We start from the raw sequence: 187,418 nt of genomic DNA, 5'->3' as shown, positions 1-187,418 counted from the left end.
ACCTTGAGTACCTTGAGGACCAGTGGCACCAGTAGCACCCGTGTTACCTTGAGGTCCTTGAGGTCCAGTAGCACCCGTGTTACCTTGGGCCCCTTGAGGTCCCGTGACACCAGTAGCACCTGTATTACCTTGAACGCCTTGAGGTCCAGTAGCACCAGTAGCGCCTGTGTTACCTTGAACACCTTGAGGACCAGTGGCACCCGTAGCACCCGTAGCACCCGTGTTACCTTGAGTACCTTGAGGACCAGTGGCACCAGTAGCACCCGTGTTACCTTGAGTACCTTGAGGACCAGTGGCACCCGTGTTACCTCGAGGTCCAGTGGCACCAGTAGCACCCGTGTTACCCTGAGGCCCAGTGGCACCAGTAGCGCCCGTGTTACCTTGAGGTCCGGTAGCACCCGTAGCACCAGTGTTACCTTGAACACCTTGAGGACCAGTGGCACCAGTAGCACCAGTGTTACCTTGAGCCCCTTGAGGTCCGGTAGCACCTGTGTTACCTTGAGGTCCTTGAGGACCAGTAGGTCCAGGAGGTCCACCAGAAGGTCCGGTAGGTCCGGTAACTCCTATACCAGTGGCACCGGTAGCACCAGTGTTACCTTGAGGCCCAGTAGCACCCGTGTTACCTTGAATACCTTGAGGTCCAGTGGCACCAGTAGCGCCCGTGTTACCTTGAACGCCTTGAGGTCCAGTGGCACCGGTAGCACCAGTGTTACCTTGAACGCCTTGAGGCCCAGTGGCACCAGTAGCACCCGTGTTACCTTGAGGCCCAGTGGCACCAGTAGCACCCGTGTTACCTCGAGGTCCAGTGGCACCAGTAGCACCCGTGTTACCCTGAGGCCCAGTGGCACCAGTAGCGCCTGTGTTACCTCGAGGCCCAGTGGCACCAGTAGCACCCGTGTTACCTCGAGGTCCAGTGGCACCAGTAGCGCCCGTGTTACCTTGAGGTCCGGTAGCACCAGTAGCGCCCGTGTTACCTCGAGGTCCGGTAGCACCAGTAGCACCTGTGTTACCTCGAGGCCCAGTGGCACCGGTAGCGCCCGTGTTACCTTGAGGCCCAGTGGCACCGGTAGCACCTGTGTTACCTTGAGGCCCAGTGGCACCAGTAGCGCCCGTGTTACCTTGAGGCCCAGTGGCACCGGTAGCACCGGTAGCACCCGTGTTACCTCGAGGTCCAGTGGCACCGGTAGCACCAGTAGCACCCGTGTTACCTCGAGGCCCAGTGGCACCGGTAGCACCAGTAGCGCCCGTGTTACCTTGAGGCCCAGTGGCACCGGTAGCACCCGTGTTACCTCGAGGTCCGGTAGCACCAGTAGCGCCCGTGTTACCTCGAGGTCCGGTAGCACCAGTAGCGCCCGTGTTACCTTGAGGCCCAGTGGCACCAGTAGCGCCCGTGTTACCTCGAGGTCCGGTAGCGCCAGTAGCGCCTGCTGGCCCAGTAGGCCCGGTAGGTCCTTTAATGAATGAAGCAGAATTAACTAGAGCGGTTTGTAATGCTGCTATTAATTTAAGAAGCTCTTGAAGTGTGCAAGGGTCGATTCGGAATAGTTTTGTAATGTATAGTAAATAATTAATTAGATTTTGAAGCTCGATAAATACAGCGCTTGCTACGAAGGTTGGATTTTTTAATATAGTTATTAAGTTTTTAATAATAGCTAACCCTTGTGCTTTCAGGGAGGAAGTAGCGTCTAGTGAACAAATAAATTTACTTAGTAGGTTCAATGTATCGATTAGATCTTCAATGTTTTGAGGAGATGGATTTGCGAAAAGTTTTGGGATTATTTTTGTTAAATCAATAATGATTGCACGGAATGTTCTAAGTTGTACCTTAGTAACTGGGATTGATGGGGTATTTGGGATTCGTCCGGCGCTACTGGGAAAGCATGGTTTGGAGAATTTGTTCTGACTGTCGTTAAAATGAGACATTAAATCTCTCCTTTCTCATGAGGATATGAACGAAACTCATCATAGTAGATGCAAAAATTAGTTAAATGGTCATAGTAAAATCGTTTGTTTAAAGAAAAAATAGAAAAAACGCCTTATCATAAGGCGTTTTTTCTATTTTCTGCGTATTGATAATATCGTTTTAGTGAAACTTTTGATTTGAATCCAGCTAGTTTTATAATTTCTGACTCCGGAGTTTCTTTTTTTATTAAGTTTAAAATATAGGTGTTACGAAAGTGTTGTCCTGAGATTCCTTTGCGTAAATTAGCTCTAGATACTTCAAGGCGAATCATTTTTTGGATAGCGATTTCTGTTAATCCCTTCGGTGCATCATTTTCGTATACCCATCTGTATGTTCCACGATTAAAATCAAATGCGATAAATAATGGGTCATGGCTATGATATTTTGGACGAACGGGTTCAGGGATGCTTTTGTAATAAGCATATAGTTGTTTTTTGTCTTCGTTAGTTAATGTAATTGTTCTTTCTACCCCTGCGGTTGCTGGGATAGATAATGTGTTAGTTTCAAAGTGGACGTGATGCAGAGTTAATGCTGTAAGTTCCTGTAAGGATAATCCATAGTCGATTAATAAGTTTAAAATAACGATATTACGATCTATCAATAAAGGGCGCACAGGACGTTGTTTTTCTGAAAGTCCTTCCAATGAAGAGACTATATGTTTTAATCTTTTTTCCTCATCAGATGAAATGAAATCTTCATCGCGAAGCCTGCGGTCTGGTTGGATAGAAATTTCCATATTCTTTAATGGATTAGGGATGTTTAGAAAGTGATGCATTCTATTTAATACAATAAATACACGGTGCATCGTTTTCTCTGAGTAATGTCGATTCTTTTTTAAGTCGAAAAAATAATCTTCATAGTCTTTTGTACAAAGTGTAGCCCATATATTACTGGAAGGGAGCTTTTTGTTTTTTTTTAACCAATGTCCGAAATCTTCAATGTCATAAACATAACGTTTAATGGTTGAAGGTTTTCGGCCTTTATTCAATAAAAAAATAGAAAAGGCTTGTATTGTATCATGGAATTCCGTTGTCTCCATAGTCCCACCACCTTCATTATTTCTTATATTATAGCAAACTTTTCTGAAAATAGTCATTTGCAAGGGAGACAGGAATAATAATATTTGGTGAGTGGATAAAGCGAAATTTTAATCAGTGGGATTTTGTTAATCCATCGCTGATCATTAGCCTGCACCAATCGGGCATTTACGGGCAATTATCTGCCGCCTAACTTCCTAATATTTGCTGAATTTTGAGGTGGGAGTCTTACTGCTCGCAAATAGCGGGATAAAATGAGGTGATTGTATGGAACAATCGATGCGAAAGAAAAATAATAATCAAATTAATATTGTGTTAAATCATCGAAAGAAAATTTCTTTACCAGCCGCAGAAAATAAAACAGTAATTTCAAATGAAACTACTACGAAACATGAGATGCTGCAAAGAATTGAAGAAGAAATGGGAAAGCTTATTGGGATGGATGATATAAAAAAGATAATAAAAGAAATATATGCTTGGATTTATGTAAATAAAAAAAGACAAGAAATAGGGTTAAAGTCTGAGAAGCAAGTACTCCATATGTTGTTTAAAGGGAATCCAGGTACAGGGAAGACAACTGTTGCTAGAATGATAGGGAAATTGTTGTTTGAGATGAATATTCTATCAAAAGGGCACTTAGTTGAAGCTGAACGTGCGGATCTTGTAGGAGAGTACATCGGTCATACAGCTCAAAAAACAAGAGATTTAATAAAAAAAGCAATGGGAGGTATTTTGTTTATTGATGAGGCGTATTCATTAGCCCGAGGGGGAGAAAAAGATTTTGGGAAAGAAGCAATTGATACACTCGTAAAGCATATGGAAGATAAACAACACGGTTTTGTATTGATATTAGCCGGATATTCAAGAGAAATGAATCACTTTCTTTCATTAAATCCAGGTCTGCAATCACGTTTTCCGTTTATAATTGAATTTGCGGATTACTCAGTAAATCAGCTGTTAGAAATAGGGAAGAGGATGTATGAAGAACGTGAATACCAGTTATCGAAAGAGGCTGAATGGAAATTTAGAGATCATTTACATGCCGTAAAGTACTCATCGCAAATTACATCGTTTAGTAATGGAAGATATGTACGGAATATTGTTGAAAAATCGATTCGTACACAGGCTATGCGGTTGTTGCAAGAGGATACGTATGATAAATATGATTTAATTGGGATATCAAGTTGTGATTTGATGCTTGAAGAGGAGACGCACAGTACGTAAACTGTGCGTCTGTTTTTTGTATAAGTGCTTTTACTCTTTTTTTGCTTTTTCTTGATAAGATTTATGGAAGTGTTCCATTTTAGCGCTTTTTTCGTGTGCAGAATTAGGATCGTGTCCAATTTGACCTACTGAGCTTTTTTGAGCGCCTTTATTAACATGGTTTGTCATTTGTATTCACCTCGCTTTGAGGATTAGTATAAACATTATGTAAAGAAAAACTCATTAGAAAAGAAAAACCTCTTTACGATATGTAAAGAGGTTAGATTGCTATTTATGCATTGAACGTTCTTTTGTATCGATACGTCTATGCGGTAAATGCCATTTGTAATGAATAGAAACCATGCGGAAGCAAACAATTAAAATGAATAAGGTATATAGAGCCCAATCGCTAACAATAATTTGAGCGCCGATTAAGAAACCTGCTAGAATCGTCCAAAAGGCATATACTTCAGCTCGAAGGACGAGAGGTTTTCTGCGGGCTAAAAGATCGCGGATGATACCACCGCCAATACCAGTTAAAACAGCTGCTACGATTGTAGCGCTAATTGGTAAATTTAATTTTTGAGCATATAATGCTCCTTGTACGGCGAATGCTGATAAGCCAATAGCATCAGTGATATTTTCCCACTTTTTCCAATGTCTAATTAATTTATTAGGAAAAAGAAAAATAATCGTCATTGATAGTAGTGCGATTTGGAATAACATGTCTTGTTGCCAAAACGCGACAATCGGATAACCGATTAATAAATTACGAAGGGCACCTCCCCCAAATGCGGTTGCCATTCCTAAAATATACACCCCGAAAATATCATAATCCTCTTCCATTGCAACAATGGCTCCGCTTAGTGCGAAAGCGATTGTGCCTATGATGCTAAAAATCTCCCATGCCATGAATTTTCTCCCCCGCTAACTAGATGAAATGTGCTTCCTCTGCTATTATATTAGAAGGTTTAAATTTCGAAAAGGATGAGTGAACATATTTGATGGAAGAAAAAGAAAAAGTCATATTAGTAGGCTGTCAATTGCCACAAGATGATGATGAAAAGTTTATGCATTCCATGAAAGAGCTTGCATCGCTAGCGAAGACTGCACGAGCAGAATTGTTAGTGTCTACAACGCAAAAACGACCGAAGTTTCATCCGGCGACCTATATAGGTAAAGGTAAATTAGAAGAGCTTACAATGTTAACGGAAGAATTAGAACCGGATGTTATCGTATTTAATAACGAATTAACGCCGAGTCAAATTCGGAATTTATCCTCAGTATTAGATGCGAGGGTGATTGATCGAACGCAACTAATATTAGATATTTTTGCGCAACGTGCGAAGTCGAGGGAAGGTAAGCTTCAAGTAGAATTAGCTCAGTTGCAATATACAATGCCACGTCTTATGGGGCAAGGATTGTCTTTATCACGTCTTGGTGGTGGTATTGGAACGAGAGGGCCGGGTGAGACGAAACTTGAGACGGATCGTCGTCATATTCGATCACGCGTTGATGAAATAAAGAAACAACTTGCAGTTGTTGTGGAGCATCGAAAAAGATATCGTGAGAGAAGAAAAGATAATAAAGTATTTCAAGTTTCATTAATAGGGTATACGAATGCGGGAAAATCTACACTGTTTAATAGATTGACGGAAGCAGATACGTTTGAAGAAAACTTGTTGTTTGCAACGCTAGACCCGACGACAAGGAAGATGCCGTTACCTTCAGGTTATACAGTATTACTAACTGATACGGTGGGCTTTATACAAGATTTACCTACGTCATTAATTGCTGCTTTTCGTTCGACATTAGAAGAAGCTGGTGAAGCGGATGTTATTTTACATGTAGTTGATTCAGCGGATCCTAATTATGTAGGGCATGAGAAAACAGTAAAACAATTATTGTCAGAACTTGAAATTAATCATATTCCTATTATTACGTTATATAATAAAAAAGATGAATTACATCAAAACTTTATTCCGTTTCCGAAAAGTGACTTCTTAATGACTAGTGCCTTTGAACAAAGTGATTTATTGCATATAAAAGAAGCGATAGAAACGAAAATGAAGGAAGAAATGAATCGTTATCAAGTGGGAATTCCACCGAGTGAAGGTAAGTTGTTAACGCTATTAAAGACGGAGACGCTATTAACAAAGATGGAGTTTCTGGAAGATAAATTTGTATATAATTGCGTGGGGTATATTTTTGCTCATTCATCGCTTAATGTGCAATTAAAGAGATTTTTAGTGGAAGAAGGAGAAAATAAAAATGTTTGATCGTTTGAAAAATGGAGAAAAAATTGCTCCAATCGTAAAAGAAGTAGAGAGCCAGATTACAGAAGTACATAAACGCGCGGATGAAGTAATTGAAAGCAATCAGTTTCGAGTGTTAGAAAGTTTCCGTAAACATAAAATTAGTGACTCGCATTTTATTCCGACGACAGGTTACGGTTATGATGATATTGGCCGTGATACGTTAGAAAAAGTGTATGCGGATGTATTTGGAGCGGAAGCTGGTCTTGTTCGTCCGCAAATTATTTCAGGTACTCATGCTATTTCTACAGCGTTATTCGGTGTTTTACGTCCGGGAGATGAGTTATTGTACATCACTGGCAAACCGTATGATACATTAGAAGAAATCGTTGGTGTACGCGGAAAAGGTGTAGGTTCATTTAAAGAATATAATATTGGTTATAATGCAGTTCCGCTTACTGAAGAGGGGCTTGTTGATTTTGGAGCTGTTGCGACTGCAATTCATAGTAATACGAAGATGATTGGGATTCAGCGCTCAAAAGGTTATGCTACTCGTCCATCGTTTACTATTTCTCAAATTAAAGAGATGATAGCATTCGTTAAAGAAATTAAACCTGATGTTGTTGTGTTTGTAGATAACTGTTATGGTGAGTTTATTGAAGAGCAAGAACCATGTCATGTAGGTGCAGATTTAATGGCAGGTTCGCTTATTAAAAACCCTGGTGGTGGAATTGTTAAAACTGGTGGTTACATTGTTGGTAAAGAACAGTATGTTGAAGCGTGTGCATATCGTTTAACATCTCCGGGAATCGGTGCGGAAGCAGGGGCATCTTTATACAGTCTGCAAGAAATGTATCAAGGTTTCTTCTTAGCGCCGCATGTAGCGGGACAAGCGCTAAAAGGTGCGATTTTTACAGCTGCATTTTTAGAGAAGTTAGGAATGAATACATCACCAGCATGGAATGCACCAAGAACAGATTTAATTCAGTCTGTTCAATTTGATGATAAAGATCGTATGATTGCATTCTGCCAAGCGATTCAATATGCATCTCCAATTAATTCTCACTTCACTCCATATGCCAACTATATGCCGGGTTATGAAGATGATGTAATTATGGCTGCGGGAACGTTTATTCAAGGTGCAAGTATTGAATTGTCAGCTGATGGTCCAATTCGTCCGCCTTATGTTGCTTACGTGCAAGGTGGATTAACTTATTCACATGTGAAGATTGCGATTTGTTCTGCAATTGATGCGTTAATTGAAAAAGAATTATTAACAATTTCTTAAGGGGAAGCTGTCGATTTCGACAGCTTTTTTCGTGTGAAAGTAATGATTAATCTCATTAGAAAAAAGAATGAAAAAATTTATAAAAAAATCATGTAAGAAAAGCTAACATCTATTGACACTAAACATAACATGGTATAAAATGAGAAGCAGTTAAGGCGAAGGAGGAACTGAAACAATGAAAGAAGATAGACGTTCTGCCCCGCTGTTTCCTATTGGTATTGTTATGGATTTAACACAATTATCTGCACGTCAAATTCGCTACTATGAAGAGCATAATCTTGTTTCTCCAACCCGTACAAAGGGGAATCGTAGATTATTTTCATTTAACGATGTAGATAAGTTGTTAGAGATTAAAGATTTATTAGATCAAGGCTTGAATATGGCTGGTATTAAACAAGTGTTACTAATGAAAGTAAATCAAACAGAAACAGTGAAAGTAAAAGAAGAAACGAAAGAAATTTCAAAAACTGAGCTTCGCAAAATACTTCGAGATGAACTACAACATACAGGTAGATTTAATCGGACTTCATTGCGACAAGGTGACATTTCAAGGTTTTTTCACTAAAGATAACTGATTCTGAAGGTGTTTAGAGGGACTAAGGAGGAATTTATAATGGCTAGGTACACAAGAGAAGATATTTTCCGTTTGGCGAAAGAAGAGAATGTAAAGTATATCCGCTTACAATTTACGGACCTTTTAGGAGTAATTAAAAACGTAGAAATTCCAGTGAGCCAATTAACAAAAGCTCTTGATAACAAAATGATGTTTGATGGATCTTCTATTGAAGGTTTCGTACGTATTGAAGAATCTGATATGTACTTATATCCAGATTTAGATACTTGGGTAATTTTCCCTTGGACAGCTGAAAAAGGAAAAGTAGCTCGATTAATCTGTGATATTTACAATGCAGATGGCACTCCATTTGATGGCGATCCACGTAACAACTTAAAGCGTGTATTAAAAGAAATGGAAGCATTGGGATTCTCAGATTTCAATCTTGGACCAGAGCCAGAATTCTTCCTATTTAAAGTAGATGAAAAAGGAAATCCAACATTAGAATTAAACGATAACGGTGGATACTTCGACCTTGCGCCGATGGATCTAGGGGAAAACTGTCGTCGTGATATCGTTCTTGAACTTGAAGAAATGGGCTTTGAAATTGAAGCGTCTCACCATGAGGTTGCTCCAGGGCAACACGAAATTGACTTTAAATATGCAAATGCAATTCGCTCATGTGATGACATTCAAACATTCAAACTTGTTGTAAAAACAATTGCTCGTAAACACGGTTTACACGCAACATTTATGCCAAAACCATTATATGGTGTGAACGGTTCAGGTATGCACTGTAACTTATCACTATTCAAAAATGGTGAGAACGTATTCTTCGATCAAAACGGTGACTTACAATTAAGTGATGATGCTCGTCACTTCATCGCAGGTATTTTAAAACATGCACCAGCATTTACAGCGGTAGCAAATCCAACTGTAAACTCTTACAAGCGTTTAGTACCTGGATACGAAGCTCCTTGTTATGTAGCATGGTCTGCACAAAACCGTAGCCCATTAGTACGTATCCCTGCATCTCGTGGTATTAGTACACGCGTAGAAGTACGTAGTGTTGACCCAGCTGCAAACCCATATTTAGTAATGGCTACATTATTAGCAGCAGGTCTTGATGGAATTAAAAACAAATTAACTCCACCAGCTGCAGTAGACCGTAACATCTATGTAATGACAAAAGAAGAGCGCGAAGAAGCAGGTATCGTTGACTTACCAGCAACATTAGCGCAAGCATTAGTTACATTACAATCTAATGAAGTAGTATGCGGTGCACTAGGAGAACATTTACTTGAGCACTTCATCGAAGCAAAAGAGATTGAGTGGGACATCTTCCGCACGCAAGTTCACCAATGGGAACGCGATCAATATATGTCTCTATACTAAGAGAGAAAAAAGCCTTGATACTACGGTATCAGGGCTTTTTTTTATTTGTGGGCAAATATAAAGGCTTGTGAAATGAATTAGATGGGTGCCCGCAAAGTGCTCGAAAAAAGTCATGTGGATTATTTAAAATGCGTGCTAGCTATGAATGAAAATGTGGAAGTTGAAATATGGTGTGGATGTATTTAATTCGAAAATTAAGTATTGAAAAATATAGTACCTTGCAATGAATAATACTAAGTGGTATATTATGGATATAACGGGTACCGTGTATTGAATAGTACTGAAATGAGAAAGGGGGATTGACCTTGAACGTTCAGTTTAAAAAAGGCGTGTTAGAACTGTGTGTTTTAGCACTTGTGAAACGTAAAGATTGTTACGGCTATGAACTTGTTCAGCAAATCTCAAATAAATTTTTAATATCGGAAGGGTCAGTGTATCCTTTATTACGTCGTTTAACGAAAGAAGGATATTTTCAAACGTATTTAAAAGAATCTACAGAGGGACCGCCTCGTAAATATTATCAACTAACTGAGCAAGGGGAAACGCAACTGAATTTGTTAGTAACGGAGTGGCGTGATTTTGCAAAAGGCGTACAAGAAATTATTGAAGGGGTGGAATGGGATGAGTAAAGAACAGTTTCTTAAAGAATTATCAAGTCATCTTAGAAAGTTACCGGAAGAAGAGAGGAAAGATATTTTATTTGATTATGAAGAGCATTTTCAGTTTGGAATAGAAGAAGGAAAAACTGAATCGGAAATAATAAAGGGCCTTGGCTCTCCGAAAGTAATTGCAAAAGACTTACTTGCTTTGTATCGCTTTGACGAAATGAACAAGGACCCATCAACTACCAATATAACAAGGGCTGTTATGGCAGCGATTGGACTTAGTTTGTTTAATTTTATTATTGTGTTAGGCCCGTTAGTTGCAATTATTGCTTTTATATTTTCCTTCTGGCTCGGTGGAATTGCTAGTGTAGTGACACCATTTTTCGTTATTGGAAAAGTATTTATGGGTACTTTTATATGGTTGGATTTATTCGTTAGTATAACGTTTGTTGGAGTAGGTTTGTTGTTATGTATTATCGCTTATTATAGTACGAAGTGGTTTAAAAAGTTATGCGTACGTTATGTAATATGGAACTTCAAAATGATAAAAGGGGAGTAGATGATGAAGAAAATATTGTTAGTAGCTATCGCTTGTATCATTATTGGAGTAATAGGGATTTCACAAACATATGAAAAAGCAGTGCAAACTGCAGAAGAAGGAAATAAAGAAGACGTAATTAAAAACGAAACACTAAAAAATATAGAAGTTAAGTTAGATGCTGGGGATATTGTTGTCCAAAAATCTCCCGACTCTTCTTTTTATGTAAAGCAATCAGGAGATGTACGTAAACACGAGGTTCGTATTGCCGAAGATGGTGACACATTAAAAATTATTGGGGAAAGAGAAAAAGGTGCTTCATTTGATTTTTCTTTTTACGATTTTAGATTTCAAACGTCTACAATAACTCTCCTTGTGCCTGAACGTTCATACCAAGAGATAAAAATAAATTCATCAGCTGGACAAATAGAAATAAGTGATGTGAAAAGTGATTGTGTAAGTGTTGGGACACTCGCTGGAGAAGTAGATTTGAAAAATGTCACAGCAAAAAGTGTGGAAGGATCTTCAAAAGCTGGTGAGGTGAGCTTTAAGAAGGTAATAGGAAAAGTAACTGCGAAGTCGGCTAGCGGGGAAGTGCATATTATGGATCATGATCCTAAATATGATGTAGAGGCAAGTTCAACCGCTGGGGATGTAGATATTACTTTATTAGAAAAACCACAAGATGCAGTTATAACTGGGCAAAGTGCTGCTGGCGAAGTAATGATTTTTAATGAAGAAAATAAAAATATAACAATTGGCAATGGTAGTAAAAAGATTAGTGGTAAAACAGCTGCTGGCGATGTGACGATTGAAACTCGTTCATAAGAAATAAAATGTATGAAAATCTATCAAAATACAAAAAAAGAAGATAATTACCGTATATAAATAAGGTAATTATCTTCTTTTATTATTCTTAATGTAAATCACGATATACGCCAATTACTTTTCCAATAACTGACACTTGTTTTAAAATGATAGGTTCTAATGAAGAGTTTTCCGGTTGTAGACGGAAATGGTCTTTTTCTTTATAGAAACGTTTTACAGTTGCTTCGTTATCTTCTGTTAAAGCGACTACAATTTCACCGTTGTATGCAGACTGTTGTTGGCGAACAACAACTAAATCTCCATCGAAAATACCAGCTTCAATCATACTATCTCCGGAAATACGTAACATAAATACTTGGTCTGCTCCAGCAACAATGCTAGCTGGAAGTGGGAAATGATCTTCTACACTTTCAACTGCTGTAATAGGTAATCCAGCAGTAACTTTTCCGACAATTGGAACTTGAATAACAGATTGTGTCTCTGTATCCATTCGGTTGTCACCTAAAATTTCAATTGCTCGTGGTTTTGTTGGATCGCGTCGAATATATCCTTTTTCTTCTAGTCGTGATAAATGTCCGTGCACTGTAGAACTAGAAGCGAGGCCGACTGCTTGACCGATTTCACGTACGGAAGGTGGATATCCTTTTTCTTGTACTTTTAGCTTAATAAAGTCGAGAATGTCTTGCTGGCGTTTCGTTAACTTTTCCATGTTTTCTAACACCTCGTTTTCTTTCATTTTTCTTATTAATAAGTATAACATGCGAAAAAACATTCTACAAACATAAGTTCGAACGAAAGACGAATTTATGATACACTATAAGGAAAATATAGTGAGAAAGAAGGGTTCAATATGAATGCAATTATTTATGCACGTGTGAGCACAACAAAAGAAGAACAGGAAACATCATTATTGCGTCAAAAAGATGAATTATTGCATTTAGCTGAGCGCTATCAAATGAATGTTGTAAAGGTGATTGAGGAGCAGGCTAGTGGTTATACAATTGAACGTGATGGCATATTAGAAGTGCTAGATACAATTCGCGATGAACAAGTTGATGTACTTCTCATACAAGATGAAACGCGCCTTGGTAGAGGGAATGCAAAGATTGCATTAATGCACTGTTTACATAAAGAGGGAATAAAAGTATATACGCATACGCATAATGGAGAATTAGAACTCTCTGACTCTGATTCGATGGTACTAGATATAATTGGGATTGTTGAAGAGTATCAAAGAAAGATCCACAATTTAAAAATTAAACGTGGCATGCAAAGAGCGGTAGAGAAAGGATTTCGTCCAGAGAATAATTTGAAAAATCGTCATTTAAGTATAGGACGTGAGAAAAAAGAAGTGCCAATTGAGGAAATTGTACGTTTACGCCGGAATGAATTAACTTTTGAAGAAATTGCAGCAACACTTCGTGGTTTTGGTCATGATGTTTCAAAAGCAACTGTACATCGAAGATATGTAGAATATACAAAGCAATTGCTTGATAAAGAGGACTAACTATTGTATGATAATAATCAGTTTTGAGTAAAAGGGGGATTCGAGATGCAAAGTCACGAACTCATTGAACGCATTAACTTCTTAGCGAAAAAAGCAAAAGCTGAAGGTTTAACTGAAGAAGAACAACGTGAGCGCCAATCGCTACGTGAACAATATTTAAAAGGATTTCGTCAAAATATGTTAAACGAACTTAAAGGAATTAAAGTTGTTAACGAAGAAGGTACTGATGTTACACCGGCGAAATTAAAAGCTTTAAAAAAGCAAGATAATGCAAAATTAAACTAAAAGATGGGCGAAGCCCATCTTTTTTATTTATTATATCCGTTATTTAATAACTTTCCAGTTGTTATTGACTGTTGCTTCTATCTTTTTGTGCTTCAATATATAGTTAGCGATAAGTTCAGACATATCTGTTGGTATGTCTTTTATTACGGTCTTATTTTGAAACATAAAGAAGTTCCCTCCGCCACTTGCGCGATAATTATTCATAACGACGTCATATTCTTCATTCATATGAAGTGGAGCGCCTTTATACTGTAAGGATTCTACTCTCTCGCCAATTGGTTTGGAAATGTTTAATACGTACGAAATTCCTTCCCACATATCGTAATTATAGTGTTGCGGCTTTGGTTCTATGTAGGTGGGGTTTACGATGATAGTTCCATCTGCTTTTAATATGAAATAAGAAGCAGAGAGTTCAAGGGCATCTTTTATATCCGCTCCAGTTATTCTAATTACTTTTAATGTATTTGGATAAATATAATTAGAAACGATGTCACGCATTGTTACATATTTCGGGAAACCTGGAGATGTATTATGGAATAAGCTTGTACAAGAAATGGAAACATTAGCTATATCCATCTGTATTTTATTTATGAATTCAATAAAAGGATGGTCTTGCAAACGAGTTTGCATAGCATCTGAAATTTGCATGTTCCCATAGATTACTCCAATAGGTTGATCGAGCCAATTTTGTGTTTTTTCTTCATAATCGGCAACCAAGGAAAGAATATGATGGTCAGCCTCAATTCCTTGTACGGGCAATAATTGTGAATCACTCTCTTTTTTTACCCATTTTTTTTCTGTTTTTTCGAATGTTACTGTTACTTTTCCAACGGAGTGTCCATTGCATCCAGTCTGTAAAATTGTTACACCATTCATTACGGTGTGAGCGATTTCCCGGTGTTGGTGGCCTGTTAGTAAAATGTCTATGCCTTCAATTTCATGGCACATTGCATATCCTTGGTTTTCACCTGTTAAAACTTCAGTCGGTACCCCAGTTTGTAAATCGCGTTCAAATCCCCCATGGTAGGCTACGACTAATAAATCGGGTTTCTCGTGTTCGCGAATGTAAGAAACCCATCTTTTTGTTGTTTCTAATGCATCTTCAAATTGTAAATCTTGAATGTGATGGGGTTGTTCCCAATTGGGAATGTAATGCGTTGTCATCCCTAAAATAGCAATTTTTATATTTGATTCAATATGTTTTATTATATATGGTTTCCCGAAATAAGGTTCTTTTCTGTTTTTATCTAAAATATTTGCTGATAGATACGGAAAGTTTGCAGTAGAAATAGCATTATTTAATATGTCCATTCCATAATTAAATTCATGATTCCCAATAACTGCAGCATCATAACGTAAATAGTTCGCTAATAAAGACATTGGATTTTTCTTATCTTCTTCATATGTAGCGTAATGATAAGTAAAGGGTGTTCCTTGTATGAAGTCACCGTTATCAATTAAAAGAACGTTTCTATTTTGGGAACGTTCTTTTTTTATAAGAGTAGAAATTTTGGCTAAACCAATTTCAGCTTGGGAGTTATCTTGGTAGTGAATTGGATAAACAGTGCCATGTATATCACTTGTTAATAAAATGTTTAAAGTTACAATTTGATTTGGATTCAATATCATTCACCTTTTCTATTGTTATCTACTAATTAAGCATATCAAATATATGAAGAGAATTTTAATGAGAATGTATAGAATGTGTAAAGATTCTGTAAATAAGAAAATATACGTGAAAATGTGTGATATATTTCTTCATGTTTACGGAAGGCAATTTTATAACAACAAAATTGGAGGCAATAATATGTTGAAAAAAGTTTTTGCAATGAGTACGACAGTTGTACTAGCGGCGGGATTATTAAGTGGTTGTGGAACGAAAGAATCAAGTGCAAGTAAAACTGAAGATACGAAAAAAGGTTATGTACCGAAGACTTTAAATGTTCAATTTGTTCCTTCTCAAAATGCAGATACGTTAGAGGCAAAGGCAAAACCATTGGAAAAGTTATTAAGTGATAAATTAAATGTTCCGGTAAAAGTTAGTATTTCAACGAATTACAATACAATTGTAGAAGCGATGGCGTCTAAGCAAGTAGATGTAGGGTTTTTACCTCCAACAGCGTATGTGCTAGCGCATGAGAAAAAGGCTGCAAACGTAATTTTACAAGCACAACGTTTTGGAGTAGATGATGAAACGGGAGCTCCTACAAAGGATTTAGTAGACTTTTATAAATCTGAGTTTGTAGTTAAGAAAGATTCAAATATTAACAGTGTAAAAGATTTAAAAGGTAAAAAAATTGGTTATCAAGATGTAACGTCATCAGCGGGGTATGTATGGCCTGCGGCTGTATTGTTAAAAGAGGGAATTGATCCGCTAAAGGATGTGAAACCTGTTACATTAAAAGGTCACGATCAGTCGCTGATTGCTCTTTTAAATGGTGATGTAGATGTATCTGTTGTATTCCAAGATGCTCGTAATATTGTGAAAAAAGATTATCCGAATATATTCGATCAAACGAAAATAGTGAAATTTACGGAAAAAATTCCTAACGATACGATTTCGGTACGTTCTGATTTAGATGCAGAGTGGAGTAAGAAATTACAGGACGCTTTCATTGAAATAGGAAAGAATGAGGAAGGTCACAAAATCATTAAAGAAGTATATTCACATGAAGGATATGTTAAATCTGATGATAGTAAATTTGATATCGTTCGTGAATATGGAAAGAAAGTAAAAACGCAATAATACATATGGAAATGGCAGCTAACTGGAAGGTGTATGTTTCCAGTTAGTTTGCCATTTTGAATACATAGAAGGTAGGTAAGATGTGTGATAGAATTTCGAAATGTTTCCAAAATGTATCCGAATGGTACAAAAGGATTGAATAATATAAACTTGAACATTCAAAAAGGTGAGTTTGTTGTAATGGTAGGGCTGTCGGGGGCTGGAAAGTCTACACTTCTTAGATCGGTAAATCGCCTTCATGAGATTACAGAAGGAGAAATCTTGATTGAAGGTGAGTCTATTACTGCTGCGAAAGGAAAAGAATTACGACGCATGCGCCGGGATATTGGTATGATTTTTCAAAGTTTTAACCTTGTAAAACGATCAACAGTTTTGAAGAATGTATTAGCTGGGCGTGTTGGATACCATTCGACTTTTCGTACAACGTTAGGTCTATTTCCAAAAGAAGATTTGGAGCTTGCCTTTCAATCGTTAAAAAGGGTGAATATTTTAGAAAAAACATATGCGCGAGCTGATGAATTATCAGGAGGACAACAGCAACGTGTATCGATTGCTAGAGCGTTGGCACAAGAAGCAAAAATCATATTGGCAGATGAACCTGTTGCGTCGTTAGATCCGCTAACAACAAAGCAAGTATTAGATGATTTGAAAAAAATTAATGAAGATTTTGGGATTACAACAATTGTAAACTTACATTCTATTGATTTAGCTAGGCAATATGCGACACGCATTATTGGATTACATGCAGGCGAAATTGTTTTTGATGGTTCAGTAGAAGAGGCAACGGATGAAAAATTTGCTGAAATTTATGGAGACGTAGCGCAGAAAAGTGAATTATTAGAGGTGGCAGTTAAATGAATGACGCGACGATATATTCGAAATCGATACCGAAGCCGCCGAGTAAGTTGAAACATATGTTAACGGCTATTCTAGTCATTTTACTGTTGTGGGGAAGTAGTGTACAGGTTGACGCATCATTTTCAAAACTAGTAGTTGGTTTTCCCGATATGATTGATTTGTTAAAAGAGATGGTGCCGCCTGATTGGAGTTATTTTCAAGTTATTACAACAGCGATGTTAGATACAATACGTATGGCGATTATTGGGACGACTTTAGGAGCGATTTTAGCTATTCCACTGGCACTATTTGCGGCAAGTAATGTGTTTACTAGTACATTTTTGTACGGTCCAGCTCGATTGGTTTTAAATTTTATCCGAACGATACCAGATTTATTATTAGCAGCAATTTTCGTAGCTATTTTTGGAATAGGACCACTTCCAGGTATTTTAGCTCTTACTTTTTTCTCAATTGGGCTCGTGGCGAAATTGTTGTATGAGTCAATGGAATCGATTGATCCAGGTCCATTAGAGGCGATGACAGCAGTAGGAGCAAATAAAGTGCAATGGATTGTGTATGGGGTAATTCCGCAAGTGAAAGCACATTTTGTCTCCTATGTTCTTTATACATTTGAGGTGAATGTACGTGCAGCAGCTGTTTTAGGTTTAGTAGGAGCGGGTGGTATTGGGTTGTATTATGACCGTACACTTGGATTTTTACAATATCAACAAACTGCATCTATTATTATTTATACTCTTGTTGTTGTATTGTTAATTGATTATGTAAGTACATTGTTGCGGGAGAAATTATAATGAGTAAAACGACGATAATTGTACCAAAACCGAAGAAACCGAGTGTGTATCGCTGGTTTATTTTTATAGCACTTGCATTTGTTTATGTATGGGCTTTTTCAGGAGTCCCGCTAGAGGGAATAAAGGATACGGCAGGAGAAATTACAAAAGCAATTATGACAGGTGTATTGAATCCAGATTGGTCGTATGTATCTTTGCCAGATGGTGAAGATTTATTACATGGCTTAATTGATACGTTGGCAATTGCGATATTAGGTACATTTATTTCTGCCTTTTTATCTGTTCCATTCGCTTTTTGGGCGGCAACGAATATGAGCAGTGGAAAATTAACGGCAGGAACTGGGAAATTTGTACTTAGTTTTGTTCGTACATTTCCTGAATTAGTTATGGCTCTTTTATTTATAAAAGCTGTTGGACCAGGCTCCTTTGCCGGAGTTCTAGCTTTAGGATTACACTCTATCGGAATGTTAGGGAAATTATATTCAGAAGGAATTGAAAATATAGATAAAGGACCGACGGAAGCGTTAATAGCTACAGGTGCGAATCGCTTTCAAATACTTTGGTATGCAGTATTGCCACAAGTATTACCGGATTTTCTATCGTATACGTTATACAGGTTCGAAATTAATGTACGATCCGCTGCCATTTTAGGTGTTATTGGAGCAGGTGGGATTGGTACGCCTCTAATTTTTGCACTGAGTTCACGCAATTGGTCTCGTGTGGGTATTATTTTATTGGGTATTATTTTAATGGTAATTATCATTGATTTTATTTCAAGTTCGATACGGAAGAAAATTGTATAATTTATTTTAAGCACCTATAAAAGGTGCTTTTTTATATAATAAGAATAATAAATGTGAGCAATAGGGGGGATAATTTGGCTTTACAGCACGAGTTTGTATTTGTTTCGAATGAAAAAAAAGGGTTGGATTTTATAGGTATAGATTGGATTGAACCTTGTTTTCTATATAAAGAAGAGGCAACGATAGATGAGTGTGTTGTATTAAGTGATGAGCTAATCGTATATCTATTAGATTTTACCCATTGGATTCCGACCTATTATCCAGCGAAAAGAGCAGAAGGGTTTGGAATTCACTATTATGGTATTACGAAAATAGAACAGCAAGGGGCAGTGATAGCAGAACAGTTATTTTGTTCGCTAGTTAACATGTTTTCTCTAGCGCCAGAAACAATCGAACTGACAGGGCAGTTTCAATGGGAAAATGATAATAATACTGATGGAGGATATGAAAGATACGTATTTGATCGAGATAAATTATGCCAAGATTTAAATTCTTTTATTCGTTTGCTTTGCAGAGTGAAAAATGGGGAAGGATATATTTTGCATTATGGAATTTGAAAATGATGAATAAATATACAGATAATTCCCTTTCTTTTTAAAATAAAAATAATGAAAAAGTATGTCATATTGAATACCCATACATTCCCGAAATCATTGATTTTTTTATGAAAAGCTAAAAAAATATCAACATATTTGTCGATACATGTTGTATAATCTTGCGTGGGAAGCTATCATATAAATGTATAAAACGTTTACTAATATAAGCGAAGGGAAGAATAGCATGTCACATTCAATCGAACAACTTTCTATCAACACGATTCGCACATTATCCATCGATGCGATTGAAAAAGCAAACTCTGGTCACCCAGGAATGCCAATGGGTGCAGCACCAATGGCTTATACATTATGGACTCAATTTATGAAACACAATCCAAATAACCCAACGTGGTTTAACCGTGATCGTTTCGTATTATCTGCAGGTCATGGTTCAATGTTACTATACAGCCTACTTCACCTATCTGGTTATGATGTAACAATGGATGACTTAAAGAACTTCCGTCAATGGGGAAGCAAAACTCCAGGACATCCTGAGTACGGTCATACAGCAGGTGTAGACGCAACTACTGGTCCACTTGGACAAGGTATTGCAACTGCTGTAGGTATGGCAATGGCTGAAAGACATTTAGCGGCTAAATATAACCGTGATGCGTATAATGTAGTAGATCATCATACATACGCTATTTGTGGTGATGGAGATTTAATGGAAGGCGTTTCTGCTGAAGCATCTTCATTAGCTGCTCATTTACAATTAGGTCGTCTTGTTGTGCTTTATGATTCAAACGATATTTCATTAGATGGCGATTTAAATCGTTCATTCTCTGAAAGTGTAGAAGATCGTTACAAAGCATACGGATGGCAAGTAATCCGTGTTGAGGATGGAAACGATATTGAAGCTATCGCGAAAGCAATCGAAGAAGCGAAAGCTGACGAAAAACGCCCAACGCTAATTGAAGTAAGAACGACAATTGGTTTCGGTTCTCCAAACAAATCAGGAAAATCAGCTTCACATGGTTCTCCACTTGGTGTAGACGAAACAAAATTAACGAAAGAAGCATATGCTTGGACTGCTGAGCAAGACTTCCATGTAGCAGAAGAAGTATATGACAACTTCCGTAAAACTGTACAAGATGTTGGTGAAACTGCGCAAGCAGCGTGGAACACTATGCTAGGTGAATATGCACAAGCATACCCAGAATTAGCAAACGAATTACAAGCGGCAATGAATGGTCTTCTTCCAGAAGGTTGGGAGCAAAACTTACCAACTTATGAATTAGGATCAAAAGCAGCAACTCGTAATTCTTCAGGTGCTGTAATTAATGCAATTGCAGAGTCTGTACCATCATTCTTCGGTGGATCTGCTGACCTTGCTGGTTCTAACAAAACATACATGAATAACGAAAAAGACTTTACAAGAGATGATTACAGCGGAAAAAACATTTGGTACGGTGTACGTGAGTTCGCAATGGGTGCAGCAATGAACGGTATTGCACTACATGGCGGTTTAAAAACTTACGGTGGTACGTTCTTCGTATTCTCTGACTACTTACGTCCAGCAATTCGTCTTGCAGCATTAATGCAATTGCCAGTAACGTATGTATTCACACACGACAGTATCGCTGTTGGTGAAGATGGTCCAACACATGAACCAATCGAGCAATTAGCAGCGCTACGTGCAATGCCAAATGTATCTGTTATTCGTCCAGCTGATGGTAACGAATCTGTTGCAGCTTGGAGACTAGCTCTAGAATCTACAAACAAACCAACTGCTTTAGTATTAACTCGTCAAGACCTTCCAACATTAGAAGGTGCAAAAGAAGATACGTATGAAAAAGTAGCAAAAGGTGCATATGTAGTTTCTGCAAGCAAGAAAGAAACAGCTGATGTAATCTTACTTGCATCTGGATCTGAAGTAAGTCTAGCTGTTGAAGCGCAAAAAGCGTTAGCAGTAGACGGCGTTGACGCAGCTGTTGTCAGCATGCCATCTATGGATCGCTTTGAAGCTCAAACAGCTGAGTACAAAGAATCTGTATTACCGAAAGCCGTAACAAAACGTTTCGCAATCGAAATGGGTGCTACATTCGGATGGCACCGTTACGTAGGTCTTGACGGAGATGTGTTAGGTATCGATACATTCGGTGCTTCTGCTCCTGGTGAGAAGATTATGGAAGAGTATGGATTTACTGTAGAGAACGTTGTTCGTAAAGTAAAAGAAATGCTTTAATGATTTTAGAAAAATCTCTCCGGCATGGAGAGATTTTTCTATGTAAATGAGTTTTTTCGACAGAAAAAGTTTTTTATCTCTCCGCAGTCAGACAATCATTGCAAAATTTCTTCTATATAATGAAGGGAAAAGGTTGTCCAGATTGGGAGGCGAAAGATGAAAACGTATGAATTGTATTTAATTCAAGAGGATATTGCGAAAGCTTACTTTGGTCGTGAATATTTGTTTTTTGATTTATTTGCTAGATTTTCAGAATCTGGGTCCCTTTCGGAGAGAAAAGTGTTATATAAACAAATGATGTATATAACGATGCCATTACAAGTAATGAAAATTCACCATAAATTAGAACAAGCTTTGCGCGTTCTTGGTAAATATGATCGAACACATCATACACATACACTTTATACAGGAGCGGAATACGGCGAAATAATGGTGAAACCGCACTATATTCGCATGAATACCTCTGGAAACGTTTCTATGGAAACGACTTTCTTTGAGGTGTTAAGAAAGTGTGAATTAACATTTTTAGCTATGGATTATGAAAATACAAAGTACGGATGGCTGAATCCTCTAAAACAAGTACGAACATATGTGTAAAAAATGTCGAATTGTATCTTGTCTTATTGAAAAGGTTTTAGTACACTGTAAGGTAGACAACATGAAGGAGGAAAATATATGCCAATTTGGTTAGGTATTCTAGTGGGCGTAGTAGCACTAGTAGCAGGCGTGGCGTTAGGATTTTTCATTGCCCGCAAATACATGATGAACTACTTAGAAAAAAATCCACCAATTAATGAACAAATGTTAAAAATGATGATGATGCAAATGRGACAAAAACCTTCCCAAAAGAAAATCAATCAAATGATGAGCGCGATGAATAAGCAACAAACGAAATAAGCGCTAAAAGACACTCGCTAAGAGTGTCTTTTCTTTTTGTTAGTTATGTAGTTTAAAACTTTTAAAAATTCAGTATTTTTGGTAAACTGAAAACATCGCTCATTTTAAGGGAGGAGGATAAAAATGAAGGTATTTATTAATTTAGCGTGGTTTTTTAAACAAGAAAAACGAGCGTACATAATCGGAATTATTATGTTATTTGGTGTCGCGCTTCTTGAACTTGTAGCTCCGAAAGTACTAGGTATTGTAGTAGATGAAATTAATAATGGAACATTAACATCTGAAAAATTGTTGAAGTGGGTTATTCTGTTAGTAGTTGTAGGGATTACTATGTACATATTACGTTATTTATGGCGTATTATGATTTTTGGATCTTCGTTAAAACTAGCCCGTCAATTACGAAAGAATTTATATGAACATTTTACAAGGATGAGCCCATCTTTCTATCAATCACGTCGTACGGGTGATTTGATGGCGCATGCGACTAATGATATTCAGGCGATTCAACAAACTGCTGGATCGGGCGTTTTAACACTTGTTGACTCATTAGCGGTTGGGGGATGTGTACTCGTAGCGATGGGTTTTACAATTAGTTGGAAGTTAACATTGTTAAGCTTAATCCCAATGCCGATTGTAGCGATTTCGACAAATTATTATGGAACGTTATTACATAAAAGGTTTCATAAAGCGCAGCAATCGTTTTCAGAAATCAATGATAAAGTGCAAGAGAGTATGAGTGGGATGAAGGTAATTCGATCACTTGGACAAGAGAAAGAAGATTTACAAGCATTTCGAAAAAAATCAGAAGATGTTGTACATAAAAATATGTTAGTCGCACGTATTGATTCGTTGTTTGATCCAACAATCTCTCTTATCGTTGGATTTTCTTTTTTAATTGCAGTGTGTTACGGGTCAGTATTAGTTGTGAGGGGTGAATTAACTGTAGGTGATCTCGTTACATTTACAACGTATTTAGGTACCCTCGTTTGGCCAATGTTAGCCTTTGGATGGTTGTTTAATATTATGGAGCGTGGGCGTGCTTCGTATGACCGTGTAGAAAAAATTCTCTCGCAAAAATCAGATGTAGTAAATAGAGAAGATGCTGTACATAAAGTAGCAAGCGGTGATGTTACATTTGCGGTCGATTCATTTTCATATAAGAAAAATGAACTGTTACAGCTAATAGATGTTCACTTTGATTTGAAGAAGGGTGAAACACTAGGAGTTGTCGGACGTACAGGAGCAGGGAAAACGACTTTATTAAAATGTTTAATCCGTGAGTATGATCATTTTAGTGGTGAATTAAAAGTTGGGGAGCGGGATATTCGCGATGTAACACTTTACGGTGTCCGTTCTGCCATTTCATACGTGCCGCAAGATCATTTTTTATTTTCAGCGAGTATTGGGGAGAATATTGCCTTCGGAAAGGCGGATGCTACATATAATGAAATAACCCGCGCTGCAGAGATTGCTTGTATTCATAATGACATCCTCCAATTTTCAGAAGGGTATGAAACGGTAGTAGGAGAAAGAGGCGTTTCGTTATCTGGAGGTCAAAAACAGAGAATCTCTATTGCACGTGCTTTATTAACGAATGCGGAAATTTTAATTTTAGATGATTGTTTATCAGCGGTAGATGCAAAAACAGAAGAAACGATTTTAAATGCATTAAAGAGGGAAAGAGCAGGAAAAACAACGATTATTACTGCTCATCGTTTAAGTGCAATTCAACATGCCAATCTTATACTTGTTGTGGATGAAGGCAGAATTGTGCAACGAGGTACACATGAACAATTAATGAAAGAAAACGGTTGGTATAAAGAAATGTACGAGAGCCAGCAGTTAGAAGCATTAGTCGAGAAAGGAGGCGTATGATGACCGGGAAGAAGCGGAGTGATTTAAGTAGATTACTTTCTTATATGAAGCCATATAAAAGGTTACTATCTTTAGCATTTATCTTTTTAGTTGGTGCAACTGTAACTGAAATGATGGGTCCTTTTTTAATTAAACAATTTCTTGATGAACATTTAGTACCACGTAACTTTGATCAATCAGCACTTGTTACTCTATTTGTAGTGTATCTTATTGCTCACTTATTAAAAGTATTATTTACTTATTTAGACTTATTGTATTTTCAAAATATCGCTTTTAAAATTGTTCAAGATATGCGTGTTGAAGTATATAATCATGTTCAAAAGTTGTCATTAAGTTTCTTTGATCGTACGCCGATTGGTACGCTTGTATCGCGCATAACGAATGATACGGAAGCAATTAAAGATTTTTATGTCAGTGTATTATCCACATTTGTCAAAAATGTAGTCTTTTTAATAGGTATTTTAGTAGCAATGTTTTTATTAAATGTAAAACTAGCTCTATTTTCTCTCGTATTAATTCCGATAATGTTTGCAATTATGGTGCTATATCGCCGGAAGAGTGCAGCCTTTTATTTAGAAGTACGTAATCAATTAAGCGTGTTAAATGCAAAGTTGAATGAGTCCATTCAAGGAATGAATATTGTTCAAGTGTTCAGGCAAGAAAAGCGTATGAGAAAAGAGTTTGAAGAAGTGAATAATAAACATTATAGTGCAGGGCGACGGACGTTAAAGTTAGACGCGTTACTTTTACGTCCAGCAACTGATTTAGTTCATATTGTGGCTATTGCGTTAGTACTTGGTTTATTTGGAATTGATGCTTTGAAGAGTCCTGTTGAAGTAGGTGTCTTATATGCGTTTGTTAACTATATACATCGTTTCTTCCAGCCTGTAAATGAGATGATGATGAAATTATCATTTTTCCAACAGGCACTTGTTTCATCATCACGTGTATTTCATTTAATGGATGAGAAAGATTTAGCTCCAGTTCAAAAAGGGGATGGAAATCCTCAAGTTGTTAATGGAGAAATTGAATTTAAAAATGTTACTTTTTCGTATGATGGAAAACGTGATGTTTTAAAAAATGTATCTTTTCACGTGAAACAAGGGCAAACAGTTGCTTTCGTTGGGCACACTGGTAGCGGAAAAAGTACTATTATGAATTTGTTAATGCGATTTTATAATATTAAGTCCGGAAATATTGTAATAGATGGTGTAGATTTAGAGAGATTTGAAGAAAGAGAAATTAGAAAGAAAATAGGACTCGTATTGCAAGATGCATTTTTATTTGCGGGAAATGTAAAACAAAATATTCGTATGTACAATGAAGAAATTACGGATGAAGAAGTAAAAGAAGCGGCACAATTTGTGCAAGCGAATACGTTTATTGAAAAATTACCAGAGCAGTATGAAACAGAAGTAGTAGAAAGAGGAGCTGCATTTTCTAGTGGTCAACGACAATTAATTGCTTTTGCTAGAACGATAGCAACGAATCCGAAAGTATTAGTATTAGATGAAGCAACAGCTAATATTGATACAGAAACAGAAGATGCGATCCAAACAGCATTACAGCAAATGCGAAAAGGGAGAACGACTATAGCAATTGCACACAGATTATCTACAATTCAAGATGCAGATCAAATTTTTGTTATGCATGATGGAGAAATAGTAGAAAGAGGAACACATCAAGAATTACTGAGTGAGCAAGGGTTGTATTATAATATGTATTTACTACAAAATAAAGGGATTTTACAAAAGGCCTTGTAATTATAAGGCCTTTTTACTTTGTTTATAAAATATGTTTGCTCTCAATTTCTATAGTATAAACGTCGTGACCCTTTATTAAAGTTGTACATATTGTATGTATACGAAATGAAAAAAATTGATAGGAGCTTTTATATGCAAGATAGATCTAGTTCAAATATTACGTTTATCGATTTGTCTCATTGGGAAGGGAACATTGATTGGAATGCAGTGAAGGGATCGGGTATTTCAGCGGCGTATGCAAAAGCGACAGAAGGTGTGAATAATCTTGATCCTACTTTGGTTCAAAATGTACAAGCAGCACGAAATGCGAATGTATTAATCGGTGCATACCATTTTGCACATCCAGAACTAAATGATGCAATTTCAGAAGCGAAACATTTTGTGAATATATTACAAAGCAATCAGACAGACTTAATGCCAGTTTTAGATTTAGAATCACCGATAGATCCGAGTAATAGTAATTTAACTGGTACTGCTATATCTAATTGGGCAAGAAGTTTCATAAATTATGTGAAACAGGCTACTGGAAAAGATGTCATGTTATATACAGGAGTTTGGTATATTAATGAGTTTGGAATTAACGGATTAAGCGATATTCCACTTTGGATTTCTAAATACTCTAGTACGCCGCCTGCTGATGCTGGTGGATGGACAGAGTGGACAGCATGGCAATACACAGATTCTGGTCAAATTTCAGGTGTAGTAGGAAATTGTGACGTATCAGCAGCGGTTTCATTAGAAGCTTTGCAAGGAAATGGAACAAATGGTGGTGGAAATGTTTCTCCACCTAGTACTGCTACTGCAGTCTACGGCGTTGCTGTAATTAAAGGCGATAATGTAAATTTACGGAGTGGACCATCTTTACAATCTAGTGTAATTCGCCAGCTAAATAGAGGAGAATCATATGAAGTTTTGAATGAACAAGATGGTTGGCTTGCTTTAGGTGGAAACGAATGGATATACTATGATCCAAGTTACATTCAGTATAAACATTATGTGGCGACTATTACTGGTGATAATGTGAATCTGCGGGATGCTCCATCATTAAATGGAAATGTTATAAGACAGTTACATCGCGGTGAGGCTTATAGAGTATGGTGTAAGCAAGATGGCTGGCTTGGTTTAGGTGGAAATGGCTGGATATACTATGATTCAAGTTATATTCAGTATGGTGTACAATAAAATGCACGTAAAAGGTATCTCGCCTGAGATTCCTTTTATTCTGCTATTTGCGAGCAACCTGAAACAATCAGTAGGGAATGAGAAAAATCGCTTATTAAAGTCTCTCTTCATTAAAAATATGTGATTTTTACAAAGTGTATATTGAAAGCATAGTATAATATAATGGATGTTTATAAAAATAAATGAAAATGGAATAAAGGAGTAAAGATATKGATTATGTGCTAATAGGTGTGATTTTATTATTATTAGCTGTAGTATTCGTGCTGTTCTATAAAAATAAACAGCTAGAATCAGAGAGTCAGCAAGTAGAATTTGAAAAGAAACAAGCAATTGAAACGTATGAAACTGAAATTGCAGCTACGGTTACAGAGCATAAAGAACAACAAAATACATTGAAAAATATGGAACAGAAGAAATACAATGATTTACAAATAAGTGCAGCTAGAGAACTTGAAAATATGCGTATGATGAAAAATCAATTAGCTATGCAACATAGTAAAGAACGAAGTGAAATACAAGAAAAACATAGTAACGAAATACACATGTTTCAAAAGTTAATTGCAAATTTGCGAGAGTATACGAAAAATGGAGCTGAAGTGAATACACACGAAACATTACATTATATGAAGCGTGGCTTCGTAGAGCAAGGCATAATACTAGACACTGAATTGCATATTATGCCAAATGTTTTTATTAGAAATCAGCATGGAGGAAATGATTGTCGCATTCATCATCTTGTCTTAAGTAAAACGGGTATGTATCTACTTGAGACGAAAGAATGGACAGGGAAATTAATTCATGGCTTAACGAAAGAAAATGCTAGTATATATTCATTTATGATTGATGAAATTGGCAAGTATCAACAAGAAGTAGAGAAAGAAGAGACATTTGAATGCGTTACAGGTGAAGATTCATTAACGATACAAGTGAAAAATGAAGGGAATCCAGTATATAGAGCGAAGAAATTATCTCATATTCTATACAATTGTTTAAAAGAAATACAAGTTGATATTGTAAAGGAAAAAGTAAAACCGATTGTATATTTTTATAATGAGAGTGGGAAAGAAGTGCTAGATCTGTCTGAAGAAAAAACGCCGAGATTAAAAGATAGAGAGCAAATTGTAACGTTCTTCAGAAATGAGATCTTAACAGGGAAAGTAATATATACAGATCAAGAGTTAGAAAAACTTCGAGAAATCATTAGCCGGATGAATTATAAAATAAATTAAAAAGAGGTGGGCTTTTTGAGTGCTATATTAAGGGGTATTTTGTATGTTTATGTTTGTTTGTATATACTAATGTATCTTGCGTTTATGTTTGTTATTGATGTGGTTCATATGTCAGTAAGTGTAAAAAGTATGTTTGTAGTAGTCATGCCATTTGCTATATTAGTCGTAATTCAAAAGTTCGTCTTACGTACTTCTGTAAATCATAATACAGAAAAAAAGCAAATGCTAGGTGTAATGATAGTAGGTTGTATTCTATTGATAGTGTGCACTGCGCAATTAAGTATGAATACATACACCTCTAAGTTTAATCAAGATCGGTGGTTACATGCTGAAGAGAAACGGGTACATATGGTAGATGATCTAATGCAAAAATATAAATTAACAGGGAAGTCAAATGAAGAAATCACAAAATTATTAGGAACGCCTACTGAAACGAGAAATGGAGAAGAAGGGATTACCACTTCGTACTATCTTGGAAATGAACGTGGCTTTATTTCAATAGATAGTGAACAGCTTGTTTTACAATTTGATAGAGATGGTAGAGTTATGGAATATAAGGTGCATAGAGGTTAAAGAAATGTAGAGGGAAGCTATATATTATAGCTTCTTTTTATATTCCAATATAGTAAATGTAGGCAAATAGTAGTCATTCCTATCTATACGAATCGGAATGAGTCTGTTATATTGTAAATGGTTATGTAGTTTAATAGTTTACCAGATGTCCTATATTTTGGTTGAGGAGGGGGAAATTAACACGAATTTAATTATGGCGTGTTAAGTATTATGATGAAAAAAAGATTTTATAATGTTTTAGCTGCATCGATTGTATTTAGCGTGGTAACGATTCCGAATTATTCCTATGCTAATGAGTTGGAAAAAACTGTAGCGGTTTCACCTGATGAACAAGCTTTAAAAAGTATTGAAAACCATATGAAAGAGGAAGATGGTCGAGGAGAAGATAAAGGAGTAAAAAATGAAGTGCAAGGCGAATTTCTTGTACAAATAGTGAAAGAAGTACCTTTATATGATTCTAGTAATTTTCAAAAAGAGACAGGGGTTCACATTTCGAATCAAGTTGTAAAAGCTGAGAAGAGAAAAGGAAACGCTTACTATGTTCGGACTTCATCTGGAACTGGATGGATAGAAAATAGTGAGGGGAATGTAGAGGTTAAAGAATTTCACCCTTTATTAAGTGAAAAGTTGGTTATTAATGAAGTAACCTCTACTTACTCTGAACCATTTACTTCATACAAAGAAGAAAATGTATTGGAGCCACAAAATATTCAAGCAATTGGACAGGCCGGAGAATGGTTCCAAGTAAAAATAAATGATGAGATAAAATGGATTTATTCACCTTCAGCAAAATTTGAAGGAACAAAAGCTTCAATTATTCAAGAGGCAACACCAGCACGTACAAAACGTGCAGCAGTTATGTATGCTGCACCAATAGAAGAGAAAACAACGGATATTTATGGTGTAACTTTAAAAGAAATGATTGTACCGAAAGGAAATGAAAATATCCGTCCCGGTTATGCGATGAAGCCGAAGTATATTACGATTCATGAGACAGATAATTACAGTGTTGGGGCAAATGCTAAAAACCATGCAATATATTTATATAACCAAGCAACGGGAACGGAAGATCGTTCAGCGTCATGGCACTTTACGGTAGACGATAAAGAAATTTACCAACATCTTCCATTGAACGAAAATGCTTGGCATGCAGGAGATGGAGCAGAAGGAACTGGAAATCGAGAATCAATTGCGATTGAAATTGCTGTAAACGAAGATGGTGATTATAATAAAGCTGTTGAAAATGCTCGTAAATTAACAGCTTACTTAATGGGAGAATTACATATTCCTTTAGAAAATGTGAAGAAACATCAATTCTGGAGTGGAAAGAATTGTCCGGCTATTATGATTAAAAATAATGCGTGGGAACCATTCTTACAAGGAACAAAGGTTTATTATGATGCGAACCATAAAGATGATATAACAGGTGGTTGGTACGAAGCAGACATTCGTGAATTAGATAAACGAGGCATTATGATTGGGGATGGGAAAGGTTCTTATTGGCCAGAGCGTCTTGTCACACGTGGCGAATTTGCGAATTTAATTTCAAGATCATTACAGTTACCTGAAGGATCATCGAATTTTAATGATTTAAATACAGCACATCCATCGCTAATAGATGGTATTAATCGTGCAGCAACTGCCGGGATAATAAGTGGTAGAGGAAATGGGACGTTTGCTCCAAATGATACGATTAAACGAGATGAAGCTGTTATCATGATTGATCGTGCACTGCAATATAAAAAAATTAAAGGTAACTTAGTTCCGTTACCATTCTCGGATCAAGATTTAGCATATGATAAACAAGCTGTACAACGTGTTTATGGATTAGGTATTGTAAAAGGAAATGAAAATAATGAATTTATGCCGAAAGGTTCTGCAACGCGTGGAGAATCGGCAGCATTTATTAATAGAATGTTAAAAGTAATAGAAAGTAAATAATAAAAAAGCACTCGCTTTTGCGAGTGCTTTTTTATTTTTCAATATATTACGGAAGGGAGAGAAGGATTTTGAGTGGAATAAGGAATGAAAGCGGAGGTGATGCATATATATGGATGCATTGGGTTGTTTTTATCTCGCTATTTGCGGGCAATAAGACTCCCACTTCAAAGTTTCACTTTATCATATTGTATAAATGAAAAGGAGGTAAGACGGTGAAAGCAATCCCGACTGATGTCCTGAGTAAAGAATTAATGGAAAGAGAAGGAGTTATATCTATTACAGTAAAGGAATTTGAAAAGATAGAAGTAGCTGGAGTAGTAGTCGCTGGTCCGGCAGTTATTTTGATTAATCAAGATTAAGTACATATTATTGAAATAAAAAGCATCCATCTAGGATGCTTTTTATTTGTATACAAGGAAGAATATGATGGATAATTGCTTTACTGGAGGGAAAGTCTGTGGCAATTATTATAACGATGTTAGTAATGGGAGTTTTATTAGGATTTGTTGGAGCAGGGGGAGCTGGTTTTATTATCGCAATACTCACTTTAGTATTCCACATTCCTATTCATGTTGCGCTTGCAACGTCTTTAACTGCAATGGCATTTACGACATTATCTGGGGTTATAAGTCATTATCGTGAAGGAAATGTTGTAGTTACTATAGGAGGGATTGTTGGTGGATGTGGAGCACTTGGTTCTTATATTGGTGCAAAGCTTGGTTCACTTATACCACCGCATCTTCTTCATTGGTTTACAGCTGGGATGTTATTTTTATCTGCAATTTTTATGTTTGTTAAATTAATTAAGTTTCAAAATAGGGAAGAACTACTTTTAGCAGAAATTAAAGATTTTTCGAAAGACAATATAATGAAATGTATATGTCTCGGATTAGTCACTGGAATGATGGCTGGTTCATTTGGGATTGGTTCTGCACCATTTATTCAACTTGGATTAATGGCTCTATTAGGATTAACAATCCAGCAATCTGTAGGAACAACAATGCTTGTCATATTGCCGATTGCGATTGGAGGTGGGCTAGGATATAGTTCAGAAGGCTACCTAGATTATATACTGTTATTGCAAGTATTAATGGGCACGATGTTAGGAGCGTATATCGGGGCGAAGTTTACAAATTATGCACCACGTATGCTTTTGAAGCTTTCAATGATTATGACACCAGTTGTAGCTGGATGTATGTTATTGATGGAATAAAAATAATATAGCAAACTAATATGTTTTACGAATGAATTATGTAAGTAATTCATATTTCCCATATAAAAGGATTTACTTTAATATAATGAGTGTAAAGTTCGAGTATTCGAAGTACTACTTGAATTATATCCCTATCCCTTTTCTAAAAATGCGAACAAGTTTTGCCCTATTCTATTCAATAATTAATTGCATAGAAATATATTGTTCGATGACCATTATGGAACGTACATAATGGGAAAATCCCGATCCTTAAAGAGGATGCCCCTAATCTTCATGTGAAAATATGATCGGATAAGAAAGCTGACCAATTTATGGTCGGCTTTCTTTTTGTTCAAAAGTTATTTCTTCTTTAATTTCTGTTTGTAATAATAAAGCTTTTCCGAAACGACGTTTACATTCCGCACGCACTTTTTCAATGGCTAGTAGCTGAGTAGTGGCGGGAACTGTTACGATAGCTTGGCGTGGTTTTCGATTTTCTTCACAAAAGACACATTCCACAACATATTTAGAAATCATATTTTCATCCTTCCGTTTTTAATTTCTAAGAAGGGATTGTCTATGAAGTTAATGTGATTTTTCGTCATTAGTTTACTTTTTTCCTCTTTTTTCAAGGAGAAAATGATAAAAAAGGTGAATTTTTGTAGGGGAGGGATGTATATGGAAAGATGGATAGGTTGTGCAGCAGTATGTATAAATGAAAAAAATGAAGTTTTAATGGTGTTGCAAGGGCAAAAGGGTGAAGAAAAAAGGTGGTCTGTTCCAAGTGGAGGGCTTGAAAAGGGAGAGACACTAGAAGAATGTTGTATTCGAGAAGTTTGGGAAGAAACAGGTTACAATGTGGAAGTTGTAAAGAAAATATACGAAAAAGAAGGTATTACATACGGGGTTCCTGTATACATTCATTATTATGTCGTTAAAAAAATAGGCGGTAGTATGAAAATCCAAGATCCTGATGAGTTAATACATGAAATTGCTTGGAAGAGGATAGATGAAATGAAGGAATTAACGCTATCTTTCCCGGAGGATTATGAGGTTTTAAATAAATATATAAATAAAAAAGCGAGTGTTTAAACACTTGCTTTTTCAATGTATCCACGACAAGAAAAGCGGAACGATAACTAAACTAGCTCCTGCTGTTAAAAGCATAGATAAACTTGCAATGGTTCCTTCTACAGGGCCGATTTCGAATGCTTTTGATGTACCGGTTCCATTTGCGCTAGTGCCTAACATAATGCCTTTTGCGAGCGCTGTTTTAATACGGCATATACGTATGAGAGCAGGTCCGAGCAATGCTCCTGTTAACGCAGTTAAAACAACAAATACAGCTGTTAATTGTGACATACCACCGATCATTTCTGAAATGGCCATTGCAATTGGTGTCGTTACAATATGAGGCGCTAAACTATGTTCTAACGATGAATCAATTTGAAAATAATTAGCTAGTAGTGCTGAAGTAATAACTGATAAAAATGAGCCGACAATGACATTAAGTAAAATAGCTATTCCATGTTTCTTGAGTAAATCAAAGTATTTATAGATTGGCCATGCGAAAGCAACTGTTGCAGGCTTTAATAATTCTGTTAACCATTGACCACCTGTTTCATATGTTTCATAAGTTGTGTCTAGTCCGAGTAATAAAGCAATTAAAATAATAGGGCAGACGAGAAGAGGAGAAAGTAAGCTCCAATTCCAGCGTTGATACATTTTCTTCGATATCCAATATGTGAATAGTGTTAATAGTAAACAAAGAAAGCCGATCATTGTGTTGATCCTTTCCGCTTTAGTAGCAATTCTGTTAGGAGTCCTGTAGCGAGAGTGACACAAAGTGTACTAATCATAATAATTAAAATGAGATCGATTCCATATTGTGATAGTGTATCTTTGTAGCGTATGACAGCGACTGCAGAAGGAATGAAAAATAAAATAAGTTCTTTTAATAAAAAGTCTGCTCCGTCCTGTACCCACTCTTTTTTCACTAGGTTAAATTTTAATGAAATTAACAATGAAAAAATACCGAGTATACTTCCTGGAACTGGGAGGTGTGCCTGTTTTGCAATCCATTCACCTGTCCAAGCGAAACAAAATAATAATAAAATTTGTCCGCTTAATTTCCACCATTTCATACAGTACCCACCTCTTTCTTTTTTTACATAAAAATTGTAAAAAAGAATTAACAATTTCTACTATACGTTCATTCGAAAAATTTGTCTAATATATAAATTATATGTTATTAATATATTAGATGTATTAATTGAAAGTGAAAAGGGTGTCCAAAATGGAATTACGGCATTTGCAATATTTTGTTGTAGTGGCAGAGGAGTTACACTTTGGACGAGCAGCTGCTCGTTTACAAATGACACAACCACCGCTTAGTCAACAAATTCAGCAATTAGAAAAAGAAATGGGAGTTATGTTATTTTCAAGAACGAAGAGAAAAGTTGAATTAACAGAAGCTGGAGAAATGTTTTTAAAAGAAGTAAAAAAAGCGTTCGAACAAATTGATAAAGCAGTAGAAGTTGCACAAAGTGCCCAAAGGGGAGAAGTGGGATCACTTTCAATTGGTTTTGTAGGTGCGGCGATATATGATATTTTACCATCTATCGTAAGGGAGTATAGAAAGAAATTTCCGAGAGTGTCTGTTGCATTACATGAACTGTCAACACCGGATCAGGTGCATGCACTTCACGATAACCGTATTGATATTGGCTTTTTGCGTCCGCCAATTCCAACGCAATTACTAGAGTTAGAACCAATTCAAAAGCTTTCTTGTACGTTATGTTTACCGAAGGCACATCCACTTGCTGAAAAGGATGAAATACATATTGAAGATTTAAGAGACGAACCGTTCGTATTTATTACGAGACCGGTATGGCCAGCGTTATACGATACAATTTTATCACTTTGCCGCGACGTAGGATTTAGTCCACACATTGTACAAGAAGCAACAGAATATCAAACAGTTATGGGGCTTGTGGCGGCAGGAATCGGAATTACGGTAATACCTGTATCAGCAAATAAATTGTATAAAACAGAAGTCGTATATAAAGAATTATGTGATTCTAATTTTGTTGCAGAAATGTCAGTAGCTTACAAGAAAATGAATACTAACCCAGAGCTTTTAGAGTTTTTGAAAATTGCAAGAGAGAAGAAAAGAATTGAAGTTGAGGATGAGATTAATTAATTTGTTAAAAAGTACACCTCGTTAAACACTAAAGCGGAAATGCAATATAATTGCATTTCCGCTTTAGTGTTCTTTTTTTAGTTCTATACTAAAGAGATAAACATGTTCGTTTTCTTGTAATAGTTGGTCAATAGCAGTTTTTTCCTCAAGCATTGGAATTCTTACGGTTTCTTTATTCGTTTTTATTATAGCCGCTAAAGTCGTCTTTTGATTGTATGTTAAGTTTATAGCAGATTGAAGAGTAGTAGAGGTAGAGCTATTTATGATTGGAGGTGCTTCTTCAGGAGCGAGCATGGAACTACCTTCAATATTAACATACCAATGTTTTTGCACTTGTACATCTTTATCGAGTTGGGATTGAGGTGGTAAAAAAGAAAGCTTTACTTTCTTTTTTTGAAAATGGGAGGTAGCTATATTCGCAATTACGTTTGTTTTTTTACCATTTTGATAATAATCAATTGTAGCATGTATTTCATCTTTTTCATTTTTTAGGGTAACGTTATAAAACATGCTGTCTCCTTCTTGAAAAGGAGTCATTTGTAAAATAGAAGATTGCTCTTCTGTTAATTTGTATGGCTCAACAATGGCGATCTCATTGTTTTTAAGTGAGCTACAACTTGTGAGAAATAATAAAAATAAGATTGATAGTAATTTTATGCGCATGCAACCCCCTCCTTTTTACAATTATATTCTGAATATGATTTATTTTCCATTTTATTTTCTAGGACTAAAGACTTAGAAAAAATTCAGATTGTAGTGCGATGTTTAAAATGTCATATTTTTATACACTAGTAGTATAGAATGAGTATGGTATGAAGTAAGGTAGGGGAAGAACATATGTCTTTATGTCAGTTAGTGAGAAAAAATATAAGAACATTTGCTGCCAAAAGGATGAAGCAATTCATGTGGGTTGCTATGAGTACTATGATTTTATTTTTTATGATATCGCTCCAATTTAATGAAGGAGCTATTGGGAAATTAGAGACTACACTTTTATTTCAAATGAGCTTTTACATGCTGTTTATTGTATTCATTTTTATTTGTATTTTTACTACATATAAAATAACGTTTTCTCTTCTGCAAGTGAGGAAAGAGGAAATTAAATCTTATGTAGCAGAGAGTAGGAAGAGAAATGACGTACTATGTTTATTATGTCAGGAGCAATTATTTATTTATGGAGCAGCGTTTGTTTTTGGATTAGTGAATGGGATGTTATTTTTGAAATTATTTACGATTATTTTTATGAAAATAGCAGGAATACAAGGGATAAATAGTGCACCGATTACAATATATGCAATAGTAGTTGTTAGTATAATTATGATTGTGATCGTCCTATTATCGATGATGCAATGTTTTCGATTTGTTCAAAGTTTACAAGATGAAAATTCGTTTTAATTTAAGGAAAAGGCATGAGAAATCATGCCTTTTCTTATTTTACACATAAAAATAATCATGTTACAGTGTAAAGACCTGACAAAGAATGGGAAGGAAAGGTTGTATAGTATGACAAATGAACAATCAATTGTAAAGGTTGAGCGGTTAACGAAGCGAATCGGTTCAAAGACACTTGTAGAAAATATTAGTTTCGAAGTTAAAAAGGGTGAAGTAGTTGGCTTGCTCGGACCAAATGGTGCTGGAAAAACGACTTTAATGAGAATGATGGTCGGCATGATTCGTATGACAGAGGGTGAAGTTTGGATTGACGGTCAATCTGTAAAACAGAAATTTGAAAGTACTGCTGCGAAAATTGGAGCAGTAATTGAGACACCGGAATTTTATCCTTTTTTGAGCGGCTATGAAAATTTAACATATTTCGGAAGAATGAATGGTAACGTGACGGAAGAACGTATCAATGAAGTAGTGAAATTGTTAGGGATGGGACAAGTAATTGACCGAAAAGTAAAAGCATATTCACTCGGCATGAGACAACGTTTAGGAATTGCTCAAGCGCTTATTCACGATCCAGATGTATTAATATTAGATGAGCCAACGAATGGATTAGATCCTAGTGGAATACATGAAATGAGAATGTACATAAAGAAAATTGCACATGAACAAGGGAAAGCGGTACTTGTATCTAGTCACTTACTTTCAGAAGTTGAATTAATGTGTGATAGAGTTATCATTATTCAGCATGGAGAATATGTGGCGACGCAAAATATTCAGCATAATCAAAGAGAAGAGATGGAGACAATCCGTATACGTGTAGATGATGCGAATAAAGCAGCAGAAATGTTAGACCAAGATGTTTTAATAAAAGGTAATGATCTACTTATTCATGTAAAAGATGAAGAAATCCCAAATGTTATTCGTATATTGCTTGAGAAAAATATTCAAGTGTATCGTGTATATGAAGAAAGAAAAACGTTAGAAGAGCAATTTTTAGAATTAACAGGGGGAAAAGATATTGTTTAATTTAGTGTATAACGAACTGTATAAAATATTTAAGCGAAAGCGAACGATTATTCCCTTTGCAGTTATTGCAGTATTAATAATTGGATTAGGGTGGGTTACGGTAAAGTATTTAGAACCGGAAACAAAAGGATGGAAAGCCGATTATACAGAACGAACTGTAGAAATAGAGAAAAAGCTAGGTATGAAAAAAGAAGCTATATTAGCAGAACGATCTGGGGACGAGCTTGTAAAGGAATATCAGCTTAAGATGAAGCATTTAGATACAGATACAGCACCGGCAAGCAGTTCTCCGCTTTCTTTCATGAGAGATACAGGTTTTATCGTATTTCCAATATTGCTCCCATTTATCCTCGTGTATGCAAGTACAATTTTTGCGAATGAATATAGCTGGGGAACATATAAATTTTTAACGATACGACCAGCGAGTCGATTTAAAATTTTGACATCTAAATTTTTAGCAATTGTGATATTTGCAGCGTTATTGTTTATATTTAATATGATTTTCTCCACTTTATGTGGACTTGTTATTTATAAATTCCAACAGCCTGCATGGAGCGAGCTTATTTTCCAAGATGGAAATATTATAAAACAAAATATTTTTGTGGAAGCTAGTAAGTATTATATTTTATCGTGGTTGCCGACGATTGTGTACGCAGCGTTTGCATTTATGATTTCTGTATTAACAAGATCTAGTGGAGGTGCGATTGGTATTTCACTATTTCTTGCTTTATCAGGAAATATTGCATTATTAGCAGCGACTAGATATGATTGGGCGAAATATTTATTGCCAGCAAACACAGATTTATACAGTATTTCAAAGAATGGAAGTTTTATTGATGGAGTAACATTCCCGTTTGCTTCATGTATGTTATTACTATATTTATTTGTATTTTTAAGCATTTCCTATACAGTATTTTTAAAACGCGATTTAACTTAAAAAAAGGAGCCGTTAAGTATTTCTTAACGGCTCCTTTTTTATGCAAATTGTTTAAGTGCTTTTTCAGCTAACAAAGCGAAGTATTCTGCACTTATAGGTAATGCTTGCTCATCTACTGTAAAAGCTGGATGATGCCATTCATGTGTACCACTCGTTCCCATAAAAACGAATGAACCAGGTATTTCTTGTTGATAAAAAGAAAAATCTTCTCCGGCCATTGACGGGGTAGGAGAGATGATATTTAAATTCATTTTTTCAGCAACTTGAGAGGATAAGTTTGTTAAAGATGTATCGTTATGAACAGCAGGAGGACCTGCATAAAAACGAAATTCTGTTTTTACACCTAATGCATCAGAAACCCCTTGAATAATACGTTTCATTAGTGCAGGAATCTTTTCACGTGTTTCAGTTTGGAATGTACGTACAGTTCCTTCCAGCGTTGCTTTTTCAGGAATTACGTTCCACGTATTTCCTGAATGGATGTTTGTGACACTGACGACGGCATTATGTGAAGAGCTTATATTTCGGCTTACAATTGTTTGGAGTGCCATCACGATTTGAGAGGACGCGACAATAGGGTCTACCCCAGCATCAGGTACAGCTGCATGTGTACCAACTCCGTGAATTTTAATTTCAAATCGATCGACCCCGGCCATCAGTGGACCATCTTTAATACCGATTGTACCTACTGGTAAATCAGGTTTATTATGCATACCGAAAATAGCTTGCACGCCATGTAAATGCCCGGCTTCAATTACTTTGCGAGCACCATTGCTACTTTCTTCAGCTGGTTGGAATATAAAGCGTACAGTTCCGCTAAGAGAAGATTCTTTTTCTTTTAATAAATAAGCGGCACCTATAATAGCAGCTGTATGAAAATCATGCCCACAAGCATGCATTTTACCGGGAATTTTTGAAGCGTACGGTAAATGTGTTTCTTCTTGAATAGGAAGGGCATCAATATCGGCACGGATTGCTATAATTGGTCCGCTATTATTCCCCGAAATTTCAGCAATAACGCCTGTTTCTAAACTAGAATTTATAATCGTAATGTTTTTCTCTTCTAACCAATTTTTTATAGTCTTCGTCGTTTCAAATTCTTCGTATGATAATTCTGGATGCTCATGTAAATTTCGACGAATAGAAATTAGCATCTCAGTTAATTGCTCTAGATTTGCTGCCACGTATAATGCCTTCTTTCTTAATTAATGTATTTACATTAATTATACAATAAGAAAAGAGAGGATTCTCAAATGAAAATCCTCTCTCGTTTTATGCTGCCAATTTTTTGTGTGTATGATGTTTATGATAACGTCCACGCATTGCATAGGCAATTTGCGGGATTGCAATACCGATTAAAATAAGTGATACACCGATCCATTGTGAAGATAGCACCGCTTCTTTTAAAACGAATACAGACATAATTGTTGTAACTGGTAGTTCTGCTGCACCAAGAATAGTCGCTAAGCCAGAACCGATCTTTGGAATACCGATTGTAAAGGCGATAGAAGGAATGACGATACTAAATGTTCCTAATCCTAAACCGTATTTCCAAAGTCCTTCAGAAATTGCACCGCTAAAAATAAATGTTGGCGGGAATACGATCATTACTAAAGTTAAAGCGCCAGTCATTAAGAGAACACCGCGCGGTAATGAAGGTACTTCAACAGCAACTTTTCCGCTCACGAAAATGTATGTTGCGAATGTAACAGCAGATAATAAACCTAGTATGATTCCAGTCATATCGAAATCACCTGCTGATTTTTCTAGTAAACCACTTGATAAAAATGTACCTGCAAGTAAGAAAATAACGGAAATAACCTTTTCTCTTGAAGGTAATGTTTTTGTTGCGACTGCTTCAATAATAATTCCGACCCAAACGAATTGGAATAAAAGTATAATTGCAATAGATGCTGGTACAGTTTTTAATGAAGCATAATAAAAAATTCCAGTAAAACTTGCAGATGTACCTGCAACGAATAAAATTAACGCTTGTTTTAATGGAACACGATGTCTAGAAAATAAAAGAGTAATAGCAAGCAAAATAATCCAACCGAACAAATATTGGCTGCCAATTACCTCTCCAAGTGAAAATCCTTCTGCATAGRCAAGTTTAACGAAAATAGCTAAAATCCCATAACTACACGCTCCTAATAAAACTAAAAGAGAATAACGAAGCATGAAAAATTCCTCCCATCTATATGAAATTGTTCCTAACGGACATATATAACTAGAGGGAAGTATACAAAATTAAAAATAAAGGGTCAAATAAAAGAAAAGTGTGACATTTTATAGAATAATAATAAAAGTATGATATTTATGCATAATCTTGAAATTAGTAATAATAAAAGTATTGTAAAATCAGCTTCATATTGTATAAAGACAGCATTTGAAAAAAATATTTTTTAGGGATATAGAAGGGTAGTCCATTATAGTGTGCTAATCATTTGAGAAACTATGTTACCTTTGTTATGTTAATAACAATTAGAGAAGTTTCTTAGTCCAATTAAGATTGTTCTATATAATAGAAGGAAATGAAAACGTTTTATTAGAAACTGTTTGTAAGGGTAGTTTTTCTTATTATCACGTTGTTAAAGTGAGTTCACGAATTGTTCATAGTATTTTTATGTGTTTTTGCTACAATATGTAAGGAGAGGAGTGGAATCATGCAAGATATTAGTATTTTTTTAGCGTTTGGCGCTGGATTTTTATCATTTATTTCCCCATGTTGCTTACCGCTTTATCCGGCATTTTTATCGTACATAACAGGTATGTCGGTTTCTGAGTTGAAAGAAGAAAATGCAATGCTTCGCAAAAGAAGTATGATACATACAGCGTTTTTCTTACTTGGATTTTCAATTATATTTATTGCAATTGGATTTGGTACAAGTTTTATTGGAGGCATCTTTACAAATTATAAAGATTTAATTAGACAGTTAGGTGGTATATTTATCATCGTGTTCGGTCTTATTATTGTCGGTGTGTTTAAGCCAAAGTTTTTAATGCAAGACCGTAAATTTACGTTTAAAAATCGTCCGAGTGGCTATTTGGGATCCGTTCTAATTGGGTTGGCCTTTGCTGCAGGGTGGACACCATGTACTGGACCTATTTTAGTGTCTGTAATTGGATTAGCTGCAACAAATCCAGAATCAGCAATGATTTATATGATAGCATACATACTTGGGTTTGCTATCCCATTTTTCGTACTATCATTCTTTATTACGAAAATGTCTTGGATTAAAAGAAATAGTATGAAATTCATGAAGATTGGAGGATATGTTATGATTGTCATGGGTATCTTCCTATATTTCAACTGGATGACGAAAATTATCGTATATTTCTCAAGTTTATTTGGTGGTTTTACCGGTTTTTAGTATTATTCTGTGAAAATGTTGGAAATACTAACGGAAAAGCATATAATGAAAGTATATTTTGCATATAGCCACAAAAAAGGATGAGAAAATATGAACATAGTTGTTTTATCCAGTATCGTTGCTGTTTGTATGGCTGTTGGTGCGATGTTTATTCGTTTAAAAGCAGCTAAGAAACCGGCAACATTGAAAAAAATTATACTTCCACCATTTTTTATGAGCACGGGAGCGTTGATGTTTGTTTTTCCTGAATTTCGATTAACTCCAGCAGAAATGTTAGAAGCAATTGGCGTCGGTTTGTTTTTCTCTATTTTTCTTATTAAAACATCTAAATTTGAAATTAGAGGACAAGAGATTTATTTGAAGCGTTCAAAAGCATTTGTTTTTATATTAATTGGATTACTTGTCGTGCGGATTGTATTTAAAACATACTTAAGTCAATCTCTTGATTTAGGACAACTTAGTGGCATGTTCTTCTTACTGGCGTTCGCGATGATTGTGTCATGGAGAATTGCTATGTACCGTTCCTTTACGAAATTACAGAAGGAAATGGAAAAAGAAGATGGTTTTTATAATGAAAAAGATATGAAACTAACTTAAAAACTGTATATGTATAAATAAAAAGACAGCGTTTTTTGACGCTGTCTTTTTATTTATATTGTTAACATCTTCTGTCCCAGCCGCGGCGTATAAAACGTTCCCCATTAAAGAAACAATTTAAATTTGGCGAGACGAATGGACCGATAAACGGAATAATATTTGGTTCCGAAGTCTCATCAACAGGAATCGGTGGTTTAGTAGGATCTGGTCTCACTGTATATCTAACTCGCGCCGCATTTCGGATAAGCCCGTTTTGTGGCGTACTTGTTACTTGTACGATGAAGCGAACGATAACCGATTCACCTGGATTAACAGTTTCAATAAGAATACCAATAGTTGGATTACTTCCAGGACGTGAAACACCGTTTACTGTTACTGAATTTGGATAGAAAGTAACTTCGGGAGGTAGTGGATCGGTAATGAGTACATTATTTGCAGGGGTAGCGCCATTGTTAGTAAAGGTAAGTGTATATGTGATGAAGTCACCGAGCTCCACACTATTTACATTTGCGGTCTTAATGAATGTGTTTGGCACATTAGGGTTTACTTCTATCGTAATTGGTGGTGTTGTCGTTGTTGTCACAGGTGGTCTAGTAGGATCAGGTTGAGAAGTATACGTAATAGATGCGATATTTGTAATCATTCTATTAGCTGGAAGTATAATAACACGTACTTGGAATGAAATAGTTACTGATTCTGCCGGATCAAGGTTTCCAACAGGAATTCCTGTGGATGGATTTGCGTTTGGAAATGGAATGTTATTAATTGTGACACTGTTTGGAATGAATGATGTACCGGCAGGAAGTGAATCTGTAACAGAAATATCAGTGACAGGAATTGTACCTTCGTTTTGGAATGTGATAGTAAACGTAATTGTATCGCCTACTGAAACGATGGATTTATCAGCGGTTTTTATCGGATTAATAGTTCCGACATTTACAGGGGTTATTGTCGTAGGCGTAGTAACGGATACAGGTGGCTTAGTAGGATCAGGTTGGTATTGGAATGAAACGTTACCTTGATTTTGAATTTCTCCGTTTGGTGGAATCGAAGTAACTAGGACACGGAAAGAAATTGTTGCAGATTCAGAAGGAGCAAGTGTTGAAATAGGGATGCCTGTGGATGGATTTGCGGTTGGTTGCGGCACGTTGTTAATTGTAACACTATTTTGAATGAACGAAGTACCGACAGGAATTGTATCAGTTACAACTATATTATTAGCAGGAATGGTACCTGTATTTTGGAGTGAAATCGTATACGTAATGATATCACCTAGTGTAACTGTTTCCGGCGTAGCTGTTTTTTGCGGATTTAATATAGCTGTATTTACATTCGTTGTGTTAATTGGAGTAGGGTCTGTAATGGTAATAGGAGGTTCACCAGGAATTGGTTCATATGTGAAAGTAACAGTTGCTTGATTTCGAATGATACCACCAGGTGGTACACTTGTTACTCTCGCTTGGAATTGAACAGTTATTATACCGTTCGGATTGACTGTTCCTACAGGTATACCCGCTACAGGATTTGCGCCAAGATTCGGAATGCCATTTATTATAACGGTACCTGGAACAAATGTTAATCCATTCGCTAACGGATCAGTAATGATAACGGAAGTTGCAGGGACTGATCCGCGATTTTGGAACGTTACGGTATAAGTGATGATTTCATTTATATCTACAATTTGTTTGTCTGCTAGTTTATTTGGGTTAGGGGTAGGTGTAATAACAGATACTTCAACTGTTGGAGTATCTGTTATGGTAATAGGAGGTTCACTAGGGTTTGGCTGGGCCTTAGTTGTTGTATACCGTGATAATTCATACTCAATAAGGAATGTTAGTTTATATAGTGGGTTACTTATTTCCACCTTGGGTGAGACAGCAACAATCTCCAATTTTATCACTCCAGCTGTAGCTCCGGTTAACGCTCGTGTATTTACAATGGCAATAAATGGTGATACGGATGCGGTTGACGATAGATTTATTTTAAATGGCAGTGCACTTTCAGGACCTAACAATGCTAATCCGAATTTTTTCGCTTCGCAAGTCAATAATTATTTAGGTAATTTAAATACAATTGGTAGTTTTGCAGATAGAAATATGTCGATTGGAACTGCTGCAACGAATCGGCGTGCTGAATTTGATGTGACGAATGTCCCAGCGAACGGTGTATTAACAGCTGGTTCAACTTCTACGACAGTTAATATCCCAAATACATTTGACTATCTTTATGCTGGTGCTGTAGGTTTGCAAATAGAGTTAGGAGAGGCGCGTCTATCTGCTACAAAATCAGTAACTGTAAGTTAAAGTAATTGAAAATATTAGTGAAAAATCTTTTTTATAAAATAATAGGAGTGATCTTTATTGGCCTTCGTTCAAGCTTACGGTAAAAATGATAATTTATTTATGATGCACACGGGCAATACGATGGGAATGCGTGGTACTGCTAATACAAACTTTGCTTACAATGCACTTATTACATTAAATACTGATTTAACTTTTGGAGGGGTTCCTTCATCAACAGATCCAAATACATTTGGAGGTACGACGAATGATTGGACGCTAGATGGTTCATGGGCTGAATTAAATCCATCAACTACGATTGTTCCAACCACAGCGGTTGTAGATTTTGCATTACTTGTTTGGTCAGGTGGGTTGGATACGGCTGTTACAACGGCTGTTGTTGATGCGAATCCACCAAATTTAGTTACGCCTGATGGAACGAGTACACAAGTGACAATAAATTCAGCATGGTCATCAGGAGGGATGAATTTACCTTTCATAGCCAATGTTTATAATCGAGCAGCAGACGTAACATCTTTACTACAAGGATTACCAAATCGAGCAGCAGGAAGGTATAGCGTAACAAGATTACCTACACGTCAGCCAGTCGGTTATGGTGCTGGATGGTCGTTGATTGTTGTATATCGTGATTCTTCATATCCGATGAGAAATGTGAGTTTATTTCCAGGTTTTTTATTATCAGGTACACCACAAACCCTTTCTGGATTTTTCACACCAGCTGCAGGGACAGTGACAGCAAGAGCTTTTGTAATGGCGGTAAATGGTGATCCGAACTTTACAGGTGATAATTTTCAATTGAACTCTGTGACATTAACAGGACCAAATAATCCAATAGGAAACTTTTTTAGAGGGCAAGTAAATGATATTAATGGAAATTTAAATACAATTGGTAGTTTTGCAGATCGTAATTTTTCTGGAACAACTACAAATGCAAATGCGAGAGCTGAGTTTGATATTACAAATGTAAATGCAACAGGTTCTATTGCACCAAATACGACATCCACACAAGTCAACATTACAGGCACAGGCGATACGATTTATACGAGTGCGGTCGGATTACAAATAGACTTGGCAGAAGCTAGATTAACAGCCGTAAAATCAGTAACTGTAAGTTAAAAAAAGATTGCTATAATCTAGCAATCTTTTTTTATGAGGAGGATTTTGTCAGTAAAGATTCATAATGAGAATAATCAATCTCTTTTTCTTGTAGTTTTTTTACTAAAAATTTATGATCACGCTTCGGTGTAGCAATAATATATCCTTTAATAATTAAATCTTGTGTAATTTGAGAGGCTTTTTCTTGTAATGCCAGTTCTCCGATTTTGCCAGCAATTTTTGATTTAGCAACATCGCGAAATAGTTCTGGAACAGGACTTACGAGCTCTTCTAACAATTGTTTTTGTTCTTCATCCCATAAATGTCTAGTTTTATTAATATAGTGCTCTTCCCAATCTAAAATGGACATACCATCTTCTTTAGGTAATCGTTTTAGGAATTTTCTGAACATAAAGTATCCACCGATAGACATAAGTCCTAATAAAATAACAGTCCATAGCACTATGAACCAACTGAACCATCCTTCGAGCAAGCTTATCCCCCCTTAATGATTGCGGTTTTCTTTTATTCATATTATAAACAGTGATATTCATAGAAAGCAAGAACGCCTGGTCAATTTGACCAAGCGTTATCATTTAAACAAAGTATAGTTGTTCAACACATAAATTATTATTATYATCTTCTACATATTCAATGATTAATGTGCCAACTTTACGATCTTTATCTTCAGTTGTGAAAATAGAGTAAGAAGTAAAACGTGCTGTTGATAGGCCGCTTATATGTGTAGGTAAAGAAATGTAGTCGTTATCGCGGAAGAATTCCATCAGTTCAATATCTTCAAATTCTTTTCGATCAACTTGTTTGTTTGTATAGCGGCGTTGAAGTTGTTTTAAAGACTCATTCCAAGAAATTGCTTTTGTATCGTATACCATTGTTCTATCTCCTTACTGTATGTAATCATTAAGAACATACGTTCTAAACTAGTATACTCTTTTTATTAGAAAAGGGAAAGCAAAAAATAATGTAAGCTTGGATTTCCAAGCTTACATTATTGATGCGTCCGTCATAATCTCTATTTTTATTATAAGTTAGATAAGATTAAGAAACAAGATGATATATATTCTGTTTATAGTTTTCAAAATTCTGTATATTATAGGTGTACTAAAGTGCAAGGGAATGAGAGGAATGGCATATGTAATTTCACTCCAAGGATCGATGGCAAGTGGGAAAACAACATTGGCTATAAGGTTAGAGCGATGTGGACTTTCAATTATATATGAAAATCCATATCCAATTGTAGAAAAGAGAAAACAATTAAATTTGGATATGAATTCAAAAGAAGGGTTTATTATAAATCAAAAAATGTTCATGGAAGCAAAAATAAAGGAGTTTCAAAATGTGAAAGATTCAGTCGTGATTTTTGATCGCGGACCAGAAGATATTGAATTTTATACACTCTTTTATCCGAAAGTGATAGGGAAAGAGTGGGATATAGAAACAGAATTAAAAGATGAATTGTATAAATTAAGAGAATGCTGTTCGGATGCAATTTTTTATTTAGATGTTTCGAAAGAAAATTTATATGATAGAAAAAATAATGACGGGGCAAGAAATCGAAGTACATTCGAAGAACAATTTAAATTAGTAGAAACTGAAAAAGAATGGTATAAACAATTTCCTGTAACTTATGTGGACACGAATACATTAACAGTGGATGAGTTAGAAGCATATTTTATGGGCTGGTTAAAGGAGAAAGGACTATGAAAAAAATATTATTATCCGTATACCCAACATTTGCGGAGTTTGAAATTACAGTAGCAACAGCATTGCTGAAAAAGAAATATGAAATCATTACTGCGGGCTTAACAAAAGGGCTGATTATAAGTGAAACAGGCTTGCAAGTACAACCGCATATAGAATTAAGTGAAGTGCGTGTAGATGAATATGAGGGGATTATCATTCCAGGGGGAGACGAAGTACATATGAAAGACGCAGATATTCTCTTTTCAGTCATTCGCCAATTTTCTGAAAAAGAAAAATTAGTAGCTGCGATTTGTGCTGGACCGTATGCGTTAGCAAGAGCAGGTTTATTTAAAAGGATTTCTTATACAGCGACTATAGATTATCAAAAGTTAGATTGTTTTCCAGTAGAAAATTTTGTATATAAAGAAGTTGTACAACACTCAAATATTATTACTGCACAAGGACATGCTTTCGTACCATTCGGAATAGCAGTTGCTTCTTATTTTGGAGTAGCGAACGAACATAATATAAATTTTTATGGCGGAAAGGGCAATATGATGATGGACAAACTTTTACATGAGAATGTATAAAAGCTAGCATTTGCTAGCTTTTTTCTTTTTGACATCGATAAATGGCTAACGTTTTCGGGTCGCGCCATATACCGTTATGAAGTGACAATTCATTTTCTACTTCTTTTTTTAGCCATTCCTTCATTTCGGCGTGAAGATATGTACTATCAGGTATATTTAGCGATGGAAACATGCTAGAAATATAGCTTACAATCGGAGTAGCATGATGAAAAACGAGAGCATTATGAATAACTGTTTCTTCAACAGTTGGAAAAACAGACTGTAATATCTCTTTACCATTTTCTAAACAAAATGGAGTGACTGATGATGTTGTTTTCGGTAAATCAAATGCGTCTAACATGCGGTTACACATTTCAACTATACGAGGTAATGTAACGTCAGAATTTGTTGTAGCTAAAAGTGAGCCTCCGGGACGAATTACTTTATGGAATCCTTGAACTGTTTTTTCGACATCTTTCATGTGATATAACATATGTCTTGCGATGACCCAGTCATAGCAATTAGCTTCAAAAGGAAGTTTACCAGCATCACCTAGTCTCCATTCAATTATGCTATTCTTTATTGCAGCTTCAGAAAGCATCGTTTTCGATTGATCAAAACCGGTTAGTTGGCCTTTATGACCGTTAGTTTGTAAAAGGGAAAGAAAATTTCCATTAGCACACCCAACCTCTAATATTTTTTCTTCTCCTTGAAGTTGTAAATGTTCCATGACGAGTTCATCTAAATTCATTTGTTTTTCTTCGTAATGTTTATGCGTATCGATACGTGTCTGTAAATGGTTGCTTACGTTATATTGGCGTTTTACATCATTCATTTTTTCACATTCCACCTTCGTGCAAAATTGCTGAATCGCGTGTGTTAATACGTCGGTTTTCCTTAAACCTTCGTAATGGAGTGCAGCTTCAAACCTTTCAAGTAATTTTTCTTCAATTCGAAAATGAATATCTTTTCGCTTCTTCATTGAAATCTCGCCCCTTTGCATCTGTTAGTGAGACTATAGCACGCCTGAAAAATTCGTGTAAATAATTTGTGTACACAAATGGAGGGGATGAAAAAATTGTTCGAATGTGAGTTTAAACTATTGACGATTTAACCGTTTTCATATATTCTTAAATTAAGAAATATTCAAATAATTAAAAGAAATGAGAGAGTCACATGCTTCTTCAAGGAACACATCGAATTGGTCGTATGGCCATGTTGTTGGCACTTGCGGATGAGAATGAAAGCCCTGTATTATCTATTCCAAAAGGTTGGAAGTATTGTACGGGGAGAGTGGGTTCGATGAATTCGCAAAAAGTTGTAGCAGCAATGGAAACAGCGGCTAAGAGCACCCAAGTTATTGAAACAGATGTTTACAGAGAAACACATGCACTTTATCATGCAATTATGGAAGCTTTGTACGGAGTGACGAGAGGTCAAATTCAGTTAGCAGACGTTCTTCGTACAGTAGGACTTCGCTTTGCAATTGTGCGTGGTAGACCATACGACGGAAAAAAAGAAGGCGAATGGGTTGCTGTTGCATTATATGGAACGATTGGTGCACCTGTAAAAGGATCTGAGCATGAGGCGATTGGTTTAGGAATTAATCACATATGATTTGCCCATAGTCTATTAGTTAGAAGGGGGCCTTACTTTTTTAGGACAGAAGTCTGTCTTAAAAAGATAAGGTCCCCTTTTGCCTTTTTAAGGAGGAAAAAGAATGATTACGTTAACAGGACACACATTGACAATTGAAGAAATGAAGAGGTTGTTACTTGAAGGGGAAGGTGTAACAGCTTGTCCAAATAGTATGCAAAAGGTGGCGGAGTGCCGCGAAGTTGTTGAGAAAATTGTAGAGGACGGAAAAGTCGTTTACGGTATTACAACTGGATTTGGAAAGTTCAGTGATGTGCTTATTCAAAAAGATGATGTAAAGGCACTTCAACACAATTTAATTCAGTCACATGCATGCGGTATAGGTGATCCATTCCCTGAAGAAGTATCACGCGGTATGTTAATTTTACGAGCGAACACGATGCTTAAAGGAGTATCTGGTGTTAGACCACTTGTTGTAAATATGCTTCTTGAGTTTGTAAATCGTAAAATTCACCCAGTCGTTCCGCAACAAGGGTCACTTGGTGCGAGTGGCGATTTAGCACCTTTATCTCATCTTGCGCTTGTATTATTAGGCGAAGGTGAAGTGTTCTATAAGGGGAAACGCGTTCATGCGATGGTTGCTCTTACAGAAGAAGGGCTTGAACCGATTGAACTTGAAGCGAAAGAAGGGCTTGCATTAATCAATGGTACGCAGGCGATGACAGCGCAAGGAGTTCTTTCTTATATAGAAGCAGAAGCAATGGCGTATCAAGCTGAATTCATTGCTTCGATGACAATTGAAGGATTACAAGGCATTATTGATGCATTTGATGAAAATGTTCATAAAGCACGTGGTTATAAAGAGCAAGTGGAAGTAGCGAGCAGAATTCGTGACATCCTTCATGATAGTAAATTAACAACAAAACAAGGGGAACTACGAGTACAGGATGCATATTCACTTCGTTGTATCCCGCAAGTACACGGTGCTTCTTGGCAAGTTTTAAATTATGTGAAAGAAAAATTAGAAATTGAAATGAATGCAGCAACAGATAATCCGCTAATCTTTGATGGCGGAGAAAAAGTAATTTCGGGTGGGAATTTCCATGGTCAACCGATTGCGTTTGCGATGGACTTCTTAAAAGTAGGAATGGCGGAACTTGCAAATATTTCAGAGCGTCGTATCGAGCGTTTAGTAAATCCGCAATTAAATGATTTACCTCCATTTTTAAGTCCAGAACCAGGACTTCAGTCTGGTGCAATGATTATGCAATACGCTGCAGCGTCACTTGTTTCTGAAAATAAAACGTTAGCACATCCAGCGAGTGTTGATTCAATCCCGTCATCAGCTAACCAAGAAGATCACGTAAGTATGGGAACAATCGCTTCACGCCATGCACATCAAATTATTCAAAATGTAAGACGTGTTCTTTCAATTGAGATGATTTGTGCGATGCAAGCAGCAGAATATCGCGGTATTGAAAACATGAGTACAGTGACGAAGAGCTTCTACCATCAAGGCCGTCAACAAGTACCTTCTATTACAAATGATCGCATATTCTCAACGGATATTGAAAATATTACGCACTGGTTAAAAACGAATTATTCGATAAAAGAAAGATTAGATGTAAACGCGGCACTATAAAATGAGAAAAGGGAGAGATTGAAATGGAAAAAGTTAAACAAACAATTCGTGCGCCAAGAGGTACTGAATTACAAACGAAAGGGTGGGTTCAAGAAGCTGCACTTCGTATGTTAATGAACAATTTAGATCCTGAAGTTGCTGAAAAACCAGAAGAATTAGTTGTATATGGCGGAATTGGCCGTGCAGCTCGTAACTGGGAAAGCTACCATGCGATTGTAGATTCATTAAAAACGTTAGAAAGCGATGAAACATTACTTGTTCAATCAGGAAAACCAGTTGCAATCTTTAAATCGCATGAAGATGCACCTCGCGTTCTTTTAGCGAACTCAAACTTAGTACCAAAATGGGCGAACTGGGATCACTTCCGTGAACTAGAGAAAAAAGGTCTTATGATGTACGGACAAATGACAGCAGGTAGCTGGATTTACATTGGAACACAAGGTATTTTACAAGGAACATATGAAACGTTTGGCGAAGCGGCACGTCAACATTTCGATGGTTCATTAAAAGGTACATTAACACTTACTGCTGGCTTAGGTGGTATGGGTGGTGCACAACCTCTTGCTGTAACGATGAACGGCGGTGTTGTCATTGCTATTGATGTTGATAAGCGCAGCATCGATCGTCGTATTGAAAAGAGATACTGTGATATGTATACAGAATCATTAGAAGAAGCATTAACGGTTGCGAACGAGTATAAAGAGAAGAAAGAACCAATTTCAATTGGTTTATTAGGAAATGCGGCAGAGATTTTACCAGAACTAGTGAAGCGCAATATTACGCCAGATTTAGTTACGGATCAAACATCTGCTCATGATCCATTAAACGGTTATATTCCAGTAGGTTTCACGTTAGAAGAAGCAGCGAAACTTCGTGAAGAAGATCCAGAACGTTACGTACAATTATCAAAAGAAAGCATGACAAAACATGTAGAAGCAATGCTTGCTATGCAAGAAAAAGGCGCAATTACATTTGATTACGGAAATAACATTCGCCAAGTTGCTTTCGATGAAGGTTTGAAAAATGCATTCGATTTCCCAGGATTCGTTCCAGCATTTATTCGTCCATTATTCTGCGAAGGAAAAGGACCATTCCGCTGGGTAGCACTTTCTGGTGATCCAGAAGATATTTATAAAACAGACGAAGTAATATTACGTGAGTTTGCGGATAATGAGCATTTATGTAACTGGATTCGTATGGCTCGTCAGCAAGTTGAGTTCCAAGGTCTTCCATCTCGTATTTGTTGGTTAGGTTACGGTGAGCGCGCGAAATTTGGTCGCATTATTAATGAAATGGTGGCAAATGGTGAATTATCAGCACCAATCGTTATCGGTCGTGACCATTTAGATTGCGGATCAGTAGCATCTCCAAACCGTGAAACAGAAGCGATGAAAGACGGTAGTGATGCAGTAGCAGACTGGCCAATTTTAAATGCATTAATTAATAGTGTAAATGGTGCGAGCTGGGTATCTGTTCACCACGGTGGTGGCGTTGGTATGGGTTATTCACTTCACGCTGGAATGGTTATCGTTGCAGATGGAACAGAAGCAGCAGCAAAACGTATTGAGCGCGTATTAACGTCTGACCCTGGTATGGGTGTTGTTCGTCACGTTGATGCAGGATATGACTTAGCTGTAGAAACTGCGAAAGAAAAAGGCGTTAACATTCCGATGATGAAATAAGGAGGAGAAAACATGCTGGACACTTTACTAATAAATATCGGTCAATTACTAACAATGGATCAAGAAGATGGCTTGTTAAGACGGGAAGCGATGAACACGCTTCCTGTTATCGAAAATGGTGTGGTTGGAATTGAAAACGGCGTAATTACTTTCGTTGGAACAGTGGAAGAAGCTAAAGGATTACAAGCGAAAGAAGTTATTGATTGCGGCGGGAAAATGGTTTCTCCTGGTCTTGTTGATCCGCATACTCACCTTGTATTTGGTGGATCTCGTGAAAATGAAATCGCACTAAAATTACAAGGAGTTCCGTACTTAGAAATTTTAGAAAAAGGCGGAGGTATTCTTTCAACTGTAAATGCAACGAAAAAGGCGTCGAAAGAAGAACTTGTTCAAAAAGCGAAATTCCATTTAGACCGTATGCTATCTTTCGGAGTTACAACTGTAGAAGCGAAGAGTGGTTACGGATTAGATGATGAGACGGAATGGAAACAATTAGAGGCAACTGCACAATTACAAAAAGAGCACTCGATTGATTTAGTTTCCACATTTTTAGGTGCTCATGCAGTTCCGAAAGAGTATAAAGGTAGATCAAAAGAATTTTTACAATGGATGTTAGACCTACTACCAGAAATGAAAGAGAAGCAATTAGCTGAATTCGTTGATATTTTCTGTGAAACAGGTGTGTTCTCTGTTGAAGAGTCAAAAGAGTTTTTATTAAAAGCGAAAGAGCTTGGGTTTGATGTGAAAATTCATGCAGATGAAATTGACCCTCTTGGTGGCGCGGAAGCAGCGGCTGAAATTGGTGCAGCATCAGCGGACCATTTAGTTGGCGCTTCTGATAAAGGAATTGAAATGCTTGCAAACTCTAATACAGTAGCGACTTTATTACCAGGAACAACTTTCTATTTAAATAAAGAAAGCTTTGCTCGTGGACGTAAAATGATTGATGAAGGTGTTGCAATTGCTTTGGCTACAGACTTTAACCCAGGTAGTTGTCCAACTGAGAACATTCAGCTTATTATGAGCATTGCAATGCTCAAGCTGAAAATGACACCAGAAGAAGTTTGGAATGCAGTAACAGTTAACTCTTCTTACGCAATTAATCGTGGCGATGTAGCTGGGAAAATTAGAGTTGGTCGCAAGGCAGATTTAGTTCTATGGGATGCTTACAATTATGCTTACGTACCGTATCATTACGGCGTAAGTCATGTAAATACAGTATGGAAAAATGGTAATATCGCATATACAAGAGGTGAACAATCGTGGAGCACGGCCACTATTTAAAGAAAAATGCAAAGTTTATCGATCGTGAAGTGACGAAATGGAGTGAGATGATTAAAGATTGGGAGGAAGGCTTGGAAATATTCGGTGCTGCCTTAATTGGAGCACCCCTTTCTAAACCATCTATTAGTCATTCAGGAGCAAGTTTTGCACCAAAAACAATTCGTGCAATGTTAGATGCATATAGCACGTACGCAATTACAGAAGAACATGATATGAAAGAAAGTGTCTTATATGATTGCGGCGATATTACGATGCATGTGACGGATATAAAAGAAAGTCATAAGCGAATTGCGAAAACAGTTGGTCATGTAACGAAAGTAAATCCGAACATGATACCAATCGTTCTTGGTGGTGACCATTCGATTAGTTTTCCGAGTATAACAGGGTTTGCAAATAGTAAAGGGAAGGTCGGCGTTATTCAATTTGATGCCCATCATGATTTACGTAATTTAGATGATGGTGGCCCATCAAATGGGACACCGTTCCGTAGTTTACTAGAAAATGATGTCATTACAGGAAAACAACTCGTTCAAATCGGAATTCGTAATTTTTCAAATGCACGAGCGTACCATGAATATGCAAAAGAACATGGCGTGACAGTGTATACAATGAAAGATGTACGAGAGCGACAAATCAAAGATATTATCACAGAAAGTATTGAAGTATTAAGAAAGCAAGGCGTGACTTCTATTTACATTTCTCTTGATATGGATGTACTAGATCAAGCATTTGCACCAGGTTGTCCAGCAATTGGTCCTGGCGGTATGGATAGTACGACTTTACTTGATGCGATTGAATTTCTTGGTAAAGAACCGCTCGTTCAAGGGATGGATATAGTAGAAATTGATCCAACCCTTGATTTCAGAGATATGACGAGTCGAGTAGCTGCGCAAGTGATTATGAGTTTTCTTTTAGCGAGAGAGACAGTACGTAAGCAGGTAAGTGTATAGGCGTGAAATTAATAGGGAATGTTTAACGATTCCGTATAAAAAACACATTACTATTTATATGTAGTAATGTGTTTTTATGTAAAAAGAGAAGGTGAAATTAGAATGTATATATGTGCGGAAAAGTTAATAAGATTGCGGGTTTTTAATGATATTTTACGAAATTATTTTCTTAGTTCGAAAGGATTGACATTAAAAATAATTTTATGATAAAATAAAAATTTTGCTAAAAAATTGATTGTGTGTTAAGATTGAGAAGGTTACCATATATGGAGGTGGATTATTTGTTTCAAATTGGCGATAACATTGTTTATCCAATGCAGGGAGCAGGTATAATTAAAGCCATAGAAGAGAAGGAAATCACAGGAGAAAAACAACAATATTATGTTATAAAAATGTCGGGTAGTAATATGGAAGTAATGATTCCGGCAGGGAGAATATTGAGCTCAAATATACGACCAGTCACGGATATAACGGCAATAGCACACATATTGGATATTTTTCAACATGGAGAATCTGATAGATTACTTACGTGGAAACAAAGGTATAAATTGAACACTGATAAAATAAAGACGGGTAAAATACAAGAAGGTGCTGAAGTTGTACGTGATTTATTACGTATGCAGAAAGAAAAAGCACTTAATGCAAGCGAAAAGAAAATGTTAGATAACGCACACGAATTTTTGATTAGTGAACTGGGATTAATTGAAGGTATCACAGAAAGTCAAATAAAAAGCTTTTGTTAAGATTCATTACAAATAATGTATTAGATCCCAAAAAAGGTTTTGAATTTTTTGGGAACATAATTATAGAGAATTAATCATTTCAAAGACATTCAATTCTTTCAAACCACTTTTAGAGCATTAACCTCTTTTGTTATTACTACAATCAAATCCATTTTTATTTTTTAAATTCTTTACGAATATTCGAAGTTTAATTAAACACTTCGATAGAATAGTTTCTTGATTTTTGCAATCCTGATTCACACTGGCACGGACGAGGAGCCGTAAGGATGAAAGAGAGGTAGGGCTTTCATTGTTTTAGGTTTATAAGTTATTATTTTTAGAAGAATACTGAACCATTCTCACTTCTACTGCTAAGGAATTTTTTATATGTGAAGAGATAATAATTGTTTATATTCTTTATATTAAAGAGATAAATGAATTTTTAGCCATATACGGTCAACTAAAAAGGAGTGTCATATAGTCGATAATTCGACTATGTGACAGCTCCTTTTTTCATGGGGATGAACGGATAAATAGAAAAAACAATGTGTTAGATATGCAATTATTATCGTAATGCTTGTTGTTTGCATGTTGGAAACGAATTTGTTCCCTATCTTCTTTAGAGCAATGACAGAGATGGAGACTAGGCGATGTGGACTAAGAAATCAATCGCGAAAGAATATAAATGGCGAGGCTGATGTACGTATATGGGGAAAAAACCGTGCTTTTGCACGGCTTTTTTTATGTTAGTTATCAAGAGAAAGCAAACAGATGTTACTCCATTACGATAATCGGCTTAATCGTTTTCCCTGTTTTAGAATCTTCAAATGCTTGAGCGATTTCTTCAAAAGAATAGAATTGTACAAATGTATCGAATGGGAATAATCCTTTTTGATAGAAATTAATTAATTTTGGAATGAATAGTTGTGGCACTGCATCACCTTCAACTACTCCTTTAATTGTAATAGCTTTTACGACAATTTCATTTGTTACGTTTATAGTTAAATCTTTTTTACCGACAGCAACAGTTGCCATAGTCCCTTTTACTCGTAAACATTGAATGGATTGAAGTGTAACAGTATTTACGCCAGTTGTTTCAAATGAGTAATGAGCTCCACCGTTTGTAATTTCTTTAATTTTGGCAACTGGATCTTCGATTAAGCTATTAATCGTGTGTGTAGCCCCTAATTCTTTTGCTAATTCTAAACGACTATCATGAATATCAACGGCAATGATTGTAGTACATCCAGCAATTTTAGCTGCCATTAAGCCACTAAGACCAACAGCGCCAGTTCCAAATACAACTAGGCTACTACCTGGTTTTGCTTGTAGTGAATGTAAGATTGTACCGCTACCAGTCATAATTCCGCAACCAAGTGGACCTAACAAACGTATATCAACATCTTTTGTTACTTTTACAACATTATTTTCATCAACTACGGCATGGTATGCGAATGAAGATTGGCCGAAGAATTGAGAAATATCATTATTGCTAAGGTCGTGTATAGGTGTTACATGGCGTTTGTTTTTTCCAGAGAAGTTTAACTCAATCATATTTTCGCAAGCAGCAGCATTACCATCTAAGCAACTTTCACAATGACCACAGTAAGAGAATCCGAGTACTACATGGTCACCAGGTGTAACGGATGTTACATTACTTCCCACTTTTTCCACGATACCAGAACCTTCATGTCCTAAAACAACTGGTTTTGGTGTGGGCATTGTCCCGTCTAAAACTGTTGCATCTGTATGACATATACCAGAAGCGATAATTTTTACTAATACTTCATCGTCTTTAATCTTGTCTAAGTATACTTCTTGCATATTAAAATCTTTTTCGGGTTTAGAAACGATAGCTTTTGTTTTCATTGTTATCCTTCTTACTAAAAGTTAAATAAGAAAAAATACGTTCAACTATGTAGGAGTCTTTTATTCGTTCCTAAAATTTTGTTTGTACAATAAAAAACAAATGAATGATTGAAGCCTCGTTACTGTAAGTTTGAATATAGTACAATGGAAATCGTTTTTTTAGTAAATAGTTTGAAAAACAATTACCAATATATTCTATAGTAATAAAACTAGAAGAAAAGAAAACATCCACTTAACAAGTATTTTCCTCATCCACTTACTGAACATAAAAATAGACAGTAGTGTCTTGAATACCAGAACCCTTAAAGTTAAAAAACAGTTAGTTTTATTATGCGAATATTCCTACATAAGAGCGTATAAATTGACGTTACTATCTAAAAGTAAGTATGATGCGATTATAGTAAGAATTTTTTAGGGGGAAGAAAAATGACAAGTTCAAATAATAAAGCAGCAAGTATTTATGAAGGAACAAATATAAATGATTGGGGTTCTTTTGAAAATATTGAAGAAACGAAGTTATTTGACTCGATTCAAATTGGATCTTGGTCTCTTCGTAATCGCATAGCAATGGCACCGATGACGAGATGTTTCGCGAATCATGAAACAGGAATCGTTGGTACTGATGTAGTCGAGTACTATAGAAAACGTGCAGCTGATGGAGTTGGCTTAATTATTACAGAGGGAATCGTCATTAGCCCAAGAGCAAAAGGAAATCCAGGAGTACCAGGGATTTATACACAAGAGCAAATCGATTCGTGGAAGCCTGTTACAGAGGCAGTACATAAAGAAGGTGGAACGATTATTGCTCAAATATGGCATGTTGGCCGTATGAGCCATCACGAGATAATTGGTGGGCAAATGCCACAAGCACCGTCTGCTATCGCTGCAGAGGGAAATGTTCCGCGTTTTCGTAAACCGTTCGACACGCCAGAAGCAATGACGTTAGAAGAAATACAAGAGGTGATTGGTCAATACGCACAAGCTGCGAAAAACGCGATCGAAGCTGGATTTGATGGAGTAGAAATACACGGTGCACACGGATATTTAATCGATCAATTTACTTATGAGTTCGCAAATAAGCGTACTGATAAATACGGCGGAGATTTAAAGCAAAGGCTAACGTTTATGAAAGAAGTAACAGAGGCTGTAATAGAAGCTGTTGGGGCTGATAAAACACTTCTTCGCTTCTCTGCTTTCAAAGGTGATAATCCAACTTATATGTGGGAAAACCCTGAGCTTGCAATTGAAACGTTTGTAAATATGTTCAACGAAGTTGGATTAACGATGATTCACCCTTCAACGATGAATTATACAGCAGTTATTGCTGACGGAAAGAATTTTCATCAATTAGTAAGAAAATATTGGGAGGGTACGATTGTAGGAGTAGGGAATTTAAATCCGAAAGAGGCTGAAGAAGCGTTGCAAGAAGGAACAATTGATGTAGTGGCATTCGGAAGACCTTTAATAGCTAATCCAGATTTTGTTCATCGAATTAAAAATGCTGAAAGTTTAGTTGAATATGATGCGAAAGAGCATCTTGCTACGTTAATTTGAATAAAGATAAAAGGAGAACACATCAGGTGTTCTCCTTTTATTATGGATTTTCATAGGAGGAAGCGGGATGAGTGAAACGCTACTCGTTATTATTAGTATATTGCTCTTATTGATGTTACTATTAATCATTTTTTTTATTATTACATTTTTTATTAAAAAACGGACGCATCATTCTATATTAAAGCTGCATCCATACTTAGGAAGGATGCGTTATTTACTTGAAAAGATAGGACCGGAATTTAGGCAATATTGGTTTGATCATGATACGGATGGAAAGCCCTTTTCACGTTATGATTTTCAAAGTGTAATGTTTCTAGCAAAATACCGTTCAGAAATACTCGGTTTTGGATCAAAACGAGATTTTGATGCATCTGGATATTATATTGCTAATACATTATTTCCGATATTAACAGATGAATTAAGTGTGAATGTAACGCAAGAACGTGAAGGGAAAAAGTATGTGATTCATAAAGAAGGGTTATTTTCACGAAGAGAAAAATTGACAGCGGATACAACGAATCTTTGGTTATATGAAGAAGACGATGCAATTATCGTCGGTGAAAACCGCAAATATCCGTGGAAACTACATGGCATGTTTGGGGCATCTGCGACTTCTTACGGTGCGATTGGCGAAAATTATATTTTAGCGAGCGGATTTGGTGCGAAGATGGCTGGCGGATCGTGGATTAATACTGGCGAAGGTGGCATTATTCCAGAACATTTACATACAGGTGCGAATATCGTTGCGCAAATTGGTCCGGGTTTATTTGGGTACCGTGATGAGGGTGGTAATTTTTCAATGGAGAAATTTATGGAGAAAGCAAAAGAAAGCAATATTAAAGCATTTGAATTGAAATTTGGGCAAGGTGCGAAAATACGTGGTGGTCATCTAGAGGGACAAAAAGTAAATGAGAAAATTGCTTCTGTTCGGAATGTGCGAAAAGGAGAAACGATTAATTCACCGAATCGATTTCCATTTTTAAAGAATGCAGCAGATACACTTTATTTTATTCAACGTTTGCAAGAAAACGGCGGTAAACCAGTTGGGATGAAGATTGTAATTGGACAGCAGGAGCCGTTGGAAGATTTATTCAAAAGGATGAAAGAGTTAAGCATCTATCCAGATTTCATTACAATTGATGGTTCAGAAGGTGGATCAGGAGCAACGTATAAATCGATGGCAGATAGTATGGGGATGCCGCTTATTCCAGCGTTACTGACATGTATTGATACAGCGAATCATTATGATGTTCGGGACAAATTCAAAGTGTTTGCCTCGGGGAAATTAATTACACCAGATAAAGTGGCAATTGCTTTAGCTATTGGTGCAGATGCTGTAAATTCAGCACGCGGATTTATGATGGCAAGTGGCTGCATAATGGCACTTCAATGTAATTCTGGACAATGTCCATCTGGAGTTGCCACGACGAATCCGCACTATCAAAAAGCGCTAGATCCGTATGAGAAGAAATGGCGAGTAATGAATTATGTTGTTAGCATGAGATATAGTTTGTTCTCACTTGCGGCCGCAGCGGGAGTAAAGAGCCCGCGTCATTTAACGAGAGAGCATATTGTGTTTAAAGATGAGGTGGGGCGGATAGTTCCTCTTTCAGAATTGTTTCCTACTAGTAAATAGAAGATAACCTATGTTTAATAGATTAAAAGTCATACATTCGTATGGCTTTTTTTCTTTTAAAATTTGTCTGATAAGTGAATGAAAATAAGGTATTATATTTTCTGAATATTTTTACTTTAATTTATTTTAAAACCGGGGTAATCCACTGGGATAAAGACGTTTATAAAGGTTTTCACATGTAGTGAAAAGGGCTTGTTCACTTGAAAGAACAAAAAATGTTTGTTAAGGTAGGGAACCATAAGCGAAAACAAGAAAATAGAAAAAGTCATTTTTCGAAATTTTGAATGGCTTATGTAACTAAGGGAGAGATTTGGTGAAGATTGAGATTATGGTTTCGCTTGCTATTTATATGGCAGGTATGTTGTATATCGGTTATTGGTCTTATAAGAAGACATCCGATTTATCAGATTATATGTTAGGCGGAAGGGGACTCGGTCCAGCAGTTACAGCTTTATCAGCTGGTGCTTCTGACATGAGTGGTTGGATGCTAATGGGATTACCTGGTGCGATGTATGCAACAGGATTATCTAGTGTATGGATTGCGATAGGGTTATTAATAGGTGCTTATGCAAACTATTTAATTCTTGCCCCGCGTTTGCGAACGTATACAGAAGTGGCAAATGATTCAATTACGATTCCAGACTTTTTAGAGAATCGATTTAAAGATCGTACGAAAATACTTCGTTTTGTCTCCGCTATCGTTATTTTAGTATTTTTCACATTTTATGCGTCGGCTGGTTTAGTATCAGGTGGGCGTTTGTTTGAAAACTCTTTCAACCTTGATTACAAAATTGGTTTATTTGTAACTGTCGGTGTCGTAGTTGCTTATACACTATTCGGTGGCTTTTTAGCAGTAAGTTGGACCGACTTTGTGCAAGGGTGTATTATGTTTATTGCGCTTGTATTAGTACCAATTGTTGCTTTTACAGATGTGGGCGGTGTAACAGAAACATTCAATACGATTAAGCAAGTTGATGCATCGCGTTTAGATATGTTTAAAGGGACTACAATTCTTGGTATTATTTCATTTTTAGCATGGGGTCTTGGGTATTTTGGGCAACCGCATATTATTGTTCGCTTTATGGCAATTACCTCTATTAAAGATTTAAAAACTTCTCGTAGAATCGGTATCGGTTGGATGACGATTTCAATTATAGGTGCAATGCTTACTGGTCTAATTGGTATTGCTTATTACGCTAAAAATAATGAGACATTACAAGACCCAGAAATGGTCTTTGTAACATTCTCAAATATTTTATTCCATCCGTACATTACTGGGTTTTTACTATCAGCTATTTTGGCTTCGATTATGAGTAGTATTTCCTCGCAATTACTTGTTATTTCAAGTGCAGTAACGGAAGATTTCTATAAAACATTTTTCCGTCGGGACGCTAGTGATAAAGAACTTGTATTTATCGGTAGACTGTCAGTATTAGTAGTAGCTATGATTGCAGTTGTTTTAGCATATCATCCAAGTGATACAATTTTAACACTTGTCGGTTATGCTTGGGCAGGATTTGGTTCAGCATTCGGACCCGCTATTTTATTAAGTTTATATTGGAAGAGAACGAACAAATGGGGCGTTCTTGCTGGGATGATTGTAGGTGCAGTAGTTGTTATTACTTGGGTACAAATTCCAAGTTTAAAAGCCACTATGTATGAAATGGTACCTGGATTCTTCTGTAGCTTATTAGCTGTTATTGTTGTAAGTTTATTAACGAAAGAACCAGTGAAAGCAATTCATCGTGAATTTAATGAGATGGAAGCAGTGTTGGAAGAGGAAACGAAATAATTAGCGAAGAGAGTAAATGATAACTAGCATTTACTCTCTTTTGATTTAAAATGAAAATAAGTAACTTGTTGACAACTAAAAGTAAGTAACTTATAATAAATCTTAAGTTCAAGATAATTTATTTCCGAATAAAGATTTCAGATGGAGTAAATATTTTTTGGAAATTATCTCGAATTCGAGATGAATTCAGTGATATAGAAGATAATGCGTAATTTCACAGCTTATATCTCGAATTAAAGATAACATCATAAAGATGGATTTTACTTTGCAGTATGGACAAAATGAATAATGAATTTTAATGTATACAAGTTTTTAAAATGAAATAAAAAGGGGCGGAGAAAATGGAAAAGAAAATGATGGGAATTCATCACATTACAGCAATCGTAGGACACCCACAAGAAAATGTAGATTTTTATGCTGGTGTGTTAGGTTTACGTTTAGTGAAACAAACAGTGAATTTTGATGATCCAGGCACGTACCATCTTTATTTTGGTAATGAAGGAGGAAAGCCTGGAACAATTATTACGTTTTTCCCATGGGCAGGTGCTCGTCAAGGAATTATTGGTGACGGTCAAGTAGGCATTACGTCTTATGTCGTACCAAAGGGCGCAATGGAGTTTTGGGAAAATAGATTAGAAAAATTCGATATTTCGTATACAAAAATGACTCGATTTGGAGAGCAGTATTTAGAATTTGATGATCCACATGGTTTGCATATAGAATTAGTAGAAAGAGAAGAAGGCGAATTAAATAATTGGACTTTTGGAGAAGTTACGCCAGAAGTAGCAATTAAAGGATTTGGCGGTGCTGTTCTTTTATCTGCACAACCTCAAAAAACAGCTGAATTGTTAGAGCATGTTATGGGTTTTGAGAAAATTGGAGAAGAAGGTGAATTCGTTCGATTCCGTTCTTCTGCTGATATTGGGAATATTATTGACTTGAGGCTATCGACAATCGGGCGTGGCCAAATGGGTGTTGGTACAGTCCACCATATTGCTTGGAGAGCGACTAACGATGATGATCAACTAGACTGGAAAGAGCATGTGTCTCGTTTTGGATATCACGTAACTCCTGTACAAGATCGAAATTATTTTAACGCAATTTATTTTAGAGAACACGGGGAAATCTTATTCGAAATTGCAACAGACCCTCCTGGTTTCGCTCATGACGAATCGTTAGAGACGATGGGTGAGGAATTAAAGTTACCGGAGCAATATGAACCACATAGAAAACAAATTGAACAAACACTTTTACCATTTGAAGTGAGAAATTTAGACGAAAAGTGATTGAAAGGGGAAAAGGATTATGATGAAACATATTTTTCAAAAAGGAAAAGATACGTCAAAACCAGTGTTATTATTACTTCATGGTACAGGAGGTAATGAATTAGATTTATTACCACTTGCAGAAATAATTGATCGGGAAGCATCTGTATTAAGTGTTAGGGGGAATGTATTAGAAAATGGCATGCCACGTTTCTTCCGCCGATTGGCAGAAGGCATTTTTGATGAAGAGGATTTAATTTTCCGTACGAAGGAATTAAATGAATTTTTAGATGAAGCTGCAAAAACATATGAATTTGATAGAAATAACATTGTAGCTATCGGTTATTCAAATGGAGCAAACATTGCTGCAAGCTTATTATTCCATTACGAAAATGCATTAAAAGGTGCTGTGCTTCATCACCCAATGGTGCCTAGAAGAGGAACACAATTGCCTAATTTAGCAGGGAAATCCGTGTTTATCGCTGCTGGGACAAATGACCCGATTTGTTCATCAGGAGAGTCAGAGGAATTAAAGGTACTATTAGAAAATGCAAACGCTAATGTAACAATGCATTGGGAAAATAGAGGGCATCAATTAACAATGAGTGAAGTAGAAAAAGCAAAAGAATGGTATGACAAAGCATTTTAAAAAAGAAGCATCTGCTAACAACTAGTAGATGCTTCTTTTTTTATTTACGACTGAATTGCAAGATGAGACGAAGAAAGTGGTAGCTGAATATCAACGATCGTACCTTTATTTAATTCGCTTGAAATGTGTAATTTACCATGATGTTCTTCAATTATTTTGTAACACATCATTAATCCTAGTCCTGTTCCCTTTTCTTTTAAACTATAAAATGGTTCACCTAGACGAGAGATACGATCTTCTGGGATACCGCAACCTTCATCGATAATCCGTATTAAAATGAAGGTATCATCTAATGGTTTTGTCTGGATGTAAATATTTCCGCCATTTGGCATCGCTTCTATCGCATTTTTTAATATATTTATAAAAACTTGTTTTAATTGGTTACCATCACATTGAATATCATGCTTGTAATCAAAATGATCCATAATGATATGAACACTATGCATAATAGCAGTTGGTAAAATAAATGTAACTACCTCTTCAATTAAAGCTTGTATGTTACAAGTTTGGATAGATAATACTTGTGGTTTAGACATCGCCATAAATTGACTCGTGATAGATTCCATCTGTGAAATCTCACTTAACATAACATCGATATACCATTTCTGCTCCTCATTTATTTCAGGGAGTAGCAATGTTAGAAAACCTTTTAGAGAAGTGAGTGGATTTCGAATTTCATGTGCAATTCCAGCTGTCAGTTGTCCGACTACTGCGAGCTTTTCTGATTTTCGTAATAACTTTTCCGTTTCTTTTAGCTCGGTAACATCTCTTCCCATTACGATAAGACCTTTACGGGAGCCGTCAGAATGATAAAGTGGAACTTTCGATATACTTAAGATTAGATCGAAATCATCTCTATGAATAATAAATTCCTCGCCATGAAGAATTTGTCTTTGTTGCCATGCTAGTTCGTCGACTTCTTCACAATGTAAAAAAGCCTCTCGGTACGCTTCGTTATATTGAATGAGTTCACTATCTTTTTTCCCGTGGTAAGGTACATGATGGAAATTGAAACAAGAAAGTGCGTAGTCATTTGCCTCAAGCCAGCGCCCCTCATGATCCTTAAATATAACAAACGCAGGCATGGAGTTCACTAATGTACGTAACCTCTTCTCACTTTCTTTTAGCATATTCTCAATTCTTTCTGATTTTTCAAGAGGCTTCATAATGGCATATACGCCAGTTAGACGATTTTGGACAAAAATAGGAACTAGTTTTGTCACGACGTCTAATAAGAATCCATTTTTATGATAAATTGATAAGATATACTCTTGTTGATTATCCGCTCCAGTATTCTTTATATTTTGTAATACTTGCTCAGAAATACGAGCTTCTAAAATAGAGGTAATATTTTTCTGTTCTAATTCTAAAGAAGTGTAACCTAATATTTTTTCGGCAGAAGGATTTATATGTAGTATAACTCCCTCTAAATTTAATGAAATAATACTATCAGGATTGTGTTCGAACAGAGATGCGTACATTTCTGTTAATGAACGATTTTGTATATGGTTTCGCAAACGTCTAGAAATGTTCGGATGACGTTTTCTTTGAGTTGATGAATATTTTTTACGACTCATAATAGTTCCTCCGTACAAATAGCATCTAAAAAGATTTGTCTATTCATAACTATAATATAGATGTAATGTGTATTTCTATAAAAAATGGAAGTTATATAATAAATTTTGTTTTCTTTATTTTTTGCAAAGTGAGTACAAGGTGGTAATAAGGGGAGCTTATATTGTTTTATAACTCTTTTGTAAGTTACAAAAGTAGGTTTTCTTTATAACATTAGGGTAGAAGAGGGGGGAGAGAAAATGAGAAATTATATTCAAGGTATCGATCATGTGCAAGTAGCTGCGCCTGTAGGATGTGAAGAAGAAGCAAGAGAGTTTTACGGTAATAAAATAGGTATGGAGGAAATACCGAAGCCGGAGGAATTAAAGAAGCGTGGTGGGTGCTGGTTTAAGTGTGGAAATCAAGAGATTCATATCGGAGTTGAGAAAAACTTCAATCCAGCTAAAAAGGCGCATCCAGCTTTTTATGTTTTAAAAATTGATGAATTTAAACAAGAGTTAATAAAGCAAGGCATTGAAGTAATAGATGATCATGCACGGCCAGATGTAATTAGATTTTATGTGTCAGATCCGTTCGGAAATCGAATTGAATTTATGGAAAATAAAAACTAGGTGGAAATCCACCTAGTTTTTTAACCTTTTCTAAACAATCCTAATACTTCAACCGTTTCGGTAATGTTAACGAATGCATGAGGGTCAATTTCGGAAATTGTTAATTTCATACTTGCTAATTCTTCACGAGAAACGACGGTCATAAGTACACGTTTTTTTTCGCTGGAATAAGCACCTTCGCCATCAAGTAATGTAATTCCACGTACAACAGTTGAAAGGAGTTGTTTTTTCATTTTTTCTGCTTCATTTGTTACAATCATAAGTGTAACCTTTCGATGTTTCGTATGAATAGCATCGATCACTTTACCAGTTACATAAATTGAAAGTAAGCTTGTAAGAGCAACATCCCAAGTGAAGAAGAATCCTGCAATTATTACAACGACTGCATTTAAAATAATAAGGAATCCACCAAGTTTAATGTCTCTTTTTCGAGACAATAGCATACCGATAATATCAAATCCACCAGTTGATCCATTACAGTTAAAAACAAGGCCGATACCAGCTCCGGCAATGACACCACCAAAGATAGATGATAAAAGTGGGTCTGTTGCTACGACTTTTACTGGAACGTAGTATAATGCAACAGATAATACAATAACAGAGATAACAGTGTTAAAAATCACTTTTTTTCCAAGACCTATGTAACCTAAAATAAGGATAGGTAAGTTTAATACAAAGTTAATAATACCCGTGTTTACAGGAGTTACAATCCCTAAAATAATAGCAATTCCGCCAATTCCACTACTTAAAATTTTGTGGGGGATAAGGAAAAGATTAAATGCAATCGCAATAATAATAGAACCGATAATAACACCAAGAAATCTGACCATTTCTTTCCCGTCCTTCACTAAAAAATTCATATTATTTCAAGATTATATATGATATTGAAAGTTTTGGGTAAAAACAGTTTATTTCGGAAAATTAGATTAATCAAAAGAATTCGAGTATTTTCTTATTTGAAAGGGGATACAGATATGAGGATAAAAACGTATCAACAGAAAAGCCCGTTGAAGCAAGAATGTGAGGATTCTTATTTTTGTAATGAAGAAAAAAAGATGTATGGTGTATGTGATGGTGCAACACCGCTCGTCCCGTTTCGTGATGAAAAGGGACATAATGGAGCATACATCGCTTCGCATTTATTTGCAAGTTATTTTGCTTCATTACGTGAAAATCATAGTTTGCAAGTTGCCGTTGCAAAAGCAAATGAAGCATTGCAAAGCAAAATGTTAGAGTATGAAGTAGATACGAGAAAGAAAGAGCATTTGTGGTGTACATGTATTGCGGCAGTTCAAATAGATGGTGAGAAAATTGAATACGCACAGTTAGGGGACTGTATGATTGTCGCAATACTTCAAAATGGAACGATGCAAGTATTAACGCAAGACACGGTTGAAGGAATTAGTAAACGAGCAAAAAAAAAGAGGGAAGAAGACCGTAATAAAGGGTTAACTGTACCAGAAGAACATGTTTTTCAAGATGTGCGAGAACAGTTAAAATATAATCGTTATCTTGCAAATATGCAGGACGGGTATTCTGTTGCAAATGGAATGAAAGAAGCGATACATTATTTACAACATGGTGAACTACATATAGATGAAGTGAGTGGGATTTTTATTTGTTCAGACGGATTATTCCACCCAGATTGGCCACTTGAACAAACTGTTGCATATATAAGAAAGAATAGTATAAGTGAATATGTAGCAATCATTGAAGAGCTAGAAGGGGAAAAGAGAATAAGACCAGATGATAAAACAATTATGATCATTGATTTTTAAGGGGAGGATGTTCAAATGGAAATTAAATGTTTTAATTTAACATTTCAAGATGAATTAGTTCCTTTAGAGAAAGTTAATAAACTGATTATCCACCATACATCCGAAGATGGATGGGATGTGTATAAAACACATGAATTTCATCAAAAAGTAAGAGGGTGGAGCGGGATCGGTTACAATTATTTTATTGAAGAAGATGGAACTGTAGTCGAAGGGCGAGGTTTACATATTGGAGCACATGCGAAAGATAATAATAGGGATACAATTGGAATATGTATGACGGGTAATTTTGATAAATATGATCCAACTACCGCACAAATGAATGCATTATATTCTTTATGTAAAATGTTTATGAAGCAGTTTGCTATAAAGAAAGAAAATATACTTGGTCATAGGGAGCTAGAAGGCGTTACAAAAAGTTGTCCTGGAAAGCATTTTTCTATGGTAGAGTTAAGAAACGGACTAACTTAAATATAGAGGAGTAACAAATGATGATGAATATAAAAATACCTAATGATAAAAAAGAAGAGCTTGTGGCACAAATTCAGCAATTTTTCGTTGAAGAAGATTTAGATGAAATTGGACGTTTCCAAGCAGAGCGATTAATAGAAGAAATGATTAAATTAGTAGGACCGTTTGCATACAATCAAGCAATTGGAGATGCTAGAAAGCTTGTAACAGAGAAACTATCTAATATTGAAGAAGATTTGTATGTGTTAGAGAAGAATGAAGGGAAGTAAAAAGAGCCATTTTGGCCGTATTCCGTCAATTATAAAATAAGTATTATGCCACGGCTTTTTCCGATGTTCTGTTTGGAAAAGGCCGTGAAGTTGTTTTTGGGCATATAAAATAAAGTTTCATTTCTTTTGTCAAAAAGAACCCTAGAACTAAAAACGTTATTCTTTCTTAACAAGCTAGATGAGAAAGAATAACGTTTTTTAGATTGAGATTAAAAATATATTATCTTAATTTTATCTTTTTTTAATAATTTATTTATAGGCAATTTATAGTTGCTATTTATAATTCCTATATATAGCAGCTATGGATACTACAAAGAAGAAATTTGGATGTGTAACCCTTTGTATCCAATTAGCTGTAATCAAAATTTAAAACATGAATTGCTCACATAGAATCTTCTTTTGGAAGATAAGTGGTGTAATTCTTTGTTAAATGAAGGAAGGGATTGGGAAGCTATGAATAAAACAATTTTAAAAACATGTATCATATCAGCAGTTTTAGGTGGAAGTTTATTAAGTGAAACGAGTGGAGAGGTGAAAGCAGAAGAGGTTACACCAAACACGAATCATACTGGTGTATTCAAAGATGTTCCAAAGGGGCACTGGGCATATGAGGCGATTCAGCAATTAGCAGGTGAGAAAATCATTTTTGGCTATGATGATGGAAGATTTGGTTTTGGAGATAACGTAACACGTGAACAAGTTGCAGCTTTAATGTATCGTTATTTTAATATGGAAGAAAACAAAAATTATCAAAACCCATACGGTGACGTAAGTGAAGATTCAACAAGCTATATAAAGGAAATTTTATCTTTAACAGAAATGGGTGTTTTTAAGGGGGATGAGCATGGAAACTTTAGACCGAAGGCATCCTTAACACGCGCAGAAATGGCACAGGTTCTTACAAATGCTTTTCATTTAAAGGCAAAGAGTGATCATACTTTTAATGACGTTGCAACGAACTCATGGGCAAGAAATGCAATTAGTGCTGTTCAAACAAATAATATTGCAAAAGGAGTAGGAGGAGGGAAATTTGCTCCAAGTATGGATGTGACGCGTGAACAGTACGCACAATTTTTATACAATGCAATACAAGAAACCGAGCAAATTCAACAAACGAAAGGGCAACTACTAGCTAGCATACTTGGTGAAACAAACTGGAAAGGGACAAAAGTCTATGACAAAGATCATAATGATGTAACGAAAGAAAATCAAAATTTCATCGGGCTTGCAAAATATGATGCTAAAACTGCAAGGTATGAATTTTTTAATGCAAGTACAGGAGAGAGTCGTAATGATAGCGGTACCTTTTTTATAACGAATGATGGAAAGAAAAGGGTGTTAATTTCTGAAACGCAAAATTATCAAGCAGTTGTTGAATTAACGCAATTAGACAAGGAGAAATTTACATATAAAAGAATGGGAAAAGATGCAAAAGGGAACGATGTAGAAGTGTTTGTTGAACATGTTCCTTACCATGGAAAAGAACTTTCTTTCACGCGACCTGATAAAAAGTTGGAAAGCTCGACGGGGAAAATAGTTACAGACGTTGATGGAGATGAAATTTTATCTAGTACACTATGGAATGGAACGGTGGTATTAGACGAACAGGGTAATGATGTAACAAAATACAACTCAAACTTAATCAGTCTAGCAAAATACGATAAAAATACAAATAAATACGAGTTTTTCAATGCGAATACAGGAGAAAGTCGTGGAGACTATGGTTTCTTTGATGTTGTACATGGTAATAAAATAAGGGCTCACGTTTCGTTAGGAAATAATAAATATGGTGCGGTCCTTGAACTGACTGAGCTAAATAAAGAGAAATTTACGTATACAAGAATCGGGAAAGATGCGAATGGAAAAGATATAAAAATCTTTGTTGAGCATGAACCGTATACAGGTGACCTAAAACCAAATTTCACAAAGTAATCTTTTACTCTAGCAAATGCACTATGTTAGTAAGAGAAAGCCTGAGCTATTAGGTAATTATACAGTAGAAGTAAAATAGTTATTTAAAGACAAATAGATGCCTTGAGGCATCTATTTGTCTTTAAAATGATTTTATGGGTAAATATAAAATACAAATTCTTTTTTCTAGGATCTAGTAACTCCCTACTTGCACAACCATATATCCTAGTTCTTTTTTATTTATTCTCTTTATGCTCTTTATATTCATGTACTTTCTCTTTTACATTACCAACCGTATCTTTAGCAGTGCCTTTCACTTTATCCCATTTTCCTTCAGCTTGTAATTTCTTATTGTCAGTTACTTTCCCGACAACTTCTTTTACTTCACCTTTTACTTTATCAATGGCACCTTCTACTTTTTCCTTTAAACCATGATCATTCTTAGTCATACATTTCTCCTCCTTGTAGTTTGATTAGAATTCTCTTTTCATGTTGCAAGTTGAATGATGTATCTAGTAATAGCGTAACAAATCTAGTTTGAATATTCAAATGATTAATAGGATAGAAAAGGAATTGTCATGAAATGTATAAAATTGTAATGAGAAGAGAAAGCATGTAAATTACATGTCTTTTGCAGTCCATATTGATTTTGTATAAGCAATTTTCATATGGGCACGTTCCATATTATTTTGACTTCCGGTACCGAACCTTGCTTGTCCGACTATTAAATGACAGTTTTTCGCTAGGGCTTTTTCTATTCGTTTTTGAATTAAGGCAGTATGACAGCCTTTACGCTGAAATTCTGGCAAAGTAGCAGAAGCAGCTAATGAAGCAATCCCATTATTTATATACAGGACACCAATGCCTGCAGGAGTATTTTGAACTTCGGCTATGAAAAAATGCCAGCCAGGTTTATTGTAGAGAATTTCGTTATTTTGGCGTACGCCATCTTTTGTAAAGGGTGGTATGTTAAATCCACGTACATATATGTCTGTAAAAATATGAAATTCATTTTCTTTTAGTTGGCGTACTGAAATGTTAGAAGTAAGTAGGGATGGATCTTCTCTCGGTATACTATATAAAGCGGTATGGAAGCTGGATTGGTAAAATCCTTTTTGAGATAAGTATTGAAATAATTCAGCTGTACCTTGAGCGGGTGTAATTTCAAAACGACAAGGGATTTGTAGGGATTGATAATAAGAGATGATTTCATCTATCTCATCTGTATTTGTAAAGGTAACGCCTTTTACTGTGTTAAAAGCAGGACCAAAAATTATTTTTGATGAAAAGGCAGTGGCATTTCCGAACTTTTTCATTTGTATTTGCATTGGATTTTCAGCTAACGCTTGTAGTGCTTGTAGTCTAGAAGAGAGCATATGTATTTCTGCGTTTTCAATTTCTTGAGCTGCATTGAGTGTCATAATTGTACTCATAATATTCCTCCGTCAATAAATATATTTCATAGTACATATACGATGTTTGTTCGGAGATTCCTGTTGAAATGTAAGAGAATAAGAGGTTTTTTGGAAGGGAAATGGAAGTTAACTGTCGAAGGGAGTGGAAACAGATTAAAGGTGGTGCTCTCATGAAACAGGAAGACGTGCAGACATGCTCTAATTGTGGTTCTCATAACATAGGAGAAGGGGAGTTTGTCGGTTATGCACAAATACGGAAAAAGGAGACGATGTTCACATCTTCACCAGTAGATGCTTATATTTGTACAGATTGTGGGAATATCCTTTTATTAAAAGTACGACATTATGAAAAGTTTAAGCAGAAGCCGTTATGATTATGGAGAAGTGTTTTTATTAGGGAAGTTAGAGGAGTAATAATTTACATATATATATGAGTATGTCCTTATATAAAGAGATGACAACATATACTGTGTGGGATGCTTATTAATCGTTGCACGACATACAAAAATGTATAGAAGAAATTGTGAATCAATATGGGGAAGACAAATTAGCCCTTATTGGAATACTTCATATCGAAAACTCCTTTAAATGAATAAGGGAGTTTTTGTTTTTTTTGTGACAGTAATTACCTTTAATTGTTATAATTGGTTATTGGGAGAGGGTATTTTATTAACGCCATAATCATAGAAGAAAACTAGCTAAATCGTATAGAAAACGGCTATATAACACAATCGCAACCATAAGTTTACAAAGTGCAACTGCAGGAAGATAGAGATAAGGGTAATGTTTACATACAATTTAGTTAAGAAAACAAAGGGGGACAAACATATGGGATTTGGTGAAAAGCTTTTTAAATTAAGAAAGGAAAAGGGCCTTTCTCAAGAAGCATTAGCTGAAAAATTAAACACAACAAGGCAAGCGGTTAGTAAATGGGAAAACGGTCAAGGTTTTCCTGAAACTGAAAAGTTAATAATGATTGGAAATGTATTTGAAGTATCACTCGACTATTTATTAAAAGAAACTGCTGAGCAAAGTAATGAAAATGTGGAGGGCTATTACGTAAGTCAGGAAATGGCAGAAGGGTATATAGTGTATGGGCAAAAAATTTCTAAATATATTGCGTTAGGATTTAGTTTGCTCATTTTATCGACAATACCGTATTTATTATTTAAAGAAAATGCAACAATGTCGACATTTCTTGTCATTATCATTGCTGTCCTTGGAATTGGAGCAATGATGGTACCGGCAACGATAGAAGAGAGTCGATACAATGTATTGAAAAAAGAAGAACTACTATTTGATCAAAACTTTCTAAAAGAATTGACAAAAAGATATGAAGTAATTAAGAAGAAGTATGCTGCAGTAATGATCGTTGGATTTTGTTTTATAGCAGCAGGAGCGATACCATTTTTATTTGAGAAAAAGCATATCATTTCAGGAGAATTAGTGCAGTATTATCCGTACTGTGTTGTACTTATTGCGATTGGAGTCTATCTTTTTGTTCGTGTTGTAGGAGTGTGGGAGATATATCGAATTTTAGTAGAGAATAAAGAATATAGCAATCGTATTATTTTTAAAATGAAAAAGAAAGTAAGAAAAAAGGTAGATAGTTTATAAAAAATAAAAAACATGTTTCGAATCAATGTATTCAAAACATGTTTTTTATCGTTCTGAATTATTTCCAAAGAAATAATTCAGAAAATACGGAAAAATGTCGTAATCACTTGTAGAAGTCTGTTATAATGAACGAAATGAAAACGCTTTAAAGGGGGATATAACCAATATGATGATGAATGTACCGTTAACAATTAGTTCTATGATGGAAAGAGCAGAAAAACTGTTTTCAAAGAAAGAAATTGTTTCACGGACACATGATACAGTTACGACGTTAACGTATAAGCAGTTAGGTGAAAGGACGAGAAGGCTTTCTAGTGCGTTACAAAAGCTTGGGATTAAAGAAGGCGAGCGTATAGGAACGTTAGCGTGGAATCATCATCGACATGTGGAAGCGTATTTTGCTATTCCTGGTATTGCTTCCGTTTTACACACAATTAATATTCGTTTATCTCCTCAACATATTTCATACATTATTCAGCACGCAGAAGATCGAATTCTACTTATAGATGAAGATCTCGTACCACTTGTTGAAAATATTCAATCACAATTATCAACTGTACAAGCCTACATTATTATGACTGATAAAGATGAACTTCCCAATACTACGCTAGAACCTGTATATCATTATGAAAAGCTATTAGAAGAAGGCAATCCAACTTTCCAATTTGTAAAAGATATTGATGAAAATACACCTGCTGGTATGTGTTATACGTCAGCGACTACAGGAAACCCAAAAGGTGTTGTATATACGCATCGTAGTACTGTATTGCATTGTATGGCACTCGGTTTAGCGGATACAGCTGCTTTATCGGAAAGTGATGCGGCGATGGCAATTGTACCGATGTTCCATGTGAACGCTTGGGGGCTTCCTTTTGCAGCTACTTGGTTTGGAACTAAACAAGTACTGCCAGGACCAATGTTTACTCCAAAAATTTTATTAGAGATGATTCAAGCTGAAAAAGTAACGATAGCAGCAGGTGTGCCGACAATTTGGCTCGGTGTATTACAAGAGTTAGAAAATAATAGTTACGATTTATCTAGTATAACGAGAATATTATGCGGTGGTGCTGCTGCACCGAAAAGCGTTATTAAAGCATTTGAGCAAAAATATAATGTTCCTTTCGTACATGCATATGGTATGACTGAAACAAGCCCACTCGTAACACTTGCACGTTTAAAAAGTTATGAAACAGAATTATCATATGAAGAGCAATTAGAAATCCGCTCAAAACAAGGGTATCTTGTCCCTGGTGTAGAGATGAAAGTAGTCGGTACAAACGGTGAAGTGAAGTGGGATGGTACGGAAATGGGAGAACTATGTTTACGAGCACCATGGATCGCTGAAAGTTATTATAACGATGAACGTACTGTCGAAGGTTTTCGTGATGGTTGGTTATATACAGGAGATGTCGTTACGGTTGACGAGGAAGGCTGCGTGAAAATTGTTGACCGTACGAAAGATGTTATTAAAAGCGGAGGTGAGTGGATTTCTTCAGTTGACCTTGAAAATGCATTAATGGCACATGATGCTATATTTGAAGCAGCTGTCGTTGCCGTTCCTCATCCGCAGTGGCAAGAGCGACCAATTGCCTGCGTCGTTCAAAAGAAAAATAGTACAGTAACAAAAGAAGAAATATATGAGTTTTTAAAATCACAGTTTGCGAAGTGGTGGTTACCAGATGATATTGTATTTATGGAAGAAATACCGAAAACATCTGTTGGGAAGTTTTTAAAACAGGCGCTTCGGAAAGAACTTGAGCATTTGCATAAAGAGAAATAATTGAAAAAATATTTGTAAACCTATATTTAAAACAAGTTGACAAAGACTAAATAGAAAGATAATATAACTCCTATAATATGTTATCTGAAAATCATTTTAAGTTTACAAATAGGAGAAGCAAATATGAATACAAAAAACTTAGTTTTCGTCGCTTTATTTAGTTCTATTATGGGAGTGTTAGGGTTAATACCTCCAATTGCTCTTGCTATTACACCAGTTCCGATTACATTACAATCACTCGGTGTTATGCTTGCTGGTGGATTGTTAGGATCACGTCTTGGTGCATTAAGTCAGCTTATTTTCTTACTTATAGTTGGAGTTGGAGCACCATTACTTGCTGGTGGACGCGGTGGTCCAGGCGTATTTGTTGGGCCAAGTGCAGGATATTTACTTGGTTATATCGTTGGAGCGTTTGTCATTGGTTATTTAATTGAGCGTTTACGTGAAGTTTCTATAATAAAGGTATTATGTATTAATATAATTGGTGGTATTTTCGTAGTTTATGTATTTGGTATCATTGTACAAGCTTTCTTTATGGATGTTTCTATATGGCAGACGATGAAAGTAAGTGCCGTATTTTTACCAGGTGATTGCATAAAAGCGATTATAGCAGCAATTCTTGTAACGAAATTACATCGTTCATTGAAACATATTATTACGCCTGCTCTCAAGAGTGGGAAATATACAAATGCGGGATAAGAAAGAGAAGAAACACGTTCATTGCGTGTTTCTTTTTATTATTTTGTAAAGAAAGGACGTCTCAAATGGGGATTACAAAAGAATATAAAAAGTATGCCTCTTTACAAACAAATAAAATAGCAATAAAGGAAAATGATCGAGTATTAACATTTAAAGAATGGTTTGAGTCAGTGTGTAAAGTAGCAAACTGGTTGAATGAAAAAGAATCGCAGAATAAAACAATAGCAATTGTATTAGAAAATAGTATGGAGTTTTTACAACTATTTGCTGGTGCTGCTATGGCCGGATGGGTTTGTGTGCCGTTAGATATAAAGTGGAAACAGGATGAGCTCAAAGAAAGAATTGCGATCAGTAATCCGGCTATGATTGTGACAGAGCGATATAAGGTAAAGGATTTACCGGATGAAGAAGGAAGAGTAATTGAAATTGATGAGTGGAAAAGAATGATAGAGAACTCTCTGCCTGCATATGCCCCTGTAAAAGATGTACAACATGCTCCGTTTTATATGGGATTTACATCAGGATCGACTGGGAAGGCAAAAGCATTTTTACGTGCACAACAATCGTGGGTTCATAGTTTTGATTGCAATATACATGACTTTCATATGAAAAAAGAAGATTCTATTTTAATAGCTGGGACGCTCGTTCATTCTCTTTTTTTATACGGCGCAATAAGTGCATTATATGTAGGGCAAACGGTGCATATTATGAGAAAGTTTATTCCAGATCAAGTACTGGAAAAGTTAGAAACAGAAAATATTTCGGTCATGTATACAGTTCCGACAATGCTAGAATCTTTATATAAAGAAAATAGAGTAATAGAAAATGGGGTGAAAATTATTTCGTCAGGAGCGAAATGGGAAGCTGAAGCGAAAGAAAAAATAAAGAGTATATTTCCTTATGCGCAAAAATATGAATTTTACGGTGCATCGGAACTAAGTTTTGTAACAGCACTTGTTGATGAAGAGAGCGATAGAAGGCCAAATTCAGTAGGAAAACCTTGTCACAATGTTCAAGTTCGAATATGTAACGAAGCAGGAGAAGGAGTACAGAAAGGCGAGATAGGAACTGTTTATGTGAAAAGTGATCAGTTTTTTATGGGCTACATATTGGATAAGGTTTTAGTTCCAGAGTTGACTACGGATGGCTGGATGACAGTGCGAGATGTAGGTTATGAAGATGAAGAAGGCTTTATATACATAGTGGGTAGAGAGAAGAACATGATTTTATTTGGAGGAATTAATATTTTTCCAGAAGAAATAGAAAGTGTATTACATGAACACCCAGCTGTTGATGAAATAGTTGTAATTGGTGTGAAAGATAGTTACTGGGGTGAAAAACCTGTCGCCATTGTAAAAGGAAGTGCTACGAGGCAACAATTAAAAAGTTTTTGCTTACAACGATTATCCTCGTTTAAAATACCGAAAGAATGGCATTTTGTAGATGAAATACCGTATACAGATAGTGGGAAAATCGCTCGTATTGCAGCAAAAAATATGATTGAAAACCGGGAGAAGATATATGAATAGAGCGGTTATTGTAGAAGCGAAAAGGACACCTATTGGTAAGAAAAATGGGATGTTGAAAGATTATGAAGTTCAGCAATTAGTAACGCCGCTTCTTACGTTTTTAAGTAAAGGGATTGAGAGAGAAATAGACGATGTCATATTAGGGAATATTGTGGGGCCGGGAGGGAATGTTGCAAGATTATCTGCTTTAGCGGCAGGACTTGGTTATCATATTCCTGGTGTAACGATTGATCGGCAATGTGGTGCCGGATTGGAAGCGATTCGCACCGCATGTCATTTCATTCAAGGCGGCGCAGGTAATTGTTATATTGCAGGAGGAGTAGAGAGTACAAGTACATCAACTTTTCAAAATAGAGCACGATTTTCACCAGAAACAATTGGTGATCCTAATATGGGAGTGGCGGCTGAATATGTTGCAGAGCGTTATAATGTAACGAGAGAAATGCAAGACGAGTATGCTTGCCTTAGTTATAAACGGACACTGCAAGCATTAGAAAATGGATATTTACAAGATGAAATACTTTCTTTTAATGGACCTTTAGATGAGGCTATAAAACGAGAAATGAATTATGAAAGAATGATTAAAAGAACTAAGCCCGCATTTTTACAAAATGGTACAGTAACGGCAGGTAATTCGTGCGGTGTAAATGACGGAGCATGTGCTGTTCTTGTAATGGAAGAGGGGCAAGCCCGAAAACTAGGATACAAGCCTGTTCTTCGTTTCGTCCGCAGTGCTGTAGTTGGAGTGGATCCAAATCTTCCGGGGACTGGTCCGATATTTGCGGTGAACAAATTATTAAACGAAATGAATATGAAAGTAGAGGACATTGATTATTTTGAAATAAATGAAGCATTTGCTTCAAAGGTTGTTGCTTGTGCAAAGGAGTTACAAATTCCTTTCGAAAAATTAAATGTAAATGGTGGTGCAATTGCGCTCGGTCATCCGTACGGTGCATCTGGAGCTATGCTTGTGACACGTTTGTTTTATCAAGCGAAAAGAGAGCATATGAAGTATGGAATTGCGACGTTAGGAATTGGTGGTGGAATAGGGTTAGCGCTATTATTTGAAAAAGTAGAAGACTAGAAAAGAACTAGTTTTCTACTTTTTGAGGAACATAAGCATTGCTACCAGGTTGTGCTTTTATTTCATTCCAAGCAGCGATAGCATCAGCTTTTGATTTCCCTTTGTTATTTGGATCTTCGAAAAAGTCGCGAGTGAAACGATTGTATTCAAACTGCGCGCTAATAGTTGTTTTGTATGTAGGATCTTTTTTTCGTTCGTTTTCTTCATACCAAAACGTTAGCGCGTCTTCATATATTTTTCCGACATTCTCTTTAAAAAACTTTTGAAGAGCTACTGTAAAGCGGAAGTTTGCTCCGATTTTTTCTTTGAAAAAAGCACGAACTTCTTCGCTGCAGCGGTGATTGTTAGTAATAATCGTTAGAAGAGAAAGTTCTTTATAAGAGAGGGAAGCTTTACTCACCTTTTGACGAGAGTTGTTTTTTAATATTTTACCAGTATGTAAATAATGTGAGATACGCTCGGTTATTTCAATCTTAGAGCCACTAGGTGGCAAACCATGCTCACGACAAAATGTTTGGAGTTCTGCTTTTAACCAATAAAAGTTTTGGAAATCTTCAAGTGATATAGACTTTGTTAAAGGTGGACGCATAGATGTAACAACTTCTTTCTTCCATAATTTTCTTTAATTATAAAACGTATGTTCTTTTTGTGGAAGGATTAATTTGTAAATATAACGGGAAGAGGAGATTACATATGGAAAGTGTAATGCAAGTTCGTGTTACGGGAATTTTAATTGAAGATGAAAAAGTATTGCTAGTAAAGCAAAAAGTTGCTAATCGCAATTGGTCTTTACCTGGGGGAAGGGTAGAGAATGGTGAAACGTTAGAAGAAGCGATGATTCGAGAAATGAGAGAAGAAACAGGATTAGAAGTTAAAATTAAGAAGCTACTCTATGTTTGTGATAAACCAGATGCTAGTCCATCTTTATTACATATTACGTTTCTGCTTGAAAGGATTGAAGGTGAAATTACGCTACCTTCTAATGAGTTTGATCATAATCCAATTCAAGATGTGCAAATGGTACCGATTAAAGATTTAAGTCAATATGGTTTTTCGGAAACTTTTATAACTCTTATAAGTGAAGGTTTTGCAAGTGCAGGGAGTTATCAAGGCTTGAAACAAAATATAGGCTTGTAAATATAGTTGAAGGATAGCAGTTAGCTATCCTTCATAAACATGTTTTACACTTCTGACTGTAAAGAAGAAACAAGTTGATTTAAAAATTCGTCCCCGGTCATAACCGCTTTTCCGCCGCCGCGAGCACTCTTTTTATTTCCGCCACCTTTTCCTTCAATTGTAGGAAGTGCCTCTTTTAAAAGAGCATTCATATCGAGCGTGACTGTTTTTCCGCAAGCAAGGATACATTGTAATTTGTCTTCATTTTCAATAACGAAATATGTAATGGCATGCTCTTGTTGTTCTGTAATAATGGCAGAAAGTTTTGCGATTTCTTGCATAGAGCGATTTGTAAATACTTTAGAAATAAGTATGCCAGCATGTATTTCCGTAGGCTGTTGAAGTAGTTCATTTGCCTCTACAAATAATAATTTTTCATTCATTGTTTGTATTGCTTTTTCGTTTTCTTTTTGAGAAGTAAGCAGTTGTGCTACTTTTGCTGGAATATCACTCTCGCTACTGTTTAATTGTTTAGAAACATCCTTCATAATTTGTTGCTGTTGCCCCATAAGTTGTAGTGTGCGCCAGCCAGCTATAAACGTTAATCGTATGCCGCCTTTATTGCGCTCCCATCCTAGTACTTGAATAGGACCTACTTCACCTGTACGTTTCGGATGCGTTCCGCCACAGCCGTTGTAGTCGAAGTTTTCAATTATAACAACACGTATATTTTCTGTTATAGTCGGTTCTTTACGAAGAGGTAACGTTTTCGCTTCTTCTAAATTCATCCACAGGGTACGGATTGGATGGTTTTCAAAAACAATTTTGTTTGCAATTTTTATCGCCTTTTCAACTATTTCTGCATGAAGATTTTCTGTTTCTAAATCAATTGTTACCGTTTCTTTACCAAGGTGGAATCCAATCGTAGGTATGTTAAAATGGTCCCAAAAAGCAGCAGATAAAATGTGTTGAGCCGCATGTTGCTGCATATGATCAAAACGGCGCTCCCAATTGATTTTACCTTCTACTTCTTCTGTATGTAATTTTTCTACAATGAAGTGACGAATTTCTCCATGTATCTCTTCTACATTGATTACATCGATATCATTTAATGTGCCAGTATCATGCGGTTGTCCGCCACCTGTCGGATAAAATGCTGTTTCATTTAAAACAACGTATAAGTTACCGTCTTTATCATAATCTTGCTTTATGACTTTCGTAGTAAAGTCTTTTTTATAAGCGTCAGTGTAATATAATTTTTGCTCCAATTTTCTTTCCCCTTTCGTGTTCACTAGTTTCATTGTAAAGCAATCGAAATTAGTTTCCTAATATTTCAGAAGAAAGAAACTATTTTTAGAATTTTCTTGCTATAATAAGAAGAAAATGCGGGGGTGGAATGAATATGTTATATGAAAACGGCGTAGATAAACTGCTTAGTTTAAGCAAAAATATTTCTGAATTGTATCGAGAATTAAATGAAATGACCCGGATTTTAACGGATTGTAATCGAGAAAGTGTGAAGTTTGATCGGTTATATGTAAAAGAGGTACTGTGGAAGAAAGAAGATGTAATAGAGAAATATGATCAGCTGCTTGTGCAACTTTGTATAAATGAATGCTTTGATTTAAAAAGTGTCATTACAGGGGAGTATAAGTATACATATGAAGAAGTAGAAAATATCGTTTTACAATTTAATGAGAAGTATAATGTTGCAATTTTAATTAAAGATGTTTGTAAAGAATTACAGTTTACATATGGCATAGATATGGATATAACGAGAACAGCTCGGGTATCAACAGCTCAAGTATAAAAAGGGAAAAGAAAGCAGATCCTTTGCTTTCTTTTTTTTGTAAGAACAGGGAGAGTAGGTTTAACGATGAAAGGGAAGTTACAAAATATTCATCCGTTAGGAATGACAATTATAATAGGGACTTTATTTGCGAGGTTCGCCACGTCAATGAGTATTCCTTTTTTAGCAATTTATTTAACGACTGTTAAAGGTGTATCAGCTGGAATGACGGGTGCTATTATCGGAACGAGTGCACTTGTTGGAGTGTTTGCTAGTTTTATTGGAGGGAATTTATCGGATCGATTCGGCCGAAACATGATTATAATATGGTCCATGATCGTTTGGGTGTTTGTATTTATAGGTTTTTCATTTGCAAATCATGTTTTAAGTTTCTTTTTATTAAATGCTTTGAATGGATTATGTCGGTCTTTTTTTGAGCCGACGTCAAGAGCATTATTATCAGATTTAACGAAACCAGAGTATCGTTTACTCGTATATAATTTGCGTTACGGTGCAATAAATGTTGGAGTAGCGATTGGCCCACTTGTCGGATTACAGATTGGAAGTGCAAAATCTACAATTCCTTTTTTAGTAGCAGCTGGAGTATATATTCTATATACAGCTATATTAGCATTCCAATTTAAGAAGTATCCAATTGAAAAAAAGAAAGTAAATACAGAAAAGCCTGTCACAATGTTAAATGCAGTTCGTATATTGCGAAAGGATGTCGTATTTTTAGTTGCTTTAGTCGGTATTATTTTGAGTAATTGTGGCTTTTCACACTTAACGACAACAGTATCTCAATATTTTGCGAATTCACATATATTTCAGGATGGAGTGACATTGTTTTCGTATATGTTAGCTTTAAATGCGATTGTTGTAGTCGTAATTCAATACCCTGTTATTCAAATATGTAAAAAGTATACACCGTTAACATCAATTATGGTTGGAACTTTATTTGTGAGCGGAGGGTTGTTTGGATTTGGAATAGCAGAATCTATGCTAGGTGCTGCTATTTGTACAATTATTTTTACAGTTGGAGAAGTTTTAATGTTTTCCATGACGGATGTATTTATTGATGATATAGCTGTTTCACATTTAAAAGGAACATATTTTGGAGCAATGGGATTTTCAGGGATTGGAGCAGTAATTGGTCCATGGTTTGGAGGAGTGCTTCTCGATTACTACGGGTATCARAATGGGTTTGTAGTATTTTCAGCACTAGCTATATTTTCAACTGTAGCATTTCCTGTACTTGTAGTTACAAAAGGTTTATTGAAAAAAAGATATGATAGAAATTGTAATTTAGAATTAGATGCGAAATAAAATAAGCCCCAGCAGATGACTGGGGCTTATTTTTGTATTTATCCCGCTATTTGCGGGCAGTAAGAACCCATTGATTAAAGCTTTACTTTATTTTAATTCTCAATTTGAAAAAGAACTTTTTCTTCATGTTTATTAGCAACTTCATTTTTGGAAATATGAATGGCTAAATATCCATTCTCTAAGCAGGCTAGCATCTTTTTATAAATAATAGTAGCGGGTAAAGGGATGATCCGCTGCAAAGAAATATTTTTATGAAGTATGCAAATATTTAGGCCTGTCTCCATCTTTTTAATAACTACATTTTGTTCGGATACATTTGGTACATCTGTTTCCAAAATGTATTCTTGTTCAGTTTCACAAAGGTCAATATGAATTTGATTTGGGAAACTAAAGTTACTACAAGAATCAGAACAAAATTGATCCATCCATTCTTCGAAACCATCAACATGAAAAAGACAATCCTTCTTTTTCTTGCCCATGTAAGACACCCTCCGTAAAATCTCAATTCATACTATGTTATGCATGAATGAAGTAGGGGTGAAGAATAAATGGAAAAATATAAACATTGTATGTGGCAAAGGTAGCTAGTGTGAGCCTTTTGTTTTACATATCATGATGTGCATGATTTTTTTGGCGTGAATGGTTACGGTTTTTTACTTTATGAGATCCGCTTAATGGTTCAGGTTGTCCCTTTTTTTCTTTCGCTTCACGATTGTTTTTTCCCATTGTATGTGACACCTCCTCTTTCTCTTTAGAATGAGAGAAGTTTGCAAATTTATACGAGAATGTTTTTAGAAAAAAAGGTAAAGATAAATGGGACTAACTATTATGGAAAGGGGATTATATAATGCCATATCATAAAGATAAACAACAAGCTTTTCAAGCAGCGCAGCAAGGAGTTACACAAGCAGAAAACGCATTTAATAACATTGTAAAAAATGATCCAAACTACGGTCATGATTTAAAAGAGTTACGCCAAGAGGTTCAGGAAGCGTATGAACAAATTCAAAATGCGTTAGAGGTAGCTTCAGAAACACAACGCCCACAACTTGAGCAATACGAAAATAATCTCCAAAACATTATGCGAAATGTAGATCAATTAGAAAAGTAAATGAGATTGTTGTGTATTCGACAACCTTATTACTTTGACGAACGTTATGCTAAAACAGAAGATTTTTCTATTCGTTTTTTGTTTATTATGCGCAGTACATATATTTCAAGTTGAAAAAGTGGAAGCGAAAATGTTGCTCAGAAAAGAGCTAGAACCAACTGGCTATGTAACGTGGGAAGTACCTAATAATGAAAAGATTATTGCCATTACATTTGATGATGGCCCAGATCCAACTTATACACCGCAAGTTTTACATTTATTACGTCAATATAAAGCAGAAGCAACATTTTTTATGATTGGATTTCGAGTTCAGCGTAATCCATATTTAGTGAAACAAGTGTTAAAAGAGGGACATGAAATTGGAAATCATACGATGAATCATTTATATGCGAGTAATTCATCGGATGAAAAATTAGAAAATGATATTTTAGATGGAAAGAAATTTTTCGAAAAATGGGTGAAAGAACCTTTACTATTCCGTCCACCTGGCGGATATATTAACGATGCTGTATTTAAAACAGCGAAAGAAGCAGGTTATCAAACTGTTCTATGGTCGTGGCATCAAGACCCGCGTGATTGGGCAAATCCAGGGGTTGAATCCATTGTAAATCATGTAGTAAAAAATGCTAAAAGTGGAGATATCGTATTGTTACATGATGGAGGAAATGATCGTAGTCAAACAGTAGCAGCATTAGCAAAAATTTTACCTGAGCTGAAAAAACAAGGATATCGATTTGTAACGGTTTCAGAATTACTACGTTATAAACATTAGAAAAAATCCCAAAAGGAAATGGACCTTTTGGGATTTTTCGTTACTGGTTCTTTTTACGTTTTTTATTATTTTGTCGCTCTGCTGGAGTTAAAGGCTCGTTTGCAAATTCTTCATTATAACCAGCACCTTGTCCTTGTGCAGATGCCGCATTCATTCCTGAAATAGTATGATTTGCTTTTCTTTTACCCATTTTATTTCACCTCTATAACTTTTTTTGTATGTTGAATGATGAGCAGTTCATAGTATGTATGAACTGTAAGTAAAGTACTAATAGAGCACTTTACTTTATGGTAATAGTATTCATAAGGAGCGTGAACACTATTCAAATTTAGAAACATAAAGAAAACTTATGATAATCTATAAGTTTCTTATTATTTACTTATTTAGAAAGTTGTAATAAGATATTATCGTAAGGTATTGAAAAGTTTGTCTACATTTTATATTCAGACAACTTAGTCACGTTTAACAGGGGGGAAACATAATGGTCAAACATAATCCATTTCAATCACGTGCAACTTTTGAATTAGATGGAAAAACGTATCATTATTATGATTTGAAAGCGCTTGAAAACGCAGGGGTTGGCAACGTATCTCAATTACCATATTCCGTGAAAGTTTTACTTGAATCAGTACTTCGTCAAGTAGACGGACGTGTAATTACAGAAGAGCATGTTACAAATTTAGCGAAATGGGGAACGAAAGATGTGCAAGATATCGATGTTCCATTTAAACCATCTCGTGTAATTTTACAAGATTTCACTGGTGTACCAGCTGTTGTAGATTTGGCTTCGCTTCGTAAAGCAATGGCAGATATGGGCGGGGATCCTGATAAAATTAATCCAGAAATTACTGTAGACCTTGTAATTGACCACTCTGTACAGGTTGATAGAGCGGGTACGGCAGACGCGCTTGCATTCAACATGGACTTAGAGTTTAAACGTAATGAAGAACGTTATAAATTTTTAAGCTGGGCACAAAAATCATTTGATAACTATCGCGCAGTGCCACCAGCTACAGGTATTGTACACCAAGTAAACCTTGAATATTTAGCACCAGTTGTTCATGCTGTGAAAAATGCTGAAGGTGACTTAGTTGCATACCCAGATTCATTAGTTGGAACAGACTCACATACAACAATGATTAACGGTATCGGCGTTCTTGGATGGGGCGTTGGTGGTATAGAAGCGGAAGCAGGAATGCTTGGACAGCCTTCATACTTCCCAGTACCTGAAGTAATCGGTGTGAAATTAACTGGTACACTCCCAAGTGGTACTACAGCAACTGACGTTGCATTAAAAGTAACACAAGTATTACGTCAAAAAGGTGTAGTTGGTAAATTCGTTGAGTTCTTCGGTAATGGACTAAAGAGCATGCCTTTAGCTGACCGTGCAACAATTTCAAACATGGCACCAGAATACGGTGCAACTTGTGGATTCTTCCCAATTGACGATATTTCATTAGAATACTTACGTTTAACAGGTAGAGATGAAGAGCAAATTCGCATTGTTGAAGAATACTGTAAAGCAAATGGTTTATTCTATACAGCAGACAGCAAAGATCCAATTTACACTGATCTTGTTGAAATTGATTTAAATACAATCGAATCTAACCTTTCTGGACCGAAACGCCCACAAGATTTAATTCCACTTTCAGATATGAAAGATGCGTTCCATAAAGCTGTTGTAGCACCAGTTGGAACACAAGGACTTGGATTTAATGAGCAAGAGTTCGATAAAGAAGTGAAGGTTACATTAGAAGATAAAGAAGTAACGATGAAAACAGGTGCAATTGCAATCGCTGCAATTACAAGCTGTACAAATACATCAAACCCATACGTATTAATTGGGGCAGGTCTAGTTGCGAAGAAAGCAATTGAAAAAGGGCTTGTAGTACCTGAGTACGTAAAAACATCATTAGCACCAGGATCTAAAGTTGTTACTGAATACTTAGATAAATCAGGTTTAACAACATATTTAGATCAATTAGGTTTCCAAACAGTTGGTTACGGTTGTACGACTTGTATCGGTAACTCTGGTCCGTTAGCAGAGGAATTAGAAGAAGCAATCGCAGCAAACGATTTATTAGTAACATCTGTTTTATCTGGTAACCGTAACTTTGAAGGTCGTATTCATCCACTTGTAAAAGCAAACTACTTAGCATCACCACCACTTGTTGTGGCATATGCACTTGCAGGTACTGTTGATATTGACCTGAAAAATGATGCAATCGGTAAAGATGCAAATGGCAATGCTGTTTACTTCAACGACATTTGGCCATCAGCTAAAGAAATTGAAGATGTAGTTCAAAACGTTGTTACATCTGAACTGTTCAAGAAAGAATATGCACAAGTATTTAACAGCAATGAGCGCTGGAATGAAATCCAAACTTCAAATGAAGCTTTATATACTTGGGATAATGATTCAACTTATATTCAAAACCCACCGTTCTTTGAAGGATTATCTAAAGAGCCAGGTGAAGTTGAAACGTTATCAGATTTACGCATAGTTGGTAAATTTGGAGACTCTGTAACGACAGACCATATTTCACCAGCAGGTTCAATTGGTAAGCATACACCAGCAGGACGCTACTTATTAGAAAACGGCGTACAACCTGTTGACTTTAACTCTTACGGTTCTCGTCGTGGTAACCACGAAGTTATGATGCGTGGTACATTCGCGAACATCCGTATTAAAAACCAAATCGCACCAGGAACAGAAGGTGGATACACAACATATTGGCCAACTGGTGAAGTAACATCAATCTATGATGCTGCTATGAAATATAAAGAAGATGGCACAGGCCTTCTAGTTATTGCTGGTAAAGATTACGGTATGGGAAGTTCTCGTGACTGGGCTGCGAAAGGTACAAACTTATTAGGTATTAAAGCGGTAATCGCAGAAAGCTTCGAACGTATTCACCGTAGTAACTTAGTATTAATGGGTGTATTACCACTTCAATTTAAAGATGGCGAAAGCGCTGAAACGTTAGGTCTTGTTGGTAACGAGTCATTTGAAATTCAAATTGACAAAACAGTTAGACCACGCGATCTTGTAAAAGTAGTTGCAACTGATGCAGATGGCAACGAAAAACAATTTGAAGTAGTAGCTCGTTTCGATAGTGAAGTAGAAATTGACTACTACCGTCACGGTGGTATTCTGCAAATGGTTCTTCGTGAGAAAATTGAAGAGTCTAAAGTGTCGAACTAAATAATTGAAATGAACGATAAGGAAGCTAACAACTGTTAGCTTCCTTATTTTATGGAAAGGGATGAAACCATTTGGTTTCATCCCTTTCTTTTTACTATAATAATGGAGGGAACATCATGAAAGAATATAAAAGAATATTGTTACCGTTACAGAAAGAAAAATTATTAGTAATAGCAGCTGTATGTAGTGGATGCTTTGCTGCTATTTTAAATTTATCTCGTCCACTATTCATGGGATTAATTGTAGATAACCTTATTCAACGAGAGTTAAAGGAGGTGTATCTTTACATTACTTTGTTTGCAGCTAGCCGCTTGTTGATGTGGGTGAACAATCTTTCATTTGATTATGTAAGTTCAAAAGCGAGTCAGCGAATATTACGAGAGAAGCGTATAGATGTATTGCGTCATTTCTTCTCATTACCGTTTGAAGAGAGTGAGAAGATTAAGGGAGGAGAGTTAGAGACATTAGTTGTGTCTGATATTCCGAACTGGGTCAGATTATATGGATCTATATTAATAGAATATATACACGCTATTGCCCAATTTATTGGCGCAATCATAGCACTACAACATATAGATATAAAGTTCATATTGTGGGTAGCTCCGTTTTTATTTTTAAGTGCAACGGTTCCGATGTTGATGGGGAAAAAGGTAAGAAATATCGCCAGCATTGCTCAAAGAAATCAATCAAGTGTTGTAGAGATGGTGTAACAGTTTGTAAAAGGAGCACAAGATTTACGTAGTTTGCAAAAAGAAAAATGGGCCATTCGCTTATTTAAGGGAGTAACGGCACAATCTTATAAAACAGAAGTAAAGAAGACGATGATGCAACATTGCATTGGAGTAGTTGGAACCGTGATTGAAACAGGGGCATATATCGTTGTTCTCATTATAGGCGCGCAGAAAATAATGAAGGGGGAAATGGAAGTTGGTTCAATTGTTGCCGTGTTAGCCACAATTGAAATGCTCTTTTTTCCAGTCCGCTACGTTGGCGATTTATTAATGATGACACAAGTTGCAGTCGCTTCGGCAAATAGAGTTTTTTCCTTTTTAGATAAACGAGTGGCAAATAGTAAGGTAGAAAGAGCGATGGGGATGACGGTAACAAATGTTTCATTTCAGGAGAGTAATGAAGAGAAATGCAGAATTCATAATATTGATTTGCAAATTAATCCTGGTGAACTCGTTATGATTGTAGGAGAAAGTGGTGCAGGAAAGACGACACTTTTAAAATTAATGATAGGGTTGTATAAACCATCTAACGGTAACATTGTTTATTATGGTAATGAGGCTCGTATGACGACAGTGTGGCAAGAACCTCGTTTCTTTCGGACGACAGTAAAAGAGAATATGTATTTCGGTGAAGAGTATATAGAACACCAGTTAGAAAAAAATATTGAACTTGTAAATGGAACATCCATTATTAGGGACTTGCCTGAAGGGATTCAAACTGTACTACATAAAAGTGGTGAAGAGTTTTCGGGAGGAGAAAGGAAACGTCTTGCATTATTACGCGCTATTGGTTCAAATCCGAATCTTATTATTTTAGATGAACCGACTGCGGGATTAGATCCGGGCAATCAAGAAACTGTTTGGAATATGATAGAAGGATTAGGAAGAGGGGTCACGAGAATTGTGGCAACACATGATGTAGAGAAAGCGATACTAGCAGATCGTGTTGTTATAATGAGAGAAGGAAGTATTGTTGCATGTGGAAGTCCTGAAAAATTAATAAATAGTCATTCGTTTTTACAGAGATATGAATAAAGATAAGAGCACTGCTCTTATCTTTATTCAGCATCATTTATTTGATACTGGATAGATTCGGAGTGATTCAGATCAACGTTAAAAGTAGCAGTCATAAGGAAAGTTGCAATTCCGAGAATTAAGAAAAGGACGAATGAGACTAGAGAGACGTAGAGACAAATACGCCCTACTTTCTTTTTTTCAAGATCTTTACTAAAGAGTGAAATGATCCATGTAATAATGCCGATTGGGTATAAAAGAAAACTAAGAATATATAATGTTGTTTTTTCGAATGAATTCATAAACAATCCCCCTTTTGTTGAAGGTTATATAACTACGAGAGTAAATAGGTAAGTGGGTCAATAAGAAGATAAAACACCTCATCTGTTTTTCTAATTATATGATAAAAAGGAAAAAACTTCACTTTAAATAAGAATATTCTAATTATTTTGACTGTGAATATTTCCAAGCTTGTCCGTATAAGCTAAAATAAGGTATATAGTATTTGGGTAATTAGGTTAATAAGAAGATAAATACGTTAGGGTGATATAAAATGTGGCGGAAGCTTACGATTATTGTAGTGTTACTTTGTTTAGCGGGATATGCAGCTTATGAACAGTTTGGTAAAAAAGACCAGGCGGTACAAGGGGAGCAAGAAAAAAGTGAAGCTGCTATGAAAGAGATGATTGCAAGTAATGGTATCGAAATAGGGAAGAGTGCGCCAAACTTTGAATTAACGAAGTTAGATGGAACGAATGTAAAGTTATCAGATTTGAAAGGAAAGAAAGTGATTTTAAACTTTTGGGCAACGTGGTGTGGACCTTGCCAGCAAGAAATGCCGGATATGGAGGCTTTCTATAAAGAACATAAAGAAAATGTAGAAATTTTAGCAATAAATTATACGCCTTCAGAAAAGGGCGGGGGAGTAGAAAAGGTAAGCAATTTTGCAAAAGAAAAAGGAATTACTTTTCCTATTTTATTGGACAAGAACATTGATGTGACAACAGCGTATAAAGTAATTACGATTCCAACTTCGTATTTTATAGATACGAAAGGTGTCATTCAAGATAAGTTTATTGGACCGATGACGCAAAAAGAGATGGAGAAACGGATTGCTAAATTAAAATAATGGTGAAAAGGTAGGGGTGGAAAGTTACCATTTCTGCCTTTTCTTTTTCACGTAGTGATAGCAGCATGTTATGATAAAAGAAATATAAACGTTTAGAGGTAAAGGAGTGTTTGGAGTGGGGAATATATCCTTACCGTTAGATTATGTTGTAATTGATTTTGAAACAACAGGATTTAACCCTTATAATGATAAAATTATTCAAGTAGCAGCAGTGAAATATCGTAATCATGAACTAGTAGATCAATTTGTTTCCTATGTGAATCCAGAGCGTTCAATTCCGGACCGAATAACGAGTTTAACAGGTATTACAAATTATCGTGTTTCAGATGCACCGACGATTGAAGAAGTATTACCTTTATTTTTAGCATTTTTACATACAAATGTTATTGTCGCTCATAATGCATCTTTTGATATGCGTTTTTTTAAAAGTAATGTAAATATGCTTGGGCTGCCTGAACCTCAAAATAAAGTGATTGATACTGTGTTTTTAGCGAAGAAATATATGAAGCACGCACCTAATCATAAACTTGAAACGTTAAAGCGAATGCTTGGCATTCGTTTAAGTTCTCATAATGCATTTGATGATTGTATTACTTGTGCAGCTGTTTATCAAAAATGTGCATCTATTGAAGAAGAAACAAACAGGAAATCGAATACAGAAGTACTTGATGAAACAGTAGTATATGAAGCAGTAAAAAAGATACTTGTACGAAATAAACGTGATATCGAATGGATTCGTTGTATGAATGTAGGAAGCTATTTAGATATAAAAGCTTTTTATCCAGTTATGAGAGTAAAAGTAAAAGGGCGAAAGAAATACGTATTAACAGAGATATTAGAAGATGATGTGAAAGAAATATGTACGAGTTTAAATTGTGAACCCGCGTTAAAAAGTGAAGTTGGTAATACGAGAATTATGCTTAATAGCTTAGAGGATGTCCTGAAATTAGAAAGTTATATTTTAGGACAGTATGATTTCGTACTGCAAGCGCTAAGTGAGTATAAACAAAGTGAAATGAATGCAGATGAAAAGCTAAAAGAATATTTAAATATAATGGTATAAAAAACTCCGTGTACAAGAAGTTGTGCACGGAGTTTTTTTAGGAGTACTAAAACATAAAATTTTCTTACAAATCTGATTAAAGAGTTTTTCATTTGCTCATACTATGTATAGTAAGAATGCGAAGGAGAGAGGGTGAACAGCATGAGAAGAAGTCGCCGTAAATCATTTGACGAACTTGTGAAAGAAAATAAACAACAATTATTAAGTGATCGTGATGCAATCGATCGCATTGAAGAGCGTATTGAAAAACGTTATGAAATGCAACTTTTTAAGCAAGCTGAATAATTCTTAACACTAGTACGATACTAGTGTTAAGGAGGCGATAGTAATGGGTAATCCGAAAAAGAATTCAAAAGACTTTGCACCGAATCATATTGGAACACAATCAAAAAAAGCTGGTGGCAATAAAGGAAAGCAAATGCAAGACCAAACAGGCAAACAACCGATTGTTGATAACGGTTAAAAAAGGGAGAATGTTGTCATTCTTCTTTTTGTGACGGATTTTTAATAGTCAAAAAGGGCTGACTTATGTCAGCCCTTTTTCGTAATCGTAAAATTTTCAACGAGTAAACGCCAATTTTGCGGGAATGGTAAGCCAATCTTCCAGTAACTAATACCGCCTATACCTTGTTCTTTCATTAAATTGAATTTGCTTTGAACAGACCGTGAATCTTCAAACCAAACTTCGTGTTGAACACCATTTTCATCAAAATAATTAAAATGAGGAGCTTGAGCTGTGAAATCATAGCGGATGGGGACATTGTATTTACGAGCTAGTGCGACAGCTGCGACAGAGCTAATTGCTTTTGCAGGCGGATTGCCTTGTTTGAACGGAAGTTTCCAATCGAATCCGTATAAGTTTTGCCCCATCATAATTTTTTGGGGAGGCATTTGAGATTTTGCATATTGAAGTACTTCTTTTACAGGACCGATAGGAGAAATAGCCATCGGTGGCCCGCCTTGCCAACCCCAGTCATATGTCATAATGACGACGAAATCAACAATTTGCCCTTGTGCTTTATAATCGTGAGCTTCGAAAAATTTTCCCTTTTGATTTGAACTTGTTTTCGGTACAAGCGTTGTACTCAATGTGTATCCGTTAGGTAAGCGTGTTTTTACATTTCGTAAAAAACGATTATACGCTTCGCGATCTTCAGGTGCTACACTCTCGAAATCAAAATGAATGTCTCGCATACCGTACTTCTCAGCTGTTTGTAAAATGTTAGTAATAAATTTGTTTTGAATCGATGCATCGCGTAAAATAACCGATGTCAGATCGGCACTGAAATTTCCATTTTCAATATTTGTAATAACGAGCATCGGGATGGTTTTGCCTTGCGTTGCAATATTAGCGATTTTAGCTGTTTCAGTTGGTTCTTTTAACGTACCATCTCTTTTTGCCTCGAAACTGAAGTAAGCCAAATATGTTAAAAATGGATTAATGGCACGCGTAGCGTTAACCAAACTTTCTTTTATTGGTATTGTTGAAGGTTGTAAATAAGCGATGGATTCTACTGCGCGTTTTGTCCCTTTTGGTATATATAATTGCTGTCCAACATGGAGAATGGATTTTAAAGATAAGTTATTAACCTTAGCTAAACTAGCGAGAGGTACGTTATATGTTTGAGAGATTCGATATAGGCTATCGCCAGGCTGTACATAATAATTATTCCCTTTCGTATTAACGATCAGTGCCTGACCTACAACGAGTGTTTCAGCTGGATTTAGTCCATTGTCCTTTACTATTTCGTCAGGTGTTGATCCGTACTTTGATGCCAAGCTATATACGCTATCACCGCTACGAACAGTTACAATTTGAATCATAAGCTTGCTCCTTTCAGTAAAAGATTCACTGTTTTTATTTTATTTTTGATGTCACTGTATTATGATTAAATGTATGCAAGGTAGCAGAAGTGAAAGAAGGCGAATACATATGTTTGTAGCAGAACATGAAGTTGAAATCCGTTATGCGGAAACAGATCAAATGGGTGTTGTTTACCATTCAAACTATTTGGTGTGGCTTGAACTAGGTCGCACGAAACTTATACAAGATTTAGGATTTTCATATGTTGAAATGGAGAAAGAGGGAATTATTTCTCCTGTGTTAGATTTGCAAATTTCATATCGTAAAGCGATGCGTTACGGAGAAAAAGCAATTGTGAAAACGTGGATTGATACTGTTAGTCCGCTTCGCGTTGTATATGGTTATGAAATATATAACGGTGAAGGTGAACTTTGTATTACTGCAAGTACGACGAATATTTGCGCGAAAAAAGAAGGGTTCAGGCCTGTATCATTTAAAAAGTTATATCCAGAGTGGTATGCGAAATATGAGGAAATTAAGAAAAAATAAAAAAGCGTGGCAGAAGCCACGCTTTTTTATTTTTCATAATTAAATTGCGGGAAATCGTCACCGTCGTTAAATGTAACAGCTAAATTATGTCCATCGAAGAACCACTCATCATCGCCTTCAATAAAGAAGTTAATACCTTCTTCTTGAGTTTGAACAGCAGGATGTGCAGGATCATCTTTACGAATACCTAAAGAAAGTCCTTTTTGCACAGTACTGCAACCGCCGTATTGTACGAAAAGGCGTAGTTTTTCACCCGATTGTAAGTTTAATTCGTTTTTATACCATTGTGCTGCTTCTTTTGTTACGGAAAGATTCATGTATAGTTCCTCCAAATTATGTTGCTTTTTCTTTAGTATAAAAAATAACGCAAAAAGACGCTATTAATATGCTTCACGTTTTCTTTTTGCGTTATGTGGGTTACGATCTTATTTTTGCTTTTTTGAAAAGTTTGCTTTCGGTTCAGTTTTATTTATAATTCGTCCGATATTTGCACGGTGTTTATAAATAACCATACCTGCTAATAAACACATCGCAATAATGAAGATTTTATCCCCGCTAACAATGGATGCAATAACAGCAACGACGGCTGTTACCATAGAAGAAAGTGATACGTATCTTGTTGTAAATAAAAGGCTGAAAAAGACAACAGCTAATATTGCAAAAACAACTGGAGAGTAGCATAATAGCACGCCAGCAGAAGTTGCAACAGCTTTACCACCACGGAATTTCGCGAAAATCGGATACACATGTCCAAGAACAGCTGCTAATCCGAACCATAGTGGGTGAACATCTAAACCGAAAATAATCGGTAGACTTGTTGCTAATGTACCTTTTAAAATGTCAGCAATTGTAACGATAAAACCTGCTTTTTTCCCTAGTGTGCGGAATGTATTTGTTCCGCCTAGATTACCGCTTCCGTGCTCACGAATATCGATTCCGTAGCCGATTTTTCCAACGACTAGTGCGAATGGAATCGAGCCAAGTAAGTAGGCAACGATAAATAAAAGATATGTAATAACCATAAGTTCAGTCTCCTTTATTCAAATGTGTTGATAAAGGGTAAAAAGAGTTTTTCCCGTATATTGTACCATACATTTGTAAAGAGCACATTTCTTTTTTGTAAATGAAAAATTCATTATTTCGTGAAAAAAATTTCACAGGAATGTTACATTTCTCACAGAAACACCAAGACTATATGTAGTAACATTTTAATCAAAAGACAACAACATATTGGTGGAGGGTTATAAATGTTACAACGAAATGTACGTGGAGAAGAATTAATGAGAGTGTTTGAGACGATTGTCCACGGTAGTGAGCAAGATTTAATGCAAGAAAATGCAAATGTAGATGGTCGCTCTCCAATGGGAGTAATGGGAACGTTCGCATCAGAGAGTGCGAAATATTATGCAGTTGAAAATTTATTGTCAGATCAAGTGAAAAAAGCGATAAATCAAAATATATTATATCCACATGACTTAGATTTTTATGCGACAGGAACGACGACTTGTTCGCAAATTCCGTTAGCGCAAATGCTTGCGGACGGTTTTCATACCGGACATGGGCATATGAGACAACCGCAGGATATTAAAAGTGCATTGGCTCTTTCGTCTATTATTTTTCAGGCGAATCAAAATATGCAGCACGGTGGTCAATCATTTGCACTCTTTGATATTGATTTAGCTCCATATGTGAGAAAAACAGTAGCGAGACATAAGAAACGATTACAGTCATATCCGCTTACGAAAGAACAAATAGAAGAATTTGCATGGAAAGAAACAGAAAATGATACGTATCAGGCGTGTGAAGCTTTCGTTCATAATTCAAATAGTATGCACAGTAGGGGCGGGGGACAAGTACCGTTTATTTCTATTAATTATGGAACAGACACATCAAAAGAGGGACGGTTATTAGTTAGACAACTTTTAAAAGCGACACAAGCTGGTCTTGGTAAAGGAGAAACACCAATTTTTCCGATTCAAATTTTTAAAATGAAAAAAGGTGTGAACTTTGAAGAATGTGATCCGAACTATGATTTATTTGAATTAGCGTTAGAGACAACGGCTGAACGATTATTCCCTAACTTTTCATTTTTAGATGCGCCATTTAATGCAGTGCATTATGACGGACGACCGGAAAGTGAAGTATGTTATATGGGATGTCGTACCCGTGTCATGTCTAACATACATGGAGAAGAAACAGCGATTGGAAGAGGCAATTTATCATTTACGTCTATCAACTTAGTGAAATTAGCGTTAATTAGTGGTTCAAAAGAAGCATTTTTTGAAGCGTTAAATTATTACTTAGATTTAGGGATTAAGCAATTATTAGAGAGATTTGAGTATCAATGTACGAAGCGAGCAAGAGATTTTCGATTTTTATATTCACAAGGTGTATGGCGCGGTGGAGAGAAGTTACAGCCTGAAGATTCTGTAGCATCCATTTTAAAGCAAGGGACGTTAAGTCTTGGTTTTATCGGTCTTGCGGAGTGTTTAGTAGCTTTAACAGGAAAGCATCATGGAGAAGATGAAGAATCATGGAAACTCGGATATGAAATCATTTCCTTTATGAGAGATAGAATGGATAAAGCAACGGAAGAACATGAACTGAATTTCTCAGTAATTGCAACTCCTGCAGAAGGGTTATCAGGGAAGTTTGTGAAAAAAGATAGAGAAGAATTTGGTGTGATTAGCGGTATAACGAACCATAATTATTATACGAATTCATTCCATATCCCAGTTTACTATAGCATTCAAGCGATAAATAAAATTCGTTTAGAAGGACCTTTCCATGCTCTATGTAACGGGGGACATATTACGTATATTGAGCTAGACGGAGCAGCTATGCATAACAAACAGGCGTTAAAACAAATTGTACGAGCGATGGCAAATCATGGCGTTGGATACGGTTCAATTAATCATCCTGTTGACCGTTGTAAGTGCTGCAGTTATCACGGAGTTATTGGAAATGAATGCCCAAGTTGCGGAAATGAAGACGAAGCTAATATAGAAAGAATTCGCCGTATAACAGGTTATCTTGTAGGAGATATGTCGAAGTGGAATAGTGCGAAACGTAGTGAAGAGATGGATCGGGTGAAGCATAAATGAAAGTGATGAACATCATTCATGATAGTGTAGTAGATGGGGAAGGGTTGCGGACAGTCGTGTTTTTTGCGGGCTGTCCGCATCGTTGTTTCGGTTGCCATAATCCAAAATCGTGGAATATTTGTAATGGAACTGAAATGACAGTAGAAGAAATTGTGAACGAGATTGCAAGTAATTCATTAACTGATGTAACATTTTCAGGTGGAGATCCATTCTTCCAAGCTGCTGAAGTGAAAAAAGTAGCAAAAGCTGTGAAAGACTTGAAAAAAAATCTATGGATGTATACAGGTTATACGTTAGAAGAGATACAGAGTTCTCAAAATAATGATATGATAGAGTTGTTACATTATGGGGATGTTTTAGTCGATGGAAGGTTTGAAATCGAGAAAAAAGATTTAACACTTCCATTTCGCGGAAGCTCCAATCAACGTATTATTCGATTGAAAGAGTAAAAAGGCGGGATAGATTATATGAATAAAACAGTATTACTTGTTGAAGATGAAAGAAGATTACGTGAAATCGTTAGTGATTATTTTCGTAATGAAGGCTTTGAAGTAATCGAAGCAGAAGACGGAAAAATAGCGTTAGAATTATTTGCAGAGCATGAAATTGATTTAATTATGTTAGATATTATGTTACCAGAAATAGATGGATGGTCTGTTTGTAGACGAATTAGAAAAGAATCAGCAGTACCGATCATTATGTTGACAGCACGTTCAGATGAGGATGATACACTACTAGGGTTCGAATTAGGTGCAGATGAGTATGTAACGAAACCTTTCAGCCCGAAAGTGTTAGTAGCTCGTGCGAAGACGTTATTGAAACGCGCGGATGGTGTGGTAGGAGTAGCGGAAGAAAATGCTATGTCTTTAGCTGGAATAGAAGTGAATCGTCTATCTAGAACCGTTTTAGTAGATGGAGAAGAAATTATATTGACACATAAGGAATTTGAACTTCTTGTTTATTTAATGGAGAACAAAGGAATTGTGTTGTCACGTCAACATTTATTAGATCAGTTATGGGGATATGATTACTACGGTGATGACCGAACGGTTGATACTCATATTAAAAAACTACGAAATAAGCTAGGAGATAAAGCGAAGCATATCGGTACTGTTATTCGAGTGGGTTACAAATTTGAAGAATAACCTTTAAATTACTATGCGTTTTGGCTTTGGGATATAGCAAATTTATACTCTCTTTTGTAGGTGGAATGTACAAAAAATACTTTTCTTGTCTACAATGTTAGATAAGAGTATTTTTTTAATTGGATTTCACGATGAGTTCACAAGAAGGACACAAAACGTGACTATACTGAAAATACGAATTCACCAGAGAGGGGAAGTAAACATGGGATATTACGACGGACCAAATTTAAATGAAGAGCATAGTGAAACGAGAGAAGTGAGAAAATCAGGTAGTAAAAAAGGTTATTTTTTCACAGGTTTAGTCGGAGCTGTAGTTGGGGCTGTCACAATTAGTTTTGCGGCACCATATATGCCATGGGCTCAAAATAATGGAGCGGCTGTATCATCATTCAGTTCGGATTCAAAAGTTGAAGGTACTGTAGTTCCTGTTGTCAATAAAGCAAAAAATGAAACTGATTTACCTGGTATGATTGAAGGCGCGAAAGATGTTGTTGTAGGTGTTATTAATATGCAACAAAGTGTTGATCCATTTGCAATGCAACCGACAGGCCAAGAGCAACAAGCTGGCTCAGGATCAGGTGTTATTTATAAAAAAGCAGGAAATAAAGCGTATATTGTAACGAACAACCATGTAGTAGATGGAGCGAATAAACTTGCTGTAAAACTAAGTGATGGTAAAAAGGTAGATGCAAAACTTGTAGGGAAAGACCCTTGGTTAGATTTAGCGGTTGTAGAAATTGATGGATCTAATGTAAATAAAGTTGCCACTTTAGGTGATTCAAGTAAACTTCGTGCGGGTGAAAAAGCGATTGCAATTGGTAACCCACTAGGGTTTGATGGAAGTGTAACGGAAGGTATTATTAGTAGCAAAGAACGTGAAATTCCAGTAGATATCGATGGCGATAAGCGTGCAGATTGGAATGCTCAAGTTATTCAAACAGATGCAGCAATTAACCCAGGTAATAGTGGTGGTGCGTTGTTTAACCAAAATGGTGAAATAATTGGGATTAATTCAAGTAAAATTGCACAACAAGAAGTTGAAGGAATTGGATTTGCTATTCCAATTAATATTGCAAAGCCAGTTATTGAATCACTTGAAAAAGACGGAGTAGTGAAACGTCCAGCTCTTGGAGTAGGTGTCGTTTCATTAGAAGATGTGCAAGCTTATGCAGTAAATCAATTGAAAGTACCGAAAGAAGTAACAAACGGCGTTGTATTAGGTAAAATTTACCCAATATCACCTGCAGAAAAAGCTGGTTTAGAGCAATATGATATTGTAGTATCATTAGATGATCAAAAAGTAGAAAATTCACTTCAATTCCGTAAATATTTATATGAAAAGAAAAAAGTAGGCGAGAAAGTAGAAGTTACATTCTATCGTAACGGTCAAAAAATGACGAAAACAGCTACTTTAGCAGATAATTCAGCTACAAAGAATCAATAATTGAAATAAAAGAAAGTCTCTTTCATATTGAAAGAGACTTTCTTTATCGGCTATACTAAAGGAATAGGAGGGATAAATTATGACAATTGAAAACCCAACTCGTACGGAAATTGGTGAAGTATTAAAGAAAAGCAAAACGATTGCAGTTGTTGGATTATCGGATAAGCCAGAACGTACATCGTATATGGTTTCAAAAGCAATGCAAGATGCTGGGTATCGCATTATTCCAGTAAACCCAACAGTAGATGAGGTGCTTGGAGAAAAAGCAGTTTCTTCACTAAAGGATATTAAGGAACATGTTGATATTGTAAATGTATTCCGTCGTTCAGAATTTTTAATGGATGTTGCGAAAGAGTTTGTAGAGATTGATGCAGATGTTTTTTGGGCACAATTAGGAGTACAAGATGAAGATACATATAAACTTTTGCAAGAAAAAGGCTATACTGTAATAATGGATCGTTGCATTAAAGTAGAACATGCGATGACAAAATAGTATAGGTTTTAAAGAGAGAAAGATTGATTCAGCCCTCTTTATAAATAAGTAGGGCCGATGAACGAGGTGTTCATCATGAGATTTTTTAAAGGCTGTTTTTGGAGATTGTTACTTGTTATCCCATTTTGGATATTGATCATTTGGATCATGATAAAGGTTTGGAATGTATAATCTTGGCATACATATCCATTTCTCGTTGACAAACGATTATTTTTCTGAAATAGTAGCCTAGAGGAATCCTTGTGAAAAAACAAGGATTTTTCTATTGAAAATGGTATATAAAAGAGATAAGATAACTTGCCAAAACTATAGTCGAGGCGTTATTCTATAATAGAAACATATGTTCTGATTTGATTAGGAAAGGGGCAAGGAGTTTGGCAAAGCATCAGTTCCAATATAATGAAGATGCAATTCAAGTGCTAGAAGGACTTGAAGCCGTTCGAAAACGCCCGGGTATGTATATCGGGAGTACGGATAGCCGTGGATTGCATCATTTAGTATATGAAATAGTAGATAACTCCGTTGATGAAGCGTTAGCGGGATTTGGCGACGAAATTTCTGTCGTAATACATAAAGATAATAGTATTAGCGTTATTGATAAAGGGCGAGGAATGCCTACGGGAATGCATAAACTTGGGAAACCTACACCTGAAGTTATTTTAACTGTACTTCATGCCGGTGGTAAGTTTGGTCAAGGTGGCTATAAAACAAGTGGTGGTTTACACGGTGTTGGGGCATCAGTTGTAAATGCCTTGTCAGAATGGTTAGTAGTGACGATTAAACGTGACGGAAATATTTATGAACAACGCTTTGAAAATGGTGGTATTCCTGCAACGACACTGGAAAAGATCGGGAAGACGAAAGAGTCTGGTACGACAATACATTTTAAACCAGATACAACGATTTTCAGCACAACAAATTACAATTACGAAACATTATGTGAAAGATTACGTGAATCTGCATTCTTATTAAAAGGGATGAAAATCTCAATAAAAGATGAGCGAAATGATTTAGAAGATGTCTTTCATTATGAAACAGGAATCGAAGCTTTCGTTTCATACTTAAATGAAGAAAAAGATTCAATCCATCCGGTTGTATATTTTACTGGTGAACAAAATGGAATTGAGGCAGAGCTAGCTTTTCAATTTAACGATGGCTACTCAGAAAATATTCTTTCGTTTGTAAATAATGTACGTACAAAAGATGGTGGAACACACGAAGCTGGGTTTAAGACAGCAATGACTCGTGTGTTCAATGAGTATGCTCGTAAAGTATCGTTATTAAAAGAAAAAGATAAAAACTTAGAAGGTACAGATATTCGTGAAGGTGTAGCGGCTATCGTTTCTGTACGTGTACCAGAAGAAGTACTTCAGTTTGAAGGGCAAACGAAAGGGAAACTTGGTACAAGTGAAGCTCGTTCTTCAATTGATGCAATTGTATCTGAGCATTTAGCTTACTTTTTAGAAGAAAACCCGGATGTTGCTACACTTCTTGTGAGAAAGGCAGTTAAAGCAGCGCAGGCACGTGAGGCTGCTCGTAAAGCGAGAGAAGAAGCGCGTACTGGTAAAAAGAAAAAGAAATCAGAAGGTACATTAAGTGGTAAGTTAACACCAGCACAATCACGTAACCCGCAAAAAAATGAACTGTACCTAGTAGAGGGTGACTCTGCGGGTGGTTCCGCGAAACAAGGTCGAGACCGACGTTTCCAAGCGGTATTACCGTTACGTGGTAAAGTAATCAATACAGAAAAAGCAAAACTTGCTGATATCTTTAAAAATGAAGAAATTAATACAATCATTTACGCTATTGGCGGTGGTGTAGGGAATGAATTCGCTGTTGAAGATATTAACTACGATAAAATTGTAATTATGACCGATGCTGATACAGATGGTGCGCACATTCAAGTATTGTTACTAACGTTCTTCTACAGATATATGAAACCACTTATCGAAGCTGGCAAAGTATTTATTGCACTTCCTCCTTTATACAAAGTAAGTAAAGGAAAAGGTAAGAGTGAAGTGATTGAGTATGCATGGTCTGATGAAGAATTAGATGGTGTAACAAAAAAGGTCGGTAAAGGCTACATGCTGCAGCGCTATAAAGGACTTGGCGAAATGAATGCAGACCAATTATGGGAAACGACGATGAATCCTGAAACACGTACGTTGATTCGTGTGAAAATTGACGATGCATCAAGAGCGGAGCGCCGAGTTACGACATTGATGGGTGATAAAGTAGAACCTCGCCGTAAATGGATCGAACGAAATGTACAATTTGGTATGCAAGAAGAAGGAAACATTTTAGAAAATGAAATGATTATGGAGACGGAGGTGGAATAACATGCAGGCAGAGAAGTTTCATGACCTCCCGCTTGAAGACGTGTTAGGTGACCGCTTTGCACGTTATAGTAAATATATTATTCAAGATCGCGCGCTTCCAGATGCGCGTGACGGTTTAAAACCGGTGCAAAGACGTATTTTATATTCTATGTATGTAGAAGGAAATGTACATGATAAAGCATTTCGTAAATCAGCTAAAACAGTTGGTAATGTTATTGGTAACTACCATCCACACGGTGATTCCTCTGTATATGAGGCGATGGTACGTTTAAGTCAAACTTGGAAAGTACGTAATGTTTTAGTTGAAATGCATGGTAATAATGGTAGTGTGGATGGCGATCCAGCAGCGGCAATGCGTTATACGGAAGCAAGATTATCACCAATTGCATCTGAGTTATTACGTGATCTCGATAAAGAAACAGTGGAATTTGTGTCAAACTTCGATGATACGAGTGAAGAACCTGTTGTACTTCCAGCGATGTTCCCGAACTTATTAGTGAACGGATCGACAGGAATTTCAGCTGGTTATGCAACAGAAATTCCTCCGCATCACCTTGGGGAAGTAATTGATGCGACGATGATGCGTATTGATAAGCCGAATAGTACTGTTGATGATTTATTAACAGTTATGAAAGGACCAGATTTCCCGACAGGTGGTATTATTCAGGGGATTGATGGTATCAAAAAAGCGTATGAAACAGGAAAAGGTAAAATTATTATTCGCGGAAAAGCTGAAGTTGAAACAATCCGTGGTGGGAAGCAACAAATCGTTATTACAGAAATTCCGTATGAAGTAAATAAAGCGAACCTGGTTAAAAAAATGGATGAATTACGTCTAGATAAAAAACTAGATGGAATTGCTGAAGTACGTGATGAGACAGATCGTACAGGTCTTCGCATCGTAGTAGAGTTAAAAAAAGAAGTAAATGCTGAAGGTATTTTAAATTATTTATATAAGAACACAGATTTACAAATTCCATATAACTTTAATATGGTAGCGATAAATAATCGTCGTCCGACACTTATGACATTACCTAAGATTTTGGATGCGTATATTGGGCATCAAAAAGAAGTTGTTACGAGACGCTCACAATATGAATTAAGAAAAGCAGAAAACCGTCAACATATTGTAGAAGGTTTAAAGAAAGCATTATCGATTTTAGATGAAGTGATTGAAACAATCCGTGCTTCTAAGGATAAACGTAATGCAAAAGATAATTTAAGTACGAAATTTGGATTTACAGAAGCGCAATCAGAAGCAATTGTTTCGCTGCAACTATATCGTTTAACGAATACAGATATTACGGCGCTAGAACAAGAAGCAGACGAGCTTAATAAGAAGATTATAGAGTTACAGTCAATTTTACAAAGTGAAAAAAGACTTCTTCAAGTTATTAAAACAGATTTGAAGAGAGTCAAGAAAACATATAGTGATGATCGCCGTGCTATTATTGAAGAACAAATTGAGGAAATTAAAATCGATGTGGAAGTTATGATTCCGCAGGAAGATGTCATCGTTACTGTAACGAAAGAAGGATATGTGAAACGAACAGGTTGGCGTTCACATAATGCATCGAACGGAAAAGACTTCGGTATGAAAGAGGGTGACATCTTACTGGAGCGATTCGATACGAATACGACAGAGACAGTCCTCTTATTTACGAATAAAGGAAACTATATATATCTGCCAGTATATGAAATGCCAGAAATTCGTTGGAAAGATTTAGGTCAACACGTTGCGAATCTCGTTTCACTCGAGCGGGATGAAATGATTATTTGGGCGACCGTCGTACCGAATTTTGAAGAAGAAAAACGATTTATCGTATTTGTTACACGAAATGGTATGATTAAGAAAACAGAATTAAACCAATATAAAGTTCAGCGTTATTCAAGAGCGTTCGTCGCTGTGAATTTGAAAAAAGATGATTATGTTGTAGATATATTTGCAACAGATGGAACGAGTGATATTGTTCTTGCAACCTATGGTGCATATGCACTTATTTTCCATGAAGATGAAGTAAGTCCAGTCGGTGTAAGGGCCGCTGGTGTAAAAGCAATTAACTTAAAAGAAGATGATTATGTCGCTTCGGGTAAACCTTTAAATGGTGACAAAGATCAACTTATTCTTGTTACGCAGCGAGGTGCTGTAAAACGTCTAAAAGCATCAGAAATTGAGAAATCAACGAGAGCGAAGCGAGGTCTTGTTATTTTTAAAGAGTTAAAACGTAATCCATACCGTATTGTCGGTATTGAAATTGTTCGAGATGATGAACTAGTATATATGAAGACTGAGAAACATATTGTAGAAGAAATTGATCCGAAAGCGTATCGAAATAAAGACCGGTATAGTAACGGTAGTTTAGTACTAGATGTTAATGATACTGGTGAAGTTATTGAAACGTGGACAAAAAAACGACCGGAGTAAAAAAGCATCTTGCTATGAATAATGGCAAGATGCTTTTTTCTAGGCAAATTATTATGTAAATAATAATAATCTTGTTATAATAACTGAATGAAATCGTTCTCATAAAGTGGAACTTTAATCAATCGGACTTTTACGAGCAGTTGATTCCTCAACTAATTTCTTTGCTTTCGCTGAATTTTGAGGTAGGAATCTTACTGTCCGTTAAAGCGGGACAGATGGAGGGGCAACATGGAAAAAATAGGTGTAGGCATTGTAGGATTTGGATTTTCTAGTACAACATTTCACATCCCATTATTACAAACGATAGAAGAATATGATATTCGTGCTATTTTATCTTCAAAAGAAGAACTAGTGAAGCAAGCATTACCAAATGCTGAAGTTGTTGGCACAATTGAGGAATTAGTAAATCGTGCTGATATTGACTTAGTGGTCATTACTTCACCGAATACAACTCATTTTCCATATGTAAAAGAAGCAATTTTACATGGTAAGCATGTAGTTGTGGAGAAGCCATTCGTTGTTTCAATTGAAGAAGGCGAAGAACTAATTTCATTAGCAAAACAGCATAATGTGGTGTTAAGCGTGTATCATAATCGCCGTTTTGATAATGATTTCTTAACGATAAAGAAATTGTTAGAAGAAAATAGAGTAGGGAATCTATACGCATATGAAGCGCATTTCGATCGTTTTCGCCCGAATGTACGTGATCGCTGGAGAGAAAAGAATTTACCAGGATCAGGTATACTGTATGATTTAGGATCGCATTTAATTGACCAAGCATTATCATTATTTGGGAAACCAGATGCGATAAGTGCAGATGTAATCAAACAACGACCAGGTGCAGAAATTGATGATTACTTCCATGTTATACTTCACTACGGTGTTAAACGTGTCACTTTACATAGTAGCAGTTACGTAAAGCAAGAAGGTCCACACTTTACACTGCATGGAGATAAAGGTTCTATCGTGAAATACGGTATGGATTCACAGGAAGAACAATTAAAAAATGGAATGAAGCCAGGCGATAACGGTTATGGAGTAGATGCTGAAGAGAATTTTGCTACTTTACATACGGAAGAAAAGCTAGAGCGTATTCCAACAGAAGTTGGCTGTTATGACATGTATTATAAAGGTGTAAGAGATAGTATAGTAAATGGTGAGAAACCACCTGTAACAGCACAAGAAGGCTTAGAAGTTATTCGACTTATTCAATTAGCGATTGAAAGTAGTGAAACCGGTAGAGTCATCACTATAAAGTAAAAAAGACACGAATTTCGTGTCTTTTTTATTAGGAATATGTGAATATGGATAACTATTTAGTTTAATCGTTTGTCATACATTAACTGGATTTGTATGCCGTAAGGATCTTCAATAATCCCATATGCTTCACTAAATATATTTTTTTCTAGCGGAGAGATTATCTTCACATGCTTATCGGAAATTAAATTATTATAAAACCTTTGTATTTCTTCTAAATTAGCGCTTTGAATGCAAAGTGACATGTTATTTCCAACGTTATAACGTTCATTAGGTTTCATTGTATCTTCTGCAATCATTAGCTTTGTATTCCCAATTTGTAAAACAGAGTGAGCAATATGATCTTGATTTTCACTTGTAATTTTAAAGGAACGATCTCTTTTGGCCAGTTCTCCATACGTAACAATCATTAACTGCTTAGCTTCTAAATTGCGTGTATAAAAATTAATTGCCTCCTTTGCATGCCCATTCATTGAAAGAAAAATAGCTATTTCTAATGTCATAAATATATAACTCCTTTATTAGTTAATAATTATAATATAGACTAAAAAGGTTTCAATACATGACACCTTTTTGGGAGGGAAATATGAAAAAAACGGAACGAATAAATGATATGCTTATTTACTTAAATAATAAAAGATATTTTAATTTAAAAGATTTAATGGTTAGATATGATATTTCTAAAAGTACAGCGTTGCGAGATATTCAATCATTGGAAGAAATAGGTGTACCAATATATTCTGAACTGGGTAGAAATGGAAGTTATAAAATTATAGAAAATAGTGTGTTATCGCCAATTTATTTTAGTGTGGATGAAATGTATGCGTTATACTTTTCGATTCTTACGCTAAATGGATACAAGACAAAACCATTTAATGTAGAAAGTATTGCGCTTGAAAATAAATTTAAACATGTATTACCTGATAATGTGAGTGAAAATATTTCAATCATGGAAAGAACGCTTTCTTTTGAAGTAACAAATCATAGTAATTTTAGTCCGTTCTTAAAAGAAATTTTACAGGGGATTTTTGCTGAGCGAGTTTATCATTTAACATATTTAAAAAAAGATGAGGAAAAAGTATTGGTTGCCCAATTTATTCGAATAGAATCTAAATTTGGCCAGTGGTATGCTAAAATCTTTAATTTTGAGACAAATAATGTTCAAATAATTAGATGTGATAAAATTCTTTCTATTGAGGAAACAAGCAATACGAATCCAAAAAATCTTGAAGAGTTGTTAAGTTATCTTACAACTTTTCACAGAAAGCCGGATGCAATTGATTTTCGTGTCATTGTTAATCAAAAAGGAAAAGATATTTTTGATAAAGAGAATTATCCTTCCATGAGGATACAAAAAGAAAATGAAAATTATAGTATAACAGGCTATTTTAACAAACAAGAAGTTGAGTTTATTTCAAGTTACTTTCTGAATTTCGGTGAAACAATTATCTCAATTCAGCCAGTTATGCTAAAAGAGTTAATCTATAATAAGGTATTATCTATAAAGCAGCATTTAACTGCTTTAAGATAAAGTTAGTTTTAATCATTTTATTGACATGAAAAAGCCCTTGAGATTTAAATATCCAAAGGGCTTTTTTTGTGATGGTATTTGTTCTTTAGAAACATTATTTTTCTGGGACGGACAGTCCATAAAAGAACATCGTAACGATATCTTGTATATGTTTTTCGCGATCTCCTTCAAGAAGCTGAGCCCCGAAATCATCACCTAGTTTAGTGAACATTTGAATGTATAGTAACATCATTTCTTTAGTAAGGTGAGGGTTAATTTCATTTTTTTGCTGTGCTTGTTCTAGTATTTCTAAATACCAAGGCAGGATTCTTTCGTTTTGATAACTATAAATAAACTCTCGGAGCTCTTCATCTCTTTGCATCATTTGTAGTAACATATCCGGCTGAAATAACCCACCAGTATTCATTTTTCTTACAATCATTTTTTGCATCATCTCATGAAAAGGTAATTTTTCCTCTGCAAGATCTTTATAATATTGAAATTCAGATATGATAAAGTCTTGTATAAGCTCTCTAAATAATGCATCTTTACTTCCGAAATGATTATAAATGGTAACTTGAGAAACATTTGCTTTTTTTGCAATATGTTCTATTTTCACTTCATTAAATCCACGTTCTGAAAATAATAAGAAAGCCGCCTCTTTAATAGCGCGTTTTTTCTTTTCTTTTACTCTTTCAAAGCCGTTCAATGCAATCACCTCAATTAAAATATACAAGAAAAAATAATGGAAAACAATAATTTTGAAATATGGACATATAAATATTTCAAAAATTTGTTGCGAATATGAAAGATGAGGAGTACAATAATTTTGAAATATCACATATTAAATATTTCAAAAAATGAGGTGGAATTATGATTTCAGTTCAAAATGTCACAAAACAGTTTTCAAATGGAAAAGGTTTGTTTCATATTACATTTGATGTAAAAGAAGGGGAAGTATTTGGTTACTTAGGACCAAATGGTGCTGGGAAATCCACAACAATTCGCAATTTAATGGGATTTATAAAACCGACAGCTGGTAAAGCGACAATTTTTGGATTAGATTGCTGGGATGAAGCAGCGAAAATTCAAAGAGAAGTTGGTTATTTACCAGGAGAAATTTCTTTTATTGAAGGAATGAACGGATTAGAGTTTTTAAAGTTAATGCAAGGAATGCGCGGGTTAAAGGATATGAAAAGACGAGATGAATTAATAGAACGTCTACAATTTGATGTGAAAACACCGATTCGAAAAATGTCTAAAGGAATGAAGCAAAAAGTAGGAATTGTTGCTGCTTTTATGCATGATCCGGAAGTGTTAATTTTAGATGAACCAACATCAGGACTCGATCCACTTATGCAGCAAGTGTTTATCGATTTAATATTAGAAGAAAAGCAAAGAAGGAAAACAATCCTTATGTCATCGCACATTTTTACTGAGATTGAGAGAACTTGTGACAGAGTGGCTATAATTAAAGATGGTCGCCTTGTAACGGTTGAAAATATTCATGATTTACAAAGCTTGAGACGACAGGTAATAGATGTAACCGTATCATCGCAAGAAGAGATTGAATCTCTTACACAATGTAATTTGCAATTTGAAGCGGTGAAAGGTAGAGAAGCATCGATTATTGTGCAAGGAAACTATCAAACTGTTTTACAAACACTTTCAAACTATAATGTAACGGCGCTTCAAACGAGAGCAATGGATTTAGAACATTTATTTATGCATTATTACGATAAGAAAGAAGGGGTAAAGCATGAATAAGCAATTGTTTTTAGCTAGTTTGAAAGAAACACAAAAAAGTATTTTGAGTTATGCAACTGGTGCAGCTCTATATTTATGGTTATTAATTTGGATCTTCCCTTCAATGGTATCAGCGAAAGGGTTAAATGAATTAATAAGTGCTATGCCTGATAGTGTGAAAAAAATTGTTGGAATGGAAAGTCCGATTCAAAACGTAATGGATTTTTTAGCTGGCGAATATTATAGTCTATTGTTTATTATCATATTAACAATTTTTTGTGTAACAGTTGCAACGCATTTAATTGCTCGTCATGTAGATAAAGGAGCGATGGCATACTTGCTAGCAACACCTGTATCTAGAGTGCAAATTGCAATCACGCAAGCGGCTATTCTCGTATTAGGGCTACTAATCATAGTAACTGTTACGTATGTAGCGGGTATAGTAGGTGCAGAGTGGTTTCTACAAGATAATAACTTAAATAAAGAATTATTCCTGAAGATAAATATAGTCGGTGGGTTAATATTTTTAGTCGTTAGTGCGTATTCATTTTTCTTTTCTTGTATATGTAATGACGAAAGAAAGGCACTTAGCTACTCAGCAAGTTTAACTATTTTATTTTTCGTAACGGACATGGTAGGTAAATTAAGCGATAAGTTAGAGTGGGTGAGAAATATATCATTATTTACGCTATTTCGTCCGAAAGAAATTGCTGAGGGAACATATAATATATGGCCAGTGAGTATAGGTTTAACTACTGGAGCACTTTGTATTTTCATAGTAGCAATTGTAGTGTTTAGAAAGAGGGATTTACCGTTGTAAAGTAGAAAGTCCACTGAGAAAGTGGGCTTTTTTTGATGAGGAGGAAACGAATGAATCATTTGTTCCGGGTTAAGCTATATGTAAATGATATTGAGAAGTCATTATTGTTTTATGAAGAAGTAATTGGTTTACAGTTGTATAAAAGAAGTATGCATGCAGCACGCTTTAATCACGATCAGTTTTCTCTGTTACTAGCTACTGATTCAACATTGAGTGAAAATCACTATTTTTACAATCGAAAAGACATGAAGGGGAATGGCTTTGAACTAATTGTTGTTGTCAATCGGATTGAAGAAGTATATGAACGTTGTAAAGAGAAGCGATGCACAATACAAGAAGAAATTCAAACTTATCCGTGGGAGATGCGGGGATTTAAAGTTGTCGATCCAGATGGATATTTCCTTAGAATTACATCTGAGTAAAGGTAAACATGAAGAATGTTTACCTTTTTTTATGGAAATATTCAAAAAAATGAACCTTTTTCTAGGCTCATCCGTCTAATACATGTAAAGTTAAATTTGAAGTGAGGATGAAACAGGAGGAGCAATTGTGAAAGTAATCCCTTTATATAAAATGATTGTAAAAGAAGAAACCGATGTTTCCTTAGCGAAAAAAGGTGATCATGAAGCGTTTATGGCGCTTATACATACAGAAAAAATGAAGATGTATCGTATTGCAAAGGCTATGTTACGTGATGAGACAAATATAGAGGATGCGATACAGGCAACAATTTTAAAAGCCTATGAAAATATAAAAAAATTAAAGAAAGAAGAGTTTTTTCAAGCTTGGTTAATTCGAATTTTGATAAATGAGTGTAACAACATTATTAGATCATACAAAAAGATAATGGTAATAGAAGAAAATGATTACAATATGAGTGCTTGTGATCAGTATGAAGATATAGATTTGTGTAATGCGATTCAATCATTACATGAAGGGTTAAGAGCGGTTACGGTGCTTTTTTATTATGAAGATATGAATCAAGAAAGTATAGCGAAGCTTTTAGAAGTGCCAAAAGGAACAGTGAAATCGAGATTGTCACGCGCGAGGGAACAATTGCAAAAGCGATTAAAGATGGAATAGGAGGTGTATAGGATGGATAACGAAAAATTATTTGATGAGAAAATAAAAAAGAGAATAAAAGAAGAGAATGTTATAGTACCACCAGAGTTAAATGAAAAGATTAATCGTACACTACATAATCTTCCGGTAAAAAAGAAAGGTTACAGAGTTTATATGATGGCTATAAGTGCTGCGGTTCTAACACTGTCCATTGTGTCTATGTCGGAGTTTTCTGATCAAATTTTTGCTCAAAATGGTGGGGTATTTGAATATGTAAAGAAAAAGGCGTTTTCTGATTATGAAAATGAAGAAGAAATAAAATCGAACGTAAACTATCCAGATAAAGAAAAGATTCATGAAAAGATGCTGGATTCCATTGATCATTTTAAAAATATTTCAGGACAATTTGAGGAATATTCTAGTTCGTCAAGAATCGCTACAACATACAAATATGCGATTGATACGGAGCAACAAAGAGGTATCTCTTCGAAAGAAGATAAGCTAACGAAAAAACGAACAATTATATATAACGAGGGCAAGAAAAAAGAATTTGATGATGAGAAGTATACATATAGAGAGACAAAATGGAGCCCGAAGGAAAGAAACTATGAACTATTAAAATTAAATCCTACGGAAAGATTATTGAGAAAATCAGGTGAAAAGAAACGATATGATGACGAATATGTGGGATTTGCGAAGTATAGTATGCAATCAGAATTTGCTGAGCTATTAATCCGATATAAAGATTGGAATTATAAAGAAACGAAGTATCTTGGACTTGATTGCTACAAAATAGAAGGGACAATAAACATAGAAATGCCTGTAAGTACATCTGAAGATTTAAGAGGGAAATTTGAAATGGTTGTAGAGAAAAATACGGGGATTATGCTAAAGTTCCTTAGTTTCCACGAAGGTATGATTCAATATTCGATTACAACTGAATGGATACAAATAAACAAAGGGTTGAAAGAGAATGTATTTCAAAAGGATAGTACTAATTATGAAAAATTGAAAAATATATTAGATGAATAGAAAACGGAGGGAACGATATGGAGAATACCTCTTCTTCAAGAGAAAAGAAAAATAAAAGAAAATATAAAAAGACAACGATAATAAGTGTCTTGTTAGCAGTATTACTATTTGGCGGAGTTGGATATGGTACTTATGTATATACGAAAACTTCTAATCTCGTACAAAAGTCTAGTTTAAATTTAGCGCGTGGTGAAAAATCACATTTACGTGAGGAAACTGTAAAGCCAATTGCAAACAATGTTTCACTTTTAATTATGGGAATTGATGAAAATCAAGAACGACAAAAGGAGTATAATGGTGCTTTCCATACAGATGCACTACTGTTAGCTACTTTTAATAAAGATGATAAGACAGTGAAATTAACGAGCATACCACGTGATACATATACATATGTTCCAGTTGAAAAGAAAAAAGATAAAATAACGCATGCATATGGAAGTGGTTTCGTTAAAAATGGTAAAGATGGAGGACCGCAAGCTTCAGTGGAAGCAGTAGAAAAGTTGTTACAAGTGCCTGTTGATTATTTTGTGAAGTTTAATTTTAATTCATTTACTAAAATTGTTGATGGATTAGATGGAATTGAAGTAAATGTCCCAGTTGAATTTACGGAGCAAAATAGTAAAGATGAACCTGACGCAATCCATTTGAAAAAAGGACTACAAAAATTAACAGGGGAAGAAGCACTTGCACTGGCAAGAACGCGTCATATTGATAGTGATGCAATGAGAGGTCAGCGCCAACAACTTGTTATTGAAGCGATGTTAAGTAAATTAAAAAGTGTAGGCTCGATTACGAAGCTAGAAAAAATAGTTGAGGCGATTGACGGCGATTTTAAAACAAATTTAGTAATGGATGATATTTTATCTTTTTATAAATACGGTTTAAATGGTTCAGTTGAAAAGATTCAATTAGGCGGAGATGATTTATATTTACCTAACGGTCCAAATGGGCAACGTGTATATTATTATAACCCTAATAAAAAAGATCTACAGAGTTTGAGTAATACGCTTAGAACACATCTAGGATTAAGTGAAAAGCAGATTGAGGAGAATTAAAGCAGGCATAATGTCTGCTTTTTTATTACGTTTAATAGTATGGTATTTAAATTCAAATATTATATACTATTTTCAAATTATTGATAATAGTGTAACATAATTATGTGGTTTAAGTTAAATAGCAGGGGGGCTATTACATAAAATACATCATTAGCAATTATTGAAATCGTATGGGAGAAATGAACGAAACAGGGGAGTATTAAAAATGAGAATTGTAAAGAATTTAACATTCCAAGTTATTGTGGCAATTATTTGTGGTATTGCAGTAGGGGCAATTTTGCCTAGTGTTGGACAAGAGATGAAGCCAATTGGTGAAACATTCATCAATATGATTAAAATGGTTATTGCACCGATAATCTTTTTAACGATTGTGCTTGGTATTGCAAGTATGGGAAGTATGAAAAAGGTAGGTCGTGTTGGTGGTAAGGCACTATTATATTTTGAAATTGTTACAACAGCGGCTTTAATTATTGGTATCATCATAGCGAATGTTGTACGTCCCGGAGATGGATTAGATCCTTCGAAACTAAAGGGCGGAGATGTTTCACAATATGTACAAAGCGGGCAAGAAATGAAGTGGATGGATTTCTTTTTACATATTGTACCGTCTAACATGTTTGAAGCATTTGCAAAAGGTGATATTTTACAAGTTCTGTTTTTCTCCATTTTATTCGGTGCAGGGTTAACAATGCTCGGGAAAAATGGACAACCGGTTATTGACTTTTTTGAAAGATTATCAAAAGTATTTTTTAATATTTTATCTATTGTTATGAAGTTAGCGCCGGTTGGAGCATTCGGCGGGATGGCGTTTACAATTGGTAAATATGGTTTAAGCACGCTCATACCACTTGGTAAATTAATGATTTGTGTATATGCAACAATGGCATTATTTGTTTTTATTGTTTTAAATTTTATTTGTAAACTGTACAAATTTAGTTTGTGGAAATATTTAGCTCACATTAAAGAAGAATTACTCATTGTTCTCGGGACATCATCATCAGAATCAGTATTGCCGCGAATGATGACAAAGATGGAAGACTTCGGATGTTCGAAGCCGGTAGTAGGTTTAGTCATTCCGACTGGGTACTCTTTTAATTTAGATGGAACGACAATTTACTTATCTATGGCTACTATATTTTTAGCTCAAGTCTTTCACGTCGATCTTTCACTAGGTCAACAATTAACTATAATAGCTATTTTATTAGTTACATCTAAAGGAGCAGCGGCAGTAACAGGCGGGGGATTTATTGTATTAGCCTCTACTTTGTCAGCAATGAATGTTATTCCATTAGAAGGGTTAGCACTATTACTTGGTGTAGATCGTTTCATGTCAGAGGCACGTGCTATCGTCAATTTAATTGGTAACGGTATTGCGACTGTAGTTGTTGCAAAAAGTGAAAATGAATTTGATGAAGAGAAGTATACGAGAGTAATAGAGGAAATGAAAAAAAAGAAAATGGCCGGATAAAAAAGTTAGCAAAGCTGACTTTTTTATTTTTGTAGAAAAGAGGTTTGTTACGATATACATTATTTATTAACAATAATTTACAAGTGTTTTATAGCGAAGGGATATAAAGACTATTAAATCAATACATAGAATTCAATGAGGTATAGTGTTTTAAAAGATTATGGAATTTTTATGAATATTACTGTAAAAAAATAATTTTTTAAAAATTTTCAATAATAACACTTTACAAAACTCAAAAAATTAGTAGAATAATAGTTAATAAGAATCTTCTGATAAATATATAAAGAAAAATAGAATTATCAGAAAATTCTTAAATGAGAGCGTTAAGAATTAGGGAGGGTACAGAAAGTGAAAAAGAAAAAAATGAAAAAACTAACAGCGGTTGTAGCACCAGTTTTAGCAATGAGTATGGCATTAACAGCATGTTCTACATCAGGTGGAGATAAGAAGACAAGCACAAACTCTAGCTCTGGCGGAGATAGCAAATCAGAAGAAAAATTAGCAGCGAAACAAGTATTAAATCGTACTGAAACAAATGAAATTCCAACGATGGATACTTCTAAAAATACAGATACATTAGGTTCTCAAATTTTGGGGAACACAATGGAAGGTTTATACCGTTTAGATAAAGATAATAAACCAATCCCAGCTGCGGCAGAATCAAGCACGAAGAGTGAGGATGGTAAAAAATATACATTCAAATTACGTAAAGATGCAAAATGGTCAAATGGTGATCCAGTAACAGCAAAAGATTTCGTATTTGCATGGCAACGTTTATTAGATCCAAAAACAGCTGCTGAGTATGCATTTATTGCATTCCCAGTCAAAAATGCAGAAGCGGTTAATAAAGGTGAAAAACCTGTAACGGAACTAGGAGTAAAAGCAGTAGATGACCTTACTTTAGAAGTTGAATTAGAACAAGCAGTACCATACTTCTTAAACTTAGTAGCATTTCCATCGTACTATCCATTAAATGAGAAGTTCGTGAAGGAAAAAGGAGATAAATACGGTTTAGAGTCTGATACAACAGTCTATAATGGACCGTTCGTTCTTACTGATTGGAAGCATGAGCAAGGATGGAAACTAAAGAAAAATGATCAATATTGGGATAAAAAGACTGTAAAACTAGATGAAATCAACTATAGTGTAGTAAAAGAAGTAGCTACAAAAGTAAATTTATATGATACAAATGCAATTGATTTTGCACTTCTATCAGGTGAATTCGTTGATAAGTATAGAAACAATAAAGAAGAGTTTGGGACTTATTCACAAGTAAGTACTTACTTTATTCGTATGAACCAAAAACGTGGTGGACAAGATACACCATTAAAGAGTCAAAAATTACGTGAAGCAATTGCCTACTCTATTGATAAGAAAAATTTAGCAAATGTTATTTTAAATGATGGATCTAAACCTGCGGACTTCTTAGTGCCGAAAGGATTAGCAACTGGACCAGACGGTAAAGATTTCCAAGAAACATTTAAAAACGGTATTAAACCAGATGCGAAAAAAGCAGCTGCTGCATGGGAAGCAGCGAAAAAAGAACTTGGAAAAGATCAAGTTACAATTGAGCTATTAAACTATGATACTGGTAATGCGAAAAAAGTTGGAGAATATGTTAAAGATCAAATCGAGAAGAATTTAAAAGGTGTAACAGTTAATATTAAACTTCAGCCGTTCAAGCAAAAACTAAAATTAGAAACAGAGCAAGATTATGATATTTCATATGGCGGTTGGAATCCAGATTATGCGGATCCAATGACATTCTTAGATATGTTTGAGTCTAAGCATTCTCATAACCAAATGAGCTTCTCTGATCAGAAGTATGATGAAATGATTAAAAAAGCTGGCGGAGAATTAATGGGCGATGCGAAGAAACGTTGGGAAGAGCTAGGACAAGCTGAGAAATTGCTTCTTGAGAAAGATGTAGCAATTGTACCTTTATACCAACGTGGTGATGCATACGTTCAAAAACCAAATACAAAAGGCATCGTTCACCATAACATTAGCCCAGAGTATAGCTTCAAGTGGGCATATATGACTGAAAAAGATGGAAAATAATTTTTAAATAGTGGTTTTATCTTTAAGTGGATATATGCAAGTTCCTTATCTTATTCTTGCATTGAGAATCTCGCTGTCCACAATAGAAGGATAAAATAATAGAGCATTCCAAAGGTAGATTCTTTACTTTTGGAATGCTTTTTATTATGAGATTAAATGTAAAAAATAATGGATATAAGGTTGCTATTGTGAAAGGAATAATTTTTAGAATATTTTAAAAATAACTTTACAAAACCAGAAAAAATAGTAGAATATTAATTAATAAGAATTTTCTGATAACTAATTATTAGGAAATTACTCAAATCTAGTTTCGTACATATAATTGGGGAGGGTACAAAAATGAAGAAAAAGATGAAAAAGTTCACGGCGGTTGTAGCGCCAGTTTTAGCGATGAGTATGGCGTTGACAGCGTGTTCTGGATCAGGTGGGGAGAAGAAAACAACTACGACGTCTAATGGTGGTGGGGAAGAGAACAAATCCGAAATTAAATACGCAGCAAAACAAGTATTAAATCGTACAGAGAATCAAGAAATTCCGACGATGGATACTTCTAAATCTACTGATACGTTAGGGTCACAAATTTTAGGGAACACGATGGAAGGATTATATCGTTTGGATAAAGATAATAAGCCAATCCCAGCTGCTGCAGAATCTAGTACGAAAAGCGAGGATGGCAAAAAATATACATTTAAATTACGGAAAGATGCAAAATGGTCGAATGGTGATCCTGTAACAGCGAAAGATTTCGTATTTGCATGGCAGCGCTTACTCGATAAAAATACAGCGTCAGAATACGCATTTATTGCTTACTATATTAAAAACGCAGAAGCAATTAATAAGGGTGAAAAACCTCTAACAGATTTGGGGGCAAAAGCGGTAGATGATTATACACTAGAAGTAGAATTAGAAAAGCCAGTACCATATTTCTTGAATTTACTAGCATTCCCGTCATACTATCCGTTAAATGAAAAATTCGTAAAAGAAAAAGGCGATAAGTACGGTTTAGAAGCAGATACAACTGTGTATAACGGGCCGTTCGTGATGTCTTCATGGAAACATGAACAAGGATGGCAGCTAAAGAAAAATGATAAGTATTGGGATAAGAAGACTGTGAAATTAGAAGAAATTAACTATAGTGTAGTAAAAGAAGTTGCGACGAAAGTAAACTTATATGATACAGGATCAATTGATTTTACATTACTATCAGGAGAATTTGTAGATAAATATAAATCGAACAAAGATGAGTACGGTGAGTATTCAGAAGCAAGTACATTCTTCTTACGTTTAAATCAAAAGCGTAACGGACAAGATACACCGTTAAAGAGCAAAAAGCTTCGTGAAGCAATCGCATTATCGGTTGATAAAAAAGGGCTGGCAAACGTTATTTTAAATAATGGTTCAAAAGCAACGGATCAATTGGTTCCAAAAGGGCTGGCGACAGGACCAGACGGTAAAGATTTCCAAGATACATTTAAAAATGGTCTGAAATATGATCCGAAAAAAGGTGCAGCAGCATGGGAAGCAGCGAAAAAAGAACTTGGAAAAGATCAAGTTACAATTGAATTACTAAGTTATGATGATGGAACTGCGAAAAAGATTGCTGATTATGTAAAAGATCAAATTGAGAAAAATTTAAAAGGTGTAACGATTAATACAAAAATTCAGCCGTTCAAACAAAAACTAAAATTAGAGACTGCACAAGATTATGAAATTTCTTATGCAGGTTGGAGTCCAGACTATGCGGATCCAATGACATTTATTGATATGTTTGAATCGAAGAGCCCATATAACCAAATGAGTTATTCAAATGCAAAATACGACGAAATGGTACAAAAATCAGGGAATGAATTAATGAGTGATGCGAAGAAACGTTGGGAGACGTTAGGGAAAGCAGAAAAATTATTCCTTGAAGAAGATGCAGGGTTAGTTCCTTTATATCAAACAGGAAGAGCGTATGTAATGAAACCGAATGTAAAAGGAATTGTGAAACATAACATTAGTCCAGAATATAGCTTTAAGTGGGCTTATGTAACGGAAGGGAAATAGGAAAAAAGAGCGTTAAAAAATATATTATTTATTTTTTTAACGCTCTTTTACTATTCAATTAAATTTAAATAAATAGAGAAGAATAAGAAAAGTGGTACTTACATATAGTAGATGGGGGAGAATTCGTATAGTAGTAATAGATTGTTATTGATTTAAATAAATTAATTATTATGAATATTCTTTAAAAATACTTTACAAATCGCGAAAAGTTAGTAGAATGATAATTAGTAATAATTTTCTGATAATTTAAATTTGAAATCTCTCAAAGTTAGTTTCGTACATATAAATTGGGGAGGGTACAAGAATGAAGAAAAAGATGAAAAAGTTTACGGCGGTTGTAGTGCCAGTTTTAGCGATGAGTATGGCGTTAACAGCGTGTTCTGGATCTTCTGGTGGGGAGAAGAAAACGACAACGACATCTAATAATGGTGGAGAAGAGAAGAAATCTGATATTAAATATGCGGCAAAGCAAGTGTTAAATCGTACAGAAACGAATGAAATTCCGACGATGGACACTTCAAAAAGTACGGATACACTTGGGGCACAAATTTTAGGGAATACAATGGAAGGTTTATATCGCCTTGATAAAGATAATAAGCCAATCCCTGCTGTGGCAGAATCTAGCACAAAAAGCGAGGATGGTAAAAAATATACATTTAAATTACGGAAAGATGCAAAATGGTCGAACGGTGATCCTGTAACAGCGAAAGATTTCGTATTTGCATGGCAACGTCTAGTAGATCCAAAAACAGCTGCTGAGTATGCATTTATTGCTTACTATCTTAAAAATGCAGAAACAATTAATCAAGGAAAAGCAGAAGTAGCTACATTAGGTGTAAAAGCGGTAGATGATCATACGCTTGAAGTTGAACTAGAAAGACCAGTACCATATTTCTTGAATTTAATGGCATTTGCGTCATACTATCCATTAAATGAAAAATTCGTAAAAGAAAAAGGAAATAAATTCGGTTTAGAGTCTGATACAACAGTATATAACGGACCTTTTGTTCTTACTGATTGGAAGCATGAGCAAGGTTGGAAATTGAAGAAGAATGAGCAGTATTGGGATAAAAAGACTGTAAAACTAGATGAAATTAACTATAGTGTAGTAAAAGAACCAGCTACTAGAGTGAATTTATATGATACAGGTGCAATTGATTTCGCAATTTTATCAGGAGAATTTGTTGATAAGTATAGAAATAATAAAGAGGAATTTGGAGCATATTCAGAAACAAGTACGTTTTACTTGCGTCTAAATCAAAAGCGTGGTGGGCAAGATACACCGTTAAAGAGCAAAAAGCTACGTGAAGCAATCGCATTATCCATTGATAAGAAAGCTTTAACGAATGTTATTTTAAATGATGGTTCAAAACCAGTGGATTATTTAGTACCAAAAGGTTTAGCGAGTGGACCAGACGGTAAAGATTTCGCAGAAACGTTCAAGAATGGTTTAAAACAAGATTCTAAAAAGGCAGCAGCAGCATGGGAAGAAGCGAAAAAAGAGCTTGGAAAAGATCAAGTAACAATTGAATTGTTAAATTATGATACTGGTAATGCGAAAAAAGTTGGGGAGTATGTAAAAGATCAAGTTGAAAAGAATTTAAAAGGCGTGACAGTAAATATTAAACTGCAACCATTTAAGCAAAAACTAAAATTAGAATCAGACCAAGATTATGATTTTTCATATGGTGGCTGGAATCCAGATTATGCGGATCCAATGACGTATCTTGATATGTTTGAAACGAAAAATTCTCAAAACCAGATGAGCTACTCAAATTCAAAATATGATGATATTATTACTAAAGGTAAGACAGAATGGATGGCTGATGCAAAAAAACGTTGGACAGAGCTAGGGAAGGCAGAGAAATTGTTACTTGAGGAAGATGTAGCACTTGTACCTTTATATCAAAGTGCTAAATCATATGTTATGAAACCGAATGTAAAGGGAATTGTGAAACATAATATTAGTCCGGAATATAGTTTCAAATGGGCGTATGTAGAAGAGAAATAAAAAAGAGAAGAGCATTTTCAAGTTGCGGTATAGCACTTGGAAATGCTTTTTTTATGTGCACGATTTATTGATAGGTGAATATATGTATTATAGAAAATTTAAAGGAGAATTCTATGAAACGAAATACTTACATCGATTTCCTAGCTTATTACGGAATAGGAAGTGCTCATCCTGGTGGTTTTACGTTAACGAAACAATTGTTAGCACAATTACCTTTTAAATATGGAGCAAATGTCCTTGAGATAGGCTGTGGTACGGGGAAAACAGCGGCATATATGAAGAAAGAATATGGTTATAAAGTAACGGCGGTTGAAAAGAATGAGATTATGATTCAAAAGGCGAAAGATAGATGGTCGTTTGAAGGAATAGACATTCAATTAATTGAAGGAAATGTAGAGCAATTACCTTGTTTGCATGACTCATTTGAGTTCGTACTCGGAGAATCGATACTCGCTTTTACAGAGAAAGAAAGGGTTATCCCGGAGTGCTATCGTGTACTACAGAAAGACGGTAAGCTTGTTGTCATTGAAATGATTATTGATAGGCACATTGAGAAGAGTGAGGAAGGAAAAATTGCCCGACTATACGGGATGAAAGAACTATTAACTGAGAGTGAATGGGTACAATTATTTCAGAAAGCAAATTTTAAAAGAATTACAATTGCTGGCGGTGGTACAATTGCAGAAACGATCTCGGGCTATATAGAAGAGCCAGAATGGAATGTATCCTCGCATATTCCAAATGAATTATATGAGGCATGGGTACAGCATGAAAATGTACGACTTATGTACCAACATATTTTAGGACATCGTATTTTTATATGTGAAAAATAAAGAAAGAGAGTTGACTAAAGCTAGTCAACTCTTTACTATGTTAAATGAAAAATAATGCAGCTAATGTAATTCCGAAGATGAAACCAAATCCGAGTTCAACGCCCCAGCCGCCGCCACCCCAGCCACCACAACTACCGCAACCACGACCGCCACATCCACAGCCGCTGAATCCACCACCACAACCAAATCCGCAACTATCACATCTGCTAAGGCCCCCACAAAGGTCACAGCCACCGTTTGCATATGCGTCATAGTATCCAAATCCTGTATCAAAAGATGAGCGCTGTTGCACTGGTTCAATCCATACAGAGCTGTTTGTCACATCAATTATTTTGCCTAAATGAATGCGACCATCACGATCTTCAATTCGAACGACTTTACCGAAATAACGTTGGCACGTATCGTAACATTTTTGTCTATGCATGTTCTTTCCTCCTTCCCCATTACAGTAATACGATATGTAATGGGGACAAGTGCGGCTTGTACGAATGCCCTATCTATCATAATTGTTATAGGAAAGGGGAAATATAGGAAGAGGATATATAAGGAGGCAAAAGGCATGAAATCTACAGATCAGTTTCAGACATACGAAGTACCGTGGGAAGAATTTATTGAAGCATTGCGAGAGGAAATGAAGAAGCAAGTAGGGGCAGATATAATTGATACAGTAGTTTGCAATTTAGAAGATGGCTTTGAAGTGTATACATATGTGCAGGGGGATTTGGAGTTTGAATACAAGGAAGCACTTGAAAGAAAATACGGAAGCGATGCAAAAACTCCTAATGTGCTAACGATTATGTTATTAGCTAGTATTTATAGTACAAGTGAAGAGAATTTACGCTTGCATGCGGATAATAAAGAAAATCCGGTTGTTGAAGTGTATGTGAAGCAATAAAACACGCTGTGAAGGCGTGTTTTTTATTTATCCCGCATTAACGGGCAGTAAGGCCCCCACTGATTCAAGTTTCACTTTATATGATAAAATGTTAGAAAATTAAGAAATATGGTGATGGTTTGAAAATTAAACATCTTAATTTAACAGTTTCAGATGTAGCAGCTACTAGAGAGTTTTTAGAAAAATATTTCGGTTTAACTTGTAGCGGAGCAAGGGGAAATGGCTTTGCGGTTATGCGTGATAATGATGAGTTTATCCTTTTCGGCAAGAAGACTCCATCTGATTTGTGTTACGGGTGAAACCCAACAATTCAGGTGGAGATGAGTTGCCGTCAGTCAATAAGGCTGAACTCTTTTGTTTCGTTCATAACAATTTTTTAGGGCGAATGTTTGTTTTTTTGTCTTACGATACAATCTGTCCTTAGATAAGGAGGGAATAGATTGTAAGACAACGAAATTGGATAATGATCATCATTCGGCTACTTGAACCAAAAGGAATTACGATGAAGACCATGTTCACATTTCTTTCCAAATATTGATTTATCAAAAGTAATGAACTTTCTAAGAAAGGTGGTGAAAACAATGGCTAGAAAGAAAGCAGTGAAAGTATTACGTAAACAAAAGAAAAGAGAAACCATGCAACGATTCACTCAAAAACAAAATATCGGACGAGCGTGCCTCACAGCTAAAGAATTTCGTTTACTTCAGCGCATGTCGCATAGTTCAAAAGCATTGCGAAATGTTGGATTGTATACCATTAAACAAAGTTACCTGAATAATAATAAGATTGCTACTGTAAAAGAAGTGGACACTGCTATGCAAGCCGATTTGAATTACTGGGGCATGCAATCAAACTCTGTTCAAGCGATTCGTAGAGCCTTATTTACAGAAGTGAAGAGCTTTTTTAAGGCATTGGAACAGTGGAAGAAAAAACCTGAAGCATTCACAGGTCGTCCTGAGTTTCCAAATTATTCTCGTTCTACTGATAAACGAATTATTGAAATCTATCAAGTTCCAAAAGTGGATGAGAACGGGTATTGGATCATTCCGATGAGTGTGGCATTCAGAAAAAAATTCGGTTCCATTAAAATACGTATGCCTAAGAACTTAAGAAATAAAAAAATCTCCTATATTGAGATTGTACCGAAGCAAAAAGGTCGGTTCTTTGAGGTGCATTATACATCTGAAATGCACGTTTCTCAAATGAAGAAACAATCCACGACCACTAGTAACGCTTTGAGTTGCGATTTAGGCGTAGACAGATTAGTAAGTTGCGCAACGAATACAGGTGATACATTCTTAATTGATGGAAAAAAATTAAAATCTATAAACCAATATTTTAACAAAATGATATGTAACCTCCAACAGAAAAATATTGACAATGGAATTTCAAAACGTATTGTAACGAATCAAATGGCTGCACTTTGGCATAAACGAGAACGACAAATAAATGGTTACATTTCACAAACTATAGGCCTGTTGTTCAAAAAAGTGAAAGCATTAGGCATAGATACGGTTGTCGTAGGCTATAACGTTGGTTGGAAACAAAAATCTGATATGGGAAAAAAGAATAATCAAAAATTTGTTCAAATCCCATTTCATAAACTGATTGCAGCAATTGAGAATAAATGTATAAAAGAAGGTATACGATTTTTCAAACAAGAAGAAAGTTATACTTCAAAAGCTAGTTTTCTAGATAAAGATCCGGTTCCAGTTTGGTCTAAGGATGAGAGGACGCATTATCACTTTAGTGGCAAACGAATCACTCGTGGTCTGTACCAAAGTAAGGCAGGAACATGTATCCATGCTGATATTAATGGTGCATTGAATACATTGGAAAAATCAAGAGTTGTAGAATTGGATGACAATCTCAAAGTGAAAACGCCGATTCTATTAGAAGTGCAAAAACGTAAGGCTGTTGCTTCGCGCATAGCTTAGTGGGTGCGTCAACCATCCATGTGTACTCGACTTGTCGGGGCTTGTAGCAAACGCCGGGTTCATCTGAGTGGTGGCTTCTTCCACAAGGGAGAACTGCTCTTTTTCGAAAGGGTGGTGCAAGTGGGAAAACAATCGTTCGTTGCCAGTACCAACCAAAAATATACTTGGGGTGTTACCGGAAGGTGGCATGAATGCTAGAGCGTCAAACTGTCTAGCGATAGACGAAAAGACCTAGCGTTCGAACTCAAGCCCCACTGAAACGCTTCATCTCAGTGGGGGTAGTTGACGTTGAAGCACCTGGCGGATTTACAATTGAAGTGATGTGTTAATTTAAAATCAAACTTTTTGATGCTTGTTTTCAATATGAAAAGTAGGAAAATTCTGTTTTAAGTGTAGAGCTTAAACAGGCTTTTTTACTTATAGTATCGGATAGAAAACGCTAGAAGGAATCATATTCAATATATATATCTGTTTACATAATAAAGTTATGCTGCGCTAGTTGTCCTAAAATACAAGTCATATATCTTGTATCCTCTCATAAATTTAAACATAGGAATTTGTCTACAAAGGTGGCGAAGCCTCATCATGAAAATTCGAATTTGTGCCACATTCATGTTGTTTCTATTTATATGGTTACATCCTTTTTGGACTTTTGCAAAAGGAGAGGAGGCAAAGGAAAGGGTCGTTTCACTTGTATATGATGATTCGGGCAGCATGAGAAATAACGATCGCTGGAAATATGCCAATTATGCTTTGCAAAGTTTAGTTGCGCTATTAGATGAAAAAGATAAATTCTCTTATGTTCCAATGAGCAAGCCGAATGATCCATTAAACATTTCGTTAACGAAGGATAAGAGACAAACAGAAATTGAGGGAATTGGAGCATGGAAAACGTATTTAAATACTCCGTTTAGCGCAGTAGAGACGGCGATGCAATCTATAAAAAAGGAAGCAGATATAGATGGAAAACGTGAATTTTGGCTTATTGTCTTAACTGACGGGGCATTTAATGATTTAGAGAAAGATAAGGTTGGCGGAAAAGAACAAATTACACAGAAGCTAGCACAGTTTAAGAAAGAAATGGATGCAAAAAAGATATCGTTACATCCAATTTTAATTACGATGGAAGAGGATTTAGGGCAGCAAGAAAAGGCACAACTAAATACGTTTAAAGAAATATGGAAGAAAGAGATAAATGGCGTTACGATGCCATCTAGTGGAGAGGATGGTATTGTAAAAAGCGTCAATCAAGTGGCAGCATTAGTTGCAAATCGTGATCCGTTCTCCTCGGTTGAATCGATTGTAAAAACGAAAGTAGTAGGAAAGAAAGTAGAGATTACAACACCATTCCCGTTAAAGCGTATGACGCTTGTACGGCAATCGCCTTCTTTGTCTAATTATCAGGTCACACAAATTTCTAAACCATTACAATTACAATCTTCTTATTCCATACATGCACCAGGGGAAGCGAAATTATTCGGAAATATAGTTCATATAAGTACGGAAAATCACGAAGTTATTAAACCAGGAACGTATACGATAGAAGTGGATCGAGATATTGAGAAAGAAGGATTACAAGTACTAGTTGAACCGGCGCTTAACTATACTGTTTCTACTTATGACAAAGACGATAGTAGTCAAAAAAATGTGGAGAAAATGTATGAAGGTGTTACTGCTGTTATTGAAGCGAAGCCTACGGAATTACCAATTCAGTCTTCATATTTTCAGTCAGAAGTAGAAATAGACGGAAAACAGTACCCGATGAAGTGGGACGATAAAAAACATGTATTTTACTACGAAACGAAGATCGATAAAGGGTTAGTGCGCGGGAAAGTTCATATGAACATAAAGGGGTTTTACAGACAGACGAAGGAATTTAAAATTGAAGTAACTGAAAAACCAAAATTATCATTGCAAACTATTACGAAAGATTATGAGGAAAAAGTAACGAATTTAGAGAATAGTAAACCGTTTATTATACAACCACAGTTAGATGGTAAGCCGATGACAGAAGAAGCTGTAAAGAAACTATTAAAATCTACTGGTGTCACATCTAAACAATCAATCAACTATGAAATAAAACAACAGGATAATCAAATTTATATTTATCCTCGCCCTCATTACTCCGACACATTCAATTTTACAGATACCGGCACCGTAGAAGCTACCATCGTAGTGCAAGATTCAAAATTACAAGAAGTAAAGAAAAATATATCACTTCATATTCAAAATGCACCGTTCTATGAAAAATATGCGCTTATTTTTAAGTTTGTTATTCCTATCACTTTATTATTGTTAGTAATAGGAATAATCGTTTTAGGATGGATTGTTCGTCCAAGATTTCACCGAAAAGCACTATTGTATTACGAATGGGATCAAGAGGTAGCGAAAGATTGGTTATATCAATCTGAGCCAGAATTACTTAAAAATAAATGGTGGAAACACTATTTTGGCATTCCATTCCGAGCAGAAAGAAAGACTGTGCAATCCGTTACGTTTATAGCAAAGAAAGGATCGAAATCAATATTTGTAGCGAAAGAGTCACAAGTAGTAGGAATGATTATTGATGGGATGTTTATAACAGAAGATGAGGTTGGAATGGAACATAAGACGCTATATCCAAATGAACTTTTAGTAGTTGATAGAGGGTATGGTAAAGAAATTTACAAATATGAGTGTGAATAGTAGATAGGGAAAAGGAGGGAGTCTTATCTTTCTCCCCTCTTTTCAAACAAGCAAGAATAGGAAGGTGGTTCACATGACGTTACAAGTTCCAACGATATTAATTGGTTTAGGTGGAATCGGTAGTACTGTGACACATCAAATATATGAAAGGCTACCTGAGGAGCGCCGAAAAAAGGTAGCAATGCACGTATTTGATACAGATGTGAATACATTGAGTAAATTTGATCATATTCGAAAGTTTAAGACGCAAACGAGTTCTAGTAAAACGCCAAGAGAGTATATTGCAGGAGATCCAACGATTCCAGAGTGGTTTCCGATGGACCCGACTATACTTGATAAACCACTGACAGAAGGGGCAGGACAGTTACGCGTCATTTCCCGTTTAGCGTTACTTGCTGCGATGAAAGAAGATAAATTGACATCCTTTTGGCAAGAAATCGAGAAGATTTTTCCGGTTACAAGCGATCAAACGGAATATGGAGTGCGTGTCATTATCGTAACATCACTAGCGGGCGGAACAGGTTCAGGGATGTTTCTACAAATTGCATTATATTTACGTGAAATGCTTCGGAAAAAACTGCAGCATCACAACATTTTAATACGTGGTGCGTTTTTAATGCCGGATGTTTTAGTTAAGACGAGAACGGTTAGTGCGAAAGAGTTTGAAACGGTGCAAGCAAACGGCTATGCCTCGTTAAAAGAATTACATGCCATTACACTCGGTTCCACTGGAGAATTATCAAAACGTGGCGGTGTGACGATTGAATTAGAATATCGACCTGATCAAGTAGATGAAGACGGAAGAACGAATCATACGATTAAACAACATCATTTACCATACAATTATTGTTTCCTATACGATTACGAAAATCTACATGGACACCATCTGCACAATTTATCAGATTATATGGAGCAAATGGCAAATACGATTTATTTACAGTTATTTAGTCCGATGTCTGCAAATCATTTTGCACAGGAAGATAATCAAATTCAGCAATTAGCAGAATCAAGTGGGAAAGGACGATATTGCGGGGCAGGAACGGCAAAGATTATTTATCCGTATGAGCACGTGTTAAAATATTGTGCTTTAAAATGGGCTGTGCAAGGTTTAGATGAGTCTTGGCTGCATTTAGATCAACTGTTTCAAGAGAAGAAGCAAAGATATGACCAAGACGTCAAACGCGGGATGCAACGTGAAAAGCCAGAGCGTGGGAAAAGTTATTTAGAAGACTTAGAACATCTTGCTACCCGTCCAGAACAGGCTCATATTTTTTATAGACAAATGTACAATGAAACGCGTGAAGGAGCAGAGGGCGGTAAGGTCGGTGTTGCGAAATCTAAACTGTTTTTAGAGGCTGTAGAAAGTTATGTACAGCGTACGGTGCAAAAAGATGAGGAATTAAACCGACTGCAGCACGAGTGTAAAATTTCGGCTGCGAAACTGAAAATGATGGAGCAAATGAAAGGTGAAGTAGCAAGGGTGGATCATGCGGTTCGTTTATATGCGTATGCGATTCCGAGCCGCGTACATGAGCATGTAACGACACTATTGTATGACATGATTGAATCAGACCGTTTTTCACCAAGTGGTTCTGAAGGGCAGTCCTATCAATTAAATACATGGTTTTTAAAGAAAACAGATCCTGTTCATCCAGTATCAGCTCGTTTTATGTTGTATGAAATTCGAAAGCAGTTAGTCGAGAAAATGAATCGACTACATGAAAATAATGAACAAAAGCGTAATTTAATTCAAAACTACGATAAGAAATTTAATGTGAGTAATATTGATGGAACGGTAACAGCTGTTCGCCGAGTAGAAATCGCGCAGCAACAAGGCTGGTTTGGAAAAATGATTAATAATCAGCAGCGTTTGTTTAAAAAAGAATTTGAAGATATTGTAACGCAGTATGTACACAAATTAAACGAGTATCGCAAAGAAATGCTATTAGAACTCGTTTATCAATCGCTTTATCAAGCAGTTAATAAAATGATTCAATATTGGGAAAGGTTTTTTGATAATTTACACGAAACGCGTGAAAATTTATTGTTTGAAATTCAAAAACGAAGCAAGGAATTTGAAGGGAAAACAAACCCAACGAATGTATACGTATTAGCTGAAGAGAAGTTGCAAGAAAAGATATGGCAAGATATGCAGCAACATTTAAATTTGGGAGTATTACCGAAAGATATATCTGCGGAAATTTATATGAGTTTATACGGGGAATATTGCCGGGATGCAAAAACAGAAGAGATTCAATCGAAAAAAGTAGAAGATTTTTATCGTGAGCACATACTAAGTTATTGCTACGATGAATTACAAATACGCTATCGTGATAAATTAGAGCTGAATATCGTTGAGGCGTTACGAAAAGAGGCGGATTATAAGAAGCGTGATCGTGATGAATACGTCCGTGAAAAAATTGAAGACTTGTTTCATTTAGCAAGTCCATTCGTTCCGAAAGTTTCCCATCATAGGGAATTACAATATTGGGGTATACATCCATCTTTAAAGAAAGAATTGCAAGAGGAATTAATTCAAGAAATGTTTAAAGAAAAAGATACAGTACATGAAGCTTTTTCGCCATTTGAGGTCATTTGTTATCGTGCGCATTACGGTTTATCACTACAAGACTTTCCTAAGCTGTCGTCTGGACATATTGCAAATGGATTTATGAATGATAAAGGTGATTATTTTCAGTCTTACTATCGCCGTGTGAACAAGTTGAATAGTAAAAAATCTAGTTTAACGCCGCATTTAGATAAATATTGGCACTTGCCAGCTTTCATGCCAGACTTAAATGCAACGCAAACGAAGTTGKATTACGATAAATGTAATCGCGCTCTTCTATATGCGTATATGTATCGTTGGATTAGTTTAGTTGCTGTTGATGGCCAGTTTGTGTATCAATATAACGGTGTTGGACGTAGCTTCTTAATTCAGTCGATGGGAAAAAATATTTCAAGTGAAAGTTATAAATTACACAGAGCATTGCTTCATAATCCGTTTATTTATGAAAACATCTTGTCCAGATTTGAAGAAGAACAAGAAAAAGCTATGATACAGGGCGGACATTTATATACACATCCGTTCGTATTAGGTGCTCAAGATATTAGATGGCTTCGTAAAGAGCATGTCCATAATATTTTAGATATGATTTTAATGTATGACCGTGAAGCAAAATATGATCCAACGTTAGAAGAAACTTCTGATGAATTATTAAGATTATTCCTTGACGAAATTGAGTTATATTTCCAAAACTATTACGGTACAGGTGCCGATATGGTTGCAAAGAAAGAGAAAGAAATGTTTATTAAACAATTGTGGGATCGTTCGTACGCGAAAGGTTATGTAGATCCAAATAGTGCTCCTTATAAAAAGTGGCAAAATTTATTAAGCGTTCATGATGAAGAAGAAACGCCAAAAACGAATGTAAAATGAATGAAAAGGGAATCCTTAAAAGTGGCAATACAACTTTAGAAAAGAGGGATTCCGATGCCGTTTTTAGGAAGTGTATATCAAATATTTGGATTGTATCCAGAAATTTATTATGGAATGATTTCAGCCGAACTTGCGGAGCAGCAAAGATTGGAACAAGCGGAAAACGAAGAACCAGAAACAGAAGCGTAACTGTATAGGAAGCTTCAAAATAAAAATGATAACACGCTACTTACTCTTTGCACGTATAAGAGCAAAGAGTAAATAGCGTGTTTTTTTTATTTAATAATCCCGTTCTCTAAAATTTTAATAGTAGGTGCTACTTTCACATTAGACTTTGAAAAGGCACTCGGCCAATCGTCTTCAACCGTTTTCCATTCTTTATATTGAAATGCTCTCGCATAATCACCAAACCCGAATGGATCAAGTTGCTGTTTTTGAATTTTGTGGATTAAATCGTTTAAATCTTTGTTTAGTTGTTTTGTAATAAGTGAAGTTAATTTCTTTCTACCTTTGTCTATATCCATGTTGAATGTAAGTTCAGATACGGAAACTTTAAAATTCATTGCAATATTAAATTTGAAGTGGTTATCGTTATAGCCTGTGTGAATGTCACGATTCATGCTAAGAACATTTATTGTTGCGAAGTCGTCGCCGTCTGTATCTTTTAGATGACTATTACTTTCAACTGAATTAGAAGGGATTTTCAGTGTAAGTGAAACGGGTATATTCGCTTTCTTTTGTAATAGAAGAAGAAGGGCACTTTCATATCGATTTAAAGACATTTTATAGATTCCGCGAGAAGTTAATAATACAGAGCCGGTAACGAGAATATCTTTTTTACCTTTTTTTATTTCTGAGATAGCAGGTGTTATACCTTTATTAAAAGTTTGCCTATGGAATTCATGGAATGTCGTAAACGCGGTTCGATTGTATAGTTTGTTCGTATTAATTAAATCTGTTAAATATTCAGGAAGTGCAGGCTTATCTTTAAAATTATTATATATAACTGAAGAGATTGGACCGTCTACTGCAACCATGCGCATATTTCCAGTATTTTTAGGGTCGCGATACCAAACATCAAGGTAAGGCATAGCTCCTTCTTGTTTTAAAAATTTCGTACTAAATAAAATGAGTTGTAACTTTTCTGTAGATACTAAACCGCTACTTGAACTATTAAATGTTGCTTTTGCTTCTCGAGGGGTATGTACTGTCGCTTCATGAGTTTCGTATTTTTTCTCCACATCTTCATTAAAAATAGGGTTTACGTGGTATACAATTAATTTTCCTTTTGCTTTTGCATCAAACCCGTAAATTAATGAAATGGATTGTTTTTCTAAGTCGAGCCGATCTCCTCCACATCCTGTTAAAAAGGTTATGAGAAAGCAAAATATAGTGAAAATAAAGCGTCTCATTTAAATTTTTCTCCTTTTCCAATGCTGATAAAGTGTCATGTATAAGAGAAATACGACTGGGAATAGAAAAACGATAAAATAACTTGCAGTTCCCCAAAATTCCCGCAATGCACTTATTTGATACGAGGATGGGATATAAAAAAATAAAACGAAAACACACCCGAATAATAAAAACCAAATAGGTAATGAACTCCCTTTTTTGTTAAGTAACTGATTGATTCCATCTGAGGCAGTAAAAATATAAGGAATGCAAGAATCAAAAATAATGAAGAGATAAAATGACAAAAAGATAATTTCAAACCGTTCCAGAAATGAAAAGTGAAATGGTGTAACAAGAGAAAGAGTGGGCCATAAAAACTTAGTTATACCATCTGGGCTAAAATAAACGAAAGAAACGAACGTAACTTGCAGGTAAACGAATAAAGTAATCATATTTGCAATAACGATTCCTTTTTTTGCAGATGATTTATTACTGAGATAAGGATAAAGGACAAATGCAAACTCAAATCCGAGAAAGGCAATAATAGTTGATTTTACTGTGTTGAAAACTGGTAGCCATCCCTCTTTAAGGAGAGGAAGAAGATAAACCCAATGCCCGTCTTTAAGTGGGATAAATAATAGCAATGGCATCCAGAGTGTAAATAAGACAGTAAAAACAGCATAGCGGCTAATAATAAGAACACCTTTACATGCGAGCATAACCATTGGGATAGATAATAACATCATGATTAAAAACATTGGAGATCTAGGTAAAATCCAAATGTGAATAACGTATAAGAGGGAAAAAATTAAGGATACAGCTGCAAGAACAGCATATAAAATCCAAAAAATCATTCCTACTCTTCCTAGCCACTTCCCAAGATAACGAGTTAGCACATCAAGTAAAGTATACCCGGGATGTTTTTCCATAATTTTTACAATACATAGACTGACTAAAGTAGTGATAGCGCATCATATTATAATAGACATCCAGCCATCTGTATTCGCCCCTTGCGCAACTTCACGTGGCAGTGTAAGTACACCGAACCCTACTTGAACACCACTAATCGTTAAAATGTATTGAAATAAACTAATCTCCCTCTTTGCACGCTTTGTCACTTATCTTCCTTCGTTTCTTCTATATCGCGTTGTCGATTCTCTTGTTTTAAGTTAAGGGATAGTGGTCGTTTCTTCATTAGTTTCCATGGTAAACGTACAAGAATGTCTTTTAAATCTGAAGCAAATGACGGAGAAAAAGGACTACCATAAGGAACACCAAGTGATTCCATAGAAAGAATATGGATGATGATAACTGCCATCCCGACCATAATTCCAATGACCCCAAACAAAGAAGCGGTTATCATCATTGGAAAGCGAAGAAGCCGAATTCCTGCTGACATTTCCATGTTAGGGATGATAAAAGAAGCGACTGCAGTAATAGATACGACGATAACCATAACATTACTTACTATTCCTGCTTGGACAGCAGCTTGCCCAATGACAATCCCTCCTACGACTCCAATCGTTTGTCCAACGGGACCAGGAAGCCGAACCGCAGCTTCGCGGAGCATTTCAAGTACTAGTTCCATCAAAAGTGCTTCTAATATAGGGGGGAAAGGAATTTTAGCTCGAGATTCTCCAATTGTTAACAATAATTTAAGTGGAATCACTTCATAATGAAAGGAAATCATAGCAATATAAAGAGCTGGAGCAAATATTGCAATAAATAGTCCGGTAAAACGAAGTAGTCGTATGAAAGATGGAATCATTGGCCGGAAGCTGTAATCATCTATCGTCTGAAAAAAAGATGAAAAGGTCATAGGTCCAATTAATACGCCGGGTGAGCGGTCTACAACAACAGCAATTCGTCCATCCAAAATGTGATGGGCCGTTGTATCAGGGCGTTCGGTTATTGATAATTGCGGAAAGAGAGTATAGGAATTATCTTCAACAAACCCTTCTAATTCTCCAGTAGTAATAATGGCATCCACTTTGATTGATTCGATACGGCATGCCATTTCTTGTACAACGTCTTCGTTTGCAACGTCTGCTAAGTACAGCAAAAAAACTTTGAAGTAGCTCGTTCACCAACAGTGAATTCCTTCACTTTCAATTCGCGATTTGGAATATATCGACGAATAAGTGCAAGACTGTCGCTCGCTACTTCATTAAATCCTTCGTGGGAGCTTTTTATAGCAGTTTCTGTTGTAGGTTCTTCAATACTTCTTTTTGGCGCCGATTGCGTATCTAGTTCTAATGCTGTAAGTTGTCCATTTATAAATAAAATGCTTTTACCATGTAAAAGGGAATGTTCAATGTCGGACCACTGCTGAATTTTCTTTATATTCCCGACTGTAACTGAGGATTCCCAACAATCAACTTCATTCCACTCTTTAAATAGGAGAGGTCGAAGAATATCAATGTTAATAACGGTTTTGTCTACAAGTCCTTCCATATATATAATTGCAGCTTCTTTTCCGTTTTTTAACGGAAAAGTACGTGTAATTAATTCTGGAATACCGCTAAAAAGTTTGGACAAGTGCTTTAGATTAAGGGAAAGAGAGGAAGAGATAGATTTATTTAAAAGGTGATCAGCTTGTTCTTGTGCAGAGAAAGATTTTTCACCACGTATCCATTTATTAAAAGACCCCATTTGTTCGCTTACTCCTTGTTATGTTTTATATGGGTTATTATGGATAGTTCCGTGCTGACATATGCGTAGTTTAAATTTTATATTGTATATTTCCATCTTTAACGCTATAATTATAGTGTTAAAGATGGAATCGTGATATGACCTGTTATGAATCTATCGTTTTATTTATGAATAAATGGATTGGTATTTTAGCAAGATGTGCTAATAAACTACTCCACCATGATAATAACGTGCCGAAATGTGGTGCGTATATTTTCGTGGTGGAGTTTTTTTATTCTCAAAAAGGGGGAAAGACCATGAATAACAACATGGTTCATATTACAATTGACGGAAAAAAGTATACAGCGGAGCTTGGTTCAACGATATTGGGTGTTATTAATGAGAACGGGATTGAACATCCGCAAATTTGTTACGTGCCAGAAGTAGATCCTATTCAAACATGTGACACTTGTATTGTAGAGGTTGACGGAAAGTTAGTGCGCTCTTGTTCGGCAGTAGTGACAGAAGGTATGAACATTGAACGTAATTCTGCTCATGCCAAAGAAGCACAAACAGAGGCAATGGATAGGTTACTAGAAAATCATTTATTATACTGTACAGTATGTGACAACAACAATGGGAACTGTAAACTGCATAATACAGCAGAATTAATGGAGATTGAACATCAAAAATATCCTTATGAACCAAAAGTAGATGCAAGTGAAGTTGATATGACGCATCCGTTTTATCGCTACGATCCTAATCAATGTATTGCATGCGGTCAATGTGTTGAGGTTTGTCAAAACTTACAAGTAAATGAAACGTTATCAATAGACTGGGAAGCGGAACGTCCACGAGTTATTTGGGATGAAGGAGTAAATATTAATGATTCTTCATGCGTGAGCTGTGGTCAATGTGTAACCATTTGTCCTTGTAATGCTTTAATGGAGAAAACGATGCTCGGTGAAGCTGGATTTATGACGGGATTAAAACCAGATATTCTTGAACCGATGGTAGATTTAATTAAAGAAGTTGAGCCTGGATATAGCGGCATTTTTGCGGTATCAGAAGTGGAAGCGGCTATGCGTGATACTCGTACGAAGAAAACGAAAACAGTATGTACATTTTGTGGTGTAGGTTGTTCATTTGAAGTGTGGACGAAAGGGCGTAAAATCCTTAAAGTACAACCTTCTTCTGATGCGCCAGTTAACGCAATTTCTACTTGTGTAAAAGGAAAATTCGGTTGGGATTTCGTAAATTCTAAAGAAAGAATTACGAAACCTTTAATTCGTAAAAATGGAACGTTTGTTGAATCTACATGGGAAGAAGCACTAAATGTAGTTGCAAGTAAATTAGGATCTATTAAAGAAGAATACGGTAAAGATGCTGTCGGCTTTATTTCTTCATCTAAAATTACGAATGAAGACAATTATGTAATTCAGAAATTAGCTCGACAAGTATTTGAAACGAATAATATTGATAACTGCTCACGTTATTGTCAATCGCCAGCGACAGACGGATTATTCCGTACAATTGGTATGGGCGGAGATGCTGGAACGATTAAAGATATCGCAAAATCCGGTCTTGTTATTATTGTAGGTTGTAATCCGACAGAAGGTCATCCTGTTTTAGCTACACGTATTAAACGTGCGCATAAATTACACGGACAAAAATTAATTGTGGCTGATCTTCGTAAAACAGAAATGGCAGAGCGTTCAGACGTTTTTATTAGTCCAAAACAAGGAACAGATCAAGTATGGTTAATGGCTGTTACGAAATATATGATTGACCAAGGCTGGCACGATCAACGATTTATTGATGAGAATGTAAACTTCTTTGAAGATTTTAAAGAGAGTCTTACAGAATATACACTTGAATATGCAGAAGAAATGACTGGTATTTCAAAAGAAATACTTATTCAAATGGCTGAAATGATTCGTGATGCAGATGGTACATGTATCCTTTGGGGGATGGGAGTAACGCAAAATACAGGTGGATCGGATACTTCCGCTGCGATTTCAAACTTACTGCTTGCAACAGGTAATTATCGTCGTCCAGGTGCTGGTGCATATCCACTTCGAGGTCATAATAACGTACAAGGTGCTTGTGATATGGGTACTTTACCAGGATGGCTTCCTGGATATCAGCACGTTACTAACGATATGGAACGTGCGAAATTTGAAATGGCTTACGGAGTGAAAATTAATAGTGAACCAGGTCTTAATAATATTGAAATGCTTCACGCAATTGATGAAGGGAAAATGAAAGCTATGTATCTTGTCGGAGAGGATATGGCTCTTGTAGACTCTAATGCGAACCACGTACATGAAGTGTTATCAAGCCTTGATTTCTTCGTTGTACAAGACGTTTTCTTATCTAAAACTGCTCAATATGCAGATGTTGTATTACCGGCAGCACCGTCTCTTGAGAAAGAAGGTACTTTCACAAATACAGAGCGTCGTGTACAAAGATTGTATCAAGTTCTTCCTACGCTTGGAGATGCGAAGCCAGATTGGTGGATTGTGCAGGAGATTGCGAATAAATTAGGTGCAAACTGGAATTATAGCCATCCAAGTGAAATTTTTGCTGAAATGGCAAGTTTATCACCACTATTCTCACAAGCAAACTATGAAGTACTTGAAGGGTGGAATAGTTTCCATTGGGGAAGTTTTGATGGAACGAATACACCACTTCTGTTCCAAGATGGATTTAACTTCCCAGATAAAAGAGCTCGTTTTGCGATTGCTGACTGGGTACGTCCAGCTGAATTCCCAGCGGAGTTCGATCTTCACATTAATAACGGTCGTATGCTTGAGCATTTCCATGAAGGGAATATGACAAATAAATCAACAGGTATTCAAACGAAAGTACCTGGTGTGTTTGTAGAAGTTTCTCCAGCACTTGCAAAAGAACGTGGAGTGAAAACAGGTTCATTAGTTCGTCTTGTTTCTCCTTTTGGAGCATTAAAATTACGTGCACTTGTAACAGACCGTGTAAAAGAAAATGAGTTATATTTACCGATGAACTCTACAGATAATGAAACAGCAATTAATTTCTTAACAGGTCCTGCTGTGGACGTACGTACGAACACACCTGCTTATAAACAGACGAAAGTGCGTATGGAAGTGCTAGAAGTTGATGGCGCAAATCCGATGCCAAAAGCGAACCCGCGTAACAAAAAACGTCATCCTCAAGCTGGTATTGAGGTAAATCGTAAGTGGGCACGTCCAGGGTATGTGCATTTAACGGATAAGTAGGAGGAGAAAAATATGGCTACACCTATAAAAGTGATTCAAAAACAAGAATTAACTGAGGAAGAAATAAAACGGCAAAAATTAGATGATTTAAAAGAGCTTCTAGCTAATAATGAAGAGGCTTTAAATCAAATGTTTAATATTGTTGGGGAATTAAATGACATCGGAATGCTAGAAGCTGCAAATTCTATGTTAAAGGCGAAAGAACCGATCGCAAAGATTGTTCTTGGCCAAGTGACTCGTGAGCCTGTTACGAATTTAATTAATAATATGATGGGTGCTGCGGGTGCTTTAACAGAACTTGATCCAGAACTTACGAAAAAGCTTATAGGTAGCTTATTAGTAGGGTTAGAAGAAGGTAATGAACATCTAGAGAGTAATAAAAAAGTAGGGGTATTTGACCTTATGAAAGTATTGAAAGACCCAGATATTAACCGTGCTATAGGGTTTGGGCTTCATTTCTTAAAAGGTATGGGTAAAGGGTTAAAAGACGAATAATCTTCATGAAGTAAATCTTTTCGCCCAAATGTTTATACGAAATATTTTGGGCGGAAGGGTCATTTTGGTAAAATATATAATAAAGTAAAATGAGGATTTTTGGGAGGTATAATTGTATGTCAAAAAAAGTACATGAATTTAATGATATGATACGAAAACTTCGAAAGGAACTTTTCGGAAAAGGACCAGAACGAATTCATACTGTTTTTGCTGAAAATATGGCGATTGCGACCCTTTACGGAAACTTAACACCTACTGAAAAATTCATTTCAAGTACGATGGACGGTGCGGAAATGGTTCATATGGCTAGAACGAAAATGATTCAAGAAGTGTATGCTGCGAATTCCCGTGAACATTTGGAGGAACTTGTTGGAGCGAAATTAGTGAATTTATTTTCAGATATGAAAGTAGAAGAAGATATTGCAGTTTCGGTATTTGTTTTTGATAAAAATATAACGTGAGAGAAGGATACTGATCGTGAAACCGATACAGGTAGAAAGAGAAATCTTTCGTTATGAACAAGGGGCGTTTAAACATATAGAGGACAGTATTGTAACAGAGTTTCCTGTCACGATTAAAATGAACGGACAGGAGTTTGTTACAATGGTTAGTACTCCAGAATATATAGAAGATATGGTAATAGGCTTTTTAGCATCTGAAGGAATCATTCGGAAGTATGAAGATATTGATGACATATGGGTACAAGAGAAAGAAGGATTTGTGCATGTCACAACGAAAAAAGTGAATCCGTATTACGAACAAATGCAAAATAAACGTTATATTACTTCATGCTGTGGTATGAGTAGACAAGGGTTTGTTTTTGCAAATGATGCACTAAGCGCTAAAAAAATGAATGGTGTCCATGTACAGGTTGCTGCAGAAGATTGCTTTCGATTAATGAAAGAAATGCAGCAATCTGCGGAGACGTTTCAACATACAGGTGGCGTTCATAATGCATCTTTGTGTGATGTGAATGGCATTATTTTAAGCCGAATGGATATCGGTAGACATAATGCATTAGATAAAATTTACGGTTATTGCTTAAAAAATAATATTTCTATAAAAGATAAAGTCATTGTATTTAGTGGTCGTATTTCTTCGGAAATATTATTGAAAGTTGCAAAAATCGGTTGTGAAATTATATTGTCAAAATCAGCTCCAACCGAATTGGCTTTGCAGCTAGCAGAAGAATTAGGTATTACTACGATAGGGTTTATTCGGAATCAATCCTTAAATGTATATACGCATCCAGAGCGTGTTATAAATATAAAATAAGTAAAAGTGAGGCAATAAATATGAAATCTGTCACATTAGACAAACTACAACGTCCTTTAAAGGATTTACGTATTTCTGTTACTGATCGCTGTAATTTCCGCTGTCGTTATTGTATGCCAGAAGAAATATTTGGTCCTGATTATTCGTTTTTGTCTAATGATAAAATTTTATCTTTTGATGAGATTGAAAGGATAACACGTATTTTTGTTTCTTTAGGTGTAAGAAAGTTACGAATTACGGGCGGAGAACCGTTACTTCGAAGAGGTCTTCCGCAGCTTATTGAGCGCCTTAATAAAATAGATGGTGTGGAGGATATCGGTTTAACAACCAATGGATCACTACTGAAAAAGTTTGCTCCTGATTTATATAAGGCGGGTTTATCACGTGTGACAGTTAGTTTAGATTCCTTAGAAGAAGATCGGTTTTTCTATTTGAATGGTAATAGAAGCAAAGTGCAAAGGGTCCTGGAAGGCATACAGGCTGCAGCTGAAGTTGGTATGAAAATTAAAATTAACATGGTCGTTCAAAAAGGGAAAAATGAACAAGATATTTTGCAGATGGCGCAATACTTTAAGGAAAATAAGCATATTCTTCGTTTTATTGAGTATATGGACGTTGGGAATTATAACGGTTGGGAATTAAGAGAGGTCGTCTCGAAACAAGAGATAGTAGATGCCATTCATCAAGTTATGCCATTAGAACGGATAGAAGCAAATTATGCAGGTGAAGTTGCGACTCGCTATCGTTATATTGGAAATGAAGAAGAGATAGGTATTATTTCATCAGTAACAGATTCCTTCTGTTCATCATGTACGAGAGCACGTATTTCTGCAGAAGGAAAATTATATACTTGTTTGTTCGCTTCTAAAGGAAATGACTTGAGGGAACTACTTCGATCTGGATACATTGACGAGGAAATAACAGATATCGTACGTGATATATGGAACAACCGAGAAGATCGTTATTCAGATGAACGCTTAAGTCATACAAGTAAAAAAAGATCGCCTAAAATTGAAATGTCACATATTGGTGGTTGATATATAAGAGTGACGCTTTGAGGAAGTATATACAAAATGGAAAGTATGCAACGTTTGTAGATTTTCTATTTTATAGTAAAAGTGATGATTGATAGCTCTGTAAAAGATGTGCAGAGAAATTAAGCAGCATTCAAAAAACTTTATTTTGAGGAGGTTTTTTGAAGCTGCTTTTTTATTTGGAGAAAATGGAGGAATTGGTAATGGCATTTCATAAACCGGAACAAATTGCTGAGCTTGTAATTGAGGCCGGTGTTCAAAAAGTAAGTCAGACGTTGCCAGCAATGCTTATTCTCGGTTTTTTAGGAGGAGCGTTTATTTCGTTAGGTTTTTTGCTTAACATTCGTGTTTTAGGTAATTTACCTGAGCGCTGGGGTAGTTTAGTCAATGTTTTAGGAGGAGCGGTTTTCCCTGTTGGATTAATGCTCGTCGTATTAGCAGGAGGAGAATTAATTACCGGAAATATGATGTCACTTTCTATGGCGCTTTATGCAAAGAAAATTACATTGGTAAGTGTACTAAATAATTGGGTTTGGATTACTTTCATGAATTTCGTGGGAGCTATTTTTGTTGCGTATTGTTTCGGTCATCTTGGCGGATTAACAGAGGGAGATTATTTAAATAAAACGGTAGCGATAGCGGAAGGGAAATTACATGAATCATTTGGGAGAACTTTAATTTTAGCAATTGGTTGTAATTGGCTCGTTTGTCTTGCGCTTTGGCTCGCTTATGGGACGAGTGATTTTGTCGGGAAAATAATCGGAATTTGGATTCCGATTATGGCATTTGTAGTGATTGGATTTCAGCAAGTGGTAGCAAATATGTTTGTTATTTCAGCAGTTATTTTTGCAGGTCATCTGACGTGGATGGATCTTGCTAGAAATTTTGTTCCTGTTTTTATCGGAAATGTAATTGGGGGAGCTGGATTTGTTGGATTTGCTTATTTTGCTTGTTATCAAAAACAACATTCTAATATGAAATAGAGTTCGTGAGAGGAAGGATATGTAATGGCTGAGCGGTATTCACGACAACAGTTGTTCAAACCAATTGGGAGTAGAGGGCAAGAAAAAATTCGGAATAAACATGTGTTAATTGTAGGAGCAGGCGCATTAGGAAGTGCAAGTGCCGAAAGTTTCGTACGTGCAGGTATTGGCAAGTTGACGATTATCGATCGTGACTACGTTGAATGGAGTAATTTACAAAGGCAACAATTGTACTCTGAACAAGATGCGAGAAAGAAAATGCCGAAAGCAATTGCTGCTAAAGACCGGCTAGAACAAATTAATTCGGAAGTACAAATGCATGCTTTCGTAATGGATGCAGTTGCAGAAAATATGGAAGAGCTATTAAAAAATGTAGATGTAATAATTGATGCAACAGATAATTTTGATATTCGATTTGTAATCAATGATTTATCACAAAAACATAATATTCCATGGGTATATGGTTCTTGCGTTGGATCGTACGGTATGAGTTATACGGTTATTCCGCAAGAGACACCGTGTTTACATTGTGTGCTGAAGAACGTTCCTGTTACAGGTGTGACATGTGATACCGCTGGAATTATTAGCCCGACTGTTCAAATCGTTGCAGCATATCAAGTGGCGGAAGCACTCAAAATTTTAGTCGGAGATTTCTCAGCAATTAGAAAAACATTTTTCATGTTTGATATATGGAGTAATCAAAACCATTTTATAAAACTAGGGAAAATCAAAACAGAAGATTGCCCCTCGTGCGGTTTGAATCGAACTTATCCTTATTTATCATACGAAAACCAAACGAAGGTGGCTGTTTTATGCGGAAGAAATACAGTGCAAATTAGGCCGGTAGAAAATAGGAAGTACGATTTTGACGATATAGAAAAAGTATTAAAAAAATTGGGGGAAGTAGATCGGAATCCGTATTTACTATCTTGCCAACTAGATGATTACCGCGTCGTTATTTTTCGAGATGGTCGTGTTTTCATTCATGGTACAAATGATATTTCGAAAGCGAAACAATTATATTATCGCGTATTCGGTTAATAGAAAGGGTTGTCAATAATGGAAAGAAGAGTGCCAATTACGGTTGAAGAAGCTGTTCGTAAAGTAATGGGATTTGCTAATGAGGGATTAAAGGAGTTACTACCTATTGAATTAGCTTACGGACGTATATTAGCGGAGGATTTAATAGCTGACCATGACGTACCTTCATTCAATCGTTCACCGTATGACGGATTTGCTATTAGAGCAGAAGATACGAATGTAGCAAGTTATGAAACACCAATTGTGTTTGAAGTAATTGGTGAAATTGGTGCGGGATCAATATTTCACGAGAAAGTAGGGCCGTTTCAAGCGGTTCGAATTATGACGGGAGCGCAAATTCCGAATGGGTGTGATGCGGTTGTTATGTTAGAGCTGACTCGTCAATATGAGGAAGCTGGCAACAATTATATGGAAGTGAAGCGATCATTCAAAACGGGTGACAATATTTCTTTTCAAGGTGAAGATGCTCGTAAAGGAACGGTTCTTGCAAAAAAAGGATCATACATTCATCCAGGTATTTCAGCTCTTCTTGCTACGTTTGGATATAGTGAGGTACCAGTGGCAAGAAAGCCTGTAATTGGATTGTTAGCGACTGGTAGTGAATTACTGGATGTAAATGATTCATTACAGCCAGGGAAAATCCGAAATAGTAATACGTATATGATATTGTCTCAAATTCGAAGAGCGGGCGGAAGAGTAAAATATTTTGGGAAGTTTAGCGATGAGTTTCATACATGCTTCACAGCTGTAAAAGAAGCGTTAAGCCAAGTGGATATGCTCATTACAACAGGTGGTGTATCAGTAGGGGATTACGATTATTTACCAGCTATTTACGAAAAGTTAGGTGCATCGGTTCTTTTCAATAAAGTTGCAATGCGGCCAGGTAGTGTTACGACTGTAGCACAATTAAATGGCAAGTTATTATTTGGTTTATCAGGAAATCCATCTGCTTGTTACGTAGGATTTGAATTATTTGTAAGACCTTGTATTCGGACGTATATGTTTAGTGAAAAAGCACATGTAAAAAGAGAAAAAGCGTTATTAGGAGAAGATTTTCTAAAACCAAATCCATTTACCAGATTTGTGCGAGCAAAACTGACATATAACGAAGGGCAATTAATCGCTTATCCGTCAGGGTTTGATAAATCTAGCTCGGTTTCTTCTCTAGCAGAGACAAATATATTTATTGTACTTCCAGGTGGTACGAGAGGTTATAAAAAAGATATGTTCGTAGATGTTCTTTTGCTGGAAGATAACGAAGGTAGTGAATGGCCTTGGGCATTTTATAAAGTGAGAGGTGTTTCTAATGGGACAAGCGCTATTTGAGATTGTAGATATACCGATTGTAGTTGAAGAAGTAACGAATAAAGTCGCAAGAAGAGAAGCAGGTGCAATTACAACATTTATTGGTACGGTGAGAGAATTAACAAAAGGAAAACGAACGTTACATTTAGAGTATGAAGCATATAAACCGATGGCAGTAAAACAACTTACAAAAATTGGTGAAGAAATTAACGGAAAATGGCCGGACGCAAAAGTAGCAATTAAGCACCGTGTAGGGCGGCTAGAAATCATGGATATTGCGGTCGTTATTGCAGTTTCATCACCGCATCGTAAAGTAGCGTATGAAGCGAATGAATACGCGATTGAACGTATAAAACAAATCGTCCCAATTTGGAAAAAAGAATTTTGGGAAGATGGGACGATGTGGTTTGGAGATCAACTTGAAAATACGGCATATCCAGAAGGAAAACCGAAGAAGGAAGAATGAGAAGATGATTACAATTTTATTGTTCGCAAATTTGCGTGAGGAAATCGGATCGGATCAATTAATAATTTCAGAAAAACAAGAAATGACAGTGCAGCAATTAAAAGAATGGCTCAAAGCAAGCTATTGCTTACAATCGCTTGATAGAGTGATGGTGGCTGTTAATGAAGAATTTGTAACGGATGAAGAGATGATAAAAGCTGGAGATATAGTCGCATTAATCCCGCCCGTTAGTGGGGGATAATAAGCTTTTTCGCCAAGAAGATGTTGTATATAAATTCGAATACGAGAAGGGATGAGTTCTATGATTACTCAAGAACAAATAATGAACGCATTAAAACATGTAGAGGATCCGGAGTTACACAAAAGTATTGTAGAATTAAATATGGTTAGAAATATACAAATGAATGGAACAGAGGTTAAACTTGAAGTAGTGCTAACGATTCAAGGTTGTCCATTAAAGGCAAAAATTCAACAAGATGTGGAAGAGTCTCTTCAGGCAATTGGTGCATCTAAAGTAGATTTGACATTTGGTTCTATGACACAAGAAGAACGAGCTGCGCTAACAGAGAAGTTAAAGAAAAATAGTAGAACAGAAACTGGAATGCCGAGCATGCTTCGCCTTGATTCAGGGGTACGATTTATTACTGTAACGAGCGGTAAAGGTGGAGTTGGAAAATCAACAGTGACAATTAACCTTGCAACTGCTTTAGCTCGTATGGGAAAAAAAGTGGGGATATTAGATGCAGATATATATGGTTTTAGCATTCCGGCTATGATGGAAACGAATCAAAAACCGACGATGATTGATCAAACGGCAATTCCGGTTGTAAGTCACGGTGTTAAAATTATGTCGATGGGATTTTTTGCAGAAGGAAATAACCCGGTTATGTGGCGCGGACCGATGTTAAATAAATGGATTCAAAATTTCCTTGCGAATACGCACTGGGGAGAATTAGATTATTTACTTCTTGATTTACCGCCTGGCACAGGAGATGTAGCTATTGATGTTGCAGCAATGATCCCGCAGGCGCAAGAAATTATCGTTACAACACCACACAACGTAGCTTCATTCGTAGCATCTAGAGTAGGTGTTATGGCAAAATATACGAAACACGAAATTTTAGGGATTGTAGAAAATATGGCTTATTATGAAGAACAAGATGGATCGAAAAATTATCTCTTCGGAAAAGGTGGCGGCGAAATGCTTGCAGAACAATTGCAAACAGAAGTGATTGCACAAATACCTTTTGCAAAACGAGAAGAAAATAACGGTTCATCTGTATATGATGAAGAGTCTCTTGTAGGAGAAGTGTTTACATCGTTAGCGGAGGATATTATTTATAAAGGATAGAGGGGGAAGTTTAGTATGGCGTGTAATATCAATCATTCTATGGAAGATGTAATGAATAAACTTGAAAGTCAAAAGAGTTTTTTACCGGAAGTGATTTTTAAAGAGTTAAAGGTATTTTTGCGAGGGAATCATTCACAGGAAATATTAAATGATATCTTTCATCTTTTAAAAAAGTATGATTTGGTTAGTGAAGAAGAACGAGAGATGAGAAATACTCAATTATTGCTGATTATAAAATAAATACGCTTTGGCTTTTGTTTTTTTGCAGAAGGGGTGAATGTAATGAATATGAAAAAGATGATTGAAACGATAGAAGCAACTAAAGTGACTAACGAAGAATTATCGATTTCTACTTTACATCAAAAGCTTGTGAAGTTGTATAGTCAAAAAGATAGTGCGGAGTATAAGGAGATATTAAAATATATTTTATCATTATCCGTGCAGCTGAACCTACATTTCGTATTGAAATATTTTGGTGTGCGCCCGGTTGTTGTTGCAGATGAACGTATGCAATTTCAAGAGATATTTAAATGTTTAGCTAAGAAAGATGATAATGGGGAATGGTTTCTAAATTTCGTTTCTTTATATGTAGGACTAATTGTAGTTCTTCATTTCGATGAAAAAGAGATTGAGAGAAGTTTTTTCGATGATATGGTAGTGGATGAAGGGAATGCAATATAAGATTCTGCTCATAATATCTTTCTATTTAATTGCTGTAACTGCGATTTTAGTTGGTTATTTAAATATAAAGGTAACTAATTAATAAAAAGTGTTCTTCAGTTGTTTCCATCGTTTTTTCATGTTACCATTAAGCGAATTTTTCATAGGGAGAGAAAGCGATGAAATGGATTTATTTTATTATTATTAACGTTATAGCTTTTAGCCTTATGGGGCTTGATAAACGAAAAGCGAAGAAGAAACAGTGGAGAACGCCAGAAAGTACGTTGTTTTTATCAGCGGTAGCTGGAGGCGCAGTTGGTGCTTGGATTGGTATGTATATGTTTCACCATAAAACACATAAAAAGAAATTTGTTTTCGGTATACCGTTACTTGTCGTTATAACAGTATGTTTACTTTTTGCTGTATGAGAAATGTCGAAAGAATTGCAGATTGATTATTGGTAAAGTGAGCATGCGGGACCGTATAATGGAGAAAAATGAGAAGAGGAGAAAAGGGAAGATGGGGAGTCAATCAGCACAGCAAAAAAAAGGAATTATATATGCGGCTGGTGCTTATACGATGTGGGGAATCCTACCAATCTATTGGAAATGGGTTGAGGAAGTTCCAGCAGATGAAATATTAGCACACCGCATCGTTTGGGCGTTCGTTTTTATGTTACTTGTGTTAGGTGTTACGAAGAGGTTTCGTCAGTTTATTGGGGAGTTCGTGAATCTTTTTAAACGACCTAAATTATTAATGTCATTAACAATAGCTTCAGTCTTGATTAGCGGAAACTGGTTTGTCTACATATGGGCCGTTAATCATAATCATGTCATTGAAGCAAGTCTTGGATATTATATTAATCCGCTTATTAGTATTTTACTTGGTACAGTCGTTTTAAAGGAAAAGTTAAACTTTTGGCAATATGTTGCAGTTGGTTTAGCTGGAATAGGGGTTATCATTTTAACAGTCCGTTTCGGATCTATTCCGTGGGTTTCTTTATCACTTGCCTTTTCATTTGGATTATACGGATTAACAAAAAAATTGTTAAACTATGATGCGACAATTGGTCTTACGATGGAAACGATGTTAGTGACGCCGTTTGCGATTATCTATCTCGTTATGACAGGAGCGCATGGATTCGGTTCATTTGGATCTATTTCCATGTCATCGACGTTACTATTAATAGGAGCGGGCATTGTTACAGCTTTACCACTTTTTTATTTTGCAAAAGGAGCACAACTTATTCCGCTTTATATGGTAGGATTTTTACAATATATTGCACCAACGATTAGTTTAATTTTAGGTGTATTCGTATTTGGTGAACATTTCACATCTACTCATATGATGGCATTTTTCTGTATATGGGTTGCATTATTTGTGTTTTCAATAGCGAAAACAAAGTTTTTAGTGCAGAAACAACCGAAATTTATAAAAAATAAATCAGCAAAAGTATCATAATGCGTAGTATTTTCTACGCATTTTTCTTTATACTGATACTATATAGATTTCCATTATAGTCAGTAGGGAGCTGAGAACGTGGAAACAATTTTACATAATGATCCGCTTATGGCCGCTGTAATTTCATGGTTTCTAGCACAATTAACGAAAGTAGTCTTTAAATTATTCAAAACGGGTGAATTTGATTTTGCAAAGTTTTTCGCTTCAGGTGGGATGCCGAGTTCTCATGCTTCAACTGTTACAGCACTTGCGACAGGTGTTGGCGTTGTAGAAGGTGTGGAAAGTACCTTATTTGCTATTGCTGCTATCTTTGCAATAATTGTTATGTATGATGCTTCAGGAGTAAGACTTGCAGTTAGTAAACAAGCGAAAATATTGAATGAGTTCTTTCACGGTAGACAAACAGAATATAAGAAGTTAAATGAACTTGTCGGGCATACACCGTATGAAGTAGTAGTCGGTGCTTTAGTAGGGATTATTGTCGGAGTGGGATATTGCTTATGAGCAGAACATTTTATATGTTCTGTTTTTCTTTGTTTTCATACATATTTAGCTACCTTTTTGAATATCGTTATACGGATTTCGAAAGGGTGGGTGAGTAACTTGTTATTATATGAAAAAGTGCATGAAGAAATAGCGAGAAGAACAACTGCACTTCAAACGATGCAACGGCAAGATGGTACGTGGCAGTTTTGCTTTGAAGGAGCACCATTAACAGATTGCCATATGATTTTTTTATTAAAATTATTAGGTAGAGATAAAGAGATAGAACCGTTTGTAAAAAGATTAGCATCACTTCAAACAAATGAAGGAACATGGAAATTGTATGAAGATGAAGTGGGTGGCAATTTATCTGCTACAATTCAATCTTATGCTGCCTTACTAGCTTCAAAAAAATATACAAAAGAAGATGCGAATATGAGGCGAGCCGAAATGTTTATTAAGGAACGTGGAGGCGTGGCGCGTGCTCATTTTATGACGAAGTTTTTATTAGCAATTCATGGAGAATATGAATACCCTTCGCTCTTTCATTTGCCAACACCGATTATGTTTCTGCAAAATGATTCACCCCTCAGTATATTTGAATTGAGTAGCTCAGCGCGTATCCATTTAATTCCGATGATGGTGTGTTTAAATAAAAGATTTCGAGTAGGAAAAAAGTTACTGCCAAATTTAAATCATATCGCAGGCGGGGGCGGGAAATGGTTTCGGGAGGAGCGGTCTCCGTTGTTTCAAACGTTATTAAGTGATGTAAAACAAATCATATCGTATCCACTTTCTTTACACCATAAAGGATATGAGGAAGTCGAACGTTTTATGAAAGAGCGTATCGATGAAAATGGAACGTTATATAGTTACGCAACTGCCTCATTTTATATGATTTATGCTTTACTCGCGTTAGGACATTCTCTTCAATCATCAATGATTCAAAAAGCTATAGCAGGGATAACATCTTATATATGGAAGATGGAAAGAGGGAATCATTTGCAAAATTCTCCTTCAACTGTATGGGATACGGCTTTACTCAGCTATACGTTACAAGAGGCCCACGCTTCGAAAGATAATAAGATGATTCAACATGCAGCAGCGTATGTATTAAAAAAACAGCATACAAAAAAAGCTGATTGGAGCGTACATGCTCCGGCGCTGACTCCAGGCGGTTGGGGTTTTTCGGATGTGAATACGACAATTCCAGATGTCGATGATACAACAGCTGTGCTAAGAGCGTTGGCAAGAAGTAGAGGGAACGAAAATGTAGAGAATGCTTGGAAGAAAGGGGTCAATTGGGTTAAAGGATTACAAAATAATGATGGTGGCTGGGGAGCGTTTGAAAAAGGTGTGACGAGCAATTTATTAGCAAATTTACCAATCGAAAATGCAAGCGATATGATTACAGATCCTTCCACACCAGATATTACAGGAAGAGTGTTAGAGCTTTTCGGGACATACGCGCAAAATGAATTGCCTGAGAAACAAAAACAAAGTGCGATAAATTGGTTATTGAATGTGCAAGAGGAAAATGGATCATGGTATGGGAAATGGGGGATTTGTTATATATATGGTACGTGGGCTGTTATGACTGGTTTACGGTCACTCGGAATTCCATCTAGCAATCCATCAATGAAAAGAGCAGCTTTATGGCTGGAACATATACAGCATGAAGATGGTGGGTGGGGGGAATCGTGCCACAGTAGCGTGGAAAAAAGGTTCGTTACTTTACCATTTAGTACACCATCCCAAACAGCATGGGCGTTAGATGCTCTCATTTCTTACCATGATGAAGAAACACCAGCTATTCGAAAAGGTATTTCATATTTGCTTGCGAATCCTGATGATAATGAACACTATCCTACCGGAACAGGTTTACCAGGTGGGTTTTATATTCGTTATCATAGCTATGCATATATATATCCGCTACTTACTTTGGCACATTATATAAAAAAATATAGAAAATAAACCGAGAGGATATCTCTCGGTTTATTTTATTGGGTAGTAGGTCCCTGTTGAAAAGAATAAGGTTGTGCGTTCCTTATTTCTCTATTGACTGGCGTTTTTGACGTGCATCAGCGGCATTTGCACGTGCGTTCGCTTCTAAGTCATTGTGGTCAGCGAGTTCACGAGAGAACTCAACATCAATGCCATCAGCAGCTTTGTTTTGCTTGAAATTTTTTTGTTCATTCGACACAATCTCCTTGTGTTTTATGCGACGTTGCAAAGTTAGTTTGACACAAATAGACTTTTTTATACAAAGAGGAATTGGGAAGCAAAGAGCCGAAATATACAGTATAAGTAATAGAAATGGGGGGATAGGGATGGAGTTTTTAAATGGGAAAACAGCTGTAGTAACAGGAGCTGCACAGGGAATTGGAAAAGAGATTGCAAGGGTTTATGCAAAACTAGGGGCTAAAGTATTAATTAGCGATGTAAATGAAGAGAAGCTACAAAAAACGACACGTGAGTTATCAGATGAAGGATATGAAGTGAAGCAGTATCGTTGTGATGTGAGTAATCAAAATGATGCGAAGTCCTTAATTGAATACGCTGTCCAAACATTTGGTACACTGCACATTTTAGTAAATAATGCAGGAATTACGCGAGATGCTATGTTACATAAAATGGAGAAACCGGAATGGGAACAAGTACTGCAAGTAAATTTAACAGGTGTTTTTTATTGTATGCAGCCAGCACTTCTTTACATGAGACAACAAGGGTATGGACGCATTATTAATATATCTTCAATTAGTAGAGAAGGAAACATAGGTCAAGCGAATTATGCGGCTACGAAGGCAGGCGTTGTAGGTTTAACGAAAACGGCAGCGAAAGAAGTTGGAAGTTTCGGCATTACGTGTAACGCGATTTGCCCAGGATTTATGGATACAGATATGACAAAAACGATACCAGATAAAGTGAAAGAAAAGATGGTTGGCGCGATTCCGGTTGGTAGAATTGGAACGCCAGAAGATATTGCGAACGCAGCGGCCTTTTTAGCATCAGAGTACGCATCCTATATTACAGGAGAAGTATTAAATGTGAGCGGGGGATTGCAAGTTTAAATGAATACATAATGAAAAGAACCTGACCGGATAGGCCAGGTTCTTTTTTCGTTAATTTAAGTTGAGCCAAACACTCTTCACTTCTGTATAGTTATTTAATGCGTAAGATCCCATTTCACGACCAAGACCAGATTGTTTAAATCCTCCGAATGGAGATGCTGCATCAAAGACGTTATAACAGTTTACCCATACTGTACCAGCACGTACTTTACTTGCAACATAATGTGCTGTTTTAACATTTTCTGTCCACACACCAGCCGCTAAGCCGAATTGTGATTTATTTGCACGTTCAATTACTTCATCAATATCGTTAAAAGGTATTGCAGAAATAACTGGACCGAAAATTTCTTCTTTTGCGATGGTCATTTCGTCATTTACGTCAGCGAATACTGTAGGAGAAACGAAGTAGCCTTGATCGAATGGATTGCCTCCTCCGCAAAGTACTTCAGCGCCTTCTTCAATCCCTTTTTCAATGTAGCCCATTACACGTTTTTGTTGTTCTTCGGAAACGAGAGGACCGATTGTTGTTTCAGGGTTAAGACCGACACCTTGATTTAGTTTTTTAGAATAGAGGACGAGATCAGCCATGACATTATCATACATTTTCTTCGGAACAAATAAGCGTGATCCAGCAGAGCATACTTGTCCTTGGTTAAACATAACACCAGAAAGTGCACCAGGAATCGCGCGAGATAAATCAGCATCTGGCAAGATGATATTTGGTGATTTACCGCCTAACTCAAGTGTAACGCGTTTTAATGATTCAGATGCTTGTCGCATAATTTGTTTACCGACTGGAGTAGAACCAGTAAATGCAATTTTATCAACGAGTGGATGATTAACGAGAGCTTGTCCAGCTGATTCACCGAATCCAGGAACGATATTAATAACACCTTTCGGGAATCCAGCTTCTTCAATTAATTCAGCTAAGTATAGAGCGGATAGTGGAGTTTGCTCTGCAGGTTTTAAAACGATTGTACATCCTGTAGCAAGCGCTGCTCCCATTTTCCACATTGCCATAAGAAGTGGGAAGTTCCAAGGAATAATTTGACCGACGACACCAACAGCCTCATGGCGTGTATAGTTAAAGTAATTACCAGAAACAGGAATTGTTTGACCAACGATTTTCGTAGCCCAGCCAGCATAATAGCGCATATGTTCAATTGCAAGTGGTATGTCTGCTGCCATTGTTTCACGGATTGGCTTTCCGTTATCTAATGTTTCGAGCTGTGCGAGCTCTTCTTTATGTTCTTCCATTAAATCAGCTAACTTGTACATAAGACGGCTTCGCTCAGCAGTGCTCATGCGAGACCAAGGACCATCGTCGAAAGCCATGCGAGCTGCAACGACAGCTTTATGAATATCTTCTCGACCAGCCTCAGAAACGACGGCAAGTGTTTCGCCGGTTGCTGGGTTAGGTGTTTTAAATGTTTTTCCGGAAGCGCTTTCGATGAAAGATCCATTCACATATAACTTTTTTGTACCTTGAAGAAACTTTTCTACCTTTTCATGAAGATTTACAGCTAGTTGACTCATTGTATAACCCCCTTGAAAATATAATGTAAACGCAGTACGAGACGGCGTTTATTCCGAAATCAAGGATGTGGGAACTAGATGGAAAGCCTCTAATTTTAATCATAATTAACAAATACTGAAAATTCAAATTTCATTTGTGTTACAATTGTAAAAAATATGTAATGTAAGAGAAACTTCTATATGATTATAAAAAATCCTGCTTGTTTTTGCTTTCTAGTAGGAAAAACTAGAAGAACAATGGTACAATAATACATCGTGAGAGGAGGGAGAAAATGAAGAATTATCATGATGATCCACGCTTTCGAATTGCCCATAGAGAAGCGTTAATTGGTCTTGGACTTGCTATTATCAATTTTATAATATGGTACGGATTTGCTTATGGGCTTGGTAGTAAAAATCCAAGTGAATATACATATGTATTCGGTTTTCCAGCATGGTTTTTTTATAGCTGTATCGTTGGATTTATCGTTATGGTTATTTTACTTAGTTTAGTTGTTCGTTTTGTATTTCAAGATATTTCACTCGATGAGGAAGAAAAAAGTGAGGAATAATAGATGAATTGGTATGTAATCATTCCAATGATAATTTCGTTTATCGTTGTATTTTTAATTGGTGTATATGCTTCAAGACGCGTACAAGCGACTGCTAATAATAAATTTTTACAAGAATATTTTCTTGGTGGGCGTGAACTTGGCGGTTTATTATTAGCGATGACAATGATTGCTACGTACGGTAGTGCTAGTAGCTTTATTGGTGGTCCAGGTATTGCGTACAATATGGGCCTCGGATGGGTATTATTATCTGCGATTCAAGTTGTAACAGGGTATATCGTTTTAACGGTTATCGGTAAAAAGTTTGCAATTATCGCTAGGAAGATGGAAGCCATTACTCTTATCGATTATTTAAAGGGAAGATACAATAATAAAGCAGTTGTTATACTTTCTGCGTTATGTATTATTATCTTCTTATTTTCAGCAACAGTAGCTCAATGGGTCGGTGGTGGCCGATTAATTGAATCACTAACGGGTCTATCTTATACAACAGCACTATTTTTATTTACTTTTTCTGTACTTGTGTACGTATTAATTGGTGGATTTCGTGCAGTTGCTTTATCAGATACGTTATTAGGAATCATTATGTTAGTTGGAACGACAATCATTTTAATTGCTACTGTCATTGCTGGTGGTGGAATTGAAAAGATTATGCAGGAGCTTATTCAAATCAATCCAAATTTAATTACACCATTCGGAGCGGATGGTAGTTTAACGAAATCATATGTGACATCATTTTGGATTTTAATTGGAATTGGTGTTGTTGGGTTACCGCAAATTAGCGTGCGTGCCATGTCTTATAAAAATTCAAAAGCTATGCACCAAGCGTTAATAATTGGAACGGTTGTTGTAGGTACAATTATGATTGGTATGCATTTAACAGGTGTATTTGCGCGAGTCGTACTTCCGGGTATAACGGTACCGGATAAAGTCATGCCGCTACTCGCGATGGAAGTGTTGCCACCTTGGCTAGCTGGAGTTTTCTTAGCTGCGCCAATGGCAGCAATTATGTCTACAGTAAACTCGTTATTGTTACTTGTAAGTTCATCAATTATTAAAGACATATACGTAAATTACATAAATAAAGATGCGGCAGACAGTACGATTAGAAAAGGAAGTTTGTGGATTACTGGTATCGTAGGGCTGCTCGTTTATGCAGCAGCAATTAAACCACCAGATTTTTTAATATGGTTAAATTTATTTTCTTTCGGTGGGTTAGAAGCAGCATTCATTTGGCCAATCGTATTAGGGTTATATTGGAGAAAAGGAAATGCAACAGGAGCGCTTGCCTCTATTTTAGTTGGGGTAGGCTCATATATGTGTATTCATCTTTTCTATCCAAATCCGTTCGGTATACATACAGTTGTCTTCCCAATTTGTTTTGCGTTTATAGCTTATATCATTGGAAGTATGAGTGCTGTGAAGAAAAACAGTATAGGTTAGAGGAAGAACGTAGTCCTTATAGAGGACTACGTTTTTTTGTGTGAATTTATTCTTTTTTATTCTGTATATGTAAGGTTATTCATAAATTAATAACAATTGAGGGGATGGAGTTGAGGTCGATGAAAAAAGTATTATTTTTGGGAGACCCAGGAATTGATGACTCTTTAGCCATCATGTACGGAATTATGCATCCTGATATTGATATTGTTGGTGTTGTAACCGGATATGGAAATGTAACACAAGAAAAGGCGACAAGTAATGCAGCATATTTGCTACAAATGGCAGGGCGGGAAGATATACCTGTTATTAATGGTGCGAAAATTCCTTTATCCGGAGATGTTACAACGTATTATCCAGAAATTCATGGGGCAGACGGTTTAGGGCCAATTAAACCTCCAAAAGCTTTTTCACCAAATATAAAACCTTTTTGTGCTTTTTTTGATATTCTTGAAAAGTATAAAGGAGAATTAATCATTGTTGATGCTGGTAGGTCAACGACACTAGCGACAGCATTTATTTTAGAAAAGCCGATGATGAAGTATGTGAAAGAATATTATATAATGGGTGGTTCTTTCTTAATGCCTGGAAATGTTACACCAGTCGCAGAGGCGAATTTTCATGGTGATCCGATTGCGTCACAATTAGTTATGCAAAATGCCAAGAATGTGACATTAGTGCCACTTAACGTTACATCTGAAGCAATTATTACGCCAGAAATGGTGAAATATATTACGAAACACTCTAAAACGAATTTTAATAAATTAATTGAACCGATTTTTACGTATTATTATAAAGCGTATAAAAAGTTAAATCCGAAAATAAAAGGAAGTCCAGTGCATGACGTTGTCACAATGATGGTTGCGGCAAATCCGTCTATTTTGGACTATGTATACCGCCGTGTCGATGTAGATACAGTAGGGATTGCAAAAGGAGAAAGTATTGCTGATTTTCGTCCTCAACCTGATGCAAAATCCTTAAAGAATTGGGTGCGAATTGGTTGGTCATTACATTATAAAAAATTTCTCGAAGACTTCGTGAAAATTATGACGTAGACATAATAGGAGAATACAAGTTAAAATAATGGAGATAGATAGAGAAGAGTTATACAATAGGAGAGGAATTTTACTTGAAAAAAACTATAGTATGCGCAGTGATTGTGGGTATTTTCGTTTTGCTAATATCGGGTAATTTTTTAGTGAAAAAAGTGTGGAGTTCAAATAATGATGATGCACAGTATATCGCATCCTTTATTGAAGAACATAAAGATGAAAAAAATAGTGCGCTTCTCGTGAAGAGAAATGATAAAGTTGTTTATTCTGTAAATCCAAATGTTGTATTGCCAGTTGCTAGTACGATGAAGTTAATTGTGGCGCTTGAATATACGAAACAAGTTACGGAAGGGAAAATTGATCCGTCTAGTTTCGTTTCCATTAATGATATAAATCGTTATTATGTGCCGAATACAGATGGCGGTGCACAAGATAGATGGCAAAGGTATTTGCAAAAGACAGACAAGATAACAGAAGGGGCAGTTTCTTTAGAAGAAGTGGCAAAAGGAATGGTTAAGTTTAGTTCGAATGCGAATGCTGAATATTTGATGGAAGTGTTAGGATTAGATAATATTAATCGTAATTTACAAAGTTTATCGCTTCCAGCACATCAGCCGCTATTTCCGATTGTTTCATCTTTATACATCCCTGGATATTTGCATAAAGAATTACATGTTCCGAAATATAAAATAGAGAAAAAGTTAAAAGAGATGTCTCAAGAGCAATATCGTGAATATGCGATGATTATACATGAACGCTTAAAGAAGAAGGGGCCATTATTACAGAAGGAAATTCCTCTTTATTTAGAGGAACGTTACGATAAAATTTGGTCAGATCGATTACCAGCAGCTTCTGCAAACGATTATATGGTACTGCTTCAAAAGGCAAATCATAAAGGTGGCCTAACAGAAGCCGAAGAAAAAGTGTGGGCGAATATCGTTGAAACAGATATGAGTGCTAAAAAATATCGTAAAACATTTAGACATGCAGGGCAAAAAAATGGCTATACGCCATGGACAGTTACAAAAGCAGTTTATGCGATGGATAAACGCGGGAATTGTACAGAAATAGTGTTTTTAGCAAATAATTTAAATGAGGACGACAGTGCAGAAATACGGAAACATTTAGCGAACTTACATTTCCAAGTGCTGCAAAGTGATAAGTATGATGCGACTTTTATTAAGTAAACTCGGTGCAGAGAGCACCGAGTTTATTTTTATCCCGCTTTAATGGGCAGTAAGACCCCCACCTCAAAATTCAGCGAAAGCAAAGAAGTTAGGTGGGGGATCAACTGCCCCTAAAAGTCCGATTGGTTCAACTAATAATCAGTGGGGGATGAAGAAAACCCCCACTGATTAAAGTTTCACTTTATGTACAAGCACTTTTTTCCTATCTCTGGGTATGATGGGTAGTAATACTTAGGTGAGAGGGGAAAAGGTGATGAAACAAAGTAAAGAAGAGTTTATAAAGAGTGAAGGCGCTGATTTCCCTGGAAAAACATATGTAGATTGCGTATTACAACATGTATTTCATTTTCAGCGAAATTACTTATTGAAAGATATGTTTCAAGTGCATAAAGCGCATATCACGATGCTGACTGAAGAAAATTTAATGAAAAAGGAAGAAGCTAAAGTTATACTACACGCATTAAAAAAGGTAGAGGGAATTCCAGAAGAGCAATTGCTCTATACAGAGCGGCATGAAGATCTCTTTTTTTTAGTGGAACATTTAATTTCTCAAGAAGCGAAAAGCGATTTTGTAAGTAATATGCATATTGGTAGAAGTAGAAATGATATGGGTGTAACGATGTATCGCATGAGTTTAAGAAGATATGTATTACGATTAATGGAACATCATTTATTATTGCAAGAAAGTATATTACAACTTGCCGATGATCATAAGGAAACGATTATGCCAGCTTATACACATACACAACCAGCACAGCCCACAACATTTGGTCATTATACGTTAGCGATTTATGATACGATGCAAAGAGATTTAGAACGAATGAAACGAACGTACAAACTTTTAAACCAATCTCCAATGGGAGCTGCCGCTCTTTCTACAACAAGTTTCCCAATTAAACGAGAGCGAGTTGCCAATTTACTTGGGTTTACAAATGTAATTGAGAACTCATATGATGCTGTTGCTGGAGCGGATTATTTATTAGAAGTTAGCTCGTTACTTATGGTAATTATGACGAATACGAGTAGATGGATCCATGATTTCTTACTATTAGCGACGAAAGAATATGATGGTATTACTGTCGCAAAGCCATATGTACAAATAAGTAGCATTATGCCGCAAAAGCGAAATCCAGTTTCCATTGAACACGCCCGTGCGATTACGAGTAGTGCTTTAGGAGAAGCATTTACAGTATTTCAAATGATTCATAATACTCCATTTGGTGATATTGTCGATACGGAAGATGACCTGCAGCCGTATTTATATAAAGGGATTGAAAAGACCATTCGTGTTTTTTGTATTATGAATGCAGTTATTCGAACGATGAAAGTAGAAGAAGAAACGTTGAAGAGTCGTTCTTATAAACATGCAATTACGATAACTGATTTCGCAGATGTTTTAACAAAAAACTATAGCATTCCATTTCGGCATGCGCATCATGCAGCGAGTGTTATTGCGAATATGTCATTGGAGCAAAAAAAAGAGCTGCATGAATTACATGTAAAAGATGTAAATATATACTTACAAGAAAAATTTAAAATAAAATTATTAGAAAAAGAGTGGGAAGAAATTGTATCACCAGAAGCTTTTATACAAAAAAGAAATGTATACGGTGGACCGAGTAAAAAAGAAATGGAGCGCATGATTAACAATCGAAAAGAGTCATTTCAAAAAGAAGAAGAGGTATTTGAAAAGGAAAAACAGAGAATTTTACAAGCGGAAAATGATTTAAATACGTTAGTTTCGAATATTATTGAATCGTAAAAGAGGAATTTAATGAATTAATCGCCAATACTTAATGAAACTATAAATAGAGAGAAGAGATTGTCGATGATTCAATTACATGTATATCAAGAGATTCTTACTTTTAAAAAAGAGGTTACACCATTTTTAGAAAAGAATGAGCAGGAAAATAATCTCATATTAGGTGTATTACAAATGGTTCAACAACCGATATTTATGGGAGTAGCAAAACAAAGAGAAGAAATTAAAGTTGTATTTCTTCAAACAGAAGAGAAGAAACAAATCATTGTTGCTACGTCTGAAATGATGGAAGAGGAAATTGTGGAACTTGCAAAAAGATTAGCAGAAGTATATCCAAATGTTCCTGGATTGATTGGTAATAAGAAAATGGTACAGAGATTAGCGGAAGAGATTGCAGTGTTAGAAAATAAGAAAACTACTGTTGCAATGGAGCAAGGTATATATGAATTAAAACAAGTGAAGAAAAAGTGGAACGGAGATGGAGTATTTCGAGAAGTAAGTAGTGATGAGCTACCATTAATAGAACAGTGGATATATCAATTTTGTGAAGATGTGAATTTGCCTACTACGAAAGAAGAAGCGACCCAAACCGCTCATACATTAATTACGAACCGTCGTCTATTTGGTTTAGAAGTAGATGGGAAGCTTGTATCTGTAGCTGCAAAAACGAGACCGACTACAAACAATATAACAGTTAATTTCGTATATACGCCGAAAGAAGAACGGAAAAAAGGATATGCATCTAGTTGTGTCGGTGCACTTAGTCAACGTATGTTAGATGAAGGGTATAAGACGACTACGTTATATACTGATCTAGCGAATCCTACGTCTAATAAAATTTATCAAGAAATTGGTTATGAACAAATTGCGGAGTCTATACTTATATTTTTAGAGAAATAAAATGAAAAGGCACGCTATTAGAGCATGCCTTTTTGTTATTCATCAATTCGAATGACTTCACCTTGCGGGAAATTCTCAGTTTCTAGTAAGTTACGAATTGCTTTCGCAACGTATTCAGGTGACAATAGTTTTCCTTCTTCTTTTAGTGCGATGAAGCGGTCTAAATTTATGAAATCTTCTTTATTTGTTTCACGAATTTGTGCTTGCATACTTGTGTCAACAACACCAGGTGCAAAAGAGACGATTTTTACTGGATATTCTTTTTCTGCTTCTTCGGTTGCTACGCACTGTGTAAACATATTTACACCAGCTTTCGTCGTGCAATAAGCGCCCCATCCGAAATAAGGATTTTTCCCTGCACCAGATGAAATGTTTATAACACGTTTATCTACTTTCCAGTCTTTCGTATGTTTCATGAAAGTGGAGGTAAGGATCATCGGTGCAAGTAAATTAATTTGAACATTCGTAATGAGTAGTTCGCTTTCAGCTTTTTCTATTGGTCTCATTGGTGCGAGTGTACCAGCGTTATTAATTAAATGAATAGATGATACAGTGTCTTCTTGAATGGATGAAATGATTTCGTTAAAGTTCGTTTCTAAATTATGTACATCTTGAAGATCTAAGGAGTGGAAAACACAATTGCTGTTATATTGCTGTGCAAGTTTCGTAAGCTCTTTATTTTCTCTTCTAGAAATAGAGATGATACTCGTGTTTTCTTCTAACAATTGTGCGGCAATTGCCTCACCTAAACCTTGTGAAGTTCCTGTTACGATAACATAGCGCATAGTGTAGTAAGCTCCTCTCGTATGTGCGGAATTTTGTTGGACAAAGTACATTGCATAGTTTGTCTACATTTTATAGTATAGAGCACTTTTTACTATAATTGAAATGAGATGATTGTGTGCCTTTTATAAATCGTTTTACAACAACAGTACCTGGTGCCGTCACGTTCACTGGGAATACGTTAGGGCTTAGCCCTACATCACCTGCACCAGGTAATATTTTTGGTACACTTGCTGTGTTTACGACAGTAAATACAGCGCTACAAGTACCAGGATTCCCGGTAGGGACAACAGATGAATGGCAATTGAATTCTTCAAGTGCAATTTTAAATCTTCCAGCGGGAAGTAGTGTGTTATATGCAGAATTAGTTTGGGCTGGTACTTTCCGGACTGATACGGAAGATGTTTTACCGTTTTTAAATGATAATATTACATTTACAACACCGGCTGGGACTTTTTCTGTTACGCCAGATCCTGCTACTGCGCAGCAAGGTTCAGTAGGGAATCAGTTTTATTATGCGCGCTCTGCCAATGTAACGAATCTTGTTAGTGCGGGTGGGGCAGGCACATATACAACCGGGGCTGTGCCAGCTGCAAGAACTTCATCTGATCCAACTATTAGTCGTTCGGCTGGATGGACGCTTGAGGTTGTGTATCAAAATGCTAGTTTGCCACTTCGGAATTTATCAGTTTATGCAGGTCAAGAAATTATCGATGCTTCATCACCACCAGTGGATGCTACTATTTCAGGATTTGCTACTCCAGCCACAGGAGCTGTAACAGGACGGGTGCTCGTAACTGCTCAAGAAGGTGATTCTAACATTGTTGGAGATCAACTTCGTTTTGGACCGAATGCAAATACTACAGTTGCATTATCCGGCCCGAGAAACCCCGCAAATAATTTTTTTCAGTCACAAATTTGTAACGATATTGGAGAGTTAGATACAACTGGAACGTTTGGAGATTTGAATCAGCCTTTAGGGATAGCTTTAGCCGTCCGAAGACAAGGGTGGGATATTACAAATGTAAATGCCTCTGCATCATTAGTAAATAATCAAACGTCAGCAACGGTTCGATTCGTTACTAATGGAGATGGATATGCTGCAGCTGGTTTTGGGGTTCAAATTGATGCAACGGGGCCAATTATTAATCCTGTTAAATCGGTCAATAGAACAGTTGCAGGAGTTGGAGATATTCTTACCTACACAATTACAGTTCCTAATACAGGTACGGGAAGTGCAGAAAATGTTATATTACAAGATAGTATTCCGAACGGAACGACGTTTGTTACAGGTAGTGTAACGGTAGGTGGAGTAACACAGCCGAATGCGAACCCTGCTAATGGAATTAATTTAGGCACAATCCCAACTAACGCGCAAAGAGTTGTTACATTTCAAGTGCGAATAACATCGTTTCCGAACCCAAATCCTATTCCGAATCGCGCAATGGTGTCATATCAATTCCGTCCTTTCGTCGGTAGTCCACCAATTACAAGTATGTCTTCTTCAAATTCAGTACAAACGACAGTGAATCAAGCAACTATAAGTATGCAAAAATCTGTAGATTTACAGACAGCAACCCTTAATGATGTATTAACCTACACAGTTAATGTGACGAATAATGGAAATGTCACTGCAAATAATGTTGTTTTTGTTGATAGTATCCCTGGTGGCACAACATTTGTTCCAAATAGTGTTACGGTAAATGGGGTAGCACGTCCAGGAGCAAATCCAGCAAGTAGTATTAATCTAGGAAGTATTAATGCTTCGCAAACGACTGTAGTGCGCTTTCAAGTTCGAGTAACATCTAATCCGCTTGTAAATCCAATTCCGAACCGTGCGAGTGCAACATTTAACTTTACTCCAGTACCTGGTCAACAACCAGTTTCAGGGCAAGCGACAAGTAATACTGTAGTTACTACTATTAATATAGCTGATATAAGAACGAGAAAAACAGTAGATAGAGCTTTTGCGACAGTGAATGACGTTCTTACGTACACTGTTACAATTGAAAATATAGGAAATGTACTTGCGACGAATGTTATTTTTCAAGATCCAATCCCAATTGGAACGACTTTTATAGCAAATAGTGTAACTGTAGATGGGGTTTCACAACCAGGAGCAAATCCTTCGACTGGGTTTGCGGTAGCAAATATTTCTCCAGGTGGAAGTAGGACAGTGCGTTTTCAAGTCCGAGTGACATCTACGCCATCCGGAGGCACGATTGCGAATCGCGGAAATGTATCTGCTAATTTCGTCGTTATTCCGAATCAACCACCAGTGACGATTAATAGACAAACGAATACAGTTGTGACGCAAGTTAATACAGGCGGTTTAAATGTAATAAAAGAAGTGAATACGACACAAGCGGCAGTAGGGGACACTTTAACGTACACGATTGCCGTTCAAAATACAGGAAATGTTCCGTTAACAAACGTGTTTTTCCAAGACACTATTTCTTCAGCGGTTTCTTTCGTTGCAAATTCTGTAACCGTTAATGGAGTATCGCAAAGTGGATTAAATCCGAATACAGGATTCTCTCTTCCTAATATTCCTGCGGCTCAAACAGTTATAGTCACATTTGACGTATTAATTGTACAGGATCCAGAAAATGAAGATATTTTAAATCAAGCAAATGTAACAGCGAGTTTTCAAGTGAATCCGAGTGAACCGCCAGTAACAATCAATGTTTCGAGTAACATTGTGAATACAACAGTACAATCAGGGAACTTTGAAGTTTTGAAAACAGTGAATACGGATGTTGCAACGGTAGGGGATGTTTTAGTATATACAATTGAAATTATAAATGCAGGTAGTGTAACAGCTACAAATGTGTTTTTTCAAGATTCAATTCCACAAGGGACATTATTTATTGAAAATAGTGTAGTTGTTAATGGTGTTTTACAAGAAGGGGCAGATCCAGAACTTGGATTCTTATTAAATAATTTGCCTACTGGCGCGAGTATAATTGTTACGTTTGAAGTATTAATTGATGAAATTCCTCAAGGAAATAATGTTGTAAATAATGCGAATGTAACTGGAGATTTCCTTGTAAATCCAACAGAGCCACCAATTACTGTAACGGTGCCAAGTAATACTGTTAATACAGTGGTGAATTCTTCAGGGCTAAATGTAATAAAAAGTGTAAGTGCTACTGAAGCAGGTGTAGGAGATACGCTAACGTATACAATTCGTATACAAAATAGTGGAACAGTAGCAGCGACAAATGTATCATTCGTTGATCCAATTCCATCTGGAACAACGTTTGTAGCAAATAGTGTAACGATAAATGGAACGCCTCAACCAGGTTTAAGCCCAACAATTGGATTTCCACTTGCTAACATTCCGGTAGGAGGTATGGTAACAGTTACTTTTCAAGTGACGATTACGAGTGTACCACCAAATAGAGTTCTTCCAAATAATGCGAATGTAACTGCTGATTTCCAAGTAAGTCCTCTCCAGCCACCAGTTACAATTGTAACGATTAGTAACATTGTTGTGACGCGAGTGAATGTAGGATCACTTAATGTAATGAAGAGTGTAAATACACCCCAAGCAGGTATAGGAGATACGCTAACGTATACGATTCGCATTCAAAATACAGGAACTGTTCCTGCAACGAATATTATTTTTCAAGATCCAATTCCGTCTGGTGCTGCGTTTGTAGCAAATAGTGTGACGATAAACGGAGTCGTTCAGCAAGGTGCGGATCCTATGGTAGGTTTCCCAGTACCAAATATTCCGGTCGGGCAAACATCTACGATTACGTTTCAAGTTACAGTGACGAGTGTTCCGAGCGGTGGAAATATAAGAAACCAATCGAACGTTACTGCAAGTTTTCTTATAAATCCAGCAAACCCTCCAATAACGACTGTTACGAATAGTAATTTCGTTGTGACGCAAGTAAACACTGCTCGATTAAATATACAAAAATCTTCATCTGTACAACAAGCTGCACTTGGAGAGACTTACACGTATTCTGTTGTCATTCGAAATAACGGCACAGTAACAGCAACGAATGCTTCCTTTATTGATCCAATTGCTCCAGAAACAACATTTGTAGCAAATAGTGTAACGATAAATGGAACGCCTCAACCTGGATTTGATCCAAATATAGGTTTTCCGCTTCCTAATATCGCAGCTGGAACATCATTGACTGTAACGTTCCAAGTAACAGTAGTTGCGCCATCCACGCGCGGAGCCGTATTAAACACGGCATCTGCTACAGCCACTTTTTTATTAAATCCTTTACAGCCTCCTGTAACAACGACAAATTCAAGTAATACGACAGTAGTTACGATACCGTTACCTCCTCCTGGTGAAGTAACAGCAACAAAAACAGTTGATGTTGCTGCTGGAGCGGTTGGGGATGTATTAACGTATACTGTGCTAATTTCAAACGTAGGAATTATACCAGTTACAGATGTGTTCTTTCAAGATGTCATACCAGAAGGAACGATATTTGTAGCAAATAGTGTAACGATAGGTGGGGCGCAGCAACTTGGCTTAAATCCAGAAACAGGATTTCCAGTTAGTCCGTTATTAAATGCAGGTGCAAATATTGCTGTGACGTTCCAAGTGACGATTACGGAGATTCCAGATAATGAAGTCATATTAAATGATGCAGATGTTACATTTACTTCACAACCAAATCCGCAGGAACCACCAATTACGGAAACGATATTAACGAATTTAGTCGTTACGACAATTAATATAGCTTCTATATTTCCATTAAAACTAGTCGATAAAGAGGTAGCGACGGTTGGAGAAATATTAACGTATGATGTATTAATCTTTAATTTCGGTACAGTGGCAGCAACGAATGTTAAATTTATAGATACAACTTCCGCCGGTGTAGCATTTGTACCGGGAAGTGTGAGCATAAATGGGGTGCCGGCACCAGGATTAGATCCTTTCATTGGCTTTACAGTTCCAGATATCCCTGTAGATGATTTTGTACTTGTCACATATCAGGAAGTGGTTACGAGCATACCTGAGGGGGGAACGATTGTTAACTTTGTAGACGTTACAGCTACATTTGCTGTAAGTGAAACAGAGCCGCCTATTACAGAAACAACAACAAGTAATACGACATTAACAGAAATTAATGAACCCGGTTTAAATGTTTTAAAATCAGTAAGTCAGCCGGTTGTTGCAGTAGGTGATACAATCACATATACAACAATAGTTCAAAATACAGGTACAGTGGTAGCGACAAATGTTCAATATAGTGATGTATTACCGTCCTCGATCACATTTATACCAGATAGTGTAACGATAGATGGTGTGCTACAACCTGGATTCAATCCTAATAATGGATTCCCGCTTCCAGATATAAGCCCAGGTGAAAGTGTAGAAGTTACGTTCCAAGTAACAGTTGTCAGTGTTCCATCAAACGGAACAATTGCTAATACTGCAAATATTACGGGAAGCTTTATATTAGTACCAGGAGAACCACCAGTTGTAGTAAACCAGCCGAGCAATACAACGCTTACAACTGTAAATAGAGGACGATTTAATGTTATTAAACAAGTAAATAGGGCTGCTACTCTCGTTGGAGATGTATTAACGTATACAGTTCAAATAACGAATACAGGAACAGTAACAGCTAATGATGTTCAGTTTATTGATACGATTTCAGCAGGAGCGTCATTTGTACCAAGTAGTGTAACGATAAATGGAGCCCCGCAACCAAACTTAAATCCGATTACTGGCTTTGGCGTTGGAGATATACCAGTTGGAGAAACAGTTATCGTGACGTTTCAAGCGACAGTTACAAACATCCCGTCATCAGGAACCATTACGAACGTTGCAAATATAACAGGAAGCTTTACTTTAGTACCAGGAGAGCCGCCGGTTGTAGTAACTGAACCGAGTAATACGACAATAACAAGGGTAAATAGAGGGAGATTTAATGTTATAAAAACCGTAAATAAGCAAGCAACACGATTAGGGGATACGTTAACTTATAGTGTGCAAGTTACAAATACGGGAACGGTATTAGCGACGAATGTTCAGTTTATCGATGTTCCGTCACCTAGTTTAGAATTCATTCCTGGAAGTGTACAAATAAATGGAATTTCGCAAGTAGGTTTAGATCCATTTGTAGGCTTTTCATTACCAGATCTTGCAGTAGGGGACAGTATATTAATTACATTTGAAGTAAATGTAATCGCAATTCCGCCTTCTAGTAGCATTATGAATACAGCGAGAGTAACTGGTGATTTCGAATTGATTCCAGGAGAACCACCGTTTACAATTACGAACTCAAGTAATACGACAGTCACACCAGTAAATCGAGGTAGTTTAGATATGTTGAAAGAAGTAGATCATCCGATTGTTGGAGTAGGAGAAACGGTAACGTATACTGTTCGTATATTAAATACTGGTACGGCTGATGCGATGAATGTTCAATTTATAGACGTGTTATCTCAGGAAGCTGAGTTTGTTCCAAATAGTGTAACGATAAATGGAGTTCCGCAACCAGGGTTAAATCCACAGGCTGGATTTACGATACCAGACATCCCAGTGGGTGAGACGGCACTTGTAACATATGAAGCTACGATTACAAGTTTTCCAGATGGTGGTACAGTAGTGAACCTTGCTGGGGCGTTCGCAGAATATATTTTAGTACCAGGAGAACCGCCAGTTACAGTGATGGATACGAGCAATACAGTTATAGTGACGGTAAATACGGCAATCTTATTTGTTGCAAAAGGAGCGGATTTTGAAGTAGCGATGGTAGGAGATGTTGTCACTTACGGAATTGCTGTTATAAATGATAGTACAGTTCCTGTGACGAATATTGTTTTAACAGATATCATTGATCCGAATACGTTATTTATAAATGGCTCGGTAACGGTAAATGATGTACCTTTTCCATTTGCCAACCCGAATACAGGTATTCCGTTAGGTGATTTTCAGCCAAATGATGCAGCAATTATTAATTTCCAAGTTGTAATAACAGGAGGGCAAATAAATAACTTAGTTACAAATACAGCTACGGCGAGTGGGCTTGCAATTGTGAATCCAAATGAACCGCCTGTAGTAGTTGAAGGCGATAGCAATACAGTTGTTATCCCGTTTATTCCTCAAAATGTCTCAACGACTGTTGTAAAAGTGGCAGACCATCAAACAGCAACAATAGGAGATGTTATTACGTTTACGACAGTTATTACAAATACGGGAGATACAGCGATACAAAATATTCGTTTTCAAGATATGTTAGATAGTAGTGTTCAATTTGTCCTTGGAAGTGTAACGGTTGATAATACGCCAGTGCCAAATGTAAACCCAATATCAGGATTTCTTATAGGAAGTTTAAATCCAGGTGAAGCACGCACAGTCTCGTTCCAAGTAGTAGTTCAGAGCGCGCCAAGTGGTTCAGGAAATTATATAAATCAAGCGAGTATTCGCTTCGAACATCAAGTAGGTACAGTGTTACCGCCTGTTACACAAATAATAGAAAGTAATATTGTGGTCATACCGTTCGTCCCAACGATCGAACAAATTTGTGAAACAAACTTTAATTGCTTAGATAAAATTCCATTTCAATGTTCTCCGTGTAATCATTTGCACGAACATAAGAAATAAAAACAAAAAGAGCATCCTGAAAGAATAGGATGCTCTTTTTGTATTAATCACATAGATTCATTTTCGGGTGAGGTAAAAAACTCGTTGATTTTGTTGGAAAGTAGAAATGGAATGGCTCCTTTTATAACAGAAATATCCCAATCCCACCATGCGAGATTTTCTAGCTTGTCAATCGTTTCTTGCGGGAAACGATATCGAACAAATTTTGCAGGATTACCAGCTACAATTGCATATGGAGGTACGTCTTTTGTAACAACACTCTTTGCCCCAATAATGGCTCCGTTACCAATTGTAACACCAGATAAAATGCAGGATTGATAACCAATCCATACATCGTTGCCGACTACGATGTCACCTTTTGAAGAAGGATGACCAGTAATATGTGCTCCTTCATTAAAAAATGCATTAAATGGGTATGTCGTTATCCAGTCTGCGCGATGTTCACCGCCAAGTATAAAAACGACTTCTTCTCCTAATGAACAAAACTTACCTATTTTTAATTTTGTTTCATCATTCCAAGAAAAAATGGTTGGACCTACTTTACTATAAGTATAATCACCAATATCATATTTATTATATTCAGGTTTTTGATTTAAAAATAACATAACAAATTTAGCATCCTCTCTAAAGCAAGTAATGGATATGGAACATTATATGCAACTTGGAATAAGTCGAACTGTGTTGTATGAATTGGTAATGCACAAAAATAGTAGTAGGCGTAATGCATAAAAAAGGAGTGGAATGAATGATATACGAAATGGGATTATATAATAAACCTTTTCAATCAATTCAATTAGGAAAAAAAGTATATGAAGTACGTTTATACGATGCAAAACGTCAACTTATAAAACAAGGCGATCATATTGTATTTACGCACCTTACGACAGAGGAAACGATGACTGCCAAAGTAACGGAAATAAAACGATACGAAAGCTTTAAAGCGATGTACGAACAAATTGATAAAAAATTATTGGATTGTGAAAATGATAGTTTAGAGGAAATGCTAGAAAGTACATACAAAATATATACGAAAGAACAAGAAGAAAAGTGGGGAACAGTTGCGATTCGTATTGAGGTAATAAAATGATAAGAAATCGCGGCGCGGCTATCATTGTGCAGGAAGGGAAAATCGTACTTATAAAACGTATCCGAGAAGGAGAAATATATTATGTTTTTCCGGGAGGAGGAATTGAAGAAGGAGAAACACCTGAAGAGGCAACGAAGCGAGAGGCTTATGAAGAGTTAGGGGTACATATAAAAGTGGAGCATCTCATTGCAAAGGTGGAGTATAAGGGAACGGAGTATTATTTTAATGCCCATATTGTAGGTGGAGTTTTCGGAAGTGGTAAAGCTGAAGAATTCGAAATGAAAGATAGAGGGAGTTATATTCCATTATGGTTGCCGATACACGAGTTGGAGAAAGTGAATATAAAACCGTATGAAGTGGTCGGAAGTATATGTAATCATTATAAAAAGTAAGGTCTGACAACATACAAAAAAAACCATTGACATAGCCTTCTGATTTAAGTATTGTATTCGAGTATGTTTATAATCAGGAGGTTTATATGAGCAATCAAACAACTACACATCATGTGAAAATGACAACAGCAGATCCATCTGGAATTGGTCTATTTGGATTAGCGATGGTAACACTTGTAGCATCATCTCAAAAGTTAGGCTTAACAGATGGCGTTTCACTTGTATTACCGTGGGCAATCTTTTTAGGAGGATTTGCACAAATCTTTGCGTGCATTCACGATGCAAAGCATAACAATACGTTCGGTACAACAGCATTCGGTGCATACGGCCTATTTTGGTTAGGTGTTGGAATGACTTGGTTAATTCAACTTGGAGTATTTGGCGAAAAATTAGCACAAGCTGCAGATTCAAAACAGCTGGGTGTAGCCTTTATTGGATATTTGATTTTCACAATCTTTATGACAATTGGTGCAATGGAAACACATAAAGTATTATTTATGATTTTCGTCCTTATTGATTTCTTATTTATTGGTCTTTCATTAAGTACTTTAGGTGTTATGCCACATGCAATGCATAATTTAGCAGCGTATTCTGAACTATGTATTTCATTATTATCTTTCTATGGTTCAGCAGCAGCAGTGTTAAATACACACTTCGGTAAAGTTGTATTACCAGTTGGAAAGCCGTTTGGTATTTTTAAAAAGTAATAAAAAAGCACAGGTGATTGTATAGTCATCTGTGCTTTTTTATATGGAATAAATAAAAATGAAAAATATAATTGAAATTGATTCTCATTATTAATATAATGAGAATGAGAATCATTTATTGTAAGAGGGGGATGCCGAAGTGGCAAAAATTTTAATAGCTTATGCAAGTATGTCAGGAAATACAGAGAGTATTGCTGATTTAATAAAAGTTAGTTTAGATGCTTTTGATCATGAAGTAGTATTGCAAGAAATGGAAGGCATGGATGCTGAAGAATTATTAGCCTATGATGGAATCATTTTAGGATCTTATACGTGGGGCGATGGTGAATTACCGTTTGAGGCGGAAGATTTCCATGAGGACTTAGAAAATATAGATTTATCAGGAAAGAAAGTAGCGGTATTCGGATCAGGTGATACGGCGTATGAACTATTTTGTGAAGCGGTAACGATATTTGAAGAAAGACTTGTAGAACGCGGTGCAGAGCTTGTACAAGAAGGATTGAAAATCGAACTAGCTCCAGAAGATGAAGAGGATGTTGAAAAATGCAGTAATTTTGCAATTGCATTTGCTGAGAAGTTCTAAGAATGGGAGTGTCAACGTGGAGACAATGTTAAGTGCGACCGCTATTACAAAGTTAAGAGATGGAAAACTTATGTTAGCTACTACATATAATGGCTTATTTATTGAACGAGACGGAGAATGGAAACAAATATTAAAAGGTTTTCAAAAACGAATTAGGGATTTACATAGCGAAGATAATGTAGTGTATGGTGTAGGTGACGAAGGGATTTTTATTCGTAGTATGAATGGTGGAGAGAACTGGACGGTTCAGCGTTTTCCAACAAAAGCAACGAGTTGGAATGTGTGTAGTAATGTACAAGGAACAGTCATTGCTCATGGAGATAAAACGTTGTATCGTTCTAATGATTTTGGTTCGACATGGGAAACCATTCATCCATTTCTTGAGTATGGTGGCGGGGCACCATCTATTCGATCGTTATTTTTATATAAACATTACTTATTTATCGGTACGAAAATACATGCTAAATATGGTGGGGTTTGGCTCTTTAATTTGGAGACACGTAAATTAAAGAGGATTAAAATCGTGATGAATCAGATGATCTCAGCGTTGACTGTACACAATTCTTATATAGTAGCAGCGAGTGGATCGTGCAAGGGGATTAGCGGGAATATTTCTTTTTGTAAAATAGATGAAAGTATTGAGAGTGAAAAAACATATTGGCACACATGTCAAAGTGAGCAGAAAGCAAGTAGCTATTTAGCCTTGAGTGTAGATCAACATGTGCTATATACAACGTCAACGCAAAATAAGGCGGGGATTAGTACGGTTTGTCGTGTACTTTTAGAAGAAGGACTTGTTACAGTATGTGACTCAGTTAAAGGGCATGGCTGGCGCATCGTTAACCAAAAAGAGGGTTATGTTGTAGCTGGATCAGGTGAATCAAAAGCGATGCAGTGGAAGAAAAAAATTATATAGCAAAAAAAACTTTACTTTTATTATATTGATATGATATAGTTACTTTAAACCATTTTACTTTTAATAATATAGAGATTTAAATGAGCTGTAACTTCCGAGGAGGATAGCAATGTTAAATCTCCTCTGGGGTTGCAGTTTTTTAATGTTTGAAGTATTATTGTAAAGTGGTTGAAAATGAATATGTACATATAGGTACATTGTAGGAGGATTTTTTAAATGCAAAACGGTAAAGTAAAATGGTTTAACGCAGAAAAAGGTTTCGGTTTCATCGAAGTTGAAGGCGGAGAAGACGTATTCGTTCATTTCTCAGCTATCCAAGGCGACGGCTTCAAATCTTTAGAAGAAGGTCAAGAAGTTACTTTCGAAGTAGAACAAGGTAACCGTGGACCTCAAGCTACAAACGTTAACAAGAAGTAATTACGGAAAAAAGAAGGGCGTGCCCTTCTTTTTTTTGCATTTTTATTGAATAACCTCCTATGTACATATAATAATGAGATTAAATTTTCGTTTATTAGACGAAGTATTTCATGCATAAAGTGTATGAATGAATAAATAAATACTGAAAATAGAGTATGTGTGTGAAAAGGAATTTAGAAAGAGGTAAATAAATTGGAAAACGCTACACATTTTATTGTGTTCGATATAGAGAGAAATTTCAGGCCGTATAAATCAGAAGATCCGTCAGAGATAGTTGATATCGGAGCTGTAAAAATAGAAGCAAGTACAATGAAGGTAATTGGAGAATTTTCGGAGTTAGTAAAGCCGAGTGCACGACTCACTCGTCATACGACAAAATTAACGGGAATTACAAAGGAAGATTTAATTGGTGTGGAGAAATTTCCGCAAATTATAGAGAAATTTATTCAATTTATCGGAGAAGACTCTGTATTTGTTTCATGGGGAAGAGAAGATTATCGTTTTTTATCTCATGATTGTACGTTACACGGTGTAGAATGCCCATGTATGGAAAAAGAGAGCAAATTTGATTTGCAGAAGTTTGTTTTCCAAGCGTATGAAGAGTTATTTGAGCATACACCAAGTTTACAATTTGCAGTAGAACAGCTCGGTTTAACGTGGGAAGGGAAGCAGCACCGAGCTTTAGCGGATGCTGAGAATACAGCGAATATACTTCTTAAAGTATATAGCGAGAGAGACATTCGTAAACGGTACAAAAGACATGGTGAGCTTGAACTTGTAGAGAACGGAAAACTAACAGAAAAAGCGAAAAAAAAGATGCGAAAATGGGTATTTAAAGAAATGAGAAAAAATACAGAGCGTCCTTTCGTTTGGAGTGCATTTGAAAATAGTGACACGTGGGAAAGTATAACAGAAAGATATTATATAAGTGAAGCTACAGTAGAACTTTTGAAAAAGCATTTTCGTACGGCGGTTAGAAAAGCGGAAAGACAGATTAGGTATTTGGCTGAGATGGAGGAGAATGTAGAGGTTAAATGACATTCTCCTCTATTTCTAGCTACATAAATTTAACGTCATTGTACTGATGGATGAATAAAGTATTCATATTAAATAGGAATTGAATTGTTGTGATTGGGCCATTATAATTGCTTTGAAAATTAAGGTGTGGTAAGAATTTTTAAATACATTCATAAAATTAGAGCCCATAGAAATGAAAGAGGGTAGAGTTAAATGGAAGCAATCTTTAACATTGTAACAGTTTTAGTTTTTGGGATAATATTTACCACGCTATTAGCAGTAATTACACTTCCTTTCATAGCAAAGAAGAAAAATTGGAAAACGCTTAATATATCTTTAAATCATGGTGTATTAAAGGTTAAAATCGAAGAGTAAAATATGAGTTTTATACAAGGGAGGTGTGATGGTGATAGACTTGGATATTAAAGACGTCGCCGTAAAGATGGAATTAAACGGAGTCTTTTGGAATGAGGATGGGATTGCTGAAATGACCGTGACTACAAAAGAAGAGCATTCTCTTCTTCTTCGTCTAGTAGTTGACTTAGAAAGTAAAACTATTAGGGCGAAAAGTGCCGAAATAGTGAATGGATTCTGCCCTCTGTGCAAACAGAAAAGGGACGAATGTAGTGAACTTAATGACTTACAAAACAAAATGGATATTTTAGAAGAAGCTTACGATTGGGTGAGAGAGCATCCAGAATATCGTTTTCAATTATCTTTTTACGAGTACAATAAATTTGAGGTAGTGAAGTGAAATTTTCATTTTACCAATATACATAGTGACTACTCTAATGGAAATACACTTGTACAACAAGAAACGCATTTACTGGTGGATCCTGCGAAAAATGTCATCTTAGATTAAAAATAAGCATATTTTGTTTTAAAGCAGAAAAACCGATTCTTAGAAGAATCGGTTTTTTTATATAACTGTCAACTATGTCCCAAATAAAAGAGCGCTTATTAACAGCGCTCAGTAAAAATAGATATATGGAAGGGCTTATCCCGCATTAACGGGCAGTAAGATCCCACCTTAAAATTCAGCTGAAGCAACGAAGTTAGGTGGGGGATCAACTGCCTGTAAAAGCCCGATTGGTGAGGGCTGATAATCAGTGGGGATGAACAAAACCTCCACTGATTAAAGTTTCACTTTATTCAATCCCATTCGGATCATAAGAATACTGTTGCTTATTCTCAATCCGCTCAATCACATCTTGCAATTCATCTGGCTTCAGAAATTCAATCGGAGAGAAGCCTTTCTCAAACGTAAGTGTATCAGCTTCAATCATTAATACGTATCGGTCATTTACCTTTGCGATATGTATTTGATCCCCAAAATCAGCAAGCAGGGCCTTCACAGAGATATGATCTGCTTTTAGCTTTAATTCCACTTCAGGAGCGTGCTCGACGATTTGAGCGGTAGCTTCCATTACTTCTTCGGTTGAAAATTGTTCCATAATTTCGCGTTTCGGACTGGCAGCCCATACTTCCATTGCTTGGTCGAATTGTTCGCGTTCTTCCGTACCTTCTTCAAATACATCTTCGATTTGGTCGTATACCATGTCCATTACTTGCGTTTTCATAATTTCAGGCATAGAGCGTTCGTACTCGACGAATTTTAAGAAATCCTCAAAATAACGGGCGTGAGATGCTTGGTGTATTTTTAGTTCGCCTACTTCGACCATACCTTCTTCAGGCATGTACGGATATTGGATAGATTTCATGTTTTTTGTTGTGATGGCCATTTCAACGTTACGAATCAGTGTGGATTCATCTGAAATAGAAGCGACTTTCGGTTCGAAGTCACATTTCATAACGAAAACGAATGGATCATCAAAGTATTTGCGTAGTTTTGCTTGCGCAATTAAAAATACACCACCGCGTACAGCGCTTGTGTCCAGATATGTATAAACGAGAGGTTCACTCATATCTTTGAAGTTTTCTTTTGTTTCCGCAAAGCGAATGCGATTAAAGAGGTTGTAATGAGGGTTTGAATCAAGTCCGTGCCCTTCTTCTACAATGAAGCGACCGATCTTTGTCGGAGCTTGTTCTGTTTTCGCATGACGTTCTACTTTTCGCTTTGAAATTTTTAATAATTCACCATTCAAAAATTCTTTTAAGGAGCTATCTTCATACTCTTCAGCGTCTAACGTTTGAAAATGTTTGTAGCGTTTATCAACAGCTTCACCTTTTCCTTCTACTTGTACAACATAAAAGGAAAGATAATTTATTTCAAAATCCATATTTATCACCTTGTTTCATTTCATTAACTCTTATCAGTATAGAGATGGAGAAAACTTTCGTCAATTTATATAAAGGAAGGGGGAGCCCCTTCCTTTATATATTTTTTACTTTCGAAATTAAAATCCGTCTTCTAATGCTGAAAATGGAATGTTTAGTCTGTTTTCTATTGTACGTAAACGCTGGTTTAAGCGGTTTAATCTACGTGTATGACGCTCAACCGTGTTTTCTAATTGACGTACTCTTTGCTCAAGTTCATTTACTCGTCTTTCTAGTTGACGGTTTCCAGTACCAGGAAAAGAGATTGGAAGTTGGAATTGTCGATTTTGATCATATGGATTAACTTGTTCTACTGGATCTATATATTGTTGGTATTGTGCTTGTAAATCATATTGAGGCTGATAAGCATTTTGGTTATATGGATCGTATGGATTGTAGGGGTACATAAAACATCCTCCATTTCTTTAAAATAGGTTAATTCACCATAATGTATGTGTAAAAGCGGAGTGTGGCACGGCAAATACCTATTTATGTTCACAGGATGTTCCTTTATAAATAAGAATATGGAGTTTTACATTTGTATTTCTTTTGTTTTATGGTATATACTGGATAAAAAGGTGAGGTTACATAAAGGTTACAATTCTATCGAACTCCAATTTTTATGTAAATATGTATAGACATTTAGAAAAGAAAAGAGTAATTTATATAGAGTAAAAAATAACTTGTAACATTTTATAAATATATTGTAAAATGATTGTAACAAAACATACATAAAAATGAAATAATACATAAAAGTAATATTGGGAAAAAGGGGAGAGTATATTGTTCCGTAAAGTAAAGGGTATATTAGTTGGGGTGTTATGTGTAGCTATAGTGAGTGGTTGTGGTGCAAAAGTAAGTGATGTTGCATTAGTAAGTGATATTGGTGGCCACACGGTAGAGGCTAAAGCAGAGGTACAGGATTCTATTAGTTTAGTAGATGGTCGTACTGGTACGGAAGTGAAAAAGCTAGATTTATCGAGTCTAGGTTATTTTGAAGACGAAGCAAAATTTAAAAAATCGGTAACGAAGGTTGCTAGCGAGGTTGGAAAAAGCGTTGACAAAAAGATGGTCCCTTCACGTGTAGCACCTGATGGAAGTTGGCAAGAAGGAAAACCTTCTTATGAATTAATGGAAAAAGAATTAGTAGACAAATTATTAAACGTTGGCATGTGGGATTCTTCATATCAATTACCTATTGCTGAGAAAAAGCCTATCGCAACATTAAGTGATGCGCAAGGAAGTGGTACGGTAATTGGTAGATATGAAACGAATTTAGGTGGCTCAGCAGGTGGCCGTATTGAGAATATTCGCTTGTCAGCAGCGAGCATAAATGGAGTTGTATTAGCAAAAGGAGACAGTTTCTCTTTCAATGCATTAATTGGTGATACAACGCCAGATAAAGGATATCAACTAGGAAAAGAAATTGTAGATGGTAAATTAGTAGATGGATACGGCGGTGGTGTTTGTCAAACATCATCAACATTATACAATGCAGCAGATCAAGCTGGTTTGAAAATGGTAGAGAGAACGACACATTCTAAAACGGTAGGTTATGTTCCACAAGGAAGAGATGCTACAATTGCATATCCATACTTAGACTTAGTGTTTGAAAACACGAATGATGCACCTGTGAAACTTTATATGGGCATTCAGGGTGGAAAGTTAGTTGCCGAAGTACATAAAATGAAATAAGAGTTACAGCATACTGTTTTTGTAAAGTCACCTTTTCTGAAAGTTAGAAGAGGTGACTTTTTTATTATGAAAATAAAAATGTGTGTAAATTCTGACTTTTCATATTTACATAGGATGATTTTAGTTGTATCCTTCATAGTAACGGTTATATGAAATAGGAAAATATCGGGATAAGGAGATGGAGTAATTCATGGTACAAATTCATCCGAAAACACGTATTGGTCATGTTGAATTTAAAGTGCAAGATTTAGAGCGCCAAATTGCATTTTATGAGAATGTAGTAGGCTTAGAAGTAATTAAGCAAGAGGAGAATAAAGCATATTTATCAGGAAAAGGTGGAAAGAACACGTTACTTGTTCTTGAAAAATTAGAGGACGGGGTACTGCAAGAACCGCGTACGACTGGTATATATCATGTAGCCTTTTTAGTTCCGACTCGTGAGGCTTTTGCTTCGGCATTATTTGGTGTAATTCGTAATAAGAATGTAATTGATAGTCCGGCTGAGCAAGAAGGACGTTATACATATTCAAATGAAATTTTACCGATCTCAAGGTTTAATAGTGCAAGTGATCATACATATAGCGAAGCGTTTTATTTACAAGATTTAGAGGGGAATGGCATAGAAATTTATGCAGACCGCCCGCGTGATCAATGGAGAGAAGGACCAGGAGGAAGTACGCCGCTAGATTTAAAAGAACTGGCAACGCTCGTTGATTATGAGGTTGATGGATTACCTGCTAATACTGTCGTTGGGCACGTACATTTACGAATAGCAGATGTAGAGAAGTCACACGAGTTTTATGTAGAGACAGTAGGATTTGAAGTGCAACAGCGTGAAGATGACTGCTTATTCATTTCTGCAGGAGGATATCATCACCATATAGGTGCAAATACGTGGAACGGAGTAAATAATCCACACCCACCCGCACATGCAACTGGACTTAAAGTGTATACAATTGTATTACCACATAAAGAAGCGTTAGATGAAGTGAAAGAAAGATTAATAGAAAAACAACATAAAGTAAACGAAGGTACAAACGGATTTACAGTAGTAGATCCTAGTGGTATTACAGTGCAGTTTGAAATAGAGAAAGCATAAAAGAAGTCGGAAGGTGTATAATCACTTTCCGACTTCTTTTTGGTACGTAATCCAAGTAGCACAAGGGTTAAAAGGAAAGGATTTTAATAATTCCATTGCATATATACTCGTTGAATCGAATTCACCTTGAATGAAAGAATAACCGTGTTTACTTGCATACATAGCTTGTTTGAAAACGAGAAGTTTCAGTAAGGATAAATTTTCTGTAGTGTGAGTCCCACACCATCCTAGTTCTACCGTATTATCCTTTTCTGATGTATGGAGGAAAGAGTACGCAATAATTTTATTCTCTTCATCTATCATTACAAAGCTCCCATCTAGTAACACATCATCAGTTAAGATCTGTTCTTTCCAAGTTTCGAGCGGGTATGAGGCAACGGGATTTGCTAAGTGAGTATCCTCATAATTCGTTTTTACTAAGTGAGCTAGCTTTTCAAAGGAGCTATTATTGGATAGGATGATTGATAAGCTTTGTACATCATAATTTGAATGAAGCTTTGTATCGATAGCTATGATTTTGCGTACTTCTAATATCGGCATATATGTTCTTCGGATTTCCATAAAATTATGTTCTTCATAATAGGCTTTTAAATGAGCCGATGTTCCCCATATAGAGGTTTGTAATGGTAGTTTGAAGTTTTCTCGTTTTTGAATCTCGTTTAATAAAAATTGTTCAATGTGTACCTCTGAATAGAACGGATTTGTATACATTCGAAAGTATGTGCAGTATGGATGGAAGTTACTGTTCCACGTGAAAAAGACGCCTACTACATCTTTTTTATAGTAGGCAATATACACACATTTTGTTTTATTATCTCGTAATAAGTTAAATAGATAAGAGTCTTCATTGTATAAATCAATAAGTTGTTTTACTTTTAGCTCATTACTTCTACTATATTTCTCTATAACAAGATTATTTTCATCGGATGACTTCTTCATAGCTCAATCCAAAATCTTCTTACTACATTTCCATCTTCCTCAATGAAATCATCATCACGAAGCCCGCCGTTATGTAAAATTGTTTTTTCTGAAGCTGTATTCACTTCGTCGCAAACGACAAGTGCTTTCGTAATGTTTAATTCCTTCGTTTTTTCTAGCGATAATTCTAATAACTTCGTAGCATAACCTTTTCTTCTTTCAGAAGGGCGAATGCCATAACCGATATGACCTCCAGCGTTAAATAAATGCTCGGTTAAACTATGACGTATATTAACAGCTCCTACAATTTTATTTTCATCTGTAACGAGCCAATACGTAGAGTCTGGTACCCAAGATTCAGGGAGGTTTATTCCGTTATGCGCATCGAGCAATTCTTGAATCATAGCCGAAAAGTTAGAAGGGTCCTTTGAAATAACCCACGGAATCATCGTTTCACCGCTATCTTTCCATTCGTTATAAAAATCTAAGTATTCTTCTTGTAAATCGATAGTAGGTGTAAGTAAAGAGACGTTCATTGTTAGTAAGCTCCTTTATTTATTTAGTATGTATAAAAAAATACGGTATAAAATGTAAGCGTTTTCTTAACTTTCTCAACCTCGTTTCATGTAATCCACCTTTGTTTTTTAAGAAAATTAGTGGAGTTTTAAAATTAGAAGTTATTTATTTTATGTTAATATTTAAAATATTAACATAAAACGGTCGGAGTATTAAGTGTATTTTAGCAAAATTCCTTCATATCGATAAAAGGATGTGTGTGATAATTTTTGTTTTATCTATCTATAATGAATGAAAGGGGGAAGGGCTCGTGAGTGTAAATTTTGATTTGATTATACGAATCGGTGTTGCGGGTTTGTTAGGAGCAATAATCGGTATTGAAAGGGAAATTCGATCAAAAGAAGCGGGATTAAAAACACATTTCCTAGTAGCGGTAGGAAGTGCATTAATAATGGTCGTTTCGAAATATGCTTTTTCAGATATTATGAATGAGGAACATATGGCTCTTGATCCGAGCCGTATTGCAGCACAAGTTGTAAGTGGAGTAGGGTTTTTAGGTGCAGGTACAATTATTATTCAAAAACAGGCAGTGAAAGGATTAACGACAGCGGCTGGTTTATGGGCTACAGCAGGAATTGGATTAGCAATTGGGGCTGGCATGTATGTAGTAGGCATTGGAGCGACGATTCTAGTTTTAATTGGTTTAGAGATTGTGAGTCGTATTTTTAAGGTGCAATTTTTATTTCCGCAAAATATAACAGTGCAAATGTGTATAAATAAACATGAGGCGGTACAACAAATAGTAGAAACGCTACAAGTGAAAGGTATTCCAATACTGTCATATGAAGTGGAAGCTTTGCAGCGAGGTACAGAAATAGTTTATAAGGTAGGGATGCAGCTGAAAAATATATCGTCAGAAGAAAAGAATGAATTTATTCAGCATATGCAAGCATTACCGGAAGTTACGTTTATAAAGTTAAAATCATAGCGTTGAAAACGAGGATAGATATAGCAGGAATTTCGCTATTATCTATCTTTTTTGATATAAAATTCACATAAAGTCAAGTGTTAATTTTGCGCGGTATGGATACATATGTGAACGTTCCCTTATTTTTTCTCAATACAGAATAAAAAGTAAGAATAGTAAAATAATGGTGCGGGACACTAAAAAATGTAAGGTAGGGGAGAGCATGAGAGGCTATTCAAAAAAAGTGTTAGTAGGGGTAAGTTTTGCTAGTTTAATGTTAGGGAGTTTTCAAGGGAGCACATTGGCAGAAAGTAAAAAGGGAGAGCAAGTTTCTTATCGGAATGTGCTCAAAATGGAGCCAGTTGGTGTACAACTGCCAATGCAAGAATTAGCTCATCCATCAAAAGTGCTTGAAAATAAGTCTTTTGAGAAAAGGCTACAATTTGCTGATTTGTCGCAAAGGCCACCTGAAGTAAAAAAAGAAAGTAAGCAATTAGCTGCAGCGAAAACTTATACAATTGCTGAATTAAATCAATTAAACAATCAGCAATTAGTAGATCTACTCGTAACAATTGATTGGGAGCAAATTACGGGTCTATTTCAATTTAATAAGGATAGCCTTGCATTCTATCAAAATGATAGTAGAATGCAGGCAATTATTGATAAATTGAAGCAGCAAGGACAAGCTTATACGAAAGATGATTCCAAAGGGATTGAGACTTTAGTAGAGGTATTACGCTCAGGATTTTATTTAGGATTTTATCATGCGGAATTAAGTAAACTAAATGAGCGGAGCTATCATGATAAATGCTTACCTGCATTACAAACGATTGCGAATAACCCGAATTTCAAACTCGGTACGTTAGAACAAAATAGAGTAGTATCATCATACGGAAAATTAATAGGAAATGCTTCGAGTGATGTGGAAACGATAACATCAGCTGCAAAGATTTTTAAACAATATAACGATAATTTTTCTACATTGGTAGACAATCTTTCAGCTGGAAATGCGATTTACGATATTATGCAAGGTGTTGATTACGACATTCAATCGTATTTGTACGATACGAGAAAAGCACCGAAAGATACAGTATGGTACCAAAAAATTGATAGCTATATTAATGAATTAAGTCGTTTTGCTTTAATTGGAACGGTGACAGAGAAGAATGGTTGGTTAATTAATAATGGTATTTATTATACAGGTAGACTTGGTACGTTCCATAGTACAGGAACGAAAGGATTGCAAGTTGTAACGGACGCAATGAAAATGTATCCGTATTTAGGAGAGCAATATTTCGTAGCGGCTGAGCAAATTGCGACGAACTATGGCGGGAAAGATGCAAATGGAAATGTTGTGAATTTAGATCAAATACGAGAAGACGGGAAGAAAAAGTATTTGCCGAAAACGTATACGTTTGATGATGGGGCAATTGTTTTAAAGGCTGGAGATAAAGTGACAGAAGAAAAAGTAAAACGTCTATATTGGGCGGCAAAAGAAGTAAAGGCACAATTCCATCGTACAGTTGAAAGTGATCAACCTTTAGAAAAAGGAAATCCTGATGATGTATTAACGATGGTTATTTATAATAGTCCAGCTGAATATCAATTTAATCGTCAATTGTACGGATATGAAACGAATAACGGTGGCCTTTATATAGAAGGAACAGGTACGTTCTTTACTTATGAACGTACGCCAGAAGAAAGTATTTATAGTTTAGAAGAATTGTTCCGACATGAGTTTACTCATTACTTACAAGGTAGATATGAAGTACCAGGGCTTTGGGGACAAGGTAAGATGTATGAGAATGAGAGATTATCTTGGTTTGAAGAAGGGAATGCGGAGTTTTTTGCGGGGGCAACGAGAACGGATAATGTTGTACCGAGAAAGAGCATTATAGGAGGAATATCTTCAAATCCAGCAGAACGTTATACGGCAGAGCGAACGTTAAATGCAAAGTATGGAACGTGGGATTTCTATAATTATTCATTCGCTTTACAATCGTATATGTACAATAAGAGATATGATATGTTTGACAAAGTTCATGATCTTATTAGAAAAAATGATGTAACAGCATATGATGCATACCGCTCTGCATTAAGTAAAGATGCGAATTTAAATAAAGAGTATCAAGACTATATGCAAATGTTAGTCGATAACCGAGAGAAATATAATGTTCCATTAGTATCAGATGATTATTTAGCAACTCACGCACCAAAACCAGTTTCAGATATTGCGGCAGAAATTACAGCAGAAGCAAAATTAAGTAATGTATCAGTTAAGAAAAATAAATCACAGTTCTTTAATACATTTACACTGCAAGGAACGTATACAGGTACTACTGCAAAAGGGGAATATGAAGACTGGAAAACAATTACACAAAACGTAAATGATACGTTAAAACGTTTAAGTGCAAAAGAATGGACAGGCTATAAAACAGTAACAGCTTACTTTGTAAATTATCGTGTGAATGCATCAGGACAATTTGAATATGATGTTGTATTCCATGGTATGAATACAGAAGAAGGTGCTGTGAATAAAGCACCAGTTGCGGTTATAAATGGTCCATATAACGGAAATTTAAATGAAATAATTTCGTTTAAAAGCGATGGATCAAAAGATGAAGATGGAAAAATTGTTGCTTATAAATGGGAGTTTGGTGATGGTACTGTAAGCAATGAACAAAATCCAACTCACGTGTATACAAAAGAAGGAACGTACACGGCAAAATTGACAGTAACAGACGACAAAGGATTAACGAATACTGTTACAACGAATGTAACGGTTCAAAAGAAAGAAGATAACAGTGTAGAAAAAGAGCCAAATAATTCATTCCAAACAGCAAATAAACTGCAATTAAATCAAGTTTTACGTGCTAGTTTAGGAAATGGTGATACGAGTGATTACTTTGAAATAAATGTGGAAACTGCGAAAAACCTACAAATTAATGTAACGAAGGAAAATAATATCGGAGTAAACTGGGTTCTTTATTCAGAAGCGGATTTAAATAATTATGTTACGTATGCCCAGCAAGAAGGGAATAAGTTAGTAGGAAGTTACTACACATATCCAGGAAAATATTATTTACATGTGTATCAGTATGGCGGGGGAACAGGGAATTATACAGTAGAAGTGAAATAGCAAAAGAGAAATTGTCTTTCAATGAATGGAAATTAATTTAAGTCTATATCAAGTAATACAGGTTACAATATCAGTTATGAAGATAAAAATTGGTATCTTTATGAATGTTAAAAATTTAATATTTAAAATAAAAAATAACTATAGGTAATGTATCTAATGATATTAAGAAATCAAGTATCAAGAGATCTTATCTTGAAGTTAAGTAGACCTAATCAGTAAATGAGATACAATCGATGAATTATGATTTCATAGAGATGTGAGCAAAGTAATAAAATTCAAGTATATTTGATTTAATTAAAGGACTAGAGTATATCCGTAAAAACAGATATACTCTAGTCCTTATTACGTTTAATTTATTCACGAAATCAAGATGATTAATGAGTTAAGTAGCGGCATTTTTGAAATTTATTTTATAAGTTAAATAGAAAAAAATTTATTTGAATAATTCCTTCATATTAGCAAGGGATACTAATGGAAAATCGTGTACCTTGGCCTAATTTACTCTCTATTTCTATATCACCGTTTAATTCTTTAATAATACTATAAGCAATCATAGTACCAAGCCCAGTTCCTTTTTCTGTTGTTGAATAGAATGGTAAAGCAATCCGCTTTATTTGTTGAGAGGACATTCCAACCCCTGAATCAATAATATCGATTATAATATTACCTTTAATTTTCTGTATATTTATTTGTAATACTCCACCATTTATCATGGCCTCAATTCCGTTTTGTATGATGTTGTTTAGACAGATCCTGAATTTTTCGGGGTCTCCATTTATATAAAAGGAATTTGTACTATTTTGTATTATTTCAACTTTGTATGATAGAGCGAGTGGTGAAATAGTGTCTTTCACTTGATTTAAAATATGATTAATATCTATTTTCTCTTTTAGGGTGTTCTGTGGTTTTGTTAAAGATAAATAGTTATTAATAGTAGATTGTATATGTTGCATTTCAATTAACATGATTTCTAAGTACTGATTCTGAGGTAGCTTAGAGGCATGTTTTTCATTTAACAATTGAGTGAATCCATGTACTGTGGTTAGTGGATTGTGGATTTCGTGTGCAATGGACGCGGCTAGTTCGCTAGCTATATAAAATTTTTCAGCCCGTTGCAGCTTTTCTTTCATTTTATATTTCTCAATCATTCCCTCAATTAAATACACTGATAATAATACTGTAAATATATTAATGATTATATAATTTAATAAAAATTCTATGAGAGTAGAGTCAATTTTACCACCTGTATTTATTTGAGTTACAATACCGCAGATAGAAAGTGAAGTTGTACATACTAAAATAAGAAGCAAGCTTAATAATATCTTTTTTTCTTTAACATACATTGGTAATAAGTAACGAAAGAGCATTGTTATAACAGAAATAATAGTAAAGATAATAAATGATGGAAGAACTCCATTTCCGCCTAAGAAAAATCGATAAGAAAGATATAAAATTCCTATAAAAACAATGTTTTTTGTATTTCCATATAGAAAAACTAATATGATAGGAATAAAACGTAAATCATAAATAAATCCAGCATGTAAATGAAAAGGAAAAGTCATGCAAAAAATAATAGCAATGGAGGAAAGGATAGAAATCAATATATTATTACATGTTTTTTTTTCTTTAAATTCTAGCCAAAATACGTGGTAGCTAAGGATACAAATTATTATTATAAAGGTATTTAATAAAAGAGTAGATATTCCCATAGGTTTGCATCTCCGATAGTTTGTATATTGGATTATGTATGAGTTAAACTTAGATGTTTAGTTATCAGTAGACTTTCTATCTAAAAAAGGAAGAGCGCTTGAAAAAGTACTATAATATTACTTTTATCCCGCATTAACGGGCAGTAAGACCCCCACCTCAAAATTAAGCGGAAGCAAAGAAGTTAGGTAGGGGATCAA

The 187,418-nt window shown here is 35.9% G+C and carries 175 protein-coding genes and 6 pseudogenes; 136 read left to right on the top strand and 45 right to left on the bottom strand.

Annotated elements, in window-relative coordinates:
* Together AC1DMU_RS12880 and AC1DMU_RS12875 are read right to left on the bottom strand one after the other, a co-directional pair.
* Window positions 1-1,923, bottom strand: a 1,923-nt coding sequence (locus AC1DMU_RS12880; RefSeq protein WP_476941512.1) for a collagen-like repeat preface domain-containing protein, incomplete at its 3' end; no start/stop codon positions are given.
* Window positions 1,924-2,039: 116 nt separating this feature from the next.
* Complete coding sequence (locus tag AC1DMU_RS12875) at window positions 2,040-3,002, bottom strand: tyrosine-type recombinase/integrase (RefSeq protein WP_088064237.1); 963 nt, start codon at window positions 3,000-3,002, stop codon at window positions 2,040-2,042.
* Between the two features lie 265 nt (window positions 3,003-3,267).
* On the opposite strand from AC1DMU_RS12875, the gene spoVK reads away from it, so the two are divergent.
* The gene (gene spoVK / locus AC1DMU_RS12870) at window positions 3,268-4,224 is read left to right on the top strand and encodes a stage V sporulation protein K (protein ID WP_087982006.1); all 957 of its coding nucleotides are present in this window, start codon (window positions 3,268-3,270) and stop codon (window positions 4,222-4,224) included.
* Between the two features lie 30 nt (window positions 4,225-4,254).
* Here the strand turns inward: spoVK and AC1DMU_RS12865 are convergent, their stop codons facing one another.
* Together AC1DMU_RS12865 and AC1DMU_RS12860 are read right to left on the bottom strand one after the other, a co-directional pair.
* A complete protein-coding gene (locus AC1DMU_RS12865) occupies window positions 4,255-4,392 on the bottom strand; it encodes a hypothetical protein (RefSeq protein WP_165775587.1) in 138 nt (45 codons plus the stop codon).
* 99 nt (window positions 4,393-4,491) lie between these two features.
* On the bottom strand, window positions 4,492-5,115 hold the full coding sequence (locus AC1DMU_RS12860) for a trimeric intracellular cation channel family protein (protein WP_000312270.1): 624 nt from the start codon (window positions 5,113-5,115) through the stop codon (window positions 4,492-4,494).
* A 92-nt stretch (window positions 5,116-5,207) separates the two neighbouring features.
* Here AC1DMU_RS12860 and hflX point away from each other — a divergent pair, with 92 nt between their 5' ends.
* The 7 genes from hflX to AC1DMU_RS12825 all read left to right on the top strand — a co-directional run bounded on the left by hflX (window position 5,208) and on the right by AC1DMU_RS12825 (window position 11,665).
* Window positions 5,208-6,482 (top strand): GTPase HflX, encoded by a 1,275-nt coding sequence (hflX, locus tag AC1DMU_RS12855; RefSeq protein WP_142398718.1) that lies wholly within the window; start codon window positions 5,208-5,210, stop codon window positions 6,480-6,482.
* Window positions 6,475-7,746, top strand: a complete 1,272-nt coding sequence (locus tag AC1DMU_RS12850; RefSeq protein ID WP_000460307.1) for a methionine gamma-lyase family protein — start codon at window positions 6,475-6,477, stop codon at window positions 7,744-7,746. Before hflX ends, AC1DMU_RS12850 begins: the two co-directional genes overlap by 8 nt.
* A gap of 175 nt (window positions 7,747-7,921) precedes the next feature.
* Complete coding sequence (glnR, locus tag AC1DMU_RS12845) at window positions 7,922-8,311, top strand: transcriptional repressor GlnR (RefSeq protein ID WP_000656785.1); 390 nt, start codon at window positions 7,922-7,924, stop codon at window positions 8,309-8,311.
* A gap of 48 nt (window positions 8,312-8,359) precedes the next feature.
* Window positions 8,360-9,694 (top strand): type I glutamate--ammonia ligase, encoded by a 1,335-nt coding sequence (glnA, locus tag AC1DMU_RS12840; protein WP_000135338.1) that lies wholly within the window; start codon window positions 8,360-8,362, stop codon window positions 9,692-9,694.
* Window positions 9,695-9,999: 305 nt separating this feature from the next.
* Window positions 10,000-10,323 carry a PadR family transcriptional regulator gene (locus tag AC1DMU_RS12835; protein WP_001102620.1) on the top strand — a complete coding sequence of 108 codons (324 nt, stop codon included), beginning with the start codon at window positions 10,000-10,002 and terminating at the stop codon, window positions 10,321-10,323.
* Window positions 10,316-10,858 (top strand): DUF1700 domain-containing protein, encoded by a 543-nt coding sequence (locus AC1DMU_RS12830; protein WP_088064235.1) that lies wholly within the window; start codon window positions 10,316-10,318, stop codon window positions 10,856-10,858. The genes AC1DMU_RS12835 and AC1DMU_RS12830 overlap by 8 nt, the downstream gene beginning before the upstream one ends.
* On the top strand, window positions 10,859-11,665 hold the full coding sequence (locus AC1DMU_RS12825; RefSeq protein ID WP_088064234.1) for a DUF4097 family beta strand repeat-containing protein: 807 nt from the start codon (window positions 10,859-10,861) through the stop codon (window positions 11,663-11,665).
* A gap of 88 nt (window positions 11,666-11,753) precedes the next feature.
* Here AC1DMU_RS12825 and lexA read toward each other — a convergent pair whose 3' ends face one another.
* Window positions 11,754-12,374: a transcriptional repressor LexA gene (lexA, locus tag AC1DMU_RS12820; protein ID WP_000413737.1), complete on the bottom strand. Its 621-nt coding sequence runs from the start codon at window positions 12,372-12,374 to the stop codon at window positions 11,754-11,756.
* A gap of 141 nt (window positions 12,375-12,515) precedes the next feature.
* On the opposite strand from lexA, the gene AC1DMU_RS12815 reads away from it, so the two are divergent.
* Entirely contained in the window at window positions 12,516-13,172 is a 657-nt protein-coding gene (locus AC1DMU_RS12815; protein WP_046956545.1) for a YneB family resolvase-like protein, read from the top strand.
* Window positions 13,173-13,217: 45 nt separating this feature from the next.
* Window positions 13,218-13,457, top strand: a complete 240-nt coding sequence (locus AC1DMU_RS12810; protein ID WP_001190582.1) for a DUF896 domain-containing protein — start codon at window positions 13,218-13,220, stop codon at window positions 13,455-13,457.
* Window positions 13,458-13,496: 39 nt separating this feature from the next.
* On the opposite strand, the gene AC1DMU_RS12805 is transcribed toward AC1DMU_RS12810, so the two are convergent.
* Window positions 13,497-15,080, bottom strand: coding sequence for a bifunctional metallophosphatase/5'-nucleotidase (locus AC1DMU_RS12805; protein WP_088064233.1), 1,584 nt, complete (start codon window positions 15,078-15,080; stop codon window positions 13,497-13,499).
* Between the two features lie 184 nt (window positions 15,081-15,264).
* Between AC1DMU_RS12805 and AC1DMU_RS12800 the strand changes: the two genes are divergently transcribed.
* The 16 genes from AC1DMU_RS12800 (at window position 15,265) to AC1DMU_RS12725 (ending at window position 32,109) form a co-directional block, all read left to right on the top strand.
* Window positions 15,265-16,203 (top strand): phosphate/phosphite/phosphonate ABC transporter substrate-binding protein, encoded by a 939-nt coding sequence (locus AC1DMU_RS12800; RefSeq protein WP_088064232.1) that lies wholly within the window; start codon window positions 15,265-15,267, stop codon window positions 16,201-16,203.
* An 84-nt stretch (window positions 16,204-16,287) separates the two neighbouring features.
* Window positions 16,288-17,061: a phosphonate ABC transporter ATP-binding protein gene (gene phnC / locus AC1DMU_RS12795; protein ID WP_087982021.1), complete on the top strand. Its 774-nt coding sequence runs from the start codon at window positions 16,288-16,290 to the stop codon at window positions 17,059-17,061.
* Entirely contained in the window at window positions 17,058-17,852 is a 795-nt protein-coding gene (phnE, locus tag AC1DMU_RS12790) for a phosphonate ABC transporter, permease protein PhnE (protein WP_088064231.1), read from the top strand. Before phnC ends, phnE (AC1DMU_RS12790) begins: the two co-directional genes overlap by 4 nt.
* Window positions 17,852-18,655, top strand: coding sequence for a phosphonate ABC transporter, permease protein PhnE (gene phnE, locus AC1DMU_RS12785; RefSeq protein ID WP_048565869.1), 804 nt, complete (start codon window positions 17,852-17,854; stop codon window positions 18,653-18,655). The genes phnE (AC1DMU_RS12790) and phnE (AC1DMU_RS12785) overlap by 1 nt, the downstream gene beginning before the upstream one ends.
* Window positions 18,656-18,729: 74 nt before the next feature.
* Window positions 18,730-19,212 carry a coproporphyrinogen III oxidase gene (locus AC1DMU_RS12780; protein WP_088064230.1) on the top strand — a complete coding sequence of 161 codons (483 nt, stop codon included), beginning with the start codon at window positions 18,730-18,732 and terminating at the stop codon, window positions 19,210-19,212.
* 223 nt (window positions 19,213-19,435) lie between these two features.
* Window positions 19,436-21,436: a transketolase gene (tkt, locus tag AC1DMU_RS12775; RefSeq protein WP_060487429.1), complete on the top strand. Its 2,001-nt coding sequence runs from the start codon at window positions 19,436-19,438 to the stop codon at window positions 21,434-21,436.
* Between the two features lie 156 nt (window positions 21,437-21,592).
* A complete protein-coding gene (sirA, locus tag AC1DMU_RS12770) occupies window positions 21,593-22,033 on the top strand; it encodes a sporulation inhibitor of replication protein SirA (protein WP_048527522.1) in 441 nt (146 codons plus the stop codon).
* A 78-nt stretch (window positions 22,034-22,111) separates the two neighbouring features.
* A complete protein-coding gene (locus AC1DMU_RS12765; RefSeq protein WP_476941511.1) occupies window positions 22,112-22,333 on the top strand; it encodes a YneF family protein in 222 nt (73 codons plus the stop codon).
* A 123-nt stretch (window positions 22,334-22,456) separates the two neighbouring features.
* Window positions 22,457-24,208, top strand: coding sequence for an ABC transporter ATP-binding protein (locus tag AC1DMU_RS12760; protein ID WP_048544175.1), 1,752 nt, complete (start codon window positions 22,457-22,459; stop codon window positions 24,206-24,208).
* On the top strand, window positions 24,208-25,971 hold the full coding sequence (locus tag AC1DMU_RS12755) for an ABC transporter ATP-binding protein (RefSeq protein ID WP_060487428.1): 1,764 nt from the start codon (window positions 24,208-24,210) through the stop codon (window positions 25,969-25,971). The genes AC1DMU_RS12760 and AC1DMU_RS12755 overlap by 1 nt, the downstream gene beginning before the upstream one ends.
* Window positions 25,972-26,103: 132 nt before the next feature.
* Window positions 26,104-27,153, top strand: a complete 1,050-nt coding sequence (locus AC1DMU_RS12750; RefSeq protein WP_088064228.1) for a GH25 family lysozyme — start codon at window positions 26,104-26,106, stop codon at window positions 27,151-27,153.
* A 209-nt stretch (window positions 27,154-27,362) separates the two neighbouring features.
* The gene (locus AC1DMU_RS12745) at window positions 27,363-28,382 is read left to right on the top strand and encodes a nuclease-related domain-containing protein (protein WP_088064227.1); all 1,020 of its coding nucleotides are present in this window, start codon (window positions 27,363-27,365) and stop codon (window positions 28,380-28,382) included.
* A 6-nt stretch (window positions 28,383-28,388) separates the two neighbouring features.
* Window positions 28,389-28,955 carry a hypothetical protein gene (locus AC1DMU_RS12740; RefSeq protein WP_088064226.1) on the top strand — a complete coding sequence of 189 codons (567 nt, stop codon included), beginning with the start codon at window positions 28,389-28,391 and terminating at the stop codon, window positions 28,953-28,955.
* 213 nt (window positions 28,956-29,168) lie between these two features.
* On the top strand, window positions 29,169-30,896 hold the full coding sequence (locus AC1DMU_RS12735; protein ID WP_088064494.1) for an S-layer homology domain-containing protein: 1,728 nt from the start codon (window positions 29,169-29,171) through the stop codon (window positions 30,894-30,896).
* Between the two features lie 212 nt (window positions 30,897-31,108).
* Window positions 31,109-31,255, top strand: coding sequence for a BC1881 family protein (locus AC1DMU_RS12730; protein WP_000644411.1), 147 nt, complete (start codon window positions 31,109-31,111; stop codon window positions 31,253-31,255).
* Between the two features lie 98 nt (window positions 31,256-31,353).
* Complete coding sequence (locus AC1DMU_RS12725; protein WP_088064225.1) at window positions 31,354-32,109, top strand: sulfite exporter TauE/SafE family protein; 756 nt, start codon at window positions 31,354-31,356, stop codon at window positions 32,107-32,109.
* A 309-nt stretch (window positions 32,110-32,418) separates the two neighbouring features.
* On the opposite strand, the gene AC1DMU_RS12720 is transcribed toward AC1DMU_RS12725, so the two are convergent.
* Window positions 32,419-32,625, bottom strand: a complete 207-nt coding sequence (locus tag AC1DMU_RS12720) for a DUF3903 domain-containing protein (RefSeq protein WP_000624203.1) — start codon at window positions 32,623-32,625, stop codon at window positions 32,419-32,421.
* Window positions 32,626-32,766: 141 nt separating this feature from the next.
* Between AC1DMU_RS12720 and AC1DMU_RS12715 the strand changes: the two genes are divergently transcribed.
* Window positions 32,767-33,180 carry an NUDIX hydrolase gene (locus tag AC1DMU_RS12715; RefSeq protein ID WP_088064224.1) on the top strand — a complete coding sequence of 138 codons (414 nt, stop codon included), beginning with the start codon at window positions 32,767-32,769 and terminating at the stop codon, window positions 33,178-33,180.
* A gap of 12 nt (window positions 33,181-33,192) precedes the next feature.
* On the opposite strand, the gene AC1DMU_RS12710 is transcribed toward AC1DMU_RS12715, so the two are convergent.
* Together AC1DMU_RS12710 and AC1DMU_RS12705 are read right to left on the bottom strand one after the other, a co-directional pair.
* Entirely contained in the window at window positions 33,193-33,870 is a 678-nt protein-coding gene (locus tag AC1DMU_RS12710; RefSeq protein ID WP_088064223.1) for an LrgB family protein, read from the bottom strand.
* A complete protein-coding gene (locus AC1DMU_RS12705; RefSeq protein ID WP_088064222.1) occupies window positions 33,867-34,232 on the bottom strand; it encodes a CidA/LrgA family holin-like protein in 366 nt (121 codons plus the stop codon). Before AC1DMU_RS12705 ends, AC1DMU_RS12710 begins: the two co-directional genes overlap by 4 nt.
* A 152-nt stretch (window positions 34,233-34,384) precedes the next feature.
* On the opposite strand from AC1DMU_RS12705, the gene alsR reads away from it, so the two are divergent.
* Window positions 34,385-35,290 (top strand): acetoin biosynthesis transcriptional regulator AlsR, encoded by a 906-nt coding sequence (alsR, locus tag AC1DMU_RS12700; protein ID WP_000423221.1) that lies wholly within the window; start codon window positions 34,385-34,387, stop codon window positions 35,288-35,290.
* 63 nt (window positions 35,291-35,353) lie between these two features.
* Here alsR and AC1DMU_RS12695 read toward each other — a convergent pair whose 3' ends face one another.
* Window positions 35,354-35,953: a histidine kinase gene (locus tag AC1DMU_RS12695; RefSeq protein WP_088064221.1), complete on the bottom strand. Its 600-nt coding sequence runs from the start codon at window positions 35,951-35,953 to the stop codon at window positions 35,354-35,356.
* Between the two features lie 174 nt (window positions 35,954-36,127).
* On the opposite strand from AC1DMU_RS12695, the gene AC1DMU_RS12690 reads away from it, so the two are divergent.
* From AC1DMU_RS12690 to AC1DMU_RS12680, 3 genes are all read left to right on the top strand, one after another.
* Window positions 36,128-36,685, top strand: a complete 558-nt coding sequence (locus tag AC1DMU_RS12690) for an ABC transporter permease (RefSeq protein WP_088064220.1) — start codon at window positions 36,128-36,130, stop codon at window positions 36,683-36,685.
* A 108-nt stretch (window positions 36,686-36,793) separates the two neighbouring features.
* Window positions 36,794-37,705, top strand: coding sequence for an ABC transporter ATP-binding protein (locus AC1DMU_RS12685; protein WP_142291800.1), 912 nt, complete (start codon window positions 36,794-36,796; stop codon window positions 37,703-37,705).
* Window positions 37,698-38,642 (top strand): ABC transporter permease, encoded by a 945-nt coding sequence (locus AC1DMU_RS12680; protein WP_088064218.1) that lies wholly within the window; start codon window positions 37,698-37,700, stop codon window positions 38,640-38,642. The genes AC1DMU_RS12685 and AC1DMU_RS12680 overlap by 8 nt, the downstream gene beginning before the upstream one ends.
* 38 nt (window positions 38,643-38,680) lie before the next feature.
* Here the strand turns inward: AC1DMU_RS12680 and AC1DMU_RS12675 are convergent, their stop codons facing one another.
* Entirely contained in the window at window positions 38,681-39,826 is a 1,146-nt protein-coding gene (locus tag AC1DMU_RS12675) for a M20 peptidase aminoacylase family protein (RefSeq protein WP_048544151.1), read from the bottom strand.
* Between the two features lie 88 nt (window positions 39,827-39,914).
* The gene (locus tag AC1DMU_RS12670) at window positions 39,915-40,823 is read right to left on the bottom strand and encodes an EamA family transporter (protein WP_476941510.1); all 909 of its coding nucleotides are present in this window, start codon (window positions 40,821-40,823) and stop codon (window positions 39,915-39,917) included.
* Window positions 40,824-41,154: 331 nt separating this feature from the next.
* Between AC1DMU_RS12670 and AC1DMU_RS12665 the strand changes: the two genes are divergently transcribed.
* The 3 genes from AC1DMU_RS12665 to AC1DMU_RS12655 all read left to right on the top strand — a co-directional run bounded on the left by AC1DMU_RS12665 (window position 41,155) and on the right by AC1DMU_RS12655 (window position 42,613).
* Entirely contained in the window at window positions 41,155-41,292 is a 138-nt protein-coding gene (locus AC1DMU_RS12665) for a peptidase T (protein ID WP_079999649.1), read from the top strand.
* Between the two features lie 16 nt (window positions 41,293-41,308).
* Window positions 41,309-42,016: a cytochrome c-type biogenesis protein CcdA gene (gene ccdA, locus AC1DMU_RS12660; protein WP_001152685.1), complete on the top strand. Its 708-nt coding sequence runs from the start codon at window positions 41,309-41,311 to the stop codon at window positions 42,014-42,016.
* A 90-nt stretch (window positions 42,017-42,106) separates the two neighbouring features.
* Window positions 42,107-42,613 carry a CcdC family protein gene (locus AC1DMU_RS12655; RefSeq protein ID WP_001028637.1) on the top strand — a complete coding sequence of 169 codons (507 nt, stop codon included), beginning with the start codon at window positions 42,107-42,109 and terminating at the stop codon, window positions 42,611-42,613.
* A 61-nt stretch (window positions 42,614-42,674) separates the two neighbouring features.
* On the opposite strand, the pseudogene AC1DMU_RS12650 reads toward AC1DMU_RS12655, so the two are convergent.
* Window positions 42,675-44,399: pseudogene (locus tag AC1DMU_RS12650) on the bottom strand (DUF7619 domain-containing protein); the annotation flags it as partial.
* Between AC1DMU_RS12650 and AC1DMU_RS12645 the strand changes: the two are divergent.
* Together AC1DMU_RS12645 and AC1DMU_RS12640 are read left to right on the top strand one after the other, a co-directional pair.
* Window positions 44,389-44,916 (top strand): annotated as a pseudogene (locus AC1DMU_RS12645) (hypothetical protein); the annotation flags it as partial. The pseudogenes AC1DMU_RS12650 and AC1DMU_RS12645 sit on opposite strands and share 11 nt — an antisense overlap.
* A 57-nt stretch (window positions 44,917-44,973) precedes the next feature.
* Complete coding sequence (locus AC1DMU_RS12640) at window positions 44,974-46,029, top strand: hypothetical protein (RefSeq protein ID WP_088064216.1); 1,056 nt, start codon at window positions 44,974-44,976, stop codon at window positions 46,027-46,029.
* 31 nt (window positions 46,030-46,060) lie between these two features.
* Here the strand turns inward: AC1DMU_RS12640 and AC1DMU_RS12635 are convergent, their stop codons facing one another.
* Both AC1DMU_RS12635 and AC1DMU_RS12630 read right to left on the bottom strand, forming a co-directional pair.
* Window positions 46,061-46,501, bottom strand: a complete 441-nt coding sequence (locus tag AC1DMU_RS12635) for a DUF2621 domain-containing protein (RefSeq protein WP_000889389.1) — start codon at window positions 46,499-46,501, stop codon at window positions 46,061-46,063.
* Window positions 46,502-46,604: 103 nt separating this feature from the next.
* Complete coding sequence (locus AC1DMU_RS12630; RefSeq protein ID WP_476941509.1) at window positions 46,605-46,901, bottom strand: hypothetical protein; 297 nt, start codon at window positions 46,899-46,901, stop codon at window positions 46,605-46,607.
* 244 nt (window positions 46,902-47,145) lie between these two features.
* Here AC1DMU_RS12630 and AC1DMU_RS12625 point away from each other — a divergent pair, with 244 nt between their 5' ends.
* Together AC1DMU_RS12625 and AC1DMU_RS12620 are read left to right on the top strand one after the other, a co-directional pair.
* A complete protein-coding gene (locus AC1DMU_RS12625) occupies window positions 47,146-47,733 on the top strand; it encodes an AAA family ATPase (protein ID WP_142291799.1) in 588 nt (195 codons plus the stop codon).
* The gene (locus AC1DMU_RS12620) at window positions 47,730-48,302 is read left to right on the top strand and encodes a DJ-1/PfpI family protein (RefSeq protein WP_088064214.1); all 573 of its coding nucleotides are present in this window, start codon (window positions 47,730-47,732) and stop codon (window positions 48,300-48,302) included. Before AC1DMU_RS12625 ends, AC1DMU_RS12620 begins: the two co-directional genes overlap by 4 nt.
* A 13-nt stretch (window positions 48,303-48,315) precedes the next feature.
* Here AC1DMU_RS12620 and AC1DMU_RS12615 read toward each other — a convergent pair whose 3' ends face one another.
* Window positions 48,316-49,263 carry a class I SAM-dependent methyltransferase gene (locus tag AC1DMU_RS12615; RefSeq protein ID WP_142291798.1) on the bottom strand — a complete coding sequence of 316 codons (948 nt, stop codon included), beginning with the start codon at window positions 49,261-49,263 and terminating at the stop codon, window positions 48,316-48,318.
* Window positions 49,264-49,457: 194 nt separating this feature from the next.
* Between AC1DMU_RS12615 and hutP the strand changes: the two genes are divergently transcribed.
* The 6 genes from hutP (at window position 49,458) to AC1DMU_RS12585 (ending at window position 56,178) form a co-directional block, all read left to right on the top strand.
* Entirely contained in the window at window positions 49,458-49,898 is a 441-nt protein-coding gene (gene hutP / locus AC1DMU_RS12610; protein ID WP_088064212.1) for a hut operon transcriptional regulator HutP, read from the top strand.
* 103 nt (window positions 49,899-50,001) lie between these two features.
* Window positions 50,002-51,519 carry a histidine ammonia-lyase gene (gene hutH / locus AC1DMU_RS12605; RefSeq protein ID WP_000631835.1) on the top strand — a complete coding sequence of 506 codons (1,518 nt, stop codon included), beginning with the start codon at window positions 50,002-50,004 and terminating at the stop codon, window positions 51,517-51,519.
* Window positions 51,520-51,542: 23 nt separating this feature from the next.
* Window positions 51,543-53,201 carry a urocanate hydratase gene (gene hutU / locus AC1DMU_RS12600; protein WP_000416700.1) on the top strand — a complete coding sequence of 553 codons (1,659 nt, stop codon included), beginning with the start codon at window positions 51,543-51,545 and terminating at the stop codon, window positions 53,199-53,201.
* A gap of 12 nt (window positions 53,202-53,213) precedes the next feature.
* Window positions 53,214-54,485 carry an imidazolonepropionase gene (hutI, locus tag AC1DMU_RS12595; protein ID WP_088064210.1) on the top strand — a complete coding sequence of 424 codons (1,272 nt, stop codon included), beginning with the start codon at window positions 53,214-53,216 and terminating at the stop codon, window positions 54,483-54,485.
* Entirely contained in the window at window positions 54,464-55,435 is a 972-nt protein-coding gene (hutG, locus tag AC1DMU_RS12590; protein WP_088122894.1) for a formimidoylglutamase, read from the top strand. Before hutI ends, hutG begins: the two co-directional genes overlap by 22 nt.
* A 281-nt stretch (window positions 55,436-55,716) precedes the next feature.
* Window positions 55,717-56,178 carry a CarD family transcriptional regulator gene (locus tag AC1DMU_RS12585; protein ID WP_170771247.1) on the top strand — a complete coding sequence of 154 codons (462 nt, stop codon included), beginning with the start codon at window positions 55,717-55,719 and terminating at the stop codon, window positions 56,176-56,178.
* A gap of 753 nt (window positions 56,179-56,931) precedes the next feature.
* Here the strand turns inward: AC1DMU_RS12585 and AC1DMU_RS12580 are convergent.
* Complete coding sequence (locus AC1DMU_RS12580; RefSeq protein ID WP_088064208.1) at window positions 56,932-58,026, bottom strand: NAD(P)-dependent alcohol dehydrogenase; 1,095 nt, start codon at window positions 58,024-58,026, stop codon at window positions 56,932-56,934.
* A 426-nt stretch (window positions 58,027-58,452) separates the two neighbouring features.
* On the opposite strand from AC1DMU_RS12580, the gene AC1DMU_RS12575 reads away from it, so the two are divergent.
* The 5 genes from AC1DMU_RS12575 to AC1DMU_RS12555 all read left to right on the top strand — a co-directional run bounded on the left by AC1DMU_RS12575 (window position 58,453) and on the right by AC1DMU_RS12555 (window position 64,922).
* A complete protein-coding gene (locus tag AC1DMU_RS12575; RefSeq protein WP_088064207.1) occupies window positions 58,453-59,580 on the top strand; it encodes an alkene reductase in 1,128 nt (375 codons plus the stop codon).
* A gap of 67 nt (window positions 59,581-59,647) precedes the next feature.
* A complete protein-coding gene (locus AC1DMU_RS12570; RefSeq protein ID WP_088064206.1) occupies window positions 59,648-61,216 on the top strand; it encodes an FMN-binding glutamate synthase family protein in 1,569 nt (522 codons plus the stop codon).
* A 313-nt stretch (window positions 61,217-61,529) separates the two neighbouring features.
* Complete coding sequence (gene putP / locus AC1DMU_RS12565) at window positions 61,530-63,008, top strand: sodium/proline symporter PutP (RefSeq protein ID WP_048544125.1); 1,479 nt, start codon at window positions 61,530-61,532, stop codon at window positions 63,006-63,008.
* 341 nt (window positions 63,009-63,349) lie between these two features.
* Window positions 63,350-64,294 carry a ring-cleaving dioxygenase gene (locus AC1DMU_RS12560; protein WP_088064205.1) on the top strand — a complete coding sequence of 315 codons (945 nt, stop codon included), beginning with the start codon at window positions 63,350-63,352 and terminating at the stop codon, window positions 64,292-64,294.
* A 19-nt stretch (window positions 64,295-64,313) separates the two neighbouring features.
* A complete protein-coding gene (locus AC1DMU_RS12555; RefSeq protein ID WP_088064204.1) occupies window positions 64,314-64,922 on the top strand; it encodes an alpha/beta hydrolase in 609 nt (202 codons plus the stop codon).
* Between the two features lie 44 nt (window positions 64,923-64,966).
* Here the strand turns inward: AC1DMU_RS12555 and AC1DMU_RS12550 are convergent, their stop codons facing one another.
* Entirely contained in the window at window positions 64,967-66,499 is a 1,533-nt protein-coding gene (locus AC1DMU_RS12550; protein WP_088064203.1) for a BA3702 family sensor histidine kinase, read from the bottom strand.
* Window positions 66,500-66,736: 237 nt separating this feature from the next.
* Between AC1DMU_RS12550 and AC1DMU_RS12545 the strand changes: the two genes are divergently transcribed.
* Window positions 66,737-67,108: a VOC family protein gene (locus AC1DMU_RS12545; protein WP_001246939.1), complete on the top strand. Its 372-nt coding sequence runs from the start codon at window positions 66,737-66,739 to the stop codon at window positions 67,106-67,108.
* 20 nt (window positions 67,109-67,128) lie between these two features.
* Here the strand turns inward: AC1DMU_RS12545 and AC1DMU_RS12540 are convergent, their stop codons facing one another.
* Window positions 67,129-67,938: a YitT family protein gene (locus AC1DMU_RS12540; protein WP_000251342.1), complete on the bottom strand. Its 810-nt coding sequence runs from the start codon at window positions 67,936-67,938 to the stop codon at window positions 67,129-67,131.
* Between the two features lie 144 nt (window positions 67,939-68,082).
* On the opposite strand from AC1DMU_RS12540, the gene AC1DMU_RS12535 reads away from it, so the two are divergent.
* The 4 genes from AC1DMU_RS12535 (at window position 68,083) to AC1DMU_RS12520 (ending at window position 71,555) form a co-directional block, all read left to right on the top strand.
* Window positions 68,083-68,886 carry a protein phosphatase 2C domain-containing protein gene (locus AC1DMU_RS12535; protein WP_088064202.1) on the top strand — a complete coding sequence of 268 codons (804 nt, stop codon included), beginning with the start codon at window positions 68,083-68,085 and terminating at the stop codon, window positions 68,884-68,886.
* A 15-nt stretch (window positions 68,887-68,901) separates the two neighbouring features.
* Entirely contained in the window at window positions 68,902-69,354 is a 453-nt protein-coding gene (locus tag AC1DMU_RS12530) for a peptidoglycan recognition protein family protein (RefSeq protein WP_088064201.1), read from the top strand.
* A 17-nt stretch (window positions 69,355-69,371) separates the two neighbouring features.
* Entirely contained in the window at window positions 69,372-69,623 is a 252-nt protein-coding gene (locus tag AC1DMU_RS12525; RefSeq protein WP_001994665.1) for a DUF2164 domain-containing protein, read from the top strand.
* A gap of 453 nt (window positions 69,624-70,076) precedes the next feature.
* Entirely contained in the window at window positions 70,077-71,555 is a 1,479-nt protein-coding gene (locus AC1DMU_RS12520; protein WP_142291796.1) for a DUF4822 domain-containing protein, read from the top strand.
* Window positions 71,556-71,770: 215 nt separating this feature from the next.
* On the opposite strand, the gene AC1DMU_RS12515 is transcribed toward AC1DMU_RS12520, so the two are convergent.
* Together AC1DMU_RS12515 and AC1DMU_RS12510 are read right to left on the bottom strand one after the other, a co-directional pair.
* A complete protein-coding gene (locus AC1DMU_RS12515) occupies window positions 71,771-71,983 on the bottom strand; it encodes a CsbD family protein (RefSeq protein WP_016077378.1) in 213 nt (70 codons plus the stop codon).
* A 171-nt stretch (window positions 71,984-72,154) separates the two neighbouring features.
* Window positions 72,155-72,967, bottom strand: a complete 813-nt coding sequence (locus AC1DMU_RS12510) for a GNAT family N-acetyltransferase (RefSeq protein WP_476941508.1) — start codon at window positions 72,965-72,967, stop codon at window positions 72,155-72,157.
* Between the two features lie 152 nt (window positions 72,968-73,119).
* On the opposite strand from AC1DMU_RS12510, the gene AC1DMU_RS12505 reads away from it, so the two are divergent.
* From AC1DMU_RS12505 to AC1DMU_RS12480, 6 genes are all read left to right on the top strand, one after another.
* Window positions 73,120-73,323: a hypothetical protein gene (locus tag AC1DMU_RS12505; RefSeq protein ID WP_048544090.1), complete on the top strand. Its 204-nt coding sequence runs from the start codon at window positions 73,120-73,122 to the stop codon at window positions 73,321-73,323.
* Between the two features lie 454 nt (window positions 73,324-73,777).
* Complete coding sequence (locus tag AC1DMU_RS12500) at window positions 73,778-74,566, top strand: helix-turn-helix domain-containing protein (protein ID WP_088064197.1); 789 nt, start codon at window positions 73,778-73,780, stop codon at window positions 74,564-74,566.
* A 166-nt stretch (window positions 74,567-74,732) separates the two neighbouring features.
* Window positions 74,733-76,346, top strand: a complete 1,614-nt coding sequence (locus AC1DMU_RS12495; protein WP_088064196.1) for a long-chain fatty acid--CoA ligase — start codon at window positions 74,733-74,735, stop codon at window positions 76,344-76,346.
* Between the two features lie 123 nt (window positions 76,347-76,469).
* Window positions 76,470-77,045, top strand: a complete 576-nt coding sequence (locus AC1DMU_RS12490; protein ID WP_001093321.1) for a biotin transporter BioY — start codon at window positions 76,470-76,472, stop codon at window positions 77,043-77,045.
* 65 nt (window positions 77,046-77,110) lie between these two features.
* Window positions 77,111-78,574, top strand: a complete 1,464-nt coding sequence (locus tag AC1DMU_RS12485; protein ID WP_088064195.1) for an acyl-CoA synthetase — start codon at window positions 77,111-77,113, stop codon at window positions 78,572-78,574.
* Window positions 78,567-79,658: an acetyl-CoA C-acyltransferase gene (locus AC1DMU_RS12480; RefSeq protein ID WP_088064194.1), complete on the top strand. Its 1,092-nt coding sequence runs from the start codon at window positions 78,567-78,569 to the stop codon at window positions 79,656-79,658. The genes AC1DMU_RS12485 and AC1DMU_RS12480 overlap by 8 nt, the downstream gene beginning before the upstream one ends.
* 7 nt (window positions 79,659-79,665) lie before the next feature.
* Here the strand turns inward: AC1DMU_RS12480 and AC1DMU_RS12475 are convergent, their stop codons facing one another.
* Window positions 79,666-80,247 (bottom strand): DUF6434 domain-containing protein, encoded by a 582-nt coding sequence (locus AC1DMU_RS12475; protein WP_088064193.1) that lies wholly within the window; start codon window positions 80,245-80,247, stop codon window positions 79,666-79,668.
* 104 nt (window positions 80,248-80,351) lie between these two features.
* On the opposite strand from AC1DMU_RS12475, the gene AC1DMU_RS12470 reads away from it, so the two are divergent.
* Window positions 80,352-80,795, top strand: coding sequence for an NUDIX hydrolase (locus AC1DMU_RS12470; RefSeq protein ID WP_088064192.1), 444 nt, complete (start codon window positions 80,352-80,354; stop codon window positions 80,793-80,795).
* 44 nt (window positions 80,796-80,839) lie between these two features.
* Here AC1DMU_RS12470 and AC1DMU_RS12465 read toward each other — a convergent pair whose 3' ends face one another.
* A complete protein-coding gene (locus tag AC1DMU_RS12465) occupies window positions 80,840-82,042 on the bottom strand; it encodes an alanyl-tRNA editing protein (protein ID WP_179196850.1) in 1,203 nt (400 codons plus the stop codon).
* Between the two features lie 134 nt (window positions 82,043-82,176).
* Between AC1DMU_RS12465 and AC1DMU_RS12460 the strand changes: the two genes are divergently transcribed.
* Together AC1DMU_RS12460 and AC1DMU_RS12455 are read left to right on the top strand one after the other, a co-directional pair.
* Entirely contained in the window at window positions 82,177-82,584 is a 408-nt protein-coding gene (locus AC1DMU_RS12460) for a hypothetical protein (RefSeq protein ID WP_000965140.1), read from the top strand.
* A gap of 66 nt (window positions 82,585-82,650) precedes the next feature.
* On the top strand, window positions 82,651-83,889 hold the full coding sequence (locus tag AC1DMU_RS12455) for an MDR family MFS transporter (protein WP_060487392.1): 1,239 nt from the start codon (window positions 82,651-82,653) through the stop codon (window positions 83,887-83,889).
* Between the two features lie 92 nt (window positions 83,890-83,981).
* On the opposite strand, the gene AC1DMU_RS12450 is transcribed toward AC1DMU_RS12455, so the two are convergent.
* Both AC1DMU_RS12450 and AC1DMU_RS12445 read right to left on the bottom strand, forming a co-directional pair.
* Complete coding sequence (locus tag AC1DMU_RS12450; RefSeq protein ID WP_048544065.1) at window positions 83,982-84,368, bottom strand: Hsp20/alpha crystallin family protein; 387 nt, start codon at window positions 84,366-84,368, stop codon at window positions 83,982-83,984.
* Between the two features lie 124 nt (window positions 84,369-84,492).
* A complete protein-coding gene (locus AC1DMU_RS12445; protein WP_000517650.1) occupies window positions 84,493-84,615 on the bottom strand; it encodes a small acid-soluble spore protein P in 123 nt (40 codons plus the stop codon).
* Between the two features lie 121 nt (window positions 84,616-84,736).
* Between AC1DMU_RS12445 and AC1DMU_RS12440 the strand changes: the two genes are divergently transcribed.
* Together AC1DMU_RS12440 and pdaB are read left to right on the top strand one after the other, a co-directional pair.
* Complete coding sequence (locus AC1DMU_RS12440; protein ID WP_001146295.1) at window positions 84,737-85,000, top strand: hypothetical protein; 264 nt, start codon at window positions 84,737-84,739, stop codon at window positions 84,998-85,000.
* Window positions 85,001-85,046: 46 nt separating this feature from the next.
* Complete coding sequence (gene pdaB, locus AC1DMU_RS12435) at window positions 85,047-85,772, top strand: polysaccharide deacetylase family sporulation protein PdaB (protein WP_097889942.1); 726 nt, start codon at window positions 85,047-85,049, stop codon at window positions 85,770-85,772.
* 40 nt (window positions 85,773-85,812) lie between these two features.
* Here the strand turns inward: pdaB and sspO are convergent, their stop codons facing one another.
* Window positions 85,813-85,962 carry an acid-soluble spore protein SspO gene (gene sspO / locus AC1DMU_RS12430; RefSeq protein ID WP_000518053.1) on the bottom strand — a complete coding sequence of 50 codons (150 nt, stop codon included), beginning with the start codon at window positions 85,960-85,962 and terminating at the stop codon, window positions 85,813-85,815.
* Window positions 85,963-86,253: 291 nt separating this feature from the next.
* On the opposite strand from sspO, the gene acnA reads away from it, so the two are divergent.
* Both acnA and AC1DMU_RS12420 read left to right on the top strand, forming a co-directional pair.
* Window positions 86,254-88,977, top strand: a complete 2,724-nt coding sequence (gene acnA, locus AC1DMU_RS12425) for an aconitate hydratase AcnA (RefSeq protein ID WP_048544062.1) — start codon at window positions 86,254-86,256, stop codon at window positions 88,975-88,977.
* A gap of 116 nt (window positions 88,978-89,093) precedes the next feature.
* Window positions 89,094-90,743: pseudogene (locus AC1DMU_RS12420) on the top strand (ABC transporter ATP-binding protein).
* 23 nt (window positions 90,744-90,766) lie between these two features.
* Here the strand turns inward: AC1DMU_RS12420 and AC1DMU_RS12415 are convergent.
* Window positions 90,767-91,024: a hypothetical protein gene (locus AC1DMU_RS12415; RefSeq protein ID WP_088064190.1), complete on the bottom strand. Its 258-nt coding sequence runs from the start codon at window positions 91,022-91,024 to the stop codon at window positions 90,767-90,769.
* 251 nt (window positions 91,025-91,275) lie between these two features.
* Between AC1DMU_RS12415 and AC1DMU_RS12410 the strand changes: the two genes are divergently transcribed.
* The 4 genes from AC1DMU_RS12410 to sspN all read left to right on the top strand — a co-directional run bounded on the left by AC1DMU_RS12410 (window position 91,276) and on the right by sspN (window position 93,377).
* Window positions 91,276-91,851, top strand: a complete 576-nt coding sequence (locus tag AC1DMU_RS12410) for a TlpA family protein disulfide reductase (protein ID WP_000269060.1) — start codon at window positions 91,276-91,278, stop codon at window positions 91,849-91,851.
* Window positions 91,852-91,966: 115 nt separating this feature from the next.
* Window positions 91,967-92,914 carry a 3'-5' exonuclease gene (locus AC1DMU_RS12405; protein WP_088064189.1) on the top strand — a complete coding sequence of 316 codons (948 nt, stop codon included), beginning with the start codon at window positions 91,967-91,969 and terminating at the stop codon, window positions 92,912-92,914.
* Between the two features lie 141 nt (window positions 92,915-93,055).
* Complete coding sequence (locus AC1DMU_RS12400) at window positions 93,056-93,199, top strand: FbpB family small basic protein (RefSeq protein ID WP_001254698.1); 144 nt, start codon at window positions 93,056-93,058, stop codon at window positions 93,197-93,199.
* Window positions 93,200-93,242: 43 nt separating this feature from the next.
* The gene (gene sspN / locus AC1DMU_RS12395; RefSeq protein ID WP_000527987.1) at window positions 93,243-93,377 is read left to right on the top strand and encodes an acid-soluble spore protein SspN; all 135 of its coding nucleotides are present in this window, start codon (window positions 93,243-93,245) and stop codon (window positions 93,375-93,377) included.
* A gap of 68 nt (window positions 93,378-93,445) precedes the next feature.
* Here sspN and AC1DMU_RS12390 read toward each other — a convergent pair whose 3' ends face one another.
* Complete coding sequence (locus AC1DMU_RS12390; protein ID WP_046954571.1) at window positions 93,446-94,738, bottom strand: glycoside hydrolase family 18 protein; 1,293 nt, start codon at window positions 94,736-94,738, stop codon at window positions 93,446-93,448.
* A gap of 109 nt (window positions 94,739-94,847) precedes the next feature.
* Between AC1DMU_RS12390 and AC1DMU_RS12385 the strand changes: the two genes are divergently transcribed.
* Window positions 94,848-95,267, top strand: a complete 420-nt coding sequence (locus AC1DMU_RS12385) for an acyl-CoA thioesterase (RefSeq protein WP_000495804.1) — start codon at window positions 94,848-94,850, stop codon at window positions 95,265-95,267.
* 26 nt (window positions 95,268-95,293) lie between these two features.
* Here the strand turns inward: AC1DMU_RS12385 and AC1DMU_RS12380 are convergent, their stop codons facing one another.
* Complete coding sequence (locus AC1DMU_RS12380; RefSeq protein ID WP_088064188.1) at window positions 95,294-95,584, bottom strand: HesB/YadR/YfhF family protein; 291 nt, start codon at window positions 95,582-95,584, stop codon at window positions 95,294-95,296.
* Between the two features lie 108 nt (window positions 95,585-95,692).
* Entirely contained in the window at window positions 95,693-96,289 is a 597-nt protein-coding gene (plsY, locus tag AC1DMU_RS12375) for a glycerol-3-phosphate 1-O-acyltransferase PlsY (protein ID WP_000237189.1), read from the bottom strand.
* Window positions 96,290-96,514: 225 nt separating this feature from the next.
* On the opposite strand from plsY, the gene AC1DMU_RS12370 reads away from it, so the two are divergent.
* From AC1DMU_RS12370 to AC1DMU_RS12335, 8 genes are all read left to right on the top strand, one after another.
* A complete protein-coding gene (locus AC1DMU_RS12370) occupies window positions 96,515-98,371 on the top strand; it encodes an anaerobic ribonucleoside triphosphate reductase (RefSeq protein ID WP_087982126.1) in 1,857 nt (618 codons plus the stop codon).
* Window positions 98,368-98,820, top strand: coding sequence for an anaerobic ribonucleoside-triphosphate reductase activating protein (nrdG, locus tag AC1DMU_RS12365; RefSeq protein WP_000867068.1), 453 nt, complete (start codon window positions 98,368-98,370; stop codon window positions 98,818-98,820). The genes AC1DMU_RS12370 and nrdG overlap by 4 nt, the downstream gene beginning before the upstream one ends.
* An 18-nt stretch (window positions 98,821-98,838) precedes the next feature.
* Window positions 98,839-99,516 (top strand): response regulator transcription factor, encoded by a 678-nt coding sequence (locus AC1DMU_RS12360; RefSeq protein WP_001044675.1) that lies wholly within the window; start codon window positions 98,839-98,841, stop codon window positions 99,514-99,516.
* 202 nt (window positions 99,517-99,718) lie between these two features.
* A complete protein-coding gene (locus AC1DMU_RS12355; protein ID WP_046957742.1) occupies window positions 99,719-100,960 on the top strand; it encodes a S1C family serine protease in 1,242 nt (413 codons plus the stop codon).
* 79 nt (window positions 100,961-101,039) lie between these two features.
* Window positions 101,040-101,453 carry a CoA-binding protein gene (locus AC1DMU_RS12350; protein WP_048565897.1) on the top strand — a complete coding sequence of 138 codons (414 nt, stop codon included), beginning with the start codon at window positions 101,040-101,042 and terminating at the stop codon, window positions 101,451-101,453.
* Between the two features lie 374 nt (window positions 101,454-101,827).
* Window positions 101,828-103,792 carry a DNA topoisomerase IV subunit B gene (parE, locus tag AC1DMU_RS12345; protein WP_001062189.1) on the top strand — a complete coding sequence of 655 codons (1,965 nt, stop codon included), beginning with the start codon at window positions 101,828-101,830 and terminating at the stop codon, window positions 103,790-103,792.
* Window position 103,793: 1 nt separating this feature from the next.
* On the top strand, window positions 103,794-106,217 hold the full coding sequence (gene parC / locus AC1DMU_RS12340; RefSeq protein WP_001147486.1) for a DNA topoisomerase IV subunit A: 2,424 nt from the start codon (window positions 103,794-103,796) through the stop codon (window positions 106,215-106,217).
* Between the two features lie 228 nt (window positions 106,218-106,445).
* A complete protein-coding gene (locus AC1DMU_RS12335) occupies window positions 106,446-107,477 on the top strand; it encodes an oxidoreductase (protein ID WP_088064186.1) in 1,032 nt (343 codons plus the stop codon).
* Between the two features lie 56 nt (window positions 107,478-107,533).
* Here the strand turns inward: AC1DMU_RS12335 and AC1DMU_RS12330 are convergent, their stop codons facing one another.
* Entirely contained in the window at window positions 107,534-107,977 is a 444-nt protein-coding gene (locus AC1DMU_RS12330; protein WP_088064185.1) for a VOC family protein, read from the bottom strand.
* A 59-nt stretch (window positions 107,978-108,036) separates the two neighbouring features.
* Here AC1DMU_RS12330 and AC1DMU_RS12325 point away from each other — a divergent pair, with 59 nt between their 5' ends.
* Complete coding sequence (locus AC1DMU_RS12325; RefSeq protein WP_215558944.1) at window positions 108,037-109,005, top strand: helix-turn-helix transcriptional regulator; 969 nt, start codon at window positions 108,037-108,039, stop codon at window positions 109,003-109,005.
* Window positions 109,006-109,099: 94 nt separating this feature from the next.
* Here the strand turns inward: AC1DMU_RS12325 and AC1DMU_RS12320 are convergent, their stop codons facing one another.
* Window positions 109,100-109,720 (bottom strand): TetR/AcrR family transcriptional regulator, encoded by a 621-nt coding sequence (locus AC1DMU_RS12320; RefSeq protein WP_142291795.1) that lies wholly within the window; start codon window positions 109,718-109,720, stop codon window positions 109,100-109,102.
* Between the two features lie 137 nt (window positions 109,721-109,857).
* Here AC1DMU_RS12320 and AC1DMU_RS12315 point away from each other — a divergent pair, with 137 nt between their 5' ends.
* The 11 genes from AC1DMU_RS12315 (at window position 109,858) to AC1DMU_RS12265 (ending at window position 123,118) form a co-directional block, all read left to right on the top strand.
* The gene (locus AC1DMU_RS12315) at window positions 109,858-110,751 is read left to right on the top strand and encodes an ABC transporter ATP-binding protein (protein WP_088064182.1); all 894 of its coding nucleotides are present in this window, start codon (window positions 109,858-109,860) and stop codon (window positions 110,749-110,751) included.
* Entirely contained in the window at window positions 110,744-111,550 is an 807-nt protein-coding gene (locus tag AC1DMU_RS12310; protein WP_088064181.1) for an ABC transporter permease subunit, read from the top strand. Before AC1DMU_RS12315 ends, AC1DMU_RS12310 begins: the two co-directional genes overlap by 8 nt.
* Window positions 111,551-111,600: 50 nt before the next feature.
* Window positions 111,601-111,972, top strand: a complete 372-nt coding sequence (locus AC1DMU_RS12305; RefSeq protein WP_088064180.1) for a VOC family protein — start codon at window positions 111,601-111,603, stop codon at window positions 111,970-111,972.
* Window positions 111,973-112,099: 127 nt separating this feature from the next.
* Window positions 112,100-112,633, top strand: a complete 534-nt coding sequence (locus AC1DMU_RS12300; protein ID WP_088064179.1) for a sigma-70 family RNA polymerase sigma factor — start codon at window positions 112,100-112,102, stop codon at window positions 112,631-112,633.
* Between the two features lie 12 nt (window positions 112,634-112,645).
* Window positions 112,646-113,644 (top strand): anti-sigma factor, encoded by a 999-nt coding sequence (locus AC1DMU_RS12295; protein ID WP_088064178.1) that lies wholly within the window; start codon window positions 112,646-112,648, stop codon window positions 113,642-113,644.
* 17 nt (window positions 113,645-113,661) lie between these two features.
* Complete coding sequence (locus AC1DMU_RS12290; RefSeq protein WP_088064177.1) at window positions 113,662-114,699, top strand: LCP family protein; 1,038 nt, start codon at window positions 113,662-113,664, stop codon at window positions 114,697-114,699.
* Window positions 114,700-114,904: 205 nt separating this feature from the next.
* Window positions 114,905-116,167 (top strand): dicarboxylate/amino acid:cation symporter, encoded by a 1,263-nt coding sequence (locus tag AC1DMU_RS12285; protein ID WP_088064176.1) that lies wholly within the window; start codon window positions 114,905-114,907, stop codon window positions 116,165-116,167.
* Window positions 116,168-116,515: 348 nt separating this feature from the next.
* Window positions 116,516-118,228 (top strand): peptide ABC transporter substrate-binding protein, encoded by a 1,713-nt coding sequence (locus AC1DMU_RS12280; protein WP_046954582.1) that lies wholly within the window; start codon window positions 116,516-116,518, stop codon window positions 118,226-118,228.
* Window positions 118,229-118,567: 339 nt separating this feature from the next.
* Window positions 118,568-120,274, top strand: a complete 1,707-nt coding sequence (locus AC1DMU_RS12275; protein WP_088064175.1) for a peptide ABC transporter substrate-binding protein — start codon at window positions 118,568-118,570, stop codon at window positions 120,272-120,274.
* Window positions 120,275-120,578: 304 nt separating this feature from the next.
* Window positions 120,579-122,285 (top strand): peptide ABC transporter substrate-binding protein, encoded by a 1,707-nt coding sequence (locus tag AC1DMU_RS12270; protein WP_048565906.1) that lies wholly within the window; start codon window positions 120,579-120,581, stop codon window positions 122,283-122,285.
* Window positions 122,286-122,398: 113 nt separating this feature from the next.
* Window positions 122,399-123,118: a class I SAM-dependent methyltransferase gene (locus AC1DMU_RS12265; protein WP_088064174.1), complete on the top strand. Its 720-nt coding sequence runs from the start codon at window positions 122,399-122,401 to the stop codon at window positions 123,116-123,118.
* 40 nt (window positions 123,119-123,158) lie between these two features.
* Here AC1DMU_RS12265 and AC1DMU_RS12260 read toward each other — a convergent pair whose 3' ends face one another.
* Entirely contained in the window at window positions 123,159-123,542 is a 384-nt protein-coding gene (locus AC1DMU_RS12260) for a hypothetical protein (protein ID WP_048544012.1), read from the bottom strand.
* 135 nt (window positions 123,543-123,677) lie between these two features.
* Here AC1DMU_RS12260 and AC1DMU_RS12255 point away from each other — a divergent pair, with 135 nt between their 5' ends.
* The 6 genes and pseudogenes from AC1DMU_RS12255 (at window position 123,678) to AC1DMU_RS12230 (ending at window position 132,263) form a co-directional block, all read left to right on the top strand.
* A complete protein-coding gene (locus AC1DMU_RS12255) occupies window positions 123,678-124,013 on the top strand; it encodes a hypothetical protein (protein ID WP_088064493.1) in 336 nt (111 codons plus the stop codon).
* Between the two features lie 119 nt (window positions 124,014-124,132).
* A pseudogene (locus AC1DMU_RS12250) lies at window positions 124,133-124,273 on the top strand (VOC family protein); the annotation flags it as partial.
* A 321-nt stretch (window positions 124,274-124,594) separates the two neighbouring features.
* Entirely contained in the window at window positions 124,595-125,950 is a 1,356-nt protein-coding gene (locus AC1DMU_RS12245) for an RNA-guided endonuclease TnpB family protein (RefSeq protein WP_088064173.1), read from the top strand.
* 585 nt (window positions 125,951-126,535) lie between these two features.
* On the top strand, window positions 126,536-128,635 hold the full coding sequence (locus tag AC1DMU_RS12240) for a vWA domain-containing protein (protein WP_088064172.1): 2,100 nt from the start codon (window positions 126,536-126,538) through the stop codon (window positions 128,633-128,635).
* A 73-nt stretch (window positions 128,636-128,708) separates the two neighbouring features.
* On the top strand, window positions 128,709-132,074 hold the full coding sequence (locus AC1DMU_RS12235) for a tubulin-like doman-containing protein (protein WP_476941507.1): 3,366 nt from the start codon (window positions 128,709-128,711) through the stop codon (window positions 132,072-132,074).
* Between the two features lie 54 nt (window positions 132,075-132,128).
* Entirely contained in the window at window positions 132,129-132,263 is a 135-nt protein-coding gene (locus AC1DMU_RS12230) for a hypothetical protein (RefSeq protein ID WP_001116178.1), read from the top strand.
* A gap of 86 nt (window positions 132,264-132,349) precedes the next feature.
* Here AC1DMU_RS12230 and AC1DMU_RS12225 read toward each other — a convergent pair whose 3' ends face one another.
* The 3 genes and pseudogenes from AC1DMU_RS12225 to AC1DMU_RS12215 all read right to left on the bottom strand — a co-directional run bounded on the left by AC1DMU_RS12225 (window position 132,350) and on the right by AC1DMU_RS12215 (window position 136,118).
* Complete coding sequence (locus AC1DMU_RS12225; RefSeq protein ID WP_088064170.1) at window positions 132,350-133,486, bottom strand: Ger(x)C family spore germination protein; 1,137 nt, start codon at window positions 133,484-133,486, stop codon at window positions 132,350-132,352.
* Window positions 133,487-134,584 (bottom strand): annotated as a pseudogene (locus tag AC1DMU_RS12220) (endospore germination permease).
* Window positions 134,581-136,118 (bottom strand): annotated as a pseudogene (locus AC1DMU_RS12215) (spore germination protein). Before AC1DMU_RS12215 ends, AC1DMU_RS12220 begins: the two co-directional pseudogenes overlap by 4 nt.
* Before the next feature lie 296 nt (window positions 136,119-136,414).
* Between AC1DMU_RS12215 and fdhF the strand changes: the two are divergent.
* The 17 genes from fdhF to AC1DMU_RS12130 all read left to right on the top strand — a co-directional run bounded on the left by fdhF (window position 136,415) and on the right by AC1DMU_RS12130 (window position 151,882).
* Entirely contained in the window at window positions 136,415-139,354 is a 2,940-nt protein-coding gene (gene fdhF, locus AC1DMU_RS12210) for a formate dehydrogenase subunit alpha (RefSeq protein WP_088064169.1), read from the top strand.
* 12 nt (window positions 139,355-139,366) lie between these two features.
* Entirely contained in the window at window positions 139,367-139,849 is a 483-nt protein-coding gene (locus AC1DMU_RS12205) for a helical membrane plugin domain-containing protein (protein WP_088064168.1), read from the top strand.
* 116 nt (window positions 139,850-139,965) lie between these two features.
* Entirely contained in the window at window positions 139,966-140,310 is a 345-nt protein-coding gene (locus AC1DMU_RS12200) for a Na-translocating system protein MpsC family protein (protein WP_000039582.1), read from the top strand.
* Window positions 140,311-140,326: 16 nt separating this feature from the next.
* Window positions 140,327-141,124 (top strand): formate dehydrogenase accessory sulfurtransferase FdhD, encoded by a 798-nt coding sequence (gene fdhD / locus AC1DMU_RS12195; RefSeq protein ID WP_075311558.1) that lies wholly within the window; start codon window positions 140,327-140,329, stop codon window positions 141,122-141,124.
* A 20-nt stretch (window positions 141,125-141,144) separates the two neighbouring features.
* Window positions 141,145-142,161: a GTP 3',8-cyclase MoaA gene (gene moaA / locus AC1DMU_RS12190; RefSeq protein ID WP_215558943.1), complete on the top strand. Its 1,017-nt coding sequence runs from the start codon at window positions 141,145-141,147 to the stop codon at window positions 142,159-142,161.
* Between the two features lie 200 nt (window positions 142,162-142,361).
* Complete coding sequence (locus AC1DMU_RS12185) at window positions 142,362-143,141, top strand: formate channel (RefSeq protein WP_033656377.1); 780 nt, start codon at window positions 142,362-142,364, stop codon at window positions 143,139-143,141.
* Between the two features lie 24 nt (window positions 143,142-143,165).
* Complete coding sequence (locus AC1DMU_RS12180) at window positions 143,166-144,182, top strand: molybdopterin-synthase adenylyltransferase MoeB (protein WP_088064165.1); 1,017 nt, start codon at window positions 143,166-143,168, stop codon at window positions 144,180-144,182.
* An 18-nt stretch (window positions 144,183-144,200) separates the two neighbouring features.
* On the top strand, window positions 144,201-145,508 hold the full coding sequence (moeA, locus tag AC1DMU_RS12175) for a molybdopterin molybdotransferase MoeA (RefSeq protein ID WP_088064164.1): 1,308 nt from the start codon (window positions 144,201-144,203) through the stop codon (window positions 145,506-145,508).
* Window positions 145,489-145,953, top strand: coding sequence for a molybdopterin synthase catalytic subunit MoaE (gene moaE / locus AC1DMU_RS12170; RefSeq protein ID WP_088064163.1), 465 nt, complete (start codon window positions 145,489-145,491; stop codon window positions 145,951-145,953). The genes moeA and moaE overlap by 20 nt, the downstream gene beginning before the upstream one ends.
* A 4-nt stretch (window positions 145,954-145,957) precedes the next feature.
* Window positions 145,958-146,194, top strand: coding sequence for a molybdopterin converting factor subunit 1 (moaD, locus tag AC1DMU_RS12165; protein WP_087982170.1), 237 nt, complete (start codon window positions 145,958-145,960; stop codon window positions 146,192-146,194).
* Between the two features lie 60 nt (window positions 146,195-146,254).
* Window positions 146,255-147,304 (top strand): P-loop NTPase, encoded by a 1,050-nt coding sequence (locus tag AC1DMU_RS12160; protein WP_088064162.1) that lies wholly within the window; start codon window positions 146,255-146,257, stop codon window positions 147,302-147,304.
* Window positions 147,305-147,319: 15 nt separating this feature from the next.
* Complete coding sequence (locus AC1DMU_RS12155; protein WP_088064161.1) at window positions 147,320-147,544, top strand: group-specific protein; 225 nt, start codon at window positions 147,320-147,322, stop codon at window positions 147,542-147,544.
* Window positions 147,545-147,586: 42 nt separating this feature from the next.
* On the top strand, window positions 147,587-147,985 hold the full coding sequence (locus tag AC1DMU_RS12150) for a hypothetical protein (RefSeq protein WP_075311544.1): 399 nt from the start codon (window positions 147,587-147,589) through the stop codon (window positions 147,983-147,985).
* A gap of 158 nt (window positions 147,986-148,143) precedes the next feature.
* Window positions 148,144-148,392 carry a DUF1294 domain-containing protein gene (locus AC1DMU_RS12145; protein WP_000871331.1) on the top strand — a complete coding sequence of 83 codons (249 nt, stop codon included), beginning with the start codon at window positions 148,144-148,146 and terminating at the stop codon, window positions 148,390-148,392.
* 91 nt (window positions 148,393-148,483) lie between these two features.
* The gene (rarD, locus tag AC1DMU_RS12140; RefSeq protein WP_000535553.1) at window positions 148,484-149,425 is read left to right on the top strand and encodes an EamA family transporter RarD; all 942 of its coding nucleotides are present in this window, start codon (window positions 148,484-148,486) and stop codon (window positions 149,423-149,425) included.
* A gap of 78 nt (window positions 149,426-149,503) precedes the next feature.
* A complete protein-coding gene (locus AC1DMU_RS12135) occupies window positions 149,504-149,929 on the top strand; it encodes a divergent PAP2 family protein (RefSeq protein WP_000447816.1) in 426 nt (141 codons plus the stop codon).
* 99 nt (window positions 149,930-150,028) lie between these two features.
* A complete protein-coding gene (locus tag AC1DMU_RS12130) occupies window positions 150,029-151,882 on the top strand; it encodes a terpene cyclase/mutase family protein (RefSeq protein ID WP_088064160.1) in 1,854 nt (617 codons plus the stop codon).
* A 73-nt stretch (window positions 151,883-151,955) separates the two neighbouring features.
* Here the strand turns inward: AC1DMU_RS12130 and AC1DMU_RS12125 are convergent, their stop codons facing one another.
* The gene (locus tag AC1DMU_RS12125; RefSeq protein WP_142291794.1) at window positions 151,956-152,111 is read right to left on the bottom strand and encodes a YfhD family protein; all 156 of its coding nucleotides are present in this window, start codon (window positions 152,109-152,111) and stop codon (window positions 151,956-151,958) included.
* A 127-nt stretch (window positions 152,112-152,238) separates the two neighbouring features.
* On the opposite strand from AC1DMU_RS12125, the gene fabG reads away from it, so the two are divergent.
* Entirely contained in the window at window positions 152,239-152,979 is a 741-nt protein-coding gene (gene fabG, locus AC1DMU_RS12120) for a 3-oxoacyl-ACP reductase FabG (protein ID WP_000395032.1), read from the top strand.
* Between the two features lie 51 nt (window positions 152,980-153,030).
* Here the strand turns inward: fabG and dhaS are convergent, their stop codons facing one another.
* Entirely contained in the window at window positions 153,031-154,515 is a 1,485-nt protein-coding gene (gene dhaS, locus AC1DMU_RS12115) for an aldehyde dehydrogenase DhaS (protein ID WP_088064158.1), read from the bottom strand.
* A 272-nt stretch (window positions 154,516-154,787) separates the two neighbouring features.
* On the opposite strand from dhaS, the gene AC1DMU_RS12110 reads away from it, so the two are divergent.
* From AC1DMU_RS12110 to AC1DMU_RS12085, 6 genes are all read left to right on the top strand, one after another.
* Complete coding sequence (locus tag AC1DMU_RS12110; protein WP_000800722.1) at window positions 154,788-155,066, top strand: YhdT family protein; 279 nt, start codon at window positions 154,788-154,790, stop codon at window positions 155,064-155,066.
* 3 nt (window positions 155,067-155,069) lie between these two features.
* Window positions 155,070-156,509: a sodium/pantothenate symporter gene (panF, locus tag AC1DMU_RS12105; protein WP_001104842.1), complete on the top strand. Its 1,440-nt coding sequence runs from the start codon at window positions 155,070-155,072 to the stop codon at window positions 156,507-156,509.
* Between the two features lie 119 nt (window positions 156,510-156,628).
* Complete coding sequence (locus tag AC1DMU_RS12100; protein ID WP_088064157.1) at window positions 156,629-157,561, top strand: nucleoside hydrolase; 933 nt, start codon at window positions 156,629-156,631, stop codon at window positions 157,559-157,561.
* Between the two features lie 74 nt (window positions 157,562-157,635).
* Window positions 157,636-158,745, top strand: a complete 1,110-nt coding sequence (locus AC1DMU_RS12095) for a serine hydrolase (protein ID WP_087982182.1) — start codon at window positions 157,636-157,638, stop codon at window positions 158,743-158,745.
* A gap of 235 nt (window positions 158,746-158,980) precedes the next feature.
* Window positions 158,981-160,507 carry an argininosuccinate lyase gene (gene argH / locus AC1DMU_RS12090; protein ID WP_097889893.1) on the top strand — a complete coding sequence of 509 codons (1,527 nt, stop codon included), beginning with the start codon at window positions 158,981-158,983 and terminating at the stop codon, window positions 160,505-160,507.
* A 66-nt stretch (window positions 160,508-160,573) separates the two neighbouring features.
* Entirely contained in the window at window positions 160,574-161,407 is an 834-nt protein-coding gene (locus AC1DMU_RS12085) for a GNAT family N-acetyltransferase (RefSeq protein ID WP_088064155.1), read from the top strand.
* A 35-nt stretch (window positions 161,408-161,442) separates the two neighbouring features.
* Here AC1DMU_RS12085 and AC1DMU_RS12080 read toward each other — a convergent pair whose 3' ends face one another.
* Entirely contained in the window at window positions 161,443-162,192 is a 750-nt protein-coding gene (locus AC1DMU_RS12080; protein WP_088064154.1) for a (S)-benzoin forming benzil reductase, read from the bottom strand.
* Window positions 162,193-162,308: 116 nt separating this feature from the next.
* On the opposite strand from AC1DMU_RS12080, the gene AC1DMU_RS12075 reads away from it, so the two are divergent.
* Window positions 162,309-169,781 carry a DUF7507 domain-containing protein gene (locus tag AC1DMU_RS12075; protein ID WP_088064153.1) on the top strand — a complete coding sequence of 2,491 codons (7,473 nt, stop codon included), beginning with the start codon at window positions 162,309-162,311 and terminating at the stop codon, window positions 169,779-169,781.
* A gap of 47 nt (window positions 169,782-169,828) precedes the next feature.
* Here the strand turns inward: AC1DMU_RS12075 and AC1DMU_RS12070 are convergent, their stop codons facing one another.
* Window positions 169,829-170,386: a CatB-related O-acetyltransferase gene (locus AC1DMU_RS12070; protein WP_000898179.1), complete on the bottom strand. Its 558-nt coding sequence runs from the start codon at window positions 170,384-170,386 to the stop codon at window positions 169,829-169,831.
* A 140-nt stretch (window positions 170,387-170,526) separates the two neighbouring features.
* Here AC1DMU_RS12070 and AC1DMU_RS12065 point away from each other — a divergent pair, with 140 nt between their 5' ends.
* From AC1DMU_RS12065 to AC1DMU_RS12025, 9 genes are all read left to right on the top strand, one after another.
* Complete coding sequence (locus tag AC1DMU_RS12065; RefSeq protein ID WP_088064152.1) at window positions 170,527-170,868, top strand: ASCH domain-containing protein; 342 nt, start codon at window positions 170,527-170,529, stop codon at window positions 170,866-170,868.
* Window positions 170,865-171,260, top strand: a complete 396-nt coding sequence (locus AC1DMU_RS12060) for an NUDIX hydrolase (protein ID WP_088064151.1) — start codon at window positions 170,865-170,867, stop codon at window positions 171,258-171,260. Before AC1DMU_RS12065 ends, AC1DMU_RS12060 begins: the two co-directional genes overlap by 4 nt.
* A gap of 86 nt (window positions 171,261-171,346) precedes the next feature.
* Window positions 171,347-171,967 carry an acetate uptake transporter gene (locus AC1DMU_RS12055; protein WP_000070936.1) on the top strand — a complete coding sequence of 207 codons (621 nt, stop codon included), beginning with the start codon at window positions 171,347-171,349 and terminating at the stop codon, window positions 171,965-171,967.
* A gap of 139 nt (window positions 171,968-172,106) precedes the next feature.
* Complete coding sequence (locus tag AC1DMU_RS12050) at window positions 172,107-172,550, top strand: flavodoxin (protein ID WP_001062763.1); 444 nt, start codon at window positions 172,107-172,109, stop codon at window positions 172,548-172,550.
* A 16-nt stretch (window positions 172,551-172,566) separates the two neighbouring features.
* Entirely contained in the window at window positions 172,567-173,466 is a 900-nt protein-coding gene (locus AC1DMU_RS12045; RefSeq protein ID WP_088064150.1) for a WD40/YVTN/BNR-like repeat-containing protein, read from the top strand.
* 216 nt (window positions 173,467-173,682) lie between these two features.
* Window positions 173,683-173,883 (top strand): cold shock-like protein CspB, encoded by a 201-nt coding sequence (cspB, locus tag AC1DMU_RS12040; RefSeq protein ID WP_001179147.1) that lies wholly within the window; start codon window positions 173,683-173,685, stop codon window positions 173,881-173,883.
* Between the two features lie 192 nt (window positions 173,884-174,075).
* Window positions 174,076-174,921: an exonuclease gene (locus AC1DMU_RS12035; protein ID WP_088064149.1), complete on the top strand. Its 846-nt coding sequence runs from the start codon at window positions 174,076-174,078 to the stop codon at window positions 174,919-174,921.
* A gap of 192 nt (window positions 174,922-175,113) precedes the next feature.
* A complete protein-coding gene (locus tag AC1DMU_RS12030; RefSeq protein WP_088064148.1) occupies window positions 175,114-175,275 on the top strand; it encodes a hypothetical protein in 162 nt (53 codons plus the stop codon).
* Between the two features lie 31 nt (window positions 175,276-175,306).
* Window positions 175,307-175,654, top strand: coding sequence for a hypothetical protein (locus AC1DMU_RS12025; RefSeq protein ID WP_137014375.1), 348 nt, complete (start codon window positions 175,307-175,309; stop codon window positions 175,652-175,654).
* A gap of 394 nt (window positions 175,655-176,048) precedes the next feature.
* On the opposite strand, the gene AC1DMU_RS12020 is transcribed toward AC1DMU_RS12025, so the two are convergent.
* Both AC1DMU_RS12020 and AC1DMU_RS12015 read right to left on the bottom strand, forming a co-directional pair.
* Window positions 176,049-177,140 carry a DUF3900 domain-containing protein gene (locus AC1DMU_RS12020; RefSeq protein WP_088064147.1) on the bottom strand — a complete coding sequence of 364 codons (1,092 nt, stop codon included), beginning with the start codon at window positions 177,138-177,140 and terminating at the stop codon, window positions 176,049-176,051.
* Between the two features lie 117 nt (window positions 177,141-177,257).
* Window positions 177,258-177,584: a hypothetical protein gene (locus AC1DMU_RS12015; RefSeq protein WP_046957795.1), complete on the bottom strand. Its 327-nt coding sequence runs from the start codon at window positions 177,582-177,584 to the stop codon at window positions 177,258-177,260.
* 376 nt (window positions 177,585-177,960) lie between these two features.
* On the opposite strand from AC1DMU_RS12015, the gene AC1DMU_RS12010 reads away from it, so the two are divergent.
* On the top strand, window positions 177,961-178,872 hold the full coding sequence (locus AC1DMU_RS12010) for a VanW family protein (RefSeq protein ID WP_088064146.1): 912 nt from the start codon (window positions 177,961-177,963) through the stop codon (window positions 178,870-178,872).
* Window positions 178,873-179,062: 190 nt separating this feature from the next.
* The gene (locus AC1DMU_RS12005) at window positions 179,063-179,971 is read left to right on the top strand and encodes a VOC family protein (protein WP_088064145.1); all 909 of its coding nucleotides are present in this window, start codon (window positions 179,063-179,065) and stop codon (window positions 179,969-179,971) included.
* A gap of 21 nt (window positions 179,972-179,992) precedes the next feature.
* Here the strand turns inward: AC1DMU_RS12005 and AC1DMU_RS12000 are convergent, their stop codons facing one another.
* Both AC1DMU_RS12000 and AC1DMU_RS11995 read right to left on the bottom strand, forming a co-directional pair.
* Entirely contained in the window at window positions 179,993-180,910 is a 918-nt protein-coding gene (locus tag AC1DMU_RS12000) for a GNAT family acetyltransferase (RefSeq protein ID WP_088064144.1), read from the bottom strand.
* The gene (locus AC1DMU_RS11995) at window positions 180,907-181,425 is read right to left on the bottom strand and encodes a GNAT family N-acetyltransferase (protein WP_088064143.1); all 519 of its coding nucleotides are present in this window, start codon (window positions 181,423-181,425) and stop codon (window positions 180,907-180,909) included. The genes AC1DMU_RS12000 and AC1DMU_RS11995 overlap by 4 nt, the downstream gene beginning before the upstream one ends.
* Window positions 181,426-181,715: 290 nt before the next feature.
* Between AC1DMU_RS11995 and AC1DMU_RS11990 the strand changes: the two genes are divergently transcribed.
* Window positions 181,716-182,393: an MgtC/SapB family protein gene (locus tag AC1DMU_RS11990; protein ID WP_088064142.1), complete on the top strand. Its 678-nt coding sequence runs from the start codon at window positions 181,716-181,718 to the stop codon at window positions 182,391-182,393.
* Window positions 182,394-182,595: 202 nt separating this feature from the next.
* Window positions 182,596-185,511 carry a collagenase ColA gene (gene colA, locus AC1DMU_RS11985; protein WP_088064141.1) on the top strand — a complete coding sequence of 972 codons (2,916 nt, stop codon included), beginning with the start codon at window positions 182,596-182,598 and terminating at the stop codon, window positions 185,509-185,511.
* A gap of 455 nt (window positions 185,512-185,966) precedes the next feature.
* Here colA and AC1DMU_RS11980 read toward each other — a convergent pair whose 3' ends face one another.
* A complete protein-coding gene (locus AC1DMU_RS11980; RefSeq protein WP_088064140.1) occupies window positions 185,967-187,220 on the bottom strand; it encodes a sensor histidine kinase in 1,254 nt (417 codons plus the stop codon).
* Between the last annotated feature and the right edge of the window lie 198 nt (window positions 187,221-187,418).

This window comes from Bacillus sp. 01N45 (assembly GCF_056399205.1).
This window is presented reverse-complemented; position numbering and strand designations above follow the sequence as displayed.

What these genes read in the sequence shown, in the direction of transcription:
- AC1DMU_RS12145 (WP_000871331.1), top strand. Translation starts at nt 148,144, where the DNA reads ATGAAATGGATTTATTTTATTATTATTAACGTTATAGCTTTTAGCCTT.
- hutI (WP_088064210.1), top strand. Translation starts at nt 53,214, where the DNA reads ATGCTGGACACTTTACTAATAAATATCGGTCAATTACTAACAATGGAT.
- AC1DMU_RS12520 (WP_142291796.1), top strand. Translation starts at nt 70,077, where the DNA reads ATGAATAAAACAATTTTAAAAACATGTATCATATCAGCAGTTTTAGGT.
- AC1DMU_RS12070 (WP_000898179.1), bottom strand. Translation starts at nt 170,386, where the DNA reads ATGTTATTTTTAAATCAAAAACCTGAATATAATAAATATGATATTGGT.
- AC1DMU_RS12515 (WP_016077378.1), bottom strand. Translation starts at nt 71,983, where the DNA reads ATGACTAAGAATGATCATGGTTTAAAGGAAAAAGTAGAAGGTGCCATT.
- AC1DMU_RS12495 (WP_088064196.1), top strand. Translation starts at nt 74,733, where the DNA reads ATGATGATGAATGTACCGTTAACAATTAGTTCTATGATGGAAAGAGCA.
- AC1DMU_RS12655 (WP_001028637.1), top strand. Translation starts at nt 42,107, where the DNA reads ATGAACATAGTTGTTTTATCCAGTATCGTTGCTGTTTGTATGGCTGTT.
- AC1DMU_RS12620 (WP_088064214.1), top strand. Translation starts at nt 47,730, where the DNA reads ATGAAAAAAATATTATTATCCGTATACCCAACATTTGCGGAGTTTGAA.
- AC1DMU_RS12695 (WP_088064221.1), bottom strand. Translation starts at nt 35,953, where the DNA reads ATGCGCATAAAATTACTATCAATCTTATTTTTATTATTTCTCACAAGT.
- AC1DMU_RS12205 (WP_088064168.1), top strand. Translation starts at nt 139,367, where the DNA reads ATGGCTACACCTATAAAAGTGATTCAAAAACAAGAATTAACTGAGGAA.
- AC1DMU_RS12480 (WP_088064194.1), top strand. Translation starts at nt 78,567, where the DNA reads ATGAATAGAGCGGTTATTGTAGAAGCGAAAAGGACACCTATTGGTAAG.
- AC1DMU_RS12400 (WP_001254698.1), top strand. Translation starts at nt 93,056, where the DNA reads ATGAGAAGAAGTCGCCGTAAATCATTTGACGAACTTGTGAAAGAAAAT.
- AC1DMU_RS12020 (WP_088064147.1), bottom strand. Translation starts at nt 177,140, where the DNA reads ATGGATTTTGAAATAAATTATCTTTCCTTTTATGTTGTACAAGTAGAA.
- AC1DMU_RS12390 (WP_046954571.1), bottom strand. Translation starts at nt 94,738, where the DNA reads ATGATTCAAATTGTAACTGTTCGTAGCGGTGATAGCGTATATAGCTTG.
- AC1DMU_RS12440 (WP_001146295.1), top strand. Translation starts at nt 84,737, where the DNA reads ATGCCATATCATAAAGATAAACAACAAGCTTTTCAAGCAGCGCAGCAA.
- AC1DMU_RS12265 (WP_088064174.1), top strand. Translation starts at nt 122,399, where the DNA reads ATGAAACGAAATACTTACATCGATTTCCTAGCTTATTACGGAATAGGA.
- AC1DMU_RS12100 (WP_088064157.1), top strand. Translation starts at nt 156,629, where the DNA reads ATGAAAAAAGTATTATTTTTGGGAGACCCAGGAATTGATGACTCTTTA.
- AC1DMU_RS12350 (WP_048565897.1), top strand. Translation starts at nt 101,040, where the DNA reads ATGACAATTGAAAACCCAACTCGTACGGAAATTGGTGAAGTATTAAAG.
- moeA (WP_088064164.1), top strand. Translation starts at nt 144,201, where the DNA reads ATGGAAAGAAGAGTGCCAATTACGGTTGAAGAAGCTGTTCGTAAAGTA.
- AC1DMU_RS12015 (WP_046957795.1), bottom strand. Translation starts at nt 177,584, where the DNA reads ATGTACCCCTACAATCCATACGATCCATATAACCAAAATGCTTATCAG.
- AC1DMU_RS12355 (WP_046957742.1), top strand. Translation starts at nt 99,719, where the DNA reads ATGGGATATTACGACGGACCAAATTTAAATGAAGAGCATAGTGAAACG.
- fdhF (WP_088064169.1), top strand. Translation starts at nt 136,415, where the DNA reads ATGAATAACAACATGGTTCATATTACAATTGACGGAAAAAAGTATACA.
- AC1DMU_RS12815 (WP_046956545.1), top strand. Translation starts at nt 12,516, where the DNA reads ATGAATGCAATTATTTATGCACGTGTGAGCACAACAAAAGAAGAACAG.
- moaD (WP_087982170.1), top strand. Translation starts at nt 145,958, where the DNA reads ATGATTACAATTTTATTGTTCGCAAATTTGCGTGAGGAAATCGGATCG.
- AC1DMU_RS12510 (WP_476941508.1), bottom strand. Translation starts at nt 72,967, where the DNA reads ATGAGTACAATTATGACACTCAATGCAGCTCAAGAAATTGAAAACGCA.
- AC1DMU_RS12065 (WP_088064152.1), top strand. Translation starts at nt 170,527, where the DNA reads ATGATATACGAAATGGGATTATATAATAAACCTTTTCAATCAATTCAA.
- AC1DMU_RS12860 (WP_000312270.1), bottom strand. Translation starts at nt 5,115, where the DNA reads ATGGCATGGGAGATTTTTAGCATCATAGGCACAATCGCTTTCGCACTA.
- AC1DMU_RS12255 (WP_088064493.1), top strand. Translation starts at nt 123,678, where the DNA reads ATGAAATCTACAGATCAGTTTCAGACATACGAAGTACCGTGGGAAGAA.
- colA (WP_088064141.1), top strand. Translation starts at nt 182,596, where the DNA reads ATGAGAGGCTATTCAAAAAAAGTGTTAGTAGGGGTAAGTTTTGCTAGT.
- glnR (WP_000656785.1), top strand. Translation starts at nt 7,922, where the DNA reads ATGAAAGAAGATAGACGTTCTGCCCCGCTGTTTCCTATTGGTATTGTT.
- AC1DMU_RS12410 (WP_000269060.1), top strand. Translation starts at nt 91,276, where the DNA reads ATGTGGCGGAAGCTTACGATTATTGTAGTGTTACTTTGTTTAGCGGGA.
- dhaS (WP_088064158.1), bottom strand. Translation starts at nt 154,515, where the DNA reads ATGAGTCAACTAGCTGTAAATCTTCATGAAAAGGTAGAAAAGTTTCTT.
- parC (WP_001147486.1), top strand. Translation starts at nt 103,794, where the DNA reads ATGCAGGCAGAGAAGTTTCATGACCTCCCGCTTGAAGACGTGTTAGGT.
- AC1DMU_RS12000 (WP_088064144.1), bottom strand. Translation starts at nt 180,910, where the DNA reads ATGAAGAAGTCATCCGATGAAAATAATCTTGTTATAGAGAAATATAGT.
- AC1DMU_RS12755 (WP_060487428.1), top strand. Translation starts at nt 24,208, where the DNA reads ATGACCGGGAAGAAGCGGAGTGATTTAAGTAGATTACTTTCTTATATG.
- AC1DMU_RS12110 (WP_000800722.1), top strand. Translation starts at nt 154,788, where the DNA reads ATGAAGAATTATCATGATGATCCACGCTTTCGAATTGCCCATAGAGAA.
- panF (WP_001104842.1), top strand. Translation starts at nt 155,070, where the DNA reads ATGAATTGGTATGTAATCATTCCAATGATAATTTCGTTTATCGTTGTA.
- AC1DMU_RS12310 (WP_088064181.1), top strand. Translation starts at nt 110,744, where the DNA reads ATGAATAAGCAATTGTTTTTAGCTAGTTTGAAAGAAACACAAAAAAGT.
- AC1DMU_RS12715 (WP_088064224.1), top strand. Translation starts at nt 32,767, where the DNA reads ATGGAAAGATGGATAGGTTGTGCAGCAGTATGTATAAATGAAAAAAAT.
- AC1DMU_RS12450 (WP_048544065.1), bottom strand. Translation starts at nt 84,368, where the DNA reads ATGGGCAAGAAAAAGAAGGATTGTCTTTTTCATGTTGATGGTTTCGAA.
- AC1DMU_RS12325 (WP_215558944.1), top strand. Translation starts at nt 108,037, where the DNA reads ATGACACCTTTTTGGGAGGGAAATATGAAAAAAACGGAACGAATAAAT.
- alsR (WP_000423221.1), top strand. Translation starts at nt 34,385, where the DNA reads ATGGAATTACGGCATTTGCAATATTTTGTTGTAGTGGCAGAGGAGTTA.
- AC1DMU_RS12750 (WP_088064228.1), top strand. Translation starts at nt 26,104, where the DNA reads ATGCAAGATAGATCTAGTTCAAATATTACGTTTATCGATTTGTCTCAT.
- AC1DMU_RS12270 (WP_048565906.1), top strand. Translation starts at nt 120,579, where the DNA reads ATGAAGAAAAAGATGAAAAAGTTTACGGCGGTTGTAGTGCCAGTTTTA.
- AC1DMU_RS12335 (WP_088064186.1), top strand. Translation starts at nt 106,446, where the DNA reads ATGGAAAAAATAGGTGTAGGCATTGTAGGATTTGGATTTTCTAGTACA.
- spoVK (WP_087982006.1), top strand. Translation starts at nt 3,268, where the DNA reads ATGGAACAATCGATGCGAAAGAAAAATAATAATCAAATTAATATTGTG.
- AC1DMU_RS12800 (WP_088064232.1), top strand. Translation starts at nt 15,265, where the DNA reads ATGTTGAAAAAAGTTTTTGCAATGAGTACGACAGTTGTACTAGCGGCG.
- AC1DMU_RS12825 (WP_088064234.1), top strand. Translation starts at nt 10,859, where the DNA reads ATGATGAAGAAAATATTGTTAGTAGCTATCGCTTGTATCATTATTGGA.
- AC1DMU_RS12735 (WP_088064494.1), top strand. Translation starts at nt 29,169, where the DNA reads ATGAAAAAAAGATTTTATAATGTTTTAGCTGCATCGATTGTATTTAGC.
- AC1DMU_RS12445 (WP_000517650.1), bottom strand. Translation starts at nt 84,615, where the DNA reads ATGGGAAAAAACAATCGTGAAGCGAAAGAAAAAAAGGGACAACCTGAA.
- AC1DMU_RS12720 (WP_000624203.1), bottom strand. Translation starts at nt 32,625, where the DNA reads ATGATTTCTAAATATGTTGTGGAATGTGTCTTTTGTGAAGAAAATCGA.
- AC1DMU_RS12415 (WP_088064190.1), bottom strand. Translation starts at nt 91,024, where the DNA reads ATGAATTCATTCGAAAAAACAACATTATATATTCTTAGTTTTCTTTTA.
- AC1DMU_RS12385 (WP_000495804.1), top strand. Translation starts at nt 94,848, where the DNA reads ATGTTTGTAGCAGAACATGAAGTTGAAATCCGTTATGCGGAAACAGAT.
- AC1DMU_RS12080 (WP_088064154.1), bottom strand. Translation starts at nt 162,192, where the DNA reads ATGCGCTATGTTATCGTAACAGGAACTTCACAAGGTTTAGGTGAGGCA.
- AC1DMU_RS12330 (WP_088064185.1), bottom strand. Translation starts at nt 107,977, where the DNA reads ATGACATTAGAAATAGCTATTTTTCTTTCAATGAATGGGCATGCAAAG.
- AC1DMU_RS12060 (WP_088064151.1), top strand. Translation starts at nt 170,865, where the DNA reads ATGATAAGAAATCGCGGCGCGGCTATCATTGTGCAGGAAGGGAAAATC.
- hutP (WP_088064212.1), top strand. Translation starts at nt 49,458, where the DNA reads ATGCTTCTTCAAGGAACACATCGAATTGGTCGTATGGCCATGTTGTTG.
- AC1DMU_RS12705 (WP_088064222.1), bottom strand. Translation starts at nt 34,232, where the DNA reads ATGAAATGGTGGAAATTAAGCGGACAAATTTTATTATTATTTTGTTTC.
- acnA (WP_048544062.1), top strand. Translation starts at nt 86,254, where the DNA reads ATGGTCAAACATAATCCATTTCAATCACGTGCAACTTTTGAATTAGAT.
- rarD (WP_000535553.1), top strand. Translation starts at nt 148,484, where the DNA reads ATGGGGAGTCAATCAGCACAGCAAAAAAAAGGAATTATATATGCGGCT.
- AC1DMU_RS12030 (WP_088064148.1), top strand. Translation starts at nt 175,114, where the DNA reads ATGGAAGCAATCTTTAACATTGTAACAGTTTTAGTTTTTGGGATAATA.
- AC1DMU_RS12865 (WP_165775587.1), bottom strand. Translation starts at nt 4,392, where the DNA reads ATGACAAACCATGTTAATAAAGGCGCTCAAAAAAGCTCAGTAGGTCAA.
- AC1DMU_RS12285 (WP_088064176.1), top strand. Translation starts at nt 114,905, where the DNA reads ATGAGAATTGTAAAGAATTTAACATTCCAAGTTATTGTGGCAATTATT.
- AC1DMU_RS12460 (WP_000965140.1), top strand. Translation starts at nt 82,177, where the DNA reads ATGTTATATGAAAACGGCGTAGATAAACTGCTTAGTTTAAGCAAAAAT.
- pdaB (WP_097889942.1), top strand. Translation starts at nt 85,047, where the DNA reads ATGCTAAAACAGAAGATTTTTCTATTCGTTTTTTGTTTATTATGCGCA.
- AC1DMU_RS11980 (WP_088064140.1), bottom strand. Translation starts at nt 187,220, where the DNA reads ATGGGAATATCTACTCTTTTATTAAATACCTTTATAATAATAATTTGT.
- AC1DMU_RS12690 (WP_088064220.1), top strand. Translation starts at nt 36,128, where the DNA reads ATGTCTTTATGTCAGTTAGTGAGAAAAAATATAAGAACATTTGCTGCC.
- AC1DMU_RS12810 (WP_001190582.1), top strand. Translation starts at nt 13,218, where the DNA reads ATGCAAAGTCACGAACTCATTGAACGCATTAACTTCTTAGCGAAAAAA.
- glnA (WP_000135338.1), top strand. Translation starts at nt 8,360, where the DNA reads ATGGCTAGGTACACAAGAGAAGATATTTTCCGTTTGGCGAAAGAAGAG.
- AC1DMU_RS12155 (WP_088064161.1), top strand. Translation starts at nt 147,320, where the DNA reads ATGGCGTGTAATATCAATCATTCTATGGAAGATGTAATGAATAAACTT.
- AC1DMU_RS12185 (WP_033656377.1), top strand. Translation starts at nt 142,362, where the DNA reads ATGGCATTTCATAAACCGGAACAAATTGCTGAGCTTGTAATTGAGGCC.
- AC1DMU_RS12005 (WP_088064145.1), top strand. Translation starts at nt 179,063, where the DNA reads ATGGTACAAATTCATCCGAAAACACGTATTGGTCATGTTGAATTTAAA.
- AC1DMU_RS12525 (WP_001994665.1), top strand. Translation starts at nt 69,372, where the DNA reads ATGATGATGAATATAAAAATACCTAATGATAAAAAAGAAGAGCTTGTG.
- AC1DMU_RS12240 (WP_088064172.1), top strand. Translation starts at nt 126,536, where the DNA reads ATGAAAATTCGAATTTGTGCCACATTCATGTTGTTTCTATTTATATGG.
- fabG (WP_000395032.1), top strand. Translation starts at nt 152,239, where the DNA reads ATGGAGTTTTTAAATGGGAAAACAGCTGTAGTAACAGGAGCTGCACAG.
- nrdG (WP_000867068.1), top strand. Translation starts at nt 98,368, where the DNA reads ATGAAAGTGATGAACATCATTCATGATAGTGTAGTAGATGGGGAAGGG.
- AC1DMU_RS12545 (WP_001246939.1), top strand. Translation starts at nt 66,737, where the DNA reads ATGAGAAATTATATTCAAGGTATCGATCATGTGCAAGTAGCTGCGCCT.
- AC1DMU_RS12570 (WP_088064206.1), top strand. Translation starts at nt 59,648, where the DNA reads ATGAGTGAAACGCTACTCGTTATTATTAGTATATTGCTCTTATTGATG.
- AC1DMU_RS11995 (WP_088064143.1), bottom strand. Translation starts at nt 181,425, where the DNA reads ATGAACGTCTCTTTACTTACACCTACTATCGATTTACAAGAAGAATAC.
- sirA (WP_048527522.1), top strand. Translation starts at nt 21,593, where the DNA reads ATGAAAACGTATGAATTGTATTTAATTCAAGAGGATATTGCGAAAGCT.
- AC1DMU_RS12505 (WP_048544090.1), top strand. Translation starts at nt 73,120, where the DNA reads ATGAAACAGGAAGACGTGCAGACATGCTCTAATTGTGGTTCTCATAAC.
- AC1DMU_RS12830 (WP_088064235.1), top strand. Translation starts at nt 10,316, where the DNA reads ATGAGTAAAGAACAGTTTCTTAAAGAATTATCAAGTCATCTTAGAAAG.
- AC1DMU_RS12760 (WP_048544175.1), top strand. Translation starts at nt 22,457, where the DNA reads ATGAAGGTATTTATTAATTTAGCGTGGTTTTTTAAACAAGAAAAACGA.
- AC1DMU_RS12625 (WP_142291799.1), top strand. Translation starts at nt 47,146, where the DNA reads ATGAGAGGAATGGCATATGTAATTTCACTCCAAGGATCGATGGCAAGT.
- AC1DMU_RS12580 (WP_088064208.1), bottom strand. Translation starts at nt 58,026, where the DNA reads ATGAAAACAAAAGCTATCGTTTCTAAACCCGAAAAAGATTTTAATATG.
- AC1DMU_RS12245 (WP_088064173.1), top strand. Translation starts at nt 124,595, where the DNA reads ATGGCTAGAAAGAAAGCAGTGAAAGTATTACGTAAACAAAAGAAAAGA.
- moaA (WP_215558943.1), top strand. Translation starts at nt 141,145, where the DNA reads ATGAAATCTGTCACATTAGACAAACTACAACGTCCTTTAAAGGATTTA.
- AC1DMU_RS12360 (WP_001044675.1), top strand. Translation starts at nt 98,839, where the DNA reads ATGAATAAAACAGTATTACTTGTTGAAGATGAAAGAAGATTACGTGAA.
- sspO (WP_000518053.1), bottom strand. Translation starts at nt 85,962, where the DNA reads ATGGGTAAAAGAAAAGCAAATCATACTATTTCAGGAATGAATGCGGCA.
- AC1DMU_RS12710 (WP_088064223.1), bottom strand. Translation starts at nt 33,870, where the DNA reads ATGATCGGCTTTCTTTGTTTACTATTAACACTATTCACATATTGGATA.
- AC1DMU_RS12555 (WP_088064204.1), top strand. Translation starts at nt 64,314, where the DNA reads ATGATGAAACATATTTTTCAAAAAGGAAAAGATACGTCAAAACCAGTG.
- AC1DMU_RS12485 (WP_088064195.1), top strand. Translation starts at nt 77,111, where the DNA reads ATGGGGATTACAAAAGAATATAAAAAGTATGCCTCTTTACAAACAAAT.
- hutH (WP_000631835.1), top strand. Translation starts at nt 50,002, where the DNA reads ATGATTACGTTAACAGGACACACATTGACAATTGAAGAAATGAAGAGG.
- AC1DMU_RS12275 (WP_088064175.1), top strand. Translation starts at nt 118,568, where the DNA reads ATGAAGAAAAAGATGAAAAAGTTCACGGCGGTTGTAGCGCCAGTTTTA.
- AC1DMU_RS12470 (WP_088064192.1), top strand. Translation starts at nt 80,352, where the DNA reads ATGGAAAGTGTAATGCAAGTTCGTGTTACGGGAATTTTAATTGAAGAT.
- AC1DMU_RS12260 (WP_048544012.1), bottom strand. Translation starts at nt 123,542, where the DNA reads ATGCATAGACAAAAATGTTACGATACGTGCCAACGTTATTTCGGTAAA.
- AC1DMU_RS12085 (WP_088064155.1), top strand. Translation starts at nt 160,574, where the DNA reads ATGATTCAATTACATGTATATCAAGAGATTCTTACTTTTAAAAAAGAG.
- AC1DMU_RS12550 (WP_088064203.1), bottom strand. Translation starts at nt 66,499, where the DNA reads ATGAGTCGTAAAAAATATTCATCAACTCAAAGAAAACGTCATCCGAAC.
- tkt (WP_060487429.1), top strand. Translation starts at nt 19,436, where the DNA reads ATGTCACATTCAATCGAACAACTTTCTATCAACACGATTCGCACATTA.
- moaE (WP_088064163.1), top strand. Translation starts at nt 145,489, where the DNA reads ATGGGACAAGCGCTATTTGAGATTGTAGATATACCGATTGTAGTTGAA.
- AC1DMU_RS12535 (WP_088064202.1), top strand. Translation starts at nt 68,083, where the DNA reads ATGAGGATAAAAACGTATCAACAGAAAAGCCCGTTGAAGCAAGAATGT.
- AC1DMU_RS12685 (WP_142291800.1), top strand. Translation starts at nt 36,794, where the DNA reads ATGACAAATGAACAATCAATTGTAAAGGTTGAGCGGTTAACGAAGCGA.
- AC1DMU_RS12180 (WP_088064165.1), top strand. Translation starts at nt 143,166, where the DNA reads ATGGCTGAGCGGTATTCACGACAACAGTTGTTCAAACCAATTGGGAGT.
- AC1DMU_RS12875 (WP_088064237.1), bottom strand. Translation starts at nt 3,002, where the DNA reads ATGGAGACAACGGAATTCCATGATACAATACAAGCCTTTTCTATTTTT.
- AC1DMU_RS12540 (WP_000251342.1), bottom strand. Translation starts at nt 67,938, where the DNA reads ATGGTCAGATTTCTTGGTGTTATTATCGGTTCTATTATTATTGCGATT.
- ccdA (WP_001152685.1), top strand. Translation starts at nt 41,309, where the DNA reads ATGCAAGATATTAGTATTTTTTTAGCGTTTGGCGCTGGATTTTTATCA.
- AC1DMU_RS12615 (WP_142291798.1), bottom strand. Translation starts at nt 49,263, where the DNA reads ATGAAGAAGCGAAAAGATATTCATTTTCGAATTGAAGAAAAATTACTT.
- AC1DMU_RS12225 (WP_088064170.1), bottom strand. Translation starts at nt 133,486, where the DNA reads ATGAGACGCTTTATTTTCACTATATTTTGCTTTCTCATAACCTTTTTA.
- AC1DMU_RS12230 (WP_001116178.1), top strand. Translation starts at nt 132,129, where the DNA reads ATGCCGTTTTTAGGAAGTGTATATCAAATATTTGGATTGTATCCAGAA.
- AC1DMU_RS12150 (WP_075311544.1), top strand. Translation starts at nt 147,587, where the DNA reads ATGAATATGAAAAAGATGATTGAAACGATAGAAGCAACTAAAGTGACT.
- AC1DMU_RS12850 (WP_000460307.1), top strand. Translation starts at nt 6,475, where the DNA reads ATGTTTGATCGTTTGAAAAATGGAGAAAAAATTGCTCCAATCGTAAAA.
- cspB (WP_001179147.1), top strand. Translation starts at nt 173,683, where the DNA reads ATGCAAAACGGTAAAGTAAAATGGTTTAACGCAGAAAAAGGTTTCGGT.
- lexA (WP_000413737.1), bottom strand. Translation starts at nt 12,374, where the DNA reads ATGGAAAAGTTAACGAAACGCCAGCAAGACATTCTCGACTTTATTAAG.
- AC1DMU_RS12055 (WP_000070936.1), top strand. Translation starts at nt 171,347, where the DNA reads ATGAGCAATCAAACAACTACACATCATGTGAAAATGACAACAGCAGAT.
- AC1DMU_RS12380 (WP_088064188.1), bottom strand. Translation starts at nt 95,584, where the DNA reads ATGAATCTTTCCGTAACAAAAGAAGCAGCACAATGGTATAAAAACGAA.
- hflX (WP_142398718.1), top strand. Translation starts at nt 5,208, where the DNA reads ATGGAAGAAAAAGAAAAAGTCATATTAGTAGGCTGTCAATTGCCACAA.
- AC1DMU_RS12500 (WP_088064197.1), top strand. Translation starts at nt 73,778, where the DNA reads ATGGGATTTGGTGAAAAGCTTTTTAAATTAAGAAAGGAAAAGGGCCTT.
- AC1DMU_RS12305 (WP_088064180.1), top strand. Translation starts at nt 111,601, where the DNA reads ATGAATCATTTGTTCCGGGTTAAGCTATATGTAAATGATATTGAGAAG.
- AC1DMU_RS12290 (WP_088064177.1), top strand. Translation starts at nt 113,662, where the DNA reads ATGGAGAATACCTCTTCTTCAAGAGAAAAGAAAAATAAAAGAAAATAT.
- plsY (WP_000237189.1), bottom strand. Translation starts at nt 96,289, where the DNA reads ATGGTTATTACATATCTTTTATTTATCGTTGCCTACTTACTTGGCTCG.
- AC1DMU_RS12530 (WP_088064201.1), top strand. Translation starts at nt 68,902, where the DNA reads ATGGAAATTAAATGTTTTAATTTAACATTTCAAGATGAATTAGTTCCT.
- hutU (WP_000416700.1), top strand. Translation starts at nt 51,543, where the DNA reads ATGGAAAAAGTTAAACAAACAATTCGTGCGCCAAGAGGTACTGAATTA.
- AC1DMU_RS12160 (WP_088064162.1), top strand. Translation starts at nt 146,255, where the DNA reads ATGATTACTCAAGAACAAATAATGAACGCATTAAAACATGTAGAGGAT.
- phnE (WP_088064231.1), top strand. Translation starts at nt 17,058, where the DNA reads ATGAATGACGCGACGATATATTCGAAATCGATACCGAAGCCGCCGAGT.
- phnE (WP_048565869.1), top strand. Translation starts at nt 17,852, where the DNA reads ATGAGTAAAACGACGATAATTGTACCAAAACCGAAGAAACCGAGTGTG.
- AC1DMU_RS12370 (WP_087982126.1), top strand. Translation starts at nt 96,515, where the DNA reads ATGTTACAACGAAATGTACGTGGAGAAGAATTAATGAGAGTGTTTGAG.
- AC1DMU_RS12490 (WP_001093321.1), top strand. Translation starts at nt 76,470, where the DNA reads ATGAATACAAAAAACTTAGTTTTCGTCGCTTTATTTAGTTCTATTATG.
- AC1DMU_RS12295 (WP_088064178.1), top strand. Translation starts at nt 112,646, where the DNA reads ATGGATAACGAAAAATTATTTGATGAGAAAATAAAAAAGAGAATAAAA.
- AC1DMU_RS12315 (WP_088064182.1), top strand. Translation starts at nt 109,858, where the DNA reads ATGATTTCAGTTCAAAATGTCACAAAACAGTTTTCAAATGGAAAAGGT.
- sspN (WP_000527987.1), top strand. Translation starts at nt 93,243, where the DNA reads ATGGGTAATCCGAAAAAGAATTCAAAAGACTTTGCACCGAATCATATT.
- AC1DMU_RS12200 (WP_000039582.1), top strand. Translation starts at nt 139,966, where the DNA reads ATGTCAAAAAAAGTACATGAATTTAATGATATGATACGAAAACTTCGA.
- AC1DMU_RS12560 (WP_088064205.1), top strand. Translation starts at nt 63,350, where the DNA reads ATGGAAAAGAAAATGATGGGAATTCATCACATTACAGCAATCGTAGGA.
- AC1DMU_RS12475 (WP_088064193.1), bottom strand. Translation starts at nt 80,247, where the DNA reads ATGCGTCCACCTTTAACAAAGTCTATATCACTTGAAGATTTCCAAAAC.
- AC1DMU_RS12575 (WP_088064207.1), top strand. Translation starts at nt 58,453, where the DNA reads ATGACAAGTTCAAATAATAAAGCAGCAAGTATTTATGAAGGAACAAAT.